This is a genomic window from Martinezella rhizogenes, assembly GCF_007002745.1.
Lineage (GTDB): Bacteria > Pseudomonadota > Alphaproteobacteria > Rhizobiales > Rhizobiaceae > Agrobacterium > Agrobacterium cucumeris.
Genome location: NZ_SGNY01000009.1, coordinates 1 through 230686 on the forward strand (window position 1 = coordinate 1; position 230686 = coordinate 230686).

The 230686-nt window shown below is 60.0% G+C and carries 202 protein-coding genes and 1 pseudogene (1 of these 203 cut by a window edge); 89 read left to right on the top strand and 114 right to left on the bottom strand.

The genetic code is table 11. The annotated features are described in order from the left end of the window. The 5 genes from EXN68_RS21785 to EXN68_RS21805 form a co-directional block, all read right to left on the bottom strand. Positions 1-762: carbohydrate ABC transporter permease (locus EXN68_RS21785; RefSeq protein ID WP_142842827.1), on the bottom strand; the 762-nt coding region annotated here is incomplete at its 3' end. A gap of 166 nt (positions 763-928) precedes the next feature. Beyond that, complete coding sequence (locus tag EXN68_RS21790) at positions 929-2242, bottom strand: ABC transporter substrate-binding protein (protein ID WP_142842828.1); 1314 nt, start codon at positions 2240-2242, stop codon at positions 929-931. A 144-nt stretch (positions 2243-2386) separates the two neighbouring features. Next, positions 2387-3340: a sugar-binding transcriptional regulator gene (locus EXN68_RS21795; protein WP_142842829.1), complete on the bottom strand. Its 954-nt coding sequence runs from the start codon at positions 3338-3340 to the stop codon at positions 2387-2389. Positions 3341-3642: 302 nt separating this feature from the next. Further along, positions 3643-5493: an ABC transporter ATP-binding protein gene (locus tag EXN68_RS21800; protein WP_142842830.1), complete on the bottom strand. Its 1851-nt coding sequence runs from the start codon at positions 5491-5493 to the stop codon at positions 3643-3645. A gap of 48 nt (positions 5494-5541) precedes the next feature. Further along, positions 5542-6705 carry a M20 aminoacylase family protein gene (locus tag EXN68_RS21805; RefSeq protein ID WP_142842831.1) on the bottom strand — a complete coding sequence of 388 codons (1164 nt, stop codon included), beginning with the start codon at positions 6703-6705 and terminating at the stop codon, positions 5542-5544. Between the two features lie 305 nt (positions 6706-7010). On the opposite strand from EXN68_RS21805, the gene EXN68_RS21810 reads away from it, so the two are divergent. The 3 genes from EXN68_RS21810 (at position 7011) to EXN68_RS21820 (ending at position 10785) form a co-directional block, all read left to right on the top strand. Continuing rightward, positions 7011-8720 (top strand): peptide ABC transporter substrate-binding protein, encoded by a 1710-nt coding sequence (locus EXN68_RS21810; protein ID WP_142842832.1) that lies wholly within the window; start codon positions 7011-7013, stop codon positions 8718-8720. Positions 8721-8861: 141 nt separating this feature from the next. Next, positions 8862-9872 carry an ABC transporter permease gene (locus tag EXN68_RS21815; RefSeq protein ID WP_142842833.1) on the top strand — a complete coding sequence of 337 codons (1011 nt, stop codon included), beginning with the start codon at positions 8862-8864 and terminating at the stop codon, positions 9870-9872. Next, positions 9865-10785, top strand: coding sequence for an ABC transporter permease (locus EXN68_RS21820; protein ID WP_142842834.1), 921 nt, complete (start codon positions 9865-9867; stop codon positions 10783-10785). The genes EXN68_RS21815 and EXN68_RS21820 overlap by 8 nt, the downstream gene beginning before the upstream one ends. Positions 10786-10939: 154 nt before the next feature. Here the strand turns inward: EXN68_RS21820 and EXN68_RS21825 are convergent, their stop codons facing one another. The 14 genes from EXN68_RS21825 to EXN68_RS21890 form a co-directional block, all read right to left on the bottom strand. Further along, positions 10940-11290, bottom strand: a complete 351-nt coding sequence (locus EXN68_RS21825) for a ribbon-helix-helix domain-containing protein (protein ID WP_142842835.1) — start codon at positions 11288-11290, stop codon at positions 10940-10942. Between the two features lie 70 nt (positions 11291-11360). Further along, a complete protein-coding gene (locus tag EXN68_RS21830; RefSeq protein ID WP_161991443.1) occupies positions 11361-11927 on the bottom strand; it encodes a DJ-1/PfpI family protein in 567 nt (188 codons plus the stop codon). Positions 11928-12024: 97 nt separating this feature from the next. Continuing rightward, positions 12025-13422 (bottom strand): amidase, encoded by a 1398-nt coding sequence (locus tag EXN68_RS21835; RefSeq protein WP_142842836.1) that lies wholly within the window; start codon positions 13420-13422, stop codon positions 12025-12027. A 53-nt stretch (positions 13423-13475) separates the two neighbouring features. Next, on the bottom strand, positions 13476-14297 hold the full coding sequence (locus tag EXN68_RS21840; protein ID WP_161991444.1) for an ABC transporter permease: 822 nt from the start codon (positions 14295-14297) through the stop codon (positions 13476-13478). Continuing rightward, positions 14294-15244 (bottom strand): ABC transporter permease, encoded by a 951-nt coding sequence (locus EXN68_RS21845; protein ID WP_142842837.1) that lies wholly within the window; start codon positions 15242-15244, stop codon positions 14294-14296. Before EXN68_RS21845 ends, EXN68_RS21840 begins: the two co-directional genes overlap by 4 nt. A gap of 194 nt (positions 15245-15438) precedes the next feature. Then, positions 15439-16974: an ABC transporter substrate-binding protein gene (locus tag EXN68_RS21850; protein ID WP_142842838.1), complete on the bottom strand. Its 1536-nt coding sequence runs from the start codon at positions 16972-16974 to the stop codon at positions 15439-15441. 183 nt (positions 16975-17157) lie between these two features. Continuing rightward, positions 17158-18060, bottom strand: coding sequence for a LysR family transcriptional regulator (locus tag EXN68_RS21855; RefSeq protein WP_142842839.1), 903 nt, complete (start codon positions 18058-18060; stop codon positions 17158-17160). A gap of 261 nt (positions 18061-18321) precedes the next feature. Next, positions 18322-19071 carry an ABC transporter ATP-binding protein gene (locus tag EXN68_RS21860; RefSeq protein WP_142842840.1) on the bottom strand — a complete coding sequence of 250 codons (750 nt, stop codon included), beginning with the start codon at positions 19069-19071 and terminating at the stop codon, positions 18322-18324. After that, positions 19068-19904 carry an ABC transporter ATP-binding protein gene (locus EXN68_RS21865; protein ID WP_142842841.1) on the bottom strand — a complete coding sequence of 279 codons (837 nt, stop codon included), beginning with the start codon at positions 19902-19904 and terminating at the stop codon, positions 19068-19070. Before EXN68_RS21865 ends, EXN68_RS21860 begins: the two co-directional genes overlap by 4 nt. Beyond that, positions 19901-20833, bottom strand: coding sequence for an ABC transporter permease (locus tag EXN68_RS21870; protein ID WP_142842842.1), 933 nt, complete (start codon positions 20831-20833; stop codon positions 19901-19903). The genes EXN68_RS21865 and EXN68_RS21870 overlap by 4 nt, the downstream gene beginning before the upstream one ends. Beyond that, positions 20830-21897, bottom strand: a complete 1068-nt coding sequence (locus EXN68_RS21875; protein ID WP_142842843.1) for an ABC transporter permease — start codon at positions 21895-21897, stop codon at positions 20830-20832. The genes EXN68_RS21870 and EXN68_RS21875 overlap by 4 nt, the downstream gene beginning before the upstream one ends. A gap of 21 nt (positions 21898-21918) precedes the next feature. Continuing rightward, complete coding sequence (locus EXN68_RS21880) at positions 21919-23556, bottom strand: ABC transporter substrate-binding protein (RefSeq protein WP_142842844.1); 1638 nt, start codon at positions 23554-23556, stop codon at positions 21919-21921. A 50-nt stretch (positions 23557-23606) separates the two neighbouring features. Beyond that, entirely contained in the window at positions 23607-24662 is a 1056-nt protein-coding gene (locus EXN68_RS21885) for a dipeptidase (RefSeq protein ID WP_142842845.1), read from the bottom strand. Between the two features lie 205 nt (positions 24663-24867). Next, complete coding sequence (locus EXN68_RS21890) at positions 24868-25575, bottom strand: phosphoribosyltransferase (protein WP_142842846.1); 708 nt, start codon at positions 25573-25575, stop codon at positions 24868-24870. 211 nt (positions 25576-25786) lie between these two features. On the opposite strand from EXN68_RS21890, the gene EXN68_RS21895 reads away from it, so the two are divergent. Then, a complete protein-coding gene (locus tag EXN68_RS21895; protein WP_161991445.1) occupies positions 25787-26959 on the top strand; it encodes a M20 aminoacylase family protein in 1173 nt (390 codons plus the stop codon). A 24-nt stretch (positions 26960-26983) separates the two neighbouring features. Here EXN68_RS21895 and EXN68_RS21900 read toward each other — a convergent pair whose 3' ends face one another. Next, positions 26984-28231 carry an MFS transporter gene (locus tag EXN68_RS21900; protein WP_142842848.1) on the bottom strand — a complete coding sequence of 416 codons (1248 nt, stop codon included), beginning with the start codon at positions 28229-28231 and terminating at the stop codon, positions 26984-26986. Between the two features lie 92 nt (positions 28232-28323). On the opposite strand from EXN68_RS21900, the gene EXN68_RS21905 reads away from it, so the two are divergent. After that, the gene (locus EXN68_RS21905; RefSeq protein ID WP_142842849.1) at positions 28324-29247 is read left to right on the top strand and encodes a LysR family transcriptional regulator; all 924 of its coding nucleotides are present in this window, start codon (positions 28324-28326) and stop codon (positions 29245-29247) included. Between the two features lie 30 nt (positions 29248-29277). On the opposite strand, the gene EXN68_RS21910 is transcribed toward EXN68_RS21905, so the two are convergent. The 8 genes from EXN68_RS21910 to EXN68_RS21945 all read right to left on the bottom strand — a co-directional run bounded on the left by EXN68_RS21910 (position 29278) and on the right by EXN68_RS21945 (position 37921). After that, the gene (locus EXN68_RS21910; protein ID WP_142842850.1) at positions 29278-31068 is read right to left on the bottom strand and encodes an adenine deaminase; all 1791 of its coding nucleotides are present in this window, start codon (positions 31066-31068) and stop codon (positions 29278-29280) included. Continuing rightward, a complete protein-coding gene (locus EXN68_RS21915) occupies positions 31065-31985 on the bottom strand; it encodes a nucleoside hydrolase (protein ID WP_142842851.1) in 921 nt (306 codons plus the stop codon). Before EXN68_RS21915 ends, EXN68_RS21910 begins: the two co-directional genes overlap by 4 nt. 2 nt (positions 31986-31987) lie before the next feature. After that, positions 31988-33013 (bottom strand): ABC transporter ATP-binding protein, encoded by a 1026-nt coding sequence (locus EXN68_RS21920; RefSeq protein WP_142842852.1) that lies wholly within the window; start codon positions 33011-33013, stop codon positions 31988-31990. Then, on the bottom strand, positions 33006-33785 hold the full coding sequence (locus tag EXN68_RS21925; protein WP_125146475.1) for an ABC transporter permease: 780 nt from the start codon (positions 33783-33785) through the stop codon (positions 33006-33008). Before EXN68_RS21925 ends, EXN68_RS21920 begins: the two co-directional genes overlap by 8 nt. Continuing rightward, on the bottom strand, positions 33782-34609 hold the full coding sequence (locus EXN68_RS21930; protein ID WP_142842853.1) for an ABC transporter permease: 828 nt from the start codon (positions 34607-34609) through the stop codon (positions 33782-33784). Before EXN68_RS21930 ends, EXN68_RS21925 begins: the two co-directional genes overlap by 4 nt. A 177-nt stretch (positions 34610-34786) precedes the next feature. Beyond that, positions 34787-35809: an ABC transporter substrate-binding protein gene (locus EXN68_RS21935; protein WP_142842854.1), complete on the bottom strand. Its 1023-nt coding sequence runs from the start codon at positions 35807-35809 to the stop codon at positions 34787-34789. After that, positions 35806-36867 carry a LacI family DNA-binding transcriptional regulator gene (locus EXN68_RS21940; protein WP_142842855.1) on the bottom strand — a complete coding sequence of 354 codons (1062 nt, stop codon included), beginning with the start codon at positions 36865-36867 and terminating at the stop codon, positions 35806-35808. The genes EXN68_RS21935 and EXN68_RS21940 overlap by 4 nt, the downstream gene beginning before the upstream one ends. 127 nt (positions 36868-36994) lie before the next feature. Further along, a complete protein-coding gene (locus tag EXN68_RS21945) occupies positions 36995-37921 on the bottom strand; it encodes a LysR family transcriptional regulator (protein ID WP_142842856.1) in 927 nt (308 codons plus the stop codon). 97 nt (positions 37922-38018) lie between these two features. Between EXN68_RS21945 and EXN68_RS21950 the strand changes: the two genes are divergently transcribed. Continuing rightward, entirely contained in the window at positions 38019-39206 is a 1188-nt protein-coding gene (locus EXN68_RS21950; protein ID WP_142842857.1) for an acyl-CoA dehydrogenase, read from the top strand. 225 nt (positions 39207-39431) lie between these two features. Here EXN68_RS21950 and EXN68_RS21955 read toward each other — a convergent pair whose 3' ends face one another. Then, positions 39432-41498: a TonB-dependent receptor gene (locus EXN68_RS21955; RefSeq protein WP_142842858.1), complete on the bottom strand. Its 2067-nt coding sequence runs from the start codon at positions 41496-41498 to the stop codon at positions 39432-39434. A gap of 300 nt (positions 41499-41798) precedes the next feature. Here EXN68_RS21955 and EXN68_RS21960 point away from each other — a divergent pair, with 300 nt between their 5' ends. Then, entirely contained in the window at positions 41799-42575 is a 777-nt protein-coding gene (locus tag EXN68_RS21960; protein ID WP_142843011.1) for an IclR family transcriptional regulator, read from the top strand. A gap of 2 nt (positions 42576-42577) precedes the next feature. On the opposite strand, the gene EXN68_RS21965 is transcribed toward EXN68_RS21960, so the two are convergent. After that, the gene (locus EXN68_RS21965) at positions 42578-43879 is read right to left on the bottom strand and encodes an NtaA/DmoA family FMN-dependent monooxygenase (protein ID WP_142842859.1); all 1302 of its coding nucleotides are present in this window, start codon (positions 43877-43879) and stop codon (positions 42578-42580) included. Positions 43880-44093: 214 nt separating this feature from the next. On the opposite strand from EXN68_RS21965, the gene EXN68_RS21970 reads away from it, so the two are divergent. From EXN68_RS21970 to EXN68_RS22000, 7 genes are all read left to right on the top strand, one after another. Continuing rightward, on the top strand, positions 44094-44894 hold the full coding sequence (locus EXN68_RS21970) for an ABC transporter ATP-binding protein (RefSeq protein WP_142842860.1): 801 nt from the start codon (positions 44094-44096) through the stop codon (positions 44892-44894). Continuing rightward, positions 44891-45904, top strand: coding sequence for a FecCD family ABC transporter permease (locus EXN68_RS21975; RefSeq protein ID WP_142842861.1), 1014 nt, complete (start codon positions 44891-44893; stop codon positions 45902-45904). Before EXN68_RS21970 ends, EXN68_RS21975 begins: the two co-directional genes overlap by 4 nt. Beyond that, positions 45901-46965 (top strand): FecCD family ABC transporter permease, encoded by a 1065-nt coding sequence (locus tag EXN68_RS21980; protein WP_142842862.1) that lies wholly within the window; start codon positions 45901-45903, stop codon positions 46963-46965. The genes EXN68_RS21975 and EXN68_RS21980 overlap by 4 nt, the downstream gene beginning before the upstream one ends. A gap of 23 nt (positions 46966-46988) precedes the next feature. Further along, complete coding sequence (locus EXN68_RS21985; RefSeq protein WP_142842863.1) at positions 46989-47942, top strand: ABC transporter substrate-binding protein; 954 nt, start codon at positions 46989-46991, stop codon at positions 47940-47942. A gap of 235 nt (positions 47943-48177) precedes the next feature. Then, positions 48178-49017 carry a siderophore-interacting protein gene (locus tag EXN68_RS21990; RefSeq protein WP_142842864.1) on the top strand — a complete coding sequence of 280 codons (840 nt, stop codon included), beginning with the start codon at positions 48178-48180 and terminating at the stop codon, positions 49015-49017. Further along, on the top strand, positions 49010-49288 hold the full coding sequence (locus tag EXN68_RS21995; RefSeq protein ID WP_142842865.1) for a phosphopantetheine-binding protein: 279 nt from the start codon (positions 49010-49012) through the stop codon (positions 49286-49288). Before EXN68_RS21990 ends, EXN68_RS21995 begins: the two co-directional genes overlap by 8 nt. Positions 49289-49363: 75 nt before the next feature. After that, complete coding sequence (locus tag EXN68_RS22000) at positions 49364-52189, top strand: condensation domain-containing protein (protein WP_142842866.1); 2826 nt, start codon at positions 49364-49366, stop codon at positions 52187-52189. Positions 52190-52390: 201 nt separating this feature from the next. Here the strand turns inward: EXN68_RS22000 and EXN68_RS22005 are convergent, their stop codons facing one another. Further along, complete coding sequence (locus EXN68_RS22005) at positions 52391-53737, bottom strand: condensation domain-containing protein (RefSeq protein WP_142842867.1); 1347 nt, start codon at positions 53735-53737, stop codon at positions 52391-52393. A 53-nt stretch (positions 53738-53790) separates the two neighbouring features. Then, positions 53791-58248 (bottom strand): amino acid adenylation domain-containing protein, encoded by a 4458-nt coding sequence (locus tag EXN68_RS22010; protein ID WP_142842868.1) that lies wholly within the window; start codon positions 58246-58248, stop codon positions 53791-53793. 81 nt (positions 58249-58329) lie between these two features. Here EXN68_RS22010 and EXN68_RS22015 point away from each other — a divergent pair, with 81 nt between their 5' ends. The 6 genes from EXN68_RS22015 (at position 58330) to EXN68_RS22040 (ending at position 65672) form a co-directional block, all read left to right on the top strand. Next, positions 58330-59505 carry an isochorismate synthase gene (locus tag EXN68_RS22015; protein WP_142842869.1) on the top strand — a complete coding sequence of 392 codons (1176 nt, stop codon included), beginning with the start codon at positions 58330-58332 and terminating at the stop codon, positions 59503-59505. Between the two features lie 29 nt (positions 59506-59534). Beyond that, on the top strand, positions 59535-61163 hold the full coding sequence (locus EXN68_RS22020; protein WP_142842870.1) for a (2,3-dihydroxybenzoyl)adenylate synthase: 1629 nt from the start codon (positions 59535-59537) through the stop codon (positions 61161-61163). A gap of 84 nt (positions 61164-61247) precedes the next feature. Further along, complete coding sequence (locus tag EXN68_RS22025) at positions 61248-62117, top strand: isochorismatase (protein WP_142842871.1); 870 nt, start codon at positions 61248-61250, stop codon at positions 62115-62117. Positions 62118-62130: 13 nt separating this feature from the next. Beyond that, positions 62131-62886: a 2,3-dihydro-2,3-dihydroxybenzoate dehydrogenase gene (gene dhbA, locus EXN68_RS22030; RefSeq protein ID WP_142842872.1), complete on the top strand. Its 756-nt coding sequence runs from the start codon at positions 62131-62133 to the stop codon at positions 62884-62886. 26 nt (positions 62887-62912) lie between these two features. Further along, positions 62913-63629, top strand: a complete 717-nt coding sequence (locus EXN68_RS22035) for a 4'-phosphopantetheinyl transferase family protein (protein ID WP_142842873.1) — start codon at positions 62913-62915, stop codon at positions 63627-63629. A gap of 129 nt (positions 63630-63758) precedes the next feature. Continuing rightward, on the top strand, positions 63759-65672 hold the full coding sequence (locus tag EXN68_RS22040; RefSeq protein WP_142842874.1) for a PhoX family protein: 1914 nt from the start codon (positions 63759-63761) through the stop codon (positions 65670-65672). Positions 65673-66034: 362 nt separating this feature from the next. Here the strand turns inward: EXN68_RS22040 and EXN68_RS22045 are convergent, their stop codons facing one another. The 3 genes from EXN68_RS22045 to EXN68_RS22055 form a co-directional block, all read right to left on the bottom strand. Beyond that, complete coding sequence (locus EXN68_RS22045; RefSeq protein WP_142842875.1) at positions 66035-67339, bottom strand: HlyD family type I secretion periplasmic adaptor subunit; 1305 nt, start codon at positions 67337-67339, stop codon at positions 66035-66037. A 2-nt stretch (positions 67340-67341) separates the two neighbouring features. Then, positions 67342-69093, bottom strand: coding sequence for a type I secretion system permease/ATPase (locus EXN68_RS22050; RefSeq protein WP_142842876.1), 1752 nt, complete (start codon positions 69091-69093; stop codon positions 67342-67344). Between the two features lie 110 nt (positions 69094-69203). Then, entirely contained in the window at positions 69204-75140 is a 5937-nt protein-coding gene (locus EXN68_RS22055) for an Ig-like domain-containing protein (RefSeq protein WP_161991446.1), read from the bottom strand. 252 nt (positions 75141-75392) lie between these two features. Between EXN68_RS22055 and EXN68_RS22060 the strand changes: the two genes are divergently transcribed. Beyond that, complete coding sequence (locus EXN68_RS22060) at positions 75393-76253, top strand: LysR substrate-binding domain-containing protein (protein ID WP_142842877.1); 861 nt, start codon at positions 75393-75395, stop codon at positions 76251-76253. A 30-nt stretch (positions 76254-76283) separates the two neighbouring features. Here the strand turns inward: EXN68_RS22060 and EXN68_RS22065 are convergent, their stop codons facing one another. The 15 genes from EXN68_RS22065 to ubiT form a co-directional block, all read right to left on the bottom strand. After that, on the bottom strand, positions 76284-76979 hold the full coding sequence (locus EXN68_RS22065; RefSeq protein ID WP_269702659.1) for a NapC/NirT family cytochrome c: 696 nt from the start codon (positions 76977-76979) through the stop codon (positions 76284-76286). A 2-nt stretch (positions 76980-76981) separates the two neighbouring features. Then, positions 76982-77473, bottom strand: coding sequence for a nitrate reductase cytochrome c-type subunit (locus tag EXN68_RS22070; RefSeq protein WP_142842879.1), 492 nt, complete (start codon positions 77471-77473; stop codon positions 76982-76984). Beyond that, positions 77443-79947 (bottom strand): periplasmic nitrate reductase subunit alpha, encoded by a 2505-nt coding sequence (napA, locus tag EXN68_RS22075; RefSeq protein WP_142842880.1) that lies wholly within the window; start codon positions 79945-79947, stop codon positions 77443-77445. The genes EXN68_RS22070 and napA overlap by 31 nt, the downstream gene beginning before the upstream one ends. Beyond that, the gene (locus EXN68_RS22080; RefSeq protein WP_052819247.1) at positions 79922-80209 is read right to left on the bottom strand and encodes a chaperone NapD; all 288 of its coding nucleotides are present in this window, start codon (positions 80207-80209) and stop codon (positions 79922-79924) included. The genes napA and EXN68_RS22080 overlap by 26 nt, the downstream gene beginning before the upstream one ends. Next, a complete protein-coding gene (locus EXN68_RS22085; RefSeq protein WP_142842881.1) occupies positions 80202-80702 on the bottom strand; it encodes a ferredoxin-type protein NapF in 501 nt (166 codons plus the stop codon). Before EXN68_RS22085 ends, EXN68_RS22080 begins: the two co-directional genes overlap by 8 nt. 6 nt (positions 80703-80708) lie before the next feature. After that, positions 80709-80894: a periplasmic nitrate reductase, NapE protein gene (napE, locus tag EXN68_RS22090; RefSeq protein ID WP_046800942.1), complete on the bottom strand. Its 186-nt coding sequence runs from the start codon at positions 80892-80894 to the stop codon at positions 80709-80711. A gap of 198 nt (positions 80895-81092) precedes the next feature. Beyond that, positions 81093-82280, bottom strand: coding sequence for an NnrS family protein (locus EXN68_RS22095; RefSeq protein WP_142842882.1), 1188 nt, complete (start codon positions 82278-82280; stop codon positions 81093-81095). Continuing rightward, positions 82277-83029 (bottom strand): ATP-binding cassette domain-containing protein, encoded by a 753-nt coding sequence (locus tag EXN68_RS22100; RefSeq protein WP_142842883.1) that lies wholly within the window; start codon positions 83027-83029, stop codon positions 82277-82279. Before EXN68_RS22100 ends, EXN68_RS22095 begins: the two co-directional genes overlap by 4 nt. Further along, positions 83026-83835, bottom strand: a complete 810-nt coding sequence (locus tag EXN68_RS22105) for an ABC transporter permease (RefSeq protein ID WP_142842884.1) — start codon at positions 83833-83835, stop codon at positions 83026-83028. Before EXN68_RS22105 ends, EXN68_RS22100 begins: the two co-directional genes overlap by 4 nt. 5 nt (positions 83836-83840) lie before the next feature. After that, positions 83841-84824: an ABC transporter substrate-binding protein gene (locus EXN68_RS22110; RefSeq protein WP_142842885.1), complete on the bottom strand. Its 984-nt coding sequence runs from the start codon at positions 84822-84824 to the stop codon at positions 83841-83843. Positions 84825-84843: 19 nt separating this feature from the next. Further along, positions 84844-86997 (bottom strand): TonB-dependent receptor family protein, encoded by a 2154-nt coding sequence (locus EXN68_RS22115; protein WP_142842886.1) that lies wholly within the window; start codon positions 86995-86997, stop codon positions 84844-84846. Positions 86998-87094: 97 nt separating this feature from the next. Then, positions 87095-87478 carry a hypothetical protein gene (locus tag EXN68_RS22120; protein ID WP_142842887.1) on the bottom strand — a complete coding sequence of 128 codons (384 nt, stop codon included), beginning with the start codon at positions 87476-87478 and terminating at the stop codon, positions 87095-87097. Continuing rightward, a complete protein-coding gene (gene ubiV, locus EXN68_RS22125; RefSeq protein WP_142842888.1) occupies positions 87475-88413 on the bottom strand; it encodes a ubiquinone anaerobic biosynthesis protein UbiV in 939 nt (312 codons plus the stop codon). Before ubiV ends, EXN68_RS22120 begins: the two co-directional genes overlap by 4 nt. Positions 88414-88418: 5 nt before the next feature. Next, complete coding sequence (ubiU, locus tag EXN68_RS22130; protein WP_142842889.1) at positions 88419-89396, bottom strand: ubiquinone anaerobic biosynthesis protein UbiU; 978 nt, start codon at positions 89394-89396, stop codon at positions 88419-88421. Further along, a complete protein-coding gene (gene ubiT, locus EXN68_RS22135) occupies positions 89387-89902 on the bottom strand; it encodes a ubiquinone anaerobic biosynthesis accessory factor UbiT (protein WP_142842890.1) in 516 nt (171 codons plus the stop codon). Before ubiT ends, ubiU begins: the two co-directional genes overlap by 10 nt. A 149-nt stretch (positions 89903-90051) precedes the next feature. Here ubiT and EXN68_RS22140 point away from each other — a divergent pair, with 149 nt between their 5' ends. Genes EXN68_RS22140 through EXN68_RS22150 form a run of 3 tightly spaced genes read left to right on the top strand, consistent with a single transcriptional unit; the run spans position 90052 to position 92560 of the window. After that, a complete protein-coding gene (locus EXN68_RS22140; protein WP_142842891.1) occupies positions 90052-90402 on the top strand; it encodes a DUF488 domain-containing protein in 351 nt (116 codons plus the stop codon). 56 nt (positions 90403-90458) lie between these two features. Further along, complete coding sequence (locus EXN68_RS22145; protein ID WP_161991448.1) at positions 90459-91973, top strand: UbiD family decarboxylase; 1515 nt, start codon at positions 90459-90461, stop codon at positions 91971-91973. Continuing rightward, positions 91970-92560 carry a UbiX family flavin prenyltransferase gene (locus EXN68_RS22150; protein WP_142842892.1) on the top strand — a complete coding sequence of 197 codons (591 nt, stop codon included), beginning with the start codon at positions 91970-91972 and terminating at the stop codon, positions 92558-92560. The genes EXN68_RS22145 and EXN68_RS22150 overlap by 4 nt, the downstream gene beginning before the upstream one ends. A gap of 4 nt (positions 92561-92564) precedes the next feature. On the opposite strand, the gene EXN68_RS22155 is transcribed toward EXN68_RS22150, so the two are convergent. Beyond that, complete coding sequence (locus EXN68_RS22155; protein WP_142842893.1) at positions 92565-93242, bottom strand: NnrU family protein; 678 nt, start codon at positions 93240-93242, stop codon at positions 92565-92567. 12 nt (positions 93243-93254) lie between these two features. Then, positions 93255-93410 carry a hypothetical protein gene (locus tag EXN68_RS27700; protein WP_003520964.1) on the bottom strand — a complete coding sequence of 52 codons (156 nt, stop codon included), beginning with the start codon at positions 93408-93410 and terminating at the stop codon, positions 93255-93257. Between the two features lie 137 nt (positions 93411-93547). Between EXN68_RS27700 and EXN68_RS22165 the strand changes: the two genes are divergently transcribed. The 8 genes from EXN68_RS22165 to EXN68_RS22200 all read left to right on the top strand — a co-directional run bounded on the left by EXN68_RS22165 (position 93548) and on the right by EXN68_RS22200 (position 100237). Further along, on the top strand, positions 93548-94081 hold the full coding sequence (locus tag EXN68_RS22165) for a cytochrome c oxidase subunit 3 family protein (protein WP_142842894.1): 534 nt from the start codon (positions 93548-93550) through the stop codon (positions 94079-94081). Positions 94082-94086: 5 nt separating this feature from the next. Continuing rightward, entirely contained in the window at positions 94087-94377 is a 291-nt protein-coding gene (locus EXN68_RS22170) for a hypothetical protein (RefSeq protein ID WP_161991449.1), read from the top strand. Between the two features lie 178 nt (positions 94378-94555). Continuing rightward, the gene (locus EXN68_RS22175; protein ID WP_046800955.1) at positions 94556-95008 is read left to right on the top strand and encodes a c-type cytochrome; all 453 of its coding nucleotides are present in this window, start codon (positions 94556-94558) and stop codon (positions 95006-95008) included. A gap of 24 nt (positions 95009-95032) precedes the next feature. Then, on the top strand, positions 95033-96379 hold the full coding sequence (locus EXN68_RS22180; RefSeq protein WP_110758675.1) for a nitric-oxide reductase large subunit: 1347 nt from the start codon (positions 95033-95035) through the stop codon (positions 96377-96379). Between the two features lie 65 nt (positions 96380-96444). After that, complete coding sequence (locus EXN68_RS22185) at positions 96445-97257, top strand: CbbQ/NirQ/NorQ/GpvN family protein (protein WP_137005501.1); 813 nt, start codon at positions 96445-96447, stop codon at positions 97255-97257. A gap of 18 nt (positions 97258-97275) precedes the next feature. Then, the gene (locus EXN68_RS22190) at positions 97276-99174 is read left to right on the top strand and encodes a nitric oxide reductase activation protein NorD (RefSeq protein WP_142842896.1); all 1899 of its coding nucleotides are present in this window, start codon (positions 97276-97278) and stop codon (positions 99172-99174) included. Between the two features lie 145 nt (positions 99175-99319). After that, positions 99320-99625 carry a DUF2249 domain-containing protein gene (locus EXN68_RS22195; RefSeq protein ID WP_161991450.1) on the top strand — a complete coding sequence of 102 codons (306 nt, stop codon included), beginning with the start codon at positions 99320-99322 and terminating at the stop codon, positions 99623-99625. Positions 99626-99703: 78 nt separating this feature from the next. Then, complete coding sequence (locus EXN68_RS22200) at positions 99704-100237, top strand: DUF2249 domain-containing protein (RefSeq protein ID WP_080820475.1); 534 nt, start codon at positions 99704-99706, stop codon at positions 100235-100237. 80 nt (positions 100238-100317) lie between these two features. On the opposite strand, the gene EXN68_RS22205 is transcribed toward EXN68_RS22200, so the two are convergent. Continuing rightward, on the bottom strand, positions 100318-101550 hold the full coding sequence (locus EXN68_RS22205) for an NnrS family protein (RefSeq protein WP_142842898.1): 1233 nt from the start codon (positions 101548-101550) through the stop codon (positions 100318-100320). A gap of 236 nt (positions 101551-101786) precedes the next feature. Between EXN68_RS22205 and nirK the strand changes: the two genes are divergently transcribed. From nirK to EXN68_RS22220, 3 genes are all read left to right on the top strand, one after another. Continuing rightward, a complete protein-coding gene (gene nirK, locus EXN68_RS22210; protein ID WP_142842899.1) occupies positions 101787-102929 on the top strand; it encodes a copper-containing nitrite reductase in 1143 nt (380 codons plus the stop codon). 109 nt (positions 102930-103038) lie between these two features. After that, a complete protein-coding gene (locus tag EXN68_RS22215; protein ID WP_142842900.1) occupies positions 103039-103956 on the top strand; it encodes an SUMF1/EgtB/PvdO family nonheme iron enzyme in 918 nt (305 codons plus the stop codon). A 149-nt stretch (positions 103957-104105) separates the two neighbouring features. Continuing rightward, positions 104106-104807 (top strand): Crp/Fnr family transcriptional regulator, encoded by a 702-nt coding sequence (locus tag EXN68_RS22220; RefSeq protein ID WP_080820468.1) that lies wholly within the window; start codon positions 104106-104108, stop codon positions 104805-104807. Between the two features lie 39 nt (positions 104808-104846). On the opposite strand, the gene EXN68_RS22225 is transcribed toward EXN68_RS22220, so the two are convergent. From EXN68_RS22225 to EXN68_RS22275, 11 genes and pseudogenes are all read right to left on the bottom strand, one after another. Beyond that, positions 104847-105242, bottom strand: coding sequence for a c-type cytochrome (locus EXN68_RS22225; RefSeq protein WP_142842901.1), 396 nt, complete (start codon positions 105240-105242; stop codon positions 104847-104849). Positions 105243-105312: 70 nt separating this feature from the next. Further along, the gene (locus tag EXN68_RS22230; RefSeq protein WP_142842902.1) at positions 105313-105873 is read right to left on the bottom strand and encodes a gluconate 2-dehydrogenase subunit 3 family protein; all 561 of its coding nucleotides are present in this window, start codon (positions 105871-105873) and stop codon (positions 105313-105315) included. Next, positions 105873-107558 (bottom strand): GMC oxidoreductase, encoded by a 1686-nt coding sequence (locus EXN68_RS22235; RefSeq protein WP_142842903.1) that lies wholly within the window; start codon positions 107556-107558, stop codon positions 105873-105875. The genes EXN68_RS22230 and EXN68_RS22235 overlap by 1 nt, the downstream gene beginning before the upstream one ends. A 148-nt stretch (positions 107559-107706) precedes the next feature. Continuing rightward, positions 107707-108560, bottom strand: a pseudogene (locus EXN68_RS22240) (sugar phosphate isomerase/epimerase family protein). A 129-nt stretch (positions 108561-108689) separates the two neighbouring features. Further along, entirely contained in the window at positions 108690-109862 is a 1173-nt protein-coding gene (locus EXN68_RS22245; RefSeq protein WP_142842904.1) for a Gfo/Idh/MocA family protein, read from the bottom strand. An 11-nt stretch (positions 109863-109873) separates the two neighbouring features. Continuing rightward, complete coding sequence (locus tag EXN68_RS22250; protein WP_142842905.1) at positions 109874-110923, bottom strand: sugar phosphate isomerase/epimerase family protein; 1050 nt, start codon at positions 110921-110923, stop codon at positions 109874-109876. A 33-nt stretch (positions 110924-110956) separates the two neighbouring features. Beyond that, entirely contained in the window at positions 110957-111979 is a 1023-nt protein-coding gene (locus tag EXN68_RS22255) for a LacI family DNA-binding transcriptional regulator (RefSeq protein WP_142842906.1), read from the bottom strand. Between the two features lie 3 nt (positions 111980-111982). Beyond that, entirely contained in the window at positions 111983-112951 is a 969-nt protein-coding gene (locus tag EXN68_RS22260) for an ABC transporter permease (RefSeq protein WP_142842907.1), read from the bottom strand. Between the two features lies 1 nt (position 112952). Next, positions 112953-113897 carry an ABC transporter permease gene (locus EXN68_RS22265; protein ID WP_065117787.1) on the bottom strand — a complete coding sequence of 315 codons (945 nt, stop codon included), beginning with the start codon at positions 113895-113897 and terminating at the stop codon, positions 112953-112955. Next, positions 113894-115387, bottom strand: a complete 1494-nt coding sequence (locus EXN68_RS22270; protein ID WP_142842908.1) for a sugar ABC transporter ATP-binding protein — start codon at positions 115385-115387, stop codon at positions 113894-113896. Before EXN68_RS22270 ends, EXN68_RS22265 begins: the two co-directional genes overlap by 4 nt. Before the next feature lie 103 nt (positions 115388-115490). Further along, on the bottom strand, positions 115491-116513 hold the full coding sequence (locus tag EXN68_RS22275; protein WP_142842909.1) for a substrate-binding domain-containing protein: 1023 nt from the start codon (positions 116511-116513) through the stop codon (positions 115491-115493). A gap of 307 nt (positions 116514-116820) precedes the next feature. Here EXN68_RS22275 and EXN68_RS22280 point away from each other — a divergent pair, with 307 nt between their 5' ends. The 4 genes from EXN68_RS22280 (at position 116821) to EXN68_RS22295 (ending at position 121779) form a co-directional block, all read left to right on the top strand. After that, positions 116821-117216 carry a (R)-mandelonitrile lyase gene (locus EXN68_RS22280; protein WP_142842910.1) on the top strand — a complete coding sequence of 132 codons (396 nt, stop codon included), beginning with the start codon at positions 116821-116823 and terminating at the stop codon, positions 117214-117216. Between the two features lie 243 nt (positions 117217-117459). Beyond that, the gene (locus tag EXN68_RS22285) at positions 117460-119091 is read left to right on the top strand and encodes a SulP family inorganic anion transporter (RefSeq protein WP_142842911.1); all 1632 of its coding nucleotides are present in this window, start codon (positions 117460-117462) and stop codon (positions 119089-119091) included. Then, positions 119075-119692, top strand: coding sequence for a ParB-like protein (locus EXN68_RS22290; RefSeq protein WP_142842912.1), 618 nt, complete (start codon positions 119075-119077; stop codon positions 119690-119692). Before EXN68_RS22285 ends, EXN68_RS22290 begins: the two co-directional genes overlap by 17 nt. Further along, on the top strand, positions 119689-121779 hold the full coding sequence (locus tag EXN68_RS22295) for a mechanosensitive ion channel family protein (RefSeq protein ID WP_142842913.1): 2091 nt from the start codon (positions 119689-119691) through the stop codon (positions 121777-121779). Before EXN68_RS22290 ends, EXN68_RS22295 begins: the two co-directional genes overlap by 4 nt. A gap of 27 nt (positions 121780-121806) precedes the next feature. On the opposite strand, the gene purU is transcribed toward EXN68_RS22295, so the two are convergent. The 5 genes from purU to EXN68_RS22320 form a co-directional block, all read right to left on the bottom strand. Next, a complete protein-coding gene (purU, locus tag EXN68_RS22300; RefSeq protein WP_142842914.1) occupies positions 121807-122691 on the bottom strand; it encodes a formyltetrahydrofolate deformylase in 885 nt (294 codons plus the stop codon). A gap of 56 nt (positions 122692-122747) precedes the next feature. Then, complete coding sequence (soxG, locus tag EXN68_RS22305) at positions 122748-123302, bottom strand: sarcosine oxidase subunit gamma family protein (protein ID WP_161991451.1); 555 nt, start codon at positions 123300-123302, stop codon at positions 122748-122750. Positions 123303-123315: 13 nt separating this feature from the next. After that, positions 123316-126306, bottom strand: a complete 2991-nt coding sequence (locus tag EXN68_RS22310) for a sarcosine oxidase subunit alpha (RefSeq protein WP_142842916.1) — start codon at positions 126304-126306, stop codon at positions 123316-123318. Further along, positions 126303-126623 (bottom strand): sarcosine oxidase subunit delta, encoded by a 321-nt coding sequence (locus tag EXN68_RS22315; RefSeq protein WP_142842917.1) that lies wholly within the window; start codon positions 126621-126623, stop codon positions 126303-126305. The genes EXN68_RS22310 and EXN68_RS22315 overlap by 4 nt, the downstream gene beginning before the upstream one ends. Positions 126624-126688: 65 nt before the next feature. Next, the gene (locus EXN68_RS22320; RefSeq protein ID WP_065117796.1) at positions 126689-127942 is read right to left on the bottom strand and encodes a sarcosine oxidase subunit beta family protein; all 1254 of its coding nucleotides are present in this window, start codon (positions 127940-127942) and stop codon (positions 126689-126691) included. 85 nt (positions 127943-128027) lie between these two features. Here EXN68_RS22320 and EXN68_RS22325 point away from each other — a divergent pair, with 85 nt between their 5' ends. Beyond that, positions 128028-129074 carry a GlxA family transcriptional regulator gene (locus EXN68_RS22325; protein WP_065117797.1) on the top strand — a complete coding sequence of 349 codons (1047 nt, stop codon included), beginning with the start codon at positions 128028-128030 and terminating at the stop codon, positions 129072-129074. A gap of 13 nt (positions 129075-129087) precedes the next feature. On the opposite strand, the gene EXN68_RS22330 is transcribed toward EXN68_RS22325, so the two are convergent. Then, the gene (locus EXN68_RS22330) at positions 129088-129849 is read right to left on the bottom strand and encodes a UTRA domain-containing protein (RefSeq protein WP_142842918.1); all 762 of its coding nucleotides are present in this window, start codon (positions 129847-129849) and stop codon (positions 129088-129090) included. A gap of 125 nt (positions 129850-129974) precedes the next feature. Between EXN68_RS22330 and EXN68_RS22335 the strand changes: the two genes are divergently transcribed. The 5 genes from EXN68_RS22335 (at position 129975) to EXN68_RS22355 (ending at position 134544) form a co-directional block, all read left to right on the top strand. Continuing rightward, the gene (locus EXN68_RS22335; protein ID WP_046800982.1) at positions 129975-131018 is read left to right on the top strand and encodes an ABC transporter substrate-binding protein; all 1044 of its coding nucleotides are present in this window, start codon (positions 129975-129977) and stop codon (positions 131016-131018) included. 109 nt (positions 131019-131127) lie between these two features. Further along, positions 131128-131934 carry an alkaline phosphatase family protein gene (locus tag EXN68_RS22340; protein ID WP_142842919.1) on the top strand — a complete coding sequence of 269 codons (807 nt, stop codon included), beginning with the start codon at positions 131128-131130 and terminating at the stop codon, positions 131932-131934. Further along, positions 131931-132755 (top strand): ABC transporter permease, encoded by an 825-nt coding sequence (locus EXN68_RS22345; protein WP_142842920.1) that lies wholly within the window; start codon positions 131931-131933, stop codon positions 132753-132755. Before EXN68_RS22340 ends, EXN68_RS22345 begins: the two co-directional genes overlap by 4 nt. After that, on the top strand, positions 132752-133546 hold the full coding sequence (locus EXN68_RS22350) for an ABC transporter permease (protein ID WP_142842921.1): 795 nt from the start codon (positions 132752-132754) through the stop codon (positions 133544-133546). The genes EXN68_RS22345 and EXN68_RS22350 overlap by 4 nt, the downstream gene beginning before the upstream one ends. Then, positions 133543-134544, top strand: a complete 1002-nt coding sequence (locus EXN68_RS22355) for an ABC transporter ATP-binding protein (RefSeq protein WP_142842922.1) — start codon at positions 133543-133545, stop codon at positions 134542-134544. The genes EXN68_RS22350 and EXN68_RS22355 overlap by 4 nt, the downstream gene beginning before the upstream one ends. Positions 134545-134649: 105 nt before the next feature. Here EXN68_RS22355 and EXN68_RS22360 read toward each other — a convergent pair whose 3' ends face one another. After that, positions 134650-135549 (bottom strand): LysR family transcriptional regulator, encoded by a 900-nt coding sequence (locus EXN68_RS22360; protein ID WP_142842923.1) that lies wholly within the window; start codon positions 135547-135549, stop codon positions 134650-134652. 136 nt (positions 135550-135685) lie between these two features. On the opposite strand from EXN68_RS22360, the gene EXN68_RS22365 reads away from it, so the two are divergent. Further along, complete coding sequence (locus EXN68_RS22365; protein ID WP_142842924.1) at positions 135686-136459, top strand: SDR family oxidoreductase; 774 nt, start codon at positions 135686-135688, stop codon at positions 136457-136459. A 186-nt stretch (positions 136460-136645) separates the two neighbouring features. Further along, complete coding sequence (locus EXN68_RS22370) at positions 136646-137524, top strand: hypothetical protein (RefSeq protein ID WP_142842925.1); 879 nt, start codon at positions 136646-136648, stop codon at positions 137522-137524. Positions 137525-137580: 56 nt separating this feature from the next. Here the strand turns inward: EXN68_RS22370 and EXN68_RS22375 are convergent, their stop codons facing one another. Then, positions 137581-138609 carry a LacI family DNA-binding transcriptional regulator gene (locus EXN68_RS22375; RefSeq protein WP_110758735.1) on the bottom strand — a complete coding sequence of 343 codons (1029 nt, stop codon included), beginning with the start codon at positions 138607-138609 and terminating at the stop codon, positions 137581-137583. Between the two features lie 139 nt (positions 138610-138748). Here EXN68_RS22375 and EXN68_RS22380 point away from each other — a divergent pair, with 139 nt between their 5' ends. The 6 genes from EXN68_RS22380 to EXN68_RS22405 all read left to right on the top strand — a co-directional run bounded on the left by EXN68_RS22380 (position 138749) and on the right by EXN68_RS22405 (position 144915). Continuing rightward, on the top strand, positions 138749-139783 hold the full coding sequence (locus EXN68_RS22380) for a Gfo/Idh/MocA family protein (RefSeq protein ID WP_142842926.1): 1035 nt from the start codon (positions 138749-138751) through the stop codon (positions 139781-139783). A gap of 12 nt (positions 139784-139795) precedes the next feature. Further along, positions 139796-140698, top strand: coding sequence for a sugar phosphate isomerase/epimerase family protein (locus tag EXN68_RS22385; protein WP_142842927.1), 903 nt, complete (start codon positions 139796-139798; stop codon positions 140696-140698). A 62-nt stretch (positions 140699-140760) separates the two neighbouring features. Next, positions 140761-141993 carry an ABC transporter substrate-binding protein gene (locus EXN68_RS22390; protein WP_142842928.1) on the top strand — a complete coding sequence of 411 codons (1233 nt, stop codon included), beginning with the start codon at positions 140761-140763 and terminating at the stop codon, positions 141991-141993. Positions 141994-142106: 113 nt separating this feature from the next. Further along, on the top strand, positions 142107-143009 hold the full coding sequence (locus tag EXN68_RS22395; protein ID WP_142842929.1) for a carbohydrate ABC transporter permease: 903 nt from the start codon (positions 142107-142109) through the stop codon (positions 143007-143009). Next, on the top strand, positions 143006-143833 hold the full coding sequence (locus EXN68_RS22400; RefSeq protein WP_142842930.1) for a carbohydrate ABC transporter permease: 828 nt from the start codon (positions 143006-143008) through the stop codon (positions 143831-143833). The genes EXN68_RS22395 and EXN68_RS22400 overlap by 4 nt, the downstream gene beginning before the upstream one ends. Then, the gene (locus tag EXN68_RS22405) at positions 143830-144915 is read left to right on the top strand and encodes an ABC transporter ATP-binding protein (RefSeq protein WP_142842931.1); all 1086 of its coding nucleotides are present in this window, start codon (positions 143830-143832) and stop codon (positions 144913-144915) included. Before EXN68_RS22400 ends, EXN68_RS22405 begins: the two co-directional genes overlap by 4 nt. A 66-nt stretch (positions 144916-144981) precedes the next feature. Here the strand turns inward: EXN68_RS22405 and EXN68_RS22410 are convergent, their stop codons facing one another. Both EXN68_RS22410 and EXN68_RS22415 read right to left on the bottom strand, forming a co-directional pair. Then, positions 144982-145662: a pyridoxine/pyridoxamine 5'-phosphate oxidase gene (locus tag EXN68_RS22410; protein ID WP_237681445.1), complete on the bottom strand. Its 681-nt coding sequence runs from the start codon at positions 145660-145662 to the stop codon at positions 144982-144984. Further along, complete coding sequence (locus EXN68_RS22415) at positions 145659-146378, bottom strand: HAD family hydrolase (protein WP_142842932.1); 720 nt, start codon at positions 146376-146378, stop codon at positions 145659-145661. The genes EXN68_RS22410 and EXN68_RS22415 overlap by 4 nt, the downstream gene beginning before the upstream one ends. Before the next feature lie 106 nt (positions 146379-146484). Between EXN68_RS22415 and phnF the strand changes: the two genes are divergently transcribed. Continuing rightward, on the top strand, positions 146485-147207 hold the full coding sequence (gene phnF / locus EXN68_RS22420; protein ID WP_142842933.1) for a phosphonate metabolism transcriptional regulator PhnF: 723 nt from the start codon (positions 146485-146487) through the stop codon (positions 147205-147207). Between the two features lie 17 nt (positions 147208-147224). After that, positions 147225-147449 carry a hypothetical protein gene (locus tag EXN68_RS27705; protein ID WP_142842934.1) on the top strand — a complete coding sequence of 75 codons (225 nt, stop codon included), beginning with the start codon at positions 147225-147227 and terminating at the stop codon, positions 147447-147449. 31 nt (positions 147450-147480) lie between these two features. Here the strand turns inward: EXN68_RS27705 and EXN68_RS22430 are convergent, their stop codons facing one another. Next, positions 147481-148149 (bottom strand): transglutaminase-like cysteine peptidase, encoded by a 669-nt coding sequence (locus tag EXN68_RS22430; protein ID WP_142842935.1) that lies wholly within the window; start codon positions 148147-148149, stop codon positions 147481-147483. A gap of 230 nt (positions 148150-148379) precedes the next feature. On the opposite strand from EXN68_RS22430, the gene EXN68_RS22435 reads away from it, so the two are divergent. The 3 genes from EXN68_RS22435 to EXN68_RS22445 all read left to right on the top strand — a co-directional run bounded on the left by EXN68_RS22435 (position 148380) and on the right by EXN68_RS22445 (position 152046). Further along, on the top strand, positions 148380-149396 hold the full coding sequence (locus EXN68_RS22435) for a DUF1402 family protein (protein WP_142842936.1): 1017 nt from the start codon (positions 148380-148382) through the stop codon (positions 149394-149396). Positions 149397-149506: 110 nt separating this feature from the next. Further along, entirely contained in the window at positions 149507-150157 is a 651-nt protein-coding gene (locus tag EXN68_RS22440) for a DedA family protein (protein ID WP_142842937.1), read from the top strand. 332 nt (positions 150158-150489) lie between these two features. After that, on the top strand, positions 150490-152046 hold the full coding sequence (locus EXN68_RS22445) for a TerC family protein (protein ID WP_142842938.1): 1557 nt from the start codon (positions 150490-150492) through the stop codon (positions 152044-152046). A gap of 120 nt (positions 152047-152166) precedes the next feature. Here the strand turns inward: EXN68_RS22445 and EXN68_RS22450 are convergent, their stop codons facing one another. The 7 genes from EXN68_RS22450 to EXN68_RS22480 all read right to left on the bottom strand — a co-directional run bounded on the left by EXN68_RS22450 (position 152167) and on the right by EXN68_RS22480 (position 160282). Further along, positions 152167-152793, bottom strand: a complete 627-nt coding sequence (locus tag EXN68_RS22450; protein ID WP_142842939.1) for a dual specificity protein phosphatase family protein — start codon at positions 152791-152793, stop codon at positions 152167-152169. Between the two features lie 32 nt (positions 152794-152825). After that, complete coding sequence (locus EXN68_RS22455; RefSeq protein WP_161991452.1) at positions 152826-153743, bottom strand: inositol monophosphatase family protein; 918 nt, start codon at positions 153741-153743, stop codon at positions 152826-152828. 63 nt (positions 153744-153806) lie between these two features. Continuing rightward, a complete protein-coding gene (locus EXN68_RS22460; RefSeq protein WP_237681455.1) occupies positions 153807-154877 on the bottom strand; it encodes an ABC transporter substrate-binding protein in 1071 nt (356 codons plus the stop codon). Positions 154878-154972: 95 nt separating this feature from the next. Further along, complete coding sequence (locus EXN68_RS22465; RefSeq protein WP_142842942.1) at positions 154973-156121, bottom strand: ABC transporter substrate-binding protein; 1149 nt, start codon at positions 156119-156121, stop codon at positions 154973-154975. Positions 156122-156136: 15 nt separating this feature from the next. Beyond that, positions 156137-157261, bottom strand: a complete 1125-nt coding sequence (locus EXN68_RS22470) for an ABC transporter substrate-binding protein (RefSeq protein WP_142842943.1) — start codon at positions 157259-157261, stop codon at positions 156137-156139. 34 nt (positions 157262-157295) lie between these two features. After that, the gene (locus EXN68_RS22475; RefSeq protein WP_142842944.1) at positions 157296-158429 is read right to left on the bottom strand and encodes an ABC transporter ATP-binding protein; all 1134 of its coding nucleotides are present in this window, start codon (positions 158427-158429) and stop codon (positions 157296-157298) included. Then, positions 158429-160282, bottom strand: coding sequence for an ABC transporter permease (locus tag EXN68_RS22480; RefSeq protein ID WP_142842945.1), 1854 nt, complete (start codon positions 160280-160282; stop codon positions 158429-158431). The genes EXN68_RS22475 and EXN68_RS22480 overlap by 1 nt, the downstream gene beginning before the upstream one ends. Positions 160283-160799: 517 nt before the next feature. On the opposite strand from EXN68_RS22480, the gene EXN68_RS22485 reads away from it, so the two are divergent. Next, positions 160800-161786, top strand: a complete 987-nt coding sequence (locus tag EXN68_RS22485; RefSeq protein WP_142842946.1) for a LacI family DNA-binding transcriptional regulator — start codon at positions 160800-160802, stop codon at positions 161784-161786. Here the strand turns inward: EXN68_RS22485 and EXN68_RS22490 are convergent. The 4 genes from EXN68_RS22490 to EXN68_RS22505 all read right to left on the bottom strand — a co-directional run bounded on the left by EXN68_RS22490 (position 161783) and on the right by EXN68_RS22505 (position 166688). Beyond that, on the bottom strand, positions 161783-163426 hold the full coding sequence (locus EXN68_RS22490; RefSeq protein WP_142843015.1) for a Na/Pi cotransporter family protein: 1644 nt from the start codon (positions 163424-163426) through the stop codon (positions 161783-161785). The genes EXN68_RS22485 and EXN68_RS22490 overlap by 4 nt on opposite strands. A gap of 79 nt (positions 163427-163505) precedes the next feature. Continuing rightward, a complete protein-coding gene (locus EXN68_RS22495; protein WP_142842947.1) occupies positions 163506-165191 on the bottom strand; it encodes a metallophosphoesterase family protein in 1686 nt (561 codons plus the stop codon). Next, the gene (locus EXN68_RS22500; RefSeq protein WP_142842948.1) at positions 165185-165793 is read right to left on the bottom strand and encodes a dual specificity protein phosphatase family protein; all 609 of its coding nucleotides are present in this window, start codon (positions 165791-165793) and stop codon (positions 165185-165187) included. The genes EXN68_RS22495 and EXN68_RS22500 overlap by 7 nt, the downstream gene beginning before the upstream one ends. Positions 165794-165848: 55 nt before the next feature. Next, positions 165849-166688: an inositol monophosphatase family protein gene (locus tag EXN68_RS22505; RefSeq protein WP_142842949.1), complete on the bottom strand. Its 840-nt coding sequence runs from the start codon at positions 166686-166688 to the stop codon at positions 165849-165851. Between the two features lie 339 nt (positions 166689-167027). On the opposite strand from EXN68_RS22505, the gene EXN68_RS22510 reads away from it, so the two are divergent. From EXN68_RS22510 to proP, 3 genes are all read left to right on the top strand, one after another. After that, positions 167028-169004: a putative bifunctional diguanylate cyclase/phosphodiesterase gene (locus EXN68_RS22510; RefSeq protein WP_161991453.1), complete on the top strand. Its 1977-nt coding sequence runs from the start codon at positions 167028-167030 to the stop codon at positions 169002-169004. Positions 169005-169233: 229 nt separating this feature from the next. Next, a complete protein-coding gene (locus tag EXN68_RS22515) occupies positions 169234-169530 on the top strand; it encodes a PRC-barrel domain-containing protein (protein ID WP_003522015.1) in 297 nt (98 codons plus the stop codon). 160 nt (positions 169531-169690) lie between these two features. Further along, positions 169691-171211, top strand: a complete 1521-nt coding sequence (gene proP, locus EXN68_RS22520) for a glycine betaine/L-proline transporter ProP (protein WP_161991454.1) — start codon at positions 169691-169693, stop codon at positions 171209-171211. Positions 171212-171315: 104 nt separating this feature from the next. On the opposite strand, the gene EXN68_RS22525 is transcribed toward proP, so the two are convergent. The 14 genes from EXN68_RS22525 to EXN68_RS22590 form a co-directional block, all read right to left on the bottom strand. Continuing rightward, a complete protein-coding gene (locus EXN68_RS22525) occupies positions 171316-172041 on the bottom strand; it encodes an SDR family oxidoreductase (protein ID WP_065117861.1) in 726 nt (241 codons plus the stop codon). A 57-nt stretch (positions 172042-172098) separates the two neighbouring features. Then, complete coding sequence (locus tag EXN68_RS22530) at positions 172099-173709, bottom strand: FGGY-family carbohydrate kinase (protein WP_142842950.1); 1611 nt, start codon at positions 173707-173709, stop codon at positions 172099-172101. 90 nt (positions 173710-173799) lie between these two features. Beyond that, positions 173800-174531 (bottom strand): SDR family oxidoreductase, encoded by a 732-nt coding sequence (locus EXN68_RS22535; RefSeq protein WP_142842951.1) that lies wholly within the window; start codon positions 174529-174531, stop codon positions 173800-173802. Positions 174532-174570: 39 nt separating this feature from the next. Beyond that, a complete protein-coding gene (locus tag EXN68_RS22540) occupies positions 174571-175548 on the bottom strand; it encodes an ABC transporter permease (RefSeq protein ID WP_142842952.1) in 978 nt (325 codons plus the stop codon). Next, positions 175538-177040, bottom strand: a complete 1503-nt coding sequence (locus EXN68_RS22545) for a sugar ABC transporter ATP-binding protein (protein WP_110758793.1) — start codon at positions 177038-177040, stop codon at positions 175538-175540. The genes EXN68_RS22540 and EXN68_RS22545 overlap by 11 nt, the downstream gene beginning before the upstream one ends. A gap of 71 nt (positions 177041-177111) precedes the next feature. Further along, positions 177112-178023 (bottom strand): ABC transporter substrate-binding protein, encoded by a 912-nt coding sequence (locus EXN68_RS22550; RefSeq protein WP_142842953.1) that lies wholly within the window; start codon positions 178021-178023, stop codon positions 177112-177114. A gap of 97 nt (positions 178024-178120) precedes the next feature. Further along, positions 178121-179005, bottom strand: a complete 885-nt coding sequence (locus EXN68_RS22555) for an AraC family transcriptional regulator (RefSeq protein WP_142842954.1) — start codon at positions 179003-179005, stop codon at positions 178121-178123. Between the two features lie 375 nt (positions 179006-179380). Continuing rightward, complete coding sequence (locus EXN68_RS22560; protein WP_142842955.1) at positions 179381-180418, bottom strand: NAD(P)-dependent alcohol dehydrogenase; 1038 nt, start codon at positions 180416-180418, stop codon at positions 179381-179383. Between the two features lie 254 nt (positions 180419-180672). Beyond that, the gene (locus EXN68_RS22565) at positions 180673-181131 is read right to left on the bottom strand and encodes a DUF1801 domain-containing protein (protein ID WP_142842956.1); all 459 of its coding nucleotides are present in this window, start codon (positions 181129-181131) and stop codon (positions 180673-180675) included. A 259-nt stretch (positions 181132-181390) separates the two neighbouring features. Continuing rightward, on the bottom strand, positions 181391-182848 hold the full coding sequence (locus EXN68_RS22570) for an FtsX-like permease family protein (RefSeq protein WP_142842957.1): 1458 nt from the start codon (positions 182846-182848) through the stop codon (positions 181391-181393). Beyond that, positions 182845-183534, bottom strand: a complete 690-nt coding sequence (locus tag EXN68_RS22575; RefSeq protein WP_142842958.1) for an ABC transporter ATP-binding protein — start codon at positions 183532-183534, stop codon at positions 182845-182847. The genes EXN68_RS22570 and EXN68_RS22575 overlap by 4 nt, the downstream gene beginning before the upstream one ends. Positions 183535-183538: 4 nt before the next feature. Then, complete coding sequence (locus EXN68_RS22580) at positions 183539-184003, bottom strand: hypothetical protein (protein ID WP_052819162.1); 465 nt, start codon at positions 184001-184003, stop codon at positions 183539-183541. Positions 184004-184117: 114 nt separating this feature from the next. Continuing rightward, a complete protein-coding gene (locus EXN68_RS22585; protein ID WP_142842959.1) occupies positions 184118-185872 on the bottom strand; it encodes an alkaline phosphatase in 1755 nt (584 codons plus the stop codon). A 178-nt stretch (positions 185873-186050) separates the two neighbouring features. Next, positions 186051-186644 (bottom strand): TetR/AcrR family transcriptional regulator, encoded by a 594-nt coding sequence (locus EXN68_RS22590; protein ID WP_161991455.1) that lies wholly within the window; start codon positions 186642-186644, stop codon positions 186051-186053. A gap of 121 nt (positions 186645-186765) precedes the next feature. Here EXN68_RS22590 and EXN68_RS22595 point away from each other — a divergent pair, with 121 nt between their 5' ends. The 12 genes from EXN68_RS22595 to EXN68_RS22650 all read left to right on the top strand — a co-directional run bounded on the left by EXN68_RS22595 (position 186766) and on the right by EXN68_RS22650 (position 201005). Next, positions 186766-187992 carry an MFS transporter gene (locus EXN68_RS22595; RefSeq protein ID WP_142842960.1) on the top strand — a complete coding sequence of 409 codons (1227 nt, stop codon included), beginning with the start codon at positions 186766-186768 and terminating at the stop codon, positions 187990-187992. A 240-nt stretch (positions 187993-188232) separates the two neighbouring features. Next, positions 188233-189021, top strand: a complete 789-nt coding sequence (locus EXN68_RS22600) for a GntR family transcriptional regulator (protein WP_225341569.1) — start codon at positions 188233-188235, stop codon at positions 189019-189021. 30 nt (positions 189022-189051) lie between these two features. Beyond that, positions 189052-190167 (top strand): ABC transporter ATP-binding protein, encoded by a 1116-nt coding sequence (locus EXN68_RS22605; protein WP_142842961.1) that lies wholly within the window; start codon positions 189052-189054, stop codon positions 190165-190167. Then, positions 190164-191093, top strand: coding sequence for an ABC transporter permease (locus tag EXN68_RS22610; RefSeq protein WP_142842962.1), 930 nt, complete (start codon positions 190164-190166; stop codon positions 191091-191093). Before EXN68_RS22605 ends, EXN68_RS22610 begins: the two co-directional genes overlap by 4 nt. An 11-nt stretch (positions 191094-191104) precedes the next feature. Next, entirely contained in the window at positions 191105-191986 is an 882-nt protein-coding gene (locus tag EXN68_RS22615) for a carbohydrate ABC transporter permease (RefSeq protein ID WP_035223884.1), read from the top strand. Positions 191987-192046: 60 nt separating this feature from the next. Continuing rightward, the gene (locus EXN68_RS22620; RefSeq protein ID WP_142843019.1) at positions 192047-193576 is read left to right on the top strand and encodes an extracellular solute-binding protein; all 1530 of its coding nucleotides are present in this window, start codon (positions 192047-192049) and stop codon (positions 193574-193576) included. 71 nt (positions 193577-193647) lie between these two features. Further along, a complete protein-coding gene (locus EXN68_RS22625) occupies positions 193648-195978 on the top strand; it encodes an alginate lyase (protein ID WP_142842963.1) in 2331 nt (776 codons plus the stop codon). A gap of 17 nt (positions 195979-195995) precedes the next feature. Further along, positions 195996-196745 (top strand): SDR family NAD(P)-dependent oxidoreductase, encoded by a 750-nt coding sequence (locus tag EXN68_RS22630; RefSeq protein ID WP_142842964.1) that lies wholly within the window; start codon positions 195996-195998, stop codon positions 196743-196745. A gap of 16 nt (positions 196746-196761) precedes the next feature. Then, positions 196762-197931 (top strand): SGNH/GDSL hydrolase family protein, encoded by a 1170-nt coding sequence (locus EXN68_RS22635; protein WP_142842965.1) that lies wholly within the window; start codon positions 196762-196764, stop codon positions 197929-197931. Next, positions 197928-198962: a hydroxyacid dehydrogenase gene (locus tag EXN68_RS22640; RefSeq protein WP_161991456.1), complete on the top strand. Its 1035-nt coding sequence runs from the start codon at positions 197928-197930 to the stop codon at positions 198960-198962. Before EXN68_RS22635 ends, EXN68_RS22640 begins: the two co-directional genes overlap by 4 nt. Beyond that, the gene (locus tag EXN68_RS22645) at positions 198959-199756 is read left to right on the top strand and encodes a sugar phosphate isomerase/epimerase family protein (RefSeq protein ID WP_142842966.1); all 798 of its coding nucleotides are present in this window, start codon (positions 198959-198961) and stop codon (positions 199754-199756) included. Before EXN68_RS22640 ends, EXN68_RS22645 begins: the two co-directional genes overlap by 4 nt. A 1-nt stretch (position 199757) precedes the next feature. Beyond that, positions 199758-201005 carry a glucarate dehydratase family protein gene (locus tag EXN68_RS22650; protein WP_142842967.1) on the top strand — a complete coding sequence of 416 codons (1248 nt, stop codon included), beginning with the start codon at positions 199758-199760 and terminating at the stop codon, positions 201003-201005. Positions 201006-201067: 62 nt separating this feature from the next. Here EXN68_RS22650 and EXN68_RS22655 read toward each other — a convergent pair whose 3' ends face one another. Beyond that, on the bottom strand, positions 201068-201919 hold the full coding sequence (locus EXN68_RS22655; RefSeq protein WP_142842968.1) for a LysR family transcriptional regulator: 852 nt from the start codon (positions 201917-201919) through the stop codon (positions 201068-201070). A gap of 90 nt (positions 201920-202009) precedes the next feature. Here EXN68_RS22655 and EXN68_RS22660 point away from each other — a divergent pair, with 90 nt between their 5' ends. Further along, positions 202010-203257 carry an MFS transporter gene (locus EXN68_RS22660; protein ID WP_142842969.1) on the top strand — a complete coding sequence of 416 codons (1248 nt, stop codon included), beginning with the start codon at positions 202010-202012 and terminating at the stop codon, positions 203255-203257. 107 nt (positions 203258-203364) lie between these two features. Here the strand turns inward: EXN68_RS22660 and EXN68_RS22665 are convergent, their stop codons facing one another. After that, positions 203365-204117, bottom strand: coding sequence for an anti-sigma factor family protein (locus EXN68_RS22665; protein WP_142842970.1), 753 nt, complete (start codon positions 204115-204117; stop codon positions 203365-203367). Next, on the bottom strand, positions 204114-204656 hold the full coding sequence (locus tag EXN68_RS22670; protein ID WP_142842971.1) for an RNA polymerase sigma factor: 543 nt from the start codon (positions 204654-204656) through the stop codon (positions 204114-204116). Before EXN68_RS22670 ends, EXN68_RS22665 begins: the two co-directional genes overlap by 4 nt. Before the next feature lie 113 nt (positions 204657-204769). On the opposite strand from EXN68_RS22670, the gene EXN68_RS22675 reads away from it, so the two are divergent. Continuing rightward, positions 204770-206179, top strand: a complete 1410-nt coding sequence (locus EXN68_RS22675) for a S8 family serine peptidase (RefSeq protein ID WP_237681447.1) — start codon at positions 204770-204772, stop codon at positions 206177-206179. A 100-nt stretch (positions 206180-206279) separates the two neighbouring features. Here EXN68_RS22675 and EXN68_RS27710 read toward each other — a convergent pair whose 3' ends face one another. Further along, positions 206280-206693: a hypothetical protein gene (locus EXN68_RS27710; protein ID WP_142842972.1), complete on the bottom strand. Its 414-nt coding sequence runs from the start codon at positions 206691-206693 to the stop codon at positions 206280-206282. A gap of 103 nt (positions 206694-206796) precedes the next feature. On the opposite strand from EXN68_RS27710, the gene EXN68_RS22685 reads away from it, so the two are divergent. The 4 genes from EXN68_RS22685 (at position 206797) to EXN68_RS22700 (ending at position 211558) form a co-directional block, all read left to right on the top strand. Continuing rightward, complete coding sequence (locus EXN68_RS22685; protein WP_237681448.1) at positions 206797-208275, top strand: SLC13 family permease; 1479 nt, start codon at positions 206797-206799, stop codon at positions 208273-208275. A 142-nt stretch (positions 208276-208417) separates the two neighbouring features. Further along, positions 208418-209644 carry a glycerate kinase family protein gene (locus EXN68_RS22690; protein ID WP_142842973.1) on the top strand — a complete coding sequence of 409 codons (1227 nt, stop codon included), beginning with the start codon at positions 208418-208420 and terminating at the stop codon, positions 209642-209644. Positions 209645-209928: 284 nt separating this feature from the next. Continuing rightward, entirely contained in the window at positions 209929-210879 is a 951-nt protein-coding gene (locus tag EXN68_RS22695; RefSeq protein WP_142842974.1) for an MYG1 family protein, read from the top strand. Between the two features lie 160 nt (positions 210880-211039). Continuing rightward, positions 211040-211558 (top strand): hypothetical protein, encoded by a 519-nt coding sequence (locus EXN68_RS22700; RefSeq protein ID WP_142842975.1) that lies wholly within the window; start codon positions 211040-211042, stop codon positions 211556-211558. 197 nt (positions 211559-211755) lie between these two features. Here the strand turns inward: EXN68_RS22700 and EXN68_RS22705 are convergent, their stop codons facing one another. The 3 genes from EXN68_RS22705 to EXN68_RS22720 form a co-directional block, all read right to left on the bottom strand. Beyond that, the gene (locus EXN68_RS22705) at positions 211756-212436 is read right to left on the bottom strand and encodes a DUF2161 domain-containing phosphodiesterase (RefSeq protein WP_142842976.1); all 681 of its coding nucleotides are present in this window, start codon (positions 212434-212436) and stop codon (positions 211756-211758) included. Positions 212437-212806: 370 nt separating this feature from the next. Next, positions 212807-214756, bottom strand: a complete 1950-nt coding sequence (locus tag EXN68_RS22715; protein WP_142842977.1) for an ABC transporter ATP-binding protein/permease — start codon at positions 214754-214756, stop codon at positions 212807-212809. Positions 214757-214869: 113 nt separating this feature from the next. Further along, positions 214870-215415 carry a MarR family winged helix-turn-helix transcriptional regulator gene (locus tag EXN68_RS22720; RefSeq protein WP_142842978.1) on the bottom strand — a complete coding sequence of 182 codons (546 nt, stop codon included), beginning with the start codon at positions 215413-215415 and terminating at the stop codon, positions 214870-214872. A gap of 148 nt (positions 215416-215563) precedes the next feature. Between EXN68_RS22720 and EXN68_RS22725 the strand changes: the two genes are divergently transcribed. Further along, complete coding sequence (locus EXN68_RS22725; RefSeq protein WP_142842979.1) at positions 215564-215899, top strand: cupin domain-containing protein; 336 nt, start codon at positions 215564-215566, stop codon at positions 215897-215899. A gap of 27 nt (positions 215900-215926) precedes the next feature. Further along, entirely contained in the window at positions 215927-216331 is a 405-nt protein-coding gene (locus EXN68_RS22730; RefSeq protein WP_193559546.1) for a VOC family protein, read from the top strand. A 127-nt stretch (positions 216332-216458) separates the two neighbouring features. On the opposite strand, the gene EXN68_RS22735 is transcribed toward EXN68_RS22730, so the two are convergent. The 4 genes from EXN68_RS22735 to EXN68_RS22750 all read right to left on the bottom strand — a co-directional run bounded on the left by EXN68_RS22735 (position 216459) and on the right by EXN68_RS22750 (position 219570). Then, positions 216459-217157, bottom strand: a complete 699-nt coding sequence (locus tag EXN68_RS22735; protein ID WP_142842980.1) for a glutathione S-transferase — start codon at positions 217155-217157, stop codon at positions 216459-216461. A gap of 172 nt (positions 217158-217329) precedes the next feature. Then, entirely contained in the window at positions 217330-217626 is a 297-nt protein-coding gene (locus EXN68_RS22740) for a eukaryotic translation initiation factor eIF-2-beta/eIF-5 family protein (RefSeq protein ID WP_142842981.1), read from the bottom strand. Between the two features lie 36 nt (positions 217627-217662). After that, positions 217663-217842, bottom strand: a complete 180-nt coding sequence (locus EXN68_RS22745) for a hypothetical protein (RefSeq protein WP_142842982.1) — start codon at positions 217840-217842, stop codon at positions 217663-217665. 39 nt (positions 217843-217881) lie between these two features. After that, complete coding sequence (locus EXN68_RS22750) at positions 217882-219570, bottom strand: dihydroxyacetone kinase family protein (RefSeq protein WP_142842983.1); 1689 nt, start codon at positions 219568-219570, stop codon at positions 217882-217884. Between the two features lie 260 nt (positions 219571-219830). Here EXN68_RS22750 and EXN68_RS22755 point away from each other — a divergent pair, with 260 nt between their 5' ends. Further along, on the top strand, positions 219831-220136 hold the full coding sequence (locus tag EXN68_RS22755) for a hypothetical protein (RefSeq protein WP_046801073.1): 306 nt from the start codon (positions 219831-219833) through the stop codon (positions 220134-220136). A 125-nt stretch (positions 220137-220261) separates the two neighbouring features. Here EXN68_RS22755 and EXN68_RS22760 read toward each other — a convergent pair whose 3' ends face one another. Then, on the bottom strand, positions 220262-221173 hold the full coding sequence (locus EXN68_RS22760) for an HNH endonuclease (RefSeq protein ID WP_142842984.1): 912 nt from the start codon (positions 221171-221173) through the stop codon (positions 220262-220264). Positions 221174-221455: 282 nt separating this feature from the next. Here EXN68_RS22760 and ggt point away from each other — a divergent pair, with 282 nt between their 5' ends. The 5 genes from ggt (at position 221456) to EXN68_RS22785 (ending at position 227585) form a co-directional block, all read left to right on the top strand. Continuing rightward, a complete protein-coding gene (gene ggt, locus EXN68_RS22765) occupies positions 221456-223210 on the top strand; it encodes a gamma-glutamyltransferase (protein ID WP_142842985.1) in 1755 nt (584 codons plus the stop codon). 310 nt (positions 223211-223520) lie between these two features. Then, on the top strand, positions 223521-224849 hold the full coding sequence (locus tag EXN68_RS22770; protein WP_142842986.1) for an LLM class flavin-dependent oxidoreductase: 1329 nt from the start codon (positions 223521-223523) through the stop codon (positions 224847-224849). A 149-nt stretch (positions 224850-224998) separates the two neighbouring features. Continuing rightward, positions 224999-225994 carry an aliphatic sulfonate ABC transporter substrate-binding protein gene (locus EXN68_RS22775; RefSeq protein WP_142842987.1) on the top strand — a complete coding sequence of 332 codons (996 nt, stop codon included), beginning with the start codon at positions 224999-225001 and terminating at the stop codon, positions 225992-225994. Further along, positions 225991-226860 carry an ABC transporter permease gene (locus EXN68_RS22780; RefSeq protein ID WP_142842988.1) on the top strand — a complete coding sequence of 290 codons (870 nt, stop codon included), beginning with the start codon at positions 225991-225993 and terminating at the stop codon, positions 226858-226860. The genes EXN68_RS22775 and EXN68_RS22780 overlap by 4 nt, the downstream gene beginning before the upstream one ends. Further along, positions 226857-227585, top strand: a complete 729-nt coding sequence (locus EXN68_RS22785; RefSeq protein WP_142842989.1) for an ABC transporter ATP-binding protein — start codon at positions 226857-226859, stop codon at positions 227583-227585. The genes EXN68_RS22780 and EXN68_RS22785 overlap by 4 nt, the downstream gene beginning before the upstream one ends. Before the next feature lie 117 nt (positions 227586-227702). Here EXN68_RS22785 and EXN68_RS22790 read toward each other — a convergent pair whose 3' ends face one another. Next, positions 227703-228986, bottom strand: a complete 1284-nt coding sequence (locus EXN68_RS22790) for a cystathionine gamma-synthase family protein (protein WP_142842990.1) — start codon at positions 228984-228986, stop codon at positions 227703-227705. A 123-nt stretch (positions 228987-229109) separates the two neighbouring features. Between EXN68_RS22790 and EXN68_RS22795 the strand changes: the two genes are divergently transcribed. Continuing rightward, positions 229110-229568 (top strand): Lrp/AsnC family transcriptional regulator, encoded by a 459-nt coding sequence (locus tag EXN68_RS22795; protein ID WP_142842991.1) that lies wholly within the window; start codon positions 229110-229112, stop codon positions 229566-229568. Positions 229569-229634: 66 nt separating this feature from the next. Here the strand turns inward: EXN68_RS22795 and EXN68_RS22800 are convergent, their stop codons facing one another. Continuing rightward, a protein-coding gene (locus EXN68_RS22800) for an autotransporter family protein (protein WP_237681450.1) crosses the window boundary here: on the bottom strand, positions 229635-230686 show its end. It continues 1996 nt past the right edge of the window; only the last 1052 of its 3048 coding nucleotides appear in the window; its start codon lies off the right edge, out of view — the gene reads right to left on this strand; the stop codon is at positions 229635-229637.

Here is a 230686-nt window from a genome sequence, read left to right on the forward strand (position 1 = left end):
AAGTGCGGTGCGATAGATGAGGAAGGCGAGGTTGGTGGAGGCATAACCCGGTCCGCCATTGGTGGTGACGAGGATTTCCGCGTAGACGCCGAGCAGGAAGATCGTCTGGATCAGGATGACGACGGTGATGGCGCGCGACAGATGCGGCAGGGTCAGATGGATGAAGCGGTTGACGAAGTTGGCGCCATCCATCTCGGCGGCTTCCTTCTGCTCGCCATCGAGCGATTGCAGCGCGGTCAAGAGGATCAGCGTCGCAAACGGCAGCCATTGCCAGGCGACGATGATGATGATGGAGAGCAGCGGAAACTGCGCAAACCAGTCGACCGGCTGCAGACCGAGGAAGCGTGAGAGATCGGCAAGCACGCCGTAACCGGGATGCATGATCATGTTCTTCCACACCAATGCGGCCACCGGCGGCATGACGAAGAACGGCGAGATGATCATGATGCGCACGATGCCCTGGCCGAAAATGTCATTGTCGAGCAGGAGCGCAATGGCGATGCCGCCGATGACGGTGATCGCAAGCACGCCGCCGACGATCAAAAGCGTGTTCCAGATTGACTGGAAGAAGGCCGGGTCGGTGTAGAAATACTGGTAATTGAAGAGACCCGCAAAGCTGACATTGGCCGGGTTGAGGAGATTGTAGTTCTGGAACGAGAACCACAGCGTCATCGCCAGGGGCACGATCATCCATACCAGCAATAACAGCACCGATGGCGCAAGCATCACCCGCGCCAGACCGCTCGTGTTTCGAGTTGCCATTGCACTCACCTCCCCTTGGGTACAGGCGTCACGACATGCGCCCGGCATATCCGGAAGAACCGGCTCATTCTTGTTTTGATTTGAAAGGCATTAGAGCCGCCTGGCGGCTTCCGACCCGGAGTGTTCGCTGCCCGGCACGGGAGCCGGACAGCGATCTTCGGGAGGATTACTTGATGTAACCGGCGCGGGTCATTTCACGCGTCGCAGTCGACTGGGCGCCCGCAAGCGCATCATCAACGCTGGACTGACCGGCAACGACCGCCGAGAACAGCTGACCAACAGTGGTGCCGAGCGCCTGGAATTCAGGGATCGCCACAAACTGACCGCCGGTGTAAGGCACGGGCTTTACAGTCGGCTTGGTAATATCGGCAGCATCCATGGCGGCAAGCGTCGGCTTGGCGAAGGCGGCGGCCTTTTCATAATCGGCGTTCTTGTAAAGCGAGGTGCGGGTTCCCGGAGGCACGTTTGCCCAGCCTTCCTTGGAAGCGACGAGCGTGGTGTAGTCCTTGCTTGTTGCCCAGGCGATGAACTTTTCGGCAGCTTCCGCCTTCTGCGAGCTCTTCGGGATGGCAAGGTTCCAGGACCACAACCAGTTGCCGTGGTTCTTCAGTTCGCCATGCGTCGGGAAGAGCGCATAACCGACCTTGTCGGCAACGGTCGAATCCTTCGGGTTTGACACGAAGGAGGCAGCGACCGTCGCATCGATCCACATGCCGCATTTGCCCTGCTGGAACAGCGTCAGGTTTTCGTTGAAGCCGTTGGAAGAGGCGCCCGACGGACCGGCGTCCTTCATCAGATCAACATAAAACTGCAGGGAGCTTTTCCACTCCGGCTGATCGAACTGCGGTTTCCAGTTTTCATCGAACCAGCGGCCACCGAAGGAGTTGGTGAGCGCGCTGATAAACGCCATGTTCTCGCCCCAGCCGGCCTTGCCGCGCAGGCACATGCCGTTGATATCGGCCTTGCGGTCGGTAATCTTGCGGGCGGCGTCACCGATGAATTCCCAGGTCGGGTTTTCAGGCATCTTCAGGCCGGCTTTTTCAAACAGGTCCTTGCGATACATGATCATGGCGGATTCGCCGTAGAAGGGTGCTGCGTAAAGCTTGCCCTCGGCGGAAAGGCCGCCACGGATGGCCGGCAGGATGTCATCGACATCGTATTTGTCGCCGAGCTTTTCGAGCGGCAGCAGCCAACCCTGCTTGGCCCAGATCGGCACTTCATAGTTGCCGATGGTCATGATGTCGTATTGGCCGCCATTGGTGGCGATGTCGGTCGTCACGCGCTCGCGCAGGACGTTTTCCTCAAGCGTTACCCATTCGACCTTGATGTCCGGGTTCTTTGCCGTGAAGTCGGAGGTCAGCCCCTGCATACGGATCATATCGCCGTTGTTGACGGTGGCGATGGTCAGCGTTTCGGCGGAAGCAAGGGTGGTAAAGGCGAGGGCCGAGCATGCGCCCAGCAAAATGGTCTTCAGTGTCATATCTTCCTCCCAGAAGAAAAATGATGAGCATTCGCTTTGCTCTGGGGCATTTACTCACTCGCAAGCCGAAAAAGTCAAGCGACATCCTGTGCTGCGACGCACATGGAAAAATCAAATATCTGATTTTGTTGAATTAATTTTTGCTCAATGAGTGAGCAAATATTCACCCGTCGCTTCATCGGTGATGAGACCGTTCAGCAGACCGCCCCGCAAAGCCGCCAGAATCGACGCATTCTTGCGCGCCCCCTGCGCCATGCCGATGACGGTGCAGGTCTCTCGTGACGGAATGGGAACGGAGGCAACGCGCTCGTTGACGGAGTGCTCGAGAATGTGGCCATTGGCATCATACATCCAGCCGCAAATCTCGCCGACCGCACCGCTGGCCATAAGGGCCTTCATCTCATCCACACCGAGGAAACCATCAACGCAGAGCGGCGCGTTTTCCCCGAGTTCGCCAACGCCAACGAAGGTGACATTGGCGGCGGACCCCAGCGCCAGCGTGGAGCGCACCATGGACTGGTCGTGCAGCAGTTCCCGCTCCTCAGCCGACGAGCACAGAACCGGCAGCGGCATCGGAAAATGCCGCGCCTTGATGGCATCGGCCATGCTGAAGATGACGTTATAATAGGCCGCCGAGCCATCCGGCCCGATATTGCCTGTCAGCGACACGATGCGATGCTGCGGGCACTCCATCGGCGGCAACTGGTCCACGGCGGCCTTCAAGGTACGGCCGGTGCCGATGGCGAGCACGATGGGATCGGCATTTTTCAGCCAGCGCTCGATCTCCGCCGCGCCGGCCTCGGCAATGCCAACGGTCGAGGAAACGCCGGCCGGATCGCTCGGCACCACCTCGATATATCTGAGGTCGAATTTCTCTTTCAGCCGTTCGGCTTTTTCCAGACAGGCGGCAATGGGGTGATCAAGCCGGACCTTGATCAGCCGCTCGGCGACGGCCAGCGACACCAGCCGCTGCGCCGACTGCCGGGAGATGCTCATGGCAGCGGCGATCTCATCCTGCGTGCGCCCCGCGACATAATAAAGCCAGCCGGCGCGGGCCGCATCGTCCAGCCGTCCATGTGCGTCGTTTCGTCTGGCCATGCCGCTGCCCTCTCAGAATTATGCTTGAGCATTTGCTGGCATTTTTTTGCGGCGGCTGTCAAACGGTGGGATGAGCAAGGGAGCGTGCGGCGGGCGTAAAATCATCTGGCGTAGCGGTGCGGCGCGTTTCTTCTCCCCGCCGGGGAGAAGGTGGCCCGAAGGGTCGGATGAGGGGGCAAGCTCTCGGTTTATCTCTAACCTTTCCCCCTCATCCCGCTGCCGCGGACTTCTCCCCGGCGGGGAGAAGAAACATGCGGCACTCGATCGTTCCATTGCCTATCACACACTCTAGCACGTTTTGATCAAGCCGCTTCCTGCACCAGATGCCCCGCCGAAACCTCCCGGTAACGCCGCTGCGGCGGCACGTAATCCACCGGGCGGATCGGGCTTTTTATCTCGTCGGTCGCCATGTTGCGACGGATCTGCCGTCGCGCCGGGTCCGGCACGGGAACGGCCGACATCAATTTTTTCGTATAGGGGTGCTGCGGATTGTCGAAGACAGCAGCACGCGGGCCGATTTCGACGATCTCGCCAAGATACATCACCGCGACACGATGGCTGACGCGCTCGACGACCGCCATGTCATGGGAGATGAAAAGGAAGGCGAGGTTGAGGCTTTGTTGCAGGTCGAGCAGCAGGTTGCAGACCTGCGCCTTGATCGAGACATCAAGCGCCGAGACAGCCTCATCGGCAACGATGACCTTGGGATCGAGCATCAGCGAACGGGCAATGGCGATACGTTGGCGCTGGCCGCCGGAGAACTCATGCGGGAAACGCCGCATCATATCCGGGTTGAGACCAACCTTTTCCATCAGGTCCGCCGCCTTTTCGCGCGCCTGCGGCTTGGGTCCAAGTTTATGCTCGATAAAGGGTTCCATGATCGCCGTGCCGATGCTCATGCGCGGATCGAGCGAGGCGAAGGGGTCCTGAAAGATCATCTGCACGCTGCGGCGCATGGTGCGCAGCGTCGTCTTGTCGAGCTTCAGCACCTCGTAACCGTCAAGCATGACATTGCCGGATGTCGGTTCGATCAGCCGGGTGATCGACCGCCCCGTCGTGGATTTGCCGCAACCGGATTCACCGACCAGCGACAGCGTTTCGCCCTCAGCCAGATCGAAGGAGACCTTTTCCACCGCATGCACGGCGCCGGATTTACGGCCGAAAAGACCGGAGCGGATATCGAAACGGGTCGTCAGGTCCTTGACCGAGAGAATTGGCGTGCGGCCGCCGGAAACAGTATCCTTGACCTCGACCACAGGCTGGCTCTCGCCGGTCTTGATATCGATGATCGGGAAACGCGCCGGCAGCGCCCTTTCCTTCATGGAGCCGAGCTTCGGCACCGCCGAGAGCAAAGCACGCGTATAGGGATGATGGCCGCGGTGGAAGATATCGTCGGTGGTGCCGGTTTCCACGACATCACCACGGAACATGACGATAGTACGGTCAGCCACTTCCGCCACCACGCCCATATCATGGGTGATGAACAGGACCGACATGCCCTCCTCTTCCTGCAATTGCTTGATGAGGTCGAGAATCTGGCCCTGGATGGTCACGTCGAGCGCCGTTGTCGGCTCGTCGGCGATCAGCAGCTTCGGTTTGGAGGCGAGCGCCATGGCGATCATCACGCGCTGGCGCATACCGCCTGAAAACTGGTGCGGATAATCGTCGAAACGGTTCTTCGCATTGGGAATGCGCACCTTCTCCAGCAGGCGGATGACCTCAGCCTTGGCGGCAGACGAAGAAATATCCTGATGCACGGTCAACGCTTCGGCGATCTGCTTGCCGATCGGGAAGATCGGATTGAGGCTGGTCATCGGCTCCTGGAAGATCATCGAAATGTCTTTTCCGCGAACCTTGCGCATCTCCTCTTCCGGCAGCGCCAGCAGGTCGCGCCCGCCGAGCATGACCTTGCCTTCGATGCGGCTCGTCTTTTTATCGAGCAGGCGCATGATTGAGAGCGAGGTGACGCTTTTGCCCGAGCCGCTCTCACCGACGATCGCCACCGTTTCGTGCGGCGCGATCTCGAAACTCATATTGCGGACCACGGATTTCCAGCCGCCGTCGACGCGGAAGGATGTGGTGAGATTCTGAACCGATAAAACCGGGCTGACTGAACCGCCGGTCTGTTCCATTGATGTCGCCGCCAAAAGCATGCCGATCTCCTGAAAAGCAGAAGGCGGCCATGACGGCCGCCGGATGTCTTACGCAGCAAGTGCCTTTTCGGCCATCGAAACCCAGTAGCTGATGCCGTAGGGCAGCGCATCATCGTTGAAATCATAGGCGGCGTTGTGCAGCCCGGCGGTATCGCCATTGCCGATGAAGATGAAGGCGCCGGGGCGGGCTTCCAGCATGTAGGAGAAATCTTCCGCACCCATATGCGGGCTGGGATTGGTGTTGACGGCGTTGGCGCCAGCCACGCCCATCGCCACGCCGGTCGCAAATTCCGTCTCATCACTGTGGTTGAAGGTGACCGGATAGCCGCGGTGGTATTTCACCTCAACGGTGGCGCCATGCGCCATGGCCGTGGCGGTCGCCACTTCCTTCAGGCGTTTTTCGGCGAAATCACGGGTTTCCGGCAGCAGTGTGCGCACCGTGCCGGTTAGCGTCACCGAGCCGGGAATGACATTGACGGCTGTGCCGCCATGGGTGGTGGCGACGGTGACGACGAGCGATTTCAGCGGGTCCGTCTCCCGCGAGACGATGGATTGCAGGGCGATGATGATATGCGCCGAGGTCAGCACCGGATCGATGGAAAGATGCGGTGCGGCCGCATGGCTGCCCTTGCCGGTGATGACGATCTCGAAACTATCCGCCGCCGCCATGGTCGAGCCCTTGCGGATGGCGAACTGGCCGACGGGAATGCCCGGCTCATTATGCATGCCATAGACCTGGGAAATGCCGAATTTCTCCATCATGCCATCATTCAGCATGGCAAGTGCCCCCGCCCCGCCCTCTTCGGCGGGCTGGAAGATCACGGCCACGGAACCCTTGAAATTGCGGGTCTCGGCCAGATATTGCGCCGCGCCAAGAAGCATGGCGGTGTGCCCGTCATGGCCGCAGGAATGGGCCTTGCCGGGAACCTTGGAAGCCCAGGGCTTGCCGCTGGTCTCGAGGATCGGCAGGGCATCCATGTCGGAGCGGAAACCGATGGTCGGGCCATCGCCGTGCCGACCCTTGATAATGCCCACCACGCCGGTCTTGCCAATGCCGGTCTCAACGATGTCACAGCCGAAAGACGTTAGTTTCTCGGCCACGAACTTCGATGTTTCGAAGACGTCGTAAAGCAGCTCCGGCGTCTCGTGCAGGTGGCGCCTCCAGCCGGCAACATCTTCCTGCATCTCGGCCACACGGTTCAATATCGGCATTCCCAGTTTTCCTTTTTTGTTCCCCGCCGGGTTGTCGGGAGCCATATTGCGTTTGGAATTTCTACTTTTGCAAGTCTGAATTTTGCTGCATGAGCGAAAAATAGGCCAAAAGGCGAATGGCTCAAATTTTGTTCATCAATAAGAGTTTGGGGCTTGATTTTCAAAAAAACTGACAATAGCATCATCCGGAATGGAGGAGTATTCCTTAGCAAAGTCAAATACTTACAAACAATAGACCTTGCACATGACGACGGGAAAAGCGTCAAACATTCAAATAGATAAAATCTAAAAAGGGGAAAAACACGATGAAGAAGCGCAGCGTTCTCTTTGCCAGCACGGTGGCGGCCATGGCCCTCGCAGGCACTGTCGCCCATGCCGAGCGCGGCAGTGACGGCGAACTGAAAATCCTGTTCTGGCAGGCCGTATCGACACTTAATCCTTACCTTTCCGCTGGCACGAAGGAAGTCTACAGCTCGTCCATGGTGATTGAGCCGCTGGCGCGCTACGACGAAAAGGGCGAGCTGGTGCCGATGCTGGTGAGCGAGATCCCGACCGTCGATAATGGCGGCGTAGCAAAAGACCTGCTCAGCATGACCTGGAAGCTGAAAAGCGATGTCAAATGGTCTGACGGCACGCCGCTCACCGCTGACGATGTGGTTTTCACCTGGAAATATTGCACCGCACCGGACGGTGGCTGCGCGCAGGCGGCACAATATGAAGGCGTGAAAAACGTCGAGGCCGTCGACGCCCACACCGTCAAGATCAGCTTCACCGAACCAAAACCTTACCCCTATTCCGCATTCGTCGGCGCACAGTCGCCGGTCATCCAGAAGAAGCAGTTCGAAAACTGCGTCGGCGCTGCCGCACCCGGCTGCACATCCGCCAATTTCGGCCCCATTGGCACCGGCCCCTTCGTGGTCAAGGATTTCAAACCGAATGACGTGATCAGCTTCGTCGCCAACACCAATTATCGCGACCCCGCCAAGCCCGCCTTCGCCACAGTGACCCTGAAAGGCGGCGGCGATGCGGCTTCCGCTGCGCGTGCCGTTCTTGAAACGGGCGAATTCGACTACGCATGGAACATGCAGGTGGAGCCGGAAATCCTCGCCACCATGGTGGCGGCCGGCAAGGGCAAGCTGGAAACCGCCTTCGGCACGCAGGTCGAGCGCATCAATCTCAATTGGTACAATCCCGATCCCGCCCTGGGTGACAAGCGCTCCACCAAGGAGGGCGGGCCGCACCCGGCGCTTTCCGATCCGGCCGTGCGCCGGGCGCTCTCGCTCGCCATTGATCGCGACATTATCGACGAGACGGGTTATGGCGAGGCGGGCAAGCCGACCTGCAACATCGTGCCAGCACCTGAGGCCGTCGCTTCGACGAAAAACGACAGCTGGTGCCTGAAGCAGGATGTGGAAGGTGCAAACAAGCTGCTGGATGATGCAGGCTGGGTGAAGGGATCAGACGGCATCCGCGCCAAGAACGGCGTGAAGCTGTCCTTCCTCTACCAGACCTCCACCAACTCCGTTCGCCAGGCGGCGCAGGAACTGGTGAAAGACATGTGGTCGCAGATCGGCGTTGCGGCTGAACTTCGCAATGTCAGCGCCTCGGTGTTCTTCGGCGGCGACCCGGCAAGCCCGGATACCTTCCAGAAATTTTATGCCGACGTTGAAATGTACACCAACAATTTCGACGGCACCGATCCGGAAAAATATCTGGCGGAATGGCTGTGCGACAAGATCCCTGCCCCGGCCAACGGCTGGCAGGGACAGAATGTTCCGCGTTATTGCAACCCGGAATTCGACAAGCTGGTGGGCGTCCTTTCCAAGACCACGGACTTTGCCAAGCGCGGGGAAATCGCCAAGCAGCTGAACGACATGCTGACGGAAGAAGGCGCGCATATTCCGCTCATCCACCGCGGCAACGTTTCCTCACATTCGCTGACGCTGGAAGGCGTTCGCATGAATGCCTGGGATTCGGAACTCTGGAACGTCGCGGACTGGTCCCGCAAAAAGTAACACGCAGATGCGCCGGCTCCCCGACAAGGGGCCGGCCTTTTGCATGCCCCCTGGACCATGTTCTGAAGACACATTTGCAGCGTCACGGCGAAGATGCTCCCAATTTTCGTGCTGTCGCGCTCTGGGTCTGGAGAGTTTCAGATGTTTGCCTTTACGCTCCGGCGGCTTGCCTTTGCCGTACCGACGTTGCTCGTCATCAGCTTCGTCATCTTCGCGCTGCTCGATCTTGCGCCCAACGACCCGACCGGCGACCTGCCGCTGACCATTCCGCCTGAAGTGCGCGAGCAGATCCGCGCCTCGCTTGGCCTCGACCAACCCTTCTTCATCCGTTACCTGATGTGGCTGCAACAGTTCTTCATCAACGAACCTTTGAACCTCTTCGAAAAGCTGACCGGCTGGCAGATCGGCGATGGCAGCCGTATGCGGGTTCTTTCCTGGGCCACCCGCAGCCCGGTGGTCGATCTCGTCATTCAGCGCATGCCGCAGACGCTGTGGGTGGTGGGCCTCGCCTATCTCTTCGGCGCGCTGCTGGCGATCCCGATCGGCGTCATCTCCGCCTACAAGCAATATTCGATCTTCGACCAGATCGGCACCTTCATTTCCATGGTCGGTTATTCGGTTCCGACCTTCTTCACCGGCGTGCTGCTGGTCGTCATCTTCAGCTCCTATCTGCAATGGTTCCCTTCCGTTTACGACACCAATCTGAGGGTCTCGGACTGGGCAAGCTTCGTGGCGCAGGTGAAGCAGATGTTCCTGCCGGTGCTGGTGCTGACGCTCTACAATGTCTCGCAGATCAGCCGCTTCGTGCGCGCCTCCATGCTGGACAATCTGCATCAGGATTATGTGCGCACGGCACGCGCCAAGGGCGTGAAGGAAAAATCCGTCCTGCTCGTCCACGTGCTGCGCAACAGCCTGATCCCTGTTGTGACCGTGATTGCACTCGGCGTGCCGACCATCTTTTCCGGCGCCATCATCACCGAGCAGATTTTTCGCGTGAACGGGCTTGGCCAATTGCTGATAACAGCGGTTCAGGGCGCGGATATTCCGCTGGTGCAGACGCTGACCTTCATTTTCGCGGTGCTGATCGTGCTCTTCAACCTGATTGCCGACGTGCTGTACGGCATTCTCGACCCGAGGATCCGCTATGACTGACGCCACCATTGCAGCGCCGACGGTTGCGGCCACCCCCACGCAATCCGCCCTTGCCGATATCTGGAAACAGTTCCGCGTTCACAAGGGCGGCGTGGCAGGGCTCTTCGTCTTCGTCTTCATCCTGCTTGCGGTCTATGTCGGCCCCTATATCCACACCGTCGCGCCGAACGCCATCAACGTGAAGGAACGCAACCAGTGGCCATCCCTGGCCCATCCCTTCGGCACCGATAATCTCGGCAAGGACATGCTGGCGCAGGTTCTGGCTGGTGGGCGCATCTCACTTGCCGTCGGCATCACCGCCATGCTGCTGGCGCTGTTTCTCGGCACGCTGGTGGGGGTGCTGTCAGGTTATTTCCGCAGGCTCGACGGTCCGCTGATGCGGCTGACCGACCTGTTCCTCGCCCTGCCACTTCTGCCGCTGCTGCTCGTCATCCTGATGCTGTTTCGCGATACGTTGCGCGCGGCATTCGGTCCGGAAACCGGCATCTTCATCCTGATTGTCTTCGTGATCGGAATAACCAGCTGGATGCACACCGCCCGTATCGTGCGCGGCGATGTGCTGACGATCAAAAGCCAGGAATTCATCATGGCGGCGAAATCGAGCGGCATGCGCGAATATCGCATCATCCTGAGGCACATCCTGCCGAATGTGCTGAGTTCGATCATGGTCTCTGCCACCCTCGGCATTGCCGCCGCCATCATCACGGAATCGGCGCTCTCCTTCCTCGGTCTCGGCTTCCCCTCCGACTTTCCGACCTGGGGACGTCTGCTGTTTGATGGCGCCAACTTCCTGCAACTGACACCGTCGCGTGTGTTATGGCCGGGGCTGGCGATTTCACTGACTGTTCTGAGCGTCAATTATATCGGCGATGCGGTGCGTGATGCGCTGGATCCAAGGGCGCTGAAGAGCTGAGGAGACGCCGTTCCCTGCGTCACAAGAACCTCTCCACCGTCATCCTCGGGCTTGACCCGAGGATCCATTGCCGCGCGTGACTGTGGTTCCTCGGGTTAAACCCGAGGATGACGTCGGGTGCAAGTTGATCCACTATCGAGCCCAAAGTTACCACCTAATGGTAATTCACCTTCTCCGCATCGAGAATGCTGTCCGCATCCAGCGCCGCAATCGGAATATCCATCCGCGCGGGAATATCGCCGGAAAGCTGCAGTGCGAGATACCGCCCGCAACAGACCCGCAGGAACGATGTGAAATTGCCGAGATCGTGCCCGGCATCAATCGATTCATTATAAAGCTTGGCGATGAGCTGCACGCTGTTCATGCCATCGCGGCGCGCGATCTCGTCCAGCGTCGTCCAGAAGAAGTTCTCAAGCCGCACACTTGTGACCATGCCGTCGATCCTGAGTGACCGCGTATGGCTTTCCCAAAGCGTGGGGTCTGCCTTGATGAAAAGCTTGCACATGGTTTCCTCCCTCACCACGCCTGAAAGATAGGCGGAAAACGGGGCCGGAAAAAGCCCCGTTTCGCCGGTCTTATTTGCTAAGCACGGCCATGAATTGCGAAAGCCAGGCCGGATGGGCCGGCCATGCGGGCGCCGTCACCAGCTTGCCGTCGGTAACGGCCGCATCGATGGCGATATCGGCATAGGTGCCGCCCGCCAGCTCGACCTCGGGACGGCAGGCGGGATAGGCCGAGCAGGTGCGGCCCTTGAGCACACCGGCCGCCGCCAGCAATTGCGCACCATGGCAGACGGCGGCCACCGGCTTGTCAGCCTCGAAGAAATGTTTCACCGCCGCCAGCACATCCGCATTAAGGCGGAGATATTCCGGCGCGCGGCCGCCGGGAATGACCAGCGCATCGTAATCGGCAACCTTGATATCGGCGAAGGTGGCGTTGAGCGCGAAATTATGGCCACGTTTTTCCGAATAGGTCTGGTCGCCCTCGAAATCGTGGATGGCCGTGGCAATGGTCTGGCCCGCCTTCTTGCCGGGGCAGACGGCATGCACCGTGTGGCCGACAGCAAGCAGCGTCTGAAACGGCACCATGGTCTCATAATCCTCGGCGAAATCGCCGGTGATCATCAAAATCTTCTTCGGCATGTCTGCTCCTCCCGTTTTCGAATGCCTTTGAGCACCCTAACAGGCAGGATCGAGACGCGGGTATTATGGCAATACTACATGGCCGATAAAGGTGGGATCAGCGGGCCTGCGGCGGCTGCGGCCAGCGTCTCACACCGCCGCCCCAATTCTCGAACGCCTTTGAAAGTTTGAGCACGAACAAATCCTCGTAACGGGGGCCGACGATCTGCAGGCCGATCGGCATGCCGGATGCCGAGTAACCGCAATTGATCGAGGAAGCCGGCTGTTCCGACATGTTCCACGGCACCGTGAAGGCAATATGTTCGAACGGCCTTGCGGGATCATTGGTGGGCGAGGCCCAGTCGGCCGGATAGGAGACGATTGGATTGGTGGGCGAGATAACCGCATCCACTGTCTGCATCAGCCGCCCGCAGGTCTTGCGCATTTCCATCGTCTGATTGAAACCGAAGACCGCACGGGAACCGCTAACCTCCGCCCCCTTCTCCGCCCATTCGAGAATATAGGGGAGGATCGCCGCGCGGCGTTCATCGCTCAGCGCCACCATATCGCCCCAGAATTTCGCCCGCCAGAAATCATCTAGCCCGTCCAGCATCTCGCGCGTCAGCACCGGCTCGACCGGGATGACGATAGCACCAGCCGCCTCGAACAGCTTTGCAGCCGCGACAACAGCATAGCGCACCTCTTCATCCAGCGGCAGGCCGCAGCCGGCATCCAGCATGAGGCCGATTTTCAGGCCTTTCACGTCGATATCGAGATCCATCCAGTCGATGTTGTTCGGCGGCAGTGATGTACCATCTCGCCAGTCGGGCCGCGAAAGCGTCGCCATGGCATAGGCGGCATCAACGACGGTGCGGGTCATCGGCCCGGCGCAGCGACCGGTATAATAGGGATCGACCGGGATGCGGCCCTGGCTCGGCTTGAAGCCCAAGAGACCGGTCCACCCGGCCGGGAGCCGCACCGAGCCGCCAATATCCGTGCCGATATGCAGCGTACCATAACTCGCAGCGCCTGCCGAAGCCGCGCCGGCGCTGGAACCGCCAGGGTTCTGGGTGGGGTCCCACGGGTTGCGGCTGAGCTTGTGGAAGCTGGAAAGGCCTGACGATAACATGCCGTAATCCGGGCAGGTGGTCTTCGCGTAAAGGATCGCGCCATCCTCGCGGCAGCGGGCAGCCACCGGCGCGTCTTCAGCCGCAGGCACCAGTTCCACCGCCCTGGTGCCGAGGGGCACCGGGTGGCCCTTCGTGGCGATGAGTTCCTTCAGCGAGACCGGAATGCCATCGAGAGCCCCGAGCGTTTCGCCTTTTTGCCAACGCTCCGTCGAGGCCAGCGCCTGCCTGCGTGCATCTTCCGGATCATAAGCATAAAGCGCGTTCACCACCGGTTCGAAAGCATCGATACGCGCCTCCACCGCCTGCCAATATTCCGATGGCGAGAGTTTCCTCTCCCGGTAAAGAGCCAGGATTTCGAGCGTGTTGAGGTCTATGAGATCGGTCATGGCATCGTCTCGTCAGAAAAACAGGAAATTGGGGCGATATCGGCTTGAAACGGTCAGCCGGTATCGCGCGGGTCCAGCAGGTCGCGCAGGCCATCGCCGAGAAGATTGAGGCCGAAGACGGCGAGCGCAATCGCAAGGCCGGGCATGATGGCAAGCCAGGGTGCCGCGCCAAGATAGGTCTGCGCATCGGCGAGCATTCGTCCCCAGGTGGCGGCGGGTGGCGGCATGCCAAGACCGAGGAAGGAGAGGCCTGCTTCCGTCAATATCGCAAGACCGAGCTGGATCGTCACCTGCACGATGATCTGGTTGGAAATATTCGGCACGATATGGAAAAGCGTGATCTTGGCGCGGTTCTGGCCGATGCTGATGGCAGCGGTGATGTATTCCCGCGCCCATATCTGCAGTGCGGCCCCCAGCGTCAGCCGCGCAAACACCGGCACCATGAAGGTGGCGATGGCGATGATGGCGGTAAAACGGCCCGTGCCGATGAAGGCGCCAAGCATCATCGCCGACAGGATGGGCGGCACGGCGAAGATGATGTCGCAGATGCGCATGACCACGGTTTCGGTGAAACCGCGCAGCGCCGCAACCGCCACGCCGATGGTCGTGCCGATAAATGCACCGATGGCGACGGCGGCGATGGAGGTGGACAGCGAATTCCACGCACCGGCCATCAGCATGGACAACACGTCGCGGCCAAAATGATCCGTGCCGAGGCCGCCATAAACGAATGGCGATTTCAGCTTCTGGACGATCTGCATCTTTGTGGGGGACACCGGCGTCCAGACCAGCGACAGAAGGGCAACGGCAACGAGGAAGGTGGTGACGGCGATGCCGACAACGAAGGCCGGGCGGCGGCGGATAAATCGCATCATCGCGCACCTGCCCGCAGTCTCGGATCGATGAAGAGATAGGCGATATCGACAACGAAATTCATGATGATGACCAGCGCCGAGAAGAACAGCACGACGGATTGCATGACGACGATGTCGCGTTGGGTCAGCGCCTGATAGGCAAGCCGCCCGAGGCCCGGCAGGTTGAAGACATTCTCGACAAGCACCGCGCCGGCAATCAAAAAGGTGAATTGCAGGCCGATCATGGTGACAACGGGGATCATCGCATTCGGAACCGCATGCCGCCACAGCGCCACCCGCTCGCTCAAGCCCTTGGCGCGGGCGGTGCGCACGAAATCCTCATTCATCACTTCAAGCACGGCGGAACGGCAGACGCGGGTGAGAACCCCGGCCTGCGACAGCGCCAGGGCGATTGCCGGCAGCACCAGCGCCACAAGCCCTGCCGAAAAGCTTGGCGTCCAGCCAGGAAAACCACCCGATGGCATCCAGCCGAGCGTGGTGGAAAACACGATGATGAGCAGCAGCCCGACCCAGAAACCCGGCACGGCAATGCCCACATGGGAAAACAGCCCGGCCGCAAAATCCAGCGCCCCGTTGCGGTTCCGCGCCGCCGCCACGCCAAGCGGAATGGCAATGGCAACGGACAGGCAGACGGCAAGCAGCGCGAGCGGCAGGGTAACGGCCAGCCGCTCAATAATCAGCCCCGCCACAGGCACGCCATAGGTATAGGATTGCCCGAGATCGCCATGAAACACGCCGGCGAGCCAGTGGAGATAACGCAGCGGCAGCGGCTGATCGAGGCCCATCTGCTTCTGCAGGGCGGCCAGCGTATCGGGGCTCGCCGAAGTGCCGAGCATGATGGCGGCTGGATCACCCGGCAGCAGGCCCATGACGACATAGATGATGAGGGAGACGGCAAACAGCGTGATGACGAGGCTTGCGAGACGCCGGATGAGGACGGTTAACATCTGGCATCTTCTCCTTGCTTTGTTTCGCCTGCGGTCGAAGGTCCAGTTATCTCTCTCCCGTCATTCCGGCCCTGAGCCGGAATCCAGCCGACGCGCGTCTGCGCGGCGGAGAGAGCCCTTTCAGCCCAAGGACTTGGGCTGGCTGGATGCCGGATCAAGTCCGGCATGACGGAAGAAACGGGTATCGACAAACGTCACTCTTCCCAATGCACATCCGTCAGCACATTCGAGGGAATGGGCTCGTTTTCCCACAGCCCCTTCACCTTCCTGTCCCAGACACCAAGCTTCGGCATCACGAACAGAAAAAGAGCCGGCACATCTTCGGCGAGGATTTTCTGGGCGTCGCCATAAAGCTTTTCCTGCTCAGCGGCATCCGCCGTCTTTTCGACGCTGGCGATGACCTCATTGAAGGTCGGGTTCTTGTAGTTGAAATAATAGGGATCGCGGGAATAGATATCGATATCCATCGGCTCGGCATGGGCGACGATGGTCATGTCGTAATCCGCGCCCTTCAGAACATCCGCCACCCATTTGGCCGGAAATTCGGTGGTCTCGATGGTCATGGTCACACCTATTTCGGCCAGCATCGCCTGCAGGATTTGCGAGGTGCGCTGGGCATAGGCCATCTGCGGGGCCTTGATGGTGAAACTAAAACCGTCGGCATACCCCGCTTCGGCAAGCAGCGCCCTCGCTTTGTCGACATCGTAAGGGTGCACCCCTGTCGTATCGATGTATCCGCGGTCATTAGGTGTGTAGTGGCTGCCAATGGCCGTGCCGTAACCGGACCAGGCGCCTTCAATGACAGTGCCCCGATCCACCGCCATCATCAGCGCCTGTCGCACGCGTTTGTCGTCAAAAGGCTTGCGGGCATTGTTCATGCCGGCCACGACCTTCAGCTCGGTATTGCCGACAAAGGTGCCGAGGCGTTTATCGCCATCAAAGGAGGTCATCAGTTCCGGCGCACCGAATTCCGGGAAGGCATCGATATCGCCCGATTTCAGGGCCGCCGCCTGCGCCTGCGGGTCGGACACGAAGCGGAAAGTCGCCCTGTCGAGTTTCACCGCCACGGCCTTGTCCCAATAGGCGGCGTTCTTCTCCAGTTCCACCTTGTCGCCCTTCGCCCAGTTCACGAATTTGAACGGGCCGGTGCCGATGGGTGTGGTGCGGTTATTGTCGGCGCTTTTCGGCGCGACCATCACGGAGGCAGGCCAGCCGAGCCAGTAAAGAAGGCTGCCGGCCGGCTGCTTCAGCTTCAGCACCAGCGTTGCGGCATCCGGTGTCTCGATACTGTCGATGGCGGCGAAGAAACGTTTCTGCGGATTGACCGAGCTTTCGCCACGCGCCTGATCCAGCGAGAATTTGGCTACGGCGGAATCGAAAGCCTCACCATCGTGGAAGGTGACGCCCTTGCGCAGCTTGAATGTGTAGGTCTTGCCGTCAGGCGCAATTTCCCAGCTTTCGGCAAGCTGCGGCTTCACCTTGCCGTCGCGGTCGATCGTCACCAGACCTTCAAAGACATTCTGCCAGGTCACCTGACCGATGGCGACGGGGGCGGCAATAGTCGGATCGAGGCCGGTCGGCTCGACTGCCATGCCCAGCGTCAGCGCGGTTTTCGGCGCAGCCTCAGCCCCCGCAAGCGAAAGCGGCAGCCAGAGCGCGGTGCCCAATGCGAGGGTCAGCGCGGTGCGGCGCGAAAGCGTTGCCGCCTGCGAAAGATAAGTGCGTGGCATCCTTAGTCCCCTGTCTGGCGGCCGGGGCATTTTTGCCCTTCCGAAGACCACCCGTTGCAAAAAGAGTGTCATGTTGCAGGCGCACACACAATCTCGATTTTTGTGTGCTCCGTGTAGCTGAAATGGCTACACGGAAATGCGAACGGAAATCAACCTCTCCGACAGAAACACCGACTGCCCCGCCTACCCAGCCGTCGCCTCGCGCATGAAGCGCTCGATGAAATCGGCAAGCTTGGAGGCGGCGAAGGATAATTGCCGGTCAGGCGCAACGCAGAGATCGATCTGGGTATGGATGCCTTTTTTGCCGGTCAAGGGAATGGCAACCATCTGGCCGCTGCGGATTTCACGCGCCACCGAAAGCGCCGGCAGCAGCGTGGCGGCGGCGTGACCCAGCACCAGCTCCTTCAGCATTTCCAGCGAACTGGTAATGAAGACGGGATCAAGCTCAATACCGGCATCGGCAAACAGCGTGTCGAATGCCTGCCGCGCGGCAAAACTTTTGTCCGGCAGGGCAAGCGGCAGGCCGGCCAGCTCCTTCAGCGAGACTTCCGGCTGGGCGGCGAGCGCATGGCCGGCCGGGAAGATGACATCATAGCTGATGCGGGTGCGCGAACGCACTTTCACACCGGAAACCTTTGGGGCAAAAAGGCTGACGACCAGATCGGCCTCAGCCGCGCCCAGCGCCTCCATCGCCTGGCGGGCGCTGGTAATATGCACCTCGAAACGCAGTTTTGGATATTTCAGGCTGAACTGCGCCAGCACCGGCGCCAGAAGATTGGCCACCGTCGCGCCATTGGCATAGACCGTGACGCGGCCGCGCTGCAGCCCCTTCAGGTCATCGATCAGCTGGTGCACATGGTCGAGCTCGCGCAGCGTCTTGCCGGCACGGGCGGCGAGCAGCTCACCTGCCGCCGTCAACTTCACGCCGCGGCTGGATCGCTCCACCAGCGGCGAGCCGAAATAATATTCGAGATTTTCGATCTGTCGGCTGACCGCCGTTGGCGCGACATTCAGGTTTTCCGCCGCGGCGCGCATGGAATTGGTGCGGACGAGTTCGTCAAAATACATCAAGGCGCGCAGTTGCATGGGGTGGAAACCTTATTCGGGTGGGCCGATGTGGCGGGCCAGCATATCATCGCAGCACGATGAGAAAATACCTCACCCAAGAAGATCACCTGTGGAACGAAAGCGCACCACTTGTTTCTTCTCCCCGCCGGGGAGAAGGTGGCGCGCAGCGCCGGATGAGGGGGCGACGGCAGAGATATGCGGAGAACTTGCCCCCTCATCTGCCCCTTCGGGGCGTCTTCTCCCCAGCGGGGAGAAGAAACGAGCGGCACCCCCACGCCATCAAGCGCGTTTGAAACCCTCACTCGCCACCAGCAGCTGCCTTGTATAATCCGCGCTGAATTCGCGGCTTTCCAGCGCTTCCGCCTCCAGCATTTCCACCACCTTGCCGCTTTTCATAACCGCCAGGCGATCGCACATGTGGCTGATGACGCCGAGATCGTGGCTGACCATGACAAAGGTGAGGTTACGGTCCTTGCGGGCCTGTTCCAGAAGATTGAGGATTTCGGCCTGAATAGAGGCGTCGAGCGCCGAAGTCGGTTCATCCAGCAGCAGGATTTTCGGCTCGACGATCAGCGCACGGGCAATGGCGATGCGCTGGCGCTGGCCGCCGGAAAGCTGGTGCGAATAACGGAAGCGGAAGCCGGAGCCGAGGCCCACCTCGTCCAATGCACGGGCAATGCGCTGTTCGCGATTGTCGAGACCGTGGATTACCAGCGGTTCGAGCAGCAGCGCATCCACCGTCTGGCGCGGGTGCAGCGACCCATAGGGGTCCTGAAACACCATCTGCACATCGCTATAGAAACTCTTGTCCCGGTGTTTTCCCTGATAGGAGCGACCGGCCACCATCAGCGAGCCTTCATCGAAATGGTTGAGACCGGCAATGGCGCGCAGCAGCGTGGATTTGCCGGAACCGGATTCACCGACGATACCGAAGGATTCACCCTCGGCCACGTCAACGCTGACGCTGTCGAGCGCGATGTAACCGTCGAAATCCACCACCATGTCTTTGATGGAAAGAACTGTGCTCATGCGCGCCACTCCGGCTTGCGTTCCAGAACGGGCAGCGGATGGCGGTGGCCGCCAATTTCCGGCAGGCAGTTCAAAAGCCCCTGCGTATAGGGGTGTTTGGCTTCCTTCAGATTGGCGGAAGACAGCTCCTCCACCACCTTGCCGGCATACATGACGAGAACACGGTCGCAGAAGGAGGATACGAGCCGCAGATCGTGACTGACGAAGATCAGCCCCATGCCACGGTCGCGCACCAGCTTGTCTAGGATATCGAGCACTTCCAACTGAACCGTCACGTCAAGCGCCGAAGTCGGCTCATCGGCGATCAGCAATTCCGGGCCGCAGACCAGCATCATGGCAATCATGACGCGCTGACCCATGCCACCGGAAACCTCGTGCGGGTAAAGATCGAAAACGCGCTCGGGGTCGCGGATCTGCACGGCCTCAAGCATCGCAAGCGTGCGCTGACGCGCCTCGCCGCTGCCGATCTTTTCATGGGTCCGCAAGGTTTCCATGATCTGGCGCCCGATGGTCATCACCGGGTTCAGGGAATATTTCGGGTCCTGCAGGATCATGGCCATGCGCTTGCCGCGCATGATCCGCCTTTCCTTCGCAGAAGCGCTGAGCAGATCGATATCACCAAAACGCAGTGTATCAGCCTCGATGCGTGCGCTTTTCGGGGTCAGCCCCATGATGGCGCGGCCCGTCTGCGACTTGCCTGAGCCGGATTCACCAACGATACCGAGGCGTTCGCGCCCAAGCGTGAACGAAACGCCGCGCACCGCCTCCACCAGCCCGGTGCGGGTGGGGAAAGACACGCGGAGATTCTGAACGGTCAGAAGCGGCGCACTCATTGGCCTGCCTCCTTCGGATCCAGCGCATCACGCAGGCCATCGCCCAGAAGGTTGAAACCGAGGCTGACAATCAGGATCGCGATACCCGGCATGGCCGCCACCCACCACTGATCAAGAATGAACCGGCGTCCCGACGCTATCATCGCACCCCATTCCGGCAGCGGCGGCTGGGCACCAAGACCGAGAAAACCAAGACCGGCAGCAGTGAGGATGATACCCGCCATATCGAGCGTCACACGCACGATGAGCGACGACATGCACAGCGGCATGACGTGTTTCAAGACGATGCGGAAGGGCGACGCGCCCATGAGCTTCACCGCGGCGATGAAATCGGAATTGCGGAACGTCATGGTTTCGGCGCGCGCGATACGCGCATAGGGCGGCCACGAGGTGACCGCGATGGCGAGCACCGCATTCTCAATGCCCGGCCCGAGTGCCGCCACCAGCGCGAGCGCCAGAACCAGCTTCGGGAAGGCGAGAAAGATATCAGTGATGCGCATCAGAATGGCATCGACCCAACCGCCGGCATAACCCGAGACAGTGCCGACGATAAGCCCGATGGGTGCGGCGATAATCGCCACCAGCAGCACCACGAACAGAGTGAGCCGCGAACCGTGGATGAGCCGCGAGAGAATATCCCGCCCCTGATCGTCGGTGCCGAGCAGATAACCCTCGGTGCCTGGTGGCAAAAGCCGGGCGTTGCGCAGATCACCCTGCACCGGGTTATGCGGCGCCAGCACATCGGCAAACAGCGCGACGAAGAGCAGCGCGATGATGATGCCGAGGCCAAGCAGCGCCAGCCGGTTTTCTGAAAACCGCCGCCAGATGACATAGGCGCGGCCAAGCCGTGCCTGTCTGCGCGAGGACGGCCGGTCGGAGAGCAGCCATTCGCGGCTATAGGGCTTGAGTGTATCGGTCGAAATCGTCATCGGCTGCGCGTCCTTGGATCGAGCGTCCGGTAAAGCAGATCGGAGAAGAGATTGATGCCGACGAAGATGGCGCCGATCACGATCGTGCCGCCGAGAACAGCATTCATATCCGCATTCTGCAGGGAATTGGTGATGTAGAGGCCAAGGCCCGGCCAGGCGAAGATGGTTTCGGTAAGCACCGAACCTTCGAGCAGACCGGCATAGGACAGCGCAATCACGGTTACCAGCGGCACGGCGGCATTGCGCAGCGCGTGGAACCAGATGATGCGGGTTTCCGAAAGCCCCTTGGCGCGGGCCGCAACGATATATTCCTGGGCGAGCTCGTTCAGCATGAAGGAGCGCGTCATGCGGCTGATATAGGCCAGCGAAAAATAACCGAGCAGAGAGGCGGGCAGGATGATGTGGCGGAACAGATCCCACAGCACGTCCCATTGCCGCTGCCAGATCGCGTCGATCAGGAAAAAGCCCGTCACCGGCGTGAAGGTGAATTCATAGACGATATCCATACGGCCGGGATAGGCGACCCATTGCAGCCGGGCATAAAACACCAGCAGCGCCAGAAGGCCGAGCCAGAAAATCGGCACGGAATAACCGATGAGGCCGATGACGCGCACCACCTGATCGGCAAAACTGCCGCGTTTGACGGCGGCGAGAACGCCGAGCGGAATACCGAAGACAGCGCCGATGATGGTGCCGATCGTGGCAAGCTCGATCGTCGCCGGGAACACCCGCTTGATGTCCTCCATGACAGGATTGGTGGTGAGGACGGAGATGCCGAAATCCCCCGAAAGCGCCTGCTTCAGATAAAGGAAAAACTGCTGCCAGAGCGGCAGGTTGAGGCCAAGCTGCTCGCGCACCCGCTCAACCACATGCGCAGGCGCGCGGTCGCCGACGATCGCCAGCGCGGGGTCGATCGGCACCACACGGCCAATGAAAAATGTGACCGCCATCAGCCCCAGAAAGGTGGTGATGACGGTAACGGCGAAGCCGAGAATGGCTTTCACACGGGCGTTGGCACGGCGTTTGCCCTGCCTCGCCCTGCTGTTTGCTTCAACAATGCTCAAGAGACCGATCCTTCCGGATCATCACTTCGAGATCGTGTAGACGTAGTTGGTGTCAAAGCTCGGTCCGAGCTTCAGGCCCTGGAGCTTGGCGGAATAACCCGCCACTTCCGTCTGCTGGAAGATGATGACGAAGGGACCCTTCGCCAGAACTTCCTTTTGCAGGTTTTCGTAGATGGCAGCACGCTTGGCAGTGTCCTTTTCCAGCAGTGCCGACTGGGTTTCCTTGGTCAGGTCAGGAACGTCCCAGGCATTGCGCCAGGCGAGCGTCTTGTTCTTGCCCTCATCCGAATTGTCGTAGTTGATGGTGAAGGTTTCGGCATTCGAATTCGGGTCGAAATAGTCCGAACCCCACTGACCGATGTAGATATCATGGGTGCGGGCGCGGTATTTCGTCAGCGTCTGCTTGCCGTCGCCCGGAATGATTTCCAGCTTGATGCCGGCCTGCGCCAGCGTCTGCTGCACGCTTTCGGCAATGCCGGTCACCGGCTGCGTGTTGCGAACATCCATGGTCACGGTGAAACCGTCCTTCAGGCCAGCCTTTGCGAGAAGTTCCTTGGCCTTGACGACGTCGAGCTTATAGGGGTTTTCGTCAAGCGCACCGAGCTGACCCTTCGGCAGGAAGGTCTGGTGAACTTCGCCGATACCCTTGATGATCGTCGCGCCGATCGCGTCATAATCGACGAGATATTTGAAAGCCTCGATGACCTCAGGCTTCTTCAGGTTCTCGTTCTTCTGGTTGAGGCTGAAGTAATAAACGGTGCCTTTGGGCGCGGAAGTGACGGCAAGACCTTCCTTCTTGGAAACGGCTTCCATGTCACCCGGCTCAAGGTTACGGGCAACATCGATATCGCCGTTCTCAAGCGCCAGGCGCTGGCCGGAGCTTTCCTTCATGTGGCGATAGACGACGCGCTTCAGCTTCGGCTTCTCACCATAATAATTCGGGTTGGCTTCGAGGATGACGGCCTCGTTGGCCTTCCAGCCGAGGATCTTGTAAGGGCCGGAACCGGCATAACCGGTCTTCAGGAATTCATTGCCGAAATCCGTGTCGTATTTGTAGTCCGCGCTCGGGGTAACGGACTTCGCCTTTTCGGTGATGAGCTTCTTGTCGACCACCGAAGCGACGGTTGCGGTGAGCACGTTCAGCACGAAGCTCGGCGCATAGGGCTTGTCAACCGTCAGCACGAAGGTGTTCGCATCCGCAGCCTTGGCTTTTTCATTGACGTTGTCGCCCTTGAGGCCGAACTGCGTCAGCAGGAATGCCGGCGACTTGTCGAGCTTGACGGCACGCTCGAAGGAGAATGCCACATCGTCAGCGGTGATCGGATTGCCGGAGGCGAATTTCAGGCCGGATTTCAGCTTGAAGGTATAGGTCAGGCCATCCTCGGAGGTCGTCCAGCTCTCGGCCAGATCGCCGATGACCTTGGACGTGTCGTTGAGATCGATGGAGACCAGCTTGCTGTAGGTGTTGCCGGTAACTTCGGCGGCGGACAGTTCGAAGGCTTCGCCCGGATCGAGCGTGATGATGTCGTCGATGGCAAAACCTTCGACCAGGGTATCAGCCGGCGTGGCGGCGAAAGCGTGCGGAGCCGACAGCATCATCAGCGACAGAGCGGCGCTGGTGCTGAGAATACGCATGGATTTGTTGAGCGATTTGATCATAGGATCTCCCCTTTTGTTATAAGATTGATTTCATTCGCTATAGGGCGTCTTCAGGCCGGTTCGTGCCAGGCCTGGGACAGAACGCGCAGCCAGTTTTCCCGGCAGATTTTGGCCAACTCGCCGTCACCGTAGCCTGCCGATTTCAGCGCCGCAACCAGATTGTGGTTGCCGCTCGCATCCGCAATGCCAACGGGTACTGTCGCGCCGTCGAAATCCGATCCGAGCGCCACGCAGTCGATACCCATGCGCTCCACCATATAGTCGATGTGGCGCACCATGTCGGAAAGCGGCGTGTCGGCAATGTCGCGCGCATCTGGCCTGAGCATGGTCACGGCATAGTTGAGACCGACCAGACCGTGACTGTCCTTGACGGCGTCCAACTGGCGGTCGGTGAGATTACGGGCAACGGGGGTAAGCGCGTGCGCGTTGGAATGGCTTGCGATCAGCGGCTGGTTGGTGGTCTTGGCCACATCCCAGAAGCCTTTTTCGGTGATATGCGCCAGATCGACGAGAATGCCCAGCCGGTTGCATTCCTTCACCAGCGAAAAACCGGCATCGGTGAGACCGGGCGCGGTATCGGGCGACATGGGATAAGAAAAGGGAACGCCATGGCCGAAAACATTGTGCCGGCTCCAGACCGGACCCAGCGAGCGCAGGCCGGCGGCATAAAATACCTCGAGCGCATCAAGATCGGCGCCGATCGCCTCGCAGCCTTCCATGTGCAGCACCGCGGCAAAAACGTCCTCGGCAAAGGCCTTGCGGATATCGGCCGTGGAACGGCAAAGCCGCCAGGCGCCAGCGCGATCGAGCCTCAGCGCAATTGCCGCCTTCTCCATGGCGATATCGAGCGAAGGCAAGCGCTCCAGCGGCGCGGCAAGCGGCGTATCATAGTGACCGCTTTCGTCCGGCTCCTGCAAGATGAGGTCGCCGGAGGGGATGTAGATCGCGCAGATTCCGCCGCCAAGACCGCCGGCCCTAGCGCGGGGACCATCGATATGGCCTTCCCGCGTGCCGTTTCTGAATTCCGCAACCGGATCGGCACCGGCCTTGCTGTTGCGCCACAACCGAAGCAGCACATCATTATGACCGTCGAACACTGCATGCATGGGAAGAAATTCCAGTAAGCGGCAAAACCAAAGGGGGCGGGCAGACGCCGGAATGACACCGAACGAAAGCAAACCGGCGCGTTTTTCGCCGGGCGCTATAATCTGTCGAAAGTGATCTTAGGACGATCTCTCGCAGCTTCGCAAGACGCAAATTAGGCAATGATGAAATTATCACCACTTGCGTTTTGCCGGAATTTGCGCAACGTCAAGCCAGCCAGCCGCCTTGCGCTTTCGTTAACAGCGGCGTGGTGAAAACACCCCTCACCCGCTCTGTCCATTCCGGCCCGAAAGCGGCGATTTTCTGCCGCCAGCGATCCGATTGCAGCATGGCCGCGCCGATGACGACGGGCTGAATGCCGGACGACGCGAGAAGCGAAAGACCTGAAATGATGGAGCTGCCGCTGGAGATGACATCATCCACCAGCGCCACCCGCCTGCCCTCGATGAGCGGCAACATACGCGGATCGATATAAAGTCGCTTTTCCTGTTTGGTGGTGATGGACGACATGGGCACCGACAGTTCCTCCAGATACCAGAATTTGCGTGAGGTGCCGAGCGGTACGTAACGGGAATGGCCAAGATGGCGGGCAACGGCGGCGGCAAGCGTCAGACCGAGCGTCGGCAGGCCGATCACGACATCGGGGCTGAAGGGGGCAAGCTTTGCGGCCAGATCAGCGGCAAGCGCCTCCAGCACCTCAAAAGAAGCCTGATTGACGATCAGCGAGGCAAGCGCATGTTCACCATCCGCGAGCGGCCTTATCGGCAGGCAAATCTGCCTTCCATCATCCAGTACGGCCGGGAAGAAGGATGAATGTGGCCCGGCCGTTTCAAATGTGCGGGGAGCAGCTATCGCCTGCCAGAACTCATGAGGAGCGGCCGGTGACTGGGTATCAGGCGATGCGGATGACGGCATCGGTTTTCCTTTCAGGACCGGGATGGCGCAAAGCGGACGCGGTTTTTCCAGCCACGCCAACCCCGTTCGGCATATCGGGCATTTCAGCAACCGCATACATGCGGCGGGTTCATTTCATTGGCTTTTTCAGCTAGAAGGGAACAAAGCAACAGGCATTCGGGCGAACCCACCTATGACTCGGGTTTTTCCCATATTCAAGGACAAGCTGCCCATGAGACTGCTGGACCGGATCGGTGAGGACCTGCCATTCCTGACGGAGCTTCGCCACGATCTGCACGCGCATCCGGAACTGGGTTTCGAAGAGGAGAGAACCAGCGCCATCGTCGCCGATCTTCTGGAACGGGCCGGAGTGAAAGTGCATCGCGGTCTCGGCGGCACCGGCGTCGTTGGCACCCTGCAGGTGGGCAATGGCACCCGCAGCATAGGCCTGCGTGCCGACATGGATGCGCTTGCCATGCCGGAAATTCCCGACAGGCCCTATAAATCGAAATTTCCCGGCAAGATGCATGCCTGCGGCCATGATGGCCACACCGCCATGCTGCTGGGTGCTGCGCGCTATCTCGCAAAGACCCGGGATTTTTCCGGCACCGTGCATTTCATCTTCCAGCCGGCCGAAGAAGGTCGCGGCGGCGCAAAAAAAATGGTGGAGGACGGGCTTTTCTCGCTGTTCCCCTGCGATGCAGTCTATGGCCTGCACAATATGCCGGGGCTCGGCATCGATGAAATGGCCGTGGTGGAAGGCCCGCAGCTTGCCTCTTCCGACAGCTGGCGCGTGACCTTCAAAGGCATCGGCACCCATGGCGCCAAGCCGCATCTTGGCCGTGACCCCATAACGGCTGCCGGCACCTTCCTCGCTTCGCTGCAAACCATCGTCGGCCGCGTCGTCGATCCGCTGCAGCCCGCCGTGGTCAGCGCCTGCTCGGTTCAGGCGGGCGATCCCAAGGCACTCAACGTCATTCCCGATCTCGTTGAAATCGGCGGTACGGCGCGCGCCTATGCACCTGAAGTACGCGACCAGCTGGAAGCGGAAATCGGCAGGCTGGCCAAGGGCACGGCGGCGATGTTCGGCATCGAGGCGAATTACGAATTCATCCGGCGCATTCCCCCCGTCATCAACGAGACGGAAGCGACGAAACGGGCGCTGCGCGCCGCCAAAACGGTGTTCGGCAACAAGGCCCGCACCGCCTTCCCGCCCTCAACCGCCGGCGACGACTTCGCTTTCTTCGCTGGTGAAGCCCCGGGCTGTTATGTCTGGCTGGGCAACGGCCCGGCAGTGGATGGCGCGCTGCACCACAACACCTCCTACGACTTCAACGATGCGGCAATCGTGCCGGGCGTTGCGTTCTGGGCGACGCTGGTGGAGCAGGAGCTGGCGGTGGAGTGACGCCCCGGCCGACGCGATGGCCGCTCAGGCGCGCCGCGTGCCCGGGCGCGCAAGGCTGGCAAAAATTCCGGCAAGCGCGCAGCCGGCGGTTATGGCCATGATGCCGGGCCAGCCGGCATGGATCCAGAACCAGCCGCCGACCCAGCCGGTAATGCTCGCTCCGCAATAATAAAACAGCAGATAAAGCGCGGAAGCATGGCTTTTGGCGGCACCCGCATTTGCGCCCACTCCACTGCTGGCAGCCGAATGCCCGATGAAAAATCCGATGGTTATCGCCGCAATCCCCGCCACGATGAGGATGATGCTTGAGGCGAATGTGAGCAGGATACCGACAAGGATGGTGGAAAAGGCAACCACCAGCATGATCCGCCGGCTGAACCGGTCGACCAGCGCCCCGCCATAGGAGGACGCGACGATACCCAGGGCAAAGGTCAGGAAAATCATGCTGACGGCCGTGCGGCCCAATTCGTAAGGCGGCGCGACGAGGCGAAAGGCGCAATAGTTGAAAACGGTGGTGAACACGCTCGTCAGCATCGCGCCCAGGAAATAGAACCGCCGAAGTTCCGGGTTTCCAAGATGTTGCGCCCATATTCTCAGATGATTTTTAAGCGGCATGTGCTGCGGCCGGAAATTCCGCGAAGGCGGAAGCAGCAGCAGGAAGCCGATGGCCGCGAGGATGCAGACCGCCCCCAGCGCATACATTGCCACCTGCCATGAGGTATAGGCGGACACCAGCCCCATGCCGACACGTCCCGCCATGGAACCGAAGGCCGTGCCACCGACATAAAGCCCCATGGCCTTGCCGAGACTGGAAGGTTCGATCTCCTCGGCAAGATAAGCCATGGCGACGGCCGGAACGCCGCCGAGCACGAACCCTTCCAGCGCGCGGGCGGCAAGCAGCCATGCCCAGCCTTGCGTGCTTGCCGCAATGATATTGGCGATGGCCGCCAGCATCATCGAAACGAACATCAGATTTCGGCGGGTGAAGAGCTGGGCGAAGGCCCCGCTGAGCAGAATGGCGAAGGCAAGCGTTCCCGTCGTCAGCGACAGGGCCAGCGATGCAGTTGCAGGGTTGATGCCGAATTCCGCCGGAAATTCCGGCAGGAGCGGCTGCACGCAATAGATCAGCGAAAAGCTGGCGAAGCCCGCGAGGAAAAGCGCCCAACTCGCCCGGCGAAACTGACGGCTTCCCTGCCGTATCCACAGCACATCCGGCGGCTCCTCCGTCATGACGATCGGCGGGGTGAAATCCTGTTTTTTGAGCTGGCGCATCGGGTTTGTCCCTTTCGCTCCCAGCTATAGCGCAACTCAGTCTTTCATTCTAATATATGGAAGGCGTTCCCATCATATCTGGATCTAATATCATGGAACTCAGGCACATCCGTTATTTTCTGGCCATCGCCAATGAGGGCAGTTTTACGCGGGCGGCAGAACATCTGGGAATCGCGCAGCCGCCGCTCAGCCAGCAGATAAAGGTTCTGGAACAGGAAGTCGGCGTGCGGCTATTCCGGCGTCTTGCGCATGGTGCGGAACTGACACCGGCGGGCCATGCCTTTCGGGCTGCGGTGACCCATATTCCGCATCAGGTGGGTGAAGGTGTCCGGCTCGCCCGCAGGGCGGCGGCCGGTGAAACCGGCATTCTGAGAATAGGCGTCACCGGCACGGCGGCGCTCAACCCTCTGGTTCCGGCCTGCATCCGCACCTACAGACGCCAATATCCCGACGTGGAGCTTCAGGTAATGGAGGCAGCCGCCCTGGCACTGACACCGGCCCTGCTCGAAGATCGGCTGGACGTGGCGCTTTTGCGCCCTTCTCAATCCGATCCCGATACATTGCTCGAGGAAGTGCTCACTGACGAACCGCTTCTGGTCGCCCTGCCTGCATCCCATCCGCTCGCGCGGCGCGGCACCGCCATAGACCTGATGGAATTGCGCGACGACCCTTTCATTCTGACACCACGCAGCGTCGGCACCAGTCTTCACGATGCATCGATAAAAGCCTGCCAGGAGGCCGGTTTCACGCCGCACCTCGGGCCGGCGGCACCACAAATCGCCTCGATATTGTCGCTGGTCGCGGCCGAACTCGGGGTTTCCCTCCTGCCGGAATCCGTCGCGCAGGTCAAAATGCAGAACATCGTCCTGCTGCCCTCCAGCGGCCCGCCGCCGCGGCTTTCCATATCGCTCGCCTATCGGCGCGGAACGACATCGCCGGTGGTGAAGAATTTCGTGTTGGCGGCGCGCATTGCCGCGCGCGAAACACAGACGCCTGACGTGGCCGGGGTCGAATGAACCGCAGCCCGCAGATGCGGGCCGCCGCTATTAGAGAATGGCAATCACCGGGCTTTCCATCACCCTGCCTGTCAACACATCGGCAATGCCCATATCCGTCTGGTGCGGGCCGATATTGCAGGCGAGCGTGGCGCCGAAGCAGGCCTTGAAGACGAGATAGGGCGGCTGCCAATCCACCACCCTGCCGACGGCTTCGCGCAATTCTTCGAAAGCCTTTGCCACGTCTTCAAGCGGGGCATCGGAAACGAGGCCGGAAAGCGGCAACGGGAGAAGCGCGGTGACCTTGCCCTCCGAGGCAACGGCCATGCCGCCGCCCGCCTTTATCACCGCATTGGCGGCCAGCGCCATGTCCTCGGCATTGCCACCAAAAACGGTGAGGTTGTGGCTGTCATGCGAGACGGTGGTGGCGAAGGCGCCGTTCCAGTTTCCCCAGCCCGTAAGGAATCCGGTTCTGGTGATCGGCTCGGCCATGCCGTGGCGATGGGTGACGGAAATCAACGTCGCACACTGGGGCGGAACGACGAAACCATCCTTCACCTCGGCCTCCATCTCTCCCCATTGCGTGAAGCGCGGGCGGTCGATGGTAGCAAGGCGTATCTTCGTGCCTTCGGATGTGACCCGGAAATCATCGGGCTCACGAAGCGGCAGCTTCATCGAGCCTTCGAGCGCGGTTGCGTCGCAGGCGGGAACCTCCACCAGCATGCGGCCGCCTTCAGCGACAGCCCTGCCATTTGCGACCACCTGGCGGGCAGCAAAGTCGCTCAGATCTTCGAAAACAACGATATCGGCACGGCGGCCGGCGGCAATGAGGCCGAGATCGGCACGGCCGAGCTTCTGCGCGGCATTCAGCGTGGCAGCGCGCAGCGCCCATTCGGGGCGCAGACCGTAACGCACAAGCCGGCGCACCACATCGTCAAGCCCGCCGCCCTGCAACAGGTCATCCGGGAAGACATCGTCGGTGCAGAGTGTCACCGTCTGTGGCAGATGGCCCAGCGCATTCAGCGCCGCCACGAATTCCGGCAGCAGGTGATCATGCGAACCGCGCAGCTCGATGGTAAGCCCCGCCCGCAGCTTTTCCATCAGGTCTTCACCCGACACCAGCTCGTGATCGGAGGAGACACCCGCCGCCATGAAGGCGTTGAGATCGGCATCTTTCAGGCCGCGGGCGTGGCCGCAGACCAGTTTGCCCGAGGCAAGCCCGGCCTGCACGATGCCGCTCATGCGCGGATCGCGCTCGATGACACCGCGCATATTCATGATTTCCGCAACGCCGCCAACCTGCGGCCATGACAGGATATCGGCGAGAATGGTCGCGTCAAAGTCCGCACCGCCACGCTCCAGCCCCGGAGCTGATGGCACGCAGGAAGGTGCGAGCAGAATGGCGCGCAATGGCAGATTTTCGATTGCCTTCGACGCCCAGCGCACCCCTTCCACGCCATGCACATTGCCGAATTCATGCGGGTCCCAGACGATGGTGGTAACACCACGGGCGACCACTGCCGCCGCATAGGCGGCCGGCGTGACCATCGAGCTTTCGATATGCATATGTGTATCGATGAGGCCCGGCGAGACAAACGCACTTGCCGCATCGATGATCCGTGCAGCGTCGCTGCGGCTTGCCCGCTCGTGCACGCTGGCGATCAGAGCGCCGACGATGCCGATATCGGCGGCGCGAAGCTCTCCCGTCACCACATCCACCAATGTTCCGCCGGTGATGAGGACATCGAAAGGCGCATCGCCACGTGCGGCGGCGACCGCGCGGCTGCGCAGCGCATCATCGGTGAGATCGGCAGGCTCGCGTGTTGGAGAGTTCGCGCTCATCGGGCGGCCTCCCGGCGCAACGCCTCGAGAATCGCCGTCTTCGCACTTTCGGCATCAACGGTTTCGGCAAAGTGCGCATTGAAGGTTTCCACCTTGTCGGCGCGCATCTCGACCACGGTTCTGCCCCGGGTCAAGGCGGAATGAAGTTCGACATCGATCCGCGCCTGCCGCAAGCCAATGAGACCGGAGGTAAAGGCAACGGCGGCAACGGGATCGTAAAGCGCCATGGCGGCTCTGCCACGGCGGGTGGCGATGCCGATGAAACCTTCCAGCAGATCGGCAATCAGCGCAGCGTTTTCGCCGCCGGCATCGCGGATCGGCAGCACATCGGCCGGCGAGGCCATAACCTTGCGGCAGGCGTCCAGATCGACCATGCGCAACGGCAGGCCGTGGGACAGAACGATTGCCAGCGCTTCCGGATCGGCAAAGGCGTTGAATTCCGCCGATGCAGTATGGTTGCCGCTGGTCACGCCGCCACCCATCCAGGTGAGATCGGAAATTTTGGCGGCAAGATCAGGCCGGGCAAGGCAAACCGCGGCGATATTGGTGAGCGGGCCGAGCGCCAGAATGCGCTTTTCGCCATCACCCTCAAGCCAGTTGCACAGGGCGGCAAAGGCATCGCTTTTCGGCAAGGCTGGCGCATCCGGCAAGTTTTGGCCGACGGTCGGAATGCCGTTATCGCCCAGAATGCATTGCGCGGTTTCGAGTGCGCCAAGCACGGGCTTGGCACGGCCCTGATGGATCGGCATCGACCAGCCGAAGGTTGAGACCGCTCCGGCGGCATTGCCGCACACCGCTTCCAGCGTCGTATTACCGAACACCAGCGAAATGCCGTCGATGGCAAGGCCTGCCGATTGCACCACCATGATGGCGGCAATGTCGTCAAAGCCCATATCGGTATCGATCCATACACCCATGGTCAGTTAAACACCTTGAGGCTCGCCGCCTTTTCGACCGGCAGATCAAAGGCGAGCGTATCACCAATGACATGCGCGGCAAGCGCCGCATCGGTTTCCGCCTTGATGGGTCCGAGCGGCGTATCCAGCAGATATTCGCGGGTGTTGCCGGCAAAGGATGTGCCGCGCACGGTTCCCTGGAAAGGACCTGAACCGAGGGTGACCATGCGCGGCCGCCAGGCCAGTCCAGATGCTGAAGGGACTGGTCCGGAAAGCGGTGTTGTACCGTTTGCGGTTTTCAGCGCGCCGCCTTCCAGCGCGAAGATGTTTTCAAAGCCAACGAAGTCAGCCACGAAGGATGAAACCGGCGCGTTGTAAATTTCTTCCGGCGTACCGATCTGCTCGATCTTGCCGCCCTTCATGACGACAATGCGGTCGGCGAGGGCAAGCGCCTCGATCTGGTCGTGGGTGACGAAGATCATCGTCACGCCGGTTTCCTTCTGCACACGCTGCAATTCGGTGCGCATTTCAAGCCGCAGGCGGGCATCGAGATTGGAGAGCGGCTCATCGAGCAACAGCACCTTGGGCTCCATGACCATGGAGCGCGCCAGTGCCACGCGCTGCTGCTGGCCGCCGGAAAGCTCGGCCGGTTTGCGGGAGGCGAAGTTGGACAGGCCCACCGACTTCAGGCCGGAGGCGACCTTGTCCTCCAGCGTCTTGCCGCCCATGCCCTTGAGTTTCAGGCCGAAGGCGACGTTTTCATAAACCGTCAGATGCGGGAAGAGTGCGTAAGACTGGAACACCAGACCGACGGCGCGCTTGTTGGCGGCGACACGGGTAATATCGGCCCCGTCGAGATCGATGCGCCCGCCAGCCACCGGCATCAGCCCGGCAATGGCGCGCATCGTCGTCGTCTTGCCGCAGCCGGAAGGCCCCAGCAAGGCCAGAAGTTCGCCCTTGCGGATATCAAGATCGAGATCCTTGACGGCAATGCTGTTGCCATAAGCGAGCGAGACTTTGTTGAGCGAAAGATAATTTGCGTCAGACATAACGGGAGAACCCCAGAAAACGTTCGGCCATGAAGACGATGCCGATGGAAAGGAAGGCGAGCAGCGAAGAAAGGGCGGCCACGGAAGGATCAAAGACGATTTCCATGTAACCCAGCATGTCGATGGGCAACGTGCGCACGCCGGGACCCGACAGGAACAGCGATACCGGCACCTGATTGAAGCTCGTCACGAAACCGAGAATGAAGGCGGAGAGAATGCCGCCGCGAATATTCGGCAGCACCACCCGGAAAAACGCGCCGACCCGCGACGAGCCGAGCAGCACCGCAGCCTCCTCAATATCCGAGCGCAGATTGTTGAGGCTGGCTGACACCACCCGCACCGCATAGGGCAGGATGAGCGCTGTGTGGGCGAGAAACAGGGCAAGGGTAATACCGATGCCGAAAGGCACGACGAAATAGCGCAGCAGCGCCAGACCAACGATGATGCCGGGCACGATGATCGGCGCCGAAACGATGGTGCGTACGGTTTCTGCGAAGGGCAGTTTGTAGCGCGACATGGCGTAGGAGGCGGGAATGCCGAGGATCAGCGCCGTGAACGTGCCGCCGATGGCAAGGAACATCGACATCGCGAAACTTTCGCGGAAGCTTTCGACTGTGAAGACCTTGGCGATCCACTTCAGCGAAAAGCCCTGCGGCGGAAAGGCAAGCGTATCGCCGGCCGAAAACGAGGCAGCAACGATGATGAGGAACGGCCCGATGAGGAAACCGACAACGAGAAGAAGCGTGAGCGGAATGAAGAGCTGCCGGGTCATTTCTTGTTCCTTGCGGTGGCGATGCGCTTCAGCAGGATATTGGCGGCAAAGCTCATGACGATCAGGATGAAGGCGATGACGCTGGCGGCGACGAAATTGTTGGAAACCGTGACCTGCTGGTAAAGCAGGGTTTCCAGCATCAACACCTTGGAGCCGCCGAGGATGGCTGGCGTGATATAGGCCGTCAGCGAACCGGTAAAGACCAGCGTGCCGCCAACCACCAATCCTTCCTTGGTGAGCGGCAGGATGACTTTCCAGAACACCTGCAGCCAGTTTGCGCCGAGAACGCGGGCAGCCGCGATCGTATCCTTCGGCATGTTCTCCAGCGCGCTGATGAGCGAGATGATCATCAACGGCAGGAACAGCTGCAGAAGGCCGATAAAAACAGCCGTTTCAGAAAACAGGATACGGATCGGCGCATCACTCAGCCCCACCGCCTGCAGCGCCTGGTTGACGATGCCGGTTCTGCCGAGAATGACGATCCACGCATAGGTGCGGGCAACCGGCGAAATCATCAACGGCAATACGACGAGATTGACCACATGGCCCTTCGTTCCTGGCGACAGGTTGATGATGGCGAAGGCCGCCGCATAGCCCACCACCGCCGAAACGACAGTGACGAGCGCGCCGAGCTTCAGGGTGCGCAGGAAAACCGTCTGGTTCAGCGGATCGGAGAAGAAATCGGCATAAGCGGAGAATGTCCAGCCGTCAGCGGTGCGAAAGCCCTCCGACAAAAGCATGAAGACCGGCACAAGAAAAACCGCCGCCGCAAAAATCGCGGCGGGCAAGGCAAGCGCCAGCGCTTCGGCCCGGTTCTGAAACATTGGTTTATTCCCTGAACGGCGCTGTGGCCGGTTACGCTTGAAGCCGGATACCGGCTTGCGGCTTTAAAAGGTTGGAAAAGCGGTCAGGGGACGACCAAACCGCTTTTCCTGAAACGGGGCGAGCCCTTGCGGACGCTGAAAATCACCCCGTTCCTGACTGAATTCGACTATTTTGGCTTATTGCCCGACCTTGGAGTTCCACTCCGACAGCCACTTGTCGCGGTTATCGAGCGTCACGTCGGACGGGATGAGCTGCAGGCTGCGAGCGGTTTCATCGCCATAGGTGATGTTGTTCGCCACCTCGTCGGATACCTTGACTTCCCTGTTCGTCGGGCTGTCCACCAGCTTTTCGGCCAGCGCCTTCTGAACGTCAGTCGACAGCCAGAAATCCATGAATTGCAGGGCAAGGTCCTCGTTCTTGGTGCCCTTCGGCACGACGAGCACGTTCATGCCGCCGGTCTGGCCTTCCTTGGGCGTGGCCCAGGCAAGCGGCAGGTCAAGCTTGGTGAAGGGCGCCCAGGAGAAGCGGCCAATCGGCGCTGCCCAGATTTCTTCCTGCTGCATCAGCTGCACCAGCTGCGAGGACTTGACGTAGAAAGTGACGATCTCGTCCTTCTTTTCACCCACGGCCTCGATGGCGCCGGAAAGATCAGGCGTGTCCTTGCCGATGGCCTTACCGAGCATATAAAGCGCCGGCGGGCCCTGATTGGTGGTGACGTTCGGGAAGGCGACGTGGTCGACAATGCCGTCCTTCAGGAGATCGGCCCAGCTGTCGATCTTCATCTTGTCGGTGCGGTAGACGATGGAGGTGGCGTAGAAATTGACGCCGACGCTCATGCCGTCGCCATTCGGGTCCTTGGCGATGTCATAGAGGTTTTCGATGTTCGGCACCTTGGACGCATCGATCTTCTGGATCAGGTCCTTGCGGGTGGCGGAAAGAGCATCCGCCATGGAGACGATGGCGAGATCGACCACCGGATTGGCCTTGTTGGCTTCCATCTTGGCCAGACGCTCGACGCTGTTGCCGGTCTCGACGACCAGCTTGCAGCCGCATTTCTGCTCAAACGGCGTATAGACCAGTTCCTTGAATTCGTCCTGCGCGAAGGCGTAGACCGAAATCGTCAGCGTCTTGTCCTGCGCCTCAGCCGCTCCCATCGTCAGCATCAGGGCAGCGCCCGATGCAAGAATGATCTTTTTCATGGTGTGAGTTCTCCTGCTGTGATTTTTTTGGCTTCAATCGCATCATGCTTTGCTTTGCCGGTGGAGCCGCGCATGATCAGCGCCATCGGTACTTTCGAGATTTCTGCCGTAACATCGACGGCGAGGCCGCCTTCGCTGACATCGTCAATGGCGCGCAGCAGCGCTCCAACCGCAAGATCGGCGATGCGGCCCATATCCATGCGCATCGTCGTCAGCGGCGGCGTGACCACGGCCGAGAAAATCAGATCGTCGAAGCCGGTGACACTGGCCTTTTCCGGCACTTCGATGCCTTCGCGCTGCAATTCGGTCAGCACCCGCAGCGCATGCAGATCGGAAACGGCGGCAAAAGCGGTAAAACCCTCAGCGACCCTGTCGGCAAGGCCAAGCCGGCAACCTGCGCCATCGGCTTTTTCGAGGGCGTCTATCCACAGTGCCTGTGCAACGCAGGTCTTGCCAAGACCATCGCGAATGCCACCGAGACGGTCGTTCTGCACGTTGGAATCCCGGTTTTTGCCGACCAGCACCACCTTTTTGTGGCCAAGCGCCGCCAGATATTCGCCAACCTGCCGGCCGCCATCCCAATGGTCGGCTGCGACTGTGTTTCCGGGGGTCGAGGGGCTGTCGATCACCGCAACGGGACAATCGACATCGGTAATGCGCGTGCCGCGGCGGGGAACGATAACCATTCCATCCACGCCGCGCTCGATAAGCCGGTTGATGGCATCCGTCTGCATGGCGATCTCGCCACGCGCGTCGGCAATCAGCACGCCGTAACCGGCACTCACCGCGGCCTTTTCGATGGCCTGCGCAATCTGTGGAAAGAGAGGATTGGCAATATCGGGCAGAACCAGCCCCAGAACACCTGATCTGCCGGTGCGCAGCGCCCTGCCCGCCGAACTCGGCACATAACCAAGTTCGCTTGCCGTCTTGCGGATACGCTCCGCCAGATCAGGCGAAACCCGGCCCTTGCCCGAAAGCGCATTGGACACGGTTGCCACCGACACGCCGAGTGCCGCTGCTATCGCGCTCAGATTGGTGGCAGGCCGTGAAGACGCCATGATGGACCGAAAGGGCTGATTAAACGTTTAATCACGATAGTCGAGTGAAACCGCCCTGTCGAGTCCACCGGGCGGCAAAATGGGCGAAAAGCTGGGCATAAGACATAAATGCCCGAAAAAAGTGCGGTTATTTTTGCAGCGGCAAACCATTTGTCGCGCGATAGGCCTCCACCTGTCGCACCAGCCAGTCGCGAAACAGCACGACCGGAACGTGATTGGCGCGAGAAAGCGGCGCCACCGCATAATAGGAGCTTGGGCTTTTGGCCTGATGATCGAAGGCCTTCACCAATTGCCGCGATTTCAACTCGTTGTCGATCAGGAAAAGCGGCATCAGCGCCACGCCAAGCCCGGCGATGCAGGCCTGCGCCACGCTGGAAAACTGCTCGAACCGCATGCCCTGCGGCAGGGCAAGCGACAGGCCAAGGCTTTCAAACCAGTGGCCCCACGCCCCCGGCCGCGAGGCCATGTGCAGCAACGGCAGGGCGGCGAGATCCCCTGCCTTTTCCACTGGATGCGTATTGAGAAACTGGGGGCTGCATACTGGAGCCACCATTTCATGCATCAGAAAGGTGCTTTCCGCCCCCGGCCAATCCGCCTGACCGATATGGATTGCCATATCCAACTGTTCACGCTCGAAATCGAACTGGCCGATGCGGGTGGCGAAATTGATGGTGATTTCCGGATGGCTGGAGACGAAATCGGGGATGCGCGGCAGAAGCCAGCGGGTGCCAAAGGTGGGCAACATCGCGAGGTTCAGCGTATTGCCATGCGTTTTGGTCATGAGCTGCAGGGAGGCGGAGCGTATCTCACCAAGAGCCGAGGCAATCGATTTCGCGTAAGTTTTACCCTCCGCCGTCAGCGCCACGCCGCGCGCGCCGCGCTCAAACAGGCGCACGCCAAGCTGCTCTTCCAGTGACATAACTTGCCGGCTGATCGCCCCTTGCGTCAGGGCCAGTTCGTCCGCAGCAGCCGAAAAGCTGCCAAGCCGGGCAACGGAATCAAAGGCGGCAAGCGCGCTGGTGGAGGGCAGGAGTTTGCGACTGAGAGATGTCATGCGGCTATTACTAAAGGTAATGCAAAAATGAGTAAACATGGCTTGTGCCATCTGGGGCGATTACCAATAATCCGGTCAGCAAATCCGGAGGCATAAAGTGAGCGAACGCGCAGCATTCAATTGGCAGGACCCTTTCCTGCTCGAAGACCAACTGACCGACGACGAGCGGATGATCCGCGATGCCGCCGCCGCCTTCGGCAAATCCGAACTCCTGCCGCGCGTATCGGAAGCCTATCTTTCTGAAACGACCGAACCGGAACTGTTCCGGCTGATGGGCCGCACCGGCCTGCTCGGCGTCACCCTGCCGGAAGAATATGGCGCGGCCAATGCAAGCTACGTGGCTTACGGCCTCGTCGCCCGCGAGGTGGAGCGGATCGACAGCGGTTATCGCTCGATGATGAGCGTGCAATCCTCGCTCGTCATCCACCCGATCTTTGCCTATGGCTCGGACGAGCAGAAGAAGAAATATCTGCCCGGCCTCGTTTCCGGTGAACTTATCGGCTGTTTCGGCCTCACCGAGCCGGATGCGGGCTCGGATCCCGGCGGCATGAAGACCCGCGCCGAAAAGATCGCCGGCGGCTATCGCCTGCGCGGTTCGAAAATGTGGATTTCCAACGCGCCGATCGCCGATGTCTTCGTCGTCTGGGCGAAATCGGAAGCCCATGACAACCAGATCCGCGGCTTCGTACTGGAAAAAGGCATGAAGGGCCTTTCCGCCCCCAAGATCGGCGGCAAACTTTCGCTGCGCGCCTCGATCACCGGCGAGATCGTCATGGATGGCGTCGAAGTCGGTGAAGACGCGTTGCTGCCGAATGTTTCCGGTCTCAAAGGCCCGTTCGGCTGCCTCAACCGCGCCCGCTACGGCATTTCCTGGGGCGTGCTCGGCGCTGCCGAAGATTGCTGGTTCCGTGCCCTTCAATATGGCCTCGACCGCAAGCAGTTCGGCAAGCCGCTCGCCGGCATGCAGCTTTACCAGAAGAAGCTCGCCGACATGCAGACCGAAATCGCACTCGGCCTTCAGGCATCGCTGCGCGTCGGCCGGCTGATGGACGAGCACAAGATGGCGCCGGAAATGATCTCCATCGTCAAGCGCAACAATTGCGGCAAGGCACTGGATATTGCCCGCCAGGCCCGCGACATGCATGGTGGCAACGGCATCCAGATCGAATACCACGTCATGCGCCACGCCCAGAACCTTGAAACGGTCAATACCTATGAGGGCACGCATGACGTTCACGCGCTGATCCTCGGCCGGGCGCAGACGGGCATTCAGGCGTTTTTCTGAGGCTTTCTCGGTGTCGAGGAATTAGGTTTTGCAGAGGCCTAAAACTTCTCCTTCGTCATGCTCGGGCCTGACCCGAGCATCTGCGACGGATTGATTTTACGCTACGTGGTTGGATCCTCGGGACAAGCCCGAGGATGACGACAAGCGGAAGACAAGTTTTGCCGCAGCTTGAGACCTCCGAAAATCATTTCGGAGGTCTTTTTGTTTTTCAGTTCGGGTGACGGCTCAGAAGGTGCCGCGAACGCCGATGCCGAACATGCGCGGTTCGGTCATGCTGGCCTCGATGCCGCCAATGCCGCGGTTCTCCTTCATCAGCGTCGGCGCACGCTCGTCGAAGACGTTCTTGACGTAAGCGTAGAATTCAAGCTCCTCCTGGAACTTGTAGCTCGCCCGCACATCCGCGATCGTATAGGGCTCGATCGCATAAACGGCCTTGTTATCCGTGTCGGAGTAATAACCGTCGAGATGGCGCACCTGCCCCGAGACGGTGAACTTGTCCGTCACGTCCCAGCTGGCGCCGATGGTGAAGCTGTAACCGGGTGACTTGGCGAATTCCTTGCCGAGATAGGCGGAATTGCTGGAAATCTCGTCGATTTTCGTCTTCAGCAAACCGGCGCTGGCCTTGAGCGTCAGATTGTCGAGAACCTGATAATCGGCACCGATTTCAAGGCCGTAAGCATGGGCTTCTTCGGCATTGACGGTGTAGGATTCGCTGATGCCCGTGGACACGACGATCGGCACGTTGAACTGCGCATCCTTCATGTCCATGTAGAACAGGTTGCCGTTGATCGTCAGCGTATCATCCAGCAAGCTGGCGCGGGTGAAGAGCTCATAGTTCCAGATGGTTTCCTTGTCGAAGGTGCGCCATTTGCTGGTCGTCAGGTCAAATGCAACGCCGCCGGGATTGTAACCGCGGCTGATTAAACCGCCCACCGTCCAGTCATCATTCACGGAATAAGCGAGCGAGGCCTTCGGCAGAATTTCAGAGAAAGTCTCGTCATAATTGACCGAACTTCTGCTTGTGGCGCTCAGCGTTCTGTAACCGTTGCGCTGAATCTGGTCCTGCTGGTAGCGCAGACCGCCGGTCAGCGTCCATTGATCCGTCAGGCGATAGCTCAGTTCGCTGAAGAGACCGAGATTATCCTTGGTGTCGTTGAAGCGCGATGTTCCGCGCAGATAAAGCACTTCATCGGCTTTCGTATGTGCGTAGAAAATACCCGCCACGCCGCTCAACACATCTTCTTGATCACCGAAGGTCACACGGGTTTCGTGGGAGGTGTTCTTCAGGTCGATATCGGCATCGCCGGTATTGGCAATGCCGACCCTGCGCTTGGCGATGGAGGAGGAAAACTGCGTCTGGTTGAACAGTTTCACACCATTTTCGAAATCATAGTTGATGTCGAGGATGCCGGTATTGGTATACTGGCTGAAGCTCGGCATCGTGTTGGTGATATGGTTCAGATCCTCGAAAGGACGCGATGCCGCTTCCTGGCTCGGACGATTGGAAGCATTATAGGAATAGGTGAGCTTGGTCGAAAGGCCGGGGATTTCCGAAGGTTCCCATAGAAGCTTGAAACGACCGTTGAACTCCTTGAAGTTCTGATCCGTGCCGTCATGGGCAAAAGCGGAATTGATATAGTCGATGAAGGTGTCACGACCGGAATAGTCGATCGCCATGCGTGCCGCCAGTTCGTCTTCGATCAGCGGACCGGAAAAGGCGAAGGAACCACGCTTCTGGTGATAATTACCGATCTCGGCCTGATAGCTCGCTTCCGGCGTAAATGTCGGGTCTTTGGTATTGACGAGGATGGCGCCGGCAATGGCGTTCGCACCCTGTGAGGTGGTCTGCGGGCCGCGGAAGACCTCGATGCTGTCGACATCCCAGATGGAGGTCGCGCCATAGATGAACTCGTTATAACCGAGATAGTGACCATCGACATTGATCGTGGCGCGCGGCACCGTGCCGGTAAAGAATGCGATGGAACCCGTATTCGGTCCCTGCGTGTCCTGTCCGCGAATGATCGGGGCGCTGACATTGTCGGTGTAAACGACGTTCGGAATATCCTTGATCGCATCCGAAACGGTCGGGTCGCCGGTCTTTTCCTTTTTGATTTTCTCGCTGGATATGACCGAAACGGACGACGCCGTGTTCTTCATATCACGCGCCACTTTTTCACCGGTCACGACGATCGGTTTGAGAACGGTCGTCCCCGCTGTCTCAGCCTGTTGATCCTGACCCAGGACCGGCGTTACAAACAGCGTCGCCAGCGTCAGAACGCTGACCCCGTTCATCAAACGACCGTTAGAGCGAAACCCCATAACACACCCCTAAATAAACATGAGTATTAAAGTCATATTCAAGTAACGGAAGCGTTATCTGTTTCGCAATAGAGAATACGTTCTGCATTGCGGACAACCGGGGTTCCGTAACGGGATGTGCCATATTTACAACAAAATTTATCGACCACGCCTCAGCGCCACGATTGGCAAAGTGTCGCAACGGCCGGTTTTCCTGCCAGAAATCAATTCCGGTTTTCGGGCCGATGCGTTAGGCATACGCAATTCAAAAATGAGGGAATCGGCTTGAACGCCATGAATGACGATGCCGATGACCTGCCTGAGAACGAGGGCGAGAAGCGTTCGGCGCTCATTCAATCCGTGTCGATCGCGGCGCGTTTTCTCGATCTTCTTGCAAAATCAGAGACGGCAGTCGCGCTTGGCGAACTGGCCAAACGCGCCGGCACCGGCCGTTCCACCACGCACCGTTATATGCAGAGTCTGGTGCGGGAAGGACTGGTGACCCAGGATCCCGCAAGCGGCTGCTACGATCTCGGACCGGCGGCACTGGGGATTGGCATCAGCGCGCTGCGACGAATCAATCCGGTCGAGACCGCCGGTCGCCAGATGAAGAATCTGGCCTCGCAGATCGGCGCCAGCTGCGGCGTGGCGATCTGGACCGATCGCGGCCCGACTGTGGTGCGATGGCACAGGAGCGCCAGCTTCTCCATCAGTACCGTGGCGCTCGGGGATGTTTTGCCGCTGGACAACAGCGCCTGCGGGCTGGTTTTTCAGGCTTACCTCCCGGCTGACAGAATTGCCGCCGTGCGCAAATTGCAGCCGGCCGCCTTTCGCGGCGCACGACCAGAGGCGAAGGTTCTCAACGCCATCCGCGAGGCAGGCGGTGCGGAACTCAACGAACATCTGTTTTCCGCTCTGACGGGAAAGGCGGCCCCGGTTTTCGACGCCCAGCGCGAAATCTGTTGTGTCGTCACCACCGTATCCTTCCTGGCAACCGCCGAGGCCGAGGGACATTTTTCGCGACTGCTCGAAACGGCCAGAAAAGCCACAGGCGAATCCGGCGGATCGTAAACCTATTCGGCCAGATGCTCCGCAAAGGTGTGGCCGGAATAGCCGGTGCGGAAAAGCCCGGCATCGCCAAGCCTGGGAAGCAACCGCTCCAATACCAGCCGCATTGACGCGACAGACCCGCCGGGCACCGCGACGAAACCGTCTATCGCACCGGCCTGCGCCCATTCCCGAATGGTTTCAAAAGCATCCTCCACGGTGCCGATGACCTGCCAATGGCCGGACCCCATCACTTCCGGCCTTTGCAGCAGGTCCCCGACGCTCAAGGTTTCCCGCTCGATCAACCGGCGCAAGAGGTTGGCATGGGTGCGACTTCTGGGTGTTTCAGGCGGCGATGGCAAATCCGAAACGGTGACGATCCGTGTGAGCGGCCAATCCGAGAGATCAAGGCCCGTCATGTCGCGGATGGAGGCAAAGGCACGGGCACGGTTGGCGCGAGCATGGGTCTCCGCGAAGAGTTCCAGCGCCTCCTTTTGGGTCTCCGCCAGATAGAGGCTGAGGCCCGGCATCAGCTTCACCCCATCCGGCTTGCGGCCATGCCCCTCGGCACGGCGGCGCAGATCCGCCCTGAGTTCGATGGCCGCCTGCATATCCGGCGTGGAGGCAAAGACCGCATCCGCCACCGACGAGGCAAAATCACGGCCTTCCGGCGACGCACCCGCCTGCACCAGCGGAATGCGGCTGGCATGGGCCGGCAGGTTGAGCGGGCCTTTGACGCTGAAGTGCGGCCCTTCATGCGCAACCGGCCGCACCAGCGAGGAATCGGCAAAACGCCCGCTTTCCCTGTCGAGCTTCAACGCCTCGTTCGGAAAACTTGCCCAGAGCTGCCGCACCACCTGCGTGAATTCGGCGGCGCGTTCATAACGCTCCTGCGGCGACGGCATTTGCTTGAGGCCGAAATTTTCGTGGCCGTCGAGGGCGGTGACGATGTTCCAGCCCGCCCGGCCATTGCTCAGCCAGTTCAGCGACTGAATCTGGCGGGCAACCACATAGGGTGGCAGAAAGGTCGTCGAAACCGTGGATAACAGGCCGACGCGACTGGTCTCCCGGGCGATTGCGGCGAGAAGCATGGTCGGGTCCATGCTGGCAAATCCGCCGCCGGTTTCCAGCCCTTCGGTGCGCAGAAAAAGCGTATCGGGCCGGAAGACGAAATCCACATGCGCCGCCTCGGCGCGCTGCGCCAGATCGACGAAATAATCGCTGGAAAACACCCCATCTATATCGCTGTTCGCGCGCCGCCACGCCTCGCCGCTGAGCCAGGTTGGGGCCAGCGACATGCCGACATGGAGCTTGGCTGCGACTGACATAATGCACCTCGACTGAAATAACCGGGAAAAAATCTGCGGGTTGAATCGGCAAATTTCGATTTGTGGAGAATTTTACTATAGTTTAGTGTCGCTTCAAGATCAGAGCGTCGCGCTTGCCGGAACGAGATCCGTTTTTCGCAAGATCGATATTTAAATTCAAATACTTATAACGGCTGTGCGACGTCTCGACGCATGGCCGAATGAATAATAGGAGTTGTATCCGGTGCTTGATGCGACGGACCTTCACGCCAGCTACGGACACGTCCCCGTCTTGAGAGGACTGTCCGCCCGTTTCCAGGCCGGGCGGGTGACGGCGCTGGTCGGCCCGAATGGCTGCGGCAAGTCGACGCTGTTGAAAACCATCATGGGTTTCCTGCCTTTGTCATCAGGCACAATAAGGCTGGGTGAGCGTTTGATCGGCGAAATCGGACGCCGGGAACTCGCCCGCCGCATCGCCTATCTGCCGCAGGAATGCCATTGCCCTGACTATATGACGCTTGGCGAGTTGGTTGAGCTTGCCGGTTACGCCCGCTACGGGCTTGGCGGCGGCCCGACCGAGCGCGACCGCACACTTTTTGCCGAGGCGCTGAAGACCGTCGGGCTGGAAGACAAGGCGAAAGCACAGGTCAACACGCTGTCCGGCGGCCAGCGCCAGCGCGCCTTCATCGCCATGGTGCTGGCTCAGGATACCGACGTGATCCTGATGGACGAGCCGGTCAACCATCTCGACATGAAATATCAATATGCCGTTCTCGGCCTCGTGCGCGAATTGACCGACAGGCACGGCAAGACCGTGATCGTCGTGCTGCATGACCTCAACCTCGCCTCCACTTTCGCCGATGATGTCATCATGCTGAAAGCCGGGCGGGTTCTGGCATCCGGGCCGGTTCAAAAAACCGTCACGCCCGAAAATGTCGCCGAGGTCTTCGATCTCGAAGCCGATATCTTCTCCCGTCAGGGGCGGCTCATCTGCGTGCCCAGGCTGGAGCGGCAGGAACAGGCCATTCCGGCATGACCTCGAAAATAACACTGATTTTTGCCGCCGCGCTGCTGCTGGCCGCCATCCTCACTATCAATCTGCTCGTCATGAGCGGCGACATGCCGCTTGCCGAAATCGCGGCAACGCTCTGGCGCGGCGAGGCCGACACCTATGAACAGTCGGTGCTTCTCTATCAGCAAATCCCGCGCTCGCTGATTGCGATCTATGTGGGGGCGACTACGGCCGTCAGCGGCTGCGTGCTGCAGGGGCTTGTCCGCAATCCCCTCGCCTCACCCTCCACCCTTGGGCTGAATGCCGGTGCGACGCTTTTTGTGGTCACCGGCGCGCTGGTGTTTGATGTCTCTCCCGAAATACAGGGGCTTACCGCACTCGCGGGCGCCGGTTTCGGTTTCATCGCCTGCTTCTTCGTCGCGCGCCTTGCCGGACGGTCGAACGATCCGCGCGGCCTGTCGCTCATCCTCGCCGGTGCTCTGGTTTCGATGCTGCTGATCGGCGTAACCAATGCCCTGCTGTTATCAAACCCCACACGGCGCAGCGAATTTCTAAGCTGGGTGGGCGGCAATATCAACCACGTCTATGCCGCGCGGCTCACCGATTTCTGGTGGATCGGAGCCATTGCGCTGGTGATTTTGTTGTCGGTCGCACGACCGCTGACGCTCGTTCTGCTGGGCGCGGAAAAGGCCGCCTCCGCCGGCGTGAACGTGACGCGTATTTCCCGGATCGCGCTCTTCGCCACCATGCTGGCGTCAGGTTCGGCCGTGGCGATCTGCGGCCCGATCGGTTTCGTCGGCCTCATTGTGCCGCATATGATCCGGCCGCTGGTCGGCGTGAATTTCACGCTCGCTTTGCCGGCGTCCGCCCTTGTCGGCGCGGGCCTCTGCGTGCTGGCCGACCTTGGCGCGCAAACTCTATTTGCGCCCTATGTGGTCAATACCGGGCTGTTCATGGACCTGCTCGGCGGCCTCGTCTTCATCGTCATCGTCAAGCGCTTTTATCTTTCGCCTTCGCAAAGGGGGCTGTCATGAAACGACATTTCGCCACCGATGGCAAAGCGGTGCTCAGGCTGCCGAGCGGTCTGCAAATCGGCATCGGCAATCTGAAGGCCGGCCTCGCGCTGATGGGGCTGGCGCTTGTGCTCGCCGCCATATCCGTCAGCCTCGGCAATACCCAAACCGGTCTGTTCGACCTTTTGCGCGGCCTTGCCGGCGGGCATCTGAGCGACGATCAGGCCTATGCGCTATGGACGGTGCGGCTGCCGCGCATTCTGCTCGGCTTCATGGCCGGCTGGAGTGTGGCACTGGCAGGCGCCATGCTGCAATCCGTCGCCCGCAATCCGCTCGCCGATCCCGGCCTGTTTGGTCTGAGCCAGGGGTCGATGACCACCATCATGCTGCTTCTGGTGCTGGTGCCGGCCGCGCCGAAAACCATGGTAGCGCTGGCGGCCGTCGGCGGCGGTCTGGCTGTGGCCTTCCTCCTGATCGCGCTTGTTGGACGTGAACGCTCCAGCGGACTTGCCATTCTGCTGATGGGGATAGCGATCGAATCCGCCCTTTCCTCCGTCTCATCTGTGCTTCTGCTCTACACACCGGCGGAAACGTCGCTTTCACTGGCCGACTGGATGGCGGGTTCGCTGTTTCAGGCAAGCTGGTCGACCATCCTCGTTTTCGCGCCGCTCTTTGTCGGAAGCATTACCGGTATTTTCCTCATCGGTCGGGCGCTTGCGGTCTTCGATCTCGGCAACGAGATGGCCATGGCGCTTGGCGAAACCATCAGGCATTCGCGCCCGCTCGTCATTGTTTTCGCGGTCATCCTCAGTGCCTCAGCCGTGACGGCGGTCGGCCCACTCACCTTTCTCGGCGTCATCGCCCCGCATCTCGCCACTTTCGTTTCGCCCGCCGTTGGCCGGGCCAGGCTTTTCCTGTCGGGGCTCACCGGCGGCATATTGGTGGTAACCGCCGATACGCTGTCGCGCGGGCTGGTGGCTGATACGCCGATGCCGATCGGCCTTGCGCTGACGCTGATCGGCGTGCCGCTTTTCATCCTCACGCTGCGCCTGCAGGCGCTGCGCAGAACCAACAGCCATTGAATGAACTGAATAAAGGGAATGCCATGCGAATTGCCATCCTACTCGCCGCCTTTCTGACCGCTGGAACGAGCCTTGCCGCCGAGCGCAGCGTGACCGATGCCGCCGGCCGCACCGTCTCCGTTCCGGAAAAGCCGCAACGCATCGTCGTCATGCACGAGCCGCTCCTGGGCGTGCCGCTGATGGATCTCGGCGTCAATGTGGTCGGCGCCTATGGCCGCAACAGCGACGGCAAATTCGCCACCGCCGTCGATTTTATCGATACCGTTCTTGGCGAAGGCCGTACGAAACCCAAGGGTTTTGGCGCAGTCGGCCAGATTGATCTCGAAAAGCTGCGGGCGCTGCAGCCGGATCTGATCGTGGCAACGGAAATGGATGGCGGCAAGGCCGAGCAGCTTTCCACCATAGCGCCCGTCTATCTGCAAAAGGTCAGCACCGGCCATGCCTATGGTTTCAGCGTGGAAGAAAATCTTGCCGGTCTCGTGGGTCGGAGCGACGCTTTCGCCGAACGCCGAAAAGCCTATGACACCAAACTTGCCGCGGTCAAAAAGACGCTGGGCGAAGATGTCAAAGGCAAGACCTATCTTGCGATCCTGCTGACCGACCAGATCAATGCTGTCGGCGACATGTCCGGCGCGGTGCAGGCACTGGAGGATCTCGGTTATGCCCGGCTGAAAATCGATAACGCCGCCTCTTCCGGCGGGCTTGGCTCCACCCTTGCCATGCCGCTGAGTGCCGAGGCTTTCGGCAAGCTCAATCCTGATCTGCTGGTGGTGATGAACAGCTATAACAGCCCTGCCCGCGGCGAGGATGGAACGCGCGCGGCACTGGAAAAGATCATTCCCGGCTGGGAACGTTTCGTGAAACCGGCCCGCGAAGGCAGGATCGTGTTCCTCGATTCCACCAGGGTCACGACGCCTTCCATTCCCAGCGCCCTGCACACGCTGGACGCGGTGGAAGGCTGGGCGGGCCGCCCCTGATATTCTTGAAAACAGCGCGTACCGGCGCGTATTTCATGCGCCGGCCATAAACTTGAGTTTTTGTGTAAAGTTATATTGCGACGGCCGGAAGCGCCTGTTATGGTTTGCACATCTTGAAGCAACGATGCCGGATTATCGCGCCGGATGACACTTCCGATTAGCGATCATCCCGCACGCCGATCCGGGACAACGAGACTGCCGAACCCGTCGGCAACATCCCACGAAAGACAACAGCATGAGCATAACCGACAGCATCGAAACCGCCGTTCCGGACCGTACTCCGAAACGTCATCGCCACGCCGTCAAGCTGCGCTGCCTCGATGTTGCGCGGGTGGAACAGCTCAGCCGGTCCATGGTGCGCATCATCCTCACCGGCCCGGAACTGGAGGGCTTTGCGAGCCTCGGTTTTGACGATCACGTCAAGATGTTCTTCCCGCTTCCCGGCGAAACCGAGCCGACCCTGCCGGTGATCGGCCCGAACGGCCTTGAATTCCCGGAAGGCGCACCGCGCCCGCTGGCGCGCGATTATACGCCGCGCAGCTTCGATGCCGAAAAGGGCGAACTCGCAATCGATTTCGCCACCCATCATGACGGCCCCGCCAGTAACTGGGCGAAAGCCGCAAAGGTGGGCGACCGGGCGTGGATCGCCGGTCCACGCGGCTCTTTCACCGTTCCCTTCACCTATGACTGGCATCTGCTGATCGCCGACGATACCGGCCTTCCGGCGCTGGCGCGGCGGCTCGAAGAAATGCCGGAAGGCACACGGGCTGTGGCGCTGATCGAGGTTGAAACGGATGCGGACCGTCTGGACATCGCCACAAAGGCTGACGCTTCGATCATCTGGGTGACGCAAAACACCGCGAGCGGAACCGATCACGACGCATTGACTGACGCGTTGCGCAAGCTTGAGCTGCCGAAGGGCGATTTCTGCAGTTGGGTCGCCTGCGAATCCAAGACTGCAAAGGAGATTCGTGCCCTCCTGATCGAAGAATTCGGCGCAAACCCCAAATGGACGCGCGCCTCCGGTTACTGGCGGCGCGGCGCCAGCGGCGTTCACGATCATTTCGATGAATGAGCCCACGGCGGCGGCGGATGTCATGCTGGAGGCGGGAACGATGCTGACAGACCTCAAGGCACTTCTTGCCGAGGTTCTGGAGGATGAGGCGCACGATATCGAACCGGGGGACAACCTGTTCGGCCACGGGCTTCATTCGCTCGCCCTCATGCGCCTCATCCCGCCGCTTTCGCAGCTTGCCGGAACGCGTCTCGACTATGACGAGCTGGCCCGGCAGCCCACTCTTGCCGCCTGGCAGGCGCTGATCGAACGGGCGCGCGTGGGAGACTGATCCCCGCCAACAGGATTTTTCGCGCCTGGCGCGATGTCCCTGAACATTTCCCAGAACATGTCCAAGGAGAGGACCATGGCAGCAGACAATACGCGTATGCTCGCACGTCGCGTCGAAGAGAGCTTCGACAGAGGCGACGCAGCACCGCCGAGCCAATATGAAGAGCAGATCTGGTTCAAGCAGTTTCAGGACCCCGATCAGGTCTTCCGGCATCTTCTCGCCTACCGCATCGGCGAAGAATGCGACCTGTTGCGCCTGACCGCAGCGCTGAAGACGATCGGCGAAGCCTGGCCCGAGCTTCGCGTACGCTTTGCCTTCGGAGAGGATGGCGCCCTTTCAAAAAGCATCGAAGCCCTGTCCGCCTCCGATGTGCAATTGCTGCAGGTGCCATCCTCAGCGGAAGCCCTCGCCCTTCTGCACGACCTTCAGGCAAGGCCCTTCGACGCCGAAACCGACCCGTCCTTCCAGGCGGTGGTGCTGTTGAATGAAGGGGAAATCCTGTTGGCCTTCCTGGTCCATGGCCTGCTCGGCGAAGTCCTCTCGCCGCAAATCCTGCTGGATGGCATTTCCGCCGCCTATGCCGGTGAGACACCAAAACCGCTTTCCGCTCGCAAGGTCGAAGATGGCGGTATCAACCCGCTTCCACTCGGCTGGCTGCAGCGCCCGGCCTCCGGCTCAGCCGTCGTGGCGTTGCGGCAAAACAGGCTGGAGAGGCCGGCAAGCCACAGCCATGGCGTCGATCTTCCCGCCACGCTGCTCGACCTCAACAGTTCTACCGCGACGAATGCGCTTCTGGCGCGTGCCGGTGCGCGTTTCGCCCTGTTCCTCGCGGCAGGCGACGGTCCCGAAACCGTGACGCTCCGCCTGCAAAACGATGCCCCTACGCCACCTTCAGCGGAGGCTGCATCGCGGATATCGATCTCGCGTCACCAATCGCCCGAACAGGCTGAGAAAACCGTACTGGCGGGACTGGAACAGCGAAACGACAACGATGACGAGCCCGCCACCTTCACACTGTATGCGTTGGCGGCGCCTGTTCAGCCCGTATCGGAGCATGGCCTCCAGTTCGAACCCCTGCTCCTGCCCTCCCTGCAATCCGGTCTTGGCCTCACCCTCGCCGCTGGCCCGACAGTTGCTGGCGACATCCGTCTCGAACTGACGGGCGGGAAGGAAATGTCGCCGCATGCGACGGCCTTCCTGCTGGAGCGTTTCGTCAGCCATCTCGAAGGCGGCGCAGATTTTTCCGGCATCGTACCTCAAAATGCCTCCGCAGCATCGGAGCAGCCGGCTCGCCTATCCGCCCACCCTGGCGATGACGCCACCGCCACGACCATCCTTGCCGAATTCCGAGAGGCGCTTGCCTCACCCGATATGGGACCGGACGACGATTTCTTCGATTTCGGCGGTCATTCGCTGATCGCCACCCGCATCATCGGGCGTCTGCTCGCCAATCACGGCATAGAGTTGCGTTTTAACGATCTGTTCAGCTATCCAAGCGCCGCCGCGCTCGCCACACAGGCGACCCGCCTCGAAACTGTTGCGCCCGCACATGCGGAAGCGACGGAAACCGGCTCACTGACCGCGCCGCTTTCGCTGGCGCAGATGTCGCTCTGGAAGGCCTATGCCGCCTTCGGTTTCGGCGAGATATTCAACATCCCCTTCGCACTCGATTTCCTCGATCCCGTCGATGAAAACGCTTTCGAATGCACCTTCCTCGACATCATCGAGCGCCACCCCGGCCTGCGGACCCATTTTTACGTCGAAAACGACACGGTGCTGCAGAAGATCGTGCCGATGCATGACCTGCCCGGCTATAAATGGTTCTGGACCAGCGAAGAAAGCCAAGGCGTGGACCGCCACGCAGAGGCCGGCTGGCGGTTCGATCTTGCGCGTGAATTGCCGATACGGCTACGCTTCCTGCGGGATGCACAGACCGGCCGGCAGGTGCTGTCCTTCCTCTTCCACCACATCGTGCTGGACGAATGGTCGGTGAACCTGATGATGGACGAACTGACCGAAGCCTACCGGGCAAGAGTGGCCGGCAAGGCCCCGGTTTTTGCAACCAAACCTGCGCCCTTCCATGAATTTGCCAGAAAACAGGTCGCCTCAGGCGTCAATGCCGGCCACCTTGCCTATTGGACCGATATGTTGCGGGATGCGCCGAAGGGCCTTGCCCTCAACGGGCAGGATAGCACCCCGCACGAGGCATCGCAGGACGAGGCGCCGGCGGGCGGCTGGGTCGAATTCAAGCTCGAGAAGCACGTCAGCGACGGGCTTTACGCCATTGCCAAGCAGAACAGCGCCTCGCTGTTCAACGTGGTTTATGCGGCAATCGCCGCATCGCTGCGCCATCTGGGTGGCTTGACCGATCTCGTGGTCGGCACCTCGGCTTCGGGCCGTACGGATAGCGGATATTTCGACACCATCGGCTATTTCACCACGGTCGTCGCCCATCGCGTACGCTTCGGCGAGAACATGACCGTTGGCGAGCTGATTTCTTCGGTGAAGAACACCATCAACGGCTCACTGGAACACAGCGAAATCCCGATCGATCTTGTCGAGGAAGCGCTGGGCATGACGCCGGGCCGCGACCATCTGTTCGAGGTCTTCATCCAGATTCACGCCAGGAACAAGCTGAATGGCACGCTTGCCGGACCAGATGGCAAACCGGTAGAGTTTCGCCAGATCGACCCCGACAAACACGAATCCATGCTTGGTCTGCAATTCGAGGTGATGGAAGAAATGATCGGCGGTGAACGCTCCATCCGTGTGCTGATGAGCTACCGTTCCGACCGTTACGGACCCAACGACGTCGAGCGGCTGCGCAACACCACCAGCGGTGTCTTCAGCCGTTTTGCCGAAGCCGGCGCTTCGAGCCGCGTGTTGACAACACTCGCCTGAGCTGGAATTGGGGCAAGAAAAACCCGGCTTCGCTTAGCGGAGCCGGGTTCAATTTGTTGGCAAAATCCTGGAAGCCCTCCTCCGTCATGCTCGGGCCTGTCCCGAGCATCTGCAACGCCTCGACTTATTGGACGTGATTAGATCCTCGGCACAAGGCCGAGGATGACGTAGAGTATAGGGGAAGCGTTATCGGCCTTCCCCTCAGACCGCCAAACGGAACGCCGTAGACGCCTCCGCCGCCACAAGCGTCAGCGCCTCTTCGCGCAGCATGGCATCGAGGAACAATGGCAGTTCCGCGCGGTAACGGGCGAAATCCTCCGCTTGCGTCAGCGCTGAATCCGCATCGATATGCAGGTTCAGGTCGCTGCCGTCATCTTCGCCACGGAAGGTGAGGTTAAAGCCATCACCGGGACCATTGGCCAGAATGTGCCGCGCGACGCCGAGCCTGGCAAAGACCGGCGCGCTGAAGGGCAGGACATTGATGAGCGGCGAGAAGAAGAAGCGCCGGCCCTTCGAGATTTCCCGGTCGGCAGCAATCTGCTCGATGCGGTAACGGCCATGCAGGCGTTGGCGGCGCAGATTGGCGGCATTGCGCGCCAGAAATGCGCCGACGCTTTCCTGTGGCTCGATCGTGAGGTGGAAGGGCAGGATATTGACGAGCATGGCCGGCATATGCGCACCGACACTGCCCCAGCGGCTCATGAAAGGCAGCCACAAGGTCAGCACATCACGGTCCGGACGGGGCAAAACCCGGTGAAGATAAAGACCGGACAGCAATACCAGAAGATCAGGCCAGCCAATTTCCAGACGGCCGGCTATCTGCTGTAACCGCATGCTGAAACCCTGTGGCAAGGCCGCATCGGCATGCAGGCCGCCGCCGCCGTAATCCTCGCAATCCTTGTCCAGCACGGGCAGATCGGCGGATGCTGAAAGATAGGTCGCCCAGAAATCGCGGTCCTTTTCGAAACGCCGGCTCTGCCTGTAGGCATCCTCTTCGGCAAGGAAACTGGCGAAGGGGTGGAAATCTGGTCCCGCTTCGCCCTTACCGCAATAATGTCCGTAAAGCTGGCCGCAACGCTGCTCCACCAGCGTCAACCCATAGCCATCCACGACGATGTGATGGGCGCGGATGTACCAGAGATAACGATCATCGGCGATGCGGTAGAGCAGCTGCGCGGAAAGCCTGTCGGTTCTGAGGTCCAGCCTCGCCTCCACATCGGCGTTCATGCGCCGCAGCGCCTCTTCAAAGGGCGCTTTATCCGTGCGGAGATCGACAAGCGCCACCACCGGGGCATGGCCGGCATCGCAGCATTGCTGCGGCGTCTCGCCATCCGCACCCATGCGAAAACGGATCGACAAAACCTCGGACTCGCGCACCGTGCGGGTGATTGCCTGAAGGAGCGCGCTTTCGTTCACCGCACCCGAAAGATCGATGTAATGGGCGACCGTGGAAACCGGCTCGTCGGGATGGAAGGAGAACTCCTCCCAGAAATCGAGTTGCGGCTGGGTCAGTGGAAGCCAGCCGCCGGCAGGATCGATATGCGCCATCTGTTTTTCCTTGAACTATTCCTGTTGCCGGGCGCCGCCCGAAATGGTTGGGATCACGCCGCCCTCGCAGCCAGAAGCGAAGTCACCTGCCTGGCGTTGCGGCACCGCAGAAGCTGCTGCGGCGTCAGTTCAACGCCAAAGGCGGTACGGATTTCCGCCGAAACGGCCTTCAGATGCGATGGCAGGAGGCCAAGCGCGAGAAGGTCGCTGCCTGCATCCACCGTCGCCGATTTTTTGCCCAGCACGCCGAGATAGATATCCAGCACCCGGCGGTCGCCCTGATCGACGGCGGTAACCGCAGGTGCGGAGATTTTTACCGGTTCCGCGCCACCCACCGCAGCCATCAGCAACTCCCGCGCCCGGCGGCGATCCGGCTTGCCATTGGCCGAAAGCGGCAGGTCATCAACCTTGAGGAACCGGCCAGGCACATGCGATTCCGGCAGATGGCTGCGGGCGAAATTGCGCAGATCAGCGCTGGAGAGTTCAAGGCCGGGGGCGGTGACATAAAGCACGCCAATGGCCGCCTCGCCCTTTTGCTCGACGCCATAGTCCACCACCAGCACCCGCTGGATGGCGGGATGGCGAATGAGTTCGTTTTCCACATCCGGCAGCGAGACGCGCACACCGCGCACCTTGACGTAGCCATTGACCCGGCTTGCAAACATGATCTTGCCATCCGGCCGGTAGCGACCCCGGTCACCGGTACGGAAGGCGCGCACCGGCTTGCCTTCGGGATCATCCACCGTGACGAAATCCGTCTGGGTGACGGCACCGTCCTCCAGATAACCGATCGCTACATTCACACCGACCGTATGGATGCGGCCAACCACACCGGCCGGGCAATGCTGGCCCTGATCGTTGAGGATGAAATAACGATTGGCCGGCAGGGGATGGCCATAGGGGATGGCCGCGACGTCCTCCGCAACGATCTCGTGCCAGATGCTCCAGATAGTCGTTTCAGTCGGGCCGCCGAGCGATATCAGCCGCAGATCGGGCTTCAGCCGGCGCAGGTCCTCGATGATGACGGGCTTGATGTAATCGCCGCCCTGCGCCACGAGCCGGAGTGACGCAAGCTGGTCGCCACGGCGGCAGGACAGCAGCATTTCAAGGATGGCCGGCACGGAGCACCAGAGCGTCACGCCATGTTCGGCCACCAGTTCGTTCCAGCGCACCGCATCCTTTTCCTCGCCCGGTTCCGGCAGCACCAGCGTCGCGCCTGCGACCAGCGCGCCGAGAACATCGAAGACCGACATGTCGTGGTGCAGCGGCGTGACGGAAATGAACACGTCGTTTTCCGTCACCGCCCATTCCGCAAGCGTGCTGCCGACGACATTGGCGGTGGCGCGGTTGGAAAGCACGACGCATTTCGGCTTGCCGGTGGTGCCTGACGTGTAGAGGTAATAAGCCGGTTCCTCGCTGCACGACAGCGCCCCCAGTTCCGCCAGGGCAACAGGCGTTCCCGCCGGTGCAGGCGTGGCGAGAAGCACCTCCGGATCGACGGCCTCGAAGCCCTGCGGAACGCTGCGGGCAACGATGATGGCCGGGCGGCAATTGGTCAGCAGATAGCGCAGCCTGTCTTCCGGCGAGCCGGCATCAACAGGCACCCAGATGGCGCCTGTCAGTGCCGCGGCGAGCGTGATGGCCGTATGTTCAGGGCTGCGCGGCAGGCACACCGCCACCACATCTCCTCGACCTATATTACGGGCCTTGAGGCCTGCCATCGCACCGGCCACCATCTCACCGAGTTCACCGTAAGAGATGCGCCTTTTACCGCTGACGAGCGCGGTGCGCGACGGGTCACCCTCGAAAAGATGCGCGGCGATCCGTTCCAGAAATAGCGGGCAGACGAAACTCCGCTCGTCGCCGTTCAGCCGATAATGGGACAGGTCGACAATATCCCGTGTATTGAAAGCGTAAGCGCCGTTATCCGTGATCGCGGCAATCGTACGCTCGATGGCCGCGAGAATATTCCCGACCATCGCGGCATCGATCGCCTCTTCGGCATAGTCGATATCGAGGACGAGATCACCCTGCGGATTTTGCGAAAAGCGGAAGTCCAGCGCCACCTGCGGCGTCTGCGTGAGACCGTCCTTCCAGCGCATGGTCGATTCGGGCGACAGCGTCGGCCAGCTCAGGCCGTTGGTGATGACCACCGGCAAAGCGAGCCCGCCCGCATTGGCATTGAGAAGCACGCGGTTGAGGTCGATGCCAGAAAAAGCAAGGTGATTCAGGCCTTCCAGCACATCCGTCTGCAGCCCCGCGGCCCGCTCGGCAAAGTCCCCTTTTGCCGCATTCCATTCGACTGCAATGAAGCTCGAACGATTGGCGAAGGCCCCTTCCACCTGCGGGGCGACAGGAATGCCGACAACGAGGGCGCCCTCATTCAGCCAGCGCGACAGCACATCGAGAATCACCGCCGTCAGCGCCGAATTCTTGAACAGCCGTACTTTCGCACCGATACGTGAAAAGGCGGCAAAGCGCTGTTTTTCAACGGTCAGGCTCTGACGGCTGTAACGCGAGACGGCGATGGTTTCGAGCGGAGCTTTCCACGGCAGCTGCGACGGCACTTCAGCAGTTTTCAGCTTTTCCGTCCAATAGGCGGCATCTTCGGCACGGGCCGCCGCCATATCTTCTTTCGGCGTTTTGGCCACAGCGGCAACCTCCGCCGGCAGGACGCCATCGAAAAGTTCCGCCGCAAGGCTCGCTATCGCACGGCCATCGAGGATGAGCGCATCGAAACGCAGAAAAGCCACGACACGGTCAGCCGTTGCCTCACGCGCCGGGAGGCGGAAGACCGTAACCTGCCAGGGAGAAGCGGCGAGATCAAAATGGGCATGGGAAAAATCCCGTCGCACGGCGTTCATCCGCGCTTCCGCCTCGGTAGAAGACAAAGCGGAAAGATCAACAATATCAAGGTTGATCTTCAACTCGTCGCTGACGACCTGCACCAGACGTCGCTCATCGATGCGGGTGCGCAGGCTCTCATGTCGCTCCACCATGGCGGCGAGACGTGATTGAAGCAGGGACGGGTCGATGCTGCCGCGATATTCACGAAACTCCTGCATCGCCACGCCGCTGAGGGGCAGATGGGTGCCACGACCAAGAAGATAGGCCTGTTGCAAGGGTAAGAGAGGACGTTCCATCGATTTTCCTTTCGCCTCGGCTGCCGGTTTCGGCTGCTGTGCGCCAAATCGTTCCACGCTTTCGGAAACGAGATCGGGTCTATCCGCCAGCTGGCGAAGAAGGCCTGTGTAGGCTTCAAACAGGGCGCGCAACCAGCTTTCCGGCAGGGCGTCGAGCCGCACATCCCAGTTGATCAGCAGACCCCCATCGAGCGCCGCGACCTGCGCATCCAGCGCGACCCCCGGCCCTTGCGAGACGGTGTGGACCATGGAGCCGAACACACGCCCGACCGTTTCCGAAAACAATTCCCCGCCCGCCAGATCGACGCCGGCGGTAAAGACCACGGGTGAGTTCTGCAAACCGCCGCGCAGACGGGAGAGGTCGCGCATGACGCTGACGCCCGGATAGGACTGGTGAGCAAGAAGCTCGCTCATCTCGTCAAACAGCCGCCGGAGCAGCGCTTCGAGGCTTTCATCCGGCCTGATATCGACACCGAGCACCAGCACATTGGAAAATTCGCCGACGATGCCATCGACCCCTTCCACCAGCGGCGCGCGCCAGAAAGCCGGCACGGACAGCCTGAACTTTTGCGCCTGTGTCGCCTGCGACAGAGCCACGGCGAAAACACCGAGCAGCAGCGCCGATGTCGTCACCGAGCAACGCCGCGCCACCTGCTCCAGACTACCTCGTTCGGCCGCCGAAAGCATGGTGGCGAAGCGATCCGTGTGAACGGCACAGGTGGCGTCTTCCGACAAAAATGGCAGCGGCGGCGTATCGGGAATATCCGCAACATGCTGCCGCCACCACAATCGGTCTCTTTCACGCAGGGTCCTCTGCTCCGGATCGGAGGCAAGACGCTCCACCCAGTCGAAAAAGGAGGGCGCCACCTCTCCCGAGAGCGCGGTTTCGTCTTTTCCTTCGCCCTCTTCGTAAAGGCGGGCGAGGTCTTCCATCACGATCCGCACGCTGGCGGGATCAATCGCCAGCATATCGGTATCCACATGCAACCGGCTGCGTCCCTGCGGCAGCAGGCTGAGCGAGATCGCCGCCGGGGATGCGGTGCGCAGATCGGTCTGCCGATGGCTCCAGTCCCGCCGTTTTGCCTCGAGCCGGTGCGCCAGAGCCTCCGAATCGAGGGCGGTCAGGTCTTCGACATCAAGGCGGAGTGGCCGGCCGACGGGGTCGACGGATTGGCGCCCTTCCGCATCGATCCTGAGGCTCAGCATGGGGTGACGCCGGCAGAGTTTTTCGACCGCAATGGCCAGTTTTTCCGCGACAAATCCCTGCCCGTCGAACTCGACGTAAAGATGGGGCGTAACTTTTCCGAGTATCCCATCCGCCTCTCGACCGACCCAATAGGCCACCTGCATCGGGGTTAAATTTAGCATGTGAGTTTGCACCGATTGACAAAACATGATTATCATAATCAAGTATAAGCCATCGTCAACCACTCGAACAGGAGGCATCCCATGAAAACGGGAGCACTCAGGACGAATGACGTCGAATCCGACGAAATTACTGATTTTAATAGAGAATTTTTGTTTACCTCCGGCACTGGGCAGTTGCGGGCCGAAGGAATTCGCGAAAGGATAACGCTTCCAGCCCGCGGTGGCGAAGACACGGCAAGCCCTTTACAGCAGGCGATTAAGGGCGCTTTCGAACGGGCACGCCGGGCTGGACAGGACAATCCGATCGCGATTGGCGCAATCCCCTTCGATGTCAGCGAACCATCATGCCTTTACGTCCCCAACAACCATGAGTGGAGTCCGCGCGACGCGGTTCCGGTCGCCACTGATTCGGCCATGCCGGCGCTTGTCGGCCAGAACAGCCTGCCGGACGAGGCCGGTTTCAAACATGCCGTCGAGCATGCCATTCTCAATTTCCGCCATTCCGAAGTACGCAAGGCGGTGCTTTCCGTCATGCGTGAACTGACCTTCGCCTCCGAGGTCAATGTCGAGAGATTGCTGGCCAGCCTCGCCAAGCAGAATCGCGAGGGTTACCAGTTCCGTATTCCGCTTCCGGAGGGCGGCGACCTGATCGGCGTCAGCCCGGAACTGCTCATCCGCAAGCAGGGTGAGAAGATCATCTCGAACCCCCTGGCCGGATCTGCGAAACGCATGACCGACCCGGTGGCGGACAAAGCCAATGCGGACCGGCTTTCGGAGTCGGAAAAGGACCACTACGAGCATAGTCTGGTCATCGAGGATATCCGCTCGCTGCTTTCGCCATGCTGCGCGGAACTCGACGTTCCGGAAAAACCCTCCCTCATCAATACGGCCGCGCTCTGGCACCTTTCGACGCGTATCGAAGGCCGTCTTGCCGACCCGGAAACCAACGCGCTGCAACTGGCGTGCCTGCTGCACCCGACACCGGCCGTTTGCGGTTTCCCGACCGAACGCGCCCATCGCCTCATCCGTTTCGTCGAACCTTTCGAGCGTGGCCTGTTCACCGGCATGGTGGGCTGGACGGATGCGCAGGGTAACGGCGAATGGGTAGTGACGATCCGCTGCGGCACCGTGCAGCACCAGACCGTGCGGCTTTTCGCCGGCGCCGGCATCGTGGAGGCCTCGGAACCCGAATCCGAATGGGCCGAGGTGCAGACCAAGCTCAAAACCATGCTGAATGCCTGCGGTCTTTCCGCCTGAGCGCGACCGAACTTTCCCCGGGGATAACCATGACAATCGAATTTGAACGCTGGCCCGACGACCTGGCGCGCCTATACCGCGAGCGCGGCTATTGGATCGACAGGCCATTGAGCCGCATCCTCACCGAACAGGTGCAGCGCCAGCCGGATGCGACGGCGCTGATCTGCGGTGAGCGCCGCTTCACCTATGCCGAACTCGACCGGCAATCCTCCAATCTCGCAGGCCATCTTGCGGCGGCAGGCATCGGCAAGGGCGACACGGCGCTGGTGCAATTGCCTAACATCGCCGAGTTTTATCTCGTCTTTTTTGCACTGATCAAAATCGGCGCGGCACCCGTCAACGCGCTCTTCAGCCACCGCCGGCTGGAAATGACCTCCTATGCGGAACAGATCGCGCCCAAACTGGTGATTGCCTCGCGCAGCCATGAGCTTTTCGCCAGTGACGCGTTTCTGGACGGGCTTAAGGCTTCCTCTCCGCAGCTCTCCCTGACCCTGTTGCTGGGCGCGACGGAGCCGCAACGCAGCCTTGAACGGATGCTTGCCGCGCCTGCGGAAAATCCGCCGGCCTACGCCCCTTCGGCGGCAGACGAGGTGGCGCTGTTCCAGCTCTCCGGCGGCAGCACCGGAACGCCGAAACTGATCCCCCGGACGCATAACGATTACGATTACAGCGCCCGGGCCAGCGCGGAGATTTGCGAACTCTCGCCGCAAACCCGTTTTCTTTGCGCCATTCCGGTGGCTCATAATTACCCAATGAGTTCACCCGGCGCGCTCGGTGTATTTCACGCCGGCGGCACGGTGGTCATGGCCGCCAATCCTGAGCCGCTTGCCTGCTTCGATCTCATCGAAAAACACGGCATCGACATGGTGCCGCTGGTACCGCCGGCCGTGGCATTGTGGTTGCAGGCAGCACCCGCACATCGCCAAAGGCTGAAATCCCTCAGGCTGTTGCAGGTTGGTGGCGCAAGCTTCGCCGAAGCGCTGGCCCGCCAGGTGCCGGAGGTGCTGGGTTGCGCGCTGCAGCAGGTCTTCGGCATGGCCGAAGGTCTGGTGAACTATACCCGCGCCGGTGATGCAGACCATCTCGTCTTCACCACTCAGGGGCGGCCGATCAGCCCGGATGACGAAATCCGCATCGTTGACGAGGATGGCAATGATGTGCCCGAAGGCGAGGCCGGCATGCTGGCAACCCGCGGCCCCTATACGTTCCGGGGCTATTACCGCGCGCCAGAACACAGCGCCCGGGTCTTCGACAAACAGGGCTTTTATTACTCCGGCGATGTGGTGCAGCGCACGCCCGAAGGGTATCTGCGGGTCGTCGGCCGGGTGAAGGACCAGATCAACCGCGGCGGCGAAAAGGTTGCCTCGGAAGAGGTGGAAAACCTGATCCTGCGGCATCCTGATGTGACGCATGCCGCACTTGTGGCGATGCAGGACGAACTTCTCGGCGAGAAAAGCTGCGTCTTCGTCGTCTCGCGCAATCCCGCGCTGAAAGCGCCGGCCATCCGCCAGCATCTCGCCGCCCTCGGCGTCGCGGATTACAAGCTGCCAGACCGGGTGCGTTTCATCGAGGCCATGCCGCTTACCGCCGTCGGCAAGATCGACAAGAAACACCTGCGCGACCTGCTTGCGGCGCCCCCTGTCGCCGTCAGTGCCTGACACGCGCTCTTTTCGAAAGGGACGCTCGACAGGGCGTCCCAAATCACTATGCGCCGCCCGGCGCGCCAAACCACCGAGGTCTTCATGACGATCCCCACTATTTCCGATTATCCGATGCCGGTTGCCGCCAGCTTTCCGGCCAACAAGACAAAATGGCAGCCTGACGCAAAACGCGCCGTACTGCTCATCCACGACATGCAGCGTTATTTCCTGCGGTTCTACGAGGCCGACGGCAAGCTGATGACGACCCTCATCGATAATCTCGCGAAGGTGAAGGCATGGGCGGTTCAAAACGGCGTACCCGTTATCTATACCGCCCAGCCGCATGATCAGCCGCCGGGCGACCGCGCGCTGCTGAACGACATGTGGGGACCGGGCCTCACCGTCGTGGACCCGGAACTGCAGAAGGTGGTGGATAAGCTCGCCCCGACACCTGATGACGTGGTGCTGACCAAATGGCGCTACAGCGCCTTCCAGCGTTCCGATCTTGCCGAACGCATGAAGGGCTGGGGCCGCGACCAGATCATTGTCGGCGGCGTTTACGCCCATATCGGCTGCATGATGACGGCGGTCGAAGCTTTCATGAAGGATATCCAGCCCTTCATGATCGGCGACGGGGTTGCCGATTTTTCGGAGGCCGAGCACCGCATGGCGCTGCAATATGTGGCGACACGCTGCGGCGTGGTGATCGACACAGCAAGCCTTGTCGGCGCCGGAGAGACTGCCGACACCCGCGAATGGCTGAAAGCCCGTGTCCTGCAGCTTGTGGAAGACGAAAGCGATATCGACCCCGACGAAAACCTGATTTTCTACGGGCTGGATTCACTGCAGGTCATGAAACTCGCCGGCGAGCTGAAGGAACGCGGCGTTACCGTCGGCTTCGATGAGCTGGCGCGTGTGCCCACACTTTCCGCCTGGTGGACACTGATCGAAGAAAAGCGGCTTGCAGCCTGAGCGGACGGACAAGATGACGCAACAGAGATTTACCGGGCGGCGTGTGCTGGTGACGGGCACGGCCCAGGGCATTGGTCGCCGCATCGCCGAACGTTTCATCGAGGAAGGGGCCGAAGTCATCGGCCTCGACCTACTGGCCGGCACAGAGGAAGCACCATTCCGCCAGATTGCCCTCGATATCACCGACGCCGCGGCGGTGGAGGGAGTATGCAAGGCAATCGAAAGCGAATGGGGCGGTCTTGATATCCTCGTCAACGCCGCAGGCATTTTGCGGCTTGGCGACAGCGAAAGCCTGACGCCGGAGGACTGGAAAGCCTGCATGGATGTCAATGCCGCAGGCCCGTTCCATCTGCTGCGGCAATGGAGTGGCGCCTTCAAACGGCAGCGGCGTGGCGCGATCGTCAATGTCGGCTCCAATGCAGCCGTGGTGCCGCGCATCGGCATGATGGCTTATTGCGCTTCCAAGGCGGCGCTGGTCAGCCTCAGCCATTGCGCCGCCCTAGAGCTTGCGCCCTATGGCGTGCGCTGCAACGTGGTCTCGCCCGGCTCTACCGATACGCCGATGCTGGCCGGCATGCTGAGCGATCCCACCGGCAAGGAACGGCTCGTCGCCGGCCTGCCGGAGCAGTTCAAGCTCGGCATTCCGCTTGGCAAGATTGCAAGACCGGATGATATAGCCGATACGGTGCTGTTTCTCGCCTCCGATCAGGCTGGCCACGTGACGATGCAGCAGATCGTGGTTGATGGCGGCGCAACGCTCGCGGCCTGATCTTGTCGGCGTAGTGAGGGACAGATATGGCGATCATGCCGGCATTGCATAACGAGACTGTTTCCGGAAACCAGCCGGAAGCCGTCTGGCCGTGGCCGGATGACAGCAGCGATTGCCATTGCCTCACCCTTCGTTACAGCCCCGACGACGAAACCGGTGGCAGCATCGCCCCTGCCCTGCCCGCACAGCTGCTGCGGGCGGTGCCGAGACGCAAGGCAGAGTTTCTGGCGGGACGCAGATGCGCGGCGGAAGCCATACGCCGCCTTACCGGCCACGCATCATTTCCCGGAATGGGAGAGGACCGCGCGCCGATCTGGCCCGACGGGGTGGTCGGCGCGATTTCTCATAGCAGTGATCAGGCAATTGCCCTTGCCGGCTCCAGCAGCAGGTTTCTCGGCATCGGCATCGATATCGAGAAACGCCTGAGCGAAGAAGAAGCCCGCGATATTGCTTCGCAGACCTTGACGGCGCATGAGCTTCACAGCCTTGGAAACATTGTCGATCCCTTCATGACCGGGCTCATTTTTTCGGCCAAGGAGAGCCTGTTCAAGGCGCTTTATCCGACGGTGAAACGGCTTTTCTTTTTCGAAGCAGCCGAATTATCCGCTTACGACGCGGATGGCTCGGGGTCGCTTCGCCTGACCGCCGACCTCACCGGTAATTGGCTTGAGGGAACGGAGATCGCCTTCCGCTTTGGCCATTTCGAAGACCTCCTGCTCACCCGCATCCTTCTCCCGCAATGAGGGCAAAACAACCGTTTCTGTTCCGATAAACTCATATTTAAAGCCACTCCTCCCGTCATCCGTGTGAAATACTCAAACGGTACGCAGCTTGTTGGAATGATTCCAAACATGCAACGGTGGAGACACGACATGACCGACATCGACACGAGCAAGCTGTCCTGGGACGAATGGGATGAACTGCAAAACCCGCTGCCGGCCGAAACCGATTTCGACCGCGTGGTCGAAACCGCGATTTCCCGCCGCGGTTTCCTCGGCGGTGTGCTGGCCTTCGGCTCGGCCGCAGCTGCCATGGGCACGCTCGGCAACCTGATGGCAAGCACTTCGGCCGAAGCGCAGGAAGCCGCCGCTGGCCGCCTCCCCTTCAAGCCGGTGGCGGCCGCAACCGACCACACCATTCACGTGCCGGAAGGTTACAGCTGGAAGCCGGTTGCCAAATGGGGCCAGCCGCTGTTTTCCAACGTTCCCGATCTCGACCCGGCCAAGGGTGTCAGCGTTGAAAACTCCGACAAGGTCTTTGGTGAAAATACCGATGGCATGGAACTCTTCATGGTCGGCGCCCATCAGCTGATCGCCGTCAACCATGAATATGTGAACCCTGAAATCAACCTGCCGCACGCGGACAAGGGCAACCCGAAGACGGCCGATGACGTGAAGATCCTGCAGAACATGCAGGGCGTTACCGTCATGGAAGTGGCGGAAGGCAACGAGGGCTGGGAAATCGTTCTCGACAGCCCGTTCAACCGCCGTATCCACCACAACACGCCGATGAAGCTTTCCGGCCCGGCCGCAAGCTCCGAGCTCGTCAAGACCGCCGCCGATCCCGACGGTATCGACTGTCTCGGGACCTTCAACAATTGCGGCGCAGGCCGCACGCCCTGGGGCACCTACCTCACCTGCGAAGAAAACTTCAACGGCTATTTCGGCACCACCGATGCCGCCTTCAAGCTGCCTGATGACTACAAGCGTTACGGCATCGTGGCCGAAACTCGCTACGCCTATGAGAAGTTCGACGCGCGTTTCGACGTTGCCAAGAACCCGAACGAGCCGCGCCGCGCCGGTTACGTGGTCGAGATCGATCCTTCGGACGCCTCCTCCACCCCTATCAAACGCACCGCGCTTGGCCGCATCAAGCACGAAAACGCCGCCGTGGTGATTGCCCGTGACGGCCGCGTCGTCGTTTACATGGGTGACGACGAGCGTGGCGAATTCCTCTACAAATTTGTCTCCAACGGCATTTACGTGCCGGGCGGCGACACCTCCAGGCTGCTCGACGAAGGCACGCTTTATGTCGCCAAGTTCGCCGATGACGGCGCAGGCGAATGGGTGGCTCTGACGCCTGAAAGCACCGGCATGAAGATCGACGAAATCTGCGTCTTCACCCGCCAGGCCGCCTCCAAGGTGGGTGCGACCACCATGGACCGTCCGGAATGGGTCGCCATCAACCCGGTCGCGATCGAAGCCTATTGCGCGCTGACCAACAATAGCCGCCGCGGCGAAGTCAAAGAAGGCAAGCTGCGTTCCAACGCCGGCGGCGACGCCATGGCCATCAATGCCGCCAACCCGCGCGAGAAGAACGAATACGGCCAGATCGTGCGCTGGTATCCGGAAAATGACGACCACGCGGATGCAAAGTTCAAGTGGGACCTGTTCTGCATGGCCGGCAATCCTTCCGTGCACAAGGACGCCTTTGCCGGCTCCTCGAACATCAACGAAGGCAACATGTTCAACTCGCCCGACGGCATGATGTTCGACAGTACCGGTCTCCTCTGGATCCAGACCGACGGCGAGGACAGCAACGAAGGCAACTTCGCCGGCCAGGGCAACAACCAGATGCTGGCGGGCGACCCGGCCACCGGCCGTATCGAGCGTTTCCTGACGGCGCCTAAGGGTTCCGAAGTCACCGGCCAGACCTGGTCCGGCGACAAGCGCACCCACTTCGTCGGCATCCAGCACCCCGACGCCCCCTTCCCGGATGGCGAAGGCAAGCTGCCACGCTCGGCCGTCATCGCCATCAAGCGTGACGATAACGCGCAGATCGGCTGACATTTTCGTGCGAACGGAACCGGATTGCCATAGATCGCAATCCGGTCCCGCAATAAAAAGCACCGTGCGCCTGATGGGCGCACGGTGTAAGGCTGACGATAAGTACGAGCAGCCTTGTCGTCATGCCGATCTCAAACCGGCTCCAGTTGCGACGCGCCTGCGCCACGAGACTATTTTCTCCTGCAACCGACGACTTGATCACCCTGCCGTACCCGCTTCGCGATGACGGAGATGCATGCGGATATTGCGGATCAGCTCGAAGCCCGGGCTTTGCAGGGCGCCGCCAGCCGTTCGCCACCGCATATGCGAAGGACACACAGCCTTTATAGACCGTCTCCATTTTGGTTCCGTGCCGCGGCCTCTTATACCTCGCGGAACGTCCGGTTGGCCTGGTCGAGCAGGGGTTTGAGAAAATACGACAAAACGCTTCTCTCGCCGGTGGTGATAAAGGCCTCCACCGGCATGCCGGGCATCAGGCTGAATTCCCCAAGCCGCTTTATCTGCTCCGGAGAGGTTGCGACACGCACCACGTAATGGCTGGCACCCGTTCGCTGATCCACCGTAACATCCGCAGAAATGCGCTCCACCGTTCCGGTGATTTCCGGCGTGGTCTTCTGATTGAAGGCAGAGAAACGCAGGTTTGTCCGCTGACCATAATAGATCTGGTCGATATCCTGCGGCGCAACCTTGGCCTCGACCACCAGCTTGTCGACCTCAGGAACAATCATCATGATCGGCTCACCGGGTGCCACGACTCCGCCGACGGTGTGCACTGAAAGCTGATGCACGACACCATCCTGCGGCGCGATGATATCGACACGTTTCAGCTGGTCTTCAGCCGCCACGCGCCGCTCGACATATTCGCCGATGCGGGCTTCCATTTCACGCAGGTCCGAGCCGACTTCTTCCGACCATTGCTCATCAACCTGGAGAATCTGCAGTGCCGTTTCACTGATCTTCGCCTCGACGCCGCCAATGCCCGCCATCAGCCGGCCGATATCCCCTTCGACATCCGTCGCCTGACGCTCCAGCGTGCTGAGCCGGCTTCTTTCCATCAGGCCCCTTTCATGCAGGGAGCGAAAGCGGTTCAATTCCTCATCGACCATCCCTTGCTCGCGGAAATTCGCTGCCCGCTCGGCTTCCATGCCGGTTATCTCATCACGAAGCTGCCGCACGCGCTGTTCGAGCTGGCTTTTTTTGCTCTCGCGGACAGCCTTGCGGGTGTCATAAAGACGCTGCTCCGCGTTCATCATCGCGGCAATCTCTGCGTCATCGGCCCGAACAAGCAAAGCCTGCGGAAACACCACGCTGACGGCCCGGTCGCGCTCACTTTCAAGCCGCGCCTTGCGGGCGGTGAATTGATCGAGGCTTTTGACAACGATGGCCAGATTGGCCTTGGTCATTGTCGCATCGATGCGCATCACCACATCACCGGCCTTCACCCGATCGCCGTCGCGCACCATCAGCTCGCTGACGACGCCACCCACCGGATGCTGGACTTTCTTAAGGCTGGTTTCAACCACCAGCGATCCCTGCGCAATCACCGCGCCGACGATCTCCGTGCCAACCGCCCAGCCGCCGAACAGGCCTGTCAGCGTCAGAAATCCGAGACCTCCGACAACAAGGTGATTGCGGATCGAGCGCCTGAGTGTCTGCCATTCATCCATTTTCAAGCCTTTCCTGTTTCCGCCGCCTGCACGACCTTAAGCGCGCCTGCCGTGCCGCCAACCGGGCGCAGCACCTTGGCAAGCACCTCCTCTTTCGGACCGAAAGCCTGCTGTCGTCCGTCGGCAAGCATCAGCACCTTGTCCACTGCAAAAAGCGCGCTTGGACGGTGGGCGATGATGACGGCCACGCCGCCACGTTCGCGAACCCCGAGAATGGCTGCGGTCAGCGCATCCTCACCCTCTGAATCGAGGTTGGAATTCGGCTCGTCGAGCACCACCAGAAACGGTTCACCATAAAGCGCTCTGGCAAGGGCGATCCGTTGTTTCTGCCCCGCCGACAATTGCCGTCCGGTTTCTCCGACCTCGGTGGAATAACCATCCGGCAGGCTGACGACGAGATCGTGAATTCGGGCCGCGCGCGCCGCCGCGATGATCTTCTCCGAACGCGCTTCCGGATCAAAGGAGGCGATATTTTCGGCGATCGTGCCGTCCAGCAGTTCGACAGATTGCGGCATGTAGCCGATATGGCGGGCCAAGGCCTCCGCCGGCCATTGGTCGAGCGTCGCACCATCCAGCCGGATGGCACCTTTGAGCGGTCGCCAGAGGCCGACGAGAAGCCGCGCCAGTGAACTCTTGCCGGAGCCGCTTGCGCCGATCACACCAAGGGCGCTGCCGGCTGCGAGTGTGAAGACGATGTCCTGCAGCACCGGTTCAGTTGCTTCAGGCGGCATGGCACCCACCCGCTCGACCGAGAGAAGGGCGTGCGGCGCGGGCAGATCCATGCGCGCGGTCCCGTCCGGCAGCAGCGCCAGCGTTTTTTCGAGACGCCGGCGGCTTTGCCGGGCAGCAATGAAACCTTTCCAGTTGGCGATGGCAAGATCGACCGGCGCCAGCGCCCTTGCAGACAGGATGGAACCGGCAATGATGATGCCTGGCGTTGCCTGTTCGTTGATGACGAGCCAGGCACCGACCGCCAGGATGCCGGATTGCAGCAGCATGCGCAGCACCTTGCTTGCCACGCCGAAACCGGAGGCGATATCGCTTGCCGATCTCTGCTCGCGGACATAGGCGCGGTTATCCGCCTGCCAGCGTGCGCGTAGTGGCGAAGCCATTCCCATGACGGAAATAATATCGGCATTACGGCGGCTGGTTTCGGCCAGTCGGTTACGTTTGGCGGAATGGCGCGCCGCCTCTTCCACCGGACGCCGTGACACCAGCTCCGTCATCAGCGTGAAAATCGTTAGAATGGCAGCACCGGCAAGCGCGGTAACACCGAGCCAGAAATGGAAAGCGAAACAGATGGCAATATAAAATGGCAGCCAGGGCAGGTCGAACAACGCCAGCGGCCCGCTGCCGGACAGGAACGAGCGGATCGTATCGAGATCGCGAAGCGGCTGCGCCTGACGGCCACTGACGGGCAGGCGCAGCTGAAGGCCGATAACAGCATCGTAGACCTTCGATGACAGCGCCTGATCGAGACGATCGGAAAGCCGCACCAGCAAACGGCCACGCAGCGCATCAAACAGGCCTTGAAACGCGTAAAGCACCACGACGATGCCGAACAGGGCGACCAGCGTCGGCAGGCTGCGGCTCGGCAGGACGCGGTCATAGACCTCCATCATGAACAGCGAGCCGGTGAGATAAAGAATATTGACCAGAGCGCTCATCAGCCCAATGCCGATGAAAGCGCCGGCACAGCCGGCGAACACACCCTTGATCTGGCGAACATTATTATTGGCAGAGTGAAAACGCATTTTTACTATCCGTTGAGATCGCGATGGCGATATCAGCCGGCGATAACGCGCCGGTGACAGATGCCTGCGAGCGAAAAAAGGCGCATCCGATCGGATGCGCCTTTCATGGTTCAGGCGAAGCGGAAGTCGTCGATGGCGAATTGTTCCGTCTTCACATTGGCGAAGGTGATGGAAGAGCCGTCGTTGAAGGCAATCTCAGCGCCGTTTTCCCCATTGGTAAAGGAGCCGGACGCGATGAGTGCCTGGTAGTCCGAGAAGACATCCTTCGAGAGCTGAACGACATCCTTGCCCTCGGCACCGGTCTCGAAGTCAGTGACGACATCGCGACCATTACCGGCGGCGAAGACGAAGGTGTCGGCGCCGCTGCCACCCGTCAGGGTATCATTGCCGGTGCCACCGCTCAGCGTATCATCGCCTGCGCCGCCATTCAGCGTGTCGTGTCCGGCTCCACCGCTTATAACGTCGTTACCGGATCCGCCCATCAGCACGTCATTGCCTGCGCCGCCGTCGATCACATCATTGCCCTCGCCGGCGAGAACACGGTCGTTACCGGCTCCGGCATCCACCATGTCGTTGCCTTCGCCGGCAACCATCGTGTCGTCACCGTCGCCGCCTTCGAGCATATCCTTGCGGCTGGTCCCGATCAGCATGTCATTGCCACCACCGCCTTCAACGATGTTGTATTCGGTATAGCCGTCCACCGTGACCGTCGTGGTGCCCTCGGCTTCGCCGCCATTTGCGTCACGAACCATGTAGCTGAGCGTCACGGTCGCCTGCTGCCCATCTTCCAGCGCAGCAAAAACGGAGGAGGGATCGACAATCAGCTTGCCGTCCACCACCGAGAAAGCGGCAGCCGCCTGCTGATTGGTTATGGCAAGGCCCGCAACCGCCGTCACGGCGATGCTGACGAGCGCAAGACGGTCGCCTTCCACGTCGGTGTCGTTGGCGACGAGATCGAAGGAGGCTTTATCCTTTTCGGGGAGCGCAATCCTGTCTGCAACAGTAACAGGCGCGTCGTTGACGGGAGCGACCGTCACGGTCACCACGCTCTCGACGCTGGCGCCCTTACCGTCAGAAACGACAACCGTGAAGCTGTCGGTTCCGTTGACATTTGTGTTCGGCGTATAGGTCCATTCACCGGTTGCGGCATCCATCGCGACAGTGCCCTTCGAGGCATTTGCGCCCGTCTTGATGGCATAGGAAAGCGTGTCGCCATCGACGTCGGAGGCGACGACCGTGCCTTTAAGGGCGATATCCTCGTCGGTTGTCACGGCGATGGAGGCGGTGACAGGCGCGTCATTGACCGGCTTGATGGTGAAGGCCGCAGTCGCTTCGCTAGAACCGCCGCGACCGTCGGCGATCTTGTAGCTGAAGGACGCCTTGCCGTTGAAATTGGCGGCCGCGGTAAAGCGGATGCCGGTTTCTTCCAGAACCGCCGTTCCGCCAATGACACGGAAAACGCTGGCCACTGCCAATACGTCCAGATCGGCGTCCTTGTCATTCGCAAGCAGGGCGCTGAACGGAATGAGGAAGGACACGGCATCCTCATTGATCGCGGCAAGCGTTTCGGACACCGCGGCCGGACCCCGGTTCACGAGACCCTTGGTGATGGCCTCACGGCCGAGGTTTGTACCATCAGCGAAACGCAGCATTTCGATACCGCCATCCGCCAGCTGGTTGCGCAGCGACAGTTTTTCGCCGCCCGCCAGTTCGATTTCGACGGACTGGCCATATTTGCGCAGAACAGCCTCGCTTCTGTTGATATCGTGCAGGTAAAGAATATCGGTCCCACGAGCTGCCGGCGCAGCCTCGATGATGATGTCGGAACCATCACCGCGCCCGTAACGATAAAGGTCAGATCCATCGCCACCGATCAGCAGATCGTTGCCACGGCCGCCCTCGATGAAATCATCGCCAAGACCACCTGAAATCATGTCGTCGCCGGCATCACCCCAGAGCTTGTCATCACCGGCACCGCCGGAGAGCCCGTCACGGCCAGCGCCACCGATCAGCGCATCATCACCATTGCCGCCGTCCAGACGATCATCGCCCGTTGAGCCGAGGAGCGTATCGTTGCCGTCGTGGCCGAGGATGGTCGCGTCAGCGGTTTTGGCTTCAAGTAAGTCGTGGCCGTCTGTACCGCTGATAATATTTCCTGCATCAAGCCCGGATTTCAGGTCGACGACGGTCAGATTGTCGAAAGTCAAACCGGCATTGCCCCAGGAATAAAGACCGAAGGTACCGGCATCGAGTTCGCGGTCACCGATCGGATAAGCGAACAGCGCCTCGTCATTGAGGAAGGCTGTGATCTTGTCGCCGACGACTTCGGCGCGAAGCTTCATCGCCTGACCGGGCTCGTATTTGCCCGGAACCTGGGCAAGAATTTCCTCGATGCCGTTCTTCATGCGTACGAGGTTGAAGATGCTGCCGGCGCCGTTGCCGGGGCTACGGTCGAGAATGCCGTCGGCATCAAGTTCCAGTTTGTAGTAATTCTTGCTGTCCTGGTAACGGAAGAGGAAGCCGAGGCCGTCCTTGTCCGGGGTCTGGAACGTCGCCTCAACGGCATAATCCGTCCAGGCAAGCGCCGCCGGATCCTGAAACAGCGCATAGGTGCCGAGACGCAGCACGTTGACGCCATCGCCCATCGGGCTCCATCCGCGCTTGTAGTAGTCGGAGTTGGTTGCACCGCTCCAGGTCAGTTCGCGGCTGGCAAGTCCCGTCGTCTGAAGCAGCTTGCCGTTGGAAATCAGCCATTCAGACGACTTGCCATCCGGCCCGATACCGCCGAACTCGCCCTCATCAACGATCTTGAAACGCGCCATTGCCGCGGCGGAAGAGAAATCCTCGGCAGCAAGGATTTTCGTCCTTTCGACGACGGTGATGTCGATACGATCGGTTGAAATGGAACCGTTAGCAGCCGTAACCTTGAGGAGCAGTTTATTCACGCCCGCGTCGAGGATGACATCGGCCTTCTTACCGGTTGCGACGACATTGCCCTTGAGGTCGGTCCAGGTGAAGTCAGTCAGTTGCTCTGGCCCGAAAGAACCTGATGCGTCGAGTGTCACGGACGCCTTGCCGTCGCCATCGATGTCATAGGTTCTCTGGTCGATACCTGCTTTCGCGGTCGTGACGGCCTTCGTCACTACGATATCGTCAAAAACCGAAGCCCGCTGGCCGCTGGAGTAGACGCCGACGGTGCCGCCGGAAAGCGGCGCGTTCGTATCCACGACAGGACCGCCAAAGACGTTCTTGTCACCGAGGAAGACGTTGATGGAGCCGCCGACCATCGCAACGGTCAGCGGAATTTCCATATTGTAGGGCGTGCCTTCCTTCACCTCGGCAAGCACGACCGACTTTCCGTCGGCGACCTTTACGAGCTGGCGACGGTTCGTTTCGCCATCCATGGCGAAGCGGTAGTAGTTGTTCGCGTCCTTATAATAGAAGTAGACGCCCATCGCATCGTTATCGAGTTGCGTCAGCGTCGCCTCGAAGACGTAGTCGTTCCAGGTCGCTGACTGGGCGCCGATATAAACGAGCTTGTTGCCGGCCGCATCGCTCTGGTCGAAAAGCGCGGCTTCTGGGGCGGCAAGACCAGCGGTCGCGGTCGGACGGGAAAACACCGTGCCCTTCAGCAGGAACCGGCCGGTATTGCCATCGGCAGCCCCGAAATCGGTGGCCCAGCCGTCGGCTTTGCCGTCGTTGAAGTTTTCAATGAGCAGGGTGCGGTCGCCGCGTACCAGAACATCGACTTTATCAGTGGTCTTGACGCCATTGGCGTCCGTTGCCGTGAGCGTCAGCTTGTGCTTGCCAAGAGCGAGATCAACTGAAGCCTCCCTGCCTTCTGCAACGACGTCGCCATTTTTATCTGTCCAGACGAAGCTTTGAATCTCACCAGCCAACAGCGACTTTGCGGCCGACAGAGAGACAGCAGCGGAAGATGCGCCGGTGGAGGCGTTGGCGACGATGTCATCCCCGGCCTCAGCCATGGCGCGCGCCGTGCCGTGGCCGACATGGACGTTCTCGAACACTTCCTGATGGCCGCGATAATAACCGGTCAGGCCATCGCGATCGAGTTCCGGCTTGGTGCGATAACCGTCGAGATAGTCGTCGAAGGCCGTGAAATAGGTTTCGGTGGTGATACGGTTATTGTCGGGATCGATGGTGATCAGGCGCATCGCACCGTTGCCGCCATTATTACCGCGGGATTCGACGCCGTTTCCGGTGATTTCACGCGATACACCGTTCTGGTAGTTGACCAGAAACTGGAAGACTGGCTCGCCATACTGGTTGTACGTGATGTCGGTTTCCGCGCCATCGCCGAAAATGTGCCCGGAGAAGGTCATGATGATGTTCGGATAACGGGCAAGCAGGGCACGGGCGACATATTCGCCATCGTTTGCGCCGCGCTGGTCGTTGCGCATGCCGTAGTCGTAACCGGCACCTTCGTCGTAAAGCGGCAGGGCCAGATTATCCTGGCGCGTTGCATAGCTGGTCAGCGAGTGGGTGGCCAGCATGACGCGATGGTCGGGGAATTTCTCGATGACATCGCCCGCCCAGCGGATCACGTCGTCGCGCGGGCCGAATTCGAGTGAGATCGACAGCCATTTGGTGCCATCGGGCGCGGTGAAGGTGCTGTAGGTGTTGCGCGCGGCGGCCTGTTCCTGATCGTAGGCGCCGCCGAAGACGCCGGCATTGGTCGCGGCTTGCTTTTCGGCAGAGAAGCGGCGGTCCAGTTCAACGGAGGTGTGGTCAGCCGCGCTTCCGCCATTAGCCTGATCGTGGTTGCCCGGAAGCAGCGCGTAAGGCACCTTACCGTCAAGCTTGCGCAGCGCCGGTTCGGCGATGTCCCATTCGGCCGGGCGGTTGTTCTGGGTTATATCTCCGACATGGCTCATGAAGACGATTTTGTGGCTATCGCGATTGTCGACCAGCCATTGCGTCATCTCGCCGAACAGGTGCTTGATACCGTCATTGGAGGTATAGTCCTGCGTGTCAGGGAACACTGCGATGGTGTAGGCATTCGGGCCGGCGACACGCACGCGGAAGTCGTCCGTAACGCTCTTGCCGGCGCTATCAGTTGCCGTCACTCGGATATCGGAATGACCAAGGGCGGCAAAATCGAGCGTCAGCTTGTTGCCGTCCGTCAATACCGCATCCACAGTCTCGTTCTTACTGTTCTGAACCGTAAATGTGAGCTTCTCACCGGAGAAATGCTTCGACAGATCAATGGTCACATTCGCCGTATCCGGCGTAACCATCATGTCCTTGATCGCAGACGTTTTAATAACTGCGGCCGTATCGACTGCGGGTTTTTCACCGATGGCAAGAATACCGGCCTGAGCCGGTGTCTTAAATTCCAGGGTCGTGCCTTTACCAGTGACTGTACCACCTCCCATAACCGGTGAGGCCGAGCCTTCGGCGAAACGGGTTTCGAGGACGCCAACCTTTTCGGCCTCCACCTTCATCTCGACCGGCAAAATGCCAGTGGCCTTGGGGCCTCCGAGATAGGATACCTCGTCAGCAGTCAGAGCCTGTTTGAGGAACAGAAAATTGCTAAGATAACCGGGCGAAGTCTCACCATCCTCGTCAGAGAAGATCAGGAAGCCCTTGGTCATGTCGATGGCAAAGCGACCAGCACCGGATGCCGCAATCTTCTGCTCGGCGACGAATTCCCCATTAATATATTTCTTCATCGAAACCGCGCCGCTGGCGTCCGTTTCGATTGTCAGGCCTATGCGGTTCCACGCGTCCAGTCTGGCGGTGCCGCGATAATCGCTGCTGATGCCGAGACCATAGCTGTCACCGCTTGCCTTGCCGAAAATATCACCGTCGCTGACGTTGGTAAGGTCGGTCTGGAGAAATGGCATCCAACCGGAGGAGCCATTCTTCGGGAAATAAACGTCATAAACGAGGCTGTAGGACGTCGCCATGCCGGTACCATTCGGCGAGACCAGAATGCCCTGTTGCTGCGACAGCCGCGGAATGGCCAGCAGCCAGTCGGAAGAGGATTCGATGGGATTGGCGATCGGATTTTGGGAGGTCGTCATCTCATTGGCCTTTTTGCGTGAAACGGGTTGGCCCTTTGGCCATGCCGGTACGATTAAGGACGGGGACTAACGCGCCGATGACGAATTCCTAACAAAGTGTAAACGCGCCATAGCGTTTTCCCATGCCCGCCATCGGTTTCGCAGCGGGGTAAACGAAACCTTCCCGCAGGCGTCATGGAGTTGTCAGCGTTTTCACGGATAATTACTCCGCATCGGCGCCAGTCGTGTCGACCGGCGGCAGAACAGGACCCCATGTCGACCACGCAGCTGAAGGCCTTTCATATCGTCGCGCAATCGGGCGGTTTTTCCCAGGCTGCACGGGACATGGCGATAAGCCAGTCAACGCTTTCGGCCCATGTTCGGGAACTGGAGGCGATCAGCGGCGTGAACCTTCTGGAAAGAAAACCGCGGGGGGTGAGCCTCAGTCCGCAGGGCGAACGCCTGTTCGAAATCACCGCGCGCCTGTTCCAGGCGGAAAATGAGGCGAAGGCCCTGCTTCGCGGTGGGGAAAGTGCCGCCGGCGGGCACCTGCGCGTTGCAGCCGATGGCCCCATCCTGCCGCTTCCCATTCTTTCACGGCTGAAGGCCGAGCGGCCGCAGCTGACCTTTTCCCTTTCGGTCGACAATTCGGCACGGGTGGTGGAGCAGATCATCGACTACAGGGCCGATGTCGCCATCACCGCCCGCGCACCCGACGATCCGCGCCTTTACGGTGTCAAATTTCTCAGCATGCGGCTTGGTTTATGCGTACCCGTCTCGCATCCGCTGGCTGCGCGGCAGAACGTCCTTATGGCCGAACTGGAAGGCCTGTCCTTCGTCATGCGCGAGCGTGGATCGCGCACGCGTGAAATCTTCGAAAAGAACCTCGCCGATCACGGCATCTCCATCCAGCCCGTGATCGAAATCTCCTCCAGAGAAGGCGTGCGGGAAGCGATTGCCAACGGGGTGGGGTGCGGTGTGGTCGCCGATCTGGAGTTCGGCCACGATGCGCGACTTTCCTTCGTTCCTCTGGGCGACGCCCGCGAACTGATCGACGAATACGCCGTCTGCCTTGCCGAGAGGCGGCATCTGCCGCTATTGCGCCGGTTCATCGAGGAAGCCGGACGGGCCTGACCCCGGCTTCCCATGCCCCGCATCTGATGCTCAGAAAACGTTCCTGTGCACATCGCTCATGGCGCGGCGCAAGTCATCGACCGCAGACGCCGTCTGTCCCGGTTCATCGTTGAGCGCCGGCGGCATTTTCCAGCCGGGATCGATGCCTTCCATATTCGGCAATTCATGGGCGATGCCCTTGTGGCAATCGATGCAGGTGGCCTTGCCCGTCAGCAGATATTTTGAATGAATGTCGGCAGCACGCTGCGTCTGCTTGGTAAAGTCCATGGCGGCGGAGGAATGGCAATTGCGGCATTCCAGGCTGTCATTGGCTTTGAGGCGCGACCATTCGTGTTGTGCAAGCTCAAGGCGATGGTCGAGAAACTTCTTGCGCGTATCGATGGTGCCAAAGATCTTGCCCCAGACCTCCTTGGAAGCCTGCATCTTGCGGGCAATCTTGTCCGTCCATTCATGCGGCACATGGCAATCCGGGCAGGAGGCGCGCACGCCGGAACGGTTGGAGAAATGCACCGTCCGCGTCAGCTCTTCATAAACATTCGCCCGCATCTCGTGGCAGGAAATGCAGAAGGCCTCCTTGTTGGTCATTTCAAGCGCGGTGTTGAAGGCGCCCCAGAACATCACCCCGCCAACGAAGCCGCCGAGGGTTAGAAAAGCAAGGCTGAGCGTGGCGGCCGGCGTCGTCAGAACCACCCACAGCCAGGCGAGGAGCTTTTTCACACGGGCGATCATCATTCGCTACCCGCCGGTTTGACACCCATTTCGCTCATGTCCTGAAAGGTGTTGGGCACGAGCGGCCGCGTATCGGCCTGCGGCACATGGCAGGCTGTGCAGAAATAGCGACGTGGTGAAACATCCGCCAGCATCTGGCCTTCCCGCGTCATGTAATGGGTGACGCTGATCATCGGCGCGCCGGAGTCCTGCGTGAATTCGCGCTTGTGACAGGACAGACAGCGGTTGGTATTGACAGAAAGCTGGTAACCGTCGATCGAATGCGGGATGACCGGCGGCTGCTCTGGATAGGCACGCATGCGCCTGAAATCGTCGATCACCCATTTCGGCAGGGGTTTGGCCGGCTCGGTCCTCATGGCATCGCCGCGCGGGCCGGACAATTCCGGCACCATCTGCGCAACGGCTCCCGTCGCCAGCGCCACGACCAGAAGCGTGGCGGCGATCCATCCGTGTTTCCTGATCATGCGACTGGCTCTATCTTGACTGCGCATTTCTTGAAATCCGTCTGCTTGGAGATGGGATCGGTTGCGTCGAGAGTCACCTTGTTGATCAACTGGCTGGCGTCGAACCAGGGAACGAAGATGACGCCGGGCGGCATGCGGTTGCGGCCGCGCGTTTCCACGCGGGAGCGGATTTCGCCACGGCGCGAGACGATGCGGATTTCCGCACCCTGATTGAGCCCGCGCTTGCGCGCATCCGCGGCATTCATGAAACAGCGCGCCCCGGGAAAGGCCTTGTAGAGTTCCGGCACGCGCATGGTCATGGAGCCGGAATGCCAATGCTCCAGCACGCGGCCCGTCACCAGCCAGGTGTCGAATTCCTCATCGGGAGATTCCGCCGGCGGCTCGTAAGGCACGGCGATGATGACCGCCTTGCCATCCTTGTTGCCGTAGAACTTCACGCCTTCACCCGGTTTGACGTAGGGGTCGTAACCCTCGCGGTAACGCCACAGCGTTTCCTTGCCGTCCACCACAGGCCAGCGCATGCCGCGCACCTCGTGATAGGCATCGTAAGGCGCCAGATCGTGGCCGTGACCGCGCCCGAAGGCGGCATATTCCTCGAACAGACCCTTCTGCAGGTAGAAACCGAAATCCGTGGATTCCTGGTTCTTATAATCCGCATTGATCTCGCTCAGCGGGAACTTGCCGACATCGCAATCTTTGTAGAGAACCTCAAACAGCGTTTTGCCGCGATAGTCCGGATTGGCGTCCAGCAGTTCCGCCGGCCACACCTCGTCGGTGGTGAAGCGCTTGGAAAACTCCACCAGCTGCCACAGATCGGAACGCGCCTCGCCCGACGCCTCCACCAGCTGGTGCCAGACATGGGTGCGCCGCTCGGCATTGCCATAGGCCCCTTCCTTCTCCACCCACATGGCGGCCGGCAGAATGAGGTCGGCGCTCATGGCGGTGATGGTCGGATAAGCATCCGAGACCACGATGAAGTTTTCGGGATTGCGATAACCGAGATAGGTCTCGTTCTTGGTGTTGGGACCGGCCTGAACGTTGTTGTTGACCTGTACCCAATAGAAATTCAGCTTGCCGTCATGCAGCATGCGATCCTGCTGCACGGCGTGGTAACCCGGCTTTTCCGGGATGACACCGTGCGGTATGCGCCAGATTTCTTCGGCATGTTTGCGGTGTTCCGGGTTGGTCACCGTCATGTCGGCCGGCAGGCGGTGGGCAAAGGTTCCCACCTCACGCGCCGTGCCGCAGGCCGATGGCTGGCCGGTGAGCGAGAACGGGCTGTTGCCCGGCTCGGAAATCTTGCCGGTCAGAAGGTGGATATTATAGACCATCTGGTTGGCCCAGACGCCGCGAACATGCTGGTTGAAACCCATGGTCCAGAGCGACATGACCTTGCGTTTCGGGTCGGCATAAAGCTCGGCCAGTTCTTCCAGGAAACCGGCTTCAACCCCGGTCATGGCAACGGTTTTTTCCAGCGTGTATTCGGAGACGAATTCCGTGAAGGTCTCAAAATCGATCGCTTCCGTCTTGGTCGGATCGGCGGAATTGGCGGCATTCACCTCCACCGGATTGTCGGGCCGCAGGCCATAACCGATATCGGTGACACCACGCACGAATTTCGTGTGGTTCTTCACGAAGTCTTCGTTGACGCGGCCGGTCTTGATGATGTGGTTGGCGATGTAATTGAGGATAACGAGGTCCGTACCCGGTTTGAAGATGATCGGAACATCGGCCAGATCCATGCTGCGATGGGTGAAGGTCGAAAGCACCGCCACCTTCACGTGGTCAAAGCCCAGACGCCGGTCGGCAATACGGGTCCACAGAATGGGATGCATCTCCGCCATGTTCGAGCCCCAGAGCACGAAAGCATCGGCATGTTCGAAATCGTCGTAACAGCCCATCGGCTCGTCCATGCCGAAGGTGCGCATGAAGGCGTAAGCGGCCGAAGCCATGCAGTGACGGGCATTGGGATCAAGATTGTTGGAACGGAAACCGGCGCGCATCAGCTTGGTTGCCGCATAACCTTCGAAGATCGTCCACTGGCCCGAGCCGAACATGCCGACGGCTGTCGGCCCCTTCTCCTTCAACACCCGCTTGCACTGCTGCGCCATCACGTCGAAGGCCTCGTCCCAGCTCACCGGCTCGAACTCGCCATCCTTGGCGTAGATGCCGTTTCTCTTGCGCAGAAGCGGGGTTTGCAGCCGGTCCTTGCCGTACATGATCTTGGACAGGAAATAGCCCTTGATGCAGTTGAGGCCACGATTGACCTCCGCCTGCATGTCGCCATGGGTGGCGACAACCTTACCTTCCTTGACACCGACCATGACGCCGCAGCCTGTGCCGCAGAAACGACAGGGCGCCTTGGACCATTTGATCTGCAATGCGGAAACACCGCCCGGCACCGGCTGGGCGGCGGCCGGCAGCGCAATGCCCGCCGTTGCCGCCGCAATGCCGGCGGCATGGGCCTTCAATAGATCACGCCGCGTCAGTTCGCTGCTCATCGCCGCCTGTCTCCTCTGTGTCGACGTGTTCGAAAACCATGTTGGCGGCAATCACACCGTCGAGTGTCGAAATATAAGTGAGCGTATCGCCCAACATGCCGGTGCTCGTGCCGTCTATGACGATGACAATTTTGCCGTTGCCCTCGCCATGAACCTCGACATTGTCGAGCGTTAAAAGCGTTGCGAACACGGCGTCCCGCATCTGCGGCATCACCGCCACTACAGCGCTTGAGACATGATACCGGCCTGTATTTTCAGGCATATTGCATCTCCGTGGCTGTTTCCTTGATCTTGATCACACCCGTCGGGCAGACGGACACACAGGCCCCGCAGCCGGTGCAGGCATCCTCAATAAGCTCGGGGACGAAGGGGCCGCCGCGGCGGGGGTGAAACCGGATGGCCTCGGTCGGACAGGCATCGCGGCAGGCCTGACAATCGACATTGCCGAAGGCGAGACACCCATCGCCAATCGCCATGACATGATCGAAGCGCTGCGCCGCAGGGACGGCAAAAACCGGCTCGGGACAGGCTTCCGCGCATTTGCCGCAGAAGGTGCATTCCCCGGCCGAGAAATCGACCGAAGGCAAGCCACCAGACATGGTGATGATGCCAGTGGGACAGGCTTCAACGCATTTTGCGCAACCGCTGCAGGCGGCGAGGTCGCTCAACGCGACCCCGGGGGGACAGATACGTGTTTCCCGTTTTTGTCCGCCGCGCAGAAAATCACGCCGGCTGAGAGAGACTTGCATCGTCATTCGCCCTCAATGGCCGGGCGGCCCCGGCGGCCCGTAAATGATCTGGAACATCCAGACGATGAAGCCATAGGCTCCGACAAATCCGACCGCCAGCACAGGCCAGATCCCAAAGGCCAGAACGGCGAAGGTAATAAGCTCCCTTGTCCTGCTCGGCTTTCCATCTGCGTGTAGAGGCGCGACTATTTTGGGCATATTCGCGTTTCCCTGTTCGGTTCGAGTTATCATCGGCCAAAAGGCAGAAATATTCAACCACTTGATTTTATTGATTATTTATTAGAAATAACATTCATCAATAGTGCTGGCCTAAGTCACTGATTTCATATTGCGCTTTTGCCGAAAAAATAATCAGGCCACACGAAAGCGTCGAAGGCGGGAGGAGCACGTTGCGCCTCAGCCGCAAGCTCCCGCTGCATCAACTCCGGGCGCACGCATGAAGGGCAGGAAGCCCTGAAGCCAGACCCCGAAACTTGCCGCCCACAGGATAGCACTGAGGCCGTGATGATAGGGTGACAGGAATGCTGCGAAATTGAATTCCGGCAGGATGCGGATCAGCCCGGCCGCCACCATCAAGGCGGCGGCACCATGCGCCTGCCACGGCAGATGCGTCAGGTTGCGTCCGGTGTGCCGCAGCCCGGCGATGATGAACACGGCCATGATGGCGCAGCCAAGTGCGCCCACCGACAACAGGTGCAGGCCAGCGGCGGGCGTGACGGAAAAACCGAGCCGCACCGCCCCGAGCGCCAGAAAACCCGCACCGGCAAAGGTATTGCCGAGGCCGAGCAGCAGCACCTCGGTCTTGAAGACGGCACACCCGATGAACCACTCTGCCAGTCGGTCAAAAAACGCCGCACCGGCCGCAAGCGCCAACCAGGCGCAGACATCGCTTTCCGGAAAGAAGAGTTTCGCCACTATGTAAAGCGTCACCATGGCGCCCGCCATGTGCTGGCGGCCGGGATGGGGCCGGTAAGGCGTGGTCTCGCCGCTCGGATCGAGCGCCAGATTGATGACGACCACATTGATGCGCGCTGCCGAGAGCGAAAACAGCACGGTAAAGATGCATAGCGCCGCCTCCAGACAGCGGGCTGCGAGTTCCAGATCACCGATCCACCAGGCATAGCGCACGCCGGTCTCCATCGCCGCAAACAGAATGAGCCAGACGAGGAACGCCAGATGTTTCGTCGTTCGCCGCACGAGCATCGCCTTGCCGATAAGGACGGAGAGCGCGAGTAGAAACGCCAGATCAAAAAAGCCCGCCAGCAGGCTCCACCCATCGGCCCCCACGAAACCGATCAGGCGGCCCGGCAGCCAGAGACCGGCAAAATAAACAAGTGTGCGACCCGCCGCCGCTTTCGTATCGGTCCATTCAGGCACTGCCGAGCCGAGAAAACCCGCGAGCGCCATGCCATAGGTGCCGAAAATCATCTCATGGGCATGCCATTGCGAGGGCGGAACGGCATCGGCAAAAGGTAAGGCGTAGCCGCCGATGACGACCCACAAGAACGGCCAGATCGCGCCATGCAGGGCGGCCAAAGGGAAAAACAGCCGCAGGGCTTCCGAAAGGATTGGTGGCTGTCTCATCGCATCCGCTCCTTTGCCGAAAACAATTCGGCGAAAGCCGGGCTCTCGGACAGGAATTCCACTTCGTCGAACACTGCGCGCGCCATGCGCCGCCCCGGCGAACCGGCCGGAGTATGTGCGGCAACAACGCGGCCATCGACGCCTGAGAGCACGATCAGCCTGTCGGCCACCAACAGCGCTTCATGAAGATCATGCGTGACGAGAAGCGTGGAGAAACCACGCCGACGAGCGGCATCCACGAGAAGTTCCTGCAAATGCCGGCGCAGGCCGACATCAACAGCACTGAAGGGTTCGTCCAGAAACAGCATGTCCGGCTCAACCGCGAGCGCCCGCGCCACCCCGGCACGCTGGCGCATGCCGCCGGAAAGCTCGACCGGATATTTGTGAAAATCCGTCTCTTCCAGACCAACTTCCAGGGCAAACTGCCCGGCTGTTTCCCGCCGCTGCCGTTTCGGCATGCCCGCGGCAGCGAGACCATAGGCGATATTGTCGATCAACGTCATCCAAGGCAGCAATCGCGGCTCCTGAAACACCAGGCCCTGCCTGCGGTAATTGCGCCGCACTCGGCCGCGAACGGGATCGATGATACCCGCCGCAATCTGCAAAATCGTTGTCTTGCCGCTGCCGGAGGGACCGAGCAGGGCCACGGTTTCCCCCGGTGCGATGCGGAGATCGAAATTCTCGAACAGACTGCGGCCGAGAAAGGCGTGGCCGACATGCTCGAAACTCAAGGCGGAATGGTCGCTCATCGTTTGACACCCCATGGCAGTCCGGCGGCGCGCCAGCGTTCCAGCGCTTCGCGCAGCAGATGCAGCAGGCCGTAATCGGTGATGAGCGCCAGCGCGACGGTGATAGTGAGCCAGGCGCTCACCTGCGCGATATCGAACAGCGCCCGTGCGGTGGCCAGTTCACCGCCGATGCCGCCGGAATTCGACAGAAGCTCGGCCATGACAGTTACTTTCCAGGCGCTTCCGGCCGTGGTCGTCCAAGCCGGGAAGAGATAGGAAAGCACATGCGGCATAGTGACGGTGCGCAGCCGATAAAACCACGAAGCGCCAAAGGCCTGCGCCATCACCTCCAGCTGACGGTCGCGCTTGGCCACTCCTTCCAGCGCGCCCGCGAAGGAAACGGGCGCCGAGGCAATGACAACGGTCATGACGGCCGTGCCGCCCGACGAGCCGAACCAGATCAGCGCCAGCACAATCCAGCCGATGGGCGGCACGCCGAGCAGGACGGTGACGACAGGCTTCATCAGCCGCATGGCAGCGAATGAATAGCCTGCCAGTAGGCCTGCAACCGTTCCGATGCCGGCGGCAATGGCAAAACCGGTCAATGCCCTGATGGCGCTTTGCGACAGGATGGCGAAGAAATCCGGCCGCGCCGCCAGAAGCCCGATTGCCGCGAAAGTCTCACCCGGCGAGGGCAATATGAAGGAGCCGTAAATCTCATGTCCGGCCTGCCAGGCGGCGAGAAAACAGAAAATGCCGGAAAGCCCCGCCCAGCCCGCCCAAAGATAGCGACCGGTCCAGCCAAGACTTTCAAGAATGCGGTTCATGCCCGCTACACCAGATAAAAGCCATCATCCGGCCGCCGGCCACCGATGATCGCCGGGTCGGCCTTGGCGAGTTCGTCGTAAAATGCCTCGAGATCGGCGCGTGCCGCACTCGCCTTCAATGCCGACAAATGGCTTGTCGGGAAGGAGGCGGTGATGATTTCCAGCGGGAAACCGAGAGCATCGGCCGCGGCGGCGGCCGCCGTTTGCGGGTCAGCTGTGGCACTGGCAAGTGCCGCTTCCATGCCTGCCTGCAAAGCCTCTATACCCGCCTTGCCGAGCTTTTGCTGAACCTGCGACGTCAGGGCGAGGCCCGCCTGCGGGATTTCCGGCTTGCCCGCCACCTTTGCCCATTCCTTCTGGACATCGATGGTGCGGTGAACGGTCATGAAAAACGACTTTGCCTTGATCAGCACAGCGGTCGCGGCCGGTTCGCTCAGCAGGGCCGCATCTACCCGCCCCGTCAGCAGCAATTGCACGGCTTCCGGTGGCGAAGCGGCATATTCCAGCTTGATATCGCCGGGCTTCAAGCCTTTTTCAGCGACCAGCCGGCGCAGAACGAAATCGGGCATGTCGTTCTTGAACGGCAGAGCCAGCGTCTTGCCGGAAAGGCTTTCGAGTGACGTCAGCGTCTCGTCCTTCGACACAATGTAGAGCAGACCCGTTGTCAGCACGTTCAAAAGCCCAAGGCCGAGGCCGCGATTATGGAGATTGGCAGCGCCGTAACTCGGCATCACCACCGCTCCCATGGAGCCGGAGGCGACGGCGGCGCGCATTTCATCCGGCGTTTTCCATGCCTTGAAGACGGCCCCAGGCGCGACATCCTTCAGGAAACCGCCTTTTACGGCATGCGCCAGAACCGCCGAAGGTGCTGCGGGCGGACCGTAAAAGACAAGCGGAGCTTCTGCTTTCAAAATCGACGGCGCAGCAAGGCCCGCAACGGTCAGCCCGGAAAGCAGCGACAGCGCCCGGCGTCGTGTGTAACTCGTCATGATCAGATCCTTTCCGCGTTCAGAAACGCGCCTTGATACCGGCATAAAATCCGCGCCCGTCGCCCGGCAGATAGACCGCCTGACCGGCGCTTGCCTGGTCGAGAATGAGTGTGGATGAGGCGTAGGTCTTGTCGAAGACGTTGGTGACTGCGCCGTAGATCGAGAACCTGTCATTGACGCGATATTCAGTCTTGAGATCGACCACGGCATAGGGATCGGCATACATCGTATTCATGTTGTCGACCGGGGTCCTGGACGGCACCCATTGCAGCACCGCGCCGATATCCCATTGTTCGAAAATGGCATATTGCAGGGCGAGGTTGACGACATGGCGCGGCGCGCCGGCCAGTCGGTTGTCACCGCGCACCGGATCGTCGCGGAAGCGGAAATCCTGCAACACATAGGCCAGGCGAGCGGTCAGACCATCCAGCACCTCGCCGGAAACGCCAAGCTCCAGACCGGCATGCACGGTTTCATCCGCGTTGAAAGCGGAGAGCAGCGAACCGCTCGTGTCGCGCAGGCTCAACAATTCGTTCTCCACCCAGGAGTAATAGGCGGTGGCGTCGATATTCCACGAGCCGCGCTCGCCGCGCCAGCCGACCTCGACCGTGGTCGCCGTCTGCGCCTCAAGATCGGGCGTCGAAAAGCCGGTGGGCGATGCATTCGGCGTGCCGCCGGTGGTGCCGAGAAGATCGTCATGGGTCGGCGGTTCGAAACTGCGGCTAACGGCGGCAAACAGCATGTTGTTATCGTCCGGGCGCCAGCTGATACCGAGTGCCGGAGACCAGCCGCTGTAGCTGTGCTCATAGCTCGTATCCGCCGCAGCCACGGCAGAGGCGGCCGCGCCACCCGGTCCGAAGCTCAGCCTAGGACGAGTAGCAGCCTGCCAGAGATCATCATTGTCACGGGTGGCATGGGTGTAGGAAAGCGATGGCGACAGCGTCACCGTTTCGGAAAGCGGAATATTCAGCCCCGCATTCAAAGACAGCGTCGAAGCATCCAGATCGTTGCTGGAAAAGGCCGGACCATCACCCCCTGCCCGGTTGATGTGATAGGTCCGTTCCGCCGAACCAACGGTATAGAGCGCCGAAGCTTCGAAAAGCGGCAGCAGGGCTTCGGCATCGGGCTGGTAGGCATAACGCAGCAGCCCCGTCACATCGCCGCCATCCGTGCGTCGAACGCCGCTTGAGACCGGGAACCGGAACATATCCCTGGTGTAGGTGTAACCCAATCCGATATCGAAGAGATGATCGCCGAGTTCGATCGAGCTGCGCGAGCCGATGACGAACTGGCTGGCCTCCCGGCGTGGCTTGTCACGCATCACATTCGGGCCGAGGCTGGTTGGCAGGCCCGGCGAAACCTGTCTGGGATCAGCATCCATGGCGCTTTTCGTCAGGGGTCCCGCCACGTCAAAACCCAGATCGGTATAGCTGGCAAAAACCCGCGTCTTGACGGCGTCCGACACCTCCGCCTCGATCACCCCGCCGACACTTACCCGGCGGGAATCATTATAGACGCGATAACCGTCGCGACGGCTGACATCGGCATAAAAACCGGCAGCGAAGCGATCTGCATCAAAACCAGTGCGCAGCGAGGCATCTGCCTGACCGAAACTGCCGCCGCCGGCAGAAATGCTGGTTCCCTTCTCCACCGGCGAAGCAAAATTGATCGCCCCGCCCAGAACGCTGGCCCCCAGCCGGTTGGCGGTGTAACCGCGGTAAATTTCGATAAGGCTGGCCTGACCGGGGTTGGCGAGCCCGACGATATAGGAACCATCGGCACGGTTGATCGGCAACCCGTCCTTCAGCACCAGAACCCCGCGTTCGACCGGGTTCTGCTGCAACCCGGAGCCCCTGATCTGAATGCGCGGCTGGTCATTGCCGCCGAAAAAGCGCTGCACCACCACGCCGGGCGCCGAAGCAAGCGCATCTGCAAGCGTCGGCACGGCCTTCGAGGTCTGGTCCTGCGGCTGGAGTGCGGAGACACCACCCGGAATGGCCTTCAGACGCTTGCGCGCCTGCTCCATGCCATCCGCCCATCTCGCCCCCTCAACCGTGATCGTCTCCAGAACCGTGGTCGAGCCCGGTGTGGCCGATTGCGCAAGCGCAACACCGGAAACACCTGCCATCAAACCCGTTGTTATCGTGAAAAACCCCGCCTTCAGCACCCGCATATGCCACCCCTTCAGTCATAACCTGCGTGTACCGGGGATGACATTTTGCAAGAAAGGCCTCTTTGCGCTGGATCAAACAACACCAAAAACATGAGTTTTATTTACATGTTTTAAGAGACAGGGCGTCGCGCAGGATTCGCGATCCTTCCTGAGCGGCGGCGGCGATGTCGAGAAACATCAGGCTCGCCGTTTCGACGATGCCTTCATCGACCGTATCGTCCTCGGCAAAATCCGCCAGCATCTCGGTCAGAAGCCCGATCTTGCGCCGCTCTTCGCGGGCGGCGGCCAGAAGCTTGACGATATTGCGCTGGCGCTCGAAATCCTCAAGCTCGCGCAAGGCCTCATGGACCTTGTCACGGCAGCCGCAATCGAGTGCGCTCTGCAAAACCACGTTGCGCACCAGATGGATCGCAGCAGCGATATCCGCCCCGCCCGGCGCTGCCACAGGCAGCGATTGCGGCTCTTGCCTGTTCATCGTCATGCATTCACCCCATGCGCCGTATTGCGGGCGCGGGCGATCCAGGCCGCCCCTTCCTGCCCGTGGTGGAAACCATTGGAAAAAGGCACGTCCGGATAGATTTGCCCGAGATGTGCAAGACCATCTGTCGCATCCCGCCTGCCGGCCAGAACATCGTCATGGATCTGCGCCACCGCCACCATGTCGCAATCCTGTGGTGACAGCCGGAATCGGGCGATGCCAGCGGCCGCCAGATCCTGCAATTCGCCAAGCAGCGACTGGCAGGTGTGCGACACCGTCTGTACGCCGTTCAGCGCCAGAAACGACTGCCGGTCAAGCGTGCGCACCGGTAATCCATCCGGGTCGTCACCGCAGACGAACTGGCAATTATCCTTGATATTGCCCTTGGCGCGAGCATGGGCGCAGCGTGCGGAAATGGCGAGCGGCAGGCGGCCGAAGGCGAAGACTTCGAAGTCCACATCCGGTGTTTCCGCCACGATGCGCTCCACCGAGGTCACCGGCAGTTCCGGCGGCAGGCAGATGGCGCTTGCCCCACGCGAGGCGAGCAACCGCGCGGTGGCGGCATTATAGACATTCACCATCGGCCCGACGACATGCGGCGTGCCGTGCAACATGCCGAGCGCGGAAAGATCGTTCGCCTCGACCGGATAGGGGCTATCGGCGATCAAGCCGCGCAGCTGGCGGCTTTCGCGCTCCAGCGTCACCAGTGAAAGCGTCGAGAGGATCACCTGCTTTCCGGCACTCTCCAGCCGCTCGATCACCTCGGCCAGATGCGGTTCGGTAAAATGAAACCGTTTGGAACAGACGGTTTCGCCGAGATAGACATGACTGACGGGCGCTTCATCGGCGATGCGGAAGTAAAAATCGCGCCATTTTTCGCCCTGCCAGAGATAGAGGACCGGGCCAAGCGCCAATGTGGCCTTTGCTGTGTGTGCCATCGCCATCATCTCCAGCGTTTCTCATAAGCGCCGACAGTTGTGCGCTGGCCTTCGCTTAACAGTCGCAGGCGTGAGAGCAGCCTTCCCCGCTCTTCGGCACTGGCGGCCAGCGCCCGGTGCAGGGTGGAAACCACTTCCGCCACATAGGCCTTGCCGCGCTGGCGGCCCTCGATCTTCAGCGCGCTGACCCCCGCTTCGCGCAGCGCATCGATCTGGTCCATCACATCAAGCGACACCGGGTCCTCAAAGGCATAGGACTTGTCATCGGCAATCTCGAAACGGCCCTTGCAGAGCGTCGGATAACCCGCTGCTTCGCCTTCCGGAAAGCGGTTGATGGTATAGTCGCCGAGTTCAGACACCAGCTCCTGCCCGTCCTGCCGATAACGCACATGGCTTGCTGGCGAGCAGACGCCGTTCATGTTGGGTGATTTTCCAGTGGCGTAAGACGACAGCGAGCAGCGCCCCTCCGCCATGACGCAGAGGCCGCCAAATACGAAGATTTCGATCTCGCAGCGGATTTGCCGCGCCAGCCGGGCGATGTCGGAAATCGTCAGCGTGCGCGGCAGCACCACACGTTTCGCACCGAAGGCATCGACGAGAAAGTTCACAGCGTCCGCATTGGAGGCGGAGGCCTGCACGGAGACATGGATGCGCTGCTGCGGGTGGTGTTCCGCCACATGCGCCATCAGACCGAAATCGGCAAGGATCAGCGCATCCGCCCCCGCCTTCACGGCATCGGCCGCACCGCGATACCAGATATCCTCATTGCCCGCGCGCATGAAGGTGTTGAGCGCGACGAAAGTCTGGACGCCGCGCTTCTTCGCATAGGCGATGGCTTCGGCAAGCTCTTCGCGGGAAAAATTTAGACCGGGAAAATTGCGGGCATTGGTTTCATCGCGAAAGCCGCAATAGACGGCATCCGCGCCGGCATCGACGGCCTCGCGGAAGGCGGCGGGCGTTCCCGCAGGACAGATCAGCTCCATGCCGCACCTCCACGCGTTTCGGATAGAACATGGCCGCGCAGGCGGTTTGCAAGGCCCGTTACGGCAGGCGCGAAAGGCCCGGCAACGGCACCGAGATCGCGCGGCAGATCAATGCTGCTGTCATCGAGCGCATTGCGCAGTGCCAGCATCGCCTCCATGTCGCCGGTCACGCTGAGATCCCGCGAAAAGAACAGCGCATCGGCATCCTGCCGCCCCTCCATCAGCGCCAGCAGCATGAAAAGCGGCCCCTTCACCGCTGCATCCGCCTTCGGCAGGCCGCCCTTGCGGCTGACGGTGATGGCGGGACGCGCCGGCTCGACCATGAAGGCGAAGGGCAGATCGACCGGCAGGAAGGCATAGCGTTTGCCGCTATGCTCACCGAGCCGGCCGAACATATCCGGGTGCCGCTTCATGATCTGCGCCAGTATCGCCGCCGTCGCTCGCTGCACCACGGCAAGGGGTAGAAAATTCATGGGGGTAGCGATGGCGGCGGGAAACGGTCTCATAAATGGTCCTGTCAGGTCAGTTGCGGACAGGACCCTATCCGCAGCGCGCCGACACCGGTTTGAGCGAACGCAAAGACAGAGAGATTTTCGGGTGCAGCTTCACAAAAGCCGCTATAAATCATTCACTTGCGAAGCGAAGGAGGCCGCCCATGTCCGATATAAGGATCAAACGGATTTACGATGCCGCCAGCGGTGATGACGGCGCACGCATTCTGGTGGACCGGCTGTGGCCGCGCGGCATGCGCAAGGAAACCGCACAGCTTTCGCTGTGGATGAAGGAAATCGCGCCCAGCAACGAATTGCGCAAGAATTTCTCGCATATGCCGTCGCGTTTTGCCGAATTCACCCGGCACTATCATGAGGAGCTGGCCGCCAATCCCGATGCCGTGGCGCGCATGAAGGAGCTGATGGCGAAAGGCCGCGTCACGCTGCTTTACGCCGCCCATGATACCGAACACAACCACGCCCTCGTTCTTGCCGACTATCTTCGTTCGCACTGAAGCCGCATTTGCGGCAGCGCAAGGACATGCCGCACCGCCACCGGCAAACAGGCGGCATGAGAGACGAGAAAACAGAAACTAAACCCGCCCACGCAGCCGATCTGCGCGGTTTCGTCCGGTTGCTGGAAGAACGCGGGCAGCTGCGGCGAATCCGCCAGCCGGTCTCGCTGGTGCACGAAATCACCGAAATCCACCGCCGCGTGCTCGCCGATGGCGGGCCAGCGCTGCTGTTCGAGCAACCCGTCGACCATGAGGGCAAGGTGCGGGACATGCCGCTGCTTGCCAATCTCTTCGGCACGCGGCAGCGCATCGAATGGGGGCTGGGGCTGGAAACGGGCGGCCTGCCAGCACTTGGACAAAAGCTTGCCGAATTGCGCGAGCCACGGCCGCCGAAATCCATGGCCGAGGCATGGGGTAAGCTGCCTTTGCTGAAGGCAGCACTGTCCATGCGGCCACGCAACGTCTCGCGCGCGCCGGTGCAGGAAAAGGTACTGACGGGCGATGCGGTTGATCTTGCCCGCCTGCCGGTGCAATGGTGCTGGCCGGGCGAGCCGGCCCCGCTCATCACCTGGCCGCTGGTCATCACCCGTTCGCCTGATGATCCCGACGATATCAATGTTGGCATCTATCGCATGCAGGTGCTGGGGCCGGACAGGGTGATCATGCGCTGGCTGGCGCATCGCGGCGGCGCGCAGCACCACCGGCTGTGGCAGGCACGTGGGCTGGATATGCCCGTAACCGTCGCTATCGGCACTGATCCCGCCACCATTCTTTCCGCCGTCATGCCGCTTCCCGAACATATCAGCGAGCTTGGTTTTTCCGGCCTGCTGCGCGGTTCGAAGAGCCGCATCGCGAAGGCATTGACGGTGCCGATGCCGGTGCCCGCCAATGCCGAGATCGTGCTGGAAGGCACCGTCTCAGCAACGGAAACGGCAATGGAAGGCCCCTATGGCGACCACACCGGCTATTACAATTCCGTCGAAGCCTTTCCGATCATGACGCTGTCGGCCATCACCATGCGCCGCGACCCGATCTATCTTTCCACCTATACCGGCCGGCCGCCGGATGAACCCTCGGTTCTCGGCGAAGCCATGCTCGAGATTTTCCTGCCGCTCGTCAAAAGGCAGTTTGCGGAAATCGTCGATCTCTGGATGCCGCCGGAGGCCTGTTCCTACCGCGTCATGGTCGCGTCCATCGACAAGCGTTATCCCGGCCAGGCAAAACGGGTGATGATGGGCCTGTGGTCGATGCTGCCGCAGTTCAGCTATGTGAAGCTTATCATTCTGGTCGATCCCGACATCAATGTGCACAGCTGGGCGGATGTCATCTGGGCGCTTTCTACCCGTTTCGATGCCTCGCGCGATACAACGATCATCAACGATACGCCGATCGATTATCTCGACTTCGCCTCGCCGAAAGCCGGCCTCGGCGGCAAGATGGGTCTGGACGCCACCCGCAAGCTACCGCCGGAAACGGAGCGCGAATGGGGTCGCGTGCTCTCCATGACGCCTGACGTCATCGCAAAGGTGGATCTGATGTGGCGTGATCTTGGCCTTGGAGAACGACCATGAACCCGTGCCGCGTCGTGGTCGGCGTCACCGGTGCCTCGGGCGCCAGCATTGCGCTGCGCATCATCGAGCGTCTCGCCGTCATGAAAAACGTCGAAATCCATCTTGTCCTGTCGCAATCGGCCAAGCGTACGGTGTTGCATGAGGAAGGTGCGCAAGCCATGGGGCGGATGTTGTCGCTCGCCAGCGTCAATCATGCCATCGATGATATCGGTGCGGCAATCGCCAGCGGTTCCTTCCCGACGGCGGGCATGATTATCGCGCCCTGCTCCATGCGGACGCTGGCCGCCATTGCAACCGGGTTTTCGGACAATCTTCTTACCCGCGCTGCCAATGTGCATTTGAAAGAACGCCGAAAGCTGGTGCTGATGACCCGCGAGACGCCGCTGCATCTCATCCATCTGCGCAATATGTGCACTGTCACGGAGGCCGGTGCGATCGTCATGCCGCCGATGCCGGCCTTTTACAACAGGCCGGAAAGCGTCTTCGATATTGTCGATCAGCTCGCCGCCCGCGCTATCGATCAGCTCGGTATCGCGCCCGCACCGCAGGCGCCGATATGGCAGCCGCATGTGGTGAAGACATCGTGAGCGATCAGAAATAGGCCATGGGGTCTGCGCCAAAGAGCGCGGCATGGCCGCCGGCCAGCAGCCACCAGACCGTTAACCCTGTCAGTACCGCGGCTAGCAGCATCGGCCCGTCCACGGCGAGGCGCGTCTTGCCGGAAAGGATTGCTGCGAAAGGGATCGTTGCGTTTTTAGCAGCCGCCGCGCTCCACGCATTACCCAGTCTTTTCCGCGCGCGTTTTTCAGTCATCGCCATCCCGCCAAGCGAAAACAGCGCAAAGCCACCGAAGAGAATAACGGAACGCAGGTCGCCATTCGGCACGACATGGCCGAGCGACCAGAACAGGAAACCGACAAGCACCGGGTGCCGCGTGATGCGCACGATTGCCCCCGGTTTATCTCCCTGCCGCACGGAAATGGAAAGCGGATTGACGCTGAGAAGGCCGGCCAGCACGAAAAACAGGCCAATCGGCGCTGCCAGAAAGGTGACATGCGCCTGCCAGCGCGCGACATCCCAGAGCGGAATATAATCCACCGACAGCGCAGCATAAAACACCCAGCCCAGCGCCAGAAGCGAGACGACGGAATAAGCCCCGAAATAGGCGGGCCGGCCGATCGCCGCAATCAACCGGCCGCGCACGGCGGGCACGGCGGGGATGGAGTGCAGCGCCACAAAAAGCGAAAGAGCGGCGACAAGTTCAAGCATGCGACTGCCTTCTCACTGGTTCAGGAACAGCACCGAAGCAATAGCAACGGAGGCAAGTACGGCGGAAACCGCGCCCATGCGCTGCAACACTCCCATACGGTACAACAGCACCGCAAAGCCAATGATAATAGGGGTTGCGACAATCAGCCCGACCTGCGCGTCGTTCATGGGAAGCTCCATTTTCCAGAGTTGCGCTTTGTCATGACAATAGGGCTTTGCGCGCTCCCTTCTTTGACCGACCGCAAAGAAGCGGGGTTTGAGGACGCCTAAGCGTGGCTTGCTGTTTTACAATTACGGGCGAGACCATGGCGATAAATACGGAAGAGGAAAGCGGAAACCTGCTTTTGTGGATTCTGGTCTGGAGCGAACTTGCCGCTTTCGGCGCGCTGACCGGCGCCTTCATCATTGCCTTCGCGCTCAACCCTGATGCGTTCGCCGCCGCGCGCCAGCATCTGCAGCCACAACTTGCCGGCCTCAACACCCTGATTTTGCTGGCAAGCGGCTGGCAGGCGGCCGTCGCGGCCAGCCGCCACACCGCGCTGCCGAGCAAAAGGCGGGCGCTTGTCCTTGCCGGCCTACTGGGCTTCGTTTTCGTCGGAGTGAAGCTCCATGAATATTCCACCGAAATCGCCTTCGCGTCAGATCCAGCCTATGGCGCTTTCTTCGAGCTCTATTTCCTGCTCACCGGCTTCCATCTGCTGCATGTCGTCTTCGTGGCCGTGCTGCTGTTTCTCGTCGCAGTCTTCCCGAAAAACGAGAACGTCACGCTGGTGACGACGCTGTGGCATGTCATCGATCTGGTCTGGATCGTCATTTTTCCCATCATCTATCTGGTTTGACAGTCATGATCCACCGCACCTCCCGCCAGCTCGCAAGAAGTTTCGCAATGCTCGCCATTCTTGTTCTCGCCGGCACGGCCGTCGTCACATCGTGGAAGGCGGCGCTTCTGCCGCCGGTTGCCGTCGCCTGCCTGATGCTGCTTTTCGCGCTCATGAAATCCAGACGCGTCATCGACGACTTTCTGGGTTTTGGCGAAGAGCGAGGCCTGCTGCGCACGGCACTTCTGGCATGGCCCGCAATCTTCGCCGCCGCAGCCCTTTTGCGGGCGTTCCTGCAGGGCATTCTGTCGCTCTGAAAAGGCGGACCGCATCACCTCTCCACTTGTTTGCCAAATGGCAAAGAACGCCGGCGGCCAGCGGCTAGAAAGGCTTCAGACCCCACCGCATTCCGCCAGCCTGCTGGCAAATCCCGGCAAGAGGGTTCGATCAAGCCAGTCCGCATAAGCGGTCTTCCGGATGGAAAGGACCATTGGCATGGCAGAACGCCTGACCAAAACAGGAGCGCGAAACGTCTTTTACGGCGGCTCCATCTTCTTCTTCGCCATATTCGTCGGGCTGACCGCCCATAGCCATTATTACATGCGCACCACTTCGACGGATGAAAGCACGCTGACGGAAAGCGTCGCGCGCGGCAAACACGTGTGGGAGAAAAACTCCTGCATCAACTGTCACACGCTGCTCGGCGAAGGCGCCTATTTCGCGCCCGAACTCGGCAATGTCTGGAAGCGCTATGGCGGCGTGGAAGACAAGGAGACGGCGCGCGATTCCATCAAGGCCTGGATGGCCGCCCAGCCCACCGGCATCGAGGGCCGGCGCCAGATGCCGCAGTTCAATCTCACCGAACAGGAACTCGATGATCTCGTCGACTTCCTCGAATGGACGAGCCGGATCAAGACGCAGAACTGGCCGCCGAACGATGCGGGTTGAGGTTGACGGCAAGGAGATGACGAGATGAAATACCAGACGCAAAAAGTCGCCATGCTGTATTTTTACGGCGCAATCGGGCTGTTCGTGGCGCAGATCCTGTTCGGCGTCATCGCCGCAACGATCTACGTGCTGCCCAACACGCTTTCCGAGCTTCTGCCCTTCAACATCGTGCGCATGATCCACACCAATGCACTGGTCGTGTGGCTGTTGATGGGCTTCATGGGCTCGACTTTCTATCTTCTGCCGGAAGAGACGGAAACGGAGCTTTACAGCCCCAAGCTCGCCATCGCCCAGTTCTGGATCTTCCTGGTGGCCGCCGCGGTTGCCGTGGTCGGTTATATGTTCCGCATCCATGAAGGCCGCGAATTCCTCGAACAGCCCTTCGCCATCAAGGTCGGCATCGTGCTTGTCGTTTTGATGTTCCTGTTCAACATCACCATGACAGCGCTGAAGGGCCGCAAGACCACCGTCATCAATATCCTGCTCTTCGGTCTCTGGGGTCTGGCGATCTTCTTCCTCTTCGCCTTTTACAACCCCATCAATCTGGCGCTCGACAAGATGTACTGGTGGTACGTCATCCATCTTTGGGTGGAAGGCGTGTGGGAACTGATCATGGCGTCGATCCTCGCCTTCCTGATGATCAAGCTCAACGGCATCGACCGCGAAGTGGTGGAAAAATGGCTCTATGTCATCGTCGGTCTCGCCCTCTTCTCGGGCATCCTCGGCACCGGCCACCATTATTACTGGATCGGCGCGCCGGGTTACTGGCAGTGGATCGGTTCGCTGTTCTCGACGCTGGAAGTGGCCCCTTTCTTCACCATGGTCATCTTCACCTTCGTCATGACCTGGAAGGCCGGCCGCAAGCATGAGAACCGCGCCGCCCTCCTCTGGTCGATCGGCTGCTCGGTCATGGCCTTCTTCGGCGCCGGCGTCTGGGGCTTCCTGCACACGCTGTCTTCGGTGAACTATTACACCCACGGCACGCAGCTTACCGCCGCCCACGGGCACCTCGCCTTCTTCGGCGCCTATGTGATGCTGAACCTTGCGATGATGGCCTATGCCATCCCCGAAATGAAGAAACGTGCGCCCTACAACCAGTGGCTTTCGATGACGAGCTTCTGGGTCATGTGCACGGCCATGTCGGTGATGACCTTCGCGCTGACATTCGCCGGCGTGGTGCAGATCCAGCTTCAGCGGGTCATGGGCGAAAGCTTCATGGATGTGCAGGACCAGCTGGCGATCTTCTACTGGATCCGTCTCGGTTCTGGTTTCGCGGTTCTCATTTCGGCGGTCATGTTCATCTGGGCAATCCTGGTACCGGGCAAGCAGAAACAGGGCGACGTTGCCCGCCTCGTGCAGCCCGCCGAATGAGAAACGGACCGGCTCTCCTTTTCCCCCGGAGAGCCGGTTCCTTACCACCAACCATGGAGATGACCATGAATACGATTTTCCGCCCCGCGCCGCAGCCTTTGCCGGACGCGCCGTTCTACACCCCGCTCGGCAATGAATGCACGCTGTTCGAAAGCGCCTGGGTGCGGCAATTGCCGCTTCTGCTGAAAGGCCCGACAGGCTGCGGCAAGACCCGTTTCGTCAGCCATATGGCAGCGAAACTCGGCCTGCCGCTTTCCACCGTTTCGTGCCACGACGATCTTGCTGCCGCTGATCTGACCGGCCGTTACCTGCTGAAAGGCGGCGAAACCGTCTGGATGGACGGCCCGCTGACGAGGTCCGTGCGCCAGGGCGGCATATGTTACCTCGATGAGATCGTCGAGGCGCGCAAGGATGTGGCCGTCGTGCTGCATCCCCTCACCGATGATCGCCGCATCCTGCCGCTGGAGCGCACGGGCGAGGTACTGGAAGCACCCTCCGGCTTCATGCTCGTCGTGTCCTACAATCCCGGATACCAGAATCTTTTAAAGAGCCTGAAGCCCAGCACCCGCCAGCGCTTCGTCGCCATTGAATTCGATTTTCTGCCCAAGGAGCAGGAAATCGCCGTCGTTTCGCACGAAAGCGGGCTGGATGCGCGCGACGTCGAGCCGCTCGTCAATCTTGCCCACCGGCTGCGCGGCCTGAAGGGCCATGACCTTGAGGAAGGCGTCTCCACCCGTCTGCTCGTTTATTGCGCCAGCCTCATCGATACCGGCCTTCCCGCCCGTCAGGCCGTGCGCGCGACCATGATCGAACCGCTGACTGACGAGCCCGATGTGAAGGCCGCGCTGCATGAAGTCGCGGATGCGATCATTCGATAGGCGGTTGGGGAAAAGACCATGCTGGACTTTCTGGAACTGGAAGAAACCGTCGGCCGCGCCTGGCACAGGCTGATCGGCGAAACCGGCACATGGCTGCGCTTCCCGGATCATGCCGTGAAGCTGGAGGATATGCAGGCCGTGCTGGCCATATGTTTCCGCGGTTTTGGCGGTGAACATGCGGTGCAGATCGCGCCGGCCCGCGCCCGCACCTCCAGCCACCGGCTGAGGCTGCGCCAGCGCATGGGTCTTGGCGAAGAGAAGCTCGCCCAGCCAGGACGCGATCATGCCACGCTGATGCTGCCGCCGGTGCTCGATCTGTTTCCCGACCGGTGCCTCAACCGCGATCTCTATCTCTGGCTCGCCGCCGCCATGGCGATGATGCCGCTTGAACCGGTGGCGGCGGCCGACCCGTTGGGCAACGATCTTGCCCGGCTCGACCGTGCCGCAGAACTGGCAAATGCCGTCATCCATGCCTTCCCCGGAATGAAGACCCGGTATCGCCGGCTTTGCGCCGCCATGCTCGCGGTGCGGCAGAAACGGCCGCTGCCCCAGACAGAGCAGCAGGTGGAACAACGGGTGCTTTCCATGCTCGCCGATGCGGCAGGGATCGAGGGCCATGCACCACCCGCCGGTCTTCCGGAAAAAGCGCCGCCGCGCTACCTGCCGATGCTGCCGGTGCCGCTATGGCCGGACACGTTGCTGCGCGAAACATCCGAGGTCCGGCAAAGCGAGGACCAGCCGGCAGCGGGCGCCGCGCCGCAGGGGGCGGAGGCCGCCCGCCATATCGCCGTGCGCGAAAAGACCGAGAACCGCCAGACCGAACGCAGCCCCTTCATCCTCAACCGTTTCGAAAAAATCCTCGCCATGGCCGAGATGGTCAATGTCGACCGTCCGGGTGACGACAGCGACGATGCCGACGGCAGCGCGGCGGACGAGCTTGACGATATGACGTTGGGTGAAAGAAAGGGGCGGCCTTCCGCCCGCTTCCGCTTCGATCTCGACCTGCCGCCTGAAGCACTGAATCATACCCCGCTGACGGCGGAACTGACCTATCCCGAATGGGATTATCGCAGCGGTACCTATCTCGCCGATCATTGCCGGGTCATCGCCGGTCCGGCGAAAGACGCCGAGACGGCACCGGAACCCGACCCGGACACCAAAAGCCTCATTCGCCGGGTCAGGCGGCAATTCGAGGTGCTGCGGCCACGCCACGAGATGCTGCGCGCCCAGCTTGACGGCAATGATCTCGATCTTGACGCCGTGGTTCGCGCCAGAAGCGATATTGCCGCCGGAGGACAGGGCAGCGACCGCATTCATATGGCAAGCCGCCCACAGGCGCATGATCTTGCCGTAACGATCCTCGTCGACGTGTCGCTATCGACCGATGCGTGGTTCGACAATCGCCGGGTGCTCGATGTGGAGAAGGAAGCCCTGCTGGTGCTTGCCCACGGACTTTCCGCCTGCGGCGACAGTCACTCCATCCTGACCTTCACCTCCCGCCGCCGTTCCTGGGTGCGGGTGGAGACGGTGAAGGATTTCGATGAGCCGATGGGGCACACTATCGAGCGGCGTATCGCGGCGCTGAAACCCGGTTTCTACACCCGCATCGGCCCCGCCATCCGCCACGCCAGCGCCAAGCTGCATGAGAGGCCGGAGCGCCGCAAGCTGCTTCTGCTGCTGACGGACGGGAAGCCGAACGATGTCGACCACTATGAGGGCCGCTTCGCCATCGAGGACAGCCGCCGCGCGGTTTCCGAGGCGCGACGCTCTGGCGTCAGCGTGTTCGGCGTAACGGTGGACAGCAAGGCGCAGTCCTATATTCCGGCCATGTTCGGTCAGAACGGTTATGCCATCGTCAGCAGGATCGCCAAGCTGCCATCGGCGCTGCCGGCAATCTATCGCAGCCTTGCCGGCTGAAGCATGTCGCGCAACGAACCTGACGAATCTCAGGTTTGTTTGCGCGGCGACAATGTCTCGCGACCACCCGGCGGATAGGTTTTTCCAGTCCGTCGGTCGGCCGCACCGCCGGACATCATTCCATCCGCGGCCGTGGAGCCAGCCTATGTCCGAAGCTCAAACCGCAACCAATATCGACGTGTGCATCATTCCGCACCGCGAACGCCATCCGCGCATTTTCGGTGCGCTCAACGCATTGAATGAGGGGCAATCGCTGCAGATCACCAGCGATCACGATCCCCGTCCACTGCTTTACCAGCTGGCCACAAATTTCCCCGGCCAGTTCGGCTGGGAATATCTCGAACAGGGTCCGGAAGTCTGGCGTCTCGATATTGGCCGGCTGGAAGAACAGGCCGAAGGTTCCGAAGACGATATGTCCGGCTGCGAATGCTGCTGCGGCTCCGAACATTGACCCCTGCCCCGGCGGTGTGGTGAAAAGACCTCTGGCGGATGGCCCTTGCCGCCGCCAGCCGACAGATGAGGTGATGCAATGACGGAAATGATCAGGGAACTCGATGTCCGGCCGCTTTTGCTGAGCGGCGGCGAGCCCTTTCCGGCCATCATGGAAGCCGTGGCCGGGCTTGCTCCCGGTGAGGCGCTGCGATTATACGCCACCTTCCGGCCCGTTCCGCTGTTCAAGGTGATGGCGGAGCGCGGTTTCGACCATCAGGTGAGGGAAATCGGCGGCGGCGACTGGGAAGTGCTGTTTACGCCGCAATCCACTGAGACCGAACAGATTTCCGTGTCACCGGCGCTTGCGGGCAATGCCGAGGAGCCGCAGATATGGCCCGATCCGGTCATCTATCTCGATCTGAGCGACGAGACGACGGAAGGCCAGGCGAGCCGCACGCTTGCCGCACTTGACCGTCTTCCGCCGGGTGCCGTGATCTTCGTGCTGATGCCGCAGGAGCCGACATTCCTTTACCCGGAACTTCTGGCCCGGGGTCATCAATGGGCCGGCAATTTCGACGAGGCGCGCACGGCGTTCCGCATCTTCATCCGCGCCGGTGCCGGCGCGCATTAAGCCATAAATCAAATTCCCCGAAACCGAACCGCCCCGGAAGTTGCTCCGGGGCGTTTCGTTTTAGCGGCGTCGCAAGCAATCTAGGCTTTCAGCGGTTTGCGCTCGCGCATCAGGATCGGCCCATATTCAATGCAGAAGAGACCGAAACCCACGATCCAGAAGAGCGCCGAGCAAGCGTAGAGATGCATCATCGCACCGGGGAAGAACTCGGCTGCCGGTCTCAGCAGTGCGCAGGCGATCAGCGCGACATAAGCGGCAATGGTAACCCTGCTGGCCGCAAGCTTGCGTCCGGTATGGCCAAGGCTCGCTCTCGTCATGACAGCAAGCATCATGCAGCCGATAACGCCGACGGTGAAGACATGCAGGACGGAACGTGTGTCCATGACGTCAAGAGCCGCCAGCGCTATGGTAATGAAACCGACGGGGATGAAGGCGTAGGCGACATGCAGCACCACCAGCACCTGCTCCGGCCATGTCGTCCAGCCGCGCCAGCGGATCAGACGCACGGCGTGCATGAAAGCCGCCAGAAGCGCCGTTGGCACCGCCACGATGCTCTCAGGCTCTATCGTCCAGACGGCCAGCGCCGCGATGCCGGTGAGGATGGCGGCGGTATCGAAGCCGTTATAGGGCACCGGGAAATCCGTGCGGCCGAAACGGTTCAGCCAGTTGCGGGTAAAACTCGGCACGATGCGGCCGCCTACGATGATGACAAGAACCGTGTAGGCCGAGACCGCAAGGCGGGTCGCGATCAAGCTATGATCACCCCCAATCGCTGCAACATGGAATATGATGTTGGCAACGGAAAGCGCCAGCAGCCCGCCCAGCACCTTCAGGTCCTTCCATTTTCGCCCGGCAATGACCTCACGCGCGCAGATCGCCAGAAGTGCCGGCAGGAAAAGCCCGTCCACGGCTGCGGCAGTGACCACGCCCACATGGTCCGGCACAAGCAGGAAAAGCCGGCCGGCACACCAGAGCGCAAACAGCCACACCAAGGGTTTGCCCGACACCGGCAGCCGCCCCGTCCAGTTCGGCACGGCCGTCAAAAGAAAGCCGGCCAGCACCGCCGAGGCAAAACCGAACAGCATCTCATGGGCATGCCAGTTCGGTGCGCCGTAATCCCCGCCGAGGTCGATCAAGCCGGAAAGGGCCGCGATCCACAACACCATCGCCACGATGGCCCACAGGGCGCCACCGAGGAAAAACGGCCGGAAGCCGTACGAAAAGATAACCGGGCCGGTGCGCGCCAGCCCTCTTGGAATGCCGCCCTTTGGCCGGCTGCGCCCTTGGGTGAGAACGGTTTCGCTGCCACTCATTATAATGCTCCTTGCTTGGTCTTGACATATGTCTAGACGCAAGCCCGTCCGACTTCTTTGCGAACAGGCAAAGAGGCGGTGCGACGCTTCCACACCGGCCTTCAGCCGCCTGCCAAAATGTCGCAGGGTGCCGAAAGCGAAGTTTGCTCCATCTCAAATTGTATTTCCGCACCTCCGCTACAAATGCTGTGACAGAGCGAAACATGCTCTGCCCCAAGAGGGATAGGAGAAGAATGATGACGGAAACCTTCCACATCACACGGCGTAATATTCTCGCAGGCGCAGCATTTGCAGGGGCTATAGCTCCCGTCATCATGCCATCGGCAGCGAGCGCGGCAGAGGAAAAGAAGGCCGCAGCCAAGCCATTGACGAGCGCTGAGATTGCAGCGCTGCCTCGCGTAAAAGTTGATCTCGTCAAACCGCCCTTCGTGCATGTCCACACGCAGAAAGCCGAAGGCGGACCGAAGATCGTCGAGTTCACGCTTACGATCAAAGAGCAGAAGATGATCCTCGACGACAAGGGCACCGAGGTCCACGCCATGACCTTCAACGGTTCGGTTCCCGGGCCTCTGATGGTGGTGCACCAGGACGACTATGTCGAACTGACCCTTATCAACCCCGATACCAATGAGCTGCAGCACAATATTGATTTCCACTCGGCCACCGGCGCGCTCGGCGGCGGCGGGCTCACCATCGTCAACCCCGGTGAAAAGGCGATCCTGCGCTTCAAGGCCACCAAGGCCGGCGTCTTCGTCTATCACTGCGCACCTCCCGGCATGGTGCCGTGGCACGTCACCTCGGGCATGAATGGCGCGATCATGGTACTGCCGCGTGAGGGCCTGACGGACGGCCACGGCAAGGAGCTTGTTTATGACAAGATCTATTATGTCGGCGAGCAGGACTTTTACATCCCGCGCGACGAGAACGGCAATTTCAAGAAATATGAAAGCGCCGGCGACGCCATGGCCGATACGCTGGAAGTGATGCGCAAGCTGACACCGAGCCACATCGTCTTCAATGGCGCAGTCGGTGCCCTGACCGGGGAACATGCCCTCCAGGCCGCCGTTGGCGAGAAGGTGCTGATCGTCCATTCGCAGGCAAACCGTGATACCCGTCCGCATCTCATCGGCGGCCATGGCGATTATGTCTGGGCAACGGGCAAGTTCCGCAACCCGCCTGATCTCGACCAGGAAACCTGGTTCATTCCCGGCGGCACGGCGGGTGCGGCCTTCTATACCTTCGAGCAGCCCGGCATCTACGCTTATGTCAACCACAACCTCATTGAAGCCTTCGAGCTGGGTGCAGCCGCCCACTTCAAGGTGACCGGTGAGTGGAACAACAGCCTGATGCAGGCGGTGCTTGCCCCCTCGAGCATCTGACACAAACGGGAGCGCGCCGCCGCCAGCGGTCGCGGCGCGCTCCCCCTTCTGCTATGCGGCCTGAAAACAGGCCCGAACTTTGGCGTCCTCTCGACGCAGGCAGGTTCCCATGGGCATTCCCGGCAACAGCCACTTCCCAAATGCCGTCTCGCTTCTTCTCCCGCTCTCGATTGCAACGCTGCTGGCAACGGCCATCGGTTTCCAGTCCGGGATCATCCACAGCGGCATTGATGACCGCGCGGCCATGATGGCTCCACAGGTCGTTACAGTGCCTGCCGGACATTTCACCTATCGGGCGGAGGGCGAATATTTCCGCAATGGTTATGCCGTCGATGGGCCGATGGTCGACGTGGCGATGCGACAAAATCTGACGATCATGAAATATCAGGTGTCGAGCGCAGATTATGCGCGCTGCGTGGCGGAAGGCGGCTGCCAGCAGCCGGAACCCGGCTTTGCCGCTCCGGTCGGCGGCGAGATACCGGCAACCGGTATCAGCCAGGACGACGCCCACGCCTATGCAAAGTGGTTGAGCGAGCGGACAGGCGAGGTTTGGCGCCTGCCGAGCGACGCTGAACTGGCCTTCGCCGCCGGCTCGCTTTTTCCGGATGAGACGCTGGGTGTCGCCGCGGACAGTGAAAACCCGGCTTTGCGCTGGCTGGCGGATTACGAGCGGCAGACCAGCCGCAAGGCCTCGGGCAACCCCGTTCCGCAATCCTATGGCAGCTTTGGCGAAAACGAATATGGCCTTGCCGATTTCGGAGGCAATGTCTGGGAATGGACGTCGAGCTGCAGCCACCGTGTGACACTTGGCAAGGATGGTGAGGCGATCGATAGCGTCGCCTCCTGCGGTATTCCGGTCGCTTCGGGAAAACACCGGGCGGCGATGAGCGCCTTCGTCAAAAACCCGAAAAGCGGTGGCTGCGCCGTTGGCGTACCGCCTGATAATCTCGGGTTCAGGCTCGTGAGAGACACGCGCTGGTACGCGCCGCTTCTCGAAAAGCTTCGTGCCACCACCCTGTTTTCTTGATAATCGTCAATTAAAACAATCGCTTGATTCATATCATTTGATCTTCTGCCGCCGGTGATAGTGCTGTATGCTGACAATACAGAAAAGGCCGATCCCCGGTTGCCAATGCAATCACCTTGAGGATCGTCCGATCACCGGAGAGGGTGCAAGTGAAGATTGACCGAAGCGTCATCCGGTCGCTGGCCTTGTTTGCCAAGATGGCCGACGATGAGCTGGACGGACTGCTGACCCACGCCACATCCCGGCTGGTGCCGCCCGGCGAAGCCATTTTCGAGCAGGGCCAGTCGGCAACGCATTTCTTCCTGCTTATCCACGGCCGCCTGAAGGTGACGCAAGTGACGCATGACGGCCAGCAGATCATCGTGCGCGTGGTGCATCCCGGCGATCTCTTCGGTTTCGCAAGAGCGCTGCAACGGTCCGATTATCCCGGCACCGCCACGACGGCTGCCGAAAGCGTCATCCTGTCATGGCAGACGGACCTCTGGCCGCAATTCGTCGAACAGAACCCACATCTTGCCGTCTCCGCCATGCAAACGATCGGCCAGCGTCTCGAGGAAGCCCATACGCGCATCCGCGAAATGTCGACGCAGGAGGTGGAGCGCCGGGTGGCCCATGCCGTACTGCGCCTTTCGCAGCAGGCGGGCCGCAAGGAGGAAGACGGCATCCGTATCGATTTCCCGATCTCGCGGCAGGATATCGCCGAGATGACCGGCACGACGCTGCATACGGTCTCGCGCATTCTCAGCAGCTGGGAGTCCAAGGGTCTGGTGCAGGGCGGGCGGCAGAAGCTTCTGGTCTGCAATCTGCCGGGGCTTGCTCAGTTGGCAGAGGGCGAAACCAGCCAAGTGTAAGGGCGTATTGCCGACCTCCATGTACTCCGCTTTTCGCTGTCACTCGGCCGGCTTCGAAGCCGCGCTTTCGATATAGGCGATGAGATTATCCAGATCTTCCGGCTTGCTGATGCCGGCCAGCGCCATCTTGTTTCCAGGTATTTTCTTTTTCGGCGCGCTCAGGAAATCCCGCAATTCTTCCGGTGTCCAGACGAGACCGTCCTCACCCGCTTTTTTCATCGCACCCGAATAATTATAGTCAGGAGCGCCGCCGGCCGCGCGGCCGATGATGCCGTTAAGCTGCGGGCCGACCCTGTTTTTCGCGCCCTCGCCAATGGCGTGGCAGGCGGAACAGCGCTTGAAGACCGCCTCCCCCTTGGCCACATCACCTTCCGAAAGAGCGGGAATGGCAGTTGCGGTCAGCATTGCTGCCGCGATGATTATTGTCTTGCGCATCGTGTCATCCTTGTCTTGCCGCATAAATACGGCCCGCCCGCAAAAGCGGACGGGCCGGAGGTCGCTCTGTTCAGGTCGTGCCCCAGGCGGGCGTGCCCTTTTTATAGGGAACGCGGTCTTCGAAACCACCGGGAATCTCGTCGTAGACGAGCACTTCCATGGCGCCGATCTTCGAGGTGAAGAAGCCGAGCAGCGTCAACTGCTTGACCAGCGTGAAGACATGCGGTTTTGCCGGCGTCTGTTCCGCCTTGGCCTGCTTGTCCAGCGCGGCAAGCAGCGCCTGCCGCTGTTCTGACGTCAACTCCAGAAAGCCCTTCTTGTGGTCGGTCTGGCTGCGCTTCTCGATATCGGAAATTGCCGAAAGGAAGAGCGTCCGTTGTTCGTCAGTGTAGCAATCGGCCGCATAGACGGCCATGAATGCTCCCACTTCAGCATCCTTCGCACCCGGCGTGGAGGTGCGGGGAATAATCGTTTCCGCCACCTCGTCCAGAAACCGGATTTCTTCCGCGGTGAAGACATGAGCACCACCGGCTGGTTTGGTAGCGTTTTCCGCAGCCGTCAGAACATCTGCGCCGATCAGCGGAAGGCCGGTGGCAATGGCTATCAGTTTCAGCAGTTCGCGTCTGTTCATCACAGGTTCCCCTTCTTGCGTTCGGAAACAGCAAAATCGGCCGCACGCGCCGTCAGCGCCATGTAGGTCAGGGACGGGTTGACGCAGGAGGCCGAAGTCATGCACGCGCCATCGGTGACAAAGACGTTGGGCGCATCCCAGACCTGATTGTTGCCATTGAGGACGGAGGTTTTCGGGTCGCGCCCCATGCGGGCCGTTCCCATTTCATGAATGCCCATGCCGGGGGCGTAACTGCCCCTGGAGGGTTTGACGTTCTTGATGCCAACCGCCTCGAACATCTCGACAGCGTCATTGACCATGTCTTCACGCATGTCGAGTTCGTTCTGCTTCATCTCGACATTCATTGACAGGACCGGCAGGCCCCACTTGTCCTTCTTGTCTTGATCCAGTTTCACGCGGTTCTCATGATAGGGCAGCATTTCGCCGAAGGCGGTCATGCCGATGGTCCAGCCGCCCGGCTCGGTCAGGGCTTCCTTGTAGTCGGCGCCGATGTTCAGTTCCGCGATTTCCCGCTCCCAGCGCGAACGGCTGGCCGAGCCCTGATACCCGAAACCACGCAGATATTTGCGCTTGTCGTCGCCGGTATTGCGGAAACGCGGAATGTAGAAGCCCGCCGGGCGGCGGCCCTTGAAGTAGAAGTCCTCGAAACCTTCCACCTGGCCGTTGGCGCCCATGCGGAAATGGTGGTCCATCACGTTATGGCCGAGTTCGCCCGAGCTGCTTCCAAGCCCGCCTTCCCAGACATCGGTGGCCGAGTTCATCAGCACCCAGGTCGAGTTCAGCGTCGAGGCGTTGAGGAAAATGATGTCGGCGGTATATTCATAGGTCAGGTTCGTCTCGGCATCGATGATCTCGACGCCACGCGCCTTCTTCTTGTCCTTGTCGTAGAGAATTTCCTTGACGATGGAGAAAGGCCTGAGCGTCAGATTGCCGGTGGCGACCGCCGCAGGCAGGGTCGAGGCCTGCGTGCTGAAATAGCCACCGAAGGGACAGCCCAGCCGACACTTGTTGCGGAACTGACAGCGCGTGCGTTCCTGATCGGGAAGCTCCTGGGTGATGTTGGCGCAACGCGAATTGATGAGGTGGCGCGTGCCATTGAACGCCTTCTTCAACCGGCTTGCGACATCCTGCTCGACGAAATTGAGCGGAATCGGCGGCAGGAATTCGCCATCGGGAAGAATATCCAGCCCCTCACGGCTGCCGGAGATGCCGGCAAAACGCTCGACATAATCATACCAGGGAGAAACATCCTCATAGCGAATGGGCCAGTCAACGGCGATACCGTCTTTCGCATTGGCCTCGAAGTCGGTCTGTGACCAGCGATAGGTCTGGCGTCCCCAGAGCAGCGAGCGACCACCGACATGATAACCGCGGAACCAGTCGAAGCGCTTTTCTTCGACATAGGGCGTTTCCTGCTCATCGGCCCACATGCCAAGCGTTGCTTCCTCCAGCAGGTAGTCACGGCTGAGAACGGGGTATTTCGCCTTCATCTCCTGCGTGGCGCGGTTGCGGTGGGGGTAATCCCAGGCCTCCTTGTCCGCATTCTGATAGTCGGTGATGTGCTCGATGTTCCGGCCGCGCTCCAGCATCAGAACCTTCAGGCCCTTTTGCGTGAGTTCCTTCGCGGCCCAGCCTCCACTGATGCCCGAGCCGACAACAATCGCATCATAATGATTGTTTGCCATGATAACTCCTCCGATGTGACGTGGAAAAAACGACAGGACGAAGTGCTTCCCGTCGCGGTGCGGCGGAAACTGGCCATGCGTCTGTCGAACCTCATGCGCCCCGGCGAAACCGGCCGCCAGGGAGCGGTTCTGGTTTTACTGGCAGTGATTACTGAAGGGTCGGAAGACGTTCATTGAGGAACGCATTGCCCTTGGTCACGACAGCTTCGGCATCGAGCGGAAGGTCGTGCTCAAGGATGAACCACTTGACGCCGGCCGCTTGGCCGCCGGCAGAATTGCCTTCCAGTCGAGAACGCCGGTGCCGAGTGTGGCAAAGCCGCGCTCGTTTTCCGCCGTGCCCGCAGGCGCGTTATCCTTGGCATGGATGGCAAATACCCGGCCCTTCAAGGTGCCGAGGAACGCGGCCGGATCATTGCCGCTGCGCGCCACCCAGGCGACATCGAGCTCGCTCTGCAGTTTCGGGCCAGCCGCATCGAGCAGCAGCTCAAGCGCCGTCTTGTCATCGAACTTGACCATTTCAAAGTCATGATTGTGGTAGGCCATGGAGAGGCCCGCCGCAGACAGCTTGTCCGCATAACCACCGAGTTCCTTGCCGAAGGCGGTCCAGCCTGCGGCGTCCTTCGGGCGGTCTTCCGGCTTCAGGAAAGGCACGGTGACAACAGGATTGCCGACGGCTTTCTGCTCGGTGATGACCTCATCGAGGTTGCCGCGCAGCTTGTCGATCGGCACATGCGAGGAAATGACCTTGATCTTGTGCTTTTCCAGGAGCGCGTTCAGCTCGCTGGCACTGACCTTCTGCATATCCACCGTTTCAACTGCCGAAACACCGGCGCGATTGAGGATGGCAAGCTGCTCCTCAAGTGTTCCCGCATTGCGCAAGGTGTACATCTGCGCGGCAATCGGCAGCGTCTTGCTGTCTTCGGCCAGAATCGGGTTCGTGATGCCGGCCGCCAATGCGACGACGGCTGCCATGCTTGCGAATTTTGACTTGAACGTTTTCAAACGCGTAACTCCCTTTCCGTTTGATCAATGTGACGACACGTGTGCCCGCGCCTTTCCCGGCCTTCCGGCCAGGTTATGCCGGGCACCACCTCCTGTGCCCTGCGTCGTCCGTCCTCGATATGCGATGATCTAGATGTCGATCCCTACCCAGGACGAGGTCCGACTGGACCGGACGGCCGCATCGATGAATGCGAGACCCGCAAGGCCGTCCTCTATGCCGGGGTAAATCACATCCCCGGCGGCTGTCTTTCCCTCCCTTTTTGCGATGATTGCATCTGCGGCTTCACGGTAAATCGTCGCAAAACCCTCGAGATATCCCTCCGGGTGCCCGGACGGCACGCGGCTGACACGATTGGCGGCAGCACCTGCGCCTGCGCCGTTGCGGGTGATAAGCCGCTTAGGTTCGCCATAAGGCGTGAACCACAGCTCGTCCGGCACCCGGTGGTGCCATTCAAGCCCGCCTTTATCGCCATAAACCCGGAGCGACAGCGCGTTTTCATTGCCGACCGCGATCTGACTCGCCCAGAGCATCCCCTTGGCGCCGCTTGCATATCGCAGCAGGATATTGGCGCTGTCATCCAGCTGCCGGCCCGGAACGAACGACGTCAGATCGGCATAAAGGCTTGTTGGGATTTCGCCCGTGACGAAGGCAGCGGCGTTAAAGGCATGGGTGCCGATATCGCCGATTGCACCGCCGGCGCCGGAGCGGCTGGGGTCGGTGCGCCATTCCGCACCCTTCGCCCCCGTCTTTTCGACGGCTTCGGTCAACCAGTCCTGCGCATATTCGGCCTGAACGTGGCGCAGCTTGCCGATGGATCCATCAGCGATCATCTCGCGCATCTGCCGCAGCATCGCGTAGCCGGTGTAATTATGCGTCAGGATGAACAGCCTGTCGGATGCCCTGACGATCTCGGCCAGCGCCTTCGCCTCTTCCAGCGTCGCGGTCACCGGCTTGTCGCAGATGACGTGGATGCCGGCGTCGAGAAATGCCTTGGACGGAGCAAAATGCAGATGGTTGGGGGTGACGATGGCGACCGCCTCGATGCCATCTTCCCGACCAGCCTCGGATGCCGCCATTTCCTCGAACGAGGCATAGGAGCGCTCTGGCGCAATGCCCAGCAGGGTTGCCGAAGCGCTAGCACGCGCGGGATCGGAGGAAAGCGCGCCGGCCACCAGCTCGTAACGGTCATCCAGCCGGGCCGCGATGCGGTGCACGGCACCGATAAAGGCACCCTGACCACCACCGACCATGCCGAGACGGATACGGCGGCGGCTATCGAATTTCTTTGTAGCGGAGGACATGGCTATCCCTTTCAAAGTCCAAGAAGGCGACGATTGGCGGCATCATCGATGCCGCTTTTGGCGAAATCGTCGAAGGCCCGCTCCGTCACGCGGATGATGTGGTTTTCAATGAAGCTTGCGCCTTCACGCGCGCCATCTTCCGGGTGCTTCAACGCGCATTCCCACTCCAGCACCGCCCAGCCGTCGAAGTCATATTGGGTCAGCTTGGAGAACACCGCGCCGAAATCGACATGCCCGTCGCCGAGCGAACGGAAACGACCCGGCCGGTCTAACCAGCTCTGATAACCGCCATAAACGCCGGAACGGCCAGTCGGATTGAACTCGGCATCCTTGACGTGAAAGGCACGGATACGCTCGTGGTAAATGTCGATGAAACCGAGATAATCCATCGCCTGCAGCACGAAATGCGAGGGATCATAGAGCAGGTTGGCGCGCGGGTGATTACCGGTGGCGTCAAGGAAACGCTCGAAGGTGACGCCATCATGCAGGTCCTCACCCGGATGCAGCTCATAGCAGAGATCGATGCCATCCTCTTCGAAGGCATCGAGAATGGGTGTCCAGCGCTTGCCCAGTTCGGCAAAGGCCATTTCGACAAGCCCGGCCGGACGCTGCGGCCACGGATAGACGAACGGCCAGGCAAGCGCGCCGGAGAAAGTCGCATGGCTCTTGAGGCCAAGGTGCTGCGAGGCTTTCGCCGCACACTTCAGCTGATTGACGGCCCATTCCTGCCGCGCCTGCGGTTTGCCGCGCAATTCAACTGGGGCGAAACCATCGAACATTTCATCATAAACGGGATGAACGGCGACAAGCTGGCCCTGAATATGGGTCGAAAGCTCGGTGATCTCGACACCAATTTCGGCCAGACGGCCCTTGATATCGTCGCAATAGGACTTGGAGGCGGCGGCCTTTTCCAGATCGAAGAGTTTGGGATCGGTCGGCACCTGAATGCCCTTGTAACCGAGCGAAGCCGCCCATTGGCCGAGATTGTCGAGCGTGTCGAAAGGGGCCTCGTCTCCGGCAAATTGCGCGAGGAAAATTGCCGGGCCTTTGATCGTCTTCATGTCCTTACACTCCTTGCATTCACAGTCTGGCCGCTACCGATGCGGCGGGCGGCAGGGCGCGACCGAGCCGCGCACCACCAGTTCCGTATCCAGCACGATGGTTTCAGCCGTGCGTTTTCCGTTCAATCTGTCCACCATCAGCGCCATGGCCCTGCGGCCCATTTCCTGGCGGGGCTGGCGCACCGTCGTCAGCGGCGGCTCAAACGCATTGGCGAAGATGATGTCGTCGAAGCCGATGACGGAGACGTCGGCCGGAACCGAAACCCCACGCGCCCGCAACTCGCTGATCGCGCCGATCGCCATCTGGTCGCTCGATGCGAAGATCGCGGTGAAGGCGATGCCCCCTTCGAGAAGGCCTGTAATCGCCTGACGACCGGCCTCGATGCTGTAATCGCCCGTCACCACCAGTTCGTCGGTGTAGGTTATGCCAGCCTCGGCAAGTGCTGTGCGGTACCCGTCGAAACGTTCCTGCGCCAGACTTTCCGGAACGGGACCGGCCAGATGCACGATCTCTTTATGCCCCGCCTCGATGAGGTGCCGCATGGCATTCATGGAGGCGGCACGGTTGTCCACCTTGACGGTCGGCAGCGCGAGGCCGGGCACCGTCTCCGACGCGATGACGATCGGCGGCAGCGCGTCGCCCTGATCGAGAAGCTCGGAGGGAAACTGGCCGGTCATCAGGATAAGCCCGTCGGCATGTTTCTGACGCACCATGTCGATATGGGTCGCCACGCGGTTCTCGTCGTTGCGGGCATCGCCCATCAGCACCTTGAAGCCCGCTTCGCCCGCCGCTTCTTCCACGCCCTTGTAGATTTCGAGATAAAACGGGTTGCCGATATCGCGAACGAGAAGGATGACAGTGTTGTTGGATTGGCGGCGGAAGCTGGCCGCCTGCGCATTGGGAACGAAGTTCGCCTGCCGCACGGCGTCGAAAACCTTCTTGCGGGTCTCCGGGCGAACCTTGTCGGGTTGCTGCAGCGCCCGCGATACGGTCGCGATGGAAACGCCCGCGAGAGCTGCAACTTCCCTGATATTCGAACCTTGGTCTTTGCTCATCTGTCACACACGCAACTGCTTTTGGCGGCCATAAAGCAGCATCAGCGCTAGCAACGTGACACCGAATATGATCTGCCGTGCCCATACATCGAGGTTGAGCGTTATCAGTACGCTTTGCAGAATGGTGAGCGCAACTGCCCCGGCCATGGTTCCGACATATCCGCCCGCACCGCCGGCAAGCGAGGTGCCGCCGATGACGACCGCAATGATCGACGGAAGCACATACTGGTCGCCGACGGAGATGAAGGACGTGCCGGTGTAACCGATGACGCACACCCCAGTCAGCCCGGCAAACAGGCCGGAGAGGCCATAAAGCAGCGTGCGGATCAAAGAGACGGGCAATCCGGTAAGCGTCGCCGCCCGTTCGTTGGAACCGATGGCGTAGATGGCGAAACCGAAGGCGGTGCGGCGCAGCACGAAGAGCATGATCGCGGCGATGCCCAGCCAGACGAAGAGTACGCCGGGAATACCGAAAATGAGCGGACGGTTGATGAAGCCCGCCAGCAGCGGCGCTGCCGCACCTGATGGAACGCCCTGCGAATAAACGACCAGCCCGCCCTGAATGACCGCCGTCATGCCAAGCGTCATGACCAGCGGCGGAATGCGCACGAAGGTGATGCCGAGGCCGTTGATGAGGCCGATCAGGAAAGGAATGCCGCCGGCAACGAGAATGGCAAGCGGAATGCCTGCATTCTGGCCGTTCATCATATTGCCGGCAAGGACGGCGCCAAGCGAGATCATCGCGCCGACGGAAAGGTCGATGCCTTCACGGCCGCCGAGGATGACGAGGTTCTGGCCCGCCGCGACGATGCCGAGAATTGCGGCAATCGTCAGCAGCCGCACGATCTGCGAGCCTTGCGCGAAGCCGGGCGACAGCAATTCGCCGACCAGCAGCAGGAAGACCGATGCGCCAATGGCGATGGTCAGGGGATCGGTAAGGAGGGATTTGATTTGCAAGCCGGGATTGGTCATATCAACGCCTCGTCACCAGAACACCGCCGGCCAGCGCCGTCAGCACGATCAAACCCTGCACCAGTGTCTGGTACTCGAAGGGCAGGCCCGCAAAGAAAATCACATTGCCGATCATGCCCAGCACCAGCGCGCCGGCAATCGACCCCGTCGAGCTGCCGAAGCCGCCGGACAATGCGGTGCCGCCCAGAACCACCGCCGAGATGGAAGACAGCGCCAGGCTTGCGCCGAGCAGAGGATCGCCTGAAGCCGTTTCACCCGTCAGGCAGAGCGCTGCCAGCGCCGAAAACAGACCGGAGATCATATATGCGCCGATGCGGATGCCGGAAAGGCGCAGACCCGTCTGGAAGGCGCCGGTGCGATTGCCACCCACGGCAAGCAGATGCGTGTGGAAAGGAATGCGCGACACGATCAGCGTGAAGGCGATGCCCGCCAGCAGTACCCACAGCACGAAGGGCAGGCCGATGAAGCTGCCGGAATAGGTCTGCCAATAGGCTTCCGGCACCGGAAGACCTGCCTGCGGCAAGACCCAGATCGCCAGACCGGCAAAGATGATGCCGGTTGCGAAGGTCGTGACGATAGGCTGGAAGCGCAGGCCGGAAATGAAGAAACCATTGACCAGTCCACACAGCAGCCCGACAGCCGCACCCGCCGCCATGCCGGCGAAGACAGCACCCGTCGTGCCGCCGAGTGCGGCGATGACGCTGACGGTGACGACATTGGCGAGCGCCACGATGCTGCCGACCGACAGATCGATATCTCCGGCCAGAATGACGTAGGTCTGGCCGATGGCGACCAGGATCAGCGGCAAAAACGTCGTCAGGTTCGATTGCAGCACGGAGGGCTGAACGAAGGATGGCTGCAAAAACGTGTTCACGGCAACGAGAACGGCCAGAACGACGAGGGTGATGATCCAGGGTTGCCTGCGCAGAACGCCTTGGGAATTCATGCGGCGTCTCCATAGGCGGCGCGGGTCATGTTGACGGATGTCATGTCGGCTCCGGTCAGTTCCGCAGAGATGCGTCCGCCGTTGAAGACGAGAATGCGGTCGGCATATTCGAGGATTTCCGCATCTTCCGAGGAATAGAGAAGAATGGTCGCGCCGGCATCGGCCTGTTGCCGCATCAGCGCGAAGAGATCGGCCTTGGCGCCGAGATCGATACCCTTGGTCGGGTCGTCGAGCAGCAGCAGTTTCGGGGCGGTGGCGAGCCAGCGGGAGATGAAGATTTTCTGCTGGTTGCCGCCTGAAAGCGTGCCGATGGCCATGTCCATGCCGGCAAACTTTGTCTTCATATCATCAGCGACCTTTTGCACCCGCGGCTTCAAAGTTGCGGGCCGAACCAGCCGCATCTTTTCGCGCACCATGAGCGCGGCAACGAGATTTTCGAAGATCGAGCGGCCCTGAAGCGAGGCGTCACGACCTCTATCGCCCGAGACATAGGCAAAACCGTTGTGAACCGCCTGCGAAGGCTTGCCGATGGTGATTTCACGGCCCTCGAAGCGGACTTGGCCTGTTGCAAAGGGACTGGCGCCGAAGAGGCCTTTCAGCAGGGCCGATTGGCCCTGCCCCTGCAAACCAGCCAGACCGACGATTTCGCCCGGATAGGCTTCCAGGGTAACGCCACGAACGCCATCACCCGCAACATCCGTCACCTTCAGGCTGGGTGCGGCGGCAGCGTGTCCCTGCTGGCGGGCGGGTGCTGCGCGAACATCGCCGACCATGTCATGCACGACGGCTTCACGGGTGGTGGCTGCGGTGTCGAGTTCGGAAATCGTCGCGCCGTTGCGCATCACGGTAATGCGGTCGCAGACGGCGAAAACCTCGTCGAGACGGTGGGAAATCATGATGGTCGAGATACCGTCGGCCTTCTTGGCCCGGAGTATCTCGAAAAAGCGCTGAGACTGGCGGCCATCGAGCGCCGCCGTCGCCTCGTCCATGATCATCAGGCTGGCATTCTGGGCGAAGACCTTGAGGATTTCGACCAGCTGACGCTGATCCGGCGGCAGATTGCCGACAATCGCATCTGGACCCAGCCCCTCGCCCGCCACGCCGTCAAACAGCGCGATTAGTCTCGCCGCTTCGGCTTTCAGGGCTTTGCCGTCAACAAAGATGCCGCGTTTCGGCTCGCGGCCGAGAAAGATGTTATCGGCGACGGAAAGCTGCGGAATGAGGCTCAGCTCCTGATAAAACAGGGCGATGCCGGCATTTTCAGCGTCACGCGGGCTTTTGAAGCGCACTTCCGCACCGTTGAACCGGATCGTGCCGCTGGTTGGCGCAACCGCGCCCGCAACGATCTTGCAAAGCGTGCTCTTGCCGCAGCCATTGGCGCCCAGCAGCGCGTGAATTTCACCGCGACCGACGGTCAGCCTGCCGGCGGAAAGCGCGCGCACGGCGCCAAAATTCTTCGTTATGCCGGCCGCTTCCAAAGCGTTCGCCATCGCAAGTCCCCGAATAATGCTTGTCACAGGCGGATGGCCAAGGCCCTCTCCGCACTCGAAATTGTGGTTCGGGCCGGCGTTCGCCGCCAGCCCGAGAGCGGTCTTACTTGAAGAACTCGCCAGCCTGCTCCGGCGTCACGGTTGCCGTGACTGACCAGTAACCAGGCTTGCCATCGGCGGCCTTGATATTGTCGGCAAGGTTGTCGTTGCTGACGAAGGGGATCGGAATATAGATGGCGTTGCCATAGGTGCCACCGAAGACGCCGTCCTTGAATTCCTTGCCCTGCAGCTTCAGGACAGCAACGTTGAGCGCGCTGGCCATGACACCGGGAGGATTGACCGAAGCGCCGGAATTGAACTTTTCCTTTTCCCAGCGCGTCATGAAGTCCTTGCGGATTTCACCGGTCGCGGCAATGTCCTTGGTCTTGCCGGCGGCTTCGATGGCGCGCCATGCGCCGTCCGCCATGCCGTCCTGCACCCAGACGCCGCTGATATCGGGATAGGTGGCAAGCAGGTTCTGCATGGCCTGCTGGCCCTGCGCCTGATCCCAGCTCGCATTGGCTTCGTTCAGCACCTTGATATCAGGATATTTCTTGAACACTTCGCGGTAACCGGCGACGCGGGCTTCGTTTGCCGGGTTACCGGCGATGCCGTTGATGGCAACGACACTTCCCTTGCCCTTAAGCGCATCCGCAAGCCACTGCGCGGACTGTGCCGCCCATGCCTTCTGGTCGATGCCGACATAGATCGCATCCTTCGAGGACACTTCGGCGTCGGTGGCGATAACGAGAATGTTGCGCGCCTTGGCCTGCGCGAAGATCGGATCGAAAGCCGTCGGGCTGCCGGGATTGATGAGGATCGCATCAACGCCCTGGTTCATGAAATTGCGGATATGGCCGATCTGCCCCTGCACATCGACATTGCCGCTTTGAACGACGACTTCGACCTTGACGCCTTTTTCGCCCCAAGCCTTTGCGGCCGCCTGGGCTTCCTCGATCATCTGCGTGCGCCATTCGCTTCCGACGAACGAGTTGGAAAGACCGATCTTGAAGCTCTGCTCTTGGGCATACGCGGACGTGCCGGCCGCCAGCACCAAAGCGGCGGCAGCCATCAAATGTCTAAACATGAAATTTGCTCCTCCAAGCACGGTTTTTAACTAATGAAACCGTTTACATGAGCGAATGTAACCGTTTTCATTATCAAGTCAATCCCGAACGGGATTTTTCTGGCGGTGTCTGGAAGGGAGGTAAAATCAGTGCTGACAGTGTCGCAAAATACGCGCAAAAGAGTGCGATAAACCCTCAAGATGATCGAAGCCTGCGGCTTTTAAAAACGTCTGGAGCCTGTTCGCCCCATCAGGTTTGAACGCCGCTGTGGACAACAGTGGAATTCCCGCCTCAAATCACCACACAATTCCAAGCAGGAGAATGACCATGGAAATATTGCGCGCAGGAACCCGGGCATCCGCCAGAGGGCCTGAAGACTGGTTCACCGGCACCGTCCGCATTGATCCGCTGTTCAACCCCTTCGACGCGGAGCGGGTTCAGGGTGCGCAGGTCACCTTCGAGCCTGGTGCCCGTACCGCCTGGCACACCCATCCACTCGGCCAGACACTGATCGTCGTCTCGGGTTTTGGTCGTGTGCAGCGTGAGGGTGGCCCGGTGGAAGAAATCCGGCCCGGCGATATCGTCTGGTTCGCACCCGGAGAAAGGCATTGGCATGGCGCAGCTCCCAATGCCGCCATGACTCATATTGCGCTTCAGGAAGTCAAGGACGGCAAGGTGGTGGACTGGATGGAGAAGGTGACGGACGACCAATATGGCGGCTGACACCGCCATTCGGGTGTGTCCGTTACGCGTCTAAAACGGGCACGTCCGCATCATCCGCCTGATGATGAGCAGTTGATGGCCAAATCCGGAAAGACCGAAATATTTCAGGCGCACGATTTAAACTTTGACTTGTATCCGCAATGGGTGAAACCTTCATCTCATCGCGGATACAAGGTGGAGAATCGTGATCTTATCGGGTGAAAGTTTTATCGCCTCCATCAGCGCCGATACGGTCGCAACCCCATGTCCGTGACATTCGACAGGCGTGATGTGATTGCAGGATTGTCGATTGCCGGCCTGATGCTGCCGGAAGCGATCGCCTATTCGGGAATCGCCGGCGTTCCGGCTCAGCATGCCATTCTTGCGGCGATCATGGGCTGCATCGTTTATGCCATTTTTGGCCAGAGCCGGTTTGCGGTCGTCTCGCCCACATCCTCCTCCGCCGCAATATTGGCCGCGATGCTCGCGACGCTTTCCGTCACACCGGCACAGAAGATGCTGCTTGTCGCCATTTCGGTCGCACTGGTGGGCATTCTGTTTCTCTTGGCGGCGGCCACGCGGCTCGGCGCGCTGTCGAGCGTGATTTCGCGCCCGGTGCTGCGCGGTTTTGCTTTCGGTCTCGCCATTCTGATCACGACCAAGCAATTGCCGAGCCTTTTTGGAATAAAGGAGCAAACGGGCGAACCTCTGGCGATCCTGTTGCAGATCTTCTCCCATCCGCGAGACTGGAGCCTCGAAAGCATCGCTGTCGGCCTCACGGCACTTGCCGTACTGCTCCTCCTGCGTAAACACCCGATCCTTCCCGGCAGCCTTGTCGTGATTGTGGCGGGCATTGCCGTCTCGATGCTGCTTGATCTTCAAAGCCGCGGCGTCGCCATTGTCGGCCCCATCGATCTTGCCGGAATATGGGCAGGCCCGCTTTCGGTATCGCTCGATGATGTCGCGCATGTCGCCCGCTTTGCGCCGCCGCTGGTCCTCATTCTCTTTGCGGAATCCTGGGGCACGATCCGCAGCTTTTCGCTTCGGCACGGTGAAAATGTCGATTCCAATCGCGAATTGCGGGCCTTCGGGCTTGCCAACATCGCCAGCGCCGCCGTGCAGGGCATGCCGGTCGGCGCCGGCTTTTCCGCCGGTGCGGCAAGCGAAGCGGTCGGCCCGCAGAGCCGCCTCGCCTCGGCCATCGCCGCAATCGGCCTTGCGATCTTCAGCCTGCTCGCCGCCGGCTGGTTCGCCTTCATTCCGCAGGCGGTGCTGGCAGCCATCATCGCCGTCGCCCTGCTGCACGCGCTTGATCCGACGCCGATCATCCGCTTGTGGCGGCTTGGCAATGATGCCTGGCTGGCACTTGCCGCCGCCGCCGGCGTGCTGGCATTCGGCGTTCTGAACGGCATGCTCGTTGCCGTCGCGCTTTCCTTCGCCGTCTTCGTCCGTCGGCTTTCCCTGCCTCATGTGATGCATCTCGGCAGGCTGGGCGACAGCCACGATTTCGTCGACATGGAACGCCATCCGGATGCCAAGGACATACCGGGCATGATTATCCTGCGCCCGGCGCAGCCGCTGTTTTTCGGCAATGCCGAGCCGATCCTTGCCGCCGTCACCAAACGCATCGCCGCAAGGCCGGAACTGCACGTCGCGATCATCAGTCTTGAGGAAAGTTTCGAACTGGATTCCACCGCGCTCGATGCGCTGCTGGAATTCGATACGGCGATGCAGCGTGGCGGCACCACGGTCTATTATGCCCGCATGCACGACCATGTACGTGATTTGCTGCTCGCTGGCGGCGGGAGTGATCTGGTGGCGCGCAGCAGTTTCAGCGTCGATGATGCCGTAACCACGGCCATGGGCCGGGAGAACAATCATGCCACAGCCTCTTGAACCCCATCTCAGCCCGGTTGAAATCACTGCGCTCAGGCCAACGCAGATGACGGTTGGCCTTCGCGAGGTGGAAAACAAACGCAAACAATGGGCCGCCATTCGCGAAGAAAAAGGGCCTGATTTTCTCGGCCATCACATGGTGCCCGTCGTCATCGGCTATAAACAGCGTCTCTATCTGGTCGATCACCATCATCTTGCGCTGGCTTTGCATGACGAGGGCGTAAAACATGTGCTGACCAGCATCGTTGCTGATCTCTCCCATCTCGGCCGGCAGGAATTCTGGTCAGTGATGGATCATCGCAGTCTTGTTTATCCTTTCAACGCGGACGGCAAGCGTTGTCCCATCGATGAGTTGCCAAAGCGGATCGTCGATCTCGAGGACGATCCTTTCCGCTCGCTGGCCGGCGCGGTTCGCGATGCCGGCGGTTTCGCCAAGATCGACGCGCCCTTCACCGAATTTCTCTGGGCGGACTTTTTTCGCCGCCGGGTGAGCAGCAAAGACTTGCGGCATTCCTTTGATGAGACGATGGCCGAGGCCGTGGAACTGGCGCGCTCGCATGACGCACGACATCTTCCCGGCTGGTGCGGGAGAACCGAATGACAACCCTTCCCTCCCTTTTCAGATGGATTGCAGCGACCGGCGTCGCACTTTTCGTGCTGGGGATAACCGGCCTTTCCGCGCAGGAGCCACCACCGGCAAAAGCGCCTTCCGCCGCACAGACGACGGAGCAGAAGGTTGACCAGTTGCTGCAACTTCTCGGGCAGGACGACGTTCGTGCCCTGCTCGCGCAGAAACTTGCGACAACTGGCGCGGAGCCGCCTCCGCAAACGGCATCACCAAGTCAGTTGAGTGATCTCGACCAATGGGCGAGCAAGCGGCGGGAACATCTTGCCCGCATCATGGGCGAACTGCCCGTCATGTCCTCGCAGATTACTTCCGCCTGGGAAAGGCTCGGCGATGCGATCCGTGTCTACGGCCCCTTCATCTTTTTGCTGCATGTGCTGATCCTCTTCGGCGCCGGCCTTGCAGGCGGCATTGTCACCAACCGCATCATCGTCATGCACGCATCCCGCAGGAACGGCGGGGATATCGGCAAATATGCCTCCGCTGTCGTGTCGAGGCGGCTTCTGCCCCTGTTCGGATACGGTCTTGTCGCAACCGCCATGTTCCTCAGCATCCAGTGGCCGCCCCTTTTGAGTGCCGTTCTACTGCCCTGGCTCGTTATGAGCATTCTCCTGCCGGTGCTTTTTGCCGTTTCCGGCCTGTTGCGACAGGTGGTTGGCCGCGAAACCAGCCCGCGGCGTGATTTCTGGATCGTCCGCTGGACTTGGCTTGCAACGCTTGCGGGGTTTTGCTGGGCGTTGCTCAGGACGCTCGAAAATCTCGGCGTTCCGCGCGATACGCTCGGTCTGTTGTCCACTGGCATGGTCGGTCTCCTGTTTCTGCTCGCCAGCCTCTGGATATGGCGGCGGCCCGGAGGCGATCCGGGTTCTGAGCGGACGCGGGCGATCGATGTCGCGCTAATCTTCTGCCTCATCATCCTCTTCGGATTGCGCCTTGCCGGCGCAGGCGTGCTGTTCTGGATCGGGCTTTATGCGCTTGTCCTGCCGGGCCTTGCCTCGACGCTCGGCATCGCCGCGCGGAAACTCGCAACCGATATTGGCGGTTACAGTGAGAGCGACCTTCGCCCCGTTCTGGCCGAGCGCGGCGTGCGGCTCGCCATCGTCGGAACGGCCATCGTCTGGCTGATCTTCCTCGTCCGCGCCCATCCGGATTCCCTGCCTGATGGCGCCCTGCTCACCTCCATCGTCGTCGGCGTCCTGCACGGCGCACTCATCCTGCTGCTTGCCGATCTCATATGGATCGCCATCAAGTCGATGATCGCCCGCCGGCTGGAATTGAGCGCCCCTGTCGGCGACGCAATGAGCGGCCACTCCGGCGGCCAGCCGCAGGACGACCGGCTTTTGACCATTCTGCCGATCCTGCGCAACATGCTCGGCATCATCATCGCCGCTGTCGCCGTCATGACGGCGCTTTCGGAACTCGGCGTCAATATCGGGCCGCTGCTGGCCAGCGCCGGCATTTTCGGCATCGCCATCGGTTTCGGCTCACAGACGCTGGTGAAAGATATCATCAGCGGCGTGTTTTACATGATCGATGACGCCTTCCGTGTCGGCGAATATATTCAGAGCGGTTCCTATCGCGGCACCGTGGAATCCTTCAGCATCCGCTCGGTCAAGCTGCGCCACCATCGCGGCCCGATTTTCACCGTGCCGTTCGGGTCGCTCGGCGCGGTCGAAAACATGAGCCGTGACTGGTCGATCGATAAATTCATGGTCACCGTCGCCTTCGATACCGATATCGCCAAGGTCAAGGCCATCACCAAGGAGATCGGCAAGGCACTGAAAGAGGATCCGGAATTCGGCCCGTTCCTCATCGAGACCGTCAAGCTGAAGGGTGTCGAGCACTTCGGCGAATATGGCATGACGCTCGGTTTCGGCATGATGCTGCGCGCCGGCGGGCAATCCTCAGTGGTGCGGCGCAAGGCCTATTCGATGTTGAAGGATGCATTTGCTGAAAACGACATTCAGTTCGCCAGCATGACGGGCGCCTATCCCGCCGCGCGGTCCGCGAAGCGCCCGGAGGAGGAGCAGGGCGGCGACATGGAGCCGCCGCCCGAAGAGTAAAGCTCCCGCTCTCGCGCTCTGCTGCACTTACCCCATGCGCTCGGACACATATTCCCCCGGCGAAGCCGGAAACACCACGGTTCTGTTGCCGTTGAGGAAGACCCGGTGGTGAATATGGGCGTGGATGGCGCGGGCAAGCACCTGGCTTTCAACATCGCGGCCAAGCGAGACGTAATCGAGACCGCTCTGGGCATGGGTCACTCGGATCGTATCCTGCTCGATGATCGGCCCTTCATCGAGATCGGCAGTGACGTAGTGGGCAGTCGCGCCGATCAGCCGCACTCCGCGCTCATAGGCCTGCTTGTAAGGGTTTGCGCCCTTGAACGATGGCAGGAAAGAATGATGGATGTTGATGATGCGCCCCGACATTTCCTGACAGAGCCGGTCCGACAGAACCTGCATGTAGCGGGCCAGAACCACGAGTTCCGCGCCGGTATCCTGCACCACCTGCAGGATTTCCGCTTCGGCCTCCGGTTTCGTCTGCGGCGTGACACGGATGTGGTGGAAGGGAATATCCTCGTTCACCACCTGCTTCTGGTAATCGAGATGATTGGAGATCACCGCGACGATCTTTACCGGCAGGGCGCCAATGCGGGAGCGATACAGCAGATCGTTGAGGCAATGGCCAAAGCGCGACACCATGATCACCACCTTGGTTTTGCGGGAGAGATCATGGAAATCGTAATCCATGTCGAAATCCGCGGCGACGGGTGCGAAGCCTTCAAAGAGGGCGTCGCGCTCCAGCCCCTGTTCCGAAACGAAGCTCAGCCGCATGAAAAAACGGCCGGTCTCCTGATCGGTGAATTGCGAACTGTCGTTGATGTTGCAGCCGGACCGCGCGAGATATCCGGATATGGCGGCAACGATGCCGCTGCGCGCCGGGCACGAGACTTTCATGACATAGATGGTCAAAATCCTGCTCCCCCTTGATGGATCAGCACTCGGACAGTTTTGAAACCGTGGCGAGTTCAGGCGATTTCAGCGGCAAGTTCCCTGCAGCCGGTTTCAAGCAAATGGCCAAGATGCGGCAGGAAACTGTTCCAGATATCCATTCGGAAACGGTCTTCCGCATCGCGCCAGAGCACCACGGTCACGCCGTCGAAAATCGTCCGGCGGGCCTCTCCCACCGCAATCGTGTCGATATCGCGGGCGCAGCCAAGCGTCAGAAGTTCAGCGGCTCGCGGCCCCTCGATCAGCAGCGTCACTTCCCGACCGGAAATATCGACGAGGCTGTGCGGATGGCCGGCATAAACGCCGGCGCAGGCCGCGAGCAATTCGCTGACTTCACCGGCAGGGGCAAGGATCGTCCATTCATCGGGGCCAAGGCGCACGGCCTGTCTTTCGCCAGCGGAGGCGCGAGCGCCTATCCGCTCGGGCAGGGTCAGGCCAAGTGCCGCGCCTAGTGACGCGACATCACCACGGGCGCGCAGCGACAGCCGCGCCTGCGCCGGCAGGATGCTGACCCGCGCCGCCTTGCTCTCAGCCAAGGTGCCGGAAATGGGGGAGGAAACACGCATGTTCATTGTCATCTCCGGGTCAGATTTTCAGGCGGGTGTTTTCGGGATCGACAAATACCATCCCGGTGATTTTCGCAGCAATGGTGCGGTCCAGCATCGGGATATAGACGGTCTCGCCCATCCGCTCATGACCACCCTCGACCAGCGCCAGCGCAATCGGCTGGCCAACCGCATCCGAATGGTAGGATGAGGTCACATGCCCCACCATCTTCATCGGGATCGGCTGTTTCGGATCAAAGACGATCTGCGCCCCCTCCTCCAGCTTCGAGCGGTCTTCAGTCAGAAGGCCGACGAGATGGCGACGGCCCTTGGCGACAAGATCGGGGCGGGCAAGACCGCGCTTGCCGACGAAATCGGGCTTCGCCTTGCCCACGGCCCAGCCCATCGCCGCATCATAGGGCGTGACAGTCCCGTCTGTATCCTGACCGACGATGATGTAACCCTTTTCGGCGCGCAGCACGTGCATGGTTTCAGTGCCATAAGCGGTGATGTCGTATTGCTGGCCGGCCTCCCACAGGATTTCCCAGAGCTTGCGGCCGAGCGGCGCCGGCACATTGACCTCAAAGCCGATCTCACCGGTGAAGCTCACGCGGAACAGCCGCGCCGGCATGCCGGCCACCGTGCATTCCACGCAGGACATATGCGGGAAAGCCTCTTCCGTCAGCTCAATCCCTTCGACAAGCGGTGCGAGCAGCTTGGCCGCATTCGGGCCGTTCAGCGCGATGGTGGACCACTGTTCGGTGGTTGAGGTCAGCCAGACATTGAGATCCGGCCATTCGGTCTGGAGGTAATCCTCCATCATGTTCAGCACCCGGGCGGCACCGCCTGTCGTGGTGGTGACGTGGAAACGGTCTTCGGTCATGCGGCCGATGACTCCGTCATCGCGAATGAAGCCGTCATCGCCGAGCAGCAGGCCATAACGGCAGCGGCCGGGCGCGAGCTTCGACCACGGATTGGTATACATGCGGTTCATGAACTCAACCGCGTCAGGACCGACGACCTCGATCTTGCCGAGTGTCGAAGCATCGAAAATGCCCACGCTCTGGCGCACCGCCCGGCATTCGCGGCCGACCGCCGCGTCCATATCTTCACCGGGTTTTGGGAAATACCAGGCGCGACGCCATTGCCCGACCGGTTCATAGACCGCGCCATGCGCCTCAGCCCAGCCATCGATCTGTGTTTTGCGTGTTACTTCAAAATGCGCGCCGCGATGATAACCGGCGAAGGCTCCGAAGGTCGTTGGCGTATAGGGCGGGCGGAAGGTGGTGAGGCCGACCTGCGGCTGGGGTTTGCCAAGCGCTTCGGCCGCAATGTTGAGACCGTTGATATTCGACATCTTGCCTTGATCGGTGGCCATGCCATTGGTCGTATAACGCTTGACGTGCTCGATGGAGCGCATGCCCTCGCGCACGGCGAGCCGCAGATCCTTGGCGGTCACATCGTTCTGGTAATCGACGAAGGCCTTGGCCTTGCCGGCATCGCGGTCGCTCGGCAATTCGGTGTGCGACACGCCGCTGCCGGTGCGGTCATGTTCCACCGCATGGCCGGCGGCATTGGCGGCCTTGCCGAGTGCTGTGGCGACTTCACGACCGCGCTCCGCACCGTCCTTCAGCGCGGTCTCGATGCCCCACAGTCCGCGTCCGGCCCCGGCAATCACGCAATCCTCATTGGTGAGAGCAGGCAGGAAGGTGGTCCGTTCGTCATCCCAGGCGAGCTTGCCCTGCGTGTGGGAGAAGAGATGCAGCGATGGCGTCCAGCCGCCGGACATCAGCACCGCGTCACAGGCAATCTCCTGTCCCGCGCCGACCGTTGCCCCCTTGACCGGATTGACCCGGACAGATTTGACCCGCAGCCGCCCGGAGGTCGCCGTCACCGTATGCGACAGCTTGACCGGAATGCCCAGCGCCAGCGCCTCATTCACCAGCTCTTCCCGCACCGTCGCGCGGGTATCGATAATCGCCTGAACGCGTGCGCCTGCGCCGTGAAGATCGAAGGCCGCGTACCAGGCGCTGTCATGGCTCGTCACCACCACCGGGCTATTGCCGACCTTGACGCCATAGCGGTTCAGATAGGTCTGGGCGGAACCTGCCAGCATCACGCCCGGCCGGTCGTTGCCGTGGAAAACCAGCGGCTTTTCCAGCGCCCCCTGCGCCAGCACCACCTGACGTGCCCTGACCCGCCACAGACGTTCGCGTGGCATGTCCTTCGGTACGGTTTCCAGATGGTCGGTCAGCTTTTCGCAGAGGCCGATCATGTTGTGGTGGTAATAGGCAATGGCCGTGGTGCGGGTCATGACCCTAACGCCGTGTTCCTTCAGCGCCTTCAACTCATCCGCAAGCCAGGTCCATGCGGGTTTGCCATCGATCTTCGCCTGCGGCTCGGACAGCAGCGTGCCACCGGCCTCGGCATTTTCATCGACCAGCACGACCTTCAGACCATCGACCGCCGCCGCACGCGCCGCAGCGAGACCGGCAGGACCAGCGCCGACGATCAGCACATCGCAATGCAGGTTGCGCGAGGCATAGGTGTCGGGGTCTTCCTCCGTCGGCGAAACGCCGAGACCAGCCGCCGCGCGGATGAAGGGTTCATAGACCTTGTTCCAGAAGCTCTTCGGCCACATGAAGGTCTTGTAGTAGAAACCGGCCGAAAACAGCATATAGGCCATGTCGTTGACCGCGCCGATATCGAATTTCAGGCTCGGATATTTGTTCTGCGAGGTGGTTTCCAGCCCGTTCCAGATTTCCTGCACCGTGGCGCGGGTGTTCGGCTCGAACTGACCGGTGCCGCGGCGGGTGCCGATCAGCGCATTCGGCTCTTCGGAACCCGCCGCAACCGGGCCGCGCGGGCGGTGGTATTTGAACGAGCGGCCCATAAGATGCACGCCATTGGCCAGAAGTGCCGAGGCGACGGTATCGCCCCTCACGCCACGATAGGTCTTGCCATCGAAGGTGAAGCTTACCGAGCGGGCGGCATCCACACGACCACGGCCGGAAACGCGATAGGAATTCATTTCGACACCTCGGAGCTTACTGGTGTGCGTGTCAGGGCAGACAGTTCAGGACGTGGTTCACCCGCGCGATAGGTCGTAAGGAACCGGTCACTCACCGTATCGCGCACGGCATTGAAGAAGCGGCCACAGCCATGCAGATGCCGCCAGCGCTCGAAATGCGGACCTTTGACGTTTTCGCGGATGAACAGGAATTCCTCCCATTGTTCATCACTCTGCGACGACGGGTCAGCGGCGCGGACGACATGGGCCTGTCCGGCATAGGTGAACTCGGCTTCCGGCAGCGTTTCGTTGCAATAGGGGCAGCGGATCAAAAGCATCGTCGTATCCTCGGAGCATTTCCAGTAAAAGTGCGAAGCGGTTTTACGTCCGGAAAATGCGTGAATTAATGCGCCACGGCGGCGGCGGCGGCCTCGTCGATCAGACGGCCGGAACGGAAACGTTCCAGCGTAAACGGCGCGTTGATCGGGTGCGGTTCGTTTTTGGCAATGGTCCAGGCGAAGGTGTGGGCCGCCCCCGGTGTGGCCTTGAAGCCGCCGGTTCCCCAGCCGCAATTGACGTAGAGCCCGTCGACCGGCGTCTTGCCGAGAATGGCCGAACGATCCGGCGTCACATCGACAATGCCGCCCCATTTGCGCAGCATGCGCATGCGGTTGAAGATCGGAAAGATTTCGACAATGGCCGCGATGGTATGCTCGATCAGCGGCAGGCCGCCGCGCTGCGAATAGGAGGTATACTGGTCCGTACCCGAACCAATCACCAACTCGCCCTTGTCGGACTGGCTGATATAGGCATGGACGGCGTTGGACATGACCACGCAGGGGAAAATCGGCTTGATCGGTTCCGACACCAGCGCCTGCAGCGGATAGCTTTCGAGCGGCAGGCGCACACCGGCGGTATCCATGACGACCGATGTATGGCCGGCAGCGGAAACCGCCACCTTCTTTGCCTTGATGAAGCCCCGCGCCGTTTCGACACCGGCGACGGAACCATCGGCATTGCGGCGAATGGCGGTCACAGGGCAATTCTGGATGATATCGACACCGCGGGCGGCGGCACCACGCGCATACCCCCAGGCGACCGCATCATGGCGCGCCGTGCCGGCCCGTTCCTGCAACGCACCACCCATGATCGGATAACGGGCATTGGGGGAAATACTGAGCGGCGGGCAATATTCCTTGCATTCCTCTGTCGTGAGCCAGCGATTATCGACGCCGTTCAAGCGGTTGGAATGAATGTGACGCTTGAAGCTCTGCACGTCGTGAACGTTATGGGCCAGCATCAGCACGCCGCGCTTTGAATACATGACGTTGTAGTTCAGTTCCTGGCTCAAATTCTCCCACAGATCGACGGCGTGATCATAAAGCCGGGCGCTTTCATCATAGAGATAATTGGAGCGGATGATCGTCGTGTTGCGGCCGGTATTGCCGCCGCCGAGCCAGCCCTTGTCGATGACGGCGACATTGGTGATGCCGTGCTGGCTGGCGAGATAATACGCAGCGCCCAGACCATGGCCGCCAGCGCCGACGATGACCACGTCATATTCGGCCTTCGGCTGGCTGTCGGGCCATTGCTCGTCCCAGTTCTTGTGGCCGGTCAGGGCGTTCTTCAAAAGATTGAAAGCATTAAAACGCGTCATGAGCGGACCCGATGGTTAAAAAATCTCGTGTCGCAAAAGCTATGAAGATTTGCGTTGCCGCGGCTGGACAATCGCGTCTCTTTGCATGAATATTTGCGCCATGACCTCTCACCGCGCCAAGAAACGCCTCAGCGTCGCGTTCCTGCTTGCCGACCGTTTCACATTGTCGGCCTTCGCGAATTTCGTCGATGTGCTGCGCCTTGCCGCCGACGAGGCCGACCGCTCGCGCCCAATTCTCTGCGAATGGTCGGTGCTGTCGGCAACAATGGGCAGCGTTCAATCGAGCTGCGGTGTGAAGGTGCAGCCCGACACGCGGCTGATCGACGCCGGGCATTACGACTACATCGTTGTTGCTGGCGGCTTGATCAGCGATCACAGCGCCCTGCCGCCGGAAGCGCTGCGGTTCCTCAAACAGCGTGCAGCGGCCGGCACTCCCATTATCGGGCTCTGCACCGGCGTTTTCATTCTACACGAAGCGGGCCTGCTTGATGGTTATCGCTGCTGCGTGAGCTGGTTCCACCATCAGGATTTTCTCGACCGCTTCGACACGGTGCAGATGGTCTCCGACCAGATTTTCGTTATCGATCGCGACCGGCTGACCTGTTCGGGCGGCCACGGCTCCGCACATCTGGCGGCCTTCCTGGTGGAGCGCCATGTCGGCCAGTCCGCCGCCATCAAGAGCCTCAACATCATGATGATCGACAGCGCACTGAGCGGCGAAAAACCCCAGCCCGGCCAGCAGAGCGCACGCAGAGCCACGGACCCGCTGGTCAAAAAGGCGATCCTGCGCATGCAGCAGAATATCGAAGTGCCGAGAACCGTGCTGGAACTTGCCCGCGACCTCGGTCTTGGCCGTCGCAGCCTCGAACGGCGTTTTCTTGGTGACCTGAAGGCGACGCCATCGAAAGTCTATCTCGAACTGCGGCTGGACCGCGCGCTTTCCCTGTTACGCAAAACGGAAGACACGATCACCCAGATCGCGCTTGCCACCGGTTTTTGCGACGCGCCACATCTTTCGCGCACCTTGCGGGCCGAGCGGGGTTTCAGCCCCAGCGAATATCGCAAGACGCAGATTGGCCACGTCGCGACGGACGAGGAGTTCGCCGTCGGCGTGCTCCTGCCGCAATCCTGAAGATATTCGAGCTTCAGCCGGCAGGCTGCGCCGGCTGGCCGGTTTCGACCCGCACCGATATGGCGTCATGGCGCCAATATTCGAGATCGCAATCGATGATGCGGCCATGCTGGTCCTGATTGACGCGCGTGATTTTCAGGCCGTAAGCCCCTTCGCTGCAACCAAGATGATGAGCCGGATATCCCCGCAACGCGACGGGATTGATTTCGAAATAGGCCGGACCATAGGTGACGGCATAAGTATCCTGATAAATCGTCGTGAGTGACCGGGTGAGGTCGTGCTGCACGATGTCAGGGAAAATCTCCATCGAAAGATAGTGTTCGACAAAAAGCACCAGCCGGCCGTCGATGCTGCGCTTTCTGCGGATGCGCCAGAACGGCGTTCCCGGCGCACAGCGCATGAGGGGCGCAAGCTCTTCGGGCAGCGCTGCGGCCTCGGCCTCCACCAGCAGGGTTTCGGCGGAGCGCCCCTGCTCCGCGGCCATGCGATGGAAGTGGGAACGGTGCAGCGGGCTGTAAATCAGGCGCGGTCCAGAAACGAACCAGCCACGACGGCTTTCGCGAAAGATCAGGCCGTCGATCTCGAGGTGGAAAAGCGCCTCGCGCAGGGTGATACGCGTGGTGGCGTATTTCGCGATCAATTGTCTCTCGGAGAGAAGCCGGCCATGCTTCACCACCTCGCCTGCGGCAATGGCCAGGCGCAATTGCTGTTCCAGCCCGCCGCGCCGGCCGGCTTCGATATCGCGGTTGCCGCCTGTCGTTTCTCTGGCTGGCATCGCCGCCCTCATTCAATGGAAGTCAAAAAATAACGGGCGCGCCATGTCCGCGCCGAAAGCGTCATTGGCCTGTCATAGCGAACCGATAATGAGCATGCAACTGGTCTAGACCAAGGAGCAAGCCCGTGAAAAATTCCATCCTCTCCCTTTCCCTTCTCACCGTTTTTTCCCTTCCCCTCACCGCCCAGGCGCAGGACGTTCCTGCCCTTGAAGCGGCCGCCCGCAAAGAAGGCGCCATCTACAGCGTCGGCATGCCGGACGGCTGGGCGAACTGGAAGGACACCTGGAACCAGCTGACCGAAAAATACGGCCTGAAACACGCCGATACGGACATGAGCAGCGGCGAGGAAATCGCCAAGTTCGCCAATGAAGGCGCCAATGCGACGGCTGATATCGGCGATGTCGGTCTCGAATTCGGCCCGATCGCTGTCGCCCGCGGCGTCACCCAGCCCTACAAGACCACGACCTGGGACCAGATCCCCGACTGGGCCAAGGACAAGGACGGCCATTGGGTCATCGGTTACACCGGCACCATCGCCTTCCTGATCTCCGCCGATGTCAAGAACCCGCCCGCTTCCTGGGCTGATCTGCTGAAGGGCGACTACAAGGTCTCGCTCGGCAATGTCGGTTCCGGTGCACAGGACAATGCCGCCGTGCTGGCTGCCGCCATCGCCATGGGCGGCGGTGAGGAAAATCTCCAGCCGGGCGTCGACCTCTTCGCCAAGCTTGCGGAAAAAGGCCGCCTGCTGGCCAATGGCGCAAACCCGGCCACGATGGAAAAGGGCGAAATCCAGGTCGCGCCGATGTGGGACTTCAACGCCCTCAACTACCGCGATGTGGTTGGCCGCGAGAAGTTCAAGGTCGTCATCCCCTCTGACGGTTCTGTGACCAGCGGTTACGCCACCATCATCAACAAATTCTCCAAGCAGCCCAATGCCGCCAAGCTGGCGCGCGAATATATCCTCAGCGATGCCGGCCAGATCAACCTGGCCAATGGTTATGCCCGTCCGATCCGTGTCGACCGCATCACCCTGCCGGCCGAGGCGAAGGAACGCCTGCTGCCTTCGGAACAATATGCCAAGGCCCGCCCGATCAATGCCGCCGTCTGGACCCAGGCCGCCGGCAAGCTGGTCAATCTCTGGCGCGCCAGCGTCGCCCCGAAGATGTAATCCGGCAAACGCCCTGAAAACCGAACGGCTGTTCCGCGGGCAACGAGCCCGCGGAACGTGCTAAAAAGTGCTCGGGCAAACCGAACCACAAACAGACGAGACGAAAGCGATGCACAAGACGATCTTCATTCTGCTGGATGGCCTCAGATATGCAACGGCAAGGGATTGCCTCGGATATATGGAAGGGCTGGTAACGGCCGGAAAGGTCGGTATCCACGCCGTACGCAGCGAATTACCGTCGATTTCGCGACCGCTTTACGAAACGCTGATGACCGGACTGCCGCCAGTGGTTCATGGTGTCACCAGCAACGGCGTGGTTCGCCGCTCCCGCTTTCCCAATGTCTTCTCGCTGGCAAGTGCGGCCGGCCGCACCACCGCCGCCTCCGCCTATCACTGGTACTTCGAACTTTATAATCAGGCGCCTTTCTCCCCGGAATTCCGCCATATCGAAAATTTCGATGGCGGCATTCATCACGGCTCGTTTTATTGGGCGGATCATTATCCGGACGACCATGTCTTTGCCGACGCGGATGTTCTGCTGCGCCGGCATGGCCCGGATTTCCTGCTGATCCACCCGATGAATATCGACAATGAAGGCCACAAGCATGGCGGCAGCTCGCGGGAATATCGCAACGCCGCCCGTAACGCCGGCGATCTCCTGGCGCGGTATCTGCCAGCCTGGCACGCTGCTGGTTACAGCATCATCGTCACCAGCGATCACGGCATGAGCGATGACGGCAATCACGGCGGGCCGCATGAGACCGAGGCTCTGGTGCCATTCTATACATTCGGCGAGGCCTTTACGCCGGCTGCGGATGCGAAGCTTGCACAGACGGATATTGCCGGACTGCTCTGCACGCTTCTCGCCATTGCCGATCACGGCCTGCCCGTACCGCAAGGACTGTTATCCGCATGAGCGTGCAGAACCGCAAAATGCGGCTGCTGGCAGCGCCGTTTCTCGGCGTTATCGCCATTCTCGTCCTCTGGCCGCTGGCGAGCGTCATCACTGACAGCTTTTTCGCCGGCGGTGCACTGTCACTTGCCAATTACCGCACCATTCTCACGGATGCCTTTTATCTTCAGTCATTCGCGACCACGACGATCATTTCGCTCATCAGCACGGGAACGGGTCTCGTTTTCGGTTTTCTGGTCGCAGTGGCGCTGCGGACAAGGTCTGGCGGCACCCGCCGCATCGTCATGGCCTTCGCCAATATTGGCGCCAACTTCGCCGGCGTACCGCTCGCCATGGCGCTCATCTTCATCTTCGGGCTGAACGGCATGTTCACGCTTTTGCTGAAGGAATTGGGGCTGATCGACGATTTTAACGTCTATTCCTTTACCGGGCTCATCATCGCCTATTGTTATTTTCAGGTGGCGCTGGCCACGCTGCTGATCACGCCGGCGCTTGCTGCCGTCGGTCAGGATATCGAAGAGGCGGCGGCGCTGATCGGCGTCGGCAAGCTGCGGTTCTGGCTGAGGGTCGGTCTGCCCACCGTCGCACGGCAGTTGCTGGCAATCGCCATTCTGCTCTTTGCCAATGCCATGGGCACTTTCGCGACGACCTTCGCTCTGACCGGAACAAGCATCAATGTCGTCACCATCCGCATCAGCGAACTGGTATCCGGCGATATTTTCTCCGATCCCAATCTCGCCAATGCCATCGCCATATGCCTTCTGGTCGTGCTTCTCGTGCCCATCACCGCAAGCCAGATATTGGCGGGAGAAAAGCGCCGATGACGCAGCAGGGTTTCAAAGGCGCAAGCCTGTTTCTGTGGCTGATGGCGCTCATCATGATATCGCCGCTGCTGGCGACGATGTTGAATGCGGTGGCGACCGACTGGTCCGGAACCCTGCTGCCGGCCGGGCTGACGGCGGATAATTTCGTCACCATCCTGTCGGACCCGCGTTTCCATGCGGCTTTGCTGCGCTCCACGCTGGTTGCCGCAGCCGCCCTGACGATCGCGACCCTCATCATCGTCCCGGCGGTCGTTTCCGCCCATATCTACTGGCCTTCACTTGACCGCTGGTTCGCCCGGCTGGTGATCTTGCCCTATGCCGCACCCGGCATCATTCTGGTGGTCGGTTATCTCAGGATATTTTCCGCCCCGCCGCTGCAGATCGGCGGCTCACCGCTGGTACTGGTGTTGACCTATGTGCCGCTCTGCTTTTCGATGTTTTACATCGCCGTGAAGAACGGCCTGCGCAACCTCGACATCAACGAGATTCTGGATGCCGGCCGGCTGATCGGCGCGAGCGATCTCGCCATTCTGCGACGCGTCGTCCTGCCCAGCATCCTGCCGTCCATCGCGGTTGCCATCGTGCTGAATTTCGCGACGCTGTTCAGCGAATTCGTCTACGCCAAGATGCTGGTCGGCGGCAATTTCGAAACCCTGCAAATGTACATGTTCGCCCAGCGCAGCCTCAGCGGCCGCATCACCAGCGTCATCGTCATTCTTTATTTCCTGCTCATCCTTGCCTTTACCCTGATCGCCTTTCGGATGGTCCGGGAAACGGAGCGTGCATCATGACCCATCTCGCGATCCATAATATCAGCGCCATTTATGGCAACGCTACCGTTCTCGACGCCATCGAGCTTGGCATCGACACGGGTGAAATGCATGTGCTGCTGGGGCCGTCCGGCTGCGGCAAGACGACATTGCTGCGCTCCATCGCCGGCCTCGTTTCGCCTTCGTCCGGATCGATCACGCTGGACGGCCGGCGCATCGATACCCTGCCGCCGAAGGATCGCGGCATCGGCATGGTGTTCCAGCATTATGCGCTTTTTCCAAACATGACAGTGCGGCAGAACCTCGCTTTCGGTCTTGAACAGCGCCGGCTGGCAAAAAAGACCATCGACGACAAGGTCTCCGCCGCGCTCGAAACCGTTTCTCTCAGCGACCGCGCCGACCGGCGGCCGCACCAACTCTCCGGCGGCCAGAAACAGCGCGTGGCGCTCGCCCGTGCGCTGGTGCTCGAACCCAAGCTGCTTCTGCTGGACGAACCGCTTTCCGCACTCGATGCCCAGATTCGCAAGCGCCTGCGTGACGAGTTGAAACGCATTCAGCGTGAAAGTGGCCTCACCAGCATCCTCGTCACCCATGATCAGGACGAGGCCCTGTCGCTGGGCGACCGCATATCAGTGATGAATGCCGGCCGCATCGCCCAGACCGCGTCGCCGCAGGAGCTTTATTATCGGCCGGCCGACCTGTTCGTCGCCGGTTTCATCGGTGACGCCAACATCATCACCGCCGAAGACATGTCACGCATCACCGGCAACCGCTTCGAGCGGACCTGCATCATCCCGCCGCATGCCTTCACGATCGGCAATGCGGCGGACGGAAATGGCGTGGCCTTCACCGCCGAGGTGAAAGACATCAGCATCGTCGGCCCCACCGTCCGTTATCAGCTGGATGCGGCCGGCGTGGCGCTTAAGGTCGAACATGCGAGCGCGCAGGATGCGCTTTACCCGCCGCCCGGCCAGCGCATTACCCTTACCGTCGCCGAACGTCAGCTGCATTACATCTGACCAAAGCGACACCACATGGCGGCGATCCCCCGCCGCCATGCGTCAATCTGGAGACGAGGCCTTGCGCCCATCCTGGGTGGACGCGGATTTGGCCAGTGTCGAGACCTAGAGAAGCTGCCGCCTCAGCAGGGCTTCCAGCCAGTCCGCAAAGACCTGCAATCGCCGCGACAGATGCCGGCGATGCGGATAAAGCAGCGTCATCGGCATCGGTTCGGCTCGATGGGCGGGCATGACCTCGACCAGTTCGCCGTTCTCGATATGCGGCCTGACATCATAAGCCGGTATCTGGATCAAGCCGAGACCGGCCAGACAGCAGGCAATATAGGCCTCGGCATTGTTGACGGTGACGCGGCCACGCATGGAAACCGAATGCAGCGCCTCGCCTTCGAGCCATTCCCAGTTTTCCACGCGCCCGCTGGAGGGCGACGCATAATTGACGGCCCAGTGGCGGGAAAGATCATGGGGAAGCTGCGGCGTACCGTGACGCTCGATATAGGCGGGGCTGGCGACATTGATCAGCTGCAGCTTGCCGATCGGCCTTGCGATGAGACCGGAATCGCTGAGCGGACCAACGCGCAGCACACAATCGATATTGTCCTCCACCAGATCGACAGCCCGGTCCGTTACGCCAAGACTGATGTCGATCTGCGGGTAAAGATCGAGAAACTCCGGCAGGGCGGGTGCGATGACAAGGCGGCCGATCCGGCCCGGCACATCGATCCGCAGCCGCCCCGAGGGTTGCGCCGCGCTCTGCCGGAACAGGTTTTCCGCATCTTCGACATCGGCGATCAGCCGCTGGCACCGGTCGTAAAAAGCCGATCCATCCTCGGTTGGAGAGACCTTGCGCGTGGTGCGGTTGAGCAGGCGGGCGCCGACGCGTGCCTCCAGCTCCTGCACCGCCGCCGAAACCGAGGAGCGCGGAATGCCAAGCGTATCGGCGGCCCGCGTGAAACTCGTGCAGTCTACGACGCGCGCGAAGATACGGAACAGGTCGATGCGATCCAACGGACATCCTTCACTGTGCGGATTTTCTGACAAGTCATATCAGAATGGCGGCCTTTATCGCGCAATTCTAGACGATATCCTTGTGACATGAAAGCGCGGCAGTCATCGCTGCGCACCGGCAAAGGAGGCCAACCCCATGACCGATCATTCCATCAAAGGTAAAACAGTCATCATCGCCGGCGGCGCGAAAAACCTCGGCGGGCTGATCGCACGCGATTTTGCCAGCCAGGGCGCAGGCGCAATCGCCATCCACTATAACAGCCCCGCCACAAAGGCTGATGCCGAGGCAACCGTGGCGGCCGTGAAGGCAGCCGGCGCGGAGGCCGTTGCCCTTCAGGCCGATCTGACCACAGCTGGCGCGGTCGAAAAACTGTTTGCCGATGCCGTCGCCGCCATCGGCCGGCCGGATATCGCCATCAACACGGTCGGCAAGGTGCTGAAGAAACCGATCCTCGAAACATCGGAAGCCGAATATGACGAGATGACCGCCGTCAACGCCAAGTCCGCCTTCTTTTTCCTCCAGCAGGCCGGCCGCCACGTCAATGACAATGGCAAGATCTGCACCCTCGTTACCTCCCTGCTTGGAGCATTCACGCCGTTTTACGCCAGCTATGCCGGTACCAAGGCGCCGGTGGAACACTTCACCCGCACCGCCGCCAAGGAATTCGGCGAACGTGGCATCTCGGTGACGGCGATCGGTCCCGGACCGATGGACACGCCGTTTTTCTACGGTCAGGAGACGCCGGAAGCACAGGCCTATCACAGGAGCGCAGCGGCACTCTCCGGCTTCTCGAAGACCGGCCTTACCGATATCGAGGACATCGTTCCCTATATCCGCTTCCTCGTTACCGACGGCTGGTGGATGACGGGGCAGACCATTCTGGTCAATGGCGGTTACACCACCAAATAACCCCGGTCGATCTTCTTTGATGTTGTGGTGGCGAAGCGCGCAGGCGTTTTCGCCACCTTTCTTTTGGCGGGTATGATCAATTTCGACGGCTGAGGAACCATAAAAAGACGCCTGTCATATGGCCTGCATGAATATACCGATATAAAACTCCCCCATCCTGTTGACGGAGCCATTAGGGGGAAGCGGATGAATTCAGGGCGTCGCGGTGTTCTCGCTTTTTTGGGCAGCCTTGTTCTGGGCGCGCCATCCCTCGGCAAAGCAGCAAGCAAATCATCGGCCTTTGCCGAATCCCGGTCCGAATATAAGCCCCGGCATGTTCTGTGTTTCCTCGGAACAGAAAAAGGTCTGGCAGCGCTCCAACAAAGCGCCCGCACCGCAGTCGACACATTTGCTGGCGATTTCAGTATCGATGAGGAATATTCGCAGGATGAACCGGACGACCGGATGGAGCGATCCTTCAATGTCTGCTGGGATCGTGTTGACCCGGACACCTATCAGGAGGCCGACGAAGAGGCGGTCGCTGGACACGGCTCGGTTCTTTATGTGCTTGGCCCGTCGATGGACGCGGAAAATGCGGTCACGACATCGGCCAAGGCCCTGCAGTTCGTGCAACATATGCTTGACCACGGCGCCATCGCCGTCAAAGGCGAAAGCGCAGGCGTTGCGCATGGAGCACGGCGCTGGAAAGAGCTTTTCGAGCAGTCGCGCAGCGACGCCGCCGCCGGTGATCTGCTGGCGCTCGCGAGAACCTGCCGTCTCGCTTTTGCACGCCGACCGATCGGCGACGATGCCAACGGCATGGCAAGCGTCGGATTTCATCTGGTCGGGCTGCCTGATATCGAGGTGGGCTTTATCCGGAAAGACGAAAACCTGCCGTCAACCAATCCGGAGCAATTGAAGATCGCCGCGCTGATGGACGATATTGCCGATCAGATGGCGCGCGATGGTGTGGAAACGACAGTAACGGCTCATAATGCCACCCTGTCCAATGACATGCGGTATGAGGACGATAGTTACAAATTTAATCCGTTCGGCGTCGTGAGCATTCAAGACTACAAACTCTGACATGGAGGCGAGCCGCCGCTACCGATGCTATCGCCCTGATGCCCGGGTGCGAGCGCCTAAGGGGCAAGATCACTCTCTCCCGCCACAAGCTGCATTGGCCAGATGCAATGGCGGGCCTGATCGGGATAGAAAGGCGCAAAGGCCGGCATGGTCGATAAAAGCGTCTGGGCGACTGTTACGCCAAGATCATGCAGCGACATGCGAAAACTGGTCAAGCGCGGCTCCAGAAACTGGCCGCGCGGGCCGTCGCGAAAACCGATGACGGCGAGATCGCGCCCCGGTTTGAGGCCGACTTCGGCAAGCCGCCGATAAAGACCAACCGCCATCAACTCATAGATCAGCACGATGGCTGTCGGCCGCGGTCGCATCTGCAGCCACTCACTGGCGGCATGATATCCGCCCTGCTCGCTCGATTTTGTCCGGATAACCAGAGACGGATCGTATGTTATGCCGTTTTCCTCGAGGGCGCGTTTATAGGCCTCCAGAAAGACATAACCGAGATTGATGTCGTTATCGGCTGCCGCCACAGCAATGGTACGATGACCTGCGGCCACCAACCGGTTGACGGCGCTTTTCGCCACGCCTTCGAAATCGAGATCGATCCAGGCATGGTCCGTGCTGGACGAGGTGCGGCCGAGCGCCACAAAAGGCAGACGGGTCTGTTTCAGGAAATCAACACGCTTGTCGATCCGACGGGTCGAGGAAATGATCATCGCGTCAACCATGCGGCGCGCCACCATGCGCTTCAGATATTCGTCCGGATCTTCCTCGCCCGGACAGGGAAGAACGATCAGATCGAGATTGTGGCCGGAAAACACGCTTTGCAGGCCATCCGTCACGCCCATGAAGAAGTTGTCGGAATTCTCCACCGTCTGCGCGTCGCTGCCGGTCATCAGGCCGATGACATTGGTGGTGCCTTGCCGCAGGCTGCGACCCGATTGATTGGCGACATAACCAAGCTTTTCCGCCGCTTCCAGAACGCGACGGCGCGTTTCCTCGTTCACATCGGGCTTGCCGTTCAGGGCACGGGAAACGGTGCCTATCGATATCTCCAGATAATCGGCAAGCTGACGGATTCCTTTCATGCATTCCCCTCCCAAACCGGATGCGCAATCAACGCGCCCCTTTACGGTCTTGACATATCTAACATCATCGTCATAGTCTCGTAAACGTTTACGACGCTTTGCGCAAAGAGGAGTTTGCGAAAGAGTCCGGGGAGATGAGATGACATTCAACGCCGTTTTATGCGGGTGCGGAGCCATGGCCAAAGGCTGGCTGCGCGCCATTCAATCCACGCCGGAAATCGCCGGCGCGATCAGGATCGCCGGGCTGGTTGATCTGAACGAGGGCACGGCCCGCGCACTTGCCGAAGAATTCGGGCTGGTGGACGCGGTCATCGGCACCGATCTCCGTGAGGTGCTGGCGCAAACAAAAGCAGACATATTATTTGACGTCGTCATTCCGCAGGCGCGCTTTGCCGTGGTCGCGGCAGGCCTCGAGGCCGGGTGCCATGTGCTCAGCGAAAAGCCGCTTGCAGCATCGATGGAAGAGGCGGGGAGCTTGGTGGAACTGGCCAAAAACGCCGGAAAAGTCCACGCGGTGGTGCAAAATCGGCGGTTCGTGGCGGGTATTCGGCGGCTACGACGCGCCGTGGAAGACGGCATCATTGGTGATCTGACGGCCATTCATTGTGATTTTTTCCTTGGCCCCCATTTCGGCGGCTTCCGTGAAGAGATGAAGAACGTCCTGCTTCTCGACATGGCGATCCATACCTTTGACGCAGCCCGTTTTGTCGCCAATGAAAAGCCCCTCTCCGTCTTTTGCGTGGAAAAAAACCCGGCCGGTTCCTGGTATGCCCACGGGGCAAGCGCCAATGCCATTTTTGAGTTCTCCAACGATGTGGTCTTCACCTATCGTGGCTCCTGGTGCGCCGAAGGTGAAAGAACCAGCTGGGAAGCCCGCTGGCGGCTGATCGGCTCGAAGGGAATGATCCTCTGGGATGGTGAAGACGGTTTCTCGGCTTCTGTGGCGGGCGATGAACAGGGCCTCTTGCGAGGCTTCACGACCGTAAACGTTTCTGATGCCGTTTCTGAACGGGATACACGCGGCCACGCCAGCGTCATTCTGTCATTCCTGGAGTCCATCCGCACCGGCCGGATGCCGGAGACAGCCTCTTTCGACAACATCAACAGCCTTGCCATGGTGATCGGCGCGATTGAAAGCGCCCGCCTTGGTCAGCGTGTTTCCATTGCAGCATAAGGACTGAAAGACGTGAGCAATCCGGCAAAATCCATCCGTATCGGCACCATGGTCAGCGCCACCAAGGGACAGGCGGCTGAGCGCATCGGCCAGATAGCCGATCTCGGCTTTGAAAGCTTCGAGCCGTTCTTCTGGCAGACGACCAACGGTCAGGACATCGCTGAACTCGGCAAGCGCTGCCGCGAGGCGATCGGCGAACGCGACATCACCATCAGCACGCTCGGCATGTTCGGCAATCCGCTGGAAGAAACCGAGATCGACCTGCAGACATTGCAGGGCTGGAAAGACTGCATCGACAATGCCCATCATTTCGGCGCCACCTGCGTTGCGGGTTTCACCGGCCGGTTGCGCGGCAGGCCGCTGCCGGAAAGCCTGCCACGATACAGGCAAATCTGGAGCGAACTTGCAAAACGCGCCGCCGACAAGGGCGTGAAGATCGCCTTCGAAAACTGCGCCATGGACGGCAACTGGCAGACAGGCGACTGGAACATCGCCCATAACCCGGACGCCTGGGAAATGATGTTCAACGAAACGCCGGATGACAATATCGGCATCGAATGGGAACCCTGCCACCAGATGGTTTACCTCATCGATCCGCTGCCGCAGATCCGCAAATGGGCGGACAAGATCTTCCACGTGCATGGCAAGGACGCGACCATTCGCTGGGACGTCATCCGCGAGCACGGCATTTTCGGCAAGGAGAAGTTCGTCTTCATGCGCACGCCGGGCTTTGGCGACAGTAACTGGACCGACATTATTTCCGAACTGCGCCTTGCCGGCTGGTCCGGCTCAATCGACATCGAAGGCTGGCATGACCCCGTCTATCGCGACGCGCTGGAAATGACGGGCCAGGTGCATGGTCTGAACTATCTGAAAAAATGCCGCGGCGGCGATTTCGTCGTCGACCCGACATAACGGAAACCTTTGGGGAGAAGATTTCCGAAAACTGCAGCGACGATAACCAAAAGGAGGAGATTATGGGTATCGCGAAATGCATGATGGCCGGCGCATTTGTGCTGGCGGGCGTATCCGCCGGCGCGATTTCCGCCCACGCGGAGGACGTAACATTAACCCTGTGGTCGCTGGATCGTGATATCCAGCCGGCACCGAACCTCATAAACGAGTTCAACAAGCTCAATAACGGCATCAAGATCGAATATCGGCAATTGCAGTTCGATGATGTGGTGAGCGAAGCGATGCGCGCCTATTCGACCGGCAATGCACCCGACATCATCGCCATCGACAACCCCAACCACGCCATGTTCGCCGCCCGCGGCGCCTTTCTTGACGTGACCGACATGATCGCCAAGTCGGATGTCATCAAGACGGAAAACTATTTTCCCGGGCCGCTGAAATCGGTGATGTGGGACGGCAAATATTTCGGCGTGCCGAAGGCGACGAATACGATTGCGCTTTATTACAACAAAGACCTGTTCAAGGCCGCCGGGCTCGATGCGGCAAAACCGCCGCAGACCTGGGACGAGCTGGTGGAAGCGGCCCGCAAGCTGACCAACCCTTCAAAGAACGTCTATGGCATCAGCTTCAGCGCCAAGGCCAATGAGGAAGGCACCTTCCAGTTCCTGCCCTGGGCGCAGATGGCAGGCGCAACCTACAAGAACATCAATACCGAGGGTGCCGTCAAAGCGCTCGAAACGTGGAAACTGATGCTGGATGAAAAGCTGGCGTCACCGGACACGCTGACGCGCAGCCAGTGGGATTCCACCGCCACCTTCAACGCTGGCAATGCCGCCATGGTCATTTCCGGCCCATGGGAAATCGACCGCATGCTGAAGGACGCCAAGTTCGACTGGGGTGTTGCCCTGCTGCCGGTGCCTACACCCGACGCCCCCCGGTCTTCGGCCATGGGCGATTATAACTGGGCGATCTTCTCCAAGACCAAACATCCGGAAGAGGCTTTCAAGGCCATCGAATTCTTCGCGTCTCAAGACAAGGACATGTTCAAGAACTTCGGTCAATTGCCGGCGCGCTCGGATGTTCCCGTACCGCCAACCGGCAATGCGCTGAAGGATGAGGCGCTGAAGACCTTTGTCGAGCAGCTAAAATATGCGCAGCCACGCGGCCCCTCGCCCGAATGGCCGAAGATTTCCAAGGCCATTCAGGACGCTATCCAAGGCGCCCTGTCGGGACAGATGACGCCGAAAGCCGCGCTCGATCAGGCCGCTGAAAAGATAAAGCTGGTCGAAGGCTGATTGGATGGACGGGCGAGCGGAATGTCCGACGCCCATCCGCAGGGTTCCTCCCGGTGGGGTCGCCTGTCGCAAAATGCGGCGGCGGCCCCAAGCGGAGCTTGCGAGGATGTTTCATGAAAAAACTGTTTTCCAGCGTCAGTGACGGTCGCGGTTTCGACATCGTCCTTGTCGCCCTGCCCTTGGGCTTCCTGTTCGTCATGGCGGGTCTGCCGCTCATCTACAACATTGTTATGAGCTTTCAAGAAGTCGACATGTTCAGCCTGGGCACCTTCGTGCGCCCGTTTGTCGGTTTCAAGAATTACGTAGATCTGTTCCGGCAGCCGGAAACCCTACCGATCCTGATGAACACCGTCACCTTCGTGGTCGCCTCGATTGCCGGGCAATTCGCCATCGGTTTCGGTCTGGCGCTGTTCTTCTGGGTGAATTTTCCCGGCGCCACCTGGCTGCGCGGCCTGTTCCTCGTGTCCTGGGTCATGCCCGGCCTCGTCGTCGGCGCCATCTGGAACTGGATACTGTCCGGCGATTTCGGTGTGCTGAATTTCTTCCTGCGGGAAAGCGGCCTGATTTCAGGCAATATCTTCTGGCGTTCGGATGCCAGCTTTTCACTCTGGGCCGTCGTCATCGCCAATGTCTGGCTCGGCACCTCCTTCAACATGATCCTGCTTTCCGTCGGTCTTGCCTCAATCCCCGGCGATCTTTACGAGGCGGCGGAGCTGGACGGGGCGAACGCCTGGCAACGCTTCTACACCATCACCCTGCCGATGATGCGCTCCACCATCGGCGCGATCGTCTCGCTCGGGCTGATCTTTACCCTGCAGCAATTCGATCTTTTTGCCGCCATTACCGATGGCGGGCCGAACAACAGCTCCAACGTGGCGCAATATTGGGCCTGGGACCTGTCGTTCCGGCAATATGATTTCGGCAAGGGCGCAACGATCTCCGTCATCATGATCGTCTTCGTCATGCTGGCTTCCATCGTTTATGTGCGTTCCACACGGCATGAGGTGCGCGGATGAGCACCACCAACCGCAATCGCCTGATGCTGGCAATCGCCATCGTGCTCGCCATCATCTACCTCTTCCCGCTTTACTGGATGTATCTGACCTCGCTCAAAAGCGGCTCGGAAATGTTCGCCAACCCGCCCGGCTTCTGGCCGACAGACCCGCAATGGCAAACCTATGCCTATGTCTGGCAAAGCCGCAACATGGGCCGATATCTGTGGAATTCGGTGCTGATCGCCTCCGGCGCTGTGCTGTTGATCACCATTCTCGGTGTCGGTTGCGCCTATGTGCTGGCGCGGTATCGCAATGTCTGGGTGGATACCGGTCTGTTCCTCATCCTCATGCTGCAGGTTCTGCCGGCATCGCTGATGATCACACCGATCTTCGTCGGCTTCTCGCAATTCGGGCTTCTGGATTATCCGCGTCTGTCGGTCATCCTCGCTATTGCCGCAAAAAGCATGCCCTTCTTCGTGGTCCTTGTGCGCGCCACCTTCATGGCCGTGCCGCAGGAGCTGGAAGAGGCGGCGCTGGTGGACGGCAATTCCCGCGTCGGCGCATTTTTCAACATCGTGCTGCCGCTTGCCAGAAACGGCATTCTCGTCAGCGCCATCCTCATCTTCATGCAGGCATTCGGCGAATTCGTCTATTCGAAATCGATGATACAGGCGGCCGAATTGCAGCCCGCCAGCGTCGGCCTCAATTCCTTCATGGGCCCTAATACCAGCGAATGGAACAACATCATGGCCTATGCGACCATGTATGTGACGCCCATTCTCGCCCTCTTCATTCTCTTGCAGCGCCGCATCGTTTCCGGCCTGACCTCAGGAGCACTCAAATGACCCTTCAGATCGAACTTTCTGGCGTCAACAAATATTACGGCGCCTTTCATGCCCTGAAAAATATCGACCTTTCCATCAAGAAAGGCACTTTTGTCGCACTTGTCGGCCCTTCCGGCTGCGGCAAATCCACCCTTTTGCGTTCGCTCGCCGGGCTGGAAACCATATCGGCCGGCGACATGCGCATTGCCGGCACGCTCATGAATGGCGTGCCGCCCCGCAAGCGCGATGTGGCGATGGTGTTCCAGTCCTATGCGCTCTACCCGCATATGACGGTGGAGGAAAACCTCACCTATTCCCTGCGCATGCGCGGCGTCGCCAAGGCCGAGGCCCGCAAGGCGGCAGAAGAAGTCGCCGCCACCACGGGTCTTTCAAAGCTGATGAAGCGTTATCCGCGTGAACTTTCCGGCGGCCAGCGCCAGCGCGTGGCCATGAGCCGGGCGATCATCCGCAATCCGCAGGCCTTCCTGTTCGATGAGCCACTTTCCAATCTCGATGCGGCACTGCGCGTCCACATGCGCAAGGAAATTCGCGCGCTGCACGACCGCCTGCACGCAACCTCGGTCTATGTTACCCATGACCAGATCGAGGCGATGACCATGGCCGATCATGTCGTCGTCATGCGTGATGGTATCATCGAACAGCAGGGCACGCCGCTGGAACTATACGACCGCCCGGTCAATCGTTTCGTAGCGGGTTTCATCGGTTCACCGGCGATGAATTTCATTCCGGCTACCGTCAGCCCGGATGGCATTTCGCTTCTGTTGCGGTTCGGCGAAGGCGAGCCGCCGCAGCCGATCAGCAATCCGGCCGCCCTGCCGCCGGGCCAGCAAGTGATCGTCGGCATCAGGCCGGAACACATAAGGCCCGTAGCGGCAAATGGCGCGGCATTGACGCTGCCCGTTTCGGCCGTGGAAACCACCGGCTCAGCCACATTCCTCACAACGGGCACATCCACGGAACTGATCATTGCGGTGCAGGGGCGCAGCGAGGTCAAGGCCGGCGAGGTCATAGGCCTCGATATCAACCCGTCCGATATGCATCTCTTCGATGAAGAAACGGGCGTCGGCCTCGCAAGCCGATAAGCCGAAGACAAGCAAGACACCGGACCCTCGGCAAACCAAAACGGTTTCCAACGGTCCGGGTCGGTTTCACGGCCAGAGAAGAGACCTGTCCCATGTCGCGCTGTCTCCGGAGAGAACATATCGCAGCCGCTTGTGATTGCGGTCGGATGCCCCCTGCCAGAACTCCGCGACAACAGGCGCAACGGCATAGACACGCCATCCCGGGGAAACATAATCCGGATTGGCCGCGATGAGGGCCTGCGCCTCGGCCATGCGGCTTTCAAGGCCCTCGCCCGCTTCCAGAATTTCGCTTTGCCGCGAGGCGATGGCGCTGGCCCGCGAACTGACGGGCCGGTCGAGAAAATCTTCCGCACATTCACTGTCAGAAAGCATGATTGCGGGGCCACGCAGGCGGACCTGCCGTCCGAGCGCCGACCAGTAGAAGGTCAAAGCGACATGCGATCTGTTTTCGATCTGCCGCCCCTTGGGGCTCTCGGCCTTTACGGCAAAATGCCAGCCGCGCTTATCGAGGTTTTTCAGGATCAGCATGCGGGCATCGGGCCAGCCATTCTCGTCCACCGTGGACAAGGTCATGGCGTGCGGCTCGCGGATGCCGGCATTGAGGGCATCGTGCAGCCACAGGGCGAAAGCGTCCTGCGGCGTATCGGGCAGCGCAAGCGGATCACACTCCGGAAGCGGCGCTTTCAGCGACGGGATTTGGCGCAGCCTGTCTTTCATCGACAGGGCGATGGCCTCGGAACATGTCATGGTCTGTTCTCCTCTAAAATAATGGCGGGAATGGCGAAAAGCTCAGTGACCGAAAGTCCGGGCCCCAGGCCTTCAGGTCGCAGCAAGATGGTCGAAAGACCGGCGGCTCGGCCGCCGGCAATGTCGGCATGGGGATTATCGCCAATCATCCAGCAAGCACGATGCGGTGCCAGAACCTCGGCCACATGACGAAAAAGCGCGGCCGAGGGCTTCTCAAGGCCGATCTGCCCGGAGGAAAAGACATGATCCATGTAACCGGAGAGCCCGATGCTTTTTACCAGTGAAGGTAGTTCCGGCGCAAAATTGGACAGGATCACATGACGCCAGCCGGCGGCGAATAATTGCGCCAGCACCGGCATCGCCTGCGGATCAACTTCCCAGCCGATGGGATCGAGATAGATCTCACGCGAGCGTTCTGCGACCTCCGCCGCCACGCCTCGGTCCATGCCCAGTGCCACGAGCGCCGCTTCGGCTGCGGTGAAAATGGCGCGCCACCACCCTTCCGCATCCTCCACGAAGGCATGTGCGAGTTTCGCCCGATGCCAGGGAAACGCCCCGGACAAAAACGGACGGATATTGTCGGCCATGCCGAGGAAGGCGGGATCGGCCAATCCCGCTGCGGCCTCCAGCGCGCCGGTATAACGTCCCCTCCGAACGGCAAGGGTGCCCTCAAAATCCCAAACAATGTAGCGATAACGCGAAATACTGGTATTCATGCGGACAACCGGGATGAATGAGTTATAGATGGAATAAACCTCGTTTTAGAGGTATATACCTTTAAACTCATTCATGTGACATCTGCAAGACAATCGGACGCCGCGCATGGACAACGGAACATCAGAAACACAGTCGCTCTGGCGGCAGGTCGCCGCCGCATTGCGCGGGCGGATCGAACAGGGGCAGTTGAAGCCGGGCGAAAAAATTCCCTCCAGCCAGGACATCGCCCGGGAATTCAACGTCAACCGGATGACCGCGCGCAGGGCGCTGGCATCACTGGAAGAACAAGGCCTGCTGCGCATTCTGCACGGCAGCGGCACTTTTGTCAGCGAAGCGCCGATCCCTTACGTCGTTGGCCGCCGCGTGCATTTCGACCGCAATCTTGAAGCCGTGAATGCGCGCCCGGAACGCAAACTGCTGCGCTGGTGGCTTGAACCGGCGACGGAAGACGTTGCGACAGCTCTTGGTCTCGGCGCAAAAGCGCCGCTGATTGCCCTGGAAATCAGCGCTTACGCCAACGGCCACCCCATCGGCATCGGCACGCGCTTTTGTTGCGCGACACGGTTTTCCGGCTTTCCGGAAATTTTCGAGGAACTTGGATCGATCAGCGAAACGCTGAAACGGTTCGGCGTGGATGATTATCACCGTGCAAAAACAATCGTCGTCGCAAGACTGCCCGCTCCTCACGAACATCATTTCCTCAAATCATCCAAATCCCTGCCGGTCCTCGCCTATACCGCGATAGACCAGACGACGGACGGCAACCCGATATCCTGCTTCATCGGCTGCTTCTCGTCACAAGCGATCGAATTGCATATCACCGACTGAATATCGGGGAAACGCGAATGAAACGGAACATGAAGACCTGCCTTTTTATTGGCATGGCCGCCCTCCTGGCATTTGCCGCTTTCCAGCTGAAGGATTTTCACATCGGCATAGGGGAGCGCGCCATGGGCGGCTATGATGGTTCCTCCACCGACCCTGAAGCAGCCTCCGATGCTGCGCGCGAAGCAAGGGAGGCGGCAGCACGCGCAGAAGCCGCAGTCGACGCCCTGAAACGCCAGGACTAGGTGTTGCAGCAGGCTCCCGGAAACCGCTGGTTCAGCGGTTCCTGAACAGATCGATGATGTTACGGCGCGCGGTGGTTGCGGGCACGGCGGTGCCGCGATCGACCTCCCGCGCGGCGATGGCCGGCGAACCGGAGCCATCAATATCCACCCAGCGACCGGCATGATCGGTGGATTGACGCTTGAGATAGCTATATGGCGTCTCGTCCCAGCGGAGGATTTTCGGCTTCATATTGTCGAGAATGAAATCGCCGCGATCCGTCCTTACCGTGAGGACCGCATGACCATCGCCCCGCTCGTCACGGACAACGGTGATCAGCAGGTTGGAGGCCGGCAGACCGATATCCATCAGCCGCTTGCGCTTTTCCAGCACGAGGTCGTCGCAATCCCCCGCACCCTTGTAGGGATATTCCCAGTAGTCCTCGTGGCCCCACACTTCCATGTCGGAGCGCTGATCGATTTCGACATTGACGGCGCTGTTGACCGAAACCATGGTTTTCCAGTTGTCGGGCGTGAGATGAAGCGGCGGCATGGCCTTCACGGGCTGACACTCCGCCGAATGCCGCTGGCAGAATTCATAATGTCCAACCGGCTGGGAAGTGATCGCGCCCGTCGACATCGACGGCGAAGCCTCTGCCGGTGAAAGCAGACCGGCCACGGTCAGAACAAAACATGCCTGCAGCAATTTGTTGAAATAGCTCATGTTCATCTCCTGATGACATGACCTATCGCTGCCGGTTTGAGTTCAAATGAAACAAACCGCTCGACTTTTAACGATCCCGAAAATTGGCGAACCTGCTACCGCCGGGTCGTGCGACACCCTTCGTAATCGCCAAGAACGGGAATGTGAGCGGCGGCAAACTTGCCATGCGGGGATGGCCTGCCTAAGAAAGACACACCACCACGATGAATCCCCGTTACAGAGAATGTTGCATGAGCCTGTTTGCGAAGATCACCCGCACAGCCACCGTCATCATGACACTGGCCTGCCTTCCTTCTTACGCCGTCGCGCAGCAGATGACTGTCGTTCCTCCCGGTAATCGCTCCGCCGAGCAGCCGGAAATACCACGCGCTTCGGCGATCCGGACCAAGGCTTTCTACACGACCTACGAGGAAAAATTCGGCAAGACGATTAACCTCCTGAACAGCGAGCCCGCCCTTCTCAGCAAGATCAGGAAGGCAGCAGCGGCCTATGGCATCGACCCGATCCACATTGTCGGTGCCATCGTCGGTGAGCACACCTTCAACGTCTCGGCCGTGGATCGCCTGCAGACCTATTACGTCAAGGCCATTTCCTACGCCGAACTCGATATCAAATTCAGTTATAATGGCGTTTCCCTGAAGTCATTCCTCCAGCGGCCGGAATTCCGGTCCTGCGAGCCGCTTGCCACCACCTCCGAACAATGGAGTTGCCGCGATACCGTCTGGGACGAAGATTTCCGCGGCAAGGTGGTGGATGGCGCCAGCTACGAGGCCATCTCGTTCCAGCGCGCCTTCTTCCAGCCCTTTTATGCCGGGCAGACCTTCGGTCTTGGCCAGATCAGCCCGCTGACGGCGTTGCAGGTCAGCGATCTCGTCAACAAAACGAGCGGCCTGCCGAAACTCTCGGCGGACAGGCCGAAGGAAATCTACCGTGACGTCATGGACCCCGACCGCAGCATCATCTACATCGCCGCCATCATCAGAGATTCCATCGATGCCTACCGGGAAAAGGGCTTCGACATCTCGGGCAATCCCGGCATTACCGCGACGCTCTATAATGTCGGCCAGCCAAGGCGGCGCGCCGAACGGCTGCGGGTGGCGGTGGATGCGGGCGCAAAAACCCGCCTGCCGGTTGAAAATTACTATGGATGGCTGATCAACGACCGCCTCGCCATCCTGAAAAACATTCTTGATGGCAAGGGCGTCGACCAGCGAACGACATCGGACATCGGCGAGAAAACGCGATAGCGACCGTTCCGTCGCCACCTCGTCAATCCTTGAGTGAGCCGGCCATCGCGTTGGTTATGGTTCGGACGGCGATAACAATTTCGTCATCTTGAATATCTGCGGAGTTCGATTTGGACAGTCTTCTCGAAACAACAGAAACCTTCATTCGCACACATCAGACATGGGCGGGTGTGATTGTCGGCTTCATTGCCTTCGGGGAATCGATCGTCATTCTCGGGCTCATAATTCCGGCCACGGCGCTGATGCTTCTGATCGGCGGGCTGGTCGGCAGCGGCGTCATCGACCCCTTTCCCGTGGTCACGGGAGCGATCCTCGGTGCGGTACTTGGCGACATCGTATCCTACATGATGGGCAAATGGCTGGGGCCGAGCGTGGTCCATCGATGGCCATTGCGGCACTATCGCGAACGGGTCGCTGGGGTGCGGCTCTTTTTCCGGAAATATGGCTTCTTTGCCGTGTTTTTCGGCCGTTTTTTCGGACCTTTGCGCTGCACGGTTCCTCTGGTCGCGGGCATGATCGGCATGGATCAGCGCCGCTTCCAGGCCGCCAATATCACCTCCGCCATTCTCTGGGTGCCGGTGCTGCTTGCCCCTGGCTGGCTCGCGGCAAAGGGCGCCGAACAGTTTGGCGAACTCACCGAAGTCCACTGGCTGGGCCTTGCGGTTCTGGCGACGGCAATCGCAATTCTGATCGCCTTTGTCGGCGCCTTGATCACGCGACGCATGACCCCCGCGAGGAAGAGGCCAAGCCGCGCGCGGTGATGGCGCAGCGCCGGCAGATTTCGCCGTTCTGCAAGCACCCCACATCAGGCTCCAGCTGCCGGCATCAGGCCAGGCTGGATGAAAATGCTTTCCCGTCCAGGAGAAATCTGCTAATTCAGCCCGCACAAGAATTCACGGATAGCGGGATAAATTCGCCCTATGCCTGACGAAGGCGACAGTACCGACAGTAGTCGACACCGAACGAGGCTGGCTCGCGTGAAGCGCAGCCAGCCTCGGATTTTCTTGTTTTCCTCAACGCGACAGCTTTCAGCCTCGGATGTTCAGTCCGGGGCTTTACGTGTTCGCATCCATTCCCATAAAGGCTCCTGAACATGGAATTCCTAGCAGATCCGAACATCTGGATCGGCCTCGTCACCCTTATCGTTCTCGAAGTCGTTCTCGGCATCGACAATCTCGTCTTCATCGCGATCCTTGCCGACAAGCTACCACCACACCAGCGCCACAAGGCTCGGGTCATCGGCCTGTCGCTGGCGCTCATCATGCGCGTCCTGCTGCTGTTTTCGATCTCATGGATCGTCACGCTGACGCGGCCACTATTTACAGTCGCGGACTTCTCCTTCTCCGGACGCGATCTCATCCTCATCATCGGCGGCGCCTTCCTGCTCGCCAAGGGAACCATGGAGCTGCACGAACGGCTTGAGGGTGACCACAAGCCGAAGCAGGGCAAGGTGGTCCATGCGGTCTTCTGGCAGGTCATCGTGCAGATCGTCGTACTCGACGCCGTGTTCTCGCTCGATAGCGTCATTACCGCCGTCGGCATGGTCAACAATCTCTGGGTAATGATCACCGCCGTCTGCGTGGCCATGGCCGTGATGATGGCGGCCTCCAGGCCGCTGATGACATTCGTGTCGAAACATCCGACCGTGGTCATTCTCTGCCTAGGCTTCCTGTTGATGATCGGGTTCAGCCTGATCGTCGAAGGTTTCGGTTTCCATCTTCCGAAGGGTTACCTCTATGCGGCCATAGGCTTTTCCGTGCTCATTGAGGCGGCAAACCAGCTTGGCAGGCGCAACCGCGAAAAGCGCATCACCGCCGGTGATATGCGTGAGCGCACCTCCGATGCCATTCTGCGGCTTCTCGGCGGCCGGGTGGGTGAACAGCCGCTTGGCGAGACGGCCGATCTTATCGCCGAACAGGCCACCCTCAGCGACCTGTTCAAATCCGAAGAAAAGGACATGATCCGCGGCGTGCTGACACTTGCCGAACGCCCCGTTGTCTCGATCATGACACCACGCACCGAGATCGACTGGCTGGATATCGACGCCGACCCGGAGACGCTGCGCCACCGCCTGCTGGAACTCGACCATTCCCGGTTGATGCTCGCGCAGGGCAAGCTGGACTCCTTCCTCGGCGTCGCGGCCACAAAGGACCTGCTGCGCGATCTTCTGCGTGACGGCAGCCTGAACCTTGAAAGCTCGCTGCGGCAGCCGCTTGTGGTGCATGAGAGCGCCACGGCCCTGCAGGTCATGGAACAGCTGCGCAAATCTCCGTTGCAGATGGCCGTCATCATCGATGAATACGGTACGCTGCAGGGTATAGCCACGCCGACGGATATTCTCGAGGCGATCGCCGGCGAATTCCCTGAAGAAGGCGAAGAACTGCTGATTTCGGAAAAGGCGGAAGACGGCTCCTGGCTTATCGACGGCGCCGTCGATATCAGAAGGGCGTCTTATCTTCTCGACATCGATCTCGTGGATGAGGCCGATCGTTATTCCACCGTCGCGGGCTACATCCTGTGGCGTCTCAACCGCCTCCCCGAGGTCGGCGAGCGTGTTTCCGGCGACGGCTTCGCTTTCGAGATCGTATCCCGTTCAGAACGGAACATCGAGAAGGTCCGGGCGTGGAATGACGCGGTGAGCGAAGCTTAAAGCCGAACGGCCGAGAGGATGCCTAACTGGCAGCCTCTCGGCACACACGGCGTCACCCTCGGCCTCGTGCCGAGGGCTTGTCACTACCCTGAATTCAAGGAGGACCGAGGCGGTCTTTCTTTAATGTGCGGCGTCGATCATCGCGATCCAGCCGGCAGCCCGGCGGGCAGCATCCGCAAGCACGGGCTTCGGTGCCTTGAACCATTCGTTTTCCGGCAATTCACGCTTCACGCGAACGAAGTCGATGGCATCGTCAAGCGTCGGGAATTCCACCGGCAGCGTCAGGTGCAGAAAGAGCGCAACGACGGCGACGGAACGCGACCGCCCTCCCCGGCAATTGATGAGCACGCTACCACGCTCCCTCCGGGGATAGGACGGTTTGTCGGGCAATATCTGCTCCAGCGCCGCCCGCAGAATGTAATGGGCAGCAACCATCTGGGTATCGGGGTTTCCGGCGCCATCGATCAGGCCGATCTTGTAGTAGCGGATTTCGCCCGGCCCATAGACACTGCCCTCATGATCGGAAACGATTTGCGGTTGCTCCACAAAATTGAAGTCGAGATTAACGGCGCAATTGACGACGGTGGTGATGCCGTTCTGACGCAGAAGGTTGAGGTCGCTCGCGCCCTCCTTGCCGGAAATGAAAAGATCGACGCCATAAAGCGGATGCCGCTCATAGATGCGGCTGAGCTTCGGCAATTCGCGGGATTCCTGCTCTGGGGATTGGATCTTTTCCGGTTGTGGCATGTCATGTCTCCGTCGGTGCCGATATTACGTCTTCAGGCCTTCGTGGCCGGCTGGCTATGCTGCGCTTTTGCCTTTGCGGTGCGGTCTGCGGATATGGATCGCGCCACCCGCTGCAATGTCGGGTAGTTCGCCCCTTCGCCCGTGGCGATATAGCCGGGGCAGAGGAAATCGGCGGAGCCTTCCGCCACCTTTCCAAGGGTCAGCGGCTCATAGGTTCCGCCCGCGTTCTTGAGGATAAGAATGGCTGCGGCCACATCCCAGGCATTAACGCCGAAACCGGCGGCCGCATCCGTCCAGCCCGCCGCAACATGGGCGATGCTGAGCGCGGCGCTGCCAGGCCGGCGCAATGTCGAGAAGGTCTCGACAAGAGCGCCGAAATTGGCAAGCGCCGCTTCCCGCCCATCCAGCCGGAAATCACGCGAGACAGGATAACCGGTGATCAAGGTCGCCCGGGTCTCGTCTGCAACACTGCGGGAGCGCAGCTTGTCTCCGTCCAGATAGGAAGCTTCAAGGTTGGCGGAAAACATCTGGTCCGCCACGGGATCATAGACCACGCCGGCAACGGCCTCGCCGTCAATGACGGAGGCAATGGACACGCACCAGAAGGCGAGGCCACGGGCGAAATTCGCCGTGCCGTCAATCGGATCGACATACCACTGCACATCGCCGCTGCCGATCTGGCCGCCTTCTTCGCCCATGATCGCTGAATTGGGTTCGCTTGCGAGAATGACAGCACGAATGGCGGCTTCAGCACGCTTGTCATGAATAGTGACGATGTCGTGGAGATCGACTTTATAGTCCACTGCCATTTCCGAGCGGAACGCCGAAAGCAGCGGATCACGCACGGCCCGCGCAGCCGTCTCGGCGATTTTCATCAACCGCATCGAACGGGAAAGCGCCGCCTCATTTCCAGATTTGCGCTCGGTTGAAGATGCGGTCTGCATTGGCATATCCAGTCTGTTCGTTCAAAAAAGAAGGAGGAGGCGGCGCGGCCTGGGCCGCGCCAGCCGGGATTATTTCCTGTAGTTGACGCGCCAGACGTCCTGCCATTCCTCACGGCGGTCGAAGTCATCAAGGCCGGTGGCGGAATCATAGCCCATCAGCCTGTCGGCGACCTTCATAAGCCCCGAGGGTTCGTCAGCCGGCATCTTGATGTCGATATTGGTCGGCAGCTTGCCGTCCTTCATCTGCGGGGCGATCCCCTCTTCCGTCAGGACATAATGGATGAAGAGCTTCGCCATATTCGGGCTCTTGGTCTTGGAGGCGATCAGCCCAAGCTTGATGTAGGTCCAGCCGACCCATGGATCGAGGCCCGTGCAGAGGCCGAGCTTGTAACCCTTGTCGGCATTGTCGCGGAACTTGGCCGAACTGAGCAGGCCGAAAAAAGGCTGTTTCTGGCCGGGCGCACCGACAGCTTCCGCCACCGGGTCATCACCTTCGGTGGCAAGCGGGCCGTTTGCAGCCATTGCCTTGATCCAGGCGGCCGACGCGCCTTTTTCCTCTATCTCCTTGCCGAAATGGGCCTTGTAGGCTGCAGCCACCTTCTGATTTCCATGGGCTTCGAGCTGGTTGAACCAGTCCGTATAGGTGCTCTTGCTCAAGGGATCGACCATGGCGACCTTGCCTTTCCATTTCGGCTCGGTCAGTTCCCAGATGTTGCCCACCGGGCATTTGTCATGGGCTTCGGTATTATAGGCCCAGACATTGGCGTTGGTGGAAATTGCCAGCGGGTTCTGAAACTGCGCCGGGATTTTCGCTGCCATGTCGCCCGGCAGGTAATTCTCGACAAAACCCGCCGGCAGAAGCTGCGCGAGCGCCGATGGCGCATCGGTAATCAGCACCACATCGCCCTGAACGTTGCCGGACTGGCTTTCGCGGATGATCATCTCCAGCTGGCTATTGGCCGAGACCTTCACACCCGTTGCCTTCAGCCCGTATTTGGCGCTGAACTTATCGGCCATCTCGACGATCTTGCCGGTGCTGTCATAGATATTGATCGGCTTTTCCTGCTTTGCCGCCGCCAGGATCGTATCGAGATCGAAGGCCTCTTCGGCCGCAGCGGCCATTGCAGACAATCCGATCATTGCCGCAGCAATGGCTGACGCCGCTCTCAAATTGGTTCTTTTCATCGTTTCCCCTCCCAAGGAAAAGACAGGCGGGCTTGGCGCCCGCCTTCCGTTTATTTTTTGTAGTTCACCCGCCAGAAATCCTGCCAACCTTCGCGCTTGTCGAGGTCGTCGGCCGCCGTTGCGGCATCGAACGCCATCAGCTCATCGAGATGATCGGCAACCTTCGAGGGTTCATCCGCCGGCAGAGCGATTTTCGTATTGCCGGAGAGTTTGCCGTCGGCGGTCTGGGGCGCGATGCCCTCTTCCGTCATCAGGTAATGCAGGAAAAGCTTCGCCGCATTCGGGCTTTTCGTCTGCCCGGCAATCAAGCCGAAACCGGGGTAGAGAAATCCGGAAAAGGGCTTTACGCCGCTGCAAAGCCCGAGCTTCAGCCCCTTTGCCTCGTTGTCACGATATTTCGCCACCGAGGTGATGACGAAGAAGGGATCGGCCTGCCCCGGCGCACCGGCCGCATCCGCAACCGAACTTGAATCCGTCAGCAGCGGCGCATTTTCGGCAAAGGCCTTCACCCAGGCCGCCGTTGCGCTTTTTTCGCCCGTTTCCAGCTTCTTGCCGTAGAGATCCTCATAGGCCCTGGCAACATCGGCATCGTGGTGGGTTTCGATCTGGTTGAACCAGTCGGCATAAAGCGGCTTGTCGAAGAGATCGAGCATGGCCAGCTTGCCCTTCCATCGCGGCTCCGTCAGCTGCCAGATATTGGTGACCGGGCATGTGTCGTATTTCTCGGTATTGTAGGTAAACACATGCGGGTCCGAGACGACGACCAGCGGATCGCGCAGCTTTTGCGGAATATCGCCTTCCATATCCGGCGGTGACCAACTGGTGGCGATGCCTTCCGGCAAAAGCTCCCCCATGGCGGAGGCGACATCGGTTGCGACGCTGACATCGCCGACGACATTGCCGGCCCGATGCTCGCGGATCATCAACTCAACCTGCGTCGCCTCGTTCACCTTCTTGCCGCTCGCCTGCACGCCGTATTTGGCGGTGAAGGCCTGCGCGGTATCAACGATCTTGCCGGTCACCGCATAAACGGTGATCGGCTTTTCCTTCTTCGCGGCATCGATGAGCGCATCGAGATTAAAAGCGTCCTGCGCATAGACGGCCCCGCTGAGTGCCAGCGAGAAGCCAAGGCAAATTGCGGAGGCGGTCCCCCGCCGCCTGCGCTCATTGCCATTCTTGTTCTGAGTAGTGATCGTCACCAAGTGCTCCCCCCGTTATTTTTTGTAGTTCACGCGCCAGAAGTCCTGCCAGGTTTCGCGCGCATCCCAGTCGTCAAGGCTGGTGGCCATGCTGTAGGGCAGGATGTCATTAAGAACCGCGCCGATACCCGAAGGCTCGTCGGCAGGCAGGCTCACCTCTTTGTTCGTCGACATCTTGCCGTCGATTGCCTGCGGCGCGATGCCTTCAGCGGTCATGATGTAATGAATGAAGAGCTTCGCCGCGTTCGGGCTATCCGTGCCCTTGGTAATCAGGCCGACGCCCGGATAAAGCCAGCCGGCCCACGGCTTCAGCTCCTTGCAGAGGCCAAGTTTCATTCCCTTCTCGGCGTTGTCACGGAACTTGGCCGAGCTGATGAGGCCCATGAACGCGTCCTTCTGGCCGGGCGAACCCACGGCTTCGGCGGCCGCCGCATCGGCGTCGGTCAGCAGCGGGGCGTTGGCGGCAAGTGCCTTTACCCAGGCTGCGGTGGCGCTCGTCTCTGCTGTTTCGATATCCTTGCCATAGAGCGCCTTGTAGGCGGCTTTCACCTCGCCATCGCCGTGCTTGGCCATCTGGTTGAACCAGTCGACATAGGATGCCTTGCCGAGCGGATCCTGCATCGCCACCTTGCCCTTCCACTTCGGGTCGGTCAGTTCCCAGATGTTGGAAACGGGGCATTTGTCGAAAAGCTCGCTATTATAGGCCCAGACGTTGGCGCTGGTGACGACGGTGAGCGGATCCTGATATTCCGGCGGAATATTGCCGGCCATATCCGGCGGCAGCCAGCTTTCGACAAAACCCATCGGAATAAGCTGCGCCATCGCCGCCGGCGCATCGCTGATGATCGAGACATCGCCCTGAATATTGTTGGCGCGCGCCTCGCGGATGATCATTTCCAGCTGGGCCGAGGCCTTGACCTTCGCACCCTCGGCACCGACGCCATATTTCGCGGCAAAGTTCTTCGCCATTTCGACGATCTTGCCGGTGCTGTCATAAACGGTGATCGGTTTTTCCTTTTTTGCCGCCTCGATCAGGGCATTGAGGTCGAACGGCTCTTCCGCCTTCGCCGCGCCGCCAAACGTTGCGACAATTGCCGTTGCACATAACAGCCGGCTCAAACCCGTCATTGTCCGCTTCATACTGTTTCTCCTTCAGCCGTTTTTGCCGGCGTTTTCAGTTGTAGGTGCTGTTGCGTAGAACGGCGTCCGCCTCGGTGACCCGCTGTCCCTTTGCATCGAAAGCGTGCAGGGCTTCCGGCGGCACGTGGAAAAACACGCGGTCGCCGCTGTCGATACGCGGCAGGGAATGGGTGGTGAGGAACAGCGTGTGGTTTTCACTTCTCAATTCAAGAATCCAGCTGCCGCCGGTCGGCAGCACGCCCGTCACCGTCATCTCGCCGGAGAAGCTGCCCTGTGGCACGTCTTCCGGCTTCATCACGTAACCCATCGCCTCCGGCCGCATGCCGACCGAGGCAATACCGCGCAGTTGCGGATAACGCGCCGCAAAATAAGCTTCCGCCTTGTCGGCAACATCCGAGACGCCGGGCTGACCGAAGGTCAGGATATTGATCGGCGGGCTGCCGACAAATTCGGCGACGAAGCGGTTGGCGGGGCGATCATAGATATCGTTCGGCGTGCCCATCTGCTGCAGCGTGCCCTCGTTCATGACCGCGATGGTGGTGGCAAGCGTCATGGCTTCCCACTGGTCATGCGTCACGAAGACGATGGTGGTCTTGAACTCCTTGTGCAGCCGCTTCAGTTCGGCGCGCATTTCCAGCCGCAGCCGGGCATCCAGATTGGAGAGTGGTTCGTCCAGAAGCAGAACGCCGGGATTGACGGCAAGCATGCGGGCAAGCGCCACGCGCTGCTGCTGGCCACCGGAAAGCTGCGACGGGTAACGATCGCGATATTTGGCGATATCGAGCGCCTGCATGACGCGTTCGACACGAGCTTCACGTTCGGCCTTCGGCAGCTTACGCAGACGCAGGCCGAAATCCGTATTGCGCTCGATCGTCAAATGCGGCCACAGCGCATAGCTCTGGAAGACCAGGCCCATTTCACGCTTTTCCGGCGGCACGAAGATGCCATCGGTAACGGAATCGATCACCCGGTCGCCGACGCGGATTTCCCCGCCGGAGAGGTTTTCGAGGCCGGCGATCATCCGCAGCGTCGTGGTCTTGCCGCAGCCGGAAGGGCCGAGCAGGCACATGAATTCACCGTCGCGGATTTCAAGATCGAGATCGGAAACCGCATTTGCGGAATTCACACCGTAGTTTTTCTGCGCACCGCGCAGGTTGATGGTAGGCATCAGCTTCCAAGTCCTTCTGCAAGATTTGTGCGGGTCAGTTTCTGGGCCAACAGCGTGCCGAAATAGGCGATGCCGGCGATGATCAGCACCACGGCGTTGGCGGCCTGCGTGTAGTGGTAATCGACCAGTCGCAGCGAATAGGTGGTCAGCACGTCCGTGCTCGGTACGGCGAGGATGACGAAGAGGCTCAAGCCCTTGATGCCCGAGATGAAGGGCAGGAGAACCCCCGTCACCAGCGACCCCTTCTGGATCGGGATGACGATGGAGATCATGCGGCGGAACCAGCCGGCACCGGCAATCTGCGCCGCCTCTTCCGGGTCCTTTCCAAGCTGCGTCATGGCCGAGATGCCGGCGCGTGAGGCATAGGGCATCTGGTCGGCAATCAGCGCCAGTATGAGGATCGTCACCGTGCCATAGAGCGCCGGCATCGGCCCGCGCGGAACGGCAAACAGCGACAGATAGGCGGCGGCAAAAGCGATGCCGGGCACGAGATAGGGCAGGAAAGTTACCTGTCGCAGATAGACCGACAGGGCGCGCACCGGCGTGCGGATGACGACATAACCGACCAGGAGGCCGAGAACGCCTGATGTCAGCGAGGCAAGCCCGACGATCATCATCGTGTTTTTGGCGGCCGCCCAGAGATCAGGGCTCAAAAGAACGCCGGTCTGCAAAGCCACGGTGTTGAGGTTGGTGCCAATCCAGTAATCGAGCGTGAAGTTGTCGAGCGTGAATTTGGCCGGCATTTTCATGATGGTCGAGAGCGCCAGCGTCAGAAGCGGCAGACCGACGCTGAGGATGAAGATGGCAGCCGCAAAGCCGGTTGCCGGAAGCCGCATCTTGCCGAGGCGGTTTTGCCGGTTCATCGAGCCTTTCGAACCGATGGTCACGAACCGGCGCGCTTCGCGAACGAGGCGGGCATCGATCATCAGCGTGATGATGCCGATGAGCATGATCGAGGCCGCAACGACACCGGCAACACCGGTCTGGCGCGACGCAATGCTACGGAACAGCGAGGTGGACAGGACTTCGAACTTCACGGGCAACCCGAGAACATAGGGTACGCCGAATTCACCGAGGCACTTCGCAAAGATCAGCACCATGGAAGACAACAGCGCCGGGCGCATCAGCGGCATGATCACCTGCAAGGCCACTTGATAACGGTGTGCACCGAGAATGCGGGCGGAATCTTCAAGCTGCGAGTCGAAGCGGCGAAGCGCCGAGCCGAACAGCAGGATGACAAAAGGCGTATAATGCAGGGCAAGGATGATGGTGATCGGGAAACGCCCATAGGCAACCCAGTCCGGCGGAGTGAGGCCGATGGCCTCGAACCAGCCGGGCTGGCCACCAACGGTGCGGTTCTTGAACAGGGTCGTCCAGGCCAGCGCAAAGGTCCAGGCCGGCAGCATATAGGGCACGATCAGCGCGGTGGCGAACCAGCGTCGACCGAACATGTCCGTGCGGCTGATAAGCCAGGCAAGCACGGTGCCGATGACCAGCGAAAGCGCGATCGCCCCGAAAGCCACGGTCAGCGTGTTAAAGAGCGGCCGCCAGAAAAGGTCTGTCGCGACAGGCGAGAAAAACGCCCTGTCGAGATAATAAAGCGTGAGGTCGCCAACATCCTTGCCAAGACGCCGTTCATGGCCGAACTGGACGCGGACGGCGTCGAGAATAATCGAAATGATCGGAACGACGATCAGATAGGTAAAAAGCAGGGCCGTCAGAACGCCGATCAGCGTCGTCGGCTCCCGGAGCGCGACCTTGAGGCGGTATCGCCAGGCCTGCCATGCCGAAGGCGCGGTCGCAGGGGGACGCCCCAATGCCTCCGCCTTCGTCGATTCGCTTAAAAGAGCCATTATCTCTCCCCGTATGGCCACGCCATTGCCCTGACACGCCGGCAAGCATCTGCCTTCGCGAAGCCTGAAAAACAGACGGCGCGTGCGTGACCTTCAACAATGCATCAATGCTTCAGAAGCGGGCTTCCAACCCGCCCACAACGATGATCCCAGCTCCTCCCGAAAACATCGCCGGCAAAGCGGAGGTAGAATAAAAATTCCATAACTCACTTCACCTTGGAATGCATGATCCGTCTTAAAAGACGTTTTGTCAACGAAAAAATGCACACGTGATCACTATCTTATTTATTTGTTTTAAAACGTCTTTTTGTCACAAAACTGTAATTTTTTGAGCGCGACATTCAGAGGAATGTTTTTCCCGACGCGAGGGCAATGGAACGAATGAGACATTTACCCGGGATGTGCGCGGTCATCCCACTCAAGCGCAGCGGCAGGCAGCCGAAAAATTTCGATTGGAATAGCCGACGCCACATCGCCTGTGATATCAGGCATAGGATTTCGCAACCGGGGGAGTTGAATGGCGAGAGGGTTCGTGACAGCCGAAGAGGTGGCAAAAAAGGCCGGGGTCTCGCGCTCCGCCGTCTCGCGCACCTTCACTCCCGGCGGGAGCGTTTCGAAGGTGGTGCGGCGCAAGGTGCTGAAAGCCGCGCAGGAACTTGGCTACCGCGTCAATCGTCTGGCGCAGGGCCTTAATAATGATCGCTCCAACCTCATCGGTGTCGTCGGCGCCAATCTGAGTTCGCCCTTCATTTCAAAGCAGCTTGATCTGCTCAGCATCGGCCTTCTGCGCCGCGGCCTGCAATGCCTGCTGCTGAATGCGGCGGATGCGCGCAAGGACATCGCGCCGCTGATCGAGCTTCTTTTCGAGTTCCGCGCCCAGGCGATCGTCGTTCTCTCCGGCGAACCGCCGGCTTCGATCGTTGATGAATGCATCGCCAATGGCGTGCGCCTCATCCTCATCAACCAGCGTCTCGACCGCACTGACACCAATATGGTGCTGAGCGACGATTCCCACGGGGCCGACCTTGCCGCCATGCGGCTTGTGGCGGCCAAGTGCCGCAAGGTCGCGGTCATTTCCAGCGGCAGCCAGACCCCGGCGCAGCTGCGCCGCGCCGGCGCCTTCACCCAGCGCATGACCATCGAAGGCATCGAGGTCGTTCCCTGGTCCGGCGGACCAACGAGCTATGACAGCGGTTATCAGGCCGGTTGCGAATTGCTGGCCGACAAGGCGATCGATGGCGCATTCTGCGTGACCGATCTGCTGGCGCTCGGTTTCATGGACGCCGCACGTCTGGAAATGGGTCGCCGGGTGCCGGAAGATCTCTCGATCGTCGGTTTCGATGATATTCCGCAGGCCGGCTGGAAAAGCTATCAACTGACCACCGTTGCCCAATCCTTCGACGCGCTGACCGAGAAAGTCCTGACCGCACTCGACAGCGACCTGCCGGAAACCCGGCTTCAGGTCGTGCCCGTTTCCATGGTCGAGCGCATCACCGCGCGCTAACCAACCTGCTTGATGCGGCTTTCGATCAGGAGGCCGCTTTCATCGAGGATCGGATGAGCAACGGCGGCGATATGGGCGTTGATGCGTTTGAGGTCGCGCAGCATGTCCAGATGCACGGAGCTGGTCTGGATGCTATCGGCCCGGCCGTCGCGCAGGCGCTGCAGATGGCGCTCCGAAGACTGCTTTTCGAGGCGCCGCACATCTTCCTTCACTTCCACCAGCCGGCGGGCAAGATCAGCATTGCGGGTCGCGAAAACCGATTGGGCCATGCGGATATTATCCAGTGTGACGGCGAAAAGACGCTCCAGCTCATTCTTGCCGTCAGCAGAAAACTGCAGGCCAAGATCGATCTTCTTGGCGATTTCCGGACGGATGCCTTTCTCGATGATATCGCCGATATGTTCGAGATTGATGGCATATTCGACGATATCCATCGCGCGGCGCTGGTCTTTGCGGCAAAGCCCGTCATGCCCGACCTTCGAGACATAGACCTTGATGTCATGCTGAATACGGTCGACCCGGCCTTCCAGCGTGCTGATGTCGTTGAGTTTCGCGACGTCGCTATCGCGCATCGCCCCATTTGCCTGCCGCAGCATGCGCTCGATCAGGTCGCCGACCAGCAGCACCTCGCGGCTCGCACCGGCAAGTGCTGCAACCGGCTGATCGAGATCGTGACTGTCGAGATAGCTGTGGCTGCTTTCGCCTCCCTCTTTTTCCGGCAGCATTGCCTTCGTTACCCGCAAAAGCAGCGGCGAGAGCGGCCATGCGATGGCGGCAACAGCCAGATTGAAGAAAAGATGCGCATCAACAGCGAGATTGGCGTGCGAAAAGGGCGACATATCCAGAAGCACTGCGCCATATCCGGCAAGAGGCAGGGCCAGAAGACAGCCGATGGCCCTGACGATGAGGTTGCCGACAGTCACCCGCCGCGCCGCAATCGGCGCTTTCAGCGTTGCCAGCACCGGCGGCACCGCACCGCCGAGATTGGCACCGAGCACCAGCACGATGACAAGGCTCGTTTCGATGCCGCCACTTGCTGCGAGCGACAGGATGAGAACCACAATCGCCAGACTGGAAGATGCCAGTACCGCCAGGACGGCGGAGAAAATCAGCGCCACCGGCCAGGCATTGCCAAGCAATGAAATGAAGAGACCAAGCGCCGGAGATTGTCTGATCGGATCGGTCGCCGCGGAAAGAAGGTGCAGGGAAAGCAGCATCAGGCCGACGCCGGCAAGGGCCGCACCCGCTCCCTGCCGCTGCGCCGATTTTTCCCGTAGCAGGATGACGCCAGCGAGGATGAGCATCGGCGACAGCCAGCCGAGCCCGAGCGCGACAATCCACGCGGTCATCGCGGTGCCAACATTGGCCCCCAGCAGCACGATCTGCGCCATGGCCGGCGCGATAAGGTCTTTTTCAACGAAAGAAGCGACCATCAACGCGGTTGCGGTCGAACTCTGCAAGGCGATCGTCGCCACGAGACCGGCAACGAAGGAGCGAAAACCGCCCCGTGTGCCGGCTGCAAGACCGGTGCGAAGCCTGGCGCCAAATGCGCGCGACATACCGTCCTTGATCTGCGCAAGGCCGAAAAGCAGCAGCGCCACCGCGCCGAACAGATTGATGCTGACAACGACCGATTCCATCGGATCACCTCGCTTGTCGTCCATGCCGCCGGTCTGCACTCCGGGCTGCGATGCGGCGGCCCGTTGCAAAACCTTCAGATCAAACCGCTACGCGCTCATATCGTTGAGGGAGCTGAAGCGTGAGATCACGCGAACTGCCTTCAGCACGTTCCAGAAACAGGCCGAGCGCACCGAAGAAGATTTCGATAAAGCTTTGAACGGAACCGTCGTGGCAATCCGCCTCGCGGCCGAAGCGTTCCGCAAGTACCCGATAGAGCGAAAGCCGCTCTGGCTGGATATGCGGCAGGGCAAGACCCGCACCCTGACGCAGGCAATACCAATCGGCAATCAGCTCGAACATCGGCAATTCAGAAGCCAGCGCGAGACCGTCCGATGTGGCTGTGCCCTTTTTTACAATCAGGCCAATAACATCCTGCACGGTTTTATCCGCAACGGCCGCTACCACCTCGGCCGGCCATTCCTTGATGAAATAACGGTGCCTGATCAGCGCCCGTTTGTGGCCAAGCAGAAACTCACCGTAGTTACCCGCCGTAAATGCCCGGCCCTCATCTTCGCCGGCCAACACCATTTCCTGCGCATAGCCTCGGCAAATGCGGCTGTTGATCGGTAGAGCGTCCATCTCCACCGTCTCCACAGTGATTTCCTGCCGCGATGGGTGGACAACCTTGAAGGCGGGCGGAAAGGCCACCAGCGACGGCACGGCGATATTGGTGAGCGAATTCTCCCCTTCCTCGCGCCTTGTTACACCTTCCACATGCAGGTGCCCGCTGAAATGGATGGCAAGCCCGGCGTCGCGCAGCGCATCCTCCACCGCTTTGCGCGGCGTGCGGCGCACGACATTGGTGTCGCCGAACAGCGCGCCCTCGGCACCGCTTGCGCCATCAAAAGGATCGAGCGCCGGATAGTGGGAAAAGCCAAGCAACGTTTTGCCGAGCGCCTCTGCCCTATGACGCACATCGGCAATCCAGTCGATGATGAAGGGCTTGCAGCGCAAAAGCGCATTCCAGCCGCCGGAGGTGCTGTCGGTAAAAGCTGCTTCCTCACCATTTTCGAACACACCGTCGAGCGGTTCGAAAATATTGGCGTCGATCATCAGTAACCAGAGACCCGGCTCCGGCTCGACGAGATAGGAGGCGTCCATCAGCTGGTAGACATTGCGGCCATCGGGCGAGCGCACCTCGTATAGGCGGTCCTCCGCCAAGTCGGAGAGACCGAACGGCGTTTCCCAATGAATATAGTCCGGCTGGCGGAAATATCCGAAGCCCGCCATGGGGCCGAGGCCCGCTGGATAGCCCTCGCAATACATCCGGTCGCTGATGACAACCTTGTCTCCAGCCCGCCGTGCATCGCTCGAAACGGAAAGGCATCGGCCATTTTCCGTCAGGAATTCCTTGCTATGGTGCCGGCCGCGCGGGCCAAAAATATCGTGGTTTCCGGGCAATGCATAAAAGGCGGTGCCATGGGCATCGCGATGCTGCTCCAGAATGCCCTTCAGCGTTTCGCTGGTCGCCCGCTGGCCGTCATCGGTATAGTCGCCCAGCAGCACCACATGGCGAATGCCGCGCTGCCGCACCTCTTCCAGCGCCGCATGCAATGCATCGGCGCTCTCGTTGAAAACCCGGGTGGATTCGCGCGTGTCCAACCAGCTGCGCATGGTAATGCGCTCACCATCAATCTCGATGCCCGGAAATCCGAAATCGGCGGCGGTATCATGAAAATGCGCGTCGGCAATGACGGCAACGGAGGGAAGCGCACGTGTCAGCATGATTGGGCGGTCTTTCTGCCTTCTACCATGTCGATCCAGTCGGAAGCACGGCGGGCGGCGGCATAAAGCATGGGTTTCGGCGTCTCGAACCATTCGTCGGGCCGCAATTCCCGCCTGGTGCGGATTACGGAAACCGCATCGTCAAGAGTGGGGTAAAGATGCGGCTGCTGCTTGTGGAGGAAAAGCGCCACCAGCGAGACCGAACGGCTGCGGCCACTGCGGCAGTTGACCAGCACATTGCCGCCATCTGGAAACGGATAGGTTTCGCGCTTCGGCATGGTCTGGCGCAGCGCGCCGTCAAGAATGTAATAGGCCCCCAGCATCATCGTGTCGGGGCTGCCCTCCCCGTCGATCAGGCCAAGCTTGTAATAGCGGATATCGCCATAACCCACCGGGCGTCTGTCGCCCTCTTCCACCGCCGCCTGCACGAGATTGATGTCGAGGTTGACGGCGCAATTGACGACAGTGGTAATGCCATGCCGGCGCAGGAGCCCGAGATCGCTCGCACCATCGCTGCCGCCGATGTAAAGCGCAGCATTATGCGGGCCGAGTCCTTCCGCAATCAGGCTGATTGCAGGCCGGGCATAAACGGGTCCATCCATGTCATTCCTCCACATGCGCCAAGCCGCCTTTTCAAGAGCTAAGCTTCGCCTAAAATCAAGCCGATGCGACCCGCTGCCCACCGGATGGCTGCCGCTCGGCCAGAGGTATGCTCGATGCCTCACTCACACCTTTGGCAACACCACCGGCTGCCGCCAGCACCGGCCCGCCATCCTCAAGACTACCGATTTCCAGGAAAGGGCAGACATCGCCGCCAGCTTCGCTGACGAGTAGCAGCCCCGCAAGACAATCCCATGAATTCATATGCAATTCGAGATAGGCATCGGAGCGGCCATCAGCCACATAGGCAAGCGCCATGGCCCCTGAGCCGGCGCGGCGGACATTGGTGCCCATATCGAGCAGGTTCTTGACGACATCGAGATAGATGTCATTCGCCACGCGGGTCGACCAGCCCATTTCGATCGACGCCGCATCGAAACGCTCCGTCTCCGACACCCGGATCGGCAAGCCGTTGCGCGTCGCGCCCTCCCCGCGACGGGCGAAATAAAGCTCGTCAAGGGCGGGATTATAGATCGCGCCAAGCTCGGTTCGCCCGTTTTCGACATACGCGATGGAGATGCAGAAATGTGGAATGCCGCGGGCGAAATTCGCAGTCCCGTCGATGGGATCCACCACCCAGACGCGCTCGCCAATCTCCCCGCCGCCTTCTTCTCCGAAAAAGCTGTCGTCAGGAAAACACGCTGCAATGGCGCCGCGAATATGCGCTTCGGAGGCAGCATCCGTCACGGTCAGAAAGTCCTGCGGCCCCTTCATCGAAAAGCTCCGCGTCGCTTCGCCCTGAAAGCCTTTCAGCACCAGTTCCCCGGCGGAAAGAATAACGCTGCGGCAGAGTTCGGCGCGAGCCGTCAATGTATCCGGATAAGGCATCGAGTCCATGCGCAACAACCATTTCCCTTAGAGTGAACGCGTGTTCATATTGCACACGTGTTCAATGTTTTCAAGCACGATTTTTGGAGGAATTGATTGTGTCGGATCGGACATGGCCAATCCTGCCCGCGCAGGATATCCATCGCAATTGATGGCGCTGAATTAAACGCTTGTTCTGGATCACTCAAGACGTATCAGCGCACTTTGATCAATGCAAATGATGTGTTGCGACAGACAATTGTGCACATCTCGAGGTTGATATGGTTTTCCCTCGATTAACCCTGTGTATTTTCAATGATGTAACTGTATTTATGTTATCAACGCCGCTCTCTACTTGATGAGCGGCCAATGAAAATACTAACTGCCAAACAAAAATTTCAAAATTTCATGTCTGTTCGATCTGACAATCCGGACTTGCTGAAAGCACAGTATCGCGCCTTCACACGGCAGATGCCGATGATGTATTTCATACTGCTTTCAAGTACATGGGCGCTGGCCATTACGCATATGCAACTGGCGCCGTTTTGGCTCACCATTGGAGTGCCCAGTCTTTTCACCCTTGGCTGCACGCTCCGGGTCGCATTCTGGTGGAAGACGCGCGGCATAGATCCGAAGCCGAAAATGGCCCATGCGGCACTCCAGCGCACAAACCGCCTGGCGGTCGGCATCGCCATGGCATTCACGCTATGGTCTTTTTTGCTGGTGCCTTACGGGGACGCCTATATGCAGTCTCACGTCGCCTTCTACATGGCGATCACGGTGATTTCCTGCATCTTCTGTCTGATGTATGTGCGCTCTGCCGCCTTCATTGTCACCCTCATCGTCAACGGCGCGTTCATCGTCTTCTTTCTGGCATCACGGCAACCGACATTCATCGCCATTGCCATCAATGTTCTGCTGGTCTGCGCCGGCATGATGTCCATCCTGTTGACCAACTACCGCAATTTCGAACGTATGGTCGTCTCGCAGCAGCGTACGGAAGCGCTGAGCAACGAGAACCTGCTGCTTGCCAATATGGACAGCCTGACGGAGCTGCCCAATCGCCGCGCTTTTTTCACCCATCTGGAAGTCGAGCTGGAAAAAGCCAGAGCCGCAGGAACCCGGCTGGCATTGGGCGTCATCGATCTCGACGGCTTCAAGCCGGTCAACGACCTCTATGGACACTCCGTCGGCGACAGACTGCTGGTCAATGTCAGCAAACGCCTTACCGCCAATCTGAAAGCCAGCAGGGCGTTCCGGCTGGGCGGCGACGAATTTGCCATCGTTGCTCCGATCATACCCGATGATGCGCAGCTCGTTGCCAATGCCAATGCAATTTCAGAACAACTGAGAGCGCCCTATCATATGCCGGAGGGAACGGTGCATGTTTCCGCCTCGATGGGGATAGCCGTCTTTCCACATCTCGCCTCCACGCTGGAACAGCTTTTCGACAGGGCAGATTATGCCCTTTATCATGCCAAGAAGACCCGGCGCGGCGATGCCGTCCTGTTCGACGCGGAACACGAAAAGCAGATCAATATCGAAGCCCGCATCGAACATCTGCTCAAGCAGCGCGATATGGAAAACGAGCTTTCAGTGGTGTTCCAGCCAATCGTCGATATACACGATGGAGGAACCGACGGTTTTGAGGCCCTGGCGCGCTGGCATAGCCCGATCCTCGGGCACGTGCCGCCCACCCAATTCTTCTCCATTGCCGAGCGCGCCGGCATCGTTAGTTCGCTGACGCGACCGCTTCTCAAGAAGGCGCTCGCTTCCGCATCACAATGGCAGCCCTCCATCAGGCTGTCATTCAATCTCTCGGCCCATGATCTCAATTCCTGCGAAGGTGTGCTGTCCCTGATCGGCATCATCGAAAACAGCGGCTTCGATGCACGGCGTCTTGATCTCGAAATTACCGAAACGGCCTTTGCGCATGATTTCGAGCAGGTCAGGCAGTCGGTCGAAATGTTGCGGCGTCTCGGCTGCGGGATTTCTCTGGATGATTTTGGCACGGGTTATTCCAGCCTGACGCGGCTGCACGCCCTGCCTCTCACCAAGATCAAGATCGACCGCAGTTTCGTGACCGACCTGCACGAAAAGCCGGCGAGCTACAAGATCGTCAAATCGCTTCTCACCCTCAGCCGGGATATGGGACTGGAATGTGTGGTGGAAGGGGTCGAAACACCGGAAGAGCTTGCAGCCCTTGAAGGCCTCGGTGCCACGCTGGTGCAGGGCTATGTTTATGCGCCGCCGCTGCGAGAAGAGGATGTCGATGAATTTCTTTCTGGACGCCGCGCGGCGACCCACAACAGCGCAGGAAAGTCACAAGCTGCCATTGCGAGTTGACCTGATCGTAGAGGCAAACGGCCGCCCTTTTTCGGCCGGCAGGTAGAGGAGGACCAAGCGCCTCCTGCAGAAGGGCTGCCTGCTCTTCCAGTTGTTCGGACGGGCATCCGCCACGGACCCAACAATGTACCGATGAGAAATAACCTGCCTTTGCCCGCCGCAAAATTGGATGGAACGGTTTTGCAGTGCGGGAGTTTGTTTTGTGCAAACCAAGACAGGAGGAAGAACAATGGATCACACCAATCACGTACGTCTGGTTGAAACGGAACTCACACCTTCGGTGCTCGAAGGAGCGACCGTTTATGGTGCGGACGACCACAAGGTCGGCAAGGTTGACCATGTCCACGGCGTTGGAGCCGGCAGCACCGCGATCATCGATGTCGGCGGCTTCCTCGGCATCGGCGCAAAGCCCGTGGCCGTGCCGCTCAGCGATCTGGATTTCATGCGGGATGAGGACGGTGATGTCCACGCGGTTACGTCATGGACGAAGGACCAGTTGAAGGACATGCCCGAGCATCGTCACTAAATCCATCTCACCAGACTTCAGAAGCGCCCGGCCATTCGCCGGGCGTTCGTTTATATGGGTCACTCCCTGCCCGCTTCCGCCGGCAAATGGAACGCTTGCGCATGTCAGGCATTTTCATTGCGCGCAATAATTGATTGCAAGGCATTCAAGGGGACAACAATTGAACAGTCAGATTCAGGCCAGCCCGCTGAGCATTGACGACGTGACCGTCATCGATGACGAAAAGGTCAAAAAAGCCGTTACCGCCGCCGCCCTCGGCAATGCCATGGAGTGGTTCGACTTCGGCGTTTACGGTTTTGTCGCTTACGCCGTCGGCAAGGTCTTTTTTCCCGAAGCTGCTCCCGCCGTTCAGACGGTGGCGGCACTGGCAACATTTTCGGTGCCGTTTCTCATTCGTCCTCTCGGCGGCATTTTCTTCGGTGCGATGGGTGACAGGTTCGGACGGCAGAAAGTCCTCTCTCTCACCATCATCATCATGGCGGCCAGCACCTTCTGCATTGGCCTCATTCCGGGTTATGCGACCATCGGCATATGGGCGCCGATCCTTTTGCTGCTCTGCAAGCTCGTTCAGGGCTTTTCCGTCGGCGGCGAATATACCGGTGCGGCCATCTTCGTGGCGGAATATGCACCGGACCGCAAACGCGGTTACCTCGGAAGCTGGCTCGATTTCGGTTCGATTGCCGGCTTCGTGCTTGGCGCGGGGTTTGTCGTGCTGCTCAGCACCGCCCTGGGAGAGGCGAAATTTCTCGACTGGGGCTGGCGCATCCCGTTCTTCCTCGCCGCGCCGCTCGGGCTCATCGGCCTTTATCTCCGCCACGCCGCGGAAGAAACCCCGGCCTTTACCGAACGCCTGCAGCGTGCCGAGGAAGAGGATCGCCAGTCGCTCAAGGAGCGGCCGATGGTGCCGATCGCGGAAATCGCCAGAGAGCATACAAGATCGCTGGCGATCTGCATCGGCATGGTTCTCGTCACCAACGTGACCTATTACATGCTGCTCACCTACATGCCGACCTATCTGTCGAAAACACTGAATTACAGCGAGGATCACGGCGTTCTCATCATCATTGCTGTCATGGTCGGCATGCTGTTCGTCCAGCCTGCAATCGGGTTGCTCAGCGACCGGATTGGCCGCAAGCCGTTTCTTGCCGTCGGCAGCACGGCGATCCTGCTGTTCTCGCTGCCGGCCTTTCATTTCATCGCCAGTGGCCAGGTGGTGCAGATATTCTTCGGGCTGCTCATTCTCGCAGTTGCGCTCAATTGCCTGATCGGCATCATGGCTTCGACCTTGCCCGCCCTCTTCCCGGCCCGCATCCGCTACAGCGCTTTGGCAATCGCGTTCAATATCTCGATCATCGTCGCCGGGCTGACACCAACGGTAACCGCCTGGCTGGTAGAGGTGACTGAAAACATTTACATGCCGGCTTATTACCTCATGGTCGCAGCCGTCTTCGGCATCGTCACGACCTTCTTCCTGAAGGAAACGGCCAACCGGCCGCTTTATGGCGATACACCAAATGCCTCCAGCCGAAAGGAAGCGAAATCGCTTCTGGCCGAGCAATATCTGCATATTGAAAAAAGCGTCGAGGAGATTGACGAGGAACTCGTCAAACTGGAGGAGCAGAAGAGGATTCTGCAGGCCAAACGTGACGAACTCGTCGGCCGCCATCCGGACCTGACCTGACAACGCCATATCAAGAAACGAAATGCGCGGCGGTGCATCCTGCACCCCGCGCATTCGCTTTAGTGGCTTTCAGCGATCATCTTTGAGACCAGCTGTGTCCTGTCTCAGACGGCGAGGAAACCGCCATCCACAGGCAATACGGCGCCGGAAATCATCTTGCTGTCATCCGACAGCAGCAGCGCGATGCTCTGTGCCACCTCTTCGGCTTCGGCAAAACGGTTAAGCGGATGGCGAACCATCATCGGCTGGCTCTTGACCGGATCGTTCCAGGCTTCCGCCGCCAGTTCGGTGAGCGTGATCGTCGGGGCAACGGCGTTAACGCGGATTCCGTGTGCGCCAAGTTCCTTGGCAAGAACACGGGTTGCGCCTTCAAGACCTGCCTTCGACGCTGCGTAACACAGGTGATCCTGAAAACCGCGATGGCCGGCGATGGACGTGATGTTGACGATGGCGCCACCGCCACCCTTGGCGACACGAGCGCGGGCGAATTCCTGGCAGGTGACGAGAGCGGCACGCAGGTTGATGCCGAGAACGGCTTCATAACCCGCATCGCTCATGTCGAGCACGCTTTCCAGCACATTGATGCCGGCGCTGTTGATCAGGAAGTCGCACGGGCCAGCTTCCGCCATGGCGGCACGGGTGGCGGCGACATCGGCAAGATCGACGCGGATCGAACGGCCACCGATTTCGCTTTTCAGGCTGTCGAGATCGGACTGCGTGCGGCTGATCGCCACCACTTCCGCACCGCGTGCGGCCATCAGCTGCGCACAGGCGCGGCCGATGCCTTTGCCTGCGCCGGTGATGATGACGGACTTTCCGGAAAACTGCATGGAATCCTCGTTATTTTGCGGCCAATACGGCCGGATGATCTAAACTTGTGACGCGGCTCAGGAATGGCTGGCGGATCGAATGGCGCGCGCCGCATTTTGCAGGGCCAGAAACGCGTCGTACCGCGACTGATGAACCTTCTGAAAAGCAGGATCAGGCGAAGCACAGCTGGCGATCCGCGACATGGCAGGCATCGCCGCCATCAGGTCCGGATAGGTTCCGGCGGCAACCGCGCCAAGCATCGCAGATCCGAGAAGCACCGGCTCTTCGCATTCGGTGAGTTCGACCGGGAGGCCAGTCGCATCGGCCAGCAACTGCCGGGCAAGCGGATGAGCGCCGGCCCCACCGCTGACACTGATGGTTTCCACCAGCGCGCCGTTGCGGGCCTGTGTTTCGATGATCTGGCGAAGCCCGTAACCGAGGCCAAGAAGCCCCGCAACGTACAGCGCGACGAGCGAATCTACACCGGTTTCCATACCGTAGCCGGCAATGATGGCGCGGGCATGCGGATCGGCGAAAGGTGCACGGTTGCCGAGAAACTCCGGCACCACATGAAAATCCTCGGCGACTTCAGCTGCGGCGGAAGCGGATGCGGCAAGGCCGAGCGCGCGGTCGGCAAGCCAAACAGGCAAGGCTTTGCCTTCCTTCTCGGCAAGTGCCTTCGCCTCGGCAAAGGCCGGGTGCAACTGCACCAGATAATCGATGGCCGCACCGGCAGCAGACTGGCCGCCCTCATTCAACCATGCGCCGGGAACCATGGCGGAATAATAGGGTCCCCAGACACCCGGCACGAAGGCGGGGTCAGTGGTGGTGGTCATGGTGCAGGACGAGGTGCCGAAGACATAACCAAGGCATCGCGATGCATCACCGCCCGCAGCCACCGTGCCAACGCCACCGGCATGGGCATCGATAAGACCCGCCGCAACCGCCGTGCCCACAACCAGCCCCATGGCTTTTGCCGCCTCTTCGGTCAGGCCGTTACCCAGCGCCGTGCCCGGATGGACCACGCTTTCACCGATGCGGCGGAAGCCCTGTTCGGCGAGATCGCCAAGCCCGATGTGGTTGAAATATTCCGCATCCCAACGGTTTTCATGGGCAAGATAAGTCCACTTACAGGTTACCGTGCAGGCGGAACGATCAAGCGCGCCGGAAGCCTTCCATGTCAGAAAATCCGTCAGGTCGAAGAAATGCTCGGCACGGGCATAGACATCCGGCCTGTTTTCACGAAGCCATAAAAGCTTCGGCGTCTGCATTTCGGGAGAGATGCGGCCGCCAACATATTTCAGGACGGCATGCTCTCCAGCATTGATGCGCTCCGCCTGTTCAACGGCGCGGTGATCCATCCAGACGATGATATCGCGTTCGGGATGATCGGCAGCGCCAACCGGCAGGGTCTCATCACCAGGCCCGCGAACAACCAGCGAGCAGGTCGCGTCAAAACCGATGCCGGCAACTTCGGCCGGATTAATGCCGGCGCGGGAAACGCTTTCGCGCACGCTGTCGCAAACCGCCTGCCACACCTCACCGCTCGACTGTTCGGCAATGCCGCCATCCTCGCGGTGCATGCTGATCGGGCGCTTGGCGGTAGCGAGAAGCTTGCCTGCGACATCGAAGACACCGGCCCGCGCCGAGCCTGTCCCGACATCGACGCCAACAAGGTAGGAAGCCATTTGCGATACTCCTCGGAGCGGATCATCCGGTGCTTGAACGATATGGAGCGGCTGGACCGGTTCCGATTTCCCCAGCCGCTCCAGAAGTTTTTAAACGCGGTCGAAGTTGGTCGGAAGAACCAGCATGTCGCGGATGGTGACGGTGCGCTTGCGCGTCAGCATGTAGATGACCGCATCGGCCACTTCGCTCGCATCGATAAGGCTACCCGATTCCTTGGCCTTGCGGAGATTTTCCTCCGGCCAGTCCGCCAGAAGTGCTGAGACGACCGGGCCGGGAGAGACCTGTGCGACGCGCACGCCGTGCGGGATCATCTGGCGGCGCATGCCCTGTACGAAGCTGGTAATCGCCCATTTCGAGCCCGAATAGACCGGCTCCCAATAGGTCGGGAAATGACCGGCGATCGAGCAGGTGACGATGATATCGCCCGTCTTGCGCTCCGACATGTGCGGCACGACGGCCTGCACATTCTTCATCACGGCGTTGACGTTGAGGTTCAGCATCTTGTCGATGGCTTCAGGCGTCGTTTCGGTCAGCTCACCGCCGATATAGGTACCGGCGTTGCAATATAGAATGTCGATATGATCGACCTTCCCGAGGATTTCCGGGATCATGGCGTTGCAGCTATCGGTATCGAGCAGGTTCGTCACCTGCGGGATGGCGCGGTCACCAAGCTTGGCGGCCAGATCATTCAAGGCTTTCTCGTTCCAGTCGACCATGACCACGGTTGCGCCCTGTTCCAAGAGCGCTTCTGTTGTGGCAAGCCCGATGCCGGATGCGGCACCGGTGATGACCGCGATCTTGCCTTGCAGCGATTCAGACATTTAATTCTCCTGCGTTTATGAAGATATTTCCGGGCCGGCTCAGCGCCATTCGCGCCCGATATAGATGGCCAGCAGAATGATGCCGCCCTTGATGACATCCTGCAGATAGGGGTTGATGCCCATCAGGTTGAGGCCGTTATTGAGAATGCCGAGCAGCACTGCGCCAATCAGCGTGCCGAGGATGAGACCCCTGCCGCCGGCAATCGCCGTGCCGCCGAGAACGACCGCCGCGATGGCATCCAGTTCGAAGCCGACGCCGGCATTGGGCTGGCCACTCATCAGGCGGCCGGTGAGGATGAGGGCGGCAAGTGCTGCGGTGACACCCGAAATGCCATAGACGGCAAGTTTGACACGCTGGGTCTTCACACCCGAAAGGCGGGCGGCAAGTTCGTTGCCACCGAGTGCATAAACGTGGCGGCCGAAAGCCGTGCGCTGCAACAGCACCCAGGCAATGGCATAAATCACCACCATGATGATGACCGGTACGGGAACGACACCGACGCGACCGACGCCGAACCAGGAAATCCAGCTCGGAATGCCGCTGACCGGATAACCGCCGGAATAGATGAGGCCGAGGCCACGTGCCATGCCCATGGTGGCGAGCGTGACGATGATGGCCGGCATCTTGCCCCAGGCGACGAGCGCACCGTTAAAGATACCGATGCCGAGACCGATGAACAGGCCAGCCGGCAAGGCAACCGCGGGAGACAGGCCGGTATTCACCATAAGCCCGGCCGACAGCGTGCCGACAAGCGCCATGACCGCACCGACCGACAGATCGATGCCGCCGGTGAGGATGACGAAGGTCATGCCGACGGCGAGAATGCCGACGACGGAAACCTGCCGCAGCACGTTCATGATATTGTTGACGCTGAAGAAATTGTCGCTCGCAAGCCCCATCAGGATCGATACGACAATCAGGCCCGCCAGAGGCAGGGCGAGCGGCGAACGCAGCATGGCGCCGAGACTGAAACCGCCCGTTTTCGCGGCAACGCCGGTGTTTGCATCAAGCGACATGTTCAACTCTCCCGGTGGTGGCGTTTGTCATTATTGTTTCTGAATTGATGTCTTCGCCCTCGACCGTGGCAACGATGCCGCCGGAACGGAAGACGCAGACCCTGTCGGACATGCCGATCACTTCCGGCAGCTCCGAGGAGATCATGATGATCGAGTATCCCTTGGCAGCGAATTCGCGCATCAGCGAGTAGATTTCCGCCTTCGCACCAACGTCGATGCCGCGTGTCGGCTCGTCGAAGATCAGCACGCGCATGTCATGGTTCAGCCAGCGGGCGATGACGATCTTTTGCTGGTTGCCGCCCGATAGCGTGTCGACGCGGGCATAGGGCCCCTGCGCCTTCACCTGCACCTGCGCCATGGCCTTTGTCGTGTGCTCCAGTTCCTTTTTGAGATCGAGGAACCAGTGGGCCTTGCGGTATTTGCGGTAATTATTCAGCGAAATATTCTGCAGTATGGAAAAACTGGTGATCAGCCCCTCCTCCTTGCGGCTTTCCGGAAGCAAGCCGATGCCGCGCATCAGCGCTTCATCAGGGCCGGAAAAACGCGTGTCCACGCCATCGACCTTGATCTTGCGGCGCGAGGCGGAATGCGCGCCCAGCATGGCGAGAACCGTTTCCGTGCGGCCCGAGCCGACAAGTCCGGCAAAGCCGAGAATTTCGCCCTTGCGCAGCGCAAAGCGCGAGACGGGGCCGCCCTTCTTCAATTGCAGCTCTTCCACTTCGATCACCTTTGCGGCGGAAGGATCGAGCGGCGGCTTTGGCGGGAAGCTGGATTCGATGCGCCGGCCGACCATCATCTCGACGAGACGATCGTTGTCGACCTCCGAAGTCAGGCAGGAACCGATAAGCTCACCATCGCGCAGAACGGTGATGCGGTCGCAGATCTCGAATATTTCTTCGAGGTGATGGGAAATGAAGATGATCGCCACGCCCTGACGTCGCAGTTCACGCATGACCTTGAACAGATGTTCGGTCTCGGACGGCGTGAGCGTCGCGGTCGGCTCGTCAAGCACGAGAATGCGGGCATCGAGCGACAGTGCCTTGGCGATTTCGACAAATTGCTGCTGGGCAACCGAAAGGCGATGCACCGGCACGTCGAGCGGAACATCCACGGCCAGACGGCTCATGATCTCGGCCGCGCGCTTGCGCATGGCGCCCTTGTTCAAAAGGCGAAGCGGCCCACGGATCTCGCGGGCAAGAAACATGTTTTCAACGGCATTGAGATAGGGGATCAGGCTGAATTCCTGAAACACGATGCCGACGCCGGCGGCAATCGCCTCGTCATAATTGGCGAAGCGGCGATCCTTGCCGTCAATGCGGATCGTACCGTCCGATGGCTGCAAAATGCCGCACAGGATCTTCATCAAAGTCGACTTGCCGGCACCGTTTTCGCCCAGAAGCGCATGCACCTCGCCGGCGCGCGCCTCAAGGTCGACGCCGCGCAGGACTTCGATCTTGCCAAAGCTTTTTCTTATTCCATTCAGTTCCAGCATTTCACCCTCCTCAATGGTCGGGATTTAACCCCGCCCCCATACGAGATGGGGACGGGGCCTGGGAGGAGTTCTTACCAGCTGAACTCGCCGGCGTTTTTGCTGTCGACGACCATAACGTCGATCGGGACTTCCTTCGGCACGACGCGAGCGCCCCACTTCTGGGCAAGCGCCATGGCAAGGCCGACACGGACCTGATCACGCGGGAACTGCGCGGTGGTTTCGATGAAAGGACCACCCTCGGCAATCGCCTTCACTGCTTCTGGAGCACCGTCCACCGAGGTCAGCTTGATGTCCTTGCCCGAACCCTGAATAGCAGCGAGTGCACCCATCGCGCCGCCATCATTCACCGAGAAGATGCCGGCGAGGTTCGGACGCGACTGGATCATGTTTTCAACGACGCCGAGAGCAACGGAGCGGTCCTGACGGCCGTTCTGCGTATCGACCAGCTTGATCTCGGCGAATTCTGCAAGAGCCGCCTTGCAGCCTTCAACGCGCTGCAGGATCGGCACGACCGGGATACCGTCGAGGATTGCGACTTCACCCTTGCCGCCGAGCGCGTCACCGAGATGCTTGCACGACTTGTAGCCCGCGTCACGGTTCTTCGAGCCGACGAAGGTGTCGACCGGGCCGTTTGCGTTGGCGTCTACAGCAACGACGATCACGCCGGCAGCCTTTGCAGCATGCACGGCGGCTTCGATACCGGCGCTGTCCGTCGGGTTGAGGAGCAGAATGTCGATCTTCTGCTGAAGCATGTCTTCAACGTCGGAAATCTGCTTTGCCACATCGTGGCCGGCATCGGTCACGACGACATCTGCGCCGATGCTTGCTGCGGCTTCTTTCAGCGCTTCCTGCATCGATACGAAATAGGGGTTGTTCAGCTCCTGGAAGGTCATGCCGATCTTCAGCTTTTCCTGCGCCAGCGCCGGAGCAGCCATCATTGCGATTGCGGCTGTTGCCATCAGAAACTTGGATTTCATTTTCATCTCACTATTCCTCCCGTTTGGAAAGTTGGGGCAACAAGTGCCCGTTTCCGGACAGCCCTCTGCCCGAATTCTAAAAAATCGGCGATGTGTCGCTGGTTTAATCCGCCATGACCGCTGCCTTCTGGGCTGCGAATATGGTTCGGAACCTCGACGGCGACATTCCTTTCAATTTCAGGAAATGCCGGTTGAAATTCGAAAGGTTGGAAAAGCCCACCTCGTAGCAGACCTCCGCCACCTTCACGTCCTGATCTGCCAAGAGCATCTGGCAGGCAAGATCAATGCGTAACTGATTGCGATACCGCACCAGCGTCGTTCCCGTATGACGCTTGAAGGCTCGGGAAAAGGCGCTCGGGCTCTGGCCCACCATGTCGGCAAGATCGATCTCCTCGACCTGTTCGGTCAAATGCTGGCGCAGATGCGACAGAGCGCGGTTGATGCCGCTGTCGCCGATGCCGGTCAAATCAAGTTCATAGCTCAGGCTTGCCAGCACTTCTGAAGACGGCGCGTTGACGAGCAGATCGAGAATTTCCCAGAAAAGCGCGAGCCGCGTCAGCCCCTGCGCCTCGATCAGCCGAAGCACCAGCGGGCGAACCCGGTCGCTCGTCTCGTCGTCAAACAGAATGCCGCGGCGGCTGCGATCCAGCAGGGCGCGCACCACATCCATTTCGGCCATGGAGGTGCAGGCATCCTCGATAAAGCTCTCCGGAAACTGGATCACGAGAGAGCGTGTCGGCACGATCTCGTCCGGCTCGATCTCGCTGATCCAGTTCTGGGGGAGATTGGGGCCGGTCATGATGAGTTGACCGGGAGTGAAGCGACCAACAAAATCACCTATGTAGAACGTGCCTGACGTGGCGACGACAAGATGGATTTCGTATTCGGGATGATAATGCCAGCGCACGGTGCGGAACGGATAGCCATGCCGCCAGGCGGCGAAGGATTCGCCCTTGCGGATGTGTACCAGTTCCAGATCGGGCTGCATTAATATTCCTCCCATCAGTCACGTCCGCCGCATTTGCGGAGCAAGGCCATTCCTCTTTATGGCTCGTCCCAGGCGTTAACAGGGAGCATATGGCCTGCCGCGCATTTACTTCCACATCAAGCCGGGGAAATTACCGATACTTTTTTGACTCTTTTTTGTCGGAAATTGAATAGTTGCATGCAGAGGCTGCCAATTAAGCTGGCAGTTGCGCTGATTTTTTCGCGCAATTTTGCGTGATACGCCGATATAATATGCATGTCGGGGAGAGATTTGATGAATTTTTAGAGCGCGAACGACCGATCACCGGCAGTTCGCGCTTATACTTTTCCGCAGGGCATCTGCCGCTCAGTCATCAGCGGGCAATTGGCCTGATCGTTATTGCGGCATCAGAATCTGCAGCTTCACATCCGTATCCCGTGCCTCCACCGCACGATCAAAACCGGCGATGCTGTCTTCGAAGGGAATGGTTGCGGAAATAAGCGGCTTCAGATCGACCTTGCCGGATGCGATGAGGGCAACTGCCCGGTCATAAACGTTGGCGTAACGGAAAACCGTCTCAACCCGAAGCTCCTTGGCCTGCAGGCCAACAATATCGACCGGCACCGGATCAACCGGCATACCGACAAGCACGATTGCACCGCCGGGCCGTGCCAGTTTCGCCATGCCAAGCACGGCAGGTGCGGCGCCCGAGCATTCAAAGACGATGTCGCAGCCCCAGCCGTCCGTAGCAGCTGCCACGGCTTCGGCAAGATTACGCTCGCGGATGTTGACGGTCTCGATACCGTCATAAGCGGCGATGATATCCAGCTTCGGCTGAGCGAGATCGGCAACGATGACCTTGGCGCAACCGCCGGCAAGTGCTGCCAGCGCCACCATCATGCCGATCGGGCCGGCACCGGTGACGACGGCGACATCGCCCGGCTGGATGCGCGCTCTGAGTGCCGCCTGCATGCCGATGGCGAAGGGTTCCACCATGGCGCCTTCGGCAAAGGACACATTGTCCGGCAGCTTGTAGGTGAAGGCGGCGGGGTGGATGACCTCAGGCGTGAGGCAACCATGGATCGGCGGTGTCGCCCAGAAGCGAACGGCGGGATCGACGTTATAGATGCCGAGCTTGGATGCGCGCGACGTCGCGTCGGGAATGCCAGGCTCCATGCAGACACGGTCACCGGCCTTCAGATGCGTCACCTCTGCACCGGTTTCGATGACGGTTCCCGACGCCTCATGGCCGAGCACCATGGGAGCATTGACGATGAAATGGCCAATCTTGCCGTGAGTATAATAATGGACATCCGAGCCGCAGATGCCGACCGTATGGGTGCGGATGCGCACATCCTTCGGTCCGAGTTCACCCGAAATGTCAAAATCCCTGAGCGAGAGCTTGCCTTTTTCTTCCAGCACCAGTGCTTTCATCTCATTCTCCATGGTTTGCGATACGCCTGGCAGCGAGTTCAATCAGCGTGATGGCGTGCAACTTCGGCAAAAGTAAACAGAAATCCACCGGATCGGCCGGTTTTTCTTCACGAGGGAAAAACTGTATCGAGGCGCCCGCGATTTCTCATCACCGGCCGGGCGTCATGGCTTTTCCAGAGCGGAAAACAGGACATGATTCGTCTGCCCATGCCGGGGCATTGCCTTCCCTGCAGGGCCTAACGAAACACCCCGCCCTAGAGCTTTTCACCCGGCAACCGGCTTGCCTGTTTCACCCACTCAGCGAACTGCGCCTCATCGAAAGCGCCCTCGTGAATATCCAGGTAACGAACCTTCGGCTGCTTCGACGCACCGGGCGGTGGCGGCTCCAGGGACGCACCGTTGAAGAAACTAACTTTGATATATCTGGCAAAACAGTGAAGGCCGAGGAACCAGACGCCATCCTCCATGCCGTAGAGAGGCGAGTTCCACTTTACGGCCTTGCGCACGCCCGGCACCAGGTTTTCAATCAGCGCGTCGATCCGCGCTCCGACCGGGCTTTTCCAGCCGGGCATGGCGGCAATATAGGCCTGCACCGGCGCATCGCCGTACCCCTTGGCAATCTGTGGATTGCCGCCTGAAAGAAGTTTCGGTGTGACAGCGGAAGCTGTGACCTCCGCGGTTTCGGCAGCTCTTTCCGGTTTCTTTTCAGCCATCTCGTCCCTCCAGTGTCACGCAGTTTCCCGCCGATTTCGCAGGCGTGGGGGAAGCCTGCCACAAAAAGCGACCGCAGTAAAAAAACTATATTTTATCTACGCCTTTCGCTTCCCGCGCCGGAGGGCATGTTCGAAGCCAGGTTGCAGGCGACACAACCCGATCTGTCGGCATGAAGATCGAAACAAGGGGCACGACCGTGCCAGTCACCCCGACTGGCCCCCATTCGATAGATCTAAAAACCGTGGCTTATAGGTACTCTCAGGCGCGGAGTGCGGCTGCGGGAGACTGGCGATAGGCAAGCAGCGCCGGTATCGCGGCCAGAACAGCGGCAAAACCCAGCAGGAAAAGCGCAAGGCGCAAATCTTCGCGGGTGAAGCCGACCGGCAGGATCACGCCACTTTTTGCGGTAAACAGCTGCGCGCCGATATGGGCAGCGCCCAGCCCGAGCAGAAAACCAATGCCGACACCAAGCGCCACCAGAAAGAAAAGCTCCAGCCAGACGATGGCGAAGACCGAGCCGCGGGGCGCACCGAATGCCCGCAATGCGCCGATCTGCCTGCGCCGTTGCCCGACATGGATTACCGTTACCAGCATCAACGCTGCCGCCACCAATCCCTGCGAACCGGCAGCGACCGCCCCCAGAACCATCTTGGCATCACCAAGCGTGGCATAAAGACCCGTCAGTACCTCACCCGGGAAAACGCCAAGCGTGTTGCCGCTGCGATATTCCTGTCTCAGCCGATAAGCATCGGCAATCGTCTTCGGTTTGACGAGAATGGCCGGCAGGCCGGGCATGTTTTCGCCAAAGGTCTCCACGATCGGCGCATCGGGATCGATGCTGCCATGATGATCGGACTCGGCATGTCCCGGAGAGGCACCGGGCACCAAAGCAGCTTTTGGCTCCTGCGGCGTGCCGATCTGAATAATGGCATCGGCGTGGCCGGCCTCACCTTCGACATGCGAGTTACCATCCCCATGATGTGCCCCGCCTTCATGGGCGTGATCATGGCCATCCTCGTGATGCCCCTCATCACGCGCGGCCGCGTGGCCTTCCCCATGGCTCTCACCATGATTCTCCTGCTCGCCCTCGTCATGATCATGGCCATGTTCCTGGCCAAGACCATGGACGTGCCACACAGCCTGAATGGGAACGAGAATGGCGCGATCCCAGGGGGTGCCGGTCGGCTGCAGCTTGCCGACGGCCTTGTAGGCAATCTCGGTATGGGTGCGGCCGCCGGTTTCGGCGGTGCCATGCATCGGCTTGATCTCGGCGCCAACGGAGAGGTTGACGGCAGCGCCCAGAAGCGCTTCGCCTTCCAAAGCAAACATCCTGCCCTCGGCAAAACCGGGCGTGGTGTTGCTGACGAGGCTCGTCGTCGTGCCGACAATGGGATAGCCGGCAAAAGAATCGCCAAATCCGACAGGAGCGGCCCATGCAACACGCGGATCCGCGGCAAGCCGGGTGAGGACGGTGCCATCCACCAGCGGCAGGGGCGCCGCCTGCAGGAAGATGGATGAAAGGATCAACTGTGTTTCGCTGCCGGCAGCGCCAACGACGAGGTCGAATTTATCGGCAGCACGGGCGCTGCCGAGACGCAAAGACCGTTCCTGCAACGTGACCGCCACACCAAGTGCGGTGGCCAGCGCCACCAGCAGAACCACGACGGCCCCGCCCAGCCACAGGCGACGCAGGTCGGCAAGGATGAAACCGATCATGCTGCGATCTCCTTCCGCTCAGTATCGGCAACGAGACGGCCGCCACTGAGGGTCAGGCGCCGGTCAAGGCGACTGATCAAATGCTGATCGTGGCTCGCGACAATCAGTGTGCTGCCGGTGCTGGCTGCAACGGCAAGCAGCAAATCGCCCACCGCCTCGCCACTTTCGAGATCGAGGCTGGCCGTCGGTTCGTCGGCAATGATGACACCGGGGCTGCGCAGCAGCGCCCGGGCGATGGCAACACGCTGCATTTCACCCCGCGACATGGTCTCGACATGCTGTCCGGGGCGCTTGAGGCCAACGGTCGCAAACAGGGATTCTGCACGTTTTATAAGCTCTGCATTCGCCACGCGCGACAGGCGGGCCGGCAACAGGATGTTATCCAGTGCAGAGAGACCGGGGAAAAGATGAAACTCCTGCATGACGAGGCCGATATTGGCAGCTCGCCAACGATCGCGACGGCCTTCGGCAAGATCAGCGATGTTCTCGTTCCCCCACACGACGCGGCCGGTCTTAACGCGCTCAAGGCCGGCGATGAGGTTGATGAGGGTGCTCTTGCCCGAACCGGAACTACCCGTGAGCGCCACGTGGCTTCCGGCAGCGATTTCCAGATGGTCGATAACAAGAACCGGAGCCGCCAGTCCGGGAAAGGAGACGGCAAGATTTTCTATCTTCAGAGGCAGCATGGTCTCAAACCGTCGCGTATTCTGCCTGGCGAATGCGCAGGAGACTGACGAAACCGGTATCCGGATCGGTCCAGGAACCCGTTTCCAGTGTGCCGCGCACTTCGATCGTCTGGCTGGGCTGGGTAAAGGTCTGTTTTTCGCCGAGATAGACGACGACAATATTGTCCGGCCAGTCTGAATCGGTGGAGCAAAACGGGCAGATCGACATGGGTATTTCGGTGAGCACGAAAAACTGTGCTTCAGCCTTCAGCGGCGGCGCCATGAAGCCGCGCATGGCGACCTCCTTGCCGTTCAGCTGTTTGACCTTCTCGGAAAACTCCAGCCCGAGAACGCTAACTTTGCCATAGAGCTCATCGAAGGTGATGTCGCTTTTCGCCTGCGCACGCGTGCCAGCGGCCAGCAGAGGCAGCCCAGCAATGAGACCAAGGGTCTGGCGGCGATTGAACCGCGCCGGATCAGGCTTGCTCATGACCATTTTCCTTCCTGAAAGGTCTTTCATCGTCAGCCGTCTTGGCCGGCAATGCAGGACCGTAAATGACGGCAAGGGCACGCCATGGTGGCGCGCCCTTACCCCGTTCAGATATTAGTTGGTCTGCTTGGCACCGAGAGCGAAAGCTTCGGCGAGACCCTTGTAGACATCGCTCTGTTCCATGTAACCGCGGAAGCCTTCGGCACCCGGTCCTTCGGCCTGCAGCACGACGTCATCAACCGCGTGTACGCCGCTGTCGGAGCTCTTCGGAATGATGCCGGTGACCAGCACGGCACCGGGAACATCCTTGTATTGCTCGTTGGCGATATATTCCTTCTTTTCGTTCTGGATGGCCGGCGCAAACGGGCCATCGAGCTTCGGACGGAAGGTTTCGTAATGATCCGGACCGTTATTGGCGTTCAGGAACAGACGACGCGAAACGTCGACCTTGTCCGGATAGCCGTCGCCGTCCTTGTCTTCGTAGTTCGGGAAACCGGCTTCGGCATAGGTGCCGACCTTTTCACGCATGTCCGTACCGGGCTTGTCATCATCAACGGTGCCGATGATGGAAACGCCGTGGGTATGGTCACCGGTGACGATGATCAGGGTATCAGGGTTCTTGGCCGCAAATTCGCGGGCGACACCGATGGCCTTGTCGAATTCGATCGTATCGACGACAGCGCGATCCCAGTCGAGCGGATGGGACATCTTGTCGACGTTGGCCGCTTCGACCATCAGGAAGAAGCCTTCCGGGTTCTTCGACAGACTGTCGAGCGCAACCTTGGTCATTTCAACCAGACCCGGCTGGTCCGGGAACTTGCCCGTGGTGCCCTTTTTCAGGAACTCGCGGTCAAGCGTGGTATCCATGTTGCCGGTGTGGAACAGGCCAAGGATCTTGCCGGTGTTGGTGCCGGCAGCCGTTGCAAGTTCAGCCTTGCTGGTCGCCAGCGTGTAACCGGCTTCCTTGAACAGGGCGATATAGTCCTTGTCGTCCTTGCGCTTGGAACCGGCAGTCGCCTGCGGCAGGAAGTAGGCGGAACCGCCGCCGAGAAGCACATCCGGCTTCACGTCGAACAGCATGCCGTTAATGTCGGCCTTGTCGCCACGCTTGCGGGTATGGGCAACAACGGCAGCCGGCGTCGCATCCTGCAGTTCGGCGGTGGAGATGATGCCGATCGACTTCTTGGTCTGGCGGCGCAGGGCTTCAGCCAGCGTTTCGACCTTCGGATCGTCAAGCGAAGCCGGAGTACGGTCAGCATAAACGCCGATAGCGTTCACGGCAGTCTTGTGGCCGGTCATGTAGGCCGACATGGTATTGGCGCTGTCGGTGGCGACGGCGTCGGTGGCGGAGGTGCCGATGAAGGCAACCGGCGGCACGTCATCCATGTTGAGACGACCATTGGCCTTGCCCTCGGTCATGCCCTTGGACATGATACGGGCGGCAGTGCGATGGGCAACCGACAGACCGTCGGCGATCAGGAAGATCACATTCTTGGCCTTCGCCTGGGCAGGCGTGCCATAAACCGTCCAGGTGACGTTCTTGGTCTCGGAACCGGCCGAAACTTCAACCTTGTAGTCACCGGCATTGGCGAGCGTGATGCCGCGCAGGATGACGGCCGAACCAAGAACCTTGTCCTTGTTCTTCTCTTCGGCAACGAACTCAACGTCCTTGCCGAGAACAGCCTTGTAATCCTGACCATTGACGGTGATCTTGACGTCTTCCGGCTTTACGACGGCGTCGAATTCCGCTTTGAAATCAAATGGTGAACCGGTCAGGATCGTAGCACGATCAAGCGGATAGACCTCGGCGGCCTGAGCGGCGCCGGCAAGAAAGGTCGTAGCGACCAAAGCAGCAACAATTTTGCGCATATTCCCCTCACGAGACATGTGAAAACCACAACCTCTCCTAGACCCGCCATATGACAGTTGGATGACTTGCTGATTGCCATGTCGTGAAAGCTGGCGCTGACGGGGAAGCTGTTAGGCGGTGCTCAACACGCCGCCGCTGTCCCTTCAGTCGAGAGGTGCCCGCCTGAACGGACGCGCATCAGCCTTTGTGAATGCGCAACCCTTGAAGCAAGGTTCGGAAGCTCTCAACCGCCCGTTTGGAAGTCGTCTCAGGATCGTCGGAATTGGCGATCCACTGGGCGGCGCTGCTGCTTGCCGCGTTGATGAAACGGGCACACGCCTCCGGATCAATATCGGTGATCGTCCCTTCCTGCTTCAGCACATCAAGGCTTCGCGCAACGGCGGAGATACAGCCATTGGCATTTGGCCAGCGGGAGGGATCGCCGAGCACGGCCGGTCCATCGCGAAACATGATCCGCTGGATTTCCGGCTCAAGCGCCATGCGGACATAACCGACATTCTCATCGATGAAACCGTCCCACCGGGTCGCGGCTTTCGACGAGATCTCACAGAGCCTTTTCGTCATCTCCGCGTCAATCTCAGCGACAACCGCCAGCAGCAAGCCCTTTTTATCACCGAAATGGTGATAGAGAGCGCCACGGGTCAGCCCCGCCTCGGCGGTGAAGTCGTCCATCGACGCTTCGGCATAACCGATGCTGCCAAATGCCTTGCGACCGGCGGACAGCAGCTTTGCCCGTGTCTCGGCAATCATTTCACTGCGGGGTTTGCGCATTTTTTCTCCGTAGTCCACATACATCACGTATATTAGTTGACATACGCGACGTATGCAATTATCTCATTCACATACGCCACGTATGTGTGTGGTAGATACTCCCTGAACAAGGTGCATCCCGATGTCTAATCCATACAGAGAAATTTTTAGGGCTCCGGGCGCGAAGGGCTTTTCCGCCGCCGGCTTCTTTGCCCGCCTGCCAATTGCGATGGCGCCGATCGGCATCGTCGCCATGCTTTCGCAGACCCATGGCGAATATTGGCTTGCCGGCGCCGTCTCGGCAACCTTCGCACTCACCAATGCGGCTGCGGCACCGCAGATCTCCCGCCTGGTGGATCGCCAGGGCCAGAGCAGGGTCCTCATCCCGGCCACCATCATATCGGTCATCGCCTTTGTGGTTCTGATCCTCGCCACGAACCAGAGGTGGCCGGTCTGGACCCTGTTCCTTTCAGCCTTCCTTGCCGCCGCCATGCCCAGCATCCCCGCCATGATGCGGGCCCGCTGGACGGAAATCTTCCGCGACCGGCCAGAGCTGAACACGGCCTTTGCCTTTGAATCCGCCGCCGATGAGCTGGTTTATATTTCCGGCGCATCGCTTTCCGTCGGGCTTGCGGTCTCACTGTTTCCGGAAGCGGGCATGATGATCAGCACGGCCTCACTGGCACTCGGCACCTTTGCCTTCCTGCTGCAGCGATCGACAGAACCCAAGGTGCGCCCGGTGGAAGGCGGCAAGCGGCAGCAATCGGCCATACGGCTGCGGCCGGTCCAGATCATCACACTCGCCCTGATCTTCGTGGGCTCGACCTTCGCCACGGCCGAGGTGAGCGCTGTGGCCATCACCAAACAGCTCGGCCAGCCGGAAGCCGCCAGCCTTGTCATCGGTGTCTATGCCATCGGCTCCTTCGTTGTTGGCCTGCTGCTTGGCGCGATAAATCCAAAAATGCCGTTGCAACGGCAATTGCTGATCGCCGTCAGCGTCCTTGCGCTTACCGCGCTGCCGCTTCTCTTTGCCACCACGACCGTTGCCCTGCTCGCCTTTGCGGTTTTCCTCAGCGGCGTTGCAATCTCGCCCATCTTCATCACCGCATTCGGCCTTATCGAACGCCGTGTGCCAGAATCGATGCTGACGGAAGGCGTGACCTGGGTGATGACCGGCATCGGTATCGGCATGGCGCTCGGCGCCTTCATCTCCGGCTGGGTCATCGATAATTTCGGCGCCACCAACGGCTTCTGGATGTCCGTTGTTGCCAGCCTTTCGACAGTCGCCATCATTGGCCTCGGTCAGCGCAGCCTTTCCGGAGAGCAGAGACCCTCCGACCCGGCACGTGCGGTACAGCCCGCGGAATAATACCGTCCAACACCCGGTGAACATGGTAATGACGGCAAAACAGCTGGCATTGTCATGCCCACAAGGCGCTTTTGGCCGTCGCTGAAACTCCCTTCAAAATCAAAACCCTTGCGCCGGAGCGATCAAAAGATCGCTCCGGTTTTTCGGCGTGGCGCTTCCCAACCGATCATTCGCGCTTGACTCTCAAAAACACAATAGATATGTCACTACATAATCTGATATCTCAGTTTGGTAATTGATATGTCTAACGCTCTTGAGTTTCCATCGCTGCCATTGTCCGAACTCGTCACCCCGCGAGACTTGCCGGCTGATGGAAACATGACGAACCGGATCCATGCCCTGCTTCGCAAACTGATTGTCGAAGTGAAGCTGCTTCCCGGGCGCGCATTGTCGGAAAAGGAAATCGCAGCGCTTCTGCATGTCAGCAAGACGCCGGTGCGCGAGGCGATCATTCGCCTTTCCGAAGAAGGTTTCGTGACCGTCGTGCCGCAAGGCGGTACCTATATCTCGCCCATCGACGTACAGCGTTACATGGAAGCATGCTTCATCCGGTTCAAGCTGGAAGAAGGCGCCGTCATCGAGGCAACCAAGCGGCACTCGCTGGAAGACATCGCCCGTCTGAAAACCTGCATTTCCCAGCAGCGCACCGCTGCCGAGGACGAGGAATTCACGGATTTCTTCCTGCTGGACGAGGAATTTCACCGCACCATCTTCGCCGCAGCCCGCCTTCCCGGCGCCTGGAGCGTCGTCAATCAGGCGAAAGGCGAAATGGACCGGATGCGCCATCTGAAGCGCGTTTTTGCGGTTCGTCGCACTGAAAAGGTGATCGAGGAGCACGAAGCGATCGTCAGCGCCATCGAGTCAGGCGATATCGAGGCCGCACGCGAAGCCGTCCAGCGCCATCTAGGATCACTCGAAACCAAGATCGCAGAACTCTCCAAGAACCCGAAGATCTGGACCTTCATCGAGCAGGTCAACACGCGCGTCACGAGGAAGCGCGCCTCACGGGGGTCAAAGACGCCTGACTGAACATTCAAGGCTTTTGAGGAGGGGCCTTTCATGTCTGCAGTTCAAATCAACGACGTCGTCAAGCGCTATGGCGCCCTCGAAGTCGTCCACGGTATCAATCTTTCCATACAGCCGCAGGAATTCGTTGTCCTCGTTGGTCCTTCGGGATGCGGAAAATCCACCACGCTGCGCATGCTCGCCGGGCTGGAGGACATCTCGGACGGCACCGTTTCGATGGATGGCCGGGTGGTCAACAAGGTCGCCCCGAAAGACCGCGATGTCGCCATGGTATTCCAGAACTATGCGCTCTATCCCCATCTGAGTGTGGCAGAAAACATCGCGTTCGGCCTGCGCGTCAGGGGTGAGAAGCGGGCCGTCGTCGACAAGGCCGTTGCGGAAGCCGCACAGATATTGGGGCTTACCGAATATCTGGCCCGCAAGCCGGCCGATCTTTCCGGCGGCCAGCGCCAGCGCGTCGCCATGGGCCGCGCCATCGTGCGCCAGCCGAAAATCTTCCTGTTCGACGAACCCCTCTCCAATCTTGATGCCAAGCTGCGCACCCACATGCGCGCCGAGATCAAGCTGCTGCACAAGCGTATGCAGGCCACCAGCATCTATGTCACCCACGATCAGGTGGAGGCGATGACGCTTGCCGACCGCATCGTCATCATGAATGGCGGCCATATCGAACAGGTCGGCTCGCCGATGGAGGTTTTCCTCGAACCGGCAAACACATTTGTCGCAAGCTTCATAGGCTCCCCACCGATGAACCTTCTGGACGGGACGATCGAAAGCCATGACGGCCGCGTCACCGTTGTCCTGAGCGGCGGCTCCGGGCAGCGCTTCAACATTCCCGATGCCTTCGCGAAGAACGCAACGCAAGGACAGGCCGTCAAGCTCGGTGTGCGGCCGGAAATCATGTCGGTGGAGGCTGGCGAGGGCCGCGATGTTCTAAATTGCAGCATCGACCTCGTGGAACCTCTGGGCGCCGAAGCACTGCTGCATGGGAAGGCCGATGGCCAGCCATTCATCGCCAAAGCCGAAACGCTTTATGGTGACCATGCCCTCAACGGCGTCAACCGGCTTTCCATCGATACCGCACGCGTCCATGTCTTTGATGCGGCGACCGGGAGATCGCTCAAAACCCGGGATGGAGCGCGGCCATGAAACAGGATTTTCAGGGGCGCCTTCACGACCTTCAGGAAGACATGCGCCGCGACTGGCAGCTCTATCTCCTGCTCGCGCCGATGCTCATCTGGTTTGCGGTTTTCCTTTACAAACCCATGTATGGGTTGGTCATCGCATTTCAGGATTTCTCGATCTTTCGCGGCATCGAAAAGAGCCCCTGGGTCGGATTTGCGAATTTCGTGGAGCTTTTCCAGAATGACATGTTCATTCGTTCCTTCTGGAACACCATCACCATCAGCGGCCTTGGCCTGATCTTCGCCTTTCCGGTGCCGATCATTCTGGCCCTGATGTTCAACGAAATTCAAAGCGGCATTGCCCGCAGCTGGGCGCAGACGGTCGTTTACCTGCCGCACTTCATTTCGGTGGTGATCGTCGCCGGCATCGTCATCAATTTCCTCTCGCCATCAATCGGCATCGTCAATCTCATGCTGAAAGGCCTTGGCTTTGAGCCGATCTATTTCCTGACCCAGCCGGAATGGTTCCGCCCCGTCTACATCGGCTCATCCGTCTGGAAAGAGGCAGGCTTCGAATCCATCGTCTATCTCGCCGCCATCGCCGGCGTGAGCCCGACGCTTTACGAATCCGCCCGGGTGGATGGCGCGTCGCGCTGGCAGATGATGTGGCGCATCACCCTGCCCTGCATCCTGCCGACAATCGTGATCATGCTGATCATCCGCATCGGCAATCTGGTCGAAGTCGGGTTCGAATATATCATCCTGCTTTACCGCCCATCCACCTACGAGACGGCGGACGTCGTTTCCACCTTCATTTACCGCACCGGCCTGCAGGGCACCCAATACGATCTGGCGACGGCCGCCGGCCTCTTCAACGCCGTCATCGCCTTCGTCCTCGTCTATTCGGCAAATCGCATCAGCCGAAAAGTCTCGTCGACATCGCTGTGGTGAGGAGCTGAAACATGGCAAACTTCAATCTCTATTCCCGCGGCGACAAGATTTTTGGCTGGGCAAACGCCATTCTTCTCGGCCTGTTCGTCCTGTCGACGCTCTATCCCTTCATTTACGTGCTGTCGGTCTCGCTCTCCTCGGGCGCTGCCGTCACCGCCGGCCGCGTCACGCTATGGCCCGTCGATGTCACACTTGCCGCCTATGACCGGGTGTTGTCCGACAGGATGTTCTGGGTCGCCTATGGCAACACCTTCATCTACACCTTCGGCGGCACGCTCATGAGCCTGCTGATCATGATCCCCGGAGCCTATGCCCTTTCGCGCAAACGCCTGCGTGGCCGCACCTTCTTTAACATCGCCATCGCATTTACTCTCTGGTTCAACGCCGGCATGATCCCCTTCTTTCTGAACATGCGCGATCTCGGGCTTCTCGACAGCCGCTTCGGCATCATTCTTGGCTTCGCGGCCAATGCGTTCAACGTCATTCTGCTGCGCAATTTTTTCGAAGCCGTGCCGAAATCCTTCGAAGAGGCCGCCAAGATGGATGGCGCCAGCGAATTGCAGCTGCTGTGGAAGGTATTCATTCCACTGTCGAAACCCGCAATCGTCACCGTCGCGCTGTTCTGCATCGTATCGCGCTGGAACGGTTATTTCTGGGCCATGGTGCTGCTGCGCGGCGAGGAAAAAATCCCGCTTCAGGTCTATCTGAAGCGCGTCATCGTCGACCTCAACTCCAATGACGAATTCGCCTCAAGCCTGCTCACCGCCCACTATTCGTTCGAGACGGTGACATCGGCGATCATGATCGCATCGATCATTCCAGTCCTCATCATCTACCCCTACGCGCAGAAGTATTTCACCAAAGGAATTCTGCTGGGTGGGGTCAAAGAGTAGCAGCACAAGGGAGGAGAACCTGTGAGAGCACTACGAAAAGGCGCGCCCCTACTGGCGTTGATGACAGCCGCAACCCTGTCCCTGCCGGCATTGGCACAGGATACGGGCAAGATCACCGAAGACCCGCTGGAACTGACGATCCATTTCCACTTCCGCGACAAATACGTCTATTCGGAAAAATGGCCGGTGGAGCAGAAGGCCGCGGAAATCACCAATATTCATGTCCGCAACGTGGCGTCACTGGCGACCACCAGCAGCCGCGACGCCTTCAACCTTCTGATCGCCTCGGGCAATCTTCCCGATATCGTCGGCGGCGACGCCACCGGCGGCTTGAAGGAAGACTTCATCCGCTACGGGCTGGAGGGCGCATTCATTCCGCTCGACGAGCTGATCGAGGAAAACGCCCCCAACCTCAAGGCGTTCTTCGATAGCCACAAGGAAATCCGCAACGCCATCTCCGGACCGGATGGCAAGCTTTACTTCATTCCCTATGTGCCTGATGGCAAGTTCTCGCGTGGCTGGTTCATCCGCCAGGACTGGCTCGACAAGCTTGGCCTGAAGCAGCCGGAGACACCGGAGGAGGTCTACGAGGTTTTGAAAGCCTTCCGCGACAAGGACCCCAACGGCAACGGCCTCAAGGATGAGGTGCCTTATTTTGCCCGTGAGGAAATCGATGCCGTCCGCCTCATCAATCTGTGGGACGCCCGCGTTTCCGGATCGGAGCGTTATGGCGACTTTGCCGTCTACGACGGAAAACTGCGTCACCCCTGGGCGGAAGAAAACTACAAGACCGGCATTTCCAATGTCGCCAAGTGGTACAAGGAAGGGCTGATCGACAAGGAGATATTCACCCGCGGCGCCCGCTCGCGCGAATATCTCTTGGGCAACAATCTCGGCGGCATGACACATGACTGGTTCGCCAGCACCTCGACCTATAATGACGCCCTGTCGCCGAAGATCGAGGGTTTCGCGCTGAAGCCCATGCTGCCGCCCAAGACGGTTTCGGGTGAGCGTTTCGAAGATTCCCGCCGCCTGCGTGTCCAGCCCGTTGGCTGGGCTATTTCGGCGACCAACGAACACCCCGTCGAAACCATCAAATATTTCGACTTCTGGTTCTCGCAGCAGGGCCGCATCCTGTCGAACTTCGGCGTCGAGGGCCTCACTTACGAAATGGTCGACGGCAAACCGCAGTTCAAGAAGGAAATCCTCGACAACAAGGATCCGGTCAATGCCCAGCTATGGGCAGTCGGTGCGGCGATCCCGCGCGGATACTGGATGGATTACGAATATGAGCGCCAGTGGACAAACAAGATCGCGCTTGAAGGCATCGACATGTACGAGAAGTGCAACTGCCTCAAGGACGAGTTCATGGGCGTTTCCCTGAACGCCGAGGAAAAGGCGACCTTCGACCGCTACTGGCCAAGCATCCTCACCTACATGACCGAAATGCAGCAGACCTGGATTCTCGGCGCCCAGGACGTCGATACCGGCTGGGACGCCTACAAAAAGCGCCTCACCGCCCTTGGTTACGACGAGGTCATCAAGATGATGCAATCGGCCTATGACCGCCAGTACAAGGCGGCGCAATAAACCCTCCGACCATGATGGCGGCTTTGTTGCCGCCATCCTTTCCCATCTGTTTTCATAGGAGTTAGAGCGCAATGCGTCCCTCTGCCCCGGCCATCTCCAGACAGACACTTCTCGATGAACCCCGCCCGGGCTCGTTGACCATTGGCTACGAGCCGAGCGAAGAAGCACAGCCGACGGAGAACCCTCCGCGCTTTTCATGGCTACCCGATATCGACGACGGCGCGCGTTACGTGCTGCGCATTTCCACCGATCCCGGCTTTGTGGACAAAAAAACGCTCGTCTTCGAAGATCTCGCCTGGAATTTCTTCACACCGGATGAAGCGCTGCCGGAGGGCCACTATCACTGGTGTTACGCGCTTTGGGATCAGAAATCCGCAACAGCGCATTCCAACTGGAGCACCGTGCGCAGCTTCGAGATCGGTGCCGCACTGCCAAAAACGCCGCTGCCCGGCAGGTCTGCCCGCCACGCCGCCGCGCAAACCAGCCATCCCCGGCTGTGGCTCAACTCCGGGCAATTGAGCGCCTTCACCGATGCCGTTGCGAAGGACCCCAACCATTGCGGTTGGACCGAGTTTTACGAAAAATCGGTTGAACCATGGCTGCAGCGGCCGGTTATGCCGGAACCGCAGCCCTATCCCAACAACATGCGTGTCGCCACGCTCTGGCGGCAGATGTATATAGACTGCCAGGAAGTGATCTATGCTATCCGGCACCTGGCCATCGCCGGCCGCGTGCTCGGGCGTGACGATCTTCTCGATGCATCCCGCAAATGGCTGCTGGCCGTCGCCGGCTGGGACCCGAAAGGTGCGACCTCGCGCGCCTATAATGACGAGGCGGGGTTCCGTGTCGTCGTCGCACTCGCCTGGGGTTATGACTGGCTGTACGGCCACCTGAGCGAAGACGAACGCAGGACCGTTCGATCCGTTCTTCTCGAACGGACACGCGAGGTTGCCGATCATGTCATCGCACATGCCCGCATTCACATCTTTCCCTATGACAGCCATGCGGTGCGTTCGCTCTCGGCTGTGCTGACACCGGCCTGCATCGCGCTTCAGGGCGAAAGCGATGAGGCCGGGGAATGGCTCGACTATACCGTCGAATTCCTCGCCACGCTCTATTCGCCATGGGCCGGAACCGATGGCGGCTGGGCGGAAGGTCCACATTACTGGATGACAGGCATGGCCTATCTCATCGAGGCCGCCAACCTGATCCGCTCCTATATCGGTTACGACCTTTATCAGCGGCCGTTTTTCCAGAATACCGGCCGCTTCCCGCTTTACACCAAGGCGCCCGGCACCCGTCGCGCCAACTTCGGCGACGACTCCACGCTCGGCGATCTTCCCGGCCTGAAACTCGGCTACAACGTCCGGCAATTCGCTGGCGTCACCGGCAATGGCCACTACCAATGGTATTTCGATCACATCAAGGCCGATGCGACCGGCACGGAAATGGCCTTTTACAATTACGGCTGGTGGGACCTGAACTTCGACGATCTCGTCTATCGCCACGATTACCGGCAGGTGGAAGCCGTGTCGCCCGCCGACTTGCCGGCACTCGCCGTTTTCGATGATATCGGTTGGGCGACCATCCAAAAAGACATGGAAGACCCGGACCGGCATCTGCAATTCGTCTTCAAATCCAGCCCCTATGGCTCACTCAGCCATAGCCACGGCGACCAGAACGCCTTTGTGCTTTATGCCCATGGCGAAGATCTGGCGATCCAGTCCGGTTATTATGTGGCGTTCAATTCGCAGATGCACCTGAACTGGCGGCGTCAGACACGGTCGAAAAACGCCGTGCTGATCGGCGGCAAAGGCCAATATGCGGAAAAGGACAAGGCGCTGGCGCGCCGCGCCGCCGGCCGTATCGTCTCGGTGCAGGAAAAGCCCGGCCATGTTCGCATCGTCGGCGATGCGACCGCCGCCTACCAGGTTGCGAACCCGCTGGTTCAAAAGGTGCTGCGCGAAACCCATTTCGTCAATGACAGCTATTTCGTGATCGTCGACGAGGTGGAATGTTCCGAACCCCAGGAACTGCAATGGCTTTGCCATACACTCGCAGCCCCGCAGACCGGCAGGTCAAGCTTCCGCTACAATGGCCAGAAAGCCGGTTTCTACGGACAGTTCGTCTATTCTTCGGCAGGCACACCGCAAATCAGCGCCGTGGAAGGTTTTCCCGATATCGACCCGAAGGAATTCGAAGGGCTCGACATTCACCACCATGTCTGCGCCACGGTTCCGGCCGCCACCCGGCATCGCCTTGTCACCCTTCTCGTGCCTTACAGCCTGAAGGAGCCGAAGCGCATCTTCAGTTTCATCGATGACCAGGGCTTTTCCACCGACATCTACTTCAGCGATGTCGATGACGAGCGTTTCAAGCTCTCACTTCCCAAACAGTTCTAATCATACGAGGTTTTCCAATGCAGCGTTTTACCAACAGGACCGTTGTTGTCGCCGGGGCCGGCCGGGATATCGGCCGGGCATGTGCCCTCCGTTTTGCGCAGGAAGGCGCCAATGTCGTTCTCACCTATAATGGTGCCGCAGAAGGCGCGGCCGCGGCCGTCGCCGAAATCGAAAAACTCGGCCGTTCGGCTCTGGCGATCAGAGCGGACCTCACGAAAGCAACCGAGGTGGAGGCGGCCATATCCGCAGCTGCCGACAAATTCGGTGAGATCCATGGCCTCGTCCATGTTGCCGGCGGCCTGATCGCCCGCAAGACAATTGCAGAGATGGATGAAGCCTTCTGGCATCAGGTCCTCGACGTCAATCTGACATCGTTGTTCCTGACGGCGAAGGCCGCATTGCCCAAAATGGCAAAGGGCGGCGCCATCGTCACCTTCTCGTCGCAGGCCGGTCGTGATGGCGGCGGCCCCGGCGCTCTTGCCTATGCCACCTCCAAGGGTGCCGTGATGACATTCACCCGCGGGCTTGCCAAGGAAGTCGGCCCCGATATCCGCGTCAACGCCGTTTGCCCCGGCATGATCTCAACCACATTCCACGACACCTTTACCAAACCGGAGGTACGCGAACGGGTTGCCGGCGCGACATCGCTCAAGCGCGAAGGGTCGAGCGAAGACGTCGCCGGTCTGGTTGCCTTCCTCGCGTCTGACGATGCCGCCTATGTCACCGGCGCCTGCTACGACATTAATGGCGGCGTCCTGTTTTCCTGATATCCCGGTAAAAACCATGTCCGTGTCGTTACCAAGGGCGAGCCGGATTGCCATTCTCGGCACCTCGCTCGTCCAGCAGAACCATATTGGCGACGCCAGCTCGCTTGCCACATCGGCACGCGGCTGGATGAGCTGGGCCGAGGTCCTGTCGCATGGCAGGCTTTGCTGCCCGGTTCACCACGATCCATCCGTGCCGCCCGGCTGGGAGCCGAGCAACCGGCCCGGTGTCAGCCGGTTCTTTTCCGGCCTCAATTTCGGGGTCTCGGGCCAGAAGGCGGTCGAGATCGAGCGGCGATTGCCACGGTTGCTGCAATCGGATTTCGATCTCGTCATTGTCGATGCCGGCACCAATGACATGATGGTGGAAACGCGCCAGACGATTGCCGACACGCGGGCAAGGATTGCTTCGGCCCTGCTCGCCGCCGGCAAGACCGTGATCCTGCTTCCCATTCTGGCGCGAAGTATCGGGAAATGGCCCGCCGGTGGTGTGGAGCGAGCCAAGGCGCACTGGATAAACCGGCGAAGCATCGAATTTGCTGCAAACAACGCCAATTGCCATGTCTTCGACTGGAACGCCGCATGGGTCGATCCTGATAGCGAATTCGGCGAGCCATACCCGGGCTATTCTGATGACGGAACCCATTTTTCCATCGCCGGCGCCTTTGCCGTCGGAAAATTGCTGGCGGATTATCTCGAAACGATCGTGCCCCCTGCGCCTGCCCGGCTCCTGTCCAAAGATGATCGCTTCGATGCGGTAAACAATCCAGCCGGCAATCTCGCATCGGATCTTTCGGCCCGGATCGTTACCGAAACGGGTGAGCAGAACCATCGTCTCGGCGGGCAGCTTGTCCACCCCGGCACCGGCGTCTGGGTGGAAGCGATCTGCGACGTGCAGGTGCCGGCTCATGATGGCGTTCTGGGAATATCGCTGCGGCTGAAAGATGTCGCAGACGAAGGACAGGCCGTGACAGCGCTCGCACCGTTTCGTGCCGATGACGGCAGGCTCTTTTCCTTTCCGTCGGTACAGTGGCGAGCCGCGTTAAGGACCCCTCCCCTGAAACTGCGGCCGGGCAAAGCACCGCCTGAACTTTTTCTCGATGTGATCCTGCAGCCCGGTTCGCAACCGCTCGAGATCGATGTTTCCAAGATCGACATCCGCCCTATTTCAAATCCGGTGCGCGCATGAAACATTCTCAGACCAAACCACGCCTGCTGATCGCCATGCGCAGCGAGCTTCCGGAAGGTTTCTTCGGTTCGCGCGAGTGGGCGCGGCTGAATGCCATAACGGATATCATTCCGGGTTTTCCGCATACGGATTTCGACGCGGCGGAAGGTGCCGAAGCTCTCGCCGACGCCGACATTCTGCTTGCCGCCTGGGGTACGCCGTCCCTCACCCGCGAACGACTTTCACGCGCGCCACGGCTGAAAATGCTGGCCTATGCGGCATCATCGGTGCGGATGGTTGCACCCGCAGAGTTCTGGGAGACGTCCGATATTCTCGTCACGACAGCAGCCTCCGCCATGGCCGTACCGGTTGCCGAATTCACCTATGCGGCAATCATCATGTGCGGCAAGGATGTCTTTCGGCTGCGGGATGAACACAGGGCAGAGCGCGGCACCGGCGTTTTTGGCAGCAGGCGTGGCAAAAGCCTGGCCCATCTCGGCAATCATGCCCGCAAGGTCGGCATTGTCGGTGCCTCACGCATCGGGCGGCTGGTGATGGAGATGCTGGCGCGCGGCAAATTTGAGATTGCCGTTTACGATCCCTTTCTCTCAGCGGAAGAAGCAGCTTCCCTCGGCGCGAGGAAAACGGAGTTGGACGAGCTTCTGGCATGGTCCGATGTGGTCTCGCTGCATGCGCCGATCCTGCCGGAAACGCACCATATGATCGGCGCGCGCGAACTGGCGCTGATGGGCGATCATGCCATCTTCATCAACACCGCGCGGGGTTGGCTCGTCGATCACGAGGCATTGCTGGCCGAGGCGCTTTCCGGACGGCTGCGCATCTTGATCGACACGCCCGAACCCGAACCCTTGCCAATGGAAAGCCCGTTTTATGATCTGCCCAATGTCGTGCTCACCCCTCATATAGCCGGGGCGCTGGGCAACGAATTGCGTGCACTTTCCGATCTGGCCATTACCGAGATCGAACGCTTCGTGGCAGGGCTTGCACCCCTCCACCCGGTCCACAAGCAGGATATGGAGCGTATGGCATGAACGGTTCCAACTATTGTTTCTCGACCCTCGGCTGCTCCGAACTCAGCCTGCATGAGGCCGCCTATCTGGCAGAGCGCCATGGCATAACAAGCGTGGAATTACGCGCACTATCCGGCACCATAGATCTGATCGCCGCGCTCGTTGCCGAGTTCGGCACACCTGCCCGATTTGCGGCCTTCCTGACCGAACGCAACATCAGAATTGCCGCACTCAACACATCCATGCGGCTGTTCGGCAGCAGCAGTCTCTCCGAGCTCGCCCCCTTCATCGATTGGGCAGAAGCTGCCAACATCGCCTATCTGCGGATATTTGATGGTGGCAAAAAAATTGGGGCGGAGGAGCTGGATAGCGCAGCGGCGCTGCTGGACGAATGGCAGGGTCTGCGGCAATCACGCGGGCTGAATGTCGAGCTGATGATCGAAACCCACGATGCACTGGCCGATTTCGATCAGCTGCTCGCCTTTCTGGAATACGTGCCGACGGCCCGGATATTGTGGGATACCCATCATACATGGGCCCGGGGCAGCGATCTCAAAACCCTTTGGCACCAGATCGCAAAAAACGTCGTCCATCTGCACGTCAAGGACAGCACGACCGATAGAGACGGAAAACGACGCTACGTCTTGCCCGGCCAGGGCGACTTTCCCATCGAGGAACTGCTTTCGTTGCTCCAGCCGGACGAACGGAAAATTCCCCTCAGCCTCGAATGGGAACGCCACTGGCACCCCCAACTGCCACCACTGGAAGACGCGCTGAAGGCTGCGCGCCACTGGTGGCGACAAGGAGTTTCTTGATATGCGCATCGCCGAAATCCACCTCACTCCGGTCGCCATTCCCGACCGGCCATTGCTGAATTGCAAGGGTGTCCATCAACCCCATGCGCTGCGCACCATTATCGAAGTCATATGCGACGACGGCACGACCGGGCTTGGGGAAAGTTACGGAAGCATCAAGGCGCTGGACGGGTTGCGCCGCGCCGCGCCAGCCCTCGTCGGCTTGGACCCGTTTCATCTTCACGAACTGAAATCGCGTGTCATCTCGGCCTTGCCGGGCGGTGGCGGCATCAATGCCAAATCGGCTGTCGCCGATCACAAGCTGACGGATGTGGTTGCCTCGGCCTTCGAGGTCCCCTGCCTTGACATACAGGGCAAGCTGCTCGGCCGGCCGGTTTCAGACCTGCTTGGCGGCGCGGTTCGCACAAGCGTATCTTTCAGCGCCTATCTGTTTTTCAAATTTGCAGGCCATATCGGCGAAGCAGCGGATGAATGGGGGGAGGTTTTGACCCCTGACCAGATGGTCGGCGAAGCCCGGAAAATGGTCGACGCCTACGGCTTTCAATCGCTGAAACTGAAGGGCGGCGTGCTGCATCCCGATCTCGAGATCGAGACGATGCTGAAGCTGCGGCAAGCCTTCCCCCATCACCCCCTGAGGATCGATCCCAATGGCGGCTGGACGGTGGAAACGGCCATCTACATTGCCCGCAAGCTTGAAAATATTCTGGAATATCTCGAGGATCCGGTCATCGGCATGGACCAGATGGCGCAGGTGGCGGCCGCAACCTCAATCCCGCTCGCCACCAACATGATCGTTCTGGAATTCGACCAGATCGCCGACGCCTTCCGTAAAAATGCGGTGCAGATCGTGCTGTCCGATCACCATTATTGGGGCGGATTGCGCGCTTCGACCCATCTCGCAAAGACCTGCGAGACACTGGGGCTTGGTGTATCCATGCATTCCAATTCCCACCTCGGCATTACCCTTGCTGCAATGGTGCATGTGGCCGCCGCAACGCCGAACCTCAATTTCGATTGTGACACACATTACCCATGGACAGGCGTCGATGTGATCGAGGCCACCCCTTTCACATTCCGAAACGGTCGTCTGGATGTGCCGACAGCGCCCGGACTTGGTGTCAGCCTCAATCGGCAGAAGCTCACCGAACTTGCGGCTCTCTATGAGCAGACCGCGATGAAGGAACGCGACGACACAGCCTACATGAAGCTCTTCGACCCCGATTATGAAAGGCGTGTGCCGCGTTGGTAAGCCTGCATGGCCGGAACTCAAGTGGGCGATTTCTTCGCGCTTACGGCCAACCCCACGCCAGATCAGGATGATCGAAATGCCCCGGTGATGCGTCGAAGCACGGCATTCGCACTGTCGCCGGTAACCGTCGAAATCATCACGACATCCAGTTTCGGAAGTTCCGGCAGCACTCGGCTCCTGACCTGCCGCACACCGGCGGGGGCTGCACTTTGCGCCAGAAGTGCTATGCCAATCCCGGCTTCGGCCGCGGCTCCGACCGCCGTGGCACCGGTGCCGACAAATACTTCGCGCCAGGGGATATCCGCCGTCTCCAGCGCCCGAAGAGCCATGGCGCGCAAATTGCAGGGTTCGGGTTGAAGTACCAGCGGCAGCGGGGTGTTTGAAGGCAGATCAAAATCCGCGCTGCAATACCAGCCAAAGCTCTCCTGAAACAGAAGCTCGCCATCCCGGCGGATATCATCGTGCCGCAGCACGACAATCGCGTCGAGTTCTCCGGCGTCATAGAGGTCAAGCAGGGTTCGTGTGCCGGCCGTCCGAAGATGAAGCGTCACGCTTGTCTCGCGCTCGCTGACCACCCGAAGTATCCGAGGCAGGTCGGCCCCGATCAGATGATGGGTGACGCCGATCGCCAGACGCGTTGGCTCCTGCCCAAAGACATCAAGCGCACGACGACCGGCAGCGACATAGGCCCGTGCCGGCTCCAGAAAGCGTTCGCCTGCAGCCGTCAACCGCACGCGGCGTGGCGTCCGTTCGACGAGGCGATGCCCCAGCAGGTCTTCCAGCCGGCGCAAGCGCAGGGATATGGCCGCCTGCGTCGTATTCATCACGCCTGCAACCCGCGTGAACGACTGCAATTCGGCAACGAGAAGAAAAGCCTCGACGGCTTCAGGATCCAATGAGCGCATGGCTTGCATAACAAGCTGTTATCGCTGAAACTTGCAAGCTCGTAATTCTGTCGGTTGAACAGAAAGGTTACTGCACGAAGAACCTGATAGGAGCCTTTCGTGTCGTCACAGATTTCTTTGTCCTCGCCCACGTCCGCGACCGATCCCCGGATCTGGGCAGTCCTTGCCGTGGCGGTCGGAACGCAAACCGCAGGTTCATTCGTATCGCAGGGAATTTACATTCTCGTGCCCTTCTGGCGGGAAGCATTCGGGGTCTCCCTCGCATCTGCCTCGCTTGCCGTGACCGTCATGAACGGTGTGCAGATCGCGACAATGTTCATGCTCGGCCGTGCCATTGATATTCACGGTGAACGTCGCATCGTCGGCATTGCCATGCTCGGCATGGCTATCGCCATGGCCTGCGCTGCGGCATTCGCAGACAGCCTGCCCGCGCTGCTTGTTTGCATCGCGTTTCTTGGCGGCACCTATGCGGCCGTCCAACCGGGCGGCACGCGGGCGATCATGCGCTGGTTCCCGCCTGCCAAACGCGGCATAGCCACAGGGTTCAGACAGGCCGCCGTTCCCTTCGGAACAATGATTGCAGCCGCTCTCCTGCCGTTCATGGCGGTCCGTTACGGGTGGCATGCCGCGGCATGGCTTTGCGCCGGTATTTCCATCGCCGGCGCGGCGCTCTTCTGGGGGCTGTATCGTGAGGGGGGCGATTTGGCCGCCAAAACCGAGCGTCCACTGCCTTTGGCGAAACTCGTCCGCATCGTCGGACAGGATCGCAGCTTCTGGCCCGTCTTGCGGCTTGGCATCGCCATGTCCGCGTTTCAATTCACCCTGACCGCACACGCCATCGGCTTCATGGCGGATGGATTGAGCCTCGGCCTCTTTGTCGCTTCTTCGATGTTTGCTGCCACACAGCTTGCGGGCATTCCCGGCCGTATTCTGCTGCCATGGCTCAGCGATCGTTTCCGGCCCGGTCTTCGTGGCCAATCCTTTGGCCTCGTATCCGTCATTGCCGCTGGCGCGGCCACAATCCTGGCACTTCTTCCCGTCGGCACTCCGCCGCTGGTGATCCTCCTGGTGCTCATCATATTGGGGATATTCGGGATAGGCTGGTTTCCGCTTTATCTTCTGCAGATCGCCGAGAGCGCCCCGAAAGGTTCGATAGCATCGACAATCGCCTTCGCGTCCACGATCTGTCTGGCTGTCATGGCAATTGGCCCCTACATATTCGGGCTTTTGGTCGACGGTTTTGGTTATGGGGCAGCATGGGCTGTACTGATCTTGCCGGTGGTTGTGACGGCGCTGCCCCTGGCAATCTCGCTGCGCCCCTCGATCTCTCAGATCGGCTCATCGTGAACAAGCTGAACCAAGAGATCATTCGAGACGTCGCTGTGCTTTGACAGGGGACGAAGCAAGGGCCTTGCCCAAGAAGGCAAGGCAACTCCGCTGACGCGCACTCCACCTCATTCGGCCTTCGAAAGCATCCGTTGCTCCTCCGTCGCGGAAAGTGGGCCGCCGGCTTCGATAGACATCAGATAGGTGTCGATTGTCTCCTGTGAAGACGCCGGAACATAACCGTCAGCCCTGGGTGAAGACAGGGCGAGACGTGTCACCCATGCGCCATCAGAGCGGCAGGCAACGGCCAGGGTGTTTTCTTCCTGTCGTTTCAATTCGTATTCGCGGCAGAATACGCCGCGGCCATCGACAAAACTTGAGACGATGCGCAGCACTTCGGATTGACCGACTGCGACATCGCCGCCGGACGGTTGATGGTCCAGCGCAGCAGACAATGCATCCTTGACCGATGCGCCTGATTCAAGGCCGCTACGCCCGGCGACAAAACCGCCGAGACCGGTAATAATGGCGAGGACGGAGGCCGCAACCGGCATCAGCCAGCGCTGCCTGAGGTGGGATATTTCCGGCTTTTCCCGTCCGCGGAAAGCGATGACCTTGGCACCCTCTATATCGGCATTTTTCGCTTCGGCATCTTCAACCATCCGACGGACCGATGCAGCAAGCGCATCCGGCACCGGTTCATCGATCAAGGGTTTGATCGCCGAGGCTAGCGCCGTCCGCGTGTCGAGGAAAACGGCAAGGCGTTCGGCAAGCGCGTCATCCGTTTCAAGCGCGGTTTCAAGACGAAGGCTGGTCGCCTCGTCAAGTTCGCCATCGGCAAATGCCATCAATGTCTCGTCGTCAAAATGTTCAATGGTCATGCAACGCCGCCTTTCGTATCTGACGAACGTTTCTCGCCCAGACTTATTCCCGTCAGTTCCGCCAGATGTTTGCGGGCCCGCGCCAGCCGGCTCATGACCGTGCCTATGGGAATGGAGAGAACATCGGCCGTATCGCGGTAACTGAGCTCTTCGACGCAGACGAGAACCAGCACTTCGCGCTGCTCCTCCGGCAGTTTCTGCAGGGCCGCCACCACCTCCATCAGTTCCATGCGGGCATGCGTGGCCGCTTCTCCCGAAGGCACCGACACATCATGCGCTTTCTCGATTTCCTCCTGCGGACCAGCGGTCCGGGCACGGCGCAGATGATCGATCCAGAGGTTGCGCAGGATACGAAACATCCAGGCATCGAACCGGGTATCGGGCGCAAAACTGTCGGCAGCAACGATTGCCCGCTCGCAGGCGGCTTGCACCAGATCGTCGGCCAATTCGCGTGAATGGCAGAGCGAAATCGCAAATCGACGCAGGTTCGGCAGGAACTCGACCAGCCGCTGCGGCACTGTGGGCGTTTCATTCATCATGCGATTTGTTTGGCACGGAACGGAATAATCTGTCGAGCCAAACGTCTACCTGAGGTAACATTCCCACATATGTTCGGAATGTTTCGAGTGTAATTTCTACCGGAGATAGACATTTGTCGAAGACTGCACCGCTTCGTTTCCGTTTTTTTATCATTGTCCTCATCGCCGCCTTTTCGCTGGCCGCATTGCCGCTGCTGCAATCGGCGGGCATTGCTCCCGGTATTTCCGCAGCGCTGGCAGACGATGATGATGATGGCGGCAGCGATGACGATGATGGTGGCGGTAGCGGATATGGCAGCTCTTCCGGAGGGGGAGACCGCAGCAGCGACGACCGGCGTCCTCGCGGCGATCTGCGTTCGCTTTTTAGCTGGCCATTCCAGCGAACAGAGCGAAGACCGCCGCAGCGAAGGACCGTCGCCATTCCGGAACGCGCACCCGACAAAATCCTGGCGCTCGACCTCGACGATCCAGCGATTGCAAACCTGACGCAGGAAGGATTTGTCGTTGATGAACGAACGACCATAGCGCTTACCGGCAGTGAACTGGTCAAGCTGACGATACCACGGGGCATGACACTGGATAACGCGCGGCAGGCGGTCATCGCGACAGCTCCCTCGGCATCCGTGGATTTCAACCATTTCTATCAGCCGGAACAGCAGGATGCTTCTTCCTGTTCTGGTGATGGCTGCAGGCTGGTGAGGCATATGGTCGGCTGGCCTCTCGATGGTGGTCAGGAACGACCGGCAAGCTGCGCCGCGCCGTTGCCAATCGGCCTTATCGACACCGCCATAAATGCCGGACACGCATCGCTCGCTGACGCGGCAATTGAGGTCGTTCAGCTTGGTAATGGTGCGGAAGCACCATCGGGTGAACAGCATGGAACCGCAGTCGCCGCCCTTCTGGTCGGAGCCGCGGGCAGCCGTGCGCCCGGCCTCCTCCCCGCCGGCCACCTCGTGGCGATAGATGCCTTCCAGCGCTATCGCAAGACGGCAGATATTGCCGAAACATACGATCTCATCAAAGCGCTTGACGTACTCGCCGCCAGAACAATCCGGATCATCAACCTCAGCCTGAGCGGGCCCGCAAACACGCTGCTTGAAAAGGCGGTGCGCGCGACGATCGACAGGGGCACGATAGTGGTCGCCGCAGCCGGCAATGAAGGTCCGAACGCCAAGCCGGTTTACCCCGCCGCCTATGCGGATGTTATCGCGGTGACGGCCGTGGACAGAAGCATGAAGCCATATCGGCGCGCCGTCCGCGGCGAGCACATCGACATCGCAGCGCCTGGCGTCGGCGTGTGGACGGCCGCCTCCATTTCCGGCGGGAGGCAGAAGAGCGGCACGTCTTTCGCTGCGCCCTTTGTAACGGCGGCGGCCTCACTGCTGCTGGGCGCAAACCCGGACATGCGGCCGAACGACGTTGCAAATGCCCTGGCGCAGTCGGCAAGCGACATGGGCGCACCGGGCAAGGACACGATTTTCGGTTGGGGCCTGCTGAACGCACGAACCTTGTGCCAGAGTTGAGCCTGCCGGCCTCACTTTATTTTGCGTTATCCATGCAGCAGCTCTTATGAAAATGCCCGGCACGAGGCCGGGCATAAACGTCAGATCTTGATGGACGATATCAATCGTCATCATCATCGTCGTCGTTATCGCGGGAGCTGCCGCGGAACCCCCGCCATCCATCGTTGTCATAACGATAGTGGCGGTTGAAGCGACGGTCATCGTCATCGTCGTCGTCGCCATCATCCACCAAAACGATGTGAGAGTGCGCAAGAAGCGGTAGCTGCGGCTGTATCGGCGTGGCATATGCCGGCGATGCTGCAGCCGTGAAGGTTACCGTGGCAAACAGCGCCACGGCGCTTGCGGCAAAAATCTGCCTCATGACGTTTCTCCTTTCGTGTTTCATGTCGGTACCTGCAATGTCGGTACCCGACGAGGAACGCGGCGGACGCGGCTTTATTCCGCGCAAAGACAATTTCCTGAGGCCACCGCCTGCCCTCAAAAACTTGCCTCCGTCGGGAATATTCATCGTCATCGAACGTTCATAACAGGACACAGGGGGAAATTTGTGCCGCGCGGACGGCTCTCCCGATCCGAAACTGCCTTCTGATGACGGCGCGATGCAAAGGAGGCCACTGGTGGCGCATCTCATGTCCTTGCCCACGGCAAATCTGAAGAAAGACCTGCCGACAACCATCATGACCGAGGCTACGATTTCCGTGCGGCGCCTTAAACAGATTGTGGCGATGCTGCTGACTGCCTTCGCCGCCGTGTTGATCTTTCTGGCAATCGACGACCTGACAATGCCGATGCGGGCGACACTCTTCATCTTTTTGTCGGCCATCATCGCCTGGACGATCCTTGAGCTGCCTGAAACGCCGGTTGCCCTGACCGGGGCTATCGCGCTTGCCGTCGTCGGCGCGATACCGGAAAATCTGGTTTACCAGTCACTGGGCAATGACATCATCTGGCTTCTTCTGTCGGCCTTCGTAGTTGCCGGTGTATTACGGCACGTAGGTCTCATCGAGCAGGTAACGGCACGACTGATGCCCAGAATGCGCAGCATAAGCTCCATGTTCTGGATGCTGACATTTCTGACCTTCGCGACCGCCTTTATCATTCCTTCCACCTCGGCCCGGGCCGCCATTCTCATGCCGGTATATCTCGGATTGTCAGGCGCAATCGACAATAGCCGCATTTCCCGTGCCCTCGGGCTGCTCTTTCCCACGATCATTCTGCTTTCCGCCGGCGCATCGCTGATCGGCGCCGGGGCGCATCTGGTCGCTGCCGGGTTCCTGTCACGCCTCACCGGAACGCAACCGGATTTCATCGGCTGGCTGGTACTGGCCGGACCGTTTTCGCTCGTCACCTGCCTGATCGCCTGCGCCATCCTGTTGCATGTGTTTCTCACCAGAGAGGAACGCAACATGGCCCCGGAGAGCAAAGTAGGGCTGACGCGCAGCGCGCCCTTTTCCAGAGAGCAGATCATCGTCGCGGGTGTGGTCTTCTGCACCGTCCTGATGTTTTCCACCCATTCCATTCACGGTGTCGGAATGGCGCTGATCGGCATGGTGGCAGCTCTTGTCCTCTGCATGCCGAACGTCTCCGGCATGACATTGAAGGCAGCCCTGAAAACCGTTGAGTGGAACCTGCTTCTTTTCATGGCCGGCACGCTGGTCATCGGCGAAGCGCTGATCGAGACCGGCACGGCACAGATGCTGGCGGATCGGCTGGTGGCTGTGTTCCGCCAGAGCCTGATCACCGCACCTGTCATCGTCATCTCATTTGCGGTGATTGTCGCCACTTTTTCCCATCTGGTGATCACATCGCGCACGGCACGGGTCACGGTTCTCGTTCCCGCCTTTGCACTGCCACTGTCTGGTCTTGGCGTGGATTCGGCCGTGCTGGTGATGGTGGTGACACTGGCAAGCGGCTTTTGCCAGATGACGATGGTATCGGCAAAACCGGTCGTCCTGTTCGGTGGAATGGAGCCCGCAGCCTTCACTCAGGCCGACCTGCGCAAGCTTGGCTATTTCCTCCTGCCGCCCTTCATTTTCTTGCTCATCTTGTCGGCAATATTTCTTTGGCCGATGCAGGGTCTTTCGCAAAAAATCTAACATAAGCAACTAACTGCAATGAATTAAAGGTCGCGACATGCGACCTTTTTTATTTATCCGACTAATTTTTTTAATCGCTGGAATAAGCGCTGATCCGGCACGTTTCCCCAATGTCACATACTTGTCATGAAAGGATCCTCCCATGCCCTTCCGCGTTGTTGTTGCCCCCTCGGGCTTCAAGGAAAGTCTCTCAGCCGAACAGGCCGCCGATTGCATTGAAAAAGGTGTTCTGCGTGCATTTCCCGGCTCGGAGGTCGTCAAGGCACCCATGGCCGACGGTGGCGAAGGCTTTACCCGGGCATTGATCGGCGCCACCAATGGCACGATCCACCCGGTGACGGTGACCGGCCCGCTTGGACAACCTGTCTCCGCATTTATCGGATTTCTCGGTGGATGCCCCGAGCCGACGGCGGTCATCGAAATGGCCGCGGCAGCCGGCCTCAGCCTTGTCCCGCGTGATCGCCGCAATCCCTGCCTCACCACCAGCTATGGTGTCGGCGAACTCGTGCGCGCGGCACTTGACGGTGGCGCGAAGCGGATATTGCTCGGCTGCGGCGACAGCGGCATCAATGATGGCGGTGCCGGCATGGCGCAGGCGCTGGGCGTTCGACTGCTCGACGCCGCCGGCTGCGATCTCGACCGTGGCGGTGCAGCCTTGGCGAAGCTGAACCGCATCGATCTCGGCAACCGGGATCCACGCCTGTCCGGGGTGCGGATTGACGCCGCCGTGAACTGGCACAACCAGCTTCTCGGGGAGCGAGGTGTCGCCCGCGTTTTCGGGCCGCAGAAAGGCGCGACGCCGCAACAGGTGGAAGAGCTCGCTGCGGCGATGGACATCTACGCGGCACGCATCGAAGACGCCACCGGTCTTGATGTCGGCTCAGCACCAGGTGCTGGCGCATCGGGCGGACTGGGAGCGGCAGTGCTGGGCCTGCTCTGCGGCAAGCTTCATCCCCGCTACGATATCGTCATGCAATATCTCGATATTGATGATTATCTGCGTAACGCCGATCTGGTGATCACTGCCGAAGGAAGCCTCGACGGCCAGACCCCGTTCGGCAAGGTTCCAGCCGAAATCGCCCGCAGGGCCAAGGAGGCCGGCGTTCCCGTGGTTGCCCTTGCTGGTACGATCGGCAAGGGCGTAAGGCTTAATCTCGAATACGGTATTGATGCCTTCGCCTCGATATTGACCCGACCCTGCTCCCTGGAAGATGCGATATCATCGGCACCGAAGCTTCTGGCCCGCGCGGCAGAGGATGCCGTCCGGATGATCATGATCGGGACAACCTTGCGAATAAGGGGACGAGTTCGCGTTCCGTCCTCAATTGGAACCGGTATGCCTGAGGCATTCGCCGGCGCTCGCCCTTGAGCACGGAACCTCTCCCGATATCTCGCCTGAACCGGCGCTGCCAGACGTGTATCGAGGAATACGCGGCAGCGCCCGTGGGGGGAGGTGTCACGACGTTTTCTGGCTATTTCGCGCGCCATTGATGCTGTAACTCGCACAGGAAGGCCACACCTACCTGAGAACGTACGGCATATCATTGCTTTTGGTCTCCGTGGCGAATGGCGGGTTGAGATGACGTCCGGCACAGGGTATCAGATGCCCAGCCCCAAAGCGGGCCTTCCGCAAGCAACAAGGCGTATCCTGACATGATCCCGGACTTCCTCGTCACCCATTCCGGTGGCTTCCATGCTGATGAACTTCTGTCCAGCGTCGTGTTGACCCGGCTTTTTCCCCAGGCCCGCCTCGTTCGCAGCAGGGCAGCCGAATGGATCACACCCGGTCCGGACCGCATCATCTACGACGTTGGTGGCGCTTATGACCCAGCAGGCAGAATCTTCGACCACCACCAGCGCGGCGCGCCGTTGCGGGACGACGGCCAACCCTATAGCTCGTTCGGCCTGATCTGGAAGCACTTCGGCCGGGACTATCTTGCCGCCTCGGGCGTCCCGGAAGATCATATCGAAACCGTCCATGCCGCATTCGATACCAGCTTTGTGCTGCCGGTCGATCTGGTCGACAATGGCGCGCTCAGCCCTTCCGTCGCCGGGCCACTTGCTGGGCTAACGCTGCCTGTTTTGCTAGAAACCCTGAAGCCCGTTTTTGACGAGACAGATCCGGACGCGGACAATCGCAGTTTCCATGCGGCGCTCGCCATTGCCCGCAGCTTCATCGAGGCGAAGATTGCCAACAGTGCTGCAAAATTGCGGGCTGAGGCGCTTGTGAACCGGGCCATCGTGGATGCAGGTGAAGGGCATATTCTGGAACTGCCGGTGGGAATGCCGTTTCGGCCCGCCATCGTGAAGTCGGGCGCCGACCATCTGCTGTTTGTCGTTCACCCCCGCAACAGCGACTGGTGCCTGACCGGTATCCGTCGCGCCGATGAGGGCTTTGATCTACGGGCGGATCTGCCAGCCGCCTGGGCCGGTCTGACGGACAAGGATCTGGAAGCGGTGTCTGGCGTCGAAGGTGCGAGCTTCTGCCACAACGGCCGGTTTGTCGCAGCGGCCAAAACCCGCGATGCTGCGCTGGCCATGGCGGAGTTGGCGGTGAAAGAGGCTCTCTCCCTTGGCAAGGAGGCGACAGCGATAAAGTCGTGACTTAGCGGCCTGTCGCTGTCGCGTTATTCGCGCGCCAGCCGGCTGTTTTTGTGAAAAGGCTCCATCGGATATCGACAGGCGTAGACTTTGGTGCTCCAAGCAAAGGCGATACCTGACGCATCTCCGCTAATAGACGACAGGCAAATTTCAAGGATCGCCCATGCTCGCTTTCACACACCTTCGTCACGGCAAGGCCGTAATGTGCGTCGCCTTCGCCATGTTTCAAGTCGGAAGCGCTGTGGCGGCCGAAACCGATCCCACATTTTATGACGCAGCGCTGTGCAATCCGCCTTACTCGATGACATCTGCGACCGAGATTTACGATGCGGCGGAAAAGCTTGCAAAACCAGACACATCGTCACTGGGCGCGGCGATCTACACGCTTCCGTTTCAGATCGGCCGCGATGGATTTGAAACTGATGAAGTGTTCTTCGCCAATGGCGCGGTCGGCGTTTTGATCAAGGGCCAGCGTGCCGACGATCTGGCAGCGAAGTATGATTTGAAGCCAGAAACTTCCGACCTGATGGGCACGTCCAGCAAAGGCTATGCGCGGGAACTTTCGCAGGACCTGCAGCCCCCGGAAGGTCTGGCAGGCCCCGGAAAAGTCTCCATTGTCGCCCGGGAAGGTGACGCTCTTGGCGATAAAACCCTGTTGGCTTGCGAATTCGCCCCAGGCTGAATATCAGCACGCGAGCTGCCAATGCCACCACCTTGCTTCTGGCGATCACGGCAGTGAATGAGCCGTAAATCCGTCAGGCAGCCGACCTCGATGCCATTTCAGGCCTCCGCTCAAGCGGCTGTTCCATTGTGATGGCTGCCCCATATCTCTTGCAGATGGCCATCGGCGTCTCAGCTTGGGTCTGTCACTGAACAAAATCAGTCTGGAATGGCGGCTATCGCGGGCATGTCTTGCTGCGGCCACCGCTGCAGCGCTTCCCGCCCGGCGTCGGTTAGATCATAAACTCCCCGATCGAGCCGTTCAAACCAGCCATACACATTCGAAAGCAAAATTTTTCCGGCATCCGGTATGCTGGACCTGACCTGGCGCACACGCAGCGGCCCCGATGCCAGCGCCAAAGCGCAGCCAAGCGCCTGCTGGCGGTAAGCCGTCATGATCGGTGCCCGGGTGCTTCCGCCGACCGCCGGATCTCCGCGTCGCCTCTGGTGTTCACGCATGAGCCGCGAACGCCGCTTCGGATTGGTTCGCGGCATCGGTGATACGGAACCGACGACAACACTGACATCGCCGCTATCAGAAATCCCGAGCATGCCGATCCCGAGCCTGCGGCAAAGATCGCGGTAGCGCTTGTCGGCCTCCCGGCCCCTGCCCCTGGCTGAAATTCGGGCCGCAATCCAGATCTCATCTGCAATAGCTGCACGATCGACAGCCTGCAGGATGAGCTCCAGGTTGAAGCTGAGCTTCAGCTCGCAGATCACGACAACAGGCGGATCATTATCGCTCAAACCGACGAGGTCGCAACCGCCTACCTCACCTTTGACAGTGTAACCTGCCTTTTCAAGAAAGCCTTTGACGGGCAGATAAAGCGAAGTTTCCATGTGCCTGCAGGATCAAGTGATTATCCTGCCCCAAATACATCGTTCCACCTGCCCAGGACAACCTTTATAGCCGCCGACGCTGTTACAAATCGTCAGCACTGGCGACCGCCGCCCATAAACTCTCCCAGAGGAGTGGATTTCCTGCGGCGCTTCTGGAGATGCTGGAAGCCTATCTGACCACCGGCGAATAGCATTATTTCATCAAGGTGGCAGTGGGTGGAACCACGGGCTATGAGCAGTTTCTGCGTCGCAAGCTTCCGAGCGCGTAGTCACTCCCGCTCCTGCTTTGCACGCAAATGTCTGAAGTGCACATTGTCAGTGGTGCCGGATGCCGCACTCGACGAAGGCGGCATCCGGAGGCACAAGGTGCTCACCTGCGTTTGACCATGCGCCGAAGCAGGGAGCGGGACCTGCCCTTGCGAGGAGCGAGGTGGATATCGCTGACCAGTTTTGCGCCGCCCTCCCGACGTTCCAGCGTTATCTTTCGGCTGTGGAAAGCTTCCAGTTCGGCACGATGCGCGACACTGACGATCGTGGCATCGGGCAATTCATCGATCACCGTCTGCATCATCCTGTCCTGGCTCTTTTCATCCAGGGCCGCGGTTGCTTCGTCCATGACGATGATGTCAGGATCGTTCAGCAAAAGGCGCGCAAAGGTCAGCCTTTGCTTTTCACCGCCCGACAGCGTCTGGTCCCACGGCGCCTCTTCTTCCACCTTGTCCTTGAGGTGACCAAGGCCAACTTTGTCGAGGGCTGCCCCTATCTCTTCGAGGGTCCAGCTCTCGGCCGCCTGCGGATAACAAACCGCTCGACGCAGCGTGCCCGACGGAATGTATGGGCGCTGCGGCAACATGAAAAGCCGACTGCCAGCGCGAAAGCTCACATCGCCACCGCCCCATGGCCACAGGCCGGCGATTGCGCGGACAAGCGTGCTTTTGCCCGATCCGGATTCCCCCGCAACCAGCACCCTCTCTCCCGGCCCTATTTCGACATCCGTCTCCTTGACAACAGCGGTACCGTCACCCAGCGAAACGGAAACATCCTTGAGGCTGAGCATTGTTTCGCCCTCCGTCTCACCGCGCACGATCCGTCCGAGGGTGTCGCTCTGTTCAGCCCGCTCGAGACCATCAAGCGACATCATCAGGGATGCGACGCGCCGTGCGCATGCATTCCAGTCGGCCAGCCGGGGATAGTTATCGACCAGCCAGCCAAAGGCGGATTGAACGATGGTGAATGCCGATGCGGATTGCATGACTTCCCCAAGAGACATGCTTCCATCGAGAAACTTCGGTGCGCAAAGCAGAACCGGCACGACGGGAGCAATGAGCATCGACCCATGCGACACGATCGTGGTGCGCATATATTGTTGCGCCATCAGCCGCCATTGCCGTCGAACATTGCCAAACCTCTTGTCGAGGTCGCTCCGTTCCTCCTCTTCGCCGCCAAGCAGGGCAATACTCTCGCCATTTTCCCTGACGCGCGTCAGCGTGTACCGGAATTCCGCCTCCAGCTGGTTCTTGACCTCGGACACTCGAACGAAGTTCCGGCCAATCAAAGCTATGGAACTGGATGTAATGACGGCGTAAATCACTGCCGCAACCACGAGAAAGCCGGGTATTGTAATCCACACTCCAGCGACCGACAGCGTCAACGCCCCGCCAATCGTCCACAGGACAACGATAAAGGTGGAAGCCGACACAAACGCGGCGATGACACCTGCGACAAAATCCACCGGCGCCTCGGTGGCAATCCGTGTATCTTCCGATAGCCTCGCCTCAGGATTTTGGTGATCGCCGTCGATCAGATTGAGCTGATAGTAACGGCCATTTGCGATCCATCGCGCGACCAGCAGCTTCGTCAGCCATGAACGCCAGCGACGCTGAATCAGCATTCTTACATAGACCTGGGACGTCACGATCAGGACGCTTCCGAGGACCAGCGGCGGAAAGATGGATCCAAGAAAATAGACGGTAGATGCGTCCCTCTTTTCAATCGCATCAAAAATCCCGCGATTCCAGATATTGATGCCATATTGGAAACCGACATTTATGCCGATCATCGCCAGCAGCCCGAGCGAGAACGGCCACGCCAGCCCATCACCACGGCGGCTCCAGTAACCGCGCGCGCTGATCCAGAAGCGCTTCAGCAGATATCTCTTTCGAGCCTGCTCGGCCTCCTCCGGCGTCAACCCGGAAGCGGGCTCTATTTCCTCGGGCGGGAGTGGATCATCCATGTCACGATCATCGGTCGTTGGCGCGTTTTTCGCACCATTCTGGCCGGTGCCATCGACCGGTTTCGGATTTGCGTCAGCATCGGTCATGGATGCTTAAACGAACGGCGGTTTGAAAGGTTTCACGGCTGCGTGGCGGGTCGCGACAAATGGTTTCGCCGATACATATCTTCAGCGGTACCCGCTAAAATCCGCACCGAAAGCTACAATCGAGACTCGATATCCAGCACCAGCTTTTTCAGCAGTGTGGCAAGGTTTTCGCGCTCCTGCGGGCTGAGGCCTTGCAGGAAATCCACCTCGCTTGCCATGTCTTCGCGAAACGCCTTTTCGGCCAGTTCAATGCCGGCCGGCGCAAGGCAGACGACGACACTGCGCCCATCAAGCCTCGATTTTCTGCGCTCTATGAGCCCGGCCTTTTCCAATCGGTCAAGCCGGTGCGTCAGGCCACCCGAAGAGAGCATCAGCGTTGTGTACATCTCCGTTGGCGTCAACTGGTAGGGCGCTCCCGACCGTCTTAATGTCGCGATAACATCGAACTCGCCACGATCAAGGCCGAAGCGGGCAAACGTCTCTTCGATAGACGGCGCCAGAAGGTTGCTCAGCCGTTTGGCGCGTCCGAAGATGGCCATCGGCTCCGTATTGATATCGGGTAGTTCCTGCGCCCATTGGCCACGCAGACGGTCGACATGATCTTCCCTGTCAGTTTCAATCGTCCGATCCGTCGTCGCGTCCGGCATCGCCTGCTTCATCTCATCACCCCATCACCACTCTGAAAACCATATACGGCTTTACCTCTTCCGTGAATATATCTTTGCGAGAAGATAGATATCTTGACAGGAAGATAAATCCTGCATATATCTTCTCGCGAAGATAGTTTTGTCTCAGGGAGGAGATCAGATGTTTTCAATCCGCCGTCATCAGGAACCGAAAGCTGGCGAGAGCCGAACGGTACGTTATGAAGGATGCGAATACGGAAGCGGCGTATCCATCTTTCTCGTCAGCGCCGATCCGGGTCGCGGCCCTGATCTGCATGTTCATCCCTATCCGGAAACATGGGTCGTTCGAAAAGGCGAGGTCGAATTCACCATCGGCGACAGCCAGGCGCGTGGTTCATCCGGCGACATCATTGTCGGACCTGCCAATATCCCCCACCGCTTCGAAAATATCGGCGCTGACCGGCTGGAGATCATCTGCATCCATCCGAGTGAGACCTTCCAGCAGACTTTTCTGTAGTCCCTTTCCACCATGAGGAGAAAGACAATGGCCAAGATGATTTTCCTGAACCTGCCGGTGAAAGACCTGGCTGCCTCAACCGCCTTCTATGAGGCAATCGGCTGTACGAAGAACGAGCAGTTCTCCAACGAAGTCGCAAGCTCGATGGTGTGGTCGGAGACCATCACCTTCCAGCTTCTGCAGCATGATTATTATAAAACCTTCACCACCAAATCGATCGCCGATGCCCACACAACAAATGGCATGCTGATCGCCCTTTCGCGCGACAGCCGAGACGAGGTCGACGCCATGGTCGAGGCCGCGGCAAAGGCCGGCGGGCAAGCGGATGTTCGAGAGCCGCAGGATTTGGGTTTCATGTATCTCCGCACCTTCGCCGATCCCGATGGTCACGTATTCGAACCCGCCTACATGAATTTGGGTGATGACGGCTGACCTGTGATGGGCATTTCGAGCACTATAATTCGAGTGCTGTCACGCCTTTGCCGGCCCGCATGTCTCTCCAAAAAACTCTGCCGCGCGGACATCATACCGCGCAGTAGATCGTCAGATATATTTGCGCTTAGCCCGTAACTTTGCGGAGTGATTTTTCAATCTCTCCTCCGCAATAAGCATCACCATAGTCTTCGAAGCTCCGGCGGCTCAAGGCGGCCAGCGGAGCTGTAGCCCCCACCCGACTGGAAAGGGCCCAGATGACTGGCGAAGTATCTTCGATAATGCCTTTAATGACTGGAAAGCGGTCAGCCATCGTTGTCCACAGCAGGGCGGTAACGATATCTGCGACGCCGGCTTTTTCCGTTCCAAGCATAAACCCGGAGTGAGCGGTCAGACCGTTTCTTGCCCCGGTATCTTCAAAAATGCGCAGCCACTTCTGCAAACGCGGGACGAACTCCTGCCATTTTTCTGGCGTCCACATCTCGCGCCCGCCATTGAGTGTCAGTTCATCAAGGACGTCATTGGCGTCGTTTACGACCTTGGCACTGAGCGCGCGACCCTCAGCCGCCGCCGGCAGGATATCCAGCCGCTCACCCAGATAGATGGTTATTGCCGGCATCTGAGAGATTGCGAAATTGCGCTGGCGATCAATCAGGACCGGCGGCCCCATGAAAGCTATCGGCTGTTTTCCCACCTCACGATGCATAATATCGTCTATCGCATCGGTACCGTGTTCATCCCAGGAGCACCCGCCATGGGCCAGAATTCCCCTGATGAACTGGCCTCTGAACGGAACTGGCCAGTAATAAAGGCCGAAATCGCTCATATTGTCCTCCTGCTCCTTACGCAGACCACTAACGGCACTGGCTATCGCCAGTTCCACCACGGCGCCCCTGTAAGGAAAGACGGGTCGCTGCACGCAGCCGTCGGCTCGATGTTCTAACATTGCTGACGATGACAACCGGGCGCGCCTGGGCTCAGAGCTATCAGCCGCGACTTCAATCCTCTGGTTCGAAGATCACGCGTATCAGGGTTCCGTCAGTCGCCGCGGCGCTGATTGCGCCTGCAGTCAACCGGAGCGGTCCGCGCGCGACAAGCGTTTCCGGCAAAGGCGTTTTTCCAGGACCTGGATCGATAAAGGCTGAACACTCATCATCCGAATTCAGCATCGCCATGAACGATGTCGCGACAAGGTGCTGGCCGCAGGCGGCGCATCGCAGAATATACGAGCCGAAATGGATGACAGATTCGGTTTCGTCCAATCCGCACGAGCCGCAGGCCAGCATGGTATTCATTGTAAAACATATCCCGAGCGCATCTGAACGGTGCCCCTATGACGCAGCGGCCAAAATGACCGCAATAGCAAGCAGCAACGGACCCATCCACCTGAAGTGACGAACCACCGGCGGCTGCGTCGGATTTTTCGATAGGGGCAGATGACCGAAACCTACGGCGGTCATCCACAGACCGGCACAAAACATGATGAATTCGTCGATATAAGCGGCGATCATGATTTCCCCCAAGCTACGAGTGGACGTATCGTCCACCGGCTATTCCCTGCCGATTGCTTCAAGCCAGATGCTGACGGCAACTGCGCCCGCATCGGGGTGCCCGACAGCCCGTTCACCGAGATAACTGGCGCGCCCGAGCCGTGGCTTCATGGATGTCGTTGCCTCGGCGCCCGCAACGCCCGCCGCCACTGCGGACCGCCAAGCCTCTTCCGTCGAAGCTCCCGCTGCAAGTTTATCCCGAAACGTTTCTGCCGCCGGATGAAGCGCATCTATCATCGTGCGGTCCCCCGGCTTCGCACCGCCAAGTTCCGAGATCGCGATAACCGCTGCCACAAATGCTTCCGCCATCTGCTGAGCCGTCGGGCTTTCAATCGCGGCAAGATGGCGCGAGGCGCGCATCAGCGCCGTAGCGTAAAAGGGACCAGAACTTCCGCCAATCGCCCTGCGCATCGCATTCGCCATCGCCATCAGCCCATCGGCAACATCGCCGAAGTTTTCCTTTGGCAGTGCAAGGATCGCCTCGGCACCACGAACCATGCTTGCGCCAAGGTCACCATCACCCGCAACACTATCCAGCTGCGTTAATTTGGGCTCTGCTGCAATCAAGGTTTTGGCAATCCGATCTGCGGCAGACCTCAGGCGATCACCGGCGGCGGTCATCTTGTTTCCGACAGGCAGGCTCTTCTCGGCCCTTGCCGAGGGCAGGATTCGCGCTCGGTTCACCACACCGCCGCGTGGCCATGCGCCGGCGTCGGTTGGCGCGTCGATGAGGCCGAGCGCTGTCTCGTCGACATGCATGAGCGACAACGAAAAACCCGGCATATCCAGAGCGGAAAGGAAGGTGCCAGCCCATGCCCGCTCAACCACGACACCCATTTCTTCCAGTTGCGTGATCGCAGATCGCGCTACGATTGCGAGTTCCATTGGCGGCGTCGATCCCAGCCCGTTGACCAGCAACGCGACCCGATCTCCGCTCTTTAGCCTGCCATCGGCTTTAATCGTTTCGAGGACCAGTTTCACAAGCTCGTCGGTCGATGCTATCGGCATCCGCCGGACGCCCTGTTCACCATGAATTCCAAGCCCGACTTCGATTTCCGCTTCGCCAAGCACAAAGCCCGGCCTGCCCACGGCCGGCAGAGTGCAGGAACCGAGCGATATACCCATGGAGGATGTTCTGTGGGCAGCGTCCCGTGCAATCCGGGCCACTTCATGCAGGGGAAGTCCCAACTCCGCGGCCGCGCCAGCGAGCTTGTGAACAAGGATTGTGCCCGCAATACCCCGGCGACGATCAGCGGGAACCGTGTCCTTTAATGCAACATCATCGGCAACGACCACAATCTCGACCGGAATTCCCTCAGCCCTTGCCAGTTCGGCTGCCAGTCCGAAATTCAACCGGTCACCCGTGTAATTCTTGACAATGACCAGAGCACCAGCGGGTCCAGCCGCAGCCCTGATACCGGCAAGAACCGCATCGGTGCTTGGCGATGTGAAGACATCGCCTGCCACGGCAACAGTCAGCATGCCCGCGCCGACATAACCTGCATGAGCCGGCTCATGTCCACTACCGCCGCCCGACAGAACCGCTACCTTGCGCTTTTCCGTTTCCGGAAGGCCGGAGCGGATAACAACGTTCTCATCTGCAAGCAGGACTGTGGCAGGGCTGAGCGCCACCGAACCTTCGAGCATGTCCCGCACGACGGTGGATGGGTCGTTAATGAGCTTCTTCATGCCGTATTCCTCGATTCGGGTCGCCGGTTGCTGGTGGAGGACGAGCCGCGCCCACTGCTGGCCCTGAACAAGCACGATCTCCCGGCCAATTTCAAGCTCGTGCGTTCGTCACGTGCGAACCACTGCCCAATAAAATGTTGCGAGAAAAACGCCCCGCCTAAACGGGCGGCAGGTTTGTAAACCAATCGGCGCCGCAAAGTTTGAGTTGACCGTTTTCAATGGTGAGGTGACACTTGTAGCAACGGACAGGGAGAAAGATGATGGACGAGGCACAGCAATGGCGCCACATGGCAAGTGCGCCGAAAAACGGCAACCGGATCCTCGTAACGATACGCTCGTCAGAACAGGGACCAGCCCAGGTAGATCTTGCATATTGGGCAAAGAGCGACCGGTTCGGCTCGGAAGGCTGGCGCGCTTCAGACTCGTCACCGGGCCGGATCATCGAATATGCCGAGCCGGAATTGAAGTGCTGGATGCCGGTCCCCCTCGCCAATGCCGACGGTCTCGCAATGCCATCTCCCTGGAAAGGCGAGGATGATCGCGAACTCGATGGATCGGGGATATGAGAGAGGGTACGGCCACGTTCCGATATAGAGAGCATTGTCGATCGTCGTCTCTCGATGGCCGACCGGCGGTATAGAGGGTCTGCGGCCCCTGACTGAGCGGCCTACACGCCGCCATGACTAAATATTCAAACCTTGAAGCAATTCTCCCGATGCCACTGGAGAAAATGTGGATGTGGCCGCTCAATCGATCGAAACGGCACGATCGCTCTTCCTGTCCTGTTGATCAAACCGCGGATGCTTTCTCGATCATTGGCATGACGTGAAATCAGAATCTCGAGTTCATCCGAGAGGCCGATTAACCCACGATCGAACATCCAGTGCGCCGTTCCTGAAAGAGCGATGCCATTGCAAAGTATATCAGGGCCATTTGCCTCCACGGGACGTATATGCGCAGCATCGACTTCCGCACGTCCACCGCCATTGATAAGCTTCAGCCCCGTGATCGCACAGCGCTTGTCGTAAGCCTGCAAAACGAGCCGGCGAAACAGGCGATCTCGCACAATTCGTGATGAAAGCTGGGCAACACGCTCACGCTCTTCTTCGACCACGAAGGGCGCCTGAACCCGGTCGTCAAATCCGTCAGAAAGCCGCATCTCTCTCGGCTCGTCCAAACGCGGCAACTCGGGTTCCAGCTCATTCAGGCCAATCGACACGATGCGATTGAAATCCGCCGCTGATGTCGGGCGTACTGCCGCCTGTGCCCTACCAGAAATCCGGCCCTCTTCATTCAACAGACCGCGCTCGATGACGCCGTCTGGCCCACCGAACGGAACAGGATTGACAAAATCAAGGTAACTTCCCGGCTCAATCAACGCCAGATACATGCCGGCCGCCTTGGTGTCCGGAATAATCTGGGCAACTTTGGCGACAGCAAAATAACCACGCGTCGCTGCAACCTTGCGCGGCTCGTAATAGATGATCCAATCACCGAGACAAGCTTGTACACGACCGAGATATTGGCTCGGAAACTGGTACTGTTCAGCCGGACTGTCGTCGTAAATTGAATCTGAGCGATGAATGAAAATTCCGAATCCCATGCCCGAATATTAGCATGATCAGGATACAACAGCGCAATGTGCCTTCTCACATAAAGCGAAATCAGTGAGCACCAAATCGTTTATCGCATAGACTTAGCATGCCGCCAGAGCCATCATAGTGCCAGAAGCTGGCGTCTTTTCCGAGAGCGAAGGACGAGTTCGGAAGTCATCCGTATCTCAGTCATTGCGGGTTCGATCTGCCTGTTGGCTCAGTTGGATGCCCTGCTTACATTACTGGCCCTGCTTACATTACCGATGACGCGCCTCTGGAGGATAAATCTAATGGAAGTAAGATTTCTCGCTGAGACTTTTCTCGCCCTCATGCTTTCCAGCGCTATCGCCTCCGCCCAGCAGGCGTCCGACATGGTCGCGCCAGAGAAGGCGACTGATATCGCGACAGCCAGACGTGTCGAGTCAGGAAGCTTCATGGTCGCGGCAGCCAATCCGCTGGCAGCCGAGGCTGGGCGCGATGTGATCGCCGCGGGCGGCAACGCCATAGATGCCATGGTGGCGGTGCAGACCGTGCTGGGCCTCGTTGAACCGCAAAGCTCCGGTCTCGGCGGCGGCGCCTTCCTCGTCTATTACAATGCGAAAAGCGGCAAGCTGACGACGTTGGACGGCCGGGAGACGGCGCCGATGGAGGCCTCGCCAAAGCTCTTCCTGGATAACAAAGGTCAGCCGCTTAAATTCATGGACGCCGTAATCGGCGGCCGTTCCGTCGGCACGCCGGGAACGGTACGACTTTTAGAGGAAGCCCATAAACGCTATGGAAGGGCGGAATGGGCAAGCCTCCTGAAGCCGGCGGAAAAGCTGGCGACCGAGGGTTTCAAAGTGTCGCCGCGCCTTGCCTCCCTGATCGCGTCCGAGGGCGATCGGTTGAAAAAATATGAGGCCCGCTCCTATTTTTTTGACGCCTCCGGAGCGCCCCTCCAGACCGGCGCCGCGTTGAAGAACCCGGCTTATGCCGAGACGCTTGCGGCGATCGCCAAAGGTGGCGCCGATGCCTTTTACAAGGGGCGAATTGCCGAGGCGATCGTCGAGACTGTGCGCGAGACGACCGACAATCCCGGCGTGCTGTCGCTTTCCGATCTTTCCAACTATCGCGTTATAGAGCGCGAACCGATCTGCTTCACCTACCGTACTCTTGATGTTTGCGGCATGGGGCCGCCATCGTCAGGCGGCATCGCCATCGGCCAGATGCTCGGCATGGCGGAGAATTTTGATCTCAAGTCCCTGGGGCCGAAAAATGTCGAAAGCTGGCGCATTATCGGCGATGCGCAGCGTCTCGCCTTCGCCGACCGCGAGCGTTACGTCGCTGACACCGATTTCGTGCCACTACCGATCAAGGGCCTGCTGGACAAGACCTATCTGGGCGAACGGGCAAAGCTGCTCGACGGCGACAAGGCGTTGGCCACCGATGCCGTCAAGGCCGGCGAACCGGAATGGGATCACGCGCTCCTTTTCGGTCGGGATGCCGCGCTCGAATTGCCCTCCACAAGCCATTTTGTCATCGCCGACAAGGAGGGCAACGTGGTCTCGATGACGACGACGATCGAAAGCGGCTTTGGCTCGCGGCTGATGACGAATGGCTTCCTGCTCAATAACGAGTTGACGGACTTTTCCTTCAAGACCCATGATGGCGGCCTGCCGATCGCCAACCGTGTCGAGCCCGGCAAACGGCCGCGCTCGTCCATGGCCCCGACCATCGTGATGAAGGATGGCAAGCCGCTGCTCGCCATTGGTTCGCCCGGCGGCAGCCAGATCATCGGCTATGTGGCGCAGGCGCTGATTGCCTATATCGACTGGGGCATGCCGGTGGAAGCGATCGTCGCCCAGCCGCATCTCATCAACCGGTTCGGCACCTATGACATAGAGGCCGGTACCAGCGCGGAAGAACTGCTCGGTCCGTTGAAGACACTGGGTTACGAGGTGAAACCGGGCGAGATGAATTCCGGTTTGCATGCTATCGAACTAACCGCCCAAGGTTTCGTCGGCAGTGCCGATCCACGACGCGAAGGAGTGGTTGTGGGGGAATGAGAAACAGGCGCAGCGGACACCGCCCGAAAGGGGTGAGGACCTTGTCTTCATCGTGACTGCTAACGTCTTTCAAAATCTCGGCTGCGCCAAAGGGCGTCGTTTCAATATCGTGGTTGACCTCACACGCTCCTGAACCCGGCTATCCAGCCCCGAAGAAAAATCTTTCGGTTTGCCACCAATAATCGGAATGGTCTTTGCCGCGCGCGGTTCGCGGCAGGGATATCGTCGCGATGGCAATCGGGCCTGCCTCGCCCTCCCACGACAAGGCCAGCAGCCCGGATCAGAAACATCGACGAGAGAGTAAAACCGAATGGCAAATGATCGCAAACTGCATCTCGGTGCCTTCATGCGGCCCGTCAGCCTCCACACCGGCGCATGGCGTTATCCGGGCGCATTCCCGGACGCGAATTTCAACTTCGCCCATCTCGCGCGCTTTGCGCAACAGCTGGAAGCCGCGAAATTCGACGCATTCTTCATGGCCGATCATCTGGCGGTGTTGAACATGCCGACGGAAGCCCTGCGCCGCAGCCACACCGTAACGTCCTTCGAACCTTTTACCCTGCTTTCGGCGCTCGCCGCCGTCACCTCCCGCATCGGGCTGGTTGCCACCGCCTCAACCACATTCGACGAGCCCTATCATGTGGCACGGCGTTTTGCGTCTCTCGATCACCTCAGCAATGGTCGTGCCGGGTGGAACATCGTCACCACGTCCAACCCGGATGCTGCACGGAATTTCGGCCGCGACGAACAGCCTGATCACACCGAGCGCTATGGGCGGGCACGGGAATTTTACGATGTCGTCACTGGCCTCTGGGATTCCTTCTCTGACGACGCCTTCATCCGCGATGTCGATAGCGGGTTGTTCTTCGATCCGGAAAAAATGCACGTCCTCAATCACAAGGGGCCTGAATTTTCCGTGCGCGGGCCGCTTAATATCGCGCGTCCGGTGCAGGGCTGGCCTGTCATCGTTCAGGCAGGCGCGTCCGAGCCAGGACGCCAGCTTGCGGCCGAAACGGCCGAGGTGGTTTTTGCAGCGACACCCACGCTTGCGGCGGGAAAGGCCTTTTACAAGGACGTCAAGGACAGGACCGTTGCCGCCGGCCGTTCCCGAGACGGGATTATCATCCTGCCGGGCGCTTTCGTTCTGGTCGGCGATACCGTGGAAGAGGCCAGGGCCAAACGCGCCAGGCTCGACAGCCTCGTCCATTATGACAGCGCGATCGCTTCGCTGTCGATCGCGCTCGGTCACGATGTTTCCGGCTTCGATCCCGATGCTCCCCTGCCTGATATTCCGGAGACGAATGCGAGCAAATCCAGCCGCGAAAGGGTCATCGAACTCGCCAGAAACGAAGGTCTGACGGTGCGCCAGCTTGCCCAGCGGTTGGGCGGTTATGCCGGCCTCGCCTTCGTCGGCACGCCGGAAACCATAGCCGACGAGATGGAAAAATGGCTGCATGAAGAGGGTTCGGACGGCTTCAACATCACCTTCCCTTTCCTGCCTGATGGCCTTGACGACTTCACCACGCGCGTAGTGCCAGAACTACAGCGACGTGGTCTGTTTCGAAAGGACTATGAGGGGCCGACATTGCGTGATCATCTGGGGCTGCAACGGCCAGCCAATCGTTTTTTCCCGCAATAAAGGGCCATCGCGCCGATTGCGACAAAGCTAGGGAGATTTTCCACACCCGCCGCGAAGTTTGGCATGAGGTTCCAGAAGGTCGGATTGACCTCAAAAACACCCGCCCTTACCCTTTAATTACACAAAATACATAAATTAGGTGAATTAATATGAAGGCTGAACATTCCCGCCGCCAGATCCTCAAGTTCGGCCTTGCCGGCGCACTCGCAGCACCGCTGGTCACGGGCCGCGCGCTCGCTCAAGCCTCTTCGGATTTCCCTGCGGAGCTGAAGCTGGACTGGGGATTTTACTCCTCCCACACATTGCTGATAAAGAACAAGGGCTGGCTCGAAGAGGCTTTTAAGGATGTCGGCACCAAGATCACCTGGGTGCAGTCCCGTGGCAGCAACAATTCACTGGAATTCCTGAAGGTCGGCTCGACCGATTTTGCCGGTTCGGCCGCACTGTCGGCCTTTCTGGCCCGTGCCAACGGCGTGCCGCTGAAGGTTATCTATGTGGCAAGCTGGGGTGGTTCCTCCATCATTCAGGTGCGCCCGGATTCGCCGGTCAAGACCGTTGCCGATCTCAAGGGCAAGACAATCGCAGTCACCAAGGGAACAGCTCCTTATTTCACCTTGGTGCGTGCGCTTGACCAGAACAAGCTGTCGATCGACGACCTGAAGGTCGTGAACCTGCAACATCCGGAAGGCTTCAACGCGCTGCAGCAGGGTCAGGTCGATGCCTGGGTCGGTATCGATCCGCATACATCCCAGGCGGAGCTTGCCGGCGACAGGGCGATTTTCGATGAGCGCAGCTGGCGCGATGGCAGCGTCTTCAGCGTTTCGGAAGAATTTCTGGCAAAGCACCCGAAAGCGGTCGAGCGACTGCTCGGCGTCTGGGTGGAGACGCAGAAGTGGATCCGCGAGAATAACCGCGAATTCATCGATTTCGTCACCAAGGTCACTGGCAACGATCCCAAGATCACCGAGCTGACGATTAACAAGCGCGACTGGAAGGATCCTGTTCCCGGTGAGGAATTGCTGAACTCGATCCGCATCGTCACGCCACTGCTCGGCGATGATGTTCTGCGCCCGGGCGTCAATGTTGATAATGTCCTTTCATCGCTGATCGATCCGGCACCAGCGAAAAAGGCACTCGGCGCATGAATTCCCATCCGCGCGAATTCCAGCGCGTGAAGCAGACTGCCAAACAATTCCCCTCCCGCCTGCCGTTCTTGCAGCGGGTGGGCAATTTCTTTGGCCGCTTCGATCTGCGCGGCGCAATCGTGCCGGTCGGCTCATTGGTGCTGCTCGAGCTTTTCGTTCGTTTGGGCTGGGTCAGCCCCTATGTGCTGCCGCCGCCTTCCGAACTTTACGAGACGTTTCTGCGGCTAGCCGAAGGGCCGTTGTGGACGAATGTTGCGGCCAGTACCGCGCGCGTCTTTGTCGGCTTCGTCATCGGCTCGCTGCTGGCGGTGGTCGTTGGTTCGCTGGTCGGTTTGGTCATTGCTGCCGAGCGTTATCTCGAGCCGACATTTCAGGCGCTGCGCGCCGTGCCCAGCCTTGCATGGGTGCCGCTGCTGATGATCTGGTTCGGCATCGGAGAAACTTCAAAAATCGTGCTGATCGCCAAAAGCGCGTTTTTCCCGGTTTATCTCAACCTCTTCTCCGGTATCAGAAATGTCGACCGCAAGCTGGTGGAAGTGGGCGAGATGTATCGCCAGCCGCTGCCCATTCTGGTGTGGCGGATATTCATTCCCGCCTCTTTGCCGCATCTGTTCACCGGCCTGCGTTACGGGCTGTCGCTCGCCTGGCTGAGCGTTGTCGCAGCCGAGCTTCTGGCCGCGTCTGAAGGCATCGGCTACATGCTGTCCGATGGGCGAGAGCTTTCGCGGCCCGATCTGGTGATGATCGCCATCATCTGCCTTGCGGTGCTGGGCAAGATTTCCGACAGCCTGTTCAAGATCGTCGAGGAGCGCTGCCTGCGCTGGCGTGACACCTATTCCCTCAATGAAGGAGGGCGGCTGCGATGAGCCTGCTCAATGTCGATGTGCGCGAAAAAGCTTTCGGCGATACTGTCGTCCTTCAGGATATCCACCTGACGCTGGGGGATGGTGAGGCGGCTGTTCTTCTTGGCCCCAGCGGCTGCGGCAAGAGCACGTTGCTGCGCATTGCCGCCGGTCTCGACCGACGTTTTTCCGGTACGGTCAGGGTTCAGCAGGCAGAGGAAGATGAGGCCTCGCCGCCCATCGCCTTCGTGTTTCAGGAACCCCGCCTGATGCCCTGGCTGACGGTTGCAGAGAATATAGGTTACGCCGCCGGCAAGAAATATGATGTCGAGCGGGTGGAAGGCCTGATCAACGATGTGGGCCTGAGCGGCCACGCTGGCGCGCTGCCAAAGGCTCTTTCAGGCGGCATGGCGCAGCGGGTGGCCATCGCAAGGGCGCTCTATACCCGGCCGCGCATCCTGCTGCTGGATGAACCCTTCAGTGCGGTGGACGCTTTCACGCGGATGAAACTGCAGGACCTGGTGCTGAAAATTGTTGAACAGCGCGGCATTTCCTTCCTGCTCGTCACCCACGATATCGACGAAGCGCTCTATCTCGGTGACCGGATCTACATGATGGGCGCCCATGACGGCCGTATCCAGCAGCGGATAGAGGTGGACGTGCCGCGCCCGCGTGACCGAAGGTCGCCGCAACTTGCCAGCCTCAAGAACAAGGTGCTGACCGCCCTGCACAACGCCCATGTCATCTGACGGCTGCGCCTCACCTGAATAGTCGGCGTGAAGCTGGCAGGCGAAGCTGAGCAGCCCGAAAGTCTGCCGCAGCATTCGCCGTTCTTCCCTCCATTCGAGGTTACATCTCTCTCCGCGTCATGACTTGTCCAAGGCGAGGGCCAGGTCAGCGACAAGATCGTCGGGATGTTCGATACCGATTGACAGCCGGATTGTGGAATCCAGCACGCCGATGCGCTGGCGAACATCGGCGGGAACTCCCGAATGCGTCATGGTTGCCGGATGGGAAGCAAGAGACTCCGTACCGCCAAGGCTTACCGCCAGCTTGAATATGGTCAGGGCATTGAGGAACTTGAAGGATGCAGCCTGGCCGCCAATGATGTCAAACGAGAATGTCGATCCCGCGCCGGTGCATTGAGCTGCAAACACCTTGCCGACGGCGGACGCCGGCTCGCTGAAAGACAGGTAGTGGATTTTTTCCACCTTCGGGTGCTCCTTCAGGAATTCAGCCACGACCCTGGCGTTGTTATCCGCCCGCTCCATCCGGATCTGCAGCGTCTCGAGGGAGCGGCCAAGCATCCAGCATGAATGCGGATCAAGCTGCGTGCCGATTGCGCCACGCAAGGCCTTCACCTGCTTCATGACATCCTTCCGGCCGAGCGCGGCCCCGGCAATGAGGTCGGAGTGCCCGCCAACATATTTCGTCAGCGAATAGAGCGAAATATCGGCACCGTGCTCGATAGGCCTCTGAAACACCGGGCCAAGGAGCGTGTTGTCGCAGGCGATAATCGGCCTGTGCCCCTGCTTTTGGCCGATCACGTCAGCGACGCGGCCCATCATCGCGATGTCGACAATGCTGTTTGTCGGATTGGCGGGGGTTTCGATAAGGATGACAGACACCCTGCCCTTCGCCATCGCCTCCTCTGCCGCAGCCATCACCGAGGCCTCGCTGACACCGTCGGCGAAGCCCACCGCCGACACGCCGAAATTATGGAAGGTCTTCGCCAGCAGCGTCTCCGTGCCGCCATACAGGGGCTGGGAATGCAGCACGGTGTCGCCCGGTCTAACGAAGGCGAAAAGCGTCGTTGAAATTGCGGACATGCCGGATGAGAAGAGCGCACAACTCTCGGTACGTTCATAAACGGCAAGACGATCTTCAACGATCTCGCTGTTGGGATGGTTGAAACGCGAATAGACAAGGCCCGCGCCCCTGCCCTCCGGCGGTTCCTTGCGCCCGGAGACGTAGTCGAAGAAGTCGCGCCCGTCTTCTGCCGACTTGAACACGAAAGTCGAGGTCAAAAACACAGGCGGCTTTACGGCGCCCTCCGACAACTCAGGATCATATCCATAATTGAGCATCTGGGTTTCAGGATGGAGAGCGTGATTGCCGATGTGGGTTTTGGACGGATGCGGCGCGGTCATTTCCGATGATCCCTTGGCTGGCGTTGAACTCACTGCAGGTTACATGCAATCAGGCCAAAATAACTTGCATTTTAAGGCGCAGACATGTCTGATAACGCAATATATTGCGGAGAATCTTCTTTTATGTCGCAGAAAATTGCGGATCAGATCGACAAACGGATACTCAGGGAATTGTCTGCCGATGCGCGTGTCACCAACAACGAACTCGCCGAGCGGGTCGGACTGTCGGCATCTGCGTGTCTGCGGCGGCTCCGGCGGCTGGAGGAGGTAGGGGCGATCAAAGGGTATTCCGCGATCATTGATCCGGCAATCGAGGGATGGACGATGACCGCCCTTGCATCCGTCCGCCTCAGCCGCCAGCACGACGACGAAATCCGAATGTTCGAGGCGGCCGTTCTCAACTGGGACGAGGTTCTCGAATGTCATCTGGTCACCGGTTCGAAGGATTACATGCTCAAGGTCATGTGTGGCGGCCTGGAAGACTATGAGCGTTTCATCAAGGACAAGATCGCAAAGCTGAAATGTGTCGATACCATCGAGACAAGCTTCGTCATGAACACAATCAAGGCACGACGCATCTGAGCGTTGCCATGACTGTTGCAATTCCTGCCTTCACCCGGCTCTCGCGCTCCCAGAGGTGTCTTCCGCTTAAAAACGAATGTTCAAACCGAACCTGCCGGCGTAACTATAGTTTTCGCTGAAATCACGCAGGGCAGTTCTGACGTTCGCCTCTCCATAAATTGCGTATTTTCCGTTCGCCCAATTGTATGTTCCACCTATGCCGAGACCACCCCGGAGCCGTTGGTGCCCGCTGGTGAATGCCACGCCTGCCACGTCGGTTCTGGTCTCCGGCAGGGCGTCATAATAAAGATTGGCAATGCCATAAGCGTGGATCCGATTTATCTCTCCCGCATCGCCAACCCATGTGGTTTCAAAGTCGGACGACAGGCCAAGACGCATGGTCAGATCATCATCGTTATCGAGGGATACCTTTGTGCCAAAGACGTCGTCGAAATCCTTGTAGCTGACATTGGAGTAGACAAGCTGCGCTTGCGGCGTCACTGCCCAGCCCCGACCAATGGCGATCTGCTGACCGGCTTCAAGACCAAGCGCGTAACCGAAACCATCATTGCCGCAGACGAGCCTCGTCGTTGCAGTCGAGGACGAAAGATTGCTGTCGTACCAGGTAAGGTTGGTCTGCCCATCTAGATAGAAACCGCCCTCGCCATACCAAGTCAGGGAGCCACCGAAACCATAGCCATTTCCCCCAATCGAACCATCGCCGAAAACCGAGGTTACGTCGCTGTCAATGGTGCCGTAATGCACAGAGAGGCTACCAACCAGGCTGCCGCTTTTTCCAGAGTGAAGCTCCAGATCCGAGCCGGCCTGCAACTGCCAGGTATCGACCCTGTAGTCTGCCGCTGTGGTCGAAGATTTCGGCGCCATACGATCATGGCTGCCGGTCATGCGCGCCCAGATGCCGCTATCGTCAGCCTCGTCAAATGCAGCCTGAACCTCGTTCGTGTTGCGGTTCCAGACGCGGTTGCCGACGCGCTGCTGAAGCGTGTCCAGACTGTTGAAACGCTGCAGCACCGAAGCATAGGCTTCGTAAACAGGTGCTCCGGGCTGATAGAGCGGACTTACCGACCCTCCTGAACCGGTTAGAGCCGAGCGCAGATACCAATTGCCATCGGTGGGTG

Coding starts and splice junctions, on each gene's coding strand:
- EXN68_RS21790 (WP_142842828.1), bottom strand. CDS start 2,242: ATGACACTGAAGACCATTTTGCTGGGCGCATGCTCGGCCCTCGCCTTT.
- EXN68_RS21795 (WP_142842829.1), bottom strand. CDS start 3,340: ATGGCCAGACGAAACGACGCACATGGACGGCTGGACGATGCGGCCCGC.
- EXN68_RS21800 (WP_142842830.1), bottom strand. CDS start 5,493: ATGCTTTTGGCGGCGACATCAATGGAACAGACCGGCGGTTCAGTCAGC.
- EXN68_RS21805 (WP_142842831.1), bottom strand. CDS start 6,705: ATGCCGATATTGAACCGTGTGGCCGAGATGCAGGAAGATGTTGCCGGC.
- EXN68_RS21810 (WP_142842832.1), top strand. CDS start 7,011: ATGAAGAAGCGCAGCGTTCTCTTTGCCAGCACGGTGGCGGCCATGGCC.
- EXN68_RS21815 (WP_142842833.1), top strand. CDS start 8,862: ATGTTTGCCTTTACGCTCCGGCGGCTTGCCTTTGCCGTACCGACGTTG.
- EXN68_RS21820 (WP_142842834.1), top strand. CDS start 9,865: ATGACTGACGCCACCATTGCAGCGCCGACGGTTGCGGCCACCCCCACG.
- EXN68_RS21825 (WP_142842835.1), bottom strand. CDS start 11,290: ATGTGCAAGCTTTTCATCAAGGCAGACCCCACGCTTTGGGAAAGCCAT.
- EXN68_RS21830 (WP_161991443.1), bottom strand. CDS start 11,927: ATGCCGAAGAAGATTTTGATGATCACCGGCGATTTCGCCGAGGATTAT.
- EXN68_RS21835 (WP_142842836.1), bottom strand. CDS start 13,422: ATGACCGATCTCATAGACCTCAACACGCTCGAAATCCTGGCTCTTTAC.
- EXN68_RS21840 (WP_161991444.1), bottom strand. CDS start 14,297: ATGATGCGATTTATCCGCCGCCGCCCGGCCTTCGTTGTCGGCATCGCC.
- EXN68_RS21845 (WP_142842837.1), bottom strand. CDS start 15,244: ATGTTAACCGTCCTCATCCGGCGTCTCGCAAGCCTCGTCATCACGCTG.
- EXN68_RS21850 (WP_142842838.1), bottom strand. CDS start 16,974: ATGCCACGCACTTATCTTTCGCAGGCGGCAACGCTTTCGCGCCGCACC.
- EXN68_RS21855 (WP_142842839.1), bottom strand. CDS start 18,060: ATGCAACTGCGCGCCTTGATGTATTTTGACGAACTCGTCCGCACCAAT.
- EXN68_RS21860 (WP_142842840.1), bottom strand. CDS start 19,071: ATGAGCACAGTTCTTTCCATCAAAGACATGGTGGTGGATTTCGACGGT.
- EXN68_RS21865 (WP_142842841.1), bottom strand. CDS start 19,904: ATGAGTGCGCCGCTTCTGACCGTTCAGAATCTCCGCGTGTCTTTCCCC.
- EXN68_RS21870 (WP_142842842.1), bottom strand. CDS start 20,833: ATGACGATTTCGACCGATACACTCAAGCCCTATAGCCGCGAATGGCTG.
- EXN68_RS21880 (WP_142842844.1), bottom strand. CDS start 23,556: ATGATCAAATCGCTCAACAAATCCATGCGTATTCTCAGCACCAGCGCC.
- EXN68_RS21885 (WP_142842845.1), bottom strand. CDS start 24,662: ATGCATGCAGTGTTCGACGGTCATAATGATGTGCTGCTTCGGTTGTGG.
- EXN68_RS21890 (WP_142842846.1), bottom strand. CDS start 25,575: ATGCCGTCATCCGCATCGCCTGATACCCAGTCACCGGCCGCTCCTCAT.
- EXN68_RS21895 (WP_161991445.1), top strand. CDS start 25,787: ATGAGACTGCTGGACCGGATCGGTGAGGACCTGCCATTCCTGACGGAG.
- EXN68_RS21900 (WP_142842848.1), bottom strand. CDS start 28,231: ATGCGCCAGCTCAAAAAACAGGATTTCACCCCGCCGATCGTCATGACG.
- EXN68_RS21905 (WP_142842849.1), top strand. CDS start 28,324: ATGGAACTCAGGCACATCCGTTATTTTCTGGCCATCGCCAATGAGGGC.
- EXN68_RS21910 (WP_142842850.1), bottom strand. CDS start 31,068: ATGAGCGCGAACTCTCCAACACGCGAGCCTGCCGATCTCACCGATGAT.
- EXN68_RS21915 (WP_142842851.1), bottom strand. CDS start 31,985: ATGGGTGTATGGATCGATACCGATATGGGCTTTGACGACATTGCCGCC.
- EXN68_RS21920 (WP_142842852.1), bottom strand. CDS start 33,013: ATGTCTGACGCAAATTATCTTTCGCTCAACAAAGTCTCGCTCGCTTAT.
- EXN68_RS21925 (WP_125146475.1), bottom strand. CDS start 33,785: ATGACCCGGCAGCTCTTCATTCCGCTCACGCTTCTTCTCGTTGTCGGT.
- EXN68_RS21930 (WP_142842853.1), bottom strand. CDS start 34,609: ATGTTTCAGAACCGGGCCGAAGCGCTGGCGCTTGCCTTGCCCGCCGCG.
- EXN68_RS21935 (WP_142842854.1), bottom strand. CDS start 35,809: ATGAAAAAGATCATTCTTGCATCGGGCGCTGCCCTGATGCTGACGATG.
- EXN68_RS21940 (WP_142842855.1), bottom strand. CDS start 36,867: ATGGCGTCTTCACGGCCTGCCACCAATCTGAGCGCGATAGCAGCGGCA.
- EXN68_RS21945 (WP_142842856.1), bottom strand. CDS start 37,921: ATGACATCTCTCAGTCGCAAACTCCTGCCCTCCACCAGCGCGCTTGCC.
- EXN68_RS21955 (WP_142842858.1), bottom strand. CDS start 41,498: ATGAACGGGGTCAGCGTTCTGACGCTGGCGACGCTGTTTGTAACGCCG.
- EXN68_RS21960 (WP_142843011.1), top strand. CDS start 41,799: ATGAATGACGATGCCGATGACCTGCCTGAGAACGAGGGCGAGAAGCGT.
- EXN68_RS21965 (WP_142842859.1), bottom strand. CDS start 43,879: ATGTCAGTCGCAGCCAAGCTCCATGTCGGCATGTCGCTGGCCCCAACC.
- EXN68_RS21975 (WP_142842861.1), top strand. CDS start 44,891: ATGACCTCGAAAATAACACTGATTTTTGCCGCCGCGCTGCTGCTGGCC.
- EXN68_RS21980 (WP_142842862.1), top strand. CDS start 45,901: ATGAAACGACATTTCGCCACCGATGGCAAAGCGGTGCTCAGGCTGCCG.
- EXN68_RS21985 (WP_142842863.1), top strand. CDS start 46,989: ATGCGAATTGCCATCCTACTCGCCGCCTTTCTGACCGCTGGAACGAGC.
- EXN68_RS21990 (WP_142842864.1), top strand. CDS start 48,178: ATGAGCATAACCGACAGCATCGAAACCGCCGTTCCGGACCGTACTCCG.
- EXN68_RS21995 (WP_142842865.1), top strand. CDS start 49,010: ATGAATGAGCCCACGGCGGCGGCGGATGTCATGCTGGAGGCGGGAACG.
- EXN68_RS22000 (WP_142842866.1), top strand. CDS start 49,364: ATGGCAGCAGACAATACGCGTATGCTCGCACGTCGCGTCGAAGAGAGC.
- EXN68_RS22005 (WP_142842867.1), bottom strand. CDS start 53,737: ATGGCGCATATCGATCCTGCCGGCGGCTGGCTTCCACTGACCCAGCCG.
- EXN68_RS22010 (WP_142842868.1), bottom strand. CDS start 58,248: ATGCTAAATTTAACCCCGATGCAGGTGGCCTATTGGGTCGGTCGAGAG.
- EXN68_RS22015 (WP_142842869.1), top strand. CDS start 58,330: ATGAAAACGGGAGCACTCAGGACGAATGACGTCGAATCCGACGAAATT.
- EXN68_RS22020 (WP_142842870.1), top strand. CDS start 59,535: ATGACAATCGAATTTGAACGCTGGCCCGACGACCTGGCGCGCCTATAC.
- EXN68_RS22025 (WP_142842871.1), top strand. CDS start 61,248: ATGACGATCCCCACTATTTCCGATTATCCGATGCCGGTTGCCGCCAGC.
- dhbA (WP_142842872.1), top strand. CDS start 62,131: ATGACGCAACAGAGATTTACCGGGCGGCGTGTGCTGGTGACGGGCACG.
- EXN68_RS22035 (WP_142842873.1), top strand. CDS start 62,913: ATGGCGATCATGCCGGCATTGCATAACGAGACTGTTTCCGGAAACCAG.
- EXN68_RS22040 (WP_142842874.1), top strand. CDS start 63,759: ATGACCGACATCGACACGAGCAAGCTGTCCTGGGACGAATGGGATGAA.
- EXN68_RS22045 (WP_142842875.1), bottom strand. CDS start 67,339: ATGGATGAATGGCAGACACTCAGGCGCTCGATCCGCAATCACCTTGTT.
- EXN68_RS22050 (WP_142842876.1), bottom strand. CDS start 69,093: ATGCGTTTTCACTCTGCCAATAATAATGTTCGCCAGATCAAGGGTGTG.
- EXN68_RS22055 (WP_161991446.1), bottom strand. CDS start 75,140: ATGACGACCTCCCAAAATCCGATCGCCAATCCCATCGAATCCTCTTCC.
- EXN68_RS22060 (WP_142842877.1), top strand. CDS start 75,393: ATGTCGACCACGCAGCTGAAGGCCTTTCATATCGTCGCGCAATCGGGC.
- EXN68_RS22070 (WP_142842879.1), bottom strand. CDS start 77,473: ATGCGCAGTCAAGATAGAGCCAGTCGCATGATCAGGAAACACGGATGG.
- napA (WP_142842880.1), bottom strand. CDS start 79,947: ATGAGCAGCGAACTGACGCGGCGTGATCTATTGAAGGCCCATGCCGCC.
- EXN68_RS22080 (WP_052819247.1), bottom strand. CDS start 80,209: ATGCCTGAAAATACAGGCCGGTATCATGTCTCAAGCGCTGTAGTGGCG.
- EXN68_RS22085 (WP_142842881.1), bottom strand. CDS start 80,702: ATGACGATGCAAGTCTCTCTCAGCCGGCGTGATTTTCTGCGCGGCGGA.
- napE (WP_046800942.1), bottom strand. CDS start 80,894: ATGCCCAAAATAGTCGCGCCTCTACACGCAGATGGAAAGCCGAGCAGG.
- EXN68_RS22095 (WP_142842882.1), bottom strand. CDS start 82,280: ATGAGACAGCCACCAATCCTTTCGGAAGCCCTGCGGCTGTTTTTCCCT.
- EXN68_RS22100 (WP_142842883.1), bottom strand. CDS start 83,029: ATGAGCGACCATTCCGCCTTGAGTTTCGAGCATGTCGGCCACGCCTTT.
- EXN68_RS22105 (WP_142842884.1), bottom strand. CDS start 83,835: ATGAACCGCATTCTTGAAAGTCTTGGCTGGACCGGTCGCTATCTTTGG.
- EXN68_RS22110 (WP_142842885.1), bottom strand. CDS start 84,824: ATGACGAGTTACACACGACGCCGGGCGCTGTCGCTGCTTTCCGGGCTG.
- EXN68_RS22115 (WP_142842886.1), bottom strand. CDS start 86,997: ATGCGGGTGCTGAAGGCGGGGTTTTTCACGATAACAACGGGTTTGATG.
- EXN68_RS22120 (WP_142842887.1), bottom strand. CDS start 87,478: ATGACGATGAACAGGCAAGAGCCGCAATCGCTGCCTGTGGCAGCGCCG.
- ubiV (WP_142842888.1), bottom strand. CDS start 88,413: ATGGCACACACAGCAAAGGCCACATTGGCGCTTGGCCCGGTCCTCTAT.
- ubiU (WP_142842889.1), bottom strand. CDS start 89,396: ATGGAGCTGATCTGTCCTGCGGGAACGCCCGCCGCCTTCCGCGAGGCC.
- ubiT (WP_142842890.1), bottom strand. CDS start 89,902: ATGAGACCGTTTCCCGCCGCCATCGCTACCCCCATGAATTTTCTACCC.
- EXN68_RS22140 (WP_142842891.1), top strand. CDS start 90,052: ATGTCCGATATAAGGATCAAACGGATTTACGATGCCGCCAGCGGTGAT.
- EXN68_RS22145 (WP_161991448.1), top strand. CDS start 90,459: ATGAGAGACGAGAAAACAGAAACTAAACCCGCCCACGCAGCCGATCTG.
- EXN68_RS22150 (WP_142842892.1), top strand. CDS start 91,970: ATGAACCCGTGCCGCGTCGTGGTCGGCGTCACCGGTGCCTCGGGCGCC.
- EXN68_RS22155 (WP_142842893.1), bottom strand. CDS start 93,242: ATGCTTGAACTTGTCGCCGCTCTTTCGCTTTTTGTGGCGCTGCACTCC.
- EXN68_RS27700 (WP_003520964.1), bottom strand. CDS start 93,410: ATGAACGACGCGCAGGTCGGGCTGATTGTCGCAACCCCTATTATCATT.
- EXN68_RS22165 (WP_142842894.1), top strand. CDS start 93,548: ATGGCGATAAATACGGAAGAGGAAAGCGGAAACCTGCTTTTGTGGATT.
- EXN68_RS22170 (WP_161991449.1), top strand. CDS start 94,087: ATGATCCACCGCACCTCCCGCCAGCTCGCAAGAAGTTTCGCAATGCTC.
- EXN68_RS22175 (WP_046800955.1), top strand. CDS start 94,556: ATGGCAGAACGCCTGACCAAAACAGGAGCGCGAAACGTCTTTTACGGC.
- EXN68_RS22180 (WP_110758675.1), top strand. CDS start 95,033: ATGAAATACCAGACGCAAAAAGTCGCCATGCTGTATTTTTACGGCGCA.
- EXN68_RS22185 (WP_137005501.1), top strand. CDS start 96,445: ATGAATACGATTTTCCGCCCCGCGCCGCAGCCTTTGCCGGACGCGCCG.
- EXN68_RS22190 (WP_142842896.1), top strand. CDS start 97,276: ATGCTGGACTTTCTGGAACTGGAAGAAACCGTCGGCCGCGCCTGGCAC.
- EXN68_RS22195 (WP_161991450.1), top strand. CDS start 99,320: ATGTCCGAAGCTCAAACCGCAACCAATATCGACGTGTGCATCATTCCG.
- EXN68_RS22200 (WP_080820475.1), top strand. CDS start 99,704: ATGACGGAAATGATCAGGGAACTCGATGTCCGGCCGCTTTTGCTGAGC.
- EXN68_RS22205 (WP_142842898.1), bottom strand. CDS start 101,550: ATGAGTGGCAGCGAAACCGTTCTCACCCAAGGGCGCAGCCGGCCAAAG.
- nirK (WP_142842899.1), top strand. CDS start 101,787: ATGACGGAAACCTTCCACATCACACGGCGTAATATTCTCGCAGGCGCA.
- EXN68_RS22215 (WP_142842900.1), top strand. CDS start 103,039: ATGGGCATTCCCGGCAACAGCCACTTCCCAAATGCCGTCTCGCTTCTT.
- EXN68_RS22225 (WP_142842901.1), bottom strand. CDS start 105,242: ATGCGCAAGACAATAATCATCGCGGCAGCAATGCTGACCGCAACTGCC.
- EXN68_RS22230 (WP_142842902.1), bottom strand. CDS start 105,873: ATGAACAGACGCGAACTGCTGAAACTGATAGCCATTGCCACCGGCCTT.
- EXN68_RS22235 (WP_142842903.1), bottom strand. CDS start 107,558: ATGGCAAACAATCATTATGATGCGATTGTTGTCGGCTCGGGCATCAGT.
- EXN68_RS22245 (WP_142842904.1), bottom strand. CDS start 109,862: ATGTCCTCCGCTACAAAGAAATTCGATAGCCGCCGCCGTATCCGTCTC.
- EXN68_RS22250 (WP_142842905.1), bottom strand. CDS start 110,923: ATGAAGACGATCAAAGGCCCGGCAATTTTCCTCGCGCAATTTGCCGGA.
- EXN68_RS22255 (WP_142842906.1), bottom strand. CDS start 111,979: ATGAGCAAAGACCAAGGTTCGAATATCAGGGAAGTTGCAGCTCTCGCG.
- EXN68_RS22260 (WP_142842907.1), bottom strand. CDS start 112,951: ATGACCAATCCCGGCTTGCAAATCAAATCCCTCCTTACCGATCCCCTG.
- EXN68_RS22265 (WP_065117787.1), bottom strand. CDS start 113,897: ATGAATTCCCAAGGCGTTCTGCGCAGGCAACCCTGGATCATCACCCTC.
- EXN68_RS22270 (WP_142842908.1), bottom strand. CDS start 115,387: ATGGCGAACGCTTTGGAAGCGGCCGGCATAACGAAGAATTTTGGCGCC.
- EXN68_RS22275 (WP_142842909.1), bottom strand. CDS start 116,513: ATGTTTAGACATTTGATGGCTGCCGCCGCTTTGGTGCTGGCGGCCGGC.
- EXN68_RS22280 (WP_142842910.1), top strand. CDS start 116,821: ATGGAAATATTGCGCGCAGGAACCCGGGCATCCGCCAGAGGGCCTGAA.
- EXN68_RS22285 (WP_142842911.1), top strand. CDS start 117,460: ATGTCCGTGACATTCGACAGGCGTGATGTGATTGCAGGATTGTCGATT.
- EXN68_RS22290 (WP_142842912.1), top strand. CDS start 119,075: ATGCCACAGCCTCTTGAACCCCATCTCAGCCCGGTTGAAATCACTGCG.
- EXN68_RS22295 (WP_142842913.1), top strand. CDS start 119,689: ATGACAACCCTTCCCTCCCTTTTCAGATGGATTGCAGCGACCGGCGTC.
- soxG (WP_161991451.1), bottom strand. CDS start 123,302: ATGAACATGCGTGTTTCCTCCCCCATTTCCGGCACCTTGGCTGAGAGC.
- EXN68_RS22310 (WP_142842916.1), bottom strand. CDS start 126,306: ATGAATTCCTATCGCGTTTCCGGCCGTGGTCGTGTGGATGCCGCCCGC.
- EXN68_RS22315 (WP_142842917.1), bottom strand. CDS start 126,623: ATGCTTTTGATCCGCTGCCCCTATTGCAACGAAACGCTGCCGGAAGCC.
- EXN68_RS22320 (WP_065117796.1), bottom strand. CDS start 127,942: ATGACGCGTTTTAATGCTTTCAATCTTTTGAAGAACGCCCTGACCGGC.
- EXN68_RS22325 (WP_065117797.1), top strand. CDS start 128,028: ATGAATATTTGCGCCATGACCTCTCACCGCGCCAAGAAACGCCTCAGC.
- EXN68_RS22330 (WP_142842918.1), bottom strand. CDS start 129,849: ATGCCAGCCAGAGAAACGACAGGCGGCAACCGCGATATCGAAGCCGGC.
- EXN68_RS22340 (WP_142842919.1), top strand. CDS start 131,128: ATGCACAAGACGATCTTCATTCTGCTGGATGGCCTCAGATATGCAACG.
- EXN68_RS22345 (WP_142842920.1), top strand. CDS start 131,931: ATGAGCGTGCAGAACCGCAAAATGCGGCTGCTGGCAGCGCCGTTTCTC.
- EXN68_RS22350 (WP_142842921.1), top strand. CDS start 132,752: ATGACGCAGCAGGGTTTCAAAGGCGCAAGCCTGTTTCTGTGGCTGATG.
- EXN68_RS22355 (WP_142842922.1), top strand. CDS start 133,543: ATGACCCATCTCGCGATCCATAATATCAGCGCCATTTATGGCAACGCT.
- EXN68_RS22365 (WP_142842924.1), top strand. CDS start 135,686: ATGACCGATCATTCCATCAAAGGTAAAACAGTCATCATCGCCGGCGGC.
- EXN68_RS22370 (WP_142842925.1), top strand. CDS start 136,646: ATGAATTCAGGGCGTCGCGGTGTTCTCGCTTTTTTGGGCAGCCTTGTT.
- EXN68_RS22375 (WP_110758735.1), bottom strand. CDS start 138,609: ATGAAAGGAATCCGTCAGCTTGCCGATTATCTGGAGATATCGATAGGC.
- EXN68_RS22380 (WP_142842926.1), top strand. CDS start 138,749: ATGACATTCAACGCCGTTTTATGCGGGTGCGGAGCCATGGCCAAAGGC.
- EXN68_RS22390 (WP_142842928.1), top strand. CDS start 140,761: ATGGGTATCGCGAAATGCATGATGGCCGGCGCATTTGTGCTGGCGGGC.
- EXN68_RS22395 (WP_142842929.1), top strand. CDS start 142,107: ATGAAAAAACTGTTTTCCAGCGTCAGTGACGGTCGCGGTTTCGACATC.
- EXN68_RS22400 (WP_142842930.1), top strand. CDS start 143,006: ATGAGCACCACCAACCGCAATCGCCTGATGCTGGCAATCGCCATCGTG.
- EXN68_RS22405 (WP_142842931.1), top strand. CDS start 143,830: ATGACCCTTCAGATCGAACTTTCTGGCGTCAACAAATATTACGGCGCC.
- EXN68_RS22410 (WP_237681445.1), bottom strand. CDS start 145,662: ATGACATGTTCCGAGGCCATCGCCCTGTCGATGAAAGACAGGCTGCGC.
- EXN68_RS22415 (WP_142842932.1), bottom strand. CDS start 146,378: ATGAATACCAGTATTTCGCGTTATCGCTACATTGTTTGGGATTTTGAG.
- phnF (WP_142842933.1), top strand. CDS start 146,485: ATGGACAACGGAACATCAGAAACACAGTCGCTCTGGCGGCAGGTCGCC.
- EXN68_RS27705 (WP_142842934.1), top strand. CDS start 147,225: ATGAAACGGAACATGAAGACCTGCCTTTTTATTGGCATGGCCGCCCTC.
- EXN68_RS22430 (WP_142842935.1), bottom strand. CDS start 148,149: ATGAGCTATTTCAACAAATTGCTGCAGGCATGTTTTGTTCTGACCGTG.
- EXN68_RS22435 (WP_142842936.1), top strand. CDS start 148,380: ATGAGCCTGTTTGCGAAGATCACCCGCACAGCCACCGTCATCATGACA.
- EXN68_RS22445 (WP_142842938.1), top strand. CDS start 150,490: ATGGAATTCCTAGCAGATCCGAACATCTGGATCGGCCTCGTCACCCTT.
- EXN68_RS22450 (WP_142842939.1), bottom strand. CDS start 152,793: ATGCCACAACCGGAAAAGATCCAATCCCCAGAGCAGGAATCCCGCGAA.
- EXN68_RS22455 (WP_161991452.1), bottom strand. CDS start 153,743: ATGCCAATGCAGACCGCATCTTCAACCGAGCGCAAATCTGGAAATGAG.
- EXN68_RS22460 (WP_237681455.1), bottom strand. CDS start 154,877: ATGATCGGATTGTCTGCAATGGCCGCTGCGGCCGAAGAGGCCTTCGAT.
- EXN68_RS22470 (WP_142842943.1), bottom strand. CDS start 157,261: ATGAAGCGGACAATGACGGGTTTGAGCCGGCTGTTATGTGCAACGGCA.
- EXN68_RS22475 (WP_142842944.1), bottom strand. CDS start 158,429: ATGCCTACCATCAACCTGCGCGGTGCGCAGAAAAACTACGGTGTGAAT.
- EXN68_RS22480 (WP_142842945.1), bottom strand. CDS start 160,282: ATGGCTCTTTTAAGCGAATCGACGAAGGCGGAGGCATTGGGGCGTCCC.
- EXN68_RS22485 (WP_142842946.1), top strand. CDS start 160,800: ATGGCGAGAGGGTTCGTGACAGCCGAAGAGGTGGCAAAAAAGGCCGGG.
- EXN68_RS22490 (WP_142843015.1), bottom strand. CDS start 163,426: ATGGAATCGGTCGTTGTCAGCATCAATCTGTTCGGCGCGGTGGCGCTG.
- EXN68_RS22495 (WP_142842947.1), bottom strand. CDS start 165,191: ATGCTGACACGTGCGCTTCCCTCCGTTGCCGTCATTGCCGACGCGCAT.
- EXN68_RS22500 (WP_142842948.1), bottom strand. CDS start 165,793: ATGGATGGACCCGTTTATGCCCGGCCTGCAATCAGCCTGATTGCGGAA.
- EXN68_RS22505 (WP_142842949.1), bottom strand. CDS start 166,688: ATGGACTCGATGCCTTATCCGGATACATTGACGGCTCGCGCCGAACTC.
- EXN68_RS22510 (WP_161991453.1), top strand. CDS start 167,028: ATGAAAATACTAACTGCCAAACAAAAATTTCAAAATTTCATGTCTGTT.
- EXN68_RS22515 (WP_003522015.1), top strand. CDS start 169,234: ATGGATCACACCAATCACGTACGTCTGGTTGAAACGGAACTCACACCT.
- EXN68_RS22525 (WP_065117861.1), bottom strand. CDS start 172,041: ATGCAGTTTTCCGGAAAGTCCGTCATCATCACCGGCGCAGGCAAAGGC.
- EXN68_RS22530 (WP_142842950.1), bottom strand. CDS start 173,709: ATGGCTTCCTACCTTGTTGGCGTCGATGTCGGGACAGGCTCGGCGCGG.
- EXN68_RS22535 (WP_142842951.1), bottom strand. CDS start 174,531: ATGTCTGAATCGCTGCAAGGCAAGATCGCGGTCATCACCGGTGCCGCA.
- EXN68_RS22540 (WP_142842952.1), bottom strand. CDS start 175,548: ATGTCGCTTGATGCAAACACCGGCGTTGCCGCGAAAACGGGCGGTTTC.
- EXN68_RS22545 (WP_110758793.1), bottom strand. CDS start 177,040: ATGCTGGAACTGAATGGAATAAGAAAAAGCTTTGGCAAGATCGAAGTC.
- EXN68_RS22550 (WP_142842953.1), bottom strand. CDS start 178,023: ATGAAAATGAAATCCAAGTTTCTGATGGCAACAGCCGCAATCGCAATG.
- EXN68_RS22555 (WP_142842954.1), bottom strand. CDS start 179,005: ATGCAGCCCGATCTGGAACTGGTACACATCCGCAAGGGCGAATCCTTC.
- EXN68_RS22560 (WP_142842955.1), bottom strand. CDS start 180,418: ATGAAAGCACTGGTGCTGGAAGAAAAAGGCAAGCTCTCGCTCAGGGAT.
- EXN68_RS22565 (WP_142842956.1), bottom strand. CDS start 181,131: ATGGCTGAAAAGAAACCGGAAAGAGCTGCCGAAACCGCGGAGGTCACA.
- EXN68_RS22570 (WP_142842957.1), bottom strand. CDS start 182,848: ATGATCGGTTTCATCCTTGCCGACCTGCGTCGCCTGTGGCTGGGCGGG.
- EXN68_RS22575 (WP_142842958.1), bottom strand. CDS start 183,534: ATGCTGCCTCTGAAGATAGAAAATCTTGCCGTCTCCTTTCCCGGACTG.
- EXN68_RS22580 (WP_052819162.1), bottom strand. CDS start 184,003: ATGAGCAAGCCTGATCCGGCGCGGTTCAATCGCCGCCAGACCCTTGGT.
- EXN68_RS22585 (WP_142842959.1), bottom strand. CDS start 185,872: ATGCGCAAAATTGTTGCTGCTTTGGTCGCTACGACCTTTCTTGCCGGC.
- EXN68_RS22590 (WP_161991455.1), bottom strand. CDS start 186,644: ATGCGCAAACCCCGCAGTGAAATGATTGCCGAGACACGGGCAAAGCTG.
- EXN68_RS22595 (WP_142842960.1), top strand. CDS start 186,766: ATGTCTAATCCATACAGAGAAATTTTTAGGGCTCCGGGCGCGAAGGGC.
- EXN68_RS22600 (WP_225341569.1), top strand. CDS start 188,233: ATGTCTAACGCTCTTGAGTTTCCATCGCTGCCATTGTCCGAACTCGTC.
- EXN68_RS22605 (WP_142842961.1), top strand. CDS start 189,052: ATGTCTGCAGTTCAAATCAACGACGTCGTCAAGCGCTATGGCGCCCTC.
- EXN68_RS22610 (WP_142842962.1), top strand. CDS start 190,164: ATGAAACAGGATTTTCAGGGGCGCCTTCACGACCTTCAGGAAGACATG.
- EXN68_RS22615 (WP_035223884.1), top strand. CDS start 191,105: ATGGCAAACTTCAATCTCTATTCCCGCGGCGACAAGATTTTTGGCTGG.
- EXN68_RS22620 (WP_142843019.1), top strand. CDS start 192,047: ATGACAGCCGCAACCCTGTCCCTGCCGGCATTGGCACAGGATACGGGC.
- EXN68_RS22625 (WP_142842963.1), top strand. CDS start 193,648: ATGCGTCCCTCTGCCCCGGCCATCTCCAGACAGACACTTCTCGATGAA.
- EXN68_RS22630 (WP_142842964.1), top strand. CDS start 195,996: ATGCAGCGTTTTACCAACAGGACCGTTGTTGTCGCCGGGGCCGGCCGG.
- EXN68_RS22635 (WP_142842965.1), top strand. CDS start 196,762: ATGTCCGTGTCGTTACCAAGGGCGAGCCGGATTGCCATTCTCGGCACC.
- EXN68_RS22640 (WP_161991456.1), top strand. CDS start 197,928: ATGAAACATTCTCAGACCAAACCACGCCTGCTGATCGCCATGCGCAGC.
- EXN68_RS22645 (WP_142842966.1), top strand. CDS start 198,959: ATGAACGGTTCCAACTATTGTTTCTCGACCCTCGGCTGCTCCGAACTC.
- EXN68_RS22650 (WP_142842967.1), top strand. CDS start 199,758: ATGCGCATCGCCGAAATCCACCTCACTCCGGTCGCCATTCCCGACCGG.
- EXN68_RS22655 (WP_142842968.1), bottom strand. CDS start 201,919: ATGCAAGCCATGCGCTCATTGGATCCTGAAGCCGTCGAGGCTTTTCTT.
- EXN68_RS22665 (WP_142842970.1), bottom strand. CDS start 204,117: ATGACCATTGAACATTTTGACGACGAGACATTGATGGCATTTGCCGAT.
- EXN68_RS22670 (WP_142842971.1), bottom strand. CDS start 204,656: ATGATGAATGAAACGCCCACAGTGCCGCAGCGGCTGGTCGAGTTCCTG.
- EXN68_RS27710 (WP_142842972.1), bottom strand. CDS start 206,693: ATGACGATGAATATTCCCGACGGAGGCAAGTTTTTGAGGGCAGGCGGT.
- EXN68_RS22690 (WP_142842973.1), top strand. CDS start 208,418: ATGCCCTTCCGCGTTGTTGTTGCCCCCTCGGGCTTCAAGGAAAGTCTC.
- EXN68_RS22695 (WP_142842974.1), top strand. CDS start 209,929: ATGATCCCGGACTTCCTCGTCACCCATTCCGGTGGCTTCCATGCTGAT.
- EXN68_RS22700 (WP_142842975.1), top strand. CDS start 211,040: ATGCTCGCTTTCACACACCTTCGTCACGGCAAGGCCGTAATGTGCGTC.
- EXN68_RS22705 (WP_142842976.1), bottom strand. CDS start 212,436: ATGGAAACTTCGCTTTATCTGCCCGTCAAAGGCTTTCTTGAAAAGGCA.
- EXN68_RS22715 (WP_142842977.1), bottom strand. CDS start 214,756: ATGACCGATGCTGACGCAAATCCGAAACCGGTCGATGGCACCGGCCAG.
- EXN68_RS22720 (WP_142842978.1), bottom strand. CDS start 215,415: ATGAAGCAGGCGATGCCGGACGCGACGACGGATCGGACGATTGAAACT.
- EXN68_RS22725 (WP_142842979.1), top strand. CDS start 215,564: ATGTTTTCAATCCGCCGTCATCAGGAACCGAAAGCTGGCGAGAGCCGA.
- EXN68_RS22730 (WP_193559546.1), top strand. CDS start 215,927: ATGGCCAAGATGATTTTCCTGAACCTGCCGGTGAAAGACCTGGCTGCC.
- EXN68_RS22735 (WP_142842980.1), bottom strand. CDS start 217,157: ATGAGCGATTTCGGCCTTTATTACTGGCCAGTTCCGTTCAGAGGCCAG.
- EXN68_RS22740 (WP_142842981.1), bottom strand. CDS start 217,626: ATGAATACCATGCTGGCCTGCGGCTCGTGCGGATTGGACGAAACCGAA.
- EXN68_RS22745 (WP_142842982.1), bottom strand. CDS start 217,842: ATGATCGCCGCTTATATCGACGAATTCATCATGTTTTGTGCCGGTCTG.
- EXN68_RS22750 (WP_142842983.1), bottom strand. CDS start 219,570: ATGAAGAAGCTCATTAACGACCCATCCACCGTCGTGCGGGACATGCTC.
- EXN68_RS22755 (WP_046801073.1), top strand. CDS start 219,831: ATGGACGAGGCACAGCAATGGCGCCACATGGCAAGTGCGCCGAAAAAC.
- EXN68_RS22760 (WP_142842984.1), bottom strand. CDS start 221,173: ATGGGATTCGGAATTTTCATTCATCGCTCAGATTCAATTTACGACGAC.
- ggt (WP_142842985.1), top strand. CDS start 221,456: ATGGAAGTAAGATTTCTCGCTGAGACTTTTCTCGCCCTCATGCTTTCC.
- EXN68_RS22770 (WP_142842986.1), top strand. CDS start 223,521: ATGGCAAATGATCGCAAACTGCATCTCGGTGCCTTCATGCGGCCCGTC.
- EXN68_RS22775 (WP_142842987.1), top strand. CDS start 224,999: ATGAAGGCTGAACATTCCCGCCGCCAGATCCTCAAGTTCGGCCTTGCC.
- EXN68_RS22780 (WP_142842988.1), top strand. CDS start 225,991: ATGAATTCCCATCCGCGCGAATTCCAGCGCGTGAAGCAGACTGCCAAA.
- EXN68_RS22785 (WP_142842989.1), top strand. CDS start 226,857: ATGAGCCTGCTCAATGTCGATGTGCGCGAAAAAGCTTTCGGCGATACT.
- EXN68_RS22790 (WP_142842990.1), bottom strand. CDS start 228,986: ATGACCGCGCCGCATCCGTCCAAAACCCACATCGGCAATCACGCTCTC.
- EXN68_RS22795 (WP_142842991.1), top strand. CDS start 229,110: ATGTCGCAGAAAATTGCGGATCAGATCGACAAACGGATACTCAGGGAA.